This is a genomic window from Klebsiella sp. CN_Kp075 (assembly GCF_040065055.2).
In the GTDB taxonomy this organism is placed as follows: domain Bacteria; phylum Pseudomonadota; class Gammaproteobacteria; order Enterobacterales; family Enterobacteriaceae; genus Klebsiella; species Klebsiella aerogenes.
In genome coordinates this window covers 114,576-345,261 of the sequence record NZ_CM198050.1, presented here as the reverse complement: position 1 = coordinate 345,261, position 230,686 = coordinate 114,576, and the positions used below count along the sequence as shown (strand labels likewise).

Sequence of the window (230,686 nt, the reverse complement as noted above, 5' to 3'; positions counted from 1 at the left end):
CGCTCAGCGTGGGCGGAAAACAGGGTGAAGTTCACCCCTTTGCCGTCATAGCTGGCGCCCAAAGGCGTCGGTTTTCCCGCGGCAAGCGTCGTCATCAGGCCTCCCGTACCAGCCAGATGGTCGCCAGCGGCGGCAGGGTAATCGACAACGAATGCTGACGACCGTGACTGGCGACAGACTCGCTCTCAACCACTCCGCCATTTCCGGCGTTACTACCGTGGTAATGCATCGAGTCGGTATTCAGCTCCTCGCGCCAGCGTCCCGGCTGGTTGATGCCGAAACGGTAGTTGTGCCGCGGCACCGGCGTGAAGTTGCTGGCGACGATGATTTCATTACCGGCTTTATCGCGGCGCACAAAGATAAATACCGAACGCTCATGATCGTCGACCACCAGCCATTCGAAGCCGTAGGGATCGAAATCGAGCTCGTGCAGCGCTTTATGGTGGCGGTAGGTATGGTTCAGGTCGCGCACCAGCCGCTGGACGCCGTGGTGCCAGTTGTCGCCGCCCTCCAGCAGATGCCAGTCGAGACTGGCGTCGTGGTTCCACTCGCGGCCCTGGGCAAACTCGTTGCCCATAAACAGCAGCTTTTTGCCCGGGAAGGCGAACAGCCAGCCGTAATAGGCGCGCAGGTTGGCAAAGCGCTGCCATGCGTCGCCCGGCATGCGGTCGAGAATCGATTTTTTGCCGTGCACCACTTCATCGTGGGAGAGCGGCAGCACGAAGTTCTCGGTGTAGTTGTAGAGCATGCCGAAGGTCATTTTGTCGTGATGGTAGCGACGATGGACTGGATCGAGCTTCATATAGTCCAGCGTGTCGTGCATCCAGCCGAGATTCCATTTGAACCAGAAGCCGAGGCCGCCGTCGGCGGGCGGACGCGTCACGCCGGCAAAATCGGTGGACTCTTCCGCCATCGTTACCGCGCCTGGCGTCTGCTCGCCGAGAATACGGTTGGTGTTACGCAGAAACTCGATCGCTTCGAGATTTTCCCGCCCGCCGTATTCGTTGGGGATCCACTCGCCCGCTTTACGGCTATAGTCGCGGTAGATCATCGACGCCACCGCGTCGACGCGCAGCGCGTCAATGCCGAAGCGCTCGATCCAGTACAGCGCGTTACCTACCAGGTAATTGCTGACTTCGCGGCGGCCGTAGTTATAGATAAGCGTATTCCAGTCCTGGTGGTAACCTTCGCGCGGATCGCTGTGTTCATACAGCGAGGTGCCGTCAAATGAGGCCAGCGCAAAGTCATCCGCCGGGAAATGACCCGGAACCCAATCGAGGATCACGTTAAGGCCCGCGGCGTGGGCGGCATCGATGAAATAGCGGAAATCTTCACGGGTACCGAAGCGGCGTGTCGGCGCATAGAGGCCGGTCGGCTGGTAGCCCCAGCTGCCGTCGAACGGGTGTTCGTTTACCGGGAGCAGTTCAAGATGGGTGAAGCCCATCCATTTTGCGTAAGGCACCAGTTGGTCCGCCAGTTCGCGGTAGCTTAGCCAGAAGTTATTGTCGGTATGGCGGCGCCAGGACCCGAGGTGCACTTCATAGATAGAGATCGGCGCATCAAACTGGTTCGCGGCTTTGCGCGCCGCCGGCTGCTCGACTTTGGGCGGCAAATCGCAGATAAGCGACGCGCTTTCCGGGCGCATCTGCGACTCGAAGGCGTAAGGATCGGCTTTGACCCGTAGATTGCCATGAGCGTCGATCAGCTCGAATTTATACAGCTGGCCATTAAGCGCGCCGGGAATGAAGAGTTCCCAGATACCGGACTCTTTGCGCAGGCGCATCGGATGGCGTCGGCCATCCCAGTAGTTAAATTGCCCCACCACCGAGACCCGGCGGGCGTTTGGCGCCCAGACCGAAAAGCGCGTACCGGTGACGCCATCCATGGTGTCGGCGTGCGCGCCCAGAGTTTCGTAAGGGCGCAGGTGCGTCCCCTCGGACAACAGCCAGGCATCAACATCCTGCAGCAGCGGGCCGAAACGGTAAGGGTCGTCAATCAGGTTTTGCTGTCCGTGCCAGGTGACGGCCAGCTGGTAGCGAAAAGCGTTTTTACGCCGCGGCAGGAGGCCGCTAAAGAATCCGCGCGAGTCGAGGCATTCGAGTTTGCCGACTTTACGCCCGGTTTTCGGTTCAATAACCCACACTTCGGTGGCATCTGGTAATAATGCGCGAACTTCCAGCCCCGCCTCGGTGCGGTGCATGCCAAGCACGGAAAAGGGATCCGCGAAATGACCTGCAATAAGCGCATTAATCACGTCTCTATCGATTCGATTCGACATGCTTTCATCCTGTTGTAAGTGTCGCCCTTTCCTGTACCCGGCGACTTTTTTTGACCTGAACGGCGCAGCACCAACGTGCATCCTCCTGCTCCGTCCCACCTTCAGGTAAGGAACTCCTTACTTAAAGCATAGCCAAGGCTGCGTTACCTCCGTGGGGAAAAATCCAACATCCGCGTTTACTCCTTGTATTACGCAAAAAAAAGGGGTGTATCCACACCCCTTATCGTTTGTCCTGCGTTTACGCCAGCTGTCGTAGCATGCGGCGCAACGGTTCGGCGGCGCCCCACAGCAGCTGGTCGCCGACGGTAAAGGCCGACAGGTACTCAGGACCCATGTTCAGTTTACGCAGGCGCCCTACCGGGGTGGTCAGGGTGCCGGTCACCGCGGCTGGGGTCAGCTCGCGCATGGTGATGTCGCGATCGTTTGGCACCACTTTGGCCCACGGGTTATGCGCGGCCAGCAGTTCCTCAACGGTCGGGATAGAAACATCTTTCTTCAGCTTGATGGTAAACGCCTGGCTGTGGCAGCGCAGCGCGCCGACGCGCACGCACAGACCATCGACCGGGATCGGCGACGCGGTGGCGAGAATTTTGTTTGTCTCCGCCTGGCCTTTCCACTCTTCGCGGCTCTGGCCGTTATCAAGCTGTTTGTCGATCCATGGGATCAGGCTGCCCGCTAGCGGCACGCCAAAGTTATCGACCGGCAGATCGCCGCTGCGGGTCAGCGACGTCACTTTGCGCTCGATATCGAGAATCGCGGACGCCGGGTTCGCCAGCTCGCTCGCCACGTGGCCATGCAGCTGGCCCATCTGGCTCAGCAGTTCGCGCATATGGCGCGCGCCGCCGCCGGAAGCCGCCTGGTAGGTCGCCACGCTGACCCACTCCACCAGGTCATGGGCAAACAGGCCGCCGAGGGACATCAGCATCAGGCTCACCGTACAGTTACCGCCGACGAAGGTTTTAATGCCGTTATTCAGGCCAGCGGTAATCACATCCTGGTTAACCGGGTCGAGAATAATGATCGCATCGTCTTTCATGCGCAGCGAAGACGCCGCGTCAATCCAGTACCCCTGCCAGCCGCTTTCGCGCAGCTTCGGGTAAATCTCGTTGGTGTAATCGCCGCCCTGGCAGGTAACAATAATGTCCAGCGCCTTCAGCGCTTCCAGATCGAATGCATCCTGAAGCGTCCCCCCGGTACTGCCGCCGAATGACGGCGCGGGCTGACCCAGCTGAGATGTGGAGAAGAAAACAGGGCGAATGGCGTCGAAATCACGCTCTTCCACCATGCGTTGCATGAGAACAGAGCCGACCATTCCACGCCAACCGATAAAACCAACATTTTTCATAACGTATTCCTGCGAGGTGTGTGCTGTTAGTGCCAGGCCAGTTTCCAACTGGGATGTCCTTCACATTACAAAATGCAGCTAAAGTCGCAAGTGAAATTAATCAATGATTGCGCGCCAATCAGAAAAGCAACTTATCCCGCACTCCGCCTACCGTCGCTGGTAGTCATAAAAAGCGTAAAGATTATCGGGCAAATAACCCGCGTAATGGAATATTTTCCGTCGCTATTTTATTGATCCTGATTATGGATTCAGCGCGAAAAATATCGCTTTCACGCTTGCGAAAAAAACGGACAAAGCCTTGTGCCGCAAGGCCTGACGAGCAATACCATCATTGTCGTAGAGCTGATATTCACGGCAAAAGGAAGTGGAAAAGAGGGGAAAAAAGCGTGTTACCGAGGAGAATCCAGGGTAAGCGGTATTACCCTGATTTTTCCCCCGGATACCGTGGTGGTGTCCGGGGAAATTATTTTTACTTAGCTCAGCAGCTGGAAAGCAATCATCCCGACAATGGCGCCGGTGGTGCCAAGGATGGTTTCCATCATCGTCCAGGTTTTCAGCGTCTGCGCTTCGCTGGCGCCGGTGAACTTACCGAACAGCCAGAAGCCGGCATCGTTTACGTGACTTACCACAATCGAACCACCCGCGATACAGATGGAGAGAGCCGCCATTTGCGCGCCGCTGTAGTTCAGTTGCTCAATGACCGGCATCACCAGGCCGACCGCCGTCAGGCACGCCACGGTCGCGGATCCCTGAATAATACGCACGGCAGCCGCCAGCACGAAGCAGGTAATCGCAATCGGCAGACCCAGGCCAGTCAGCGCTTCGCCGAGCGCCGGGCCGACGCCGGAGTCCACCAGCACCTGCTTGAAGACGCCGCCTGCGCCAATCACCAGCAGAATAATCCCCGCCGGCTGCAGCGCCGCGCCGCAGATCTCCATCACGCGATCTTTCGCCATCCCCTGACGTACCGCCAGGCCGTAAATCGCTACCAGGCAGGCAACCAGAATCGCGGTGAATGGGTGGCCGATAAACTCGAACCATTCATAGGCGGTGGATCCCACCGGCACAAAGCGCGCGGCGATGGTTTTCAGGCCGACCAGCACCAGCGGCAGCAGGATCAGCGAGAGGCTAAAGCCGAAGGACGGCATTTTACCTTCGCCGAGATGCGGTTCGCTGATATCGTCAGGAATATGCAGCTCAACGTAGCGGCTGATGAAGTTGCCCCATAGCGGACCGGCAATAATCATCCCCGGAATAGCGGCGCAGAGGCCAATCAGAATCATCCAGCCGAAATCGGCGTGCATCTGCGAAGCCAGCAGCATCGGCGCAGGCCCCGGCAGCAGGAATGCCGCGGCGGCGGCTACGCCGGCGAACAGCGGGATCACCAGCTTCACAAGGTTAGTGCCGGTATGGCGCGCCATGGAAAACGCGACGCTAATCAGCAGCACGATCGCCACTTCAAAGAACAACGGCAGCGCGCAGATAAGGCCGGCAAGACCAATCGCATAGTGCGCGCGGTTATGGCCGAAGGACTTCAGCATTTTCACCGCAATCTGGTCGACCGCGCCGGTTTCATGCAAAATTTTACCGAACATCGCGCCCAGCGCGACGACTATCGCCAGGAAGCCCAGCGTGCCGCCCATCCCTTTTTCCATCGTCGCCGCGATTTTATCCAGCGGCATACCGGAAAAGAGACCTGCGCCAATAGAAACCACCATCAAAGCCACGAAGGCGTGCATACGCGCCTTCATGACTAAAAACAGCAGCAGCAATACCGAGCCGACTGCTGTCAAAACAAGCGTTAAAGTACTCACTAGTTACTGCCTTTGTTAATCACCTCAATGGTGCTGGCGACCACGCCTTCCAGTGACTGGTCGATATCGACGATAAGCACATCGCTTTCGTCGGCGCCTGGTTCCTGCAGTGTTTCAAACTGCGTCACCAACATTTGGGTTTTGAAGAAGTGCCCTTTACGCGCCTTCAGACGGCTTTCAATCACGTCGAAGTCGCCTTTCAGGTAGATAAAGGAGAGGTTCGGGTTGCCTTTGCGCAGAATGTCGCGGTAGCTTTTTTTCAGCGCCGAGCAGACGATCAGCGAAACTTTGTTGGTACGCTGCATGGCAAATGCCGCGTCATTCAACGCCTGCAGCCACGGGGTACGGTCATCGTCGTTCAGCGGCTCGCCGGAAGCCATCTTGGTGATGTTGCTGCGCGGATGCAGAAAATCGCCATCGAGAAACGCGGCTTTCAGTTGATGCGCCACTTCGCTGGCGACGGCGGATTTACCACTGCCGGAAACGCCCATCAGGACATAGACGTGGTGATCATGGTTAGTCGTGCTCAAAGCGTCCTCCCACTGGACTGGTACGCCGCGCCGGGGCTGACTGATACAGCGCGAAAGCGGCGTACTGGTTAATGATTACGGGCGAGTGTTACGGGTAACTGTTATCGGTAACATTGTCATGCCGGACCCTGGGAGAAGCAATAACCATTCGTGCCAGATGTGAATATGTGTGATCTACTTCAAACTTGTCGGTTTAAATAGATCCACCCGGTGACAATGTGAAACCTAAATCTAACATCTTAGGGGTAATCGTCTCACCGCGGATGCGCGCCAGCAGACGCTCGGCGCCGATGCGCCCCATGCGCTCACGTGGGGTCAGTACGCTGGCAAGACGCGGCTCCATCACCTGACCGATATCGTGACCGTGGAAACCGGCTATCGCCATGTCGTCCGGAATTTTCAGGCCCAGACGCTGACACTCGAACGCCGCGCCGACCGCGAGGTCATCGTTGGTACAGAAGATGCCGTCGAGCTGCGGATATTCGCGACGCGCCTGACGCATCAGCTCAATCCCCGACGAGTAGGAAGAAGATTGCTCCACCATCACGCTATAGGGCGTCATGCCGGCATCAAGCATCGCCTGCTCGTACCCCTTCTGTTTGATGATAGTACGTTCATCCAGACGCGCGCCGAGATAAGCAACGTGGCGGTGGCCGCGGGCGATAATCGCCGCCGTCATCTGCCGCGCCGCTTCGAAGTTATCGAAACCGACGGCAATGTCGAGGCACGGCGACTGGCTGTCCATCAGTTCAACCACCGGGATCCCGGCCACTTCAATCATTTTCAACGTGCGCGGCGTGTGGGTACGTTCGGTGAGGATCAGGCCGTCAATGTTCCAGGAGAGCATCGATTCGAGACGCTTCTCTTCCATCTCCGGCTTATAGCCGTAGTGCGCCAGCATGGTTTGATAACCGAAGGCGTCGGTGACGCTTTCGATGCCGCGCAGCACTTCCGAGAAGACCTGGTTGGTTAACGAGGGCAGCAGCACGCCGATGGCGCGGCTGGTGGCGTTGGAGAGAATATCAGGAGCGCGATTGGGAATATAACCCAGCTCATCGAGTGCAACGGCAATCTTGCCACGCAGGGCCTCAGAAACCTGTTCCGGGTTACGTAAATAGCGACTGACCGTCATTTTGGTCACGCCGACAAGATCGGCTACATCCTGAAGTACGGGTCTTTTCTTTTTCATCGTCCTGACTGTGATCGGCTGGGAAACATTTTCTCAGTTTATCACGGACAAAGCGCAACCTTCCCGGAGAAAAAAGGGCCAAAAGATTTATTTAGAGTTAATACGCAAAATCATTCAAGTTGCATTAAGGCGGCAACGCACGACAAATTCGCAGTAACGAATTTGAACAGCCAAAGGCTGCCTTCGGTGAGGGACAGGGATGTCCCTCATTTAATCCCCGGAAGCGTACAAAGGGTACGCGACCGGGGTGAGTGAGGAGAGCCAACAAAAATGCGGCTTGAAGGATGACGCGTATCAAACCGGCGGCAGATCGAACAGCAATATTTCGCTATCGCTGTCGGCGTGAACCGAAATCGCCTGCTCGTCCCAAATCGCCAGACCATCGCTGGTGGTGGCTTTGGTGCCGTTAATCGTCACTTCGCCTTTCACTACCTGGATCCACACGCGACGTTCCGCGGCAATCTGGTGAACCGACTGCTCATCTTTCAGCAGCGCCCAGCGATACAGCTCCATATCCTGGTACACTTTCAGCGAACCCTCGCGCGCATCTGGCGACAGCACCAGCTGTTTGCCCTGCGCGGCATCAAAGCGGCGCTGCTCGTAGCGCGGCGTAATGCCGGTTTCTTCTGGAATAATCCAGATCTGATACAAACGCAGGCGGTCGGTGCTGCTCGGGTTGTACTCAGAGTGACGCACGCCGGTACCCGCGCTCATGATCTGGAACTCGCCGGCCGGAACCTGCTCTTTGTTACCCATGCTGTCCTGGTGCTCAACCGCCCCTTCCAGCACATAAGTCAGGATTTCCATGTCTTTGTGCGGGTGGGTGCCAAACCCCTGGCCGGCGTCGATTACGTCATCGTTAATCACGCGCAGCGCGGAGAAACCCATAAAGTTCGGGTCGTAGTAGTTGGCGAAAGAGAAAGTATGCCAGGAATCCAGCCAGCCATGGTTAGCGTGGCCACGTTCGTTAGCTTTGCGTAAGTAGATCATGTTGCACCCCCGTATGTTTTCGATGGAGTAAGTGTGGACCCATTCCGCCGGCGATCATAGAGGGTGAAAATTGACTCCTCTGTTCAAAAAATATGAACAAGCGCCGAGGAGCCAGAGTTTCTTATTTCGCGAGGGTAATGGTGGCCGGAGAAGGCTGTTCAAAGCCGCGCTGCAGAATCTCCATATTGGTGAGAACTTCAGATTCCTTGACGTAATTCGGCTGGCCGTTAACGAGGGTGTCATACAGCGCGTCATACACTCGTCCGTAGTCGCCGGTTTCCAGCGGCACCTCTTCACGTACCGCCACGCCCGCCTCGTTGATGTAGACCAGTTGCCCCACGCTGTCATCGGCGCCGAACCCCGCATCGCCCGGCATAATGTTGGCCTTCAGGCTGGTCTCCTGCTGGTCAATACCGTATTTCACAAACGAGCCTTTATGCCCATGAACGATAAATTTCGGGTAGTCAATCTGCACCAGGTGGCTGGTTTTGACGATCGCTTTCAGGTCGCCATAAAACAGTTGAGCTTCAAACGTGTCATCGGGATTGGCTTTATTACGAAGTGAGCGCAGATCGTAGGCAACATGATCCGGGCGACCAAACAGCGAAATGATCTGATCCATGGTATGTACGCCGAGACCGTAGAAATCGCCGCTTTGCGGTCCCCCCTGGATGGTTTCCGCCACCGGTCGGTAGTTATCAAAATGACTTTCAATTTCCACCAGTTCGCCGAGCTTCCCGCTTTCAATCACCTTTTTGGTGGTCAGGAAACAGGAATCGAAGCGGCGGTTCTGGTAAGGCGTCACCGTCAACCCTTTGCTTTTCGCCAGCGCGAACAGGGTCTTCGCCTCTGCAAGCGTCGGGGTGAAGGGTTTTTCAACCAGTACGTTTTTCCCGGCTTCCAGCGCCCGCTTCGCGTATTCGAAGTGGCTATCAGCATGGGTGCAGACCACTACCAGTTTGACCTGCGGGTCATTCAGCACTTCATCGAGGTCGCTGGTGAAGTGGATATGGGAATACGCCGGCGCCTGTTCTTCCGGCCTGGCGCTGCGGCGATAAATATGCGCGACGTGCCAGCGGTCTTTGCGATGCAGGACGTAAGGAAGATGGTAGCGGGTCGTGCTTTTACCAAAGCCAATAAATGCGCAGTGCAGAATCATAACGCTGTCCTTAGTTGATGTGCTGCCTTTAACCATAGCGCAAGCAGGCGGCTCACTTCATCCTCCTTTTCCTCTGAGCAGGAAAATTCACCGGCAAAATATTTCGGTTATCACTCATACGTAATTTTTAATAAGAGATTGATTAATAAGTCATTAAAACGCTATTTTTCAACAGAAAGTCTTGATTCCAATGACGAAACTGCGGATAAGTGAAGGGCAAAACCAGGACGTTGCTAAAGACTAACGGAGTAGCCAGCCGCTGCTGATGGAAAAAAAGTATCTCGCCATAAACTGCGCCATTTTTTTCTGGCTTCTCGCCCTGATCGCCTGGTTTAGCGATGAGACCGCGCTGGCGCGCCTGGCGGCCGCCTGTACCCTCTTCGCTTTCCTTACTCATACCCAACGGGAAAAAATTAACGCTATGTTTATGAAGAAAAATAAAACCGAAGCGCAGGCTGCTGAAGTCGCTGCGCCAACCGTGGCGGCAGCAGAACCGGAAACGGCAAGCGTCAAAAAACAGGAAACCACCGTGATCGCCAGCGGGGTGCATTTTGTCGGCAATATCGTCGCCTGCGGTCATGTCTATATCCATGGCCAGGTCACCGGCAACATTGAGGCCAAAGAACATCTGATTAAGGTGATGCGCGAGGGTCACGTGGAGGGCAATATCAGCTGCCGGGAGCTGATCGTCGACGGCAAGGTACACGGCCAGTGCCGTGGCGATAGCATCGCTATTGAGGAACATGGCAACCTCGACGGCACCCTTGCCTATCGCACGCTGGCGATTAAAAAGGGAGGCCTGTTTACCGGCAGCGCGGAGGTATTGGCCACCGTGGAGAGCAAAAATAAAAACAATATCGTCGGCCTGATCGCAGAAGAAGCGGTGAAATCCGCCAAATCGCAACACGCCTGAATTGACGCAAAAAAAAAGCCAGCACCCGGCTGGCTAAAGTAATACTGGAAGCAATGTGAGCAATGTCGTGCTTTCAGGCTTTCCGCACGGGTCCCCCTGAATGCAGGACAATAATAATCATTCTCATTCGCACTTGTCTACGTTTTTTTTGCAAATAATGCGTGTTGACTCAAACGCCGTAGTCAGTGATGTTTAATGGGACTTTTCACCTGAATGAGGAACAAGGAATGAGTGACATCGTGATACGCCATGCTGAACCGAAAGATGTTGACGCGATTCGTCAAATTCACGCCCAGCCGGAGGTGTATCACAACACGCTACAGGTTCCTCATCCATCCGAGCATATGTGGCGGGAGCGGCTAACCGATACTCCCGGCGTGAAGCAGCTGGTGGCCTGTATCGATGGGCAAGTCGTCGGCCATTTAAGCATTGCCGTCGTCCAACGCCCCCGCCGTAGCCACGTCGCCGATTTTGGTATCAGCGTAGATTCACGTTGGCATAACCGAGGCGTCGCCAGCGCGCTGATGCGCACCATGATTGATATGTGCGACAACTGGCTGCGGGTCGATCGCATCGAACTCACCGTCTTTGCCGATAACGCCCCGGCGGTCGCTGTGTATAAGAAGTACGGCTTTGAGATCGAAGGCACCGCCAAGGGTTACGCATTGCGCAACGGCGAGTATGTGGATGCGTATTATATGGCGAGAATGAAGTAGCGTGTTGCCGGGTGGCGGCTTCGCCTTACCCGGCCTACGTTCGCACAATTGTAGGCCCGGTAAGCGCAGCGCCACCGGGCAACACCTTAATACCCCGCGGTCAAATCACCGGGCGAACGCGGATCGGAAGCGCCATACAGCGTACCATCCGGCCCCACCATAATGCTCTGGGTACTGCCCATCGCCTCTTTCAGCGCGACTTTCTGCCCTTTCGCTTCCAGCAATTTCACGGTATCCGGGCTAAAACCTTTCTCCACCCGCAGCTCGTCCGGCAGCCACTGGTGGTGGAAGCGCGGCGCGTTGGTGGCTTCCGCGACGTTCATCCCGAAATCAATGGTGTTGACCACCATTTGCAGCACGGTGGTAATAATACGGCTACCGCCCGGGCTACCGGTCACCAGCCAGGTTTTCCCGTCTTTCACCACAATCGTCGGCGACATCGACGACAGAGGGCGCTTTTTCGGCCCTACCGCATTGGCGTCGCCGCCAACTAAACCATAAACGTTAGGCACGCCGGGCTTCGCCGAGAAATCATCCATCTGGTTGTTGAGTATAATTCCGGAGTCGCCGGCCACGATGCCGGTGCCAAAGGTGGTATTCAACGTATAGGTGACCGCCACCGCATTGCCGTCTTTATCGACCACCGAGAAGTGGGTGGTCTGGTTGCTTTCATACGGCGCCAGCTTGCCCGGACGGATCTGGCTGGAAGGCTTTGCCTTGTTCACGTCAATCTCGGCGGCTATCGCTTTGGCGTAAGCCTTGCTGGTCAACGCCTGCCACGGCACTTTGACGAAGTCAGGATCGCCGAGATATTCCGAACGGTCGGCATAGGCGTGTTTCTCCGCTTCCGCCATTACCTGCATGGCGTCGGCGCTGCCAAAGCCATATTTCTGCATATCGAAGTTTTCGAGGATATTGAGGATCTGCACGATGTGGATCCCGCCGGAGGACGGCGGCGGCATGGAGTAGACCTCATAGCCGCGATATTCACCGCTAATCGGCGTACGCTCCACGGCCTTGTAGTTGGCGAGGTCGGCTTTGGTGATAAGCCCGCCGTGTTTTTTCATCTCGCCGGCAATCTGGTCGGCGATAGCCCCTTTATAGAAGGCGTCCGGGCCGTGCTCGGCAATCAGCTCCAGGCTTTTCCCCAGATTCTTTTGCACCAGCCGGTCGCCTTTTTTCAGCGACTCGCCGTTCTTCCAGAAAATCGCTTTGCTGTTTTCATGCTGCGGGATCACTTCGCTACCGTAGGTTTTTAGATCGTCAGCCAGCGCATCATTAACGATAAACCCCTCTTCCGCCAGCTTAATTGCCGGGCGGATCACTTTGTTTAGCGGCATGGTGCCGTATTTTTCCAGCGCGAGGGAGAAGCCCGCGACGCTGCCTGGCGTGCCGGAAGCGAGATGCGAAGTCAGCGATTTTTTACTGTCAGGATTGCCATGTTCATCGAGGAACATATCGCGGGTGGCCTGTTCCGGGGCCATCTCGCGGAAATCGATCGCCGTGGTTTTACCGTCTTTAGTTCGCAGCATCATAAACCCGCCGCCGCCGATATTACCGGCCTGCGGATGCGTCACCGCCAGCGCATAGCCAACGGCAACCGCTGCATCGACGGCGTTGCCGCCCTGACGCAGAATATCTACGCCGACGCGGGTCGCCAGCGCATCCACCGAGGCCACCATCCCCTGCTGGGCGCGCACCGGGTGAAACACATCTTCCTCAACGCCATACGAGACCGGCGGCGGGGGCGGCGGATTGGCGGCGACGGTAAAGCTGCCCCCCGCCAGTAACGCTGCGATGACCACCTGACGCCATATTGTTGTTTTTATCATTGTCTTACTCCTGAAAGGTAGGTTTTATCTCCCGGCTTAAGCCTGGTTGATAACTCCTAAAAAATCATTGTTATGGCGAATTCGAGGTACACTTAAGTGATCCCACGCACGGGAGGAGAAAACAATGAAAGCGATTTTATTCCTGGCGGCGCTGATGCCGCTCGGCGTTTTAGCACAGCCGATCAACATCGATAACAACCCTAACCAGCCGGGTTATGTGGTGCCCAGCCAGCAGCGTATGCAAAATGAGATGAAGGTGCAGCAACAGCAGCAGCAAAGCATGCTGAAGCAGAATCTGAACAACCAGACCCGCACGCAGCAGCAGCATTTGCAAAATCAGCTGCAGACCAATCAGCAGCGCGCGGCGCAGGGCGGCAATCTCAATTCGCAGCCGCAGGTACTGCCGAACAACAACGGCGGAATGCTGCGGCAGACTAACCCGTAAAGATCGTCCGCCGCAAATCAGTCTTAAGGCTGGAAATTCGGCCCGATGACGTCAATAGCATCGGTGCAGATGCAATCTACGCCCCAGCGCAGCAGCTCGGCGGCGCGCTGGGGTTTATTGACCGTATACACCAGAATATGCAGGCCGGCCTGTTTCAGGCTAGCCACCCGCGCCGCATCCAGCAGCTTGTGATTGAGATGAATTGACACGCAGCCCAGCCGGGCGGTCAATTCGCGCCAGTCATCGCGCCACTCATCCAGCAGCAGCCCGCGCGGCAGCTCGGGCGCGGCTTCCTGCGCCGCTTCCAGCGCATCAATTTCAAAGGATGAGAGTAGCGGCGCGGTCATATCGGCCCACAGATCGCGCGCGGCCAGCGCCACCACTTTTCCGGTCTGCGGCCCCTGCCCGGTCGTCGGCTTAATTTCGATATTCGCCATCATGCCGTGACGGCGGCAGCGCTCCGCCACCTGGGAGAGCAGCGGCAGCGGTTCGCCCTTAAACTCGCGGCTGTACCAGCTGCCGGCATCGACCTTCAGCAGATCGTCCCACGCCAGCTCGCCCGCCACGCCCCAGCCATTGCTCGTGCGTTCGAGATTATCGTCATGCAGCAGAAAGATCTGCCCGTCCTTCGACAGCTTGGCGTCAAATTCAATCATCGTGTGCCCGTAGCGGGCGCCGACGTCGATAGCCGCCAGGGTGTTCTCCGGCGCCAGTTTACCGCCGCCGCGATGGGCGACGATGCGGGGATAAGGCCAGTTACTCATGCGCGTTGTCCTGTTTCACCATCAAAGAGGTGCAGATGTTCCAATGGCAGATGCAGCCATAGCGTACTGCCGCCCGCCGGGCGCTGCTGATGCGGCAATCTGACCACCAGCTTCTGCTCGCCCCAGCGCCCGTGGGCGAGGTTATCGGCACCTAAAATTTCCAGCGTATCTATCAGCAGCGGGATGCCGCCTTGCGCCTGCGAGCTTAAAATAAAATGCTCCGGGCGAATACCGAGAGTCATTTTACGCCCGGCGTAGCGCCGATGCTCGTGATTCATCGGCAGCTGTATACCGCCTCCCAGCTCAAAGCGGCCGCCGTCATCGCTCACCCGCCCCTCCAGTAGATTCATGGCCGGGCTGCCGATAAAGCTCGCCACAAAGCGGCTGGCTGGCTTTTCATACACCTCAACCGGCGTGCCAATCTGCTCGGCAATGCCTTTATTCATCACCATCACCCGCTGGGCGAGGGTCATCGCTTCGACCTGATCGTGGGTGACATACAGCGAAGTCGTTTTCAGGCGCCGATGCAGCTGCTGCAGTTCCAGACGCATCTGCACGCGCAGCTTGGCGTCGAGGTTTGACAACGGTTCGTCGAACAGGAATACCGCCGGGTCACGCACGATAGCGCGGCCCATCGCCACGCGCTGGCGCTGACCGCCGGACAGTTCCCGCGGGCGGCGCTTGAGCAGGCCATCCAGCTCAAGAATACGCGCCGCCTCCTGCACGCGCTCGGCGATCAATCCCTTACCCATGCCGCGAATCTTCAGCCCCCACGCCATGTTCTCTTCCACGCTCATATGCGGATAAAGCGCATAGTTCTGGAACACCATCGCGATGCCGCGATCCTTCGGCTCCATCTCGGTCACCCGTTTACGGTCAATCCAGATATCGCCGCTGGTCACCCGTTCAAGTCCGGCGACCATCCGCAGCAGCGTTGATTTCCCGCAGCCTGACGGGCCGACCATGACGATAAATTCTCCGTCCGCCACGTCCAGCGTCAGCGGTTGAATTACCTGGGTTTTGCCATCCCAGCTTTTGCTTACTGCCTGTAGTTTTAAACCAGCCATTTTATTTCTCACTATCGACCAGGCCGCGCACAAACGCGCGCTGCATGGCTAAAACGATGACGACCGGCGGGATCAGGGTCAGCAGCATCGCCGCCATCACCTGATTCCACTGGGTAGTACCTTCGCCGGTGGCGATCATGCCTTTAATACCGGCGACGGCGGTGCCAAGATTCACATCCTGAATAATCAGCAACGGCCACAGATACTGGTTCCAGCCGTAGATAAAGGTGATAACGAACAGCGCGGCGAGGTTGGTTTTCGACAGCGGCAGCACGATGTCGCGGAAGAAGCGCATCGGCGAAGCGCCATCGATACGCGCCGCTTCAATCAGCTCGTCCGGCAGGGTCATAAAGAACTGGCGGAACAAGAAGGTGGCGGTAGCCGAAGCCATTAACGGCAGCGTTAATCCAGCATAGCTGTCGAGCATTTTGAGGTTGGCGATCACTTCCACCGTCGGAAAAATACGCACCTCGACCGGCAGCATCAGGGTGATAAAGATCATCCAGAAGAACAGGTTACGCAGCGGAAAGCGGAACCACACGATGGCGAACGCCGAAAGCATCGACACCACGATTTTGCCGACCGTAATGGCGAACGCCATGATGAAGCTGTTGAGCATCATCAGCCAGAACGGCGCGCTGTTGACGCCGACGCCGTTCACCCAGATGGTCTTCATGTTCTCCAGCAGATGTCCGCCGGGGATCAGCGTCATCGGCGTTTCAAATACCGATTTGTTATCCAGCGTCGCCGCCACGAAGGCGACGTACAGCGGGAATAAAATGACGGCAATGCCCAGAATCAGCATCGTGTGGCTGAAAATCGTCAGCCCGCGACGGTTCTCAATCATTGGTAACGCACCTTACTTTCAACGTAACGGAACTGCACCACCGTCAGGATAATGACGAGGAACATCAGCACCACCGACTGCGCGGCGGAAGCGGAAAGATCGAGCCCGGCGAAACCTTCGCGATAAATTTTGTAGATTAGGGTGGTGGTCGCCTGTACCGGGCCGCCGGCGGTGGCGGCATCGATCACCGGGAAGGTGTCGAAGAAGGCGTAAACCAGGTTGACCACCAGCAGGAAGAAGCTCACCGGCGCAATCAGAGGCAGCGCCAGCTTGAAGAAGCGGCGAATCGGCCCGGCGCCGTCGATGGCGGCGGCCTCAACCAGCGAACGCGGGATCGACTGCAGCGCGGCGAAGAAGAACAGGAAGTTGTAGCTTATCTGCTTCCAGACCGAGGCGAAGACCACCAGGAACATCGCCTGGCCGCTGTTTTGCGCGTGGTTCCAGTCGTAACCCAATTCGCCAAGGAAATGCGTGATCAGCCCGCGTCCGGGATTGAAGAGGAAGATCCACAGCACCGCCGCGACAGCGGGGGCCACGGCATACGGCAGCAGCATCAGCGTTTGATAAAAGCGGCTGCCGCGCACCACATAGTCGACCAGCGCGGCAAAAAACAGCGAAATAAGCAGGCCGCTGACGGTTACCAGGGTGCTGAATTTTATGGTCGTCCAGAACGAGTCCAGATAGTACGGGTCGTGGAACAGCGTGACGAAGTTATCCAGGCCGACAAACTGGCTGGAAAGGCCAAACGGATCGACGCTCTGCAGCGAGTACCACAGCGCTTCGCCCGCGGGCCAGATAAAGAAAATCAGCGTGATAATCAGCTGCGGCGCGACCAGCACATAGGGCAGCCAGCGCGAGCGGAATACCGGACGGGATGATGACATTGAGATTTGGTTCCTGAACAATGCCGGGTGGCGGCTACGCCTTACCCGGCCTACATAGGGCACATCGTAGGCCCGGTAAGCGCAGCGCCACCGGGCAAGTTACAGATTACGATTTGGTGGCTTGCTCGAAACGGCGCAGCAGTTGATTCCCGCGCTGAACGGCGGAGTCCAGCGCCTGTTGCGGGGTTTTCTTGCCGGTCCACACGCTCTCCAGCTCTTCATCGACGATGGTGCGAATTTGCGGCATGTTGCCCAGGCGCAGGCCTTTGGTGAACGGCAACGGCGGCTTATTCAGCATCTGGCGGGTGGCGATATCAGCGCCCGGGTTCTTATCATAGAAGCCCTGCTGGCGCGTCAGATCGTAGGCCGCGGTGATAATCGGCAGATAGCCGGTTTTCTGGTGCCACTCGGCGGCGTTTTCCGGTTTGGTCAGGAAGTCGAGGAACTTCGCCACGCCGGTGTAGGTCTCTTTGTCCTTGCCCTGCATCACCCACAGGCTGGCCCCGCCGATAATGGCGTTCTGCGGCGCGCCTTTCACATCGGCGTCGTAAGGCATCATGCCGACGCCGTAGTTGAATTTCGCGTACTGACGAATATCCGCCAGCGAGCCGGATGACGCGGTAGTGATCGCGCAGTCGCCGTTATAGAACTTCTCGGTGGATTCATCCTTACGCCCGAAATAGCTGAAATCGCCCTTCTTGTTCATCTCTTCGAGCAGGGCGATATGTTTCACCTGCTCCGGCTTGTTGAACTCAAGCACCGCATCGGTGCCGTCAAAACCGTTATTTTTCGTGGCGACCGGCAGGCCGTGCCAGGCGCTGAAGTTTTCAATCTGGATCCAGCCCTGCCAGCCGCTGGCGTAGCCGCACTTCATCCCGGACGCTTTCAGCTTCGCGGTGTAGGCCGCCAGATCCTGCCAGGTTTTCGGCGGCTGCTCAGGGTCTAAGCCCGCTTTCTTGAAGGCGTCTTTGTTGTAGTACAGCACCGGCGTGGAGCTGTTAAACGGCTGGGAGAGCAGATGGCCGGTTTTTGAATCGGTGTAATAACCGGACACCGTCGGCACGAACTGCGATTCATCGAACTTAATACCCGCATCGCTAAAGACCTGGTATACCGGCTTAATGGCTTTTGACGCCATCATGGTGGCGGTACCAACTTCATACACCTGCAGAATCGCCGGCGCGTTGCCGGTACGGAAGGCAGCGATACCGGCGCTCAGGCTCTGTTCGTAGTTGCCTTTGTACACCGGAACAATTTTGTAATCAGGATTGGCCGCGTTGAAACGTTGCGCCAGAGAATCAACTTCTTTACCCAGCTCCCCCTCCATTGAATGCCAGAAAGGGATGGTGGTTACTGCCAGTGCCTGACCAGCAAATGCCAGGCTCAGCGCCAGTCCTAAAGCTGTATGTCGTAACGATATCATCGGTTATCTCTCTTGTTGTTCCGGATGCGCGATTTCACGCGTTTTATGTTCGCGGGGTAACATGACATGTTCGAATTACAGAAAAATAACTTTTTTATTACAAAAAAAAGATAGTAACGGGTCAGAGAGATGACAAGCCGATGAAAGGATGGGGGAAGTAAAGTGGGAGCTGAGACACGGATAATATTCGTGCCATCGGCTCCCGGGGTCGGCGCAAGCGCCTCGCCCGGGCTACAACGGCTTGGGTAGCCCGGCCAAGCGAAGCGCCGCCGGGTTGCAACGAGTTAACCGTCATTCACGCAAGCGCGCGACAATCTGTTCCAGGGTAAGTTGCCCCGCAGTCGCCTCGACGGTCATGCCGACGAAGTCTGGATTCGCCGGCAATATAATTCCATTTCGCTTTAAAAAAAGCAGGGTGATAAACAGTGCCGTACGCTTATTACCATCATTAAATATATGACCGCGAGAAATCGCCAGCAGATGCATCACAGCGAGTCGCCACACTTCTGTCACACCTTCATATTCAATTTTGTTTAGCACCCTATACATTATCGCTTCGGCACGCCCAGGATCGGGCATACCGGCAACGCCAGGCGTGACGCGGAGCAGCCTGTCGTGAAACTGTATTATCTCTTCCGCTGAGATAATCTGCAGCGTCATTTATCCGCAAGCTCCCTGATCTCATCACCATGAACCGCCATGATAGCCGCGAACTCATCATCCATTCTGGCCGCCTGGTAGCGTTCAAACTCTTCTGCACTAATGATGACTGCAGATTTATGCCCACGACGGGTAATGGTCACAGGCACACCTGTCACTGCGCTTTCCAGTACATCGGCCAGATTTTGCCGGGCTTCGCTATAGTTAACCGTTCTCATAAAAACCTCCAAAGCTGTACTCTTTTATTGTACAACATACATGTACAAAAAAAGAGCCAACAGGCTCTTTTAAATGTATTCGTGCGATCGGCTACCGGGGTCGGCGCAAGCGCCTCGCCCGGGCTACAAACCGGCGAAGCGAACAACGCCGGGTTACGATGAACTAACCGCCGAGATAGGCGCTGCGCACCGCCTCGTTGGCTAACAGCGCATCGCCGGTATCCTCAAGCACCACGTGACCGTTTTCCAGTACGTAGCCGCGATCGGCCAGCTTCAGCGCCTGGTTGGCGTTCTGCTCAACCAGGAAGATAGTCATCCCCTGTTCACGCAGCTGCTCGATGGTGTCGAAAATCTGCTGAATGATAATCGGCGCCAGCCCTAATGAAGGCTCATCAAGCAGCAGCAGGCGCGGCTGGCTCATCAGAGCGCGACCGATCGCCAGCATCTGCTGCTCGCCGCCGGACATGGTGCCGGCGCGCTGAATACGGCGTTCATGCAGACGCGGGAACAACTCATACACCCATTTGATGCGGGTATGAAACTGGTCGCGGTCGGCAAAAAAACCGCCCATCGCCAGGTTCTCTTCCACCGTCATGCGCGAAAAGACGCGTCGCCCTTCCGGCACGATCGCCACCGCTTCACGCATGATTTTCGCCGTCTGCCAGTCGGTAATATCCTTACCGTCAAAGACAATGCGCCCGCTGGAGGCCCGAGGATCGCCGCACAGCGTACCGAGCAGGGTAGTTTTCCCCGCGCCGTTAGCGCCGATAAGCGTGACGATCTCACCCTGTTTGATATGCAGGCTGACGTTGTGCAGCGCCTGAATCTTGCCGTAGTGGGCGCTGACATTGTCAAAAGTTAACATCGCTTTTTCCATCTTATGCGTCACCACCATTATGCTTCACCTAAATAGGCGCGGATCACGTCCGGGTTATTACGAATCTCTTCCGGCGTCCCGTTGGCCAGCGGCGTCCCCTGGTTCACGACGTAGATGCGATCGGAAATGCCCATCACCAGCTTCATATCATGTTCGATAAGCAGGATGGTGGTGTTGTGATGGCTACGCAGCTCGGCGATAAGCTCATCCAGCTCTTTGGTCTCTTTCGGGTTAAGCCCCGCCGCCGGTTCATCAAGCATCAGGATCTCCGGCTGCGTCACCATACAGCGGGCGATCTCCAGCCGGCGCTGGTCGCCGTAGGCCAGGTTACTGGCCTGGCGGTTGGCGTGCTCCAGCAGGCCGATACGCTCAAGCCAGGTGGCGGCCCGATCCAGCGCTTCGCTCTGCGCGCGACGGAAGGCCGGCGTTTTCAGCAGGCCGGAGAAGACGCCGGTTTTCAGCTGTTGATGCTGCGCCACCAGTAGGTTTTCAATCACCGTCATTTCGCGGAACAGACGCACGTGCTGGAAGGTTCGCACCACCCCCATTCGCGCAATCTGCTGGCCCGGCAGCCCTTCCAGGTGCTGGTCGCGCAGCATAATGGTGCCGCCGGTAGGTTTATAGAAACCGGTCAGGCAGTTAAAAACGGTGGTCTTACCCGCGCCGTTCGGGCCGATTAAGGAAACGATTTCCTGCGGACGTAGCTCAAGGGAGACGTTATTGACCGCCAGCAGGCCGCCAAAACGCATCATCAGGCCGTTCACGGATAATATTGGCTGACTCATGCCTGCTCTCCTTTCGCCTGACCGTTTTTCAGCTTCAGCTGCGGGCGCGTCATCGGCAGCAGCCCCTGCGGACGCCAGATCATCATCAGCACCATCAACCCACCGAGCATTAACATACTGTATTCGTTGAAATCACGCATCAGCTCGCGCGATACCACCAGCAGAATAGCCGCCAGGATCACCGCAAACTGCGAGCCCATCCCACCCAGCACCACGATCGCCAGCACAAAGGCCGACTCGGCGAAGGTAAAGGACTCCGGGCTCACGAAGCCCTGGCGCGCGGCGAACAGCGTGCCGGCGAAGCCGGCAAACGCGGCGCTGATAGTAAAGGCGGTCAGCTTGATGCGCGTCGGGCTCAGGCCCAGCGAACGGCAGGCGATTTCATCTTCACGCAGCGCTTCCCATGCCCGCCCGAGCGGCATCCGCAGCAGACGGTTAATAACGAACAGGCTGAGCACCACCAGCAGCAACGCTACCAGATAGAGGAAAATCACCCTATCGCTGGGATCGTACTTCAGACCGAAGAAGTTGCTGAAGGTATCCCAGCCGCCTTCACGGGCGGTACGGCTAAATTCAAGACCAAAGAAAGTCGGTTTCGGGATCTGGCTGATACCGTTCGGCCCGCCGGTGATCTCGGTATTGTTGAGCAGCAGAATGCGCACGATCTCGCCGAAGCCTAAGGTCACAATCGCCAGGTAGTCGCCGCGCAGACGCAGCACCGGGAAGCCAAGCAGGAAGCCGGCCGCCGCGGAGACCAGGCCGGCCAGCGGCAGACAGGTCCAGAAACCGAGACCGTAATAGTGGTTAAGCAGCGCAAAGGTATAGGCGCCGATGGCGTAAAACCCGCCGTAGCCCAATACCAGCAGACCGGAAAGCCCAACCACCACGTTCAACCCGAGACCAAGGATGATATAAATCATCGTCAGAGTCGCGATATCCACCGTGCCGCGCGACACCATAAACGGCCAGGCCACGGCAATCACCAGCAGGGCTATCAGGAACAGCTTCTGCTTGACCGTCGACCCGTCAATCGCCGGCATAATAAATTTCGGCCCGGAGACGTTCTTAACCGCTTTCTGGAACAGCGGGCGCAGCAGCTGGAAGAAAAAGACCACCGCGGTGCCGATGAAGATCCACTGCCAACGAATATCGGCGGCGGTGTCGACCACCAGTTTGGTGCCATTCAGCTCCAGCTGCACGCCCATAAAGACGCCAGCCAGAACAAAGAACATCGCGGCGGAAAGCAGCGCCATCGCAATTTGCATCGGTTTCATACTTTTTCTACCTCCGGGCGGCCCAGAATGCCGGTCGGCATCACTAACAGCACCAGAATCAGCAGCGCGAAGGAGACGACGTCCTTATATTCGGTGCTGAGATAGGCAGAAGAGAGCGCCTCGGCGATACCCAGAATCAGGCCGCCGATCATCGCGCCAGGGATACTGCCGATACCGCCGAGCACAGCTGCGGTAAAGGCCTTCATCCCGGCCATAAAGCCGATGTAGGGGTTAATTACGCCGTAGAACTGCCCCAGCAGGACGCCCGCGACCGCCGCCATCGCTGCGCCAATGACGAAGGTCAGCGCAATAACGCGGTCGGTATTGATGCCCAGCAGGCTCGCCATTTTCAGATCTTCCGCACAGGCGCGGCAGGCGCGGCCCATTCGCGAATAGCGAATAAACAGCGTCAGCGCCAGCATGGCGATAAAGGTAACGACCCAGATGACCAGCTGCATGGTAGTGATAGTGGCGGAGAAATTATCGCTGTGGCCGACAATCCACTGGCCGTTAAAGAGACTCGGCAGCGCGACATCGCGCGAGCCTTCGGTCAGGCTGACAAAGTTCTGCAGGAATATCGACATCCCGATGGCGGAAATCAGCGCGATCAGGCGCTTGGAGCTGCGTACCGGACGATAGGCCACGCGTTCGATACTCCAGCCGTAGGCGCTGGCGATAATGATAGCGCCAACAAAGCCTGCGGCGACCAGCAGCCAGCCGGTATCGATCCCCAGCATCATCAGGGCGGCGATAATCATGAACGAGACGTAGCTGCCGATCATGTAGACCTCGCCGTGGGCGAAGTTAATCATGCCGATAATGCCGTACACCATCGTATAGCCGATGGCGATCAGCGCATAGGTACTGCCCAGCGTGACGCCGTTAAACATCTGCTGCAGAAAATAGAGAAACTGCTCGGACATAAGGTAACCTTTTTCATGCCGCCCGCGCGGTGCGGGCGGTGGGATAACGCGTCTTACTTAGCGACGGTGGATGAACCATCCGCGTGCCACTGGAAGACACCAAATTCAAATCCCTTCAGATCGCCTTTTTCATCCCATTTCAGCGGCCCAATCACGGTCTTCGCGCCGTGAGCTTTCAAATCTTTAATTAAATCCAGCGGCTGCTGGCTGCCGGTTCTGTCCATCGCCTGCGCCAGCGACTGAACGGCGGCATAGGTGATCCAGACGTACGGGCCGCTCGGATCTTTTTTATCCGCTTTCAGCGCATCAACAATAGCGCTGTTGGCCGGATCCTGGTCATAGCGTTTTGGCATCGTCACCAGCATACCTTCCGCCGCCGCGCCGGCGATGTTGGACAGCGAGGCGTTACCGACGCCTTCCGGCCCCATAAACTGCGTTTTCAGGCCGACGGAGCGCGCCTGGCGCAGCATCTGCCCCATTTCCGGGTAGTAGCCGCCGTAGTAGACGAAGTCGATGTTCTCTTTCTTCAGGCGCGCCAGCAGCGCGGAGAAGTCTTTCTCACCGGCGGTGATGCCATCAAAGAAGACGATATTGGCGCCGGCTTTCTTCAGGTTGTCCTGCACGGAACGCGCCAGCCCTTCGCCGTACTGCTGCTTGTCATGAATAATCGCAATACGCTGCGGCTTCACGTGTTCGAGGATATATTTCGCGGCGGTCGGCCCCTGGGAAGAGTCAAGCCCGGCGGTACGCATGATGTACTGGTAGCCACGCTGGGTCAGCTCAGGGTTGGTCGCCCCGGGGGAGATCATCAGGATACCTTCGTCTTCATAGATATCCGAAGCCGGCTGGGTAGAAGAGGAACACAGGTGACCAATAACGTACTGAATGCCGTCATTGACGATTTTGTTAGCGACCGCGACCGCCTGTTTCGGGTCGCAGGCGTCGTCATACTCAACGCCAACCAGTTTGTCGCCTTTAATGCCGCCGCTGGCGTTAATGTCTTTAATCGCCTGGCGCGCGCCGTTGAATTCCATATCGCCCCACTGGGCAACCGGGCCAGACATCGCGCCGACGACGGCGACTTTAATATCCTTTGCCATCGCCGCGTGGGAAATCGCTAATGCAACGACTCCCGCGACGATCGTTTTCGCGTTCCTTTTCATGCTTCAGAACCCCGTTCGTGATGTGGTGTAAATGTTTTGTATTTTTATGGTTAAAAAGCATTCTGTGCTTTTATTAAACAACGCCATTTTTACCATGAAGTTTAATGGTTTAGCGCGGTTTTTTACCTGAATTATGATTAAAATCTCTATTTTTCAGGTGATTAAGAAAAGATAATATTCTGGTTTTAGGCGAAGATAAACAAAAAAAAGTCCAGTTTGCAGCATAAAATAACGGCATATAAGGCGGAATAAAACGCTACATATCAGGTTAAAATTCTGCTTATTTTTCGATCCATGATGTATTGCGCTACCCCCGCGCAACCAGGAAAACGAATCCCCTGATGAATGAGTTGAAAACAGCGCCCCGCCGAACGAGAAATTTGAGTACACTGGCGCATCTGTTTTGACTGGAATTGCCGCGTATGAAGCTCACCATTATCCGTTTACAGCACTTCAGCGATCAGGATCGCATTGATTTAGGCAAAATCTGGCCGTCGCAGGACCCTGCGGCGATGACGCTGGATGAAAACCATCGTATTTACGCCGCCCGCTTTAACGAACGCCTGCTCGGCGCCGTACGCGTTACCCTGCGCGGCGTTGAAGGCGAGCTCAGCGATCTGTGCGTGCGTGAAGTCACCCGCCGCCGCGGCGTTGGGCAATATTTAGTGGAAGAGACGTTAAGCGATAACCCGAATATCAATAGCTGGCGCGTTGCCGATAGCGGGGTGGAAGACCGCGGCGTGATGGCGGCATTTATGCAGGCGCTCGGTTTCAGCGCCCAGCAGAATGGTTGGGAAAAGCATTAGGCATTAGGCCGTAGCCCTAATAAACGCAGCGTGACCAAGGAAGAACCCGGCGGCGCTTCGCTTAGCCGGGCTACCTGCAAATTGTAGCCCCGGTAAGCGCAGCGCAACCGGGGTCAGACAACGCATCTGCGGCGTGAAAGGCTCCGCAGACAACGCATCCGCAGCGTGAAAGGCTCCCCCACATTTAACCCAGCATTTCGCGTTGCAGCAAGGCGTCAAGACCCGAAATCCCCGGGAGCTTACATCAGTAAGTGACCGGGGTTGAGGGCCGCAGACAACGCATCTGCGGCGTGAAAGGCGCAGGTTAAATTTATTTGGCGTCGGTCGCTGTACCGTTCGCATGCCAGGTAAACACGCCGAACTCGAACCCTTTCAGGTCGCCTTTCTCATCCCACGACAGCGGCCCCATGACGGTATCCACCTTCGCCCCTTTCAGGTATTTCGCGATTTCCGCCGGATCCTCGGACTGATTTAAACCCGCCTGCAGCGACTGCAGCGCCGCATAGGTGGTCCACACGAAGGCGCCGCTCGGATCCTGTTTCTTCGCTTTGATGGCATCCACAATCGGTTTGTTCGCCGGAACCTGATCGTAGTTCTTCGGTTTGGTGACCAGCAGGCCTTCTGCCGACTCGCCGGCGATGTTAGACAGGGAAACGTTAGCCACGCCTTCCGGACCCATAAACTGGGTTTTCAGGCCGGCAGCCCGCGCCTGGCGCAGGATCTGCCCCATTTCCGGGTGATAACCGCCGTAGTAGACGAAGTCGATATTTTCTTTCTTAAGGCGCGCCACCAGGGTAGAGAAATCTTTCTCACCGGCGGTGATACCGTCAAAGAACACCACGTTGGCGCCGCCTTTCTTCAGGTTTTCCTGAACCGAGCGCGCCAGCCCTTCGCCATATTGCTGTTTGTCATGAACGACGGCAATGCGCTGCGGCTTCACCGTGCCGAGAATATATTTCGCCGCCGTCGGCCCCTGATCGGAGTCGAGACCGGTGGTGCGCAGAATCAGCTTATAGCCGCGCGCCGTCAGTTCCGGCGCGGTTGCCGCCGGGGTAATCATCAGGATGCCTTCATCTTCATAGATGTCAGACGCCGGCTGAGTGGATGAGGAACACAGGTGACCGATAACGTATTTAATGCCGTCATTCACCACTTTGTTCGCAACAGCCACCGCTTGTTTCGGGTCGCAGGCATCGTCATATTTTACGATCTGCAATTTATTGCCTTTGATACCGCCCTTGGCGTTGATATCAGCTACCGCCTGCTCCGCGCCGGTAAATTCCTGGTCGCCATACTGGGCAACCGGGCCGGACATCGCTCCCACGACGGCAATTTTAATGTCTTCCGCCAGCGCGGAACCGCTCATAATTAAAGCAATACATCCTGCCAGTAACGCTTTACCCTTCATATTCATCCTGAGGCTCCCCATTATTATGGTTTTTGCATTTGTTGTGATGTTGTTTGTTAGCGCATTATTCTGATTTTTAGCCCATACCAAGAATAGTATGGCTGTATTTGGGTCTGCCGCCTGCGCTTTTGCAGCACACTATGCCAAAACATACCCCATTTTTCAGAATTTGAAACAACAATTTGCAGGAGATGTAAAAGTTATGTGACTGAAGTAAAACGTCGCGGCAATTCGCGCCGGGAGAGAAAACGGGTATGACGGGGATATAAACAAAAAGCCCCCGCTGAAACAGCAGAGGCTCAATTCACTACGGCGCTGAAAGACGAAGATTAGGCTTCGATAGCGGCGCGCAGTTTTTTCATCGCGTTCTTTTCCAGCTGACGAACACGTTCAGCCGAGACGCCATAACGATCCGCCAGCTCCTGCAGCGTGGACTTGTTGTCCTCGTCCAGCCAGCGTGCGCGGATGATGTCCTGGCTACGCTCGTCCAGGCCCTGCATCGCGTCAGTCAGTTTATTAGCAGCCTGCTCTTCCCAGTTATCGTCTTCGATGCCGTCGGCAAAGTTAGACGTTTTGTCCTGCAGATAGAGCACCGGTGCCATCGGCTGGCTGTCGGATTCGTCATCGGACGACATATCAAAGGTCATGTCCTGCGCTGCCATACGTGATTCCATCTCACGCACGTCTTTGCTCGACACACCCAGCTCGCGGGCAACCATCTCTACTTCGTCCTGGTTAAACCAGCCCAGACGCTGCTTGGTTTTACGCAGGTTGAAGAACAGCTTACGCTGCGCTTTGGTGGTTGCGACTTTAACGATACGCCAGTTACGCAGCACGTATTCGTGGATTTCCGCTTTAATCCAGTGCACGGCGAAGGAAACCAGTCGCACACCCACTTCCGGGTTGAAACGACGTACGGCTTTCATCAAACCGATGTTGCCTTCCTGAATCAGGTCCGCCTGCGGCAGGCCATAGCCCGAGTAGTTACGAGCAATATGAACAACAAAGCGCAGGTGAGACAGAATCAGCTTTTTCGCTGCTTCCAGATCGCCCTGGTAATGCAGCTTTTCAGCAAGCTCCCGCTCTTCATCAGCCGATAACATCGGCCAAGTGTTAGCGGCCCGGATGTACGATTCCAGGTTACCAACGGGGGCTAAAGCTAAAGTTTGCATTTCTTTGGTCATTCAAATCCTCTCAATCGATAGTGTCTGACATGATCTTGTCCCCATCAGGCAACAAACATGCCAGCATTTATGAGCAACGAGAATATCACCCACAGTAGTATCAGACAGTGATTTTATCCACAAGTTCCATGCAACGTTGTGAGTAAATTACGCACAAAATGTGACATGGAGATGAAAGATTAGGGAAGAGGCGAACAGGGACTCTTTCCCTGCAGAGAGATATTCAGTGCAGGGAAAGATTATACCAGAAAATTTTTAGTCGGGGGTAAAGTGACGTAAATGTTGCACCGTCGCCAGCCAGGCTGCGACCCAGCCAATCATCGAGCAGACGATTAGCATCAGCAGACACTCATCGAAGCCTAAACCGCTGAGTTCGAATTTGGTGCCGAACACTTTCGCCACTTCGGTCACCGCCGAGGAGAGGCGCATCACCAGAATCTCCGACAGGATCAGCGACAAAAACGCCCCGGCGAAACCCAGCAGCGCGCCGCCATAAAGGAACGGACGCAGGATGAAACCGTCGGTAGCGCCGATCAGCTTCTGGACGTTAATGGTATCGCGACGGGCGAAGATGCTCAGGCGCACGCTGTTGCCAATCACCAGGAACACCGCGGCAATCATCAGCACGCCGATCATCGCCGACACCCGGCCAACCAGACCGGTCAGCGACGCCAGGCGCGCAAACCAGCTATCGTCCATACGCACTTCGTCGACCCCCTGAATACGGGAGACGCGATCGCGCAGGGTGTTAAGCGAATCGGTATTCTGGAAATCGAGCTTCGGCACCACAATCGCTACCGCCGGCAGCGGGTTCTCTTCCAGCATATCCAGCGCGCCGCCGAACCCGGACCAGTTGCGAAACTCGCCCAGCGCCTCATCGCGCGACAGATAATTTACCTTCTCAACGCCCTGCTCCGCCTGCAGCTGGCCAACCACCCGCGCCGCCGCATCGTCATCCAGCGTTTTTTCCAGGTAGACGGTGATCTGCGGTGACGGATAATACTGCGACGCCGCGCTATTGACGTTTTTGTAGACCATATAGCAGACGCTCGGCAGCGTCAGCGAAATGGCGATTACCATGATGGTGAGGAAGGTCGCCAGCGGCGTGCTTTTTAAATCCTGTAACGCGCCGTGCCAGGCGTAGCGCACCTGCTCGTTAAAGACGTTACTCTTCCGCGATGCCGGGTTCGGCGCCGCTTTTGGCCGTTTTGGCGCATTGCGTCCGCCGTTGCCGCCGCCCGTGGCGTTACGGAGACGATCGAACTTGCTGCCGAACTGGCGAATCTGGTTCACTGCGTCGCGCTTATTCACCCCGATGGCCTCCATGCATATGACCGTCGCTCAGCGTCAGGACGCGGTACGGACGGCTGGAAATAAGCCCCAGGTCGTGCGTCGCCATCAGTACCGTTACACCTACGCGGTTAAACTCTTCAAACAGACGTAAAATCCCTTCCGAGAGCGCCTCATCGAGGTTACCGGTCGGTTCATCCGCCAGCAGCACCGCCGGCTTGTTGACCACCGCGCGGGCAATGCCCACGCGCTGTTGCTCACCGCCGGAGAGTTGGATGGGGAAATTTTTCGCTTTGTCCAGCAGCCCGACTTTATCCAGCGCTGCGGATACGCGACGGCGAATATCATCGCCGCTGGCGCCGGCGATAATCAGCGGGATCGCCACATTATCGAACACGGTGCGATCCATCAGCAGGTGGTGGTCCTGGAAAATCATGCCGATTTGGCGGCGCAGGAACGGCACCTCGCGGCTCTTCAGGCGGCTGATATCATGGCCGCTGAACAGAATTTTCCCGGCGCTCGGCCGTTCGATACCACAGATAAGCTTCAGCAAGGTACTTTTCCCCGCGCCGGAATGGCCGGTCAGGAACGCCATCTCGCCCTGCTGCAGGTGGAACGTCACCCCCTGCAGCGCTTGTCTCCCACCGAGATAGGCTTTGCTGACTTGTTCAAAGCGAATCATTCTTAATCCTCTCGGGCAAAAAGTGCCTCAATAAAGTCGCCCGCATTAAACGGACGCAGATCTTCAATACGTTCGCCGACGCCAATATAGCGAATCGGAATACTGAACTGGTCAGCCACTGAGAAGATAACCCCGCCCTTCGCGGTTCCGTCAAGCTTAGTCAACGTAATGCCGGTCAGCCCCACCGCTTCGTGGAACAGTTTGGCCTGGCTTATCGCGTTCTGCCCGGTGCTGGCGTCGATGGTCAGCATGACTTCATGCGGCGCGTCGACATCCAGTTTCTTCATTACGCGGACAATCTTCTTCAGTTCTTCCATCAGGTGCGATTTATTCTGCAGACGACCCGCGGTATCGGCAATCAGCACATCAATATTGCGCGCTTTCGCCGCCTGAATGGCGTCAAAAATAACCGAGGCTGAATCAGCGCCGGTATGCTGAGCAATCACCGGGATCTCGTTACGCTGGCCCCAGACCTGCAGCTGTTCCACCGCCGCCGCGCGGAAGGTATCCCCCGCCGCCAGCATCACAGATTTACCCTGCAGCTCGAACTGACGCGCCAGCTTACCGATGGTGGTGGTTTTACCCACGCCGTTAACGCCGACCATCAGAATAACAAATGGCGTTTTCCCTTCAACATTCAGCGGTTCCTCAACTTTCGTCAGGATCTCGCTCATCTCTTCTTTCAGCAGGCCGTATAACGCCTCGGCGTCGCGCAGCTGCTTACGGCTGGCCCCCTCGGTAAGATTGGTAATAATCTTACGCGTGGTTTCCACCCCAACGTCGGCAATCAGCAGCTGTTCTTCCAGCTCTTCAAACAGATCGTCGTCGATTTTTTTACCGCGGAACAGGCTGATAAACCCGGAACCCAGATTCTGTTTGGTTTTCACCAGGCTGCGTTTTAAGCGGGCGAAGAAACCTTCTTTAGTCGGTTTTTCCTGCTCCTGCTGCGGCGCTTCCTGAGTTTCCGCGTCTTCTTCCGCCAGCTCTTCCGGCGCCTCTTCGACGTCTTGCGCCGCCAGCGCCTGCGCTTCAAGCTCTTCATCGCTTAATTCGGCTTCAGACTCTTCCGGGAGGACCTCATCTTCGATGACTTCAGGCTCCGCGACGATAACCTCTTCCGGCGTCTGTTCAGCGACCGCTTCGGCGATAACCGGCTCGGCAATCACCTCTTCAACCAGCGGTTCAGCGACTTTTTCTTCTACCGCAGGAACAACCGGCTCTTCTTCAACTGCGGTCTCTGGGACAGAAATTTCTTCCGCCACCGGCGATTCAGCCACGTTTTCTTGCGAAACGGCTTCGGTCGCCACCGGATGCGGCAGTTCGCTCTCAACAACTTGTTCGGTAACTTCTACGACCTCGGCAGCAAAGGCCTCCGGGTCTTCTTTTACCGTTTCCGCCGCGGGTACGGTTTCCGCAGGCGTTTCCGCCGCCGGAGTCTGTTCCTCAACCTCTTGTTGTTCTTCTACTTTTTGTTCTGTTTCGCTTTCCTGAGCCTGTTCTTTTTGCCCAAAGCCCAGCCAGGAAAAGAAGCCACGTTTTTTCTCTTTTGCCATTTGCGACCACACTCCTCGCTGTTTATTCATGGCGCAGCTTCGATACAACCGATTCAGAAGCTGAAAAAATGATGAAATTAGTTGGATAGTCTATCACTTAACTTAACTCGCATCACCGCCCCCGGATTAAGGTTTCGTCAATGGTCTTCGATCGTTAGAATAGCAGGCTGGAAGTTGAGACTTGAGCAAAGAGATGAAGAAACCAAATCACGCAGGCAGCGGCCAGATCCGCATTATCGGCGGACAGTGGCGGGGCCGTAAATTACCGGTGCCGGAGAGCCCGGGTCTGCGCCCGACCACCGACCGGGTTCGGGAAACGCTTTTTAACTGGCTGGCGCCGTCGATGGTCGACGCCCACTGCCTTGACTGCTTCGCCGGCAGCGGCGCGCTGGGGCTGGAAGCGCTATCACGCTATGCCGCCAGCACCACGCTACTGGAAATGGAGCGCGGCGTCGCGCAGCAGCTACAAAAAAATCTCGCGACGCTGAAAGCCAGCAACGGCAAGGTGGTCAACACCAACACGCTGGCGTTTCTCAGCCAGCCGGGCACGCCGCACCACATTGTCTTCGTCGATCCCCCCTTCCGCAAAGGGCTGCTGGAAGAAACGCTCAGCCTGCTGGAAAAAAACCACTGGCTCGCTGATGAAGCGCTGATTTATGTCGAGAGCGAAGTAGAAAACGGACTACCGCCGGTTCCGGCAAACTGGCAGCTGTATCGCGAAAAAGTCGCCGGACAGGTCGCCTACCGCCTGTATCAACGCGAGGCACAAGGAGAAAACCATGCTGATTAATTTAGGCCGCCTGCTGATGCTATGCGTTTGGGCGTTTTTGCTGTTGAACCTGTTTCAACCTTTCCCAAAACCGCTGAATATCTTCGTTAACGTGGCGCTGATTTTTATGATTCTGATGCATGGCCTGCAGCTGACGCTGTTGAAAGCGACGCAAACGAAAGATGCGCCGCCGCTGAGCCGTTTTGAGCAGATTCGTATTTTCATCTTCGGCGTATTTGAACTGGTGGCCTGGCAGAAAAAGCTGAAGGCCACGCTGAAGAAGAAGTAACGGTTAATCGAGGGCTCAGTTATCGGCAACAAAGTCGACGAATTTAGAGCCCTTATAGCTCAGCATTCCCCGGTCGCCAACGCTCAGCGCGTGGTATTGCGGCGCATCAAGGCGGAACACCACTTCCAGTCCGCCATTTTCCGGGCGGAAGCTCGCTTCATAACGCATCTCGCTGCCGGCTGGCGTCACCGTCTGCTGGCGCGAGCGACGATCGTTAATCACCTTTTCCCGCTTATTGCTGACCACCACCCGCTTCTGCAGCAGCGGCGCGGCGTCGTTATCCATTTTCTCCCGGCGCTGCTGCACGTAGCGAAACGAGGCCGCCACCACAATCACCGCGACCATCAGCACAAAAAATAGCGGAACTTTACTCATTTGCGTACCCATAAGAATTATCAGGAATAAGGATAACGCGCATTGAATAACGTTGTCATCTTCTGGCCCAAACCACTACACTGAGATCCGGTACCGTAAGCGTAATCGCTTATTTAATGATAACAGATACAGGGACTTACTATGCTTTGGTCGTTTATTGCTGTCTGTTTCTCCGCATGGCTGTACGTCGATGCGTCCTATCGTGGGCCAGCCTGGCAGCGCTGGGTCTTTAAACCGGTCACCCTGCTTCTGTTGCTGCTGTTAGCCTGGCAGGCGCCGATGTTCAACGCCATTAGCTACCTGGTGCTGGCGGGCCTGTGCGCTTCGCTGCTCGGCGATGCGTTAACCCTGCTGCCGCGCCAGCGGGTGATGTACGCGGTCGGCGCATTCTTCCTCTCTCATCTGCTGTATACGATCTGGTTCGCCAGCCAGATGACGCTATCGTTCTTCTGGCCGCTGCCGCTGGTCTTGTTGGTGCTCGGCGCGCTGCTGCTGGCGATTATCTGGACGCGTCTGGAAGAGATGCGCATGCCGGTATTAACCTTTATCGGTATGACGCTGGTAATGGTGTGGCTGGCGGGCGAACTGTGGTTCGTGCGGCCGACCGATACCGCGCTCTCCGGATTCCTTGGCGCCGCTTCGCTGCTGTTGGGTAACGCCGTCTGGCTGATTAGCCACTATCGCCGTCGCTTCCGCGCCGATAACGCCATTTCCGCGGCCTTCTACTTTGCTGGGCACTTCCTGATCGTTCGCGCGCTATATCTGTAATTTACTGCTTGACTCTGGAGTCGACTCCAGAGTGTATCCTGCGGGTAATGAGAAAATTATCATTACCCGGAGGGTGCCATGTCGACACCAGAATCTCAGGACAAAAAAGTTCCCCAGTTCTCGTCATTCAAATTTACCCCGGCGACAGAGCCCGCTGAAAGCTGCTGTACCGATCGCGCCTGCGCCGGGGAAACCGCCGCCGCTGAACAGCCGCTCAACGGCGCCCGTTATAGCTGGCAGGTAGATGGTATGGACTGCGCGGCCTGCGCCCGCAAGGTGGAAACCGCCGTGCGCCAAATCGACGGCGTCAGCCAGGTGCAGGTGCTGTTCGCCACCGAGAAGCTGCTGGTCAATGCCGAAAGCGATATCCGTTCGCAGGTCGAAAACGCGGTACGCGCCGCGGGTTATACCCTGCGCGATGCTGACGCGCCGCAGGAAGAGAAACCGCAACGTTCATGGCTGCAGGAAAACCTGGCGTTATTGAGTCTGGTAGTGATGATGGCGCTCAGCTGGGGGCTTGAGCAGTTTAACCATCCGTTCGGCAAGCTGGCGTTTGTCACCACTACCCTCGTCGGCCTGTGGCCGGTTGCCCGCCAGGCGCTGCGGTTGATTAAAAGCGGCAGCTGGTTTGCCATTGAAACGCTGATGAGCGTTGCCGCTATCGGCGCGTTGTTTATCGGCGCCACCGCCGAAGCGGCAATGGTTCTGCTGCTGTTTCTGATCGGCGAACGGCTTGAAGGCTGGGCCGCCAGCCGCGCGCGCCAGGGCGTGAGCGCCCTGATGGCGCTCAAACCTGATACCGCCGTTCGCCTGCGCAACGGCGAGCGTGAGACCGTCGCCCAACGTGACCTTCGCCCCGGCGATGTGATTGAGGTCGCCGCCGGCGGGCGTCTGCCGGCCGATGGCGAGCTGCTATCGCCGTTTGCCAGTTTTGACGAAAGCGCGCTGACCGGCGAATCGGTACCGGTGGAGCGTAAAGCCGGCGAGCGCGTAGCCGCCGGCGCCACCAGCGTCGATCGCCTGGTACAGTTGACCGTTATCTCCGAACCGGGCGATAGCGCCATTGACCGGATCCTCAAACTGATTGAAGAAGCCGAGGAGCGCCGGGCGCCGATTGAGCGCTTCATCGATCGCTTCAGCCGGATCTACACCCCGGCCATTATGGTGGTCGCCCTGCTGGTTGCCATCGTACCGCCGCTGTTCTTCGCCAGCGCCTGGCTGCCGTGGATCTATAAAGGCTTAACGCTGCTGTTAATCGGCTGCCCTTGCGCGCTGGTCATCTCTACCCCGGCGGCGATTACCTCCGGTCTGGCGGTCGCCGCGCGGCGCGGGGCGCTGATTAAAGGCGGCGCGGCGCTGGAACAATTGGGCCAGGTGCGCCAGGTGGCGTTCGATAAAACCGGTACTCTGACCATCGGCCAACCGCAGGTCACCCGCGTTATCGCCGCCGCCGACGTTGATGAAAACGGCCTGCTGGCGCTGGCGGCAGCGGTTGAACAAGGCTCCAGCCACCCGCTGGCGCAGGCTATCGCCCGCGAAGCGCAGCAGCGTAAGCTGACTATTCCCGTTGCGCACAACCAGCGGGCGCTGGCCGGTTCCGGGATAGAGGCCGAGGTCAACGGCAGCCGCATCTTAATCTGCGCGGCCAGTAAGGCTGCACCTGCTGAGCATGAGGCGCAGATCCAGCAACTGGAGAGCGCCGGACAGACGGTGGTGCTGGTGATGCGCGATGATACGCTGCTTGGCATTCTGGCGCTGCGCGATACCCTGCGCGACGATGCGCGTCAGGCGGTGGATGAGCTGCATCAATTGGGTGTGCAAGGAGTGATTCTTACCGGGGATAACCCGCGCGCTGCGGCGGCTATCGCCAATGAACTGGGTCTGGAGTTCCGCGCCGGATTGCTGCCGGCAGACAAAGTGCAAGCGGTGATGGCGCTTAACGCCAATGCGCCGCTGGCTATGGTCGGCGACGGTATCAACGATGCCCCGGCGATGAAAGCGGCAACCATCGGTATTGCGATGGGCAGCGGCACCGATGTAGCGCTGGAGACCGCCGACGCGGCGCTAACCCATAACCGCCTCACCGGCCTGGCGCAGATGATTTCGCTGGCGCGCGCCACCCATGCCAATATTCGCCAGAATATCGCCATCGCTTTAGGGTTGAAGGGGATTTTCCTCGTCACGACCCTTCTCGGCCTGACCGGTTTGTGGCTGGCGGTGCTGGCGGATACCGGCGCGACGGTGCTGGTAACGGCTAACGCTCTGCGGTTATTGCGTAAAAAGTAATGTCGAAGCGATATTCCCTGCTCGCGCTGCGCTTAGCAGGGCTACGGTTCCAGACCGTCGAGTAGCCCGGATAAGGCGCAACGCGCCGCCATCCGGGGCTATTCCCTGCTTGCGCTGCGCTTAGCAGGGCTACGGTTCCAGGCCTTTGGGTAGCCAGGATAAGGCGCAACGCGCCGCCATCCGGGGCTATTCCCTGCTCGCGCTGCGCTTAGCAGGGCTACGGTTCCAGGCCTTTGGGTAGCCAGGATAAGGCGCAACGCGCCGCCATCCGGGGCTATTCCCTGCTCGCGCTACACCTGGCAGGGCTACGGTTCCAGACCGTTGGGTAGCCCGGATAAGGCGCAACGCGCCGCTATCCGGGGATATTCCCTGCTCGCGCTGCGCTTGAGAGGGCTACGGTTGCGGACCGTAGGGTAGCCCGGATAAGGCGCAACGCGCCGCCATCCGGGGGGATTCCCTGCTCGCGCTGCGCTTAGCAGGGCTACGATTCCAGACCGTTGGGTAGCCCGGATAAGGCGCAACGCGCCGCTATCCGGGGATATTCCCTACTTGCGCTGCGCCTGGCAGGGCGACGGTTGCGGGCCGTCGGGTAGCCCGGATAAGGCGTAATGCGCCGCCATCCGGGGATATTCCCTGCTCGCGCTGCGCTTAGCAGGGCTACGGTTCCAGACCATTGAGTAGCCCGGATAAGGCGCAACGCGCCGCCATCCGGGGGTATTCCCTGCTCGCGCTGCGCCTGGCAGGCTACGGTTCCAGACCGTTGGGTAGCCCGGATAAGGCGCAACGCGCCGCCATCCGGGATGGGCTCAGTGGCTTTTACGGATCAGATAACGGTACGGCAGGGCTTCGGTTTCCTGCGCCACCAGTTCATGCTCCATAAAGAGGCAAAAACCGGGGATATCGCGGGTGGTGGCCGGGTCATCGGCAATAATCAGCAGGGTCTCGCCCACCGGCATGGTGCGTACGGTTTTACGCACCATCATCACCGGTTCCGGGCAGCGGAGCCCCAGGGCGTCCAGCGTATGGTCAGGACTGGAGAAAAGTTCGCTCATTTTTATCTCACTTCAACAAAACGGCCCTAGTTTACCCCCACTTCGCCAGTACGCAAGCCAGGTTAACGTTTGCGCGAAAAACAACCATTGCATTACGCTCGCAACGCAGTATCATGCAGCCGTTTTTAATTGGGTTCCCTCACCCCAACGTTCCGCTCCCGATTCCTTCATTGATGTGAAGCATGACGGGCATAAAAAGGTCACAATATGAATCCCTTTACTACCGTACAGCGTAAGAAAGCGCTCGTCTGGCTTTCGCTATTTCATCTGCTGGTGATCACCTCCAGCAACTATCTGGTCCAGTTGCCGATCTCCATTTTTGGTTTTCATACCACCTGGGGCGCGTTCAGTTTTCCCTTTATTTTTCTCGCCACCGATCTGACGGTACGCATTTTTGGCGCCCCGCTGGCGCGACGCATCATCTTCGCGGTGATGATCCCGGCGCTGATTATTTCCTATGGCATTTCGGCGCTGTTTTACATGGGCGAGTGGCAGGGCTTTGCCGCGCTGGGCACCTTTAATCTGTTCGTTGCCCGTATCGCCGCCGCCAGCTTTATGGCCTATGCGCTGGGGCAAATTCTCGATGCCCACGTATTCAACCGCCTGCGTCAGAATCGCCGCTGGTGGCTGGCGCCGACCGCGTCGACCCTGTTTGGCAACGTCAGCGATACCCTGGCTTTCTTCTTCATCGCCTTCTGGCGCAGCCCGGATCCGTTTATGGCCGCCCACTGGGGGGAAATCGCCACCGTCGACTACTGCTTTAAAGTGCTCATCAGCATCGTCTTCTTCCTGCCGATGTACGGCGTGCTGTTGAATATGCTGTTGAAAAGACTGGCGGATAAATCTGATTTGTCGGCATTGCAGCCAGGTTAAAGGTACTCGCTAACGGTTGTGATAAGATAACCGGATGAGCCGTTAATGGCCGTTTATCGAAAGGAAGATGTCAATGCGCAATTTGGTTAAATATGTCGGTATTGGCCTGCTGGTTATGGGGCTTGCGGCCTGTGATAACAGCGATTCAAAAGCGCCGACCGTCGGGGCAGCAGCAGAGAGCAACACCAGCGGCCAGGCGATTAGCCTGCTGGATGGTAAACTGAGCTTCACCCTGCCTGCGGGTATGGCAGATCAGAGCGGTAAGCTCGGTACCCAGGCCAACAATATGCACGTCTATTCCGACGCCACCGGCCAGAAAGCGGTGATCGTCATTGTCGGCGACAGCACTAATGAAGATCTGGCGGTGCTGTCCAAACGTCTGGAAGATCAGCAGCGCAGCCGCGACCCGCAGCTGCAGGTTGTGTCTAACAAATCTATTGAGATTAAAGGCCACACCTTACAGCAGCTGGACAGCATCATCTCCGCCAAGGGGCAGACCGCATGGTCTTCCGTGCTGCTCGGTAAGGTCGATGACAAACTGCTGACCCTGCAGGTCACACTGCCAGCGGACAACCAGCAGCAGGCGCAAACCGAAGCGGAAAGCATCGTCAACACGCTGGTCATTAACTAATTTTATTGCCCTGATGCAGCGGCCTCCGGTTCAACCACCGGGGGCCGTTTTTTTAACCGCCAACCCAATAGTAGCGCCGCCATCACCAACCCTGCCGCCGCCAGATAAATCGTCGGGATCCCGGTCCACGCCATCAAAAGCCCGGCCAGCGGCCCGGTTATCCCCAACGACAAATCCATAAAGACGGTATAGGTCGCCAGCGCCGAGCCCTGATTGTGCTGCGGCACGGCTTTAACCGCCACCACACCCAGCGCCGGGAAGACCAGCGAGAACCCCGCGCCGGTGAGGAAAGTCCCGACTTTCGCCATCAGCGGCGTCTGTGCAAAGCCCACCAGCAGCAGGCCAATAACCTCCACGCTAAAACAAAGCATCGCCACGTTCAGGCCGCCTAAGCGGTTAATGCCGTTGGGAAAAAGCAGCCGCGTGCCGACAAACGCGCAGCTGAACAGCGTTAACGCAAAGGCCGCGCCGTCCCAGCCTTTCGCGTCATAAAACAGGGTAATAAAGGTCGCGATAACCCCAAAGCCGGCAGAAGCCAACGCCAGCGCCATGCCGTAAGGCCAAACCCGGCCGAGCACCGCACGAAATGACATCGCTTTCCCTTTCGTTGCCTTCACCGCCGTTCGCGGTAGCGCGCAAATGATAGCCACCAGAGCAACCGCCATAATGACCATCGCCAGGCCGCTGAGGCCAATGTATGAATAGCACAGCACGCCCAGCGGCGCGCCCATCGCCATCGCGCCGTAGGTCACAATGCCGTTCCACGAAATCACCCGCCCGATATGCAGCGAGCCGACAACGCCTACGCCCCATAGCGTCGACCCCGTGCCGGCGAAGCTCTGGCCAATGCCGAGGATCGCTCGTCCCAGACATAACAGCAGCAGACTCAGCAGCGGCCAACCGCTACTCCAGGCTGCCAGCAGGTAGCTCAAGCCGCTCAGAAAACAGCCGCACAGGCCGAAAACGACAATTTTTTTCGGTCCTAGCAGGTCGGCATAGCGCCCGGCGTGCGGTCGGCTCAGTAGCGTAGCGAAATACTGCAGGCTAATCACCAGCCCGGCCCAGAAGGCGCTAAACCCCATCACATCGTGAACGTAGCCCGGCAAAACCGCCAACGGCAGGCCGATAGTGAGATAGCTGGCAAAGTTGAAAATAACGACGGAGACAATCCGCAGATTGAGGCGCAATCCACTGAGCACGGGTTCGGCGACGGGTTCAGGCATCGGGGTCCACCAAATTGATACGACACGCTTCACTATTATCACGGCGTGTACAAAAAAGCAGCCCTTTATCTGCAATATTACCCTGCCAATAATTAAACGGCGATTTGCAATTTAAAAGTCGTAAAATTACGACATAACTTACCGATGATATTCATTGATTAAGCAGAGTTAATTTACTTATACTTCGCCCCGCAGCGTACCTGCGCCGTCGTTTTATCCTAAAATCAGCATTCCTATAACATTAGGATATTTATCTGTCACATTTTTAAAGTAAAGCAAATTTAATAAACAACCTGAATAAAAAACACGACATCACGACGACATTATTATTTTTGCCATTGACCTAAGTATTTTCTCAACCAATATATTAATAGGGAGTATTCATGAAAAAGGTTATTCACTGGATTGTTGCCGCCACGGTTGTCGGCGCGCTGGCGGGTTGCGCGCGCACCGCGCCGATCGAACAGGTCCAAACTACGGTTAGCGCGGGTCATACTGAAGCTCAGGTCAAAAGCGCTATTCTCCAGGCTGGTGTCCAGCGTGAATGGATTATGTCCGATGCAGGCCCTGGCGTTATCAAAGGACATTTACAAAACCGGGCCCACTCCGCGGATATTAAAATTAACTACTCAGCAACAGGTTATTCTATTAATTACGTGAGTAGCCTTAACCTGATGGCTTCCGGCGGAAAGATTCATAGAAACTATAATCGCTGGGTACATAATCTCGATAAAGATATTCAGGTCGCCCTCGCCGCTAATACGGCGTTGCAGAAGTAAACTCCCCAACGGGCCAGTATTGGCCCGTTCCCCTCACATTGATATAAAAGGTTGTGCCGAACGTGTATCAACAGGACTCTCTTAGCGCGCTGGATGCCATCACGGAAGCGCAACGCATCGCTTTCGCCCCCATGCTCTTTCAAACCGCGTTATGTCTGCGTAACTCAGGTATCCTCGGTTATCTCGATCGGCAAGGTAAACGCGGCGCGACCCTTGAAGCAATTAGCGAAAATTGTGAGGGAAATGAATATGCTGTAGGCGTTTTGCTGGATATGGGATTAAGCGGCCGTATTGTTACCTATAAAGAAGAACGCTATTACCTCGCTAAAGTGGGACATTTCTTACTCCATGATACGATGACCCGTGTAAATATGGATTTTACTCAGGACGTTTGTTATCAGGGATTATTCTTTCTGGAAAATGCGTTACAGGAAGGTAAACCATCTGGTTTAAAAGTTTTTGGTGAGTGGCCAACAATTTACCCGGCATTATCGCAACTTCCGCAAGCGGCGCGTAAAAGCTGGTTTGCTTTCGATCATTACTATTCCGACGGTGCGTTCAGCGCCGCGCTGCCACATGTATTCGCCAGTCGCCCCGCAACCCTGTACGATGTCGGCGGAAATACCGGTAAGTGGGCGCTGCGCTGCTGTGAGTATGATGAAAATATCGCGATTACGTTATTAGATTTGCCACAACAAATTGCGCTGGCCCGCGAAAATATAGAAAATGCGGGCCTTACCCATCGCATTGACTGTCATGCTGTGGATATGCTGAGTGATGCCCCCTTACCAGGAGAGGCGGATATCTGGTGGATGAGCCAGTTCCTTGACTGTTTTTCGCCGGAACAAATTATCACCCTACTCAGTAACGTCGCGCAGGTCATGAAACCCGGCGCGCGCCTGTGTATTCTGGAGCTGTTCTGGGATGCGCAGAAGTTTGAAGCAGCATCATTTAGTCTGAATGCGTCTTCGCTCTACTTTACCTGTATGGCCAACGGCAACAGTCGTTTCTACAGCGTAGAGAAGTTTTATCGCTATCTGGAAATGGCGGGTTTCCGGGTAGAACAACGCCACGATAATTTAGGCGTTGGGCATACCTTGTTGATATGTCAGAAGAATAATTGATTTTTCGCGGACGCGTGTAGATGACATTTGCATTTAACATAGTTGATTGGCAGGCCTTCGCGCCTGGAGTCAGTGGCACCGAGCAGTGGCAACGGTGGTCACAGCATTTGCACGCCATCGATCCAACCGCGGCGCCGGCCAAACTTAGCGAATTACCGATGATGACCGCCCGTCGACTCAGTTCAGGCAGCAGGCTGGCCGTGGAGTGCGGGCTGGCGATGCTGCGCCGCCATGAGATCGACGCCGTTCTCTATACCAGCCGTCACGGCGAACTCGAGCGCAACTATCGCATCCTGCACGCCCTGGCGCTGGAGCAGGCGCTCTCGCCTACCGATTTCGCCCTATCGGTACATAACTCCGCCGTCGGCAATCTGACGATTGCAGCGAAAAAACCCATTGCATCGTCATCGCTTTCCGCTGGACGCGATACTTTCCAACAGGGTTTATATGAAGTGATGGCTCTACTACAGGCGGGCTATCAGCGCGTCTTGATGGTTGATTTCGATGGTTTTCTGCCAGAATTTTATCACTCGCAGCTACCACCGGCGATGCCAACCTGGCCCTACGCGGTGGCGTGGGTCATTGAAGCGGGAAGCCAATGGCGCTGCAAAGCGCAACGTCATGACGCAGTCGAAGAGAGCACGCTGCCGCAAAGCCTTTTGTTTTTACAGTATTATTTGCAGAATGCGCGCGCATTCACGCTGCCCGGCGAACGCGTGCAATGGCAGTGGAGCCGTTCATGAACACTCTTCTGTGTCGCCTTAATCGGCTCTGGCGCGCGGCGATGACCGGTTTTTGTTTCGCGCTGTTTGGCCTTGGCGGGCTGCTGCTCTCTGTTGTTTGGTTCAATCTATTGCTGATTCTGGTGCGCGATAAGGCCCGCCGTCGCCGCATCGCACGGCGCAGTATTTCGCTCAGTTTCCGCTGTTTTCTCAGCGTGGTGAAAGGCGTCGGCGTACTCGATTACCAGATTAAAGGGCGCGATATTTTACGTCAGGAGCGCGGTTGCCTGGTGGTCGCCAACCATCCCAGCCTTATCGACTACGTTATGCTGGCCTCGGTGATGCCGGAGACCGACTGCCTGGTGAAAAGCGCGTTGCTGAAAAACCCATTTGTCAGCGGCGTGATCCGCGCGGCGGATTATTTGATTAACGATCGCGCCGATGCCCTGCTCCCGGCCAGCCGGCAGCGCTTACAGCAGGGCGATACCATTTTGATTTTCCCGGAAGGAACCCGAACGGTGCCGGGAGAAAAAATGCAGCTACAGCGCGGCGCGGCCAATATCGCCGTGCGCTGCGGCAGCGACTTGCGCGTCGTCATCATCCGCTGCACCGAGCATATGCTGGGTAAACAGAGCAAATGGTACGACGCGCCGCGAACGAAGCCGTTATTTACCGTCGAAGTCGGAGAACGGCTGCGAATAGACCAGTTTTACGAGGCAAATAAACAAGAACCGGCGCTGGCCGCACGGCAGTTAAACCGGCATATTTTGCTTAAATTAGAATCAGGCACTACACCTGAAACAGGAATTAATGATGCAAGCGCTTTATCTTGAAATTAAGAATCTGATAATCAGTACATTGAACCTGGACGAGTTGTCCGCTGATGATATCGACACCGATGCCGCCCTGTTTGGCGATGGCCTGGGTCTGGACTCCATCGATGCGCTGGAGCTGGGCCTGGCGGTGAAAAATCAGTACGGCGTGGTGCTGTCGGCTGAGAGCGAAGAGATGCGTCAGCACTTCTTCTCCGTCGCCACGCTGGCATCATTTATTCAAGCGCAGCGTGCCTGAGGAGAACCGTCATGACCGAACAACAAGCCATTTACGAAGAAGTCTCCTCGCTGCTGGTGAAGGTATTTGAAATCGATCCGCAGGATATTAAACCTGAGGCCCGCCTGTACGAAGATCTCGAACTGGACAGCATCGACGCCATCGACATGATCGTCCATCTGCAAAAGAAAATCGGCAAGAAAATCAAGCCAGAAGAGTTTAAAACCGTACGTACCGTGCAGGATGTCGTCGATGCGGTAGAACACTTACTGAAAGAAGCGTAATTCACCGTGTCGGGCATACGCTCGCTGCCGGTCGTTCCGTTAATGACAGGGGTATTGCTGCTGGCCTGGCCGTTCTTAGTCTGGTTTGGCCTCGCGCATAACAGTCTGCAATGGCTACTACCGTTAATGGCGCTGCTGCTGTTTTTACGCTTTCGCCAGACCCGGCGACAGGCGGGGCCACTGAGCGTGGTTACTCAGGTCGTAGCGGCAGCCGGCATGATGCTGTGCATTGCCAGCTATCTGCTAAAAACCCATCAGCTGCTGCTGTTTTATCCGGTAGTAGTAAATAGCGTCATGCTGGCAGTGTTTGGCGGTTCGCTGTGGTCAAGCATGCCGATAGTCGAGCGCCTGGCGCGGCTGCGGGAACCGGTTCTTCCCGAGCGCGCCGTGCGTTACACCCGCCGGGTTACCCAAATCTGGTGCGCCTTTTTCATCCTCAACGGCGGCGTTGCGCTGTTTACTGCGCTATACGGCGATATGTCCCTGTGGACGGCGTGGAACGGCATGATTTCCTATCTTCTGATGGGAACTCTGATGGCCGGCGAGTGGCTGACCCGCCAGCAGATGATTAAACGAGATAAACCATGAAGCAGCCCCTTATGCTGGCCCAGTGGCTCAGCACAGCGCGTCCGGCGGACACGCTGATTGCGTGGCAGGAAGAACACCGCTGGACGCTGGCGCATCTGCGCTACGATGTCGCCCAGCTGCTTGCCTGTTTGCAGCAACAGCAAGGCGAACGCTGGGCGCTCTGTTTTGATAACAGCTACCTGTTTCTGGTCGCCCTGCTGGCCACGCTGCATGCGGGAAAAACGCCTGTGCTTCCCGGCCACAGTCGCGCGTCGTTATTAAACGAACAGCGGGCGCTTTTCGACGGCATATTGAGCGATAAGGCGCTGGCGTGGCGCGGGCCGCTACAGGTTGTGCATTCCGCCATGACGACCGCCCCCCACGAATACGCATTCCCGGCAATCGACGATGACGCCGATATTGAGCTTTTTACCTCCGGTTCTACCGGTGAACCGAAGCGAATTAGTAAGCCCGTCAAGAGTCTCGACCGCGAGGCGGCGCTGTTAGCCGCGCACTATGCCGGACGCCTGGCAGACTGCCGGGTAGTGGCATCAGTCGCGCCACAGCATTTATATGGCCTGACGTTCCGCCTGTTCCTGCCCATGGCGCTAGGTTTGCCGCTCCACGCGGCGATGATTGAGTACGCCGAGCAGTTAACGGCATTAAACCCTGACCATCGCTATCTTTTTATCAGCAGTCCGGCTTTCCTCAAACGTCTCGATCGCCAGTTGCCCCCGCCACCGGTCGCGATGATTTTGTCCGCCGGTGGCAAGCTTCTGTGGCAGGATGCGGTGCAAACCGCCGGTTGGTTTGCTGTCTGGCCGGATGAAATTTACGGCAGCACGGAAAGCGGGGTTATCGCCTGCCGCCAGCGCCTGCAGGATAATACGCCGTGGCAGCCGTTCTCCGGCATCCGCCTTCAGCCGCAGGGCAACACAATTCATCTATTTTCGCCGCTTATCGCCGACGATAACGGCTTGGTTATCGATGATATTTTGCATTTCAATGAAAGCGGTCAATTCCAGCTGGCAGGTCGTCGCGACCGGGTGGTGAAAATTGAAGAGAAGCGCATTTCACTAAGCGAAGTGGAACATCGATTACTGGAACTGGATGGCATTCTTGATGCCGCCGCCCTGCCTATTACCCGCGGCAGTCGCCAGAGCGTTGGCGCGTTGTTAGTTCTGCACCCAGACGCCCGTCGCCGCTGGGGAAAAAGTCAGGAATTACAGTGGCGAAAAGCGCTGCGCGCCTTGCTGGAACCTGTGGCCATCCCTCGCTACTGGCGGGTGATTGACGAGATCCCCGTTAACAGCATGAACAAGCGTGTCTACGCGCAATTACAGGAGTTATTTCATGAAGCCCCATGAAATTGAGCGCCGTCAGCCGCAAGCCGATCGGGTTGAAATCGTACTCTCTCTCGACCCGGCTCTATTCTGGTTTCGCGGCCATTTTGCCGTGCAGCCGCTGCTCCCCGGCGTCGCGCAGATGGACTGGGCGATGCATTACGCCACCATGCTGCTGGCCCCCGGCTGGCGTTTTCACAGCGTTCAGAACGTGAAGTTTCAGTCGCCGCTATTGCCGGACACGACCGTTACGCTCGCCCTCAACTGGCAGGAGGCGCGCCAGACTCTGACGTTTAGCTATCTGCGCCACGACGGCGAAGCGCGACACACCGCCAGCAGCGGGAAAATTCGCTTATGCCGCTAGATTTCTCTCCCTGCGTTCTGATCCCCTGCTATAACCACGGCGCAATGATGCCGCGGGTACTGGCGCGCCTGCAGCCCTTTGGCCTGCCGTGCATCGTGGTGGACGACGGCAGCGATACCAGTACGCGGCAGCAGCTGGAGCGGCTGGCGGCGGAAACCGCCAGCCTGACCCTAATCCGCTTACCACAGAACGCGGGCAAAGGCGCAGCGGTGATCCGTGGGCTACAGGCCGCGGCGGAAGCCGGGTTCAGCCATGCGGTGCAGGTCGATGCCGATGGTCAGCACGCCATTGAAGATATTCCGCAACTTCTGGCGCTGGCGCAGACGCATCCTGAAGCGCTGATTTCCGGGCAGCCGATTTACGACGACTCTATCCCGCGTTCGCGCCTGTACGGGCGCTGGATAACCCACGTCTGGGTATGGATTGAAACGCTGTCGCTGCAGTTGAAAGATAGCATGTGCGGCTTTCGCGTCTATCCGATAACGCCAACGCTACGGCTGGCGCAGCGCGTGACCCTCGGCCAGCGTATGGATTTCGATACCGAAGTGATGGTGCGCCTCTACTGGCAGGGGAATACCAGCTACTTTGTTCCGACCCGCGTGACCTATCCACCGGACGGTTTGTCGCATTTTGATGCCTTCAAAGATAACTGCCGCATCTCGCTGATGCACACGCGTCTGTTCCTCGGCATGCTGCCGCGGATGCCGTCGCTGCTGTTTCGCCGCGCCTCGCCGCACTGGGCGCGCCAGCAGGAGGTAAAAGGATTATGGGGAATGCGCCTGATGCTGCTGGTGTGGCGGCTGCTGGGGCGCAAGGCGTTCACGCTGCTGCTTTATCCGGTAGTCGGCGTGTACTGGCTGACGGCCGCGACGGCGCGCCGCGCGTCGCAACAATGGATCACCCGCGCGCGCGAACAGCTCGCCGCGCGCCAGATGCCGATACCGCCAACCCTGACCAGCTACCGGCACTTCCTGCGCTTTGGCGAGGCGATGCTGGATAAAATCGCCAGCTGGCGCGGCGAGCTACAGTTTGGTCGCGACGTGGTCTTTGCCGCAGGCGCCGAGGAGACGCTGAATATCAGCGATCCGCGAGGAAAACTACTGCTGGCCTCGCATCTCGGCGATGTCGAAGCCTGCCGCGCGCTGGCGCAACTGCAGGGCAGCAAAACCATCAACGCCCTGGTATTCAGCGAAAACGCGCAACGTTTTAAACAAATTATGGCGGAGATGGCGCCTCAGGCCGGACTCAACCTGATGCCGGTGACCGATATCGGCCCGGAAACCGCCATGCTGTTGCAAGAAAAGCTGGATCGCGGCGAATGGATCGCTATTGTCGGCGACCGTATTGCGGTTAACCCGCAGCGCGGCGGCGAATGGCGCGTCTGCTGGAGCCGTTTTATGGGACAAGACGCCCCCTTCCCGCAGGGGCCGTTCATTCTCGCGGCTATTTTGCGCTGCCCGGTGAATTTGATTTTCGCTCTCCGCCAGCAGGACAAACTGCGCATTTACTGCGAGCCGTTCGCCGATCCGCTGCTGCTGCCGCGCGCCGATCGCCAACAGGCGCTCCAGCAATGCATCGACCGCTACGCCGAACGGCTGGAACACTACGCGCTGCAGTCGCCGCTCGACTGGTTTAACTTTTTCGATTTCTGGCGTTTGCCGGATCCCAAAGATAAGGAGTAAAGGGTGCTTAACGATCCCCGTTTTACTGCTGAAGTAGAGCTGACTATCCCGTTTCATGACATCGATATGATGGGCGTCGTGTGGCATGGCAACTATTTTCGCTACTTCGAAATTGCCCGTGAGGCGCTGCTTAACCAGTTCAACTACGGCTACCGACAGATGAAAGCCTCGGGTTATTTGTGGCCGGTGGTGGATACCCGCGTGAAATACCGCGACGTCATTACCTTCGAACAGCGTATTCGCGTACGTGCGCGGATAGAAGAGTTTGAGAACCGCTTGCGCATCGGCTACGAAATTTTTGATGCCGTCAGCGGCAAGCGCACCACCACCGGATACACCATCCAGGTCGCGGTAGATGAAAATAGCCGCGAGATGTGTTTCGTCAGCCCGGATATCCTGTTTGAACGCATGGGGGTAACGCCATGAGATTACTGCTGCTGTTAGGGCTGTTTATCAGCCCGCTGGTCAGCGCCCTGACGCTTGATACCCTACAACAACGGTTCACCGAACAGCCGGTGGTACGCGCCCATTTCGATCAAGTTCGCACGATTAAGGATCTACCGCAGCCGCTGCGATCCCAGGGGAAGATGTTGATCGCCCGCGATAAGGGTTTACTGTGGGATCAAACCTCGCCGTTCCCAATGCAGCTGTTGCTGGATGACAAACGGATGGTGCAGGCGATTAACGGCCAGCCGCCGCAGACCATCACCGCCGAAAACAACCCGCAGATGTTCCAGTTCAACCATTTACTGCGCGCGCTGTTCCAGGCGGATCGTAAAGTCCTGGAAGAAAACTTCCGCGTGGAATTTGCCGATAAAGGCAACGGCCAGTGGACGCTGCGCCTGACGCCCATCACTACGCCGCTGGATAAGATTTTTGCCCGCATCGATTTAGCCGGAAAAACCTATCTGGAGCATATTCAGCTCAACGACAAACAGGGCGATCGCACCGATATTACGCTTTCCCAACATCAACTAACGCCAGCGCAACTGACCGATGACGAACGCCAACGCTTTGCCGCCCAATAAACGCCCTGCGCTGTTATGGGCCGTCGTCTGCCTGATCTTCGCGGGCGCGCTGCTGTCGCTGCTGCCGCAGGCCAGGCTTAACAGTAGCGTACTGGCTATGCTGCCGAAACAGACGCTTGGCGCGATCCCGCCCGCCCTGAACGACGGTTTTATGCAGCGGCTGGACCGCCAACTGGTGTGGCTGGTCAGCCCCGGTAAACAGGCCGATCCGCAGGCGGCCCGCGACTGGCTGCAGCGGCTGCAACAATCGCAGGCGTTGGCCGAGGTAAAAGGCCCAATGGATGCCGATAGCCAGCAGGCATGGGGCGCGTTTTTCTGGCAACATCGTAACGGTTTAATTGACCCCGCTACCCGCGCGCGCCTGCAAAACGGCGGCGAAGCGCAGGCGCAATGGATCCTCTCGCAGCTCTATTCGGCATTTTCCGGCGTCAGCGGCAAAGAACTGCAAAACGATCCGCTGATGCTGATGCGCGGTTCGCAGCTGGCGATGGCGAAAGGCGGCCAGCGGATGCAGCTGCAGAACGGCTGGCTGGTGACCAAAGACGCCCAGGGCAACCTCTGGTATCTGTTGCATGGCGAACTGGCGGGATCGTCATTCGATATGCAGCAGACGCACCGGCTGGTCACGACCCTCGGCGAGCTGGAGAAGGAATGGAAAACGCGGTATCCGCAGGCGCAGCTATTGTCACGCGGCACCGTGTTCTATAGCGATTACGCCAGCCAGCAGGCGAAGCACGATATTTCTACGCTCGGCGCGGCGACGCTGTTCGGCGTGATCCTGCTGATCGTCGCGACGTTTCGCTCGCTCCGCCCGCTGTTGCTATGTCTGCTCTCTATCACGATCGGCGCGCTGGCCGGCACCGTCGTCACGCTGCTGCTATTTGGCGAGCTGCATCTGATGACCCTGGTGATGAGCATGAGCATCATCGGCATCTCCGCCGACTACACGCTCTATTATCTGACCGAACGGATGGTGCATGGCGCGGAATTAACCCCGTGGCAGAGTCTCGCCAAAGTGCGTCATGCGCTGCTGCTGGCGCTGCTCACCACCGTCGTGGCGTATCTGATTATGATGCTGGCCCCCTTCCCGGCGGTTCGCCAGATGGCGCTCTTCGCGGCGGTCGGCCTGAGCGCCTCATGCCTGACGGTGATTTTCTGGCATCCATGGCTGTGCCGCGGGCTCCCCGTGCGCCCGGTACCGGCAATGCTGCTACTGTTACGCTGGCTCGCCGCCTGGCGGCGCAATAAAAAGCTGTCCATCGGCCTCCCCGTTGCGCTGGCGCTGTTGTCGCTGGCGGGGCTAGCGACGCTGCGGGTGGATGATGATATTTCGCAGCTCCAGGCGCTGCCGCAGGATATTCTGGCTCAGGAAAAAGCGATTACCGCGCTCACCGGACAAAGCGTCGACCAGAAGTGGTTTGTGGTGTACGGCGAATCCGCCCAGCAAACGCTGGAACGGCTGGAAGCATTTATGCCCGCGCTGGCTAAGGCGCAAACCGACGGTATACTCGGCGGATATCGCGCCATTCCGCTGAATTCGCTCGCCCGACAGCAGCAGGATCTTACCCTGCTGCAACGCGCCGCGCCCGTCGTCGGCCAGGCGCTAAGTCACGCCGGGCTGGCAAAAGTTAATCCCGATCTCAACCCGATGCCGGTAACGGTCGACGACTGGCTTGCCAGCCCTGCCAGCGAAGGCTGGCGGCTGCTATGGCTGACGTTGCAGGATGGCGAAAGCGGCGTACTGGTCCCGGTGAGCGGCGTGAAAGACAGCGCGGCGCTAAAGGCGCTCAGCGCAAAGCAGGCTGGCGTTGCGTGGGTCGATCGTAAAAGCGATTTCGACCAGCTTTTCGCGCTCTACCGCCATATTTTAACCGGACTGTTGTGCGTTGCGCTGGCGGTGATTGCCTGCGGCGCCGTTCTCCGCCTTGGCTGGCGCAAAGGGCTAATAAGCCTGGTGCCATCGGTACTGTCGCTGGGCTGCGGGCTGGCGGCGCTGGCGCTTAGCGGCCACCCGGTTAACCTGTTCTCCTTGCTGGCGCTGGTGCTGGTACTGGGCATCGGCATTAACTACACGCTGTTTTTCAGCAACCCGCGCGGCACGCCGCTGACATCGCTGCTGGCGGTCACGCTGGCGATGATGACCACCTTATTAACGCTTGGCATGCTGGTCTTTAGCGCCACTCAGGCCATTAGCAGTTTTGGCATTGTTCTGGTGAGCGGCATTTTCACCGCTTTCCTGCTTTCGCCGCTGGCGATGCCGACCAAAAAAGAGAAAAAAAGACGATGATAAGACCATCATTCTGGCGCGCCTTCGCGCTACTCGCCGCCTTAGTACTGGCCGGCTGCAGCCATTCGCAGCCGGAGCCGCAAGGCCGCCCGCAGGCATGGCTTGAGCCGGGTACGCGCGTCACGTTACCGCCGCCTGGCATCTCGCCGGCTATCAGCTCGCAACAGTTGCTCACCGGCAGCTTCAACGGCCAAACCCAGTCGCTGCTGGTCATGCTCAATGCCGATGATAAAAAGCTCACGCTGGCGGGCCTGTCGTCCGTCGGTATCCGTCTGTTTCTTGTGACCTACGATGAAAAAGGGCTGCGCGCTGAACAGTCAATCGTGGTTCCGCAACTGCCGCCGGCCAGCCAGGTGCTGGCCGATGTCATGCTCAGCCATTGGCCGGTTAGCACATGGCTGCCGCAGTTGCCGAAAGGCTGGACGCTAACCGACCGCGGCGACAAACGCGAACTGCGTAACGCGCACGGGAAGCTGGTCACGGAAATCACCTATATCAACCGCAAAGGCAAGCGCGTGCCGATAAGCATCGAACAGCACGTCTTTAAATACCACATCACCATTCAATACCTGGGTGACTGAGATGATCTACATTTCTGCCGTCGGCATGATTAACGCGCTGGGTCGCGATAATGATGAAGTCGCCGCCAATCTGACTCGCGGTATCGCGCCCGGCATGCGCCCGCGCGAGGGGTGGCTACAGGGACATCCGCAGGCGGTTTTCGCGGGCGTGGACGGCGAATTACCCGCCATTCCCGATACCTTTAGCGCCCATCGTTCGCGCAATAATCAACTGCTGCTGGCGGCGCTGGCGCAAATTCAGCCGCAGGTGGATGACGCCATCGCCCAATACGGGCGTGAACGCGTTGCCGTAGTGCTTGGCACCAGCACCTCGGGGCTCGACGAAGGTGACGCGCACGTCACGTTGACCCTTAGCGGCGCGGAAAGCGCGGCCTGGCAATATCCGCAGCAGGAGCTGGGAGACCCGTCGCGTTTTCTCAGCCACTGGCTGGCGCTGGATGGCCCGGCATTTACGCTGTCAACCGCCTGCTCATCCAGCGCCAGAGCCATTATCAGCGGACGCCGACTGATTGAAGCCGGGCTGGCGGATGTGGCGATTGTCGGCGGCGCGGATACCCTCAGCCGAATGCCGATCAACGGCTTTCACAGCCTGGAGTCGCTCTCCACGACTCAGTGCCAGCCGTTTGGCCGCGATCGCTGCGGCATCACTATCGGCGAAGGGGCGGCGCTGATGCTGCTGACCCGCGAGCCGCAGCCTATCGCGCTGCTGGGTATCGGCGAGTCCAGCGACGCCTGGCATATTTCCGCCCCGCATCCTGAGGGAGAAGGGGCAATTCGCGCTATCCAGCAGGCGCTGGACGATGCGGGCATCGCCCCTGAACAGGTGGGCTATATCAACCTGCACGGCACCGCCACGCCGCTGAACGATCGGATAGAGTCTCACGTCGTCAACGCGCTATTTGGCGAGCAGGTGCCATGCAGCTCCACCAAACATCTGACCGGGCATACGCTGGGCGCGGCGGGGATCACCGAAGCCGCCATCGGCATGCTGATCCTGCAACGCAATCTGCTGCTGCCGGCGCAGGACTTCAGCCATTCGCCGCGCGACGCGACCCTTCCGCCGTGCGGGATTATCGAACGTCCCCTACCGTTGCCGCGGCCGATTATCCTGTCGAACTCGTTTGCCTTTGGCGGTAATAACGCCAGCATTCTGCTCGGGAGCATTTAATGAGCCACTACTTACCGCCCGGCGCTTATCTACCGCACAAGCCGCCAATGCTGCTGCTGGAAGAGGTCGTCAATGTCACCGACGAAACCGCTACCTGCCGGGTCACGGTCTCGACCCATGGCGTCCTGGCGCCGTTTATTGATGCCGAGGGCAATCTCCCCGGCTGGTTCGCCCTGGAACTCATGGCGCAAACCGTTGGCGTCTGGTCCGGATGGCACCGCCAACAACAGGGGCAAACGTCCATCTCACTAGGCATGGTGCTTGGCGCGCGCGAGTTAGTCTGCGCGGCAGGATACCTGCCGGGCGGCAAGGCGCTGTCCATCACCGTAAAGCTGTTAATGCAGGACGAGCGTTTCGGCAGCTTCGAATGTGCCATTACGGCAGACGATGAAGAACTGGCAAGCGGACGGGTCAATACTTTCCAGCCGACGCCAACAGAACTTAACACCCTATTTCAACAAGGAGCGTCAGAATGAGTCGTTCAGTTTTGGTCACCGGCGCCAGTAAAGGCATCGGTCGCGCTATCGCCCGTCAGCTGGCGGCGGATGGCTTTGTGGTCGGCATCCACTATCATCGCGATGCGTCGGGCGCACAGCAAACGCTGGAGGCGATTACCGCCGCTGGCGGCTCGGGTCGTCTGCTGAGCTTTGATGTCGCCAACCGCGCGCAGTGTCGCGACGTGCTTGAGCAGGATATGGCCGAACACGGCGCATGGTACGGCATTATCAGCAACGCCGGCATCGCCCGCGACGGCGCTTTCCCGGCGCTCGGCGAAGAGGACTGGGACGCGGTGATCCACACCAACCTCGACAGTTTCTATAACGTCATTCATCCCTGCATCATGCCGATGATTAGCGCGCGCCAGGGCGGGCGTATCATCACGCTCTCGTCCGTATCCGGCGTCATGGGCAACCGGGGTCAGGTCAACTATAGCGCCGCTAAGGCGGGGATCATCGGCGCCACCAAAGCGCTGGCCATTGAACTGGCGAAGCGCAAAATCACCGTCAACTGCATCGCCCCGGGGCTCATCGACACCGGGATGATCGAAATGGAAGAGACTGCGCTAAAAGAGGCGATGTCGATGATCCCGATGAAACGCATGGGACAGGCGGACGAGGTGGCAGGGCTTGCGAGTTATTTAATGTCGGATATTGCGGGATATGTCACCCGACAGGTCATTTCAATCAATGGAGGGATGTTATGACACGTCGTGTGGTCATTACCGGGATGGGCGGCGTCACCGCCTTTGGCGACAACTGGCAGGATGTTTCGGCGGGGCTACAGAGATATAAAAACGCCGTGCGCGCCATGCCAGAGTGGCGCATTTACGAGGGCCTGCATACGCTGCTGGGCGCGCCAATCGATGATTTCACCCTACCGGCCCACTATACCCGTAAGCGTATTCGCGCGATGGGCCGCGTGTCGCTACTTTCTACCCGCGCCACTGAACTGGCGCTCGAGCAGGCCGGGCTTATCGATGATGCCGTGCTGAGCAACGGCGAAACCGGCATCGCTTACGGCTCGTCAACCGGCAGTACCGGCCCGGTGAGCGAATTCGCCACTATGTTGACGGAAAAGCACACCAACAATATTACCGGCACCACCTACGTGCAGATGATGCCCCACACTACCGCGGTTAATACCGGGCTGTTTTTCGGCCTGCGCGGCCGTGTTATTCCAACGTCAAGCGCCTGTACCTCCGGTAGCCAGGCGATTGGTTACGCCTGGGAAGCGATTCGTCACGGCTATCAAACGGTGATGGTCGCCGGCGGCGCGGAAGAGCTATGCCCGTCGGAAGCCGCGGTATTCGACACCCTGTTCGCCACCAGCCAGCGTAATGAACAGCCCGACCTCACCCCCGCCCCGTTCGATGAACAGCGCGATGGGCTGGTGATCGGCGAAGGCGCCGGTACTCTCATACTGGAAGAGCTGGAGCACGCCAAAGCGCGCGGCGCGACTATCTACGGTGAAATCATCGGCTTCGCCACCAACTGCGATGCCGCGCATATCACCCAACCGCAGCGTGAAACCATGCAGATCTGCATGGAACAATCGTTAAAAATGGCGGGCTTAAGCGCCCGGGATATTGGCTACATTTCGGCCCACGGCACCGCAACCGATCGCGGCGATGTCGCCGAAAGCCAGGCGACGGCGGCGATTTACGGCGACAGCGTGCCGATCTCCTCGCTGAAAAGCTATTTCGGCCATACCCTTGGCGCCTGCGGGGCGCTGGAGGCGTGGATGAGCCTGCAGATGATGCGCGAGGGCTGGTTCGCGCCTACGCTGAATCTGCATAATCCGGATGCTAACTGCGGCAACCTTGACTACATCATGGGCGAATCGCGCAAGATTGATTGTGAATTCCTGCAGAGCAACAACTTCGCCTTCGGCGGCATTAACACCTCAATCATTATTCAGCGCTGGCCGTGAGATGTATCAGCTTATCCTCGGCCACATCTCAACCCTTAGCGCCCTGCCGCTGCCGCCGGTGCTGATGGCGCAGGCGACGGACGGCCCGCGGCGGGCCAGCTGGCTTGCCGGGCGCGCGCTGCTGGCGCATGCGACTACCCCGCTAATGGATATTCAGTATGGCGAACAGGGTAAACCGGCATTCCCGCCCGGTAGCGGGCGGTGGTTTAACCTTAGCCACAGCGGCGACCATATCGCCCTACTGCTGAGCGATGAAGGCGAGGTTGGCTGCGACATAGAAGTGATTCGCCCGCGCAACGGCTGGCAGCGGCTGGCTAACGCTCTGTTCAGCGAGGGCGAGCACCAGGAACTGGAGCGTGAACCGCCGGAGCGGCGGTTAGTCGCCTTCTGGCGTATCTGGACGCGCAAAGAGGCCCTGGTGAAACAGCGCGGCGGCAGCGCCTGGCAGATGGCCTCTGTTGACAGCGCCTTTCACGGCGCGCTGTCATTGAGCCAGATTCAGTATGAAGGGTTAAGTATTGCGGTCTGTACGCCAACGCCGTTTAAGCTGACGGCGGCGCACATTCAATGTTTTAACGGCGCGGCTTGACCGGCCAGAAGATGGTCAGCACGCCAGCGATAATAATCAGCACGCCCAGCAGCGATTGCCAGTAAAACGGTTCATGCCAGCCGGGCAGCCAGATGGCGGCGGCCCACACCAGAATGTAGCTCAGGCTTAGCAGCGCGTAAGCTTTGGCCAGCGGTAAGCGGTGTAGCGCGAAATACCAGCAGACCATCGACAGCAGATAGCCAACCAGGCCGAAACCCAGGCTGAAGGTACCGGTGCGAAAATGCAGCAGATGATTGAGGAAGGTCAGGATATCGGTCAACGGCGGCAGTTCGACCATCGCGCTGCGCAACAGCAGCTGTGCGCCGCTGACCAGGCCAACGCTCAATAACGCCCAGATTAAGCCCATCAGACGCTACTCCCCAGAACGGCGATACCGACGACGATCAGCCCGACGCCAAGCCAGTGACGGCGCGCCACCGGCTCGCGCCAGATGCCCCATGCCGCCAGCGTCACCCAGACAAAATTGAGGCTCAGCATCGGATAGGCAATACCGACCGGGATTGCCTGCAGTACCCCCAGCCACAGCAGCATACCGCCGCCGAGCGCCAGCAGGGCTAATCCCAACCAGACCAGGATATGCCGCCCGCGCCGTCCGCTACGGGACGGCCGGGTTGCCTGCTTCTGGCACAACTGACCGGCGCAGCTAAGCAGGCTGGCGAGTACCAGACAGAACCAGACACTCATTGCGGCAGATACTGAATAAATACCACGCGCCCCAGCACGTAGGAGTTATCAGGTTTCGGTAACGCCAGTTCGTTCATCGTTTCACCTTTATCCATCAGCAGCACCAGAGAGATGGGTCCCTGCTGGCGGTGCGCTGCCAGCCAATCAGCAAATTCGTGAGTCGCCAGGAATTTGCTCTGCGCATCCGGCCAGCCGAGGCCATATTTTAGCTCCCCCTGCTTGTCATACAGGATGATGTCGTCACGCTTGAGCTCCCACGCCAGCCCCGCGCCGATACCGACGCTGTTGGTCAGTACATAGCGGCTTGGCGCCAACGATTCACTCACGATATCCACCAGGAACTGCGGCTGTTTACTGTCAATAACCCGATCCGGAATAGCGAAGCCCACCAGCAGCGCCAGCCCCAGCGGGCAGATGGCGGCCAGCGTCCAGCGACGACCGTTGTCCTTGATTGCCAACCAGCCCATTAGCGCCCATACGGCAAAGGCGATCGCCGCCAGCAGACATTTATACAGCTCGATCTTCGTCCACACCGGTTTATGCATGACGCCCCACGGTGAGACCACCAGCACCGCGACCAGGCCGAGCAGACCAAAACCGAGGTTGATCATGCCGTTGATGCGCAGCGCTTTCGCCCCCGCCTTCGCGGCATCCAGCGCGTAGCGGGCCATCAAAATCGACAGCGGCATAAAGCACGGCAGAATGTAGGTCGGCAGTTTTCCCTTGGCGATGCTGAAGAACAGGAACGGCATCGCCACCCAGCCTAGCAGATACAGCGCGCCGCGGGCATCATCGCGTTCGCTCCAGCCGCGCTTGAGCGCGCCCGGCAGCAGCGCCAGCCACGGCAGGCTGCCGGCTATCAGGAACGGAATGTAGTACCAGAAGGGCGCTTTATGCTGGGCGTCTTTCTCGGCGAAACGCTGAATATGTTCGACCCAGAAGAAATAGCGCCAGAAATCCGGTTCGCGATTAGCGATAGCCAATCCCCACGGCAGCACCACCAACGTACAGACCACCACCGCCAGCCAACCGTAGGTTAGCACTTCGCTCCAGCGTTTACGCGCAATCACCCACGGCAGCACGCCAACTACCGGTACCGCCAGCGCCAGGAAGCCCTTGGTCATCACCCCCATCCCGCAGGCGAAGCCCAGTACGATATAACCCAACAACTTCCCGCCGCGGCTCTGCGCCTGGGAGGCTCCCCAGAAGCTGCACATCGCCAGCGCCATCCACATGGTGATCATCGGATCCAGCACCGCATAGGTGCCAATCGCGTAGACCAGCATCGCGGTGAGGAAGATAACCGGCGACAGGATCGCCACGCGTTTATCGCGGAAAATACGCCACGCCAGCCACGCCACCAGCAACGCGCTGACGGTAATGGCGAAAACCGCACCGAAACGCACGCCGAAGTTATTATGGCCGAACAGCCACTGGCCAATACTGTTAATCCAGTAACCGGCAATCGGCTTTTCAAAGTAACGCAGGCCCAGCAGATGCGGCACCACCCAGTCGCCGGAGGCCAGCATTTCACGGCTGATCTCGGCATAACGGGTTTCATCAGGCTGCCACAGCAAACGGAAATTTAACGGCAATAAGTAATACAGCGCAAAGAGTACAACCAGAGAGACGCCATAACGAATGCTTTTCATACACCCGAGCCCAGTAATTGTTCACGTCCAAGCCAACCTTCCCGGCCAGCCAGTTCACCACGGACCACTTTGCCTGACGGCAGCTCGCTAAAGTCAGCGGGCAACAGCTGGCTCAGTGGGCAAAATTGTATTTCTTCTTCCTCCGCCATGGCCAGCAGCGCATCGAACTGGTCGGCGTAGGCAATGCCTTCCACTTCCGCGTGGATGGTATAGACCGGCGTTCCCTTGTCGCGATGGATGCAGTCCAGCAGATAGCGGTTAAAACCAGCGCTATCTACGGCGCTACCGACCACTTCATCCCAGGTGGGAAGCGTCACCGGGATTTGTACGGTGCCGGAGGCCCCGCCGCCAAGCTGCGGCAGGAATGGCCGCGTGCCGCGACAATCGCTGTTGTAGAGGAAATCGAAGGATTCTTTCGCTTTTACCACCCGCTGGTCGGCACGCCAGCCGGCGACGGCTGAGCAGGTTACCGGGCGACCGATAATGCGTTCCAGTTCGAGCAGACCGCGTTCCACTTCCAGCGTCAGACGTTCCTGCGGCCACACGCCGCTCCATGCCTGCCAGCTGTAGTGGTCCCAGGCATGCAGACCCACTTCATGGATCTGCGCGGCGGCGCGAATAACCTCTTCGTTACCCGCGCCAATCCTGCGCCCCGGCCACGCGGTACCGGCCAGCAGAATATCCCAGCCGTACAGCGACGCCGCGTTAGAGCGCAGCATTTTCCACAGAAACTTCGGTTTTACCAGGCGCCATAAATGGCGCCCCATATTGTCCGGCCCGACGCTGAAAAAGAAGCTTGCCTGAATTCCATGCTTGCCCAGCAGGGCCAGCAGCCGCGGTACGCCATCACGCGTCCCGCGAAAGGTATCGACATCTATGCGTAAGCCGACTTGTTTCATGAGTTTTTATCGTCCGTGAGCTCAACGGTGCGCAGGAAGAAGTCCAGAGTATGCTCAACGGTCTCTTCCATCTCGACGGTCGGTTCCCAGTTCAGGCAGCGTTTTGCGTTACGAATGCTCGGCTTACGATGCTCAACGTCCTGGTAGCCTTTACCGTAGTAATCGCTGCTTTCCACTTCACGGAAACCGGCGAACGGCGGGAAGCGATCGCGCAGCGGGTGGCGCTCGAAGCAGGCAAGCAGCATTTCCGCCAGCTCTTTGATGCTCGCTTCGTTTTCCGGGTTACCGATGTTGATGATCTGACCATCGCAGCGACCGTCTTTATTCTCAATGATGCGGAACAGCGCTTCGATACCATCGCTGATATCGGTGAAGCAGCGCTTCTGCTTGCCGCCTTCGATAAGCTTAATCGGCGAACCTTCCACCAGATTAAGGATCAGCTGAGTGATGGCGCGGGAGCTGCCGATGCGCGCGGCATTAAGGTTATCCAGACGCGGCCCCATCCAGTTGAACGGACGGAACAGGGTGAACTTGAGGCCGTTCTTATCGCCGTAGGCCCAGATCACGCGGTCCAGCAGCTGCTTAGAAACCGAGTAGATCCAACGCTGTTTGTTGATCGGCCCGACCACCAGATTGGAGGTATCTTCGTCGAAGTTTTTGTCGGTGCACATGCCGTACACTTCCGAGGTCGACGGGAAGATGATGCGCTTATTGTATTTCACGCAGTCGCGGATAATCTTCAGGTTCTCTTCGAAATCCAGCTCGAACACGCGCAGCGGGTTACGGGTGTATTCGATAGGCGTGGCGATCGCGACCAGCGGCAGTACCACGTCGCATTTCTTAATGTGGTATTCGATCCACTCGGAGTGGATACTGATATCGCCTTCCACGAAGTGGAAACGCGGGTTATCGAGGAAACGGCTGATGGCGTCAGAGCCGATATCCAGGCCGTAAATCTCATAGTTGTCGTCCTGCAACAGACGTTCGGTCAGATGGTTACCGATAAAGCCGTTGACGCCGAGAATCAGCACGCGGGTACGGCGCTTAATCGCCACCACCGGTTTGCTGCTCAGCACCGCGCTGGTCACCAGCCCCAGCGCCTGCGCCAGTTGGGTACCCTGCATATAAACGCCGCGTTCGGTCTGGCCGGTGACGATTTCCAGCGCCCCCTGCTGACAGGCAACCACCAGCGGCGCGACAGAGATCACGGTGCCGGGCTTGGCTGCCGGCAGGTCGGCGCGCACGCGGGATTTCCAGACGATAAATTTGTTCGCGCCGGCATAGGCGAAGGCGCCCGGCCACGGATCGGATACCGCGCGCACCAGGTTGTGCAGAGTCTGCGCCGGTTTGTCCCAATCGAGACGCCCGTCTTCCGGGGTACGACGGCCAACGTAGGTCGCCTGGCTGTGGTCCTGCGCCCGCTCCTCAGTCTTACCCTCACGAATAGCCGGCAGCGCCTGGCCCAGCAGATCGGAGGCGGCGGCGCACAGCTTACGGTGCAGCGCCAGCGCCGCGTCATCCGGGCCGATAGCCACAGCTTGTTGAGCGACGATATCGCCCGCGTCGGCGCGGTTAACCATCCGGTGCAGGGTCACGCCGGTTTCGCTTTCGCCGTTGACCAGTACCCAATTCAGCGGCGCGCGACCGCGGTATTTCGGCAGCAGAGAACCATGCAGGTTGAAAGCCCCCTTCGGCGCGATATTCAGGATCTCATCGCACAGCAGGTTGCGGTAGTAGAACGAGAACAGCACATCCGGCTTCATCTCGCGAATACGTTCAATCCACAGCGGATGGTTAACATCTTCCGGCGCCCATACCGGGATACCTTGCTCGGCGGCAATACGGGCAACGGAACCAAAGAAATGGTTTTCGCCAGGGTTATCCGGATGGGTAAAAATAGCGGCGATTTCATAACCGGCATCCAGCAGTGACTGAATACCTGCGCAACCCATATCGTGATAAGCGAAGACTACTGCTTTCATGAACGATCTTCCTCTTGAGACGCCGTTTCCGGCTGACGAACAACACGTTGAATAAAGTAACGGGGACGGGCGCGAACATCGTTATAAATGCGGCCGATATACTCCCCGAGCAGACCCATACCGACAAACTGGGCGCCGATGAACATGAACAGCACGGCGAAGAGCATGAACACCCCTTCCGCCGCCCACTGTGGACCGAAGGCCAGACGCAGCACCACCAGCAGCAGGCCGAAGGCGAAGCCCAACAGGGCTATCACGCTGCCGAAAATGCTCAGTAAACGCAGCGGGGTGGTGGTCAGACAGGTCACCAGGTCATACATCAGGTTAATCAGACGCATGAAGCTGTATTTGGAGTCGCCGAATTCGCGCTCGGCGTGCATCACCGGGATCTCGACCGCCCGGCGGGCGAAAGTATTCGCCAGAATCGGGATAAAGGTGCTGCGCTCATGGCAGTTGAGCATGGCGTCGATGATATGGCGGCGATAGGCGCGCAACATGCAGCCGTAATCGCCCATGGCTTTACCGGTGGTACGCTGGATCAGGCGGTTAATCATCTTCGAGGCAGATTTACGGAAGATGCTGTCCTGACGGTTCTGGCGCACGGTACCGACCACGTCGTAGCCTTCATCGGCTTTTTCCACCAGCCGCGGGATCTCTTCCGGCGGGTTTTGCAGGTCGGCATCAAGGGTGATGATCAGATCGCCGGTGACATGGCTGAAACCGGCCATAATCGCCGAGTGCTGGCCGTAGTTACGGTTCAACAGCACCGCCACCACGTGGCTGCCTTCGGCTTCGGCGGCCTCGGTCAGCATGCGCGCGGAATCGTCGCTGCTGCCGTCGTCGATCAGCAGAATTTCATATTGGCGCCCTAGCGTCGCACAGGCGGCGTCGGTACGACGCAGCAGCTCCGGCAGACTATCCTGTTCGTTATAAACCGGGATAACCACCGAGACTTTTTTTACGGGAGGATAAGTAAGCATATCAACGTCCTGACAACTGATGTAGCGCGGTAATGACGCGGGTGACATCGTCGTCGGTCATATCCGGGAACAGCGGGATGGAACAAATGCGCGCGCTGTTCCATTCGGTATTCGGTAACGAAACTTCAGGAAAACGCTCGCGGTAATACTTTTGCGTATGGGCCGCGCGGAAGTGCAGACCGGTGCCTATGCCCATGGCTTTGAGTTTTTCCATCAGGGCATCGCGGCTGATGCCGCAGGCCGCTTCATCAACGCGGATAATAAACAGGTGCCAGGCGTGCTGGTGATCCCATGCCGGAACGGTCAGCGGCTTAAACGGGGTATCAGCCAGCTCGCGCAGGTAGCGCTGGGCGATTGCAGCGCGACGTTGATTCGCCTGCGCCAGCTTATCCAACTGCACCAGCGCCAGCGCGGCGTTGATATCGGCCAGATTGTATTTGAAGCCGGGGGTAATCACTTCCGCCTGCGGCGCGCGGCCGTGGGTCTGGCGGTCGTAGGCGTCAACGCCCAGGCCGTGGAATTTGAGGCTGCGGATGCGGGAAGCCAGCTCGTCATCATCGGTGACGATAAGCCCCCCTTCGGCGCAGGTCATATTTTTGATCGCGTGGAACGAGAAAATCGCGGTGCCGCGCCAGCCGACGTGGCGGCCCTTATAGTGCGTTCCCGCGGCATGCGCGGCATCTTCGATAACCGGAATACCGTGGCGCTCGCCAACGGCGCGGATCGCATCGATATCCGCAGGCGCGCCCGCGTAGTGGACGGGAATAATCGCTTTCGTCCGCGAGGTGATCGCCGCTTCCACCGCCTCGGGGGTAATCATCAGATTATCGTGATCGACATCGATCATCACCGGCGTAGCGCCCAGCAGACAGATCATATTCAGCGTCGACACCCAGGTTTGCGAAGGGGTGATCACTTCGTCGCCAGGGCCAATACCCATCGCCATTAGCGTGACGTGCATACCGCCGGTAGCGGAGCTGACGGCGATGGCGTGGCGGTTGCCGGTCAGTTGGCAAAATGCCTCTTCCAGCGCCTGGTTTTTAGGACCGGTAGTAATCCATCCTGATTGCAAAACTTCACGCAGCGCAGCCAGCTCTGCGTCGCCCATCGACGGGCGCGAAAACGGCAGAAATTCGCTCATCTTTTTCCTGTTCTATTAATAACCCACTAAAAAAGGGGGCCGGTAGAAAGAAATATCCTGCGCCAGCGGACTTAAACAAAATGAAAATGAAGTCGGTTCACCGCCACATTTCATTCCAGGGTATTTCGACGGTTATAAATCTAGTCGCTGTTGCTTAGGATAATATTAAGAAATTAATATTTTTCGCGAGAATAGTAATATCTCATTGAGAATCAGATAGATAGTATTTTCTTATGACAGGAATCAGCAGCAAAAAGCCCCAGTTTCATAGAGAAAACTGGGGCTTAACGGGTGAAAGTAAACGAATCGTCAACCAGCCCGCAATAAATATTTATTTACGTTTTAATCTAGCGGAAAAATTAGCGTTAGATCACAGAATTATTTCTGCTGTATTACAAATTTGCAGGAAAATCTGCGGGTAATTCATTAGCCGGGCAATTAATTACATCGTTATTATCCGCGCCACAATCGCGAACAAAGGTGATAGTCGCGAATTCATCAATCACTTCGGTCGGGTAGGCCGGGCCGGCGTCACGATAGGCGTTCATTAACGGAATATGATCGTTCTGGAAGCAGACGGTTTTTTCCGGGTTATTCATGATCCAGCGGGGGAAGAATATAGTGCCGTGGAACAGTTTGTCGCCCAGGTTGACGATCAGGCTGACGTCGGTACCGGTTGGTTCGGTCCAGGAAATTTTATAAATGCTTTCGCCTACCCGCACGATGTACGCATGCTGGTCTTTCACCCAACGGTTGGCAACGATGCCGCTGTGAATACGATAGTCCAGGGTAGTGCCATTTTTAACGTAAATTTCGTAGTTCCAGCCGTTGTCGTAGGTATAAACCAGATGTTTACCGATAAAGCCGCTGAGGTCATGTTTGTCGAAAGTGCTCATTATTTATTCTCCTCTGTTTCGTTGAGGTAAGAATACGGCTTTAAAAATTGAATGAATAACGCTATGTTTGGATGAAAACAATCCAATTTTTAGATGAATTATGCACAAGACCACGCTGGAACAATGGGCGCTGCTGGAAAAGGTGATTGAGCTGGGCAGCTTTGCCAAAGCCGCGGAAGAGACCAACCGCAGCCAGTCTTCGGTGAGCTATAACCTGGCGCTGCTGCAGGAACGTTTAGGAGTGGCGCTGCTGGCGCCGTCCGGACGGCGAGCGGTGCTAACGCCCGCTGGCGAACTGCTGCTCAATCAGGTGAAACCGTTACTGAAGGCCTTTTCGTGGGTTGAGACCCACGCCGCGACGCTGCGCAACGGCGCGCGCACCCGTCTGGATCTGGTCGTCGACAGCATTTTTCCCCGCCAGCGGCTGTTCGCCATTCTGCGTCAGTTTCAGCAACGCTACCCGCAAACTCAGGTTCGGCTGACCGAAGTGCTGGAAAACGTCGATGAGGCAAGCGCCGCCCGCAGCGAGGCCGACGTGATGGTCTTAACCCGTCGCCAGGATATTACCGGACGCGGCGAATGGCTGATGAATATCGACTTTATCGCGGTCGCCCATCGCGACCATCCGCTGTCGCAATCGGATGAATTGCTGGACGACAACGCGCTGGCCCCCTGGCCGCTGATCCGCATTGCCGACCGTAGCGGCGACGCCTCATCCACCCGCGATGCCTGGACCTTTTCTACTATTGATGCCGCTATAGATGCGGTGCTGTATCAGGTGGGATTCGGCTGGTTGCCGGAGGAGCGGATACGCGCACACCTGGAACAGGGCGTGCTGAAAGCGCTGCCGCTGAGCCATGGCGCCCGCCGCGCCACGCCGCTGCATTTGATAGTCAAGCGGGACCTGGCGCCGCTCGATGAACAGGTCACCACCCTGCTGGATTTGTTCAGACAATCGTAACCTTACGCTACATATGATTTTGTTATGGTTTTCTCCCAACATATTGATCCAGGTTACTCCTTAAGTATGACAAATTATTAAAATCGTCATACTTTTCGTTCCTTCTGGATGTAAACCTTGTCTATTTTCCGCACCACCTTGCTGGCGCTCTGCGCCTGCATTCCTCTGCTCGCGCCCGCCGCCATGCATGAAATCGCCATCGCCTGGCCGGTTAACGTCGGTCCTCTCAATCCACATCTGTATACGCCGAACCAAATGTTCGCCCAAAGTATGGTGTATGAGCCGCTAGTCAAATATCAGGCTAATGGCCGGGTTACCCCCTGGCTGGCTACCCGCTGGATCCACTCAGCCGATGGTAAAATCTGGCGTTTCACCCTACGTGATGATGTCTACTTCTCCAACGGCGAACCTTTTAACGCCCAGGCCGCGGTGGCCAATTTTCAGGCGGTGCTGGCCAACCGCCAGCGGCACGCCTGGCTGGAGTTGACCAATCAAATAACGGACGTTCAAGCGCTCAGCGATAACGAACTACAAATCACCCTGAAAAGCGCCTACTACCCGTTCCTGCAGGAACTCGCCCTTCCCCGCCCGTTTCGTTTTATCGCCCCCTCGCAGTTTGTTGACGGTAGTACGCAGCGAGGCATCAAAGCGCCCATCGGCACCGGTCCGTGGATGCTGTCCAGTTCGCAGCTTAATCAGCAGGATGTGCTGGTACGCAACCCGCGCTACTGGGGCAAAAAACCGGCGCTTGAGAAAGTCACCGTGAAAGTGATCCCCGACGCCACCAGCCGGGCGGTCGCCTTTGAAACCGGTGAAGTTGATCTGCTGTACGGTGATGAAGGGCTACTACCGCTGGATACGTTCGCCCGTTTTCGCCAGCAGGACGAGTATCGCACGCGTCTTTCCGCCCCGACGCAAACCGTGATGCTGGCGCTCAATACGCTGCAAGCGCCAACGAATGAACTGGCGGTACGCGAGGCGCTTAACTATGGCGTCAATAAACAGTCGCTCATTGACGGCGTGCTGTACGGCACTCAGCAGGTCGCCGATACGCTTTTCGCGCCCTCGGTACCTTACGCGCCGGATAACCTGCTGGCGCGCCGCTTCAATCCGGATAAGGCCCGTACGCTACTGGAAAACGCCGGCTGGACGCTAACGCCCGGCAAGGATATTCGTGAAAAAGACGGGCGCCCGTTGCGACTTGAACTGGCTTTTATCGGCACCGATGCGCTGGCTAAGTCGATGGCGGAAATCATCCAGGCCGACCTGCGCCAGGTAGGTATCGATGTCGGGCTGGTCGGCGAAGAGGAGAGCAGTATCTATGCCCGCCAGCACGATGGCCGCTTCACGATGATCTTCAACCATACCTGGGGAGCGCCGTTCGACCCGCACGCGTTTATGAGTTCGATGCGCGTCCCTTCGCACGCCGACTATCAGGCGCAGCGTGGCCTGCCGGATAAGGCAATGATTGATCAAGAGATAGGAGAGGTCCTGACCACCACCGACGAGAGCCGCCGTCGCGAACTGTATCGCGATATCCTCACCCGTCTGCACAACGAAGCGGTCTATCTGCCGATAAGCTACGTCTCGCTGATGTCCGTCGCCCGCAAAACGCTGGGCGAAGTGCCCTTCGCGCCGGTGACCACCGATCTGCCGTTAGAGCTGATTACGCCGGTGGCGCCATGATGCTGAAATATCTTCTTCGCCGCCTGCTCCCGCTGCCGCTGATGCTGCTTGCCGCCTCGGCGATCATCTTCCTGTTGTTACGTCTTGGCGCCGGCGACCCGGCGCTGGACTATCTGCGTCTCTCCAACGTGCCGCCCACCAGCGAAATGATTGCCGCTACCCGCGAGCAGCTCGGGCTCAATCAGCCGCTGGCGCGGCAGTATCTACACTGGCTGTGGCGCGCGCTACATCTCGATTTCGGCGTCTCCTACGCCAGCCAGCGCCCGGTGCTGGACGACCTGCTGCATTTTCTGCCGGCGACGCTGCAGCTCACCGGCGCGGCGCTGGTGATTATTCTGCTGACCTCGCTGCCGCTGGGGATCTGGGCCGCGCGCCATCGCGACCGCTTACCCGATTTCGCCGTACGATTGATTGCCTTCCTCGGCGTCTCAATGCCCAACTTCTGGCTGGCCTTTTTGCTGGTGATGCTCTTTTCCGTCCATCTGCGCTGGCTACCGGCGATGGGCTACGGCGGCTGGCGACATCTGCTGCTGCCGGCGTTTTCCATCGCCCTGATGTCGCTGGCGATCAATGCCCGTCTGCTGCGCGCCAGCATGCTGGAAGTGTCCAGCCAGCGCCACGTGGTCTGGGCGCGTCTGCGCGGGCTGAGCGAAGGTCAGATTGAGCGGCGACACGTGCTGCGTAACGCGACCTTGCCGGTGGTGACGGCGCTGGGTATGCACATCGGCGAGCTGATTGGCGGCACGATGATCATCGAAAATATCTTCGCCTGGCCCGGCGTCGGTCGCTATGCGGTTTCCGCGATTTTCAATCGCGACTACCCGGTGATCCAATGCTTTACCCTGATGATGGTGGCGGTGTTCGTGCTGGCCAATCTGGCGGTCGACCTGCTTAACGCCGCGCTCGATCCGCGCCTGCGCCGCCATGAGGAGGCCGCCGTATGACGCTGTTCGCAACCTTCCGCTGGCCGGTAAAACTGGCGCTACTCATTATTGCGCTGTTGGCGGCAATCGCCATGAGCAGCGGCTGGTGGCTGCCCTATGACCCGGCGGCCATCGATCTCCATCAACGTCTGCTCTCTCCAGGCGAGGCCCACTGGCTCGGCACCGATCATCTCGGCCGGGATATTTTCTCGCGCCTTCTCGCCGCCACCCGCGTCTCGCTGGGCGCGGTGATGGCCTGCCTGCTGCTGGTGCTGCTGATAGGCCTTACGGTCGGCGGCAGCGCCGGGATGGTGGGCGGCCGCGTCGATCGCGGCCTGATGCGCCTGGCCGAGCTATTTATGACCTTCCCGACATCAATACTTTCGTTCTTTATGGTCGGCGTACTCGGTACCGGTCTTAGCAACGTGATTATCGCCATTGCGCTGTCGCACTGGGCCTGGTACGCAAGGATGGTGCGTAACCTGGTGGTCTCTCTGCGCCAGCGCGAATTTATTCTCGCCGCGCGCCTGAGCGGCGCGGGACATTGGCCCTTGTTCCGTGACCATCTGGCCGGCGCGGTGCTCCCTTCGCTGCTGGTGCTCGCCTCGCTGGATATCGGTCATATGATGCTCCACGTAGCCGGGATGTCGTTCCTCGGCCTCGGCGTCAGCGCGCCAACGGCGGAATGGGGGGTGATGATCAACGACGCCCGCCAGTACATCTGGACGCAGCCGCTGCAAATGGTCTGGCCCGGACTGGCGCTGTTTATCAGCGTGATGGCTTTTAATCTGGTGGGCGACGCGCTGCGCGATCGTCTCGATCCTCAGCTGATCGCGGAGCATAACCACTGATGCCGCAAAAGATCCAACTGGAACAACTTTCGCTCGTCGCCGACCGTCCGCTGGTCAGCGACGTTTCCCTTACCCTGCGCCGCGGTCAGGTGCTGGCGCTGCTCGGCAGTAGCGGCAGCGGTAAATCGCTGACCTGCGCCGCCACGCTCGGTATTTTACCGCCTGGCGTCAGGCAAACCGCGGGCCGGGTGCTGCTCGACGGTATCCCGGTGTACGGCGAACAGCTGCGCGGCGCGACCATCGCCACCATTATGCAAAATCCGCGCAGCGCCTTTAATCCGCTGCACACCATGGCGGCGCATGCGCGGGAAACCTGTCGGGCGACGGGTTACGAAGTCAATAACGCCGCCCTGCTGGCAACGATGGAAGAAGTGGGACTGGAAAATCCTCTCTCGCTACTTAAGCGTTATCCCTTCGAGATGAGCGGCGGCATGCTGCAGCGGATGATGGTGGCCCTGGCCCTGCTCAGCCGCGCGCCGTTTATTATCGCCGATGAACCGACCACCGACCTTGATGCCGTCGCCCAGGCGCGCATTCTCAACCTGCTGGCGGATATCGTCGCCAATCGCGGGCAGGGACTGCTACTGGTGACCCATGATATGGGCGTTGTCGCCCGGCTGGCACATGACGTGGCGGTGATGGAAAACGGTCGTCTTGTTGAACGCTGCGACGTTAACACGCTATTTAGCGCCCCGCAGCACCCGCTCAGCCAGCGCCTGCTGGCCGCCCATCTGGCGCTGTATGGCCTGGAGAAAACACCATGAATTTACTCAGCGTAAACGCAGTGAGCCACGATTACCCCCATCATGGCCCGGTATTGCGCGATATCCAGTTCGACATCGCCTCCGGTGAAACGATGGCGCTGCTCGGGCGCAGCGGCTGCGGTAAAAGTACCCTGGCGCGGATGCTGGTCGGTCTCGAAACGCCGCGGTATGGCGAGGTCGCCTGGCGCGGCGCGTCGCTGACCTCCCTGAAGGGGGAGGCGATCGGCGCCTTTCGCCGCGATATTCAGTTGGTGTTTCAGGATGCCATTAGCGCGGTGAATCCGCGCAAAACGGTGCGCGAGATTATCAACGAGCCGCTGCGGCACCTGTTTAGTTTATCGCGCGATGAGCGTACGCAGCGGGTGGAGGAGATGCTGCTGGCGGTTGACCTCGCCCCGGCGCTGCTCGACAAGCGTCCGGCGCAGCTCAGCGGCGGACAGCTGCAGCGCGTGTGCCTGGCGCGGGCGCTGGTGGTCCGGCCGCAGCTATTAATTCTCGACGAAGCGGTATCGAATCTCGATCTGATGCTTCAGGCGGAAATTATCGCCCTGCTCAAACGCCTGCAGGCGCAGTTCGCCACCGCCTGCCTGTTTATCACCCACGACCTGCGGCTGGTGGAGCGTTTTTGCCAGCGGGTGCTGGTGATGGATAGCGGACGTATCGTCGAAACGGCAACGGTTAGTCTGCCGCTGCGCCTTACATCCGCTGCCGGACAGGCGCTACAGCGCGCGGTGCTCCCGCCCTTTCCCCACACTCTGCTTAACGAGGCCATGCCATGCAGCGCGTAACCCTGACTCTGGATGATGACCTGCTGGCCGCGCTCGACGCGCACAGCGCCCACCGCGGGTACTACAACCGCTCGGAAGCGGTGCGCGATATTCTGCGTGACGCGCTTCACCACAATCCGCTACAGCAGCCGACGCAGCGCGGCTATGCGGTCCTGTCGTACGTGTATGAGCATGAAAAACGCGAACTGGCGAGCCGGCTGGTCGCCTCTTCGCATCAGCATCACGATCTCTCGGTCGCCACGTTACATGTCCACATCAATCATGATGACTGTCTGGAGATCGCGGTGCTAAAAGGCAACATGGACGAAGTACAGCATTTTGCCGACGAGGTGATTGCCCAGCGCGGCGTGCGGCATGGGCATTTGCAGTGTTTAGCGGATGATCAAAACCTTGAAAATGAAGCCGCTCAATCCATAAAAAATTGAGAATGATTTATGTGGTTTATCAACAGTTGATAAACCACATAAACTATACGCTTTGTGAATTATCCCTGTTCGCCAATAATGGCGCCTCATTTAACGATCTCGTTATGGCGAGGCTCCTGCATAAATACAAGTTACCGCCCTGTTGGTATCGAGAGAGACCACTCAGGGAAATACAGGCTTCCATCGAATCAAGGTGTTGCCAAGGTAACTTCTGGCGGTCATAACCGTTCAGATACGTTATGCAGTGCTAAAACCAGGACGTAGGGATCTGCCTGCGCTAACCCTGTCTTGTTCGCCCCTATGAGTGATTTTTTATAGGGATTTTAATCATGTCTTCCATTCAACTCTGCGCCGCGCATCAGGCGACCTCTGGCTTCGACGGCGATGCGATCGCCCAGTACATGCGTACCGATTTTATTACGTTGCAGGAACATTTCAGCGTCCATGAGGCGCGTGAACACTTTATCTCGCAGCTCGCCAGCGACGATATCCCCGGCCAGGTATTTGTCGTCGCCGGTAACAAGCTGCGCGGCAGCTTATCAGTCAAAAAACTATTGCAGGAGGCAGAGGTAGGCCAGTCTATTCGCTACCTGATGGACAGCTGTCTGTTCCGCGTTAAACCCGACGATGAGCGCCCTCAGGTCATTGCCGAACTCACCGAGCGCGGCCTCGATCTGGTGCCGGTTGTCGATAAAGGCGAGCTGGTCGGCTGCCTGATGGAAAAGGAGATAGCCCATCTGCTGGAGGATGACGTCACCGAAGACGCCCAGCTGCAAGGGGCGACGCTACCGCTGGAAAAACCGTATCTGGAAATCAGTCCGTGGACGCTGTGGAAGAAACGCTCGGTCTGGCTGCTACTGTTATTTGTTGCCGAAGCCTACACCAGCAGCGTGCTGCAGCATTTTGAAGAGGCGCTGGAATCTGCCATCGCGCTGGCCTTCTTCATCCCGTTACTGATCGGTACCGGCGGCAACAGCGGAACTCAGATAACCTCAACGCTGGTGCGTTCGATGGCGTTGGGTGAAGTCCGCTTACGTGACATGGGACGGGTTATCCGCAAAGAGGTGTCGACCTCGTTTCTGATTGCCCTGACCCTGGGTCTGGCGGGCTGCCTGCGCGCCTGGATGATGGGGATTGGCATGGAAATCACGCTGATCGTCAGCCTGACGCTGGTCTGCATTACTCTGTGGAGCGCGGTGGTGTCTTCGGTTATTCCGATGTTGCTTAAGCGGATCGGTATCGACCCGGCGGTGGTTTCCGCGCCGTTTATCGCCACGCTGATTGATGGCACCGGGCTGATTATCTATTTCAAAATCGCCCAGTATTTTCTTGGGCTGAACTGATCGAAACAGCCCGGGCGCCAGGGTGCCCGGGCTCTCGGATTAAATTTCCGCCAATGCCTGCGCGCAGGCCCAGGCGCTTGACCACGCCCACTGGAAGTTATAGCCGCCGAGCCAACCGGTGACGTCCATCACTTCACCGATAAAGTAAAGCCCCGGCGCTTTGCGCGCCTCCATGGTGCGTGACGAAAGCTCATTGGTATCCACGCCGCCGAGCGTCACTTCCGCAGTACGATAACCTTCAGTGCCGTTCGGCTGCACGCGCCACGCGGTTAGCGTCTCCACCAGTGCCTGCTGATCGCGAACGTTCAACTGCTTGAGCGTCACGTCCGGAATTTGCCCAAGCTGCTGTAAACATTCGACCAGCCGCTTCGGCAACTGCATCGCGAGGGTATTTTTCAGGCTTTGGTTCGGATGAGCGCCTCGCTGCTCGTTGAGGAACGCCTCAAGATCGCAGTCCGGCAGCAGGTTGACGGTGACAAACTCGCCGGGCTGCCAGTAGCTGGAAATCTGCAGCACCGCCGGGCCGGAAAGGCCGCGATGGGTAAACAGCAAATTTTCGCGGAACAGCGTACCGTTCTCGGCGGTAATGGTAGCAGGAACCGAAACGCCGGAAAGCACCTGCAGCTGTTCAAGCAGCGGTTTATGCAGGGTAAACGGCACCAGCCCGGCGCGGGTCGGCAATACCTTCAGGCCAAACTGCTCGGCTACCTTGTAGCCAAACGGCGACGCGCCGAGCCCCGGCATCGACAGGCCGCCGGAGGCGATTACCAGCTTCTTCGCCGCCAGCGTTTCACCGTTAACCTGTAGCCGGTAGCCTTGTTCATCGCGCTCGACGCTAAGAATTTCGCTGCGCAGACGGATCTGTACGCCGCCCTTTTCACATTCCGACAGCAGCAGATTGACGATTTGCTCCGCTGAATCATCACAAAACAGCTGGCCCAGCGTTTTCTCATGCCAGGCAATGCCATATTTACCGACCAGTTCTATAAAATCCCACTGGGTGTAGCGCGCCAGCGCAGATTTGCAAAAATGCGGGTTTTGGCTGAGATATGCCGCGGGTTCGACATACATGTTGGTAAAGTTGCAGCGGCCGCCGCCGGACATCAGGATTTTGCGCCCCGGCTTTTTGCCATTATCGAGCAGCAGCACCCGGCAGCCTAACTGCCCCGCCTGCGCCGCACAAAACATTCCCGCCGCACCGGCGCCGATTACAATGGCATCAAACCTTTCCACTCAACTTTCCTCATTCCCGAATTGTCGGGAATTGTAAATATTTCACTCTGGTCACACCAGCACGAAAAAAACAACATTCAGTTACGTCTTTGAAAGATATAGGATTAATCCCAACCGGGTAAAACCCAAACAGGAAGAAAATCAAAAAAAGTCTATATTTCACTTTGCCCGCGCCGCTAAAGTCACTGATAATGCGCCGCGTTCATGTCCTCAAAATGGCGTAACGTCCTATGCTACATTTATTTGCCGGTCTGGATTTACATACCGGACTATTATTATTGCTTGCTTTAGCTTTTGTACTGTTTTACGAAGCGATTAACGGTTTTCATGATACCGCAAACGCTGTTGCAACGGTGATCTACACTCGCGCAATGCGGTCGCAGCTTGCTGTTGCGATGGCGGCACTCTTCAACTTTTTCGGCGTTCTGCTGGGCGGTCTCAGCGTAGCCTATGCCATCGTGCATATGCTGCCAACGGACCTGCTGCTTAACATGGGTTCCGCACATGGCCTCGCCATGGTGTTCTCTATGCTGCTGGCGGCCATCATCTGGAACCTCGGAACCTGGTATTTTGGCCTCCCGGCCTCCAGTTCTCACACCCTGATTGGCGCCATCATCGGTATTGGTTTAACCAATGCGCTGATGACCGGTACTTCAGTGGTTGATGCGCTGAATATCCCGAAAGTCATCGGCATTTTTGCCTCGCTTATCGTCTCGCCGATCGTTGGCCTGGTGGTAGCGGGCGGCCTGATTTTCATTCTGCGTCGTTACTGGAGCGGTACCAAAAAACGTGCTCGTATCCACCTGACCCCAGCGGAACGCGAAAAGAAAGACGGTAAGAAAAAACCGCCGTTCTGGACCCGTATCGCGCTGATCCTGTCCGCTATTGGCGTGTCGTTCTCGCACGGCGCCAACGATGGGCAGAAAGGCATTGGTCTGGTCATGCTGGTACTGATTGGCGTCGCGCCGGCGGGCTTCGTGGTCAACATGAACGCGTCAGGTTACGAAATCACTCGTACCCGCGATGCGGTCAACAACGTGGAAACCTTCTTCCAACAGCGTCCTGAGCTGCTGAAGAAAGCCACCGGCGTTGATCAACTGGTTCCGTCGCCGGAGACCAACACCGCGGCCAACGGCGAGTTTCACTGCCATCCGGCGAACACCATCAACGCGCTTGACCGCGTGAAGACAATGCTCACCGGAACGGAAAGCTACGATTCGCTGTCAGTGGATCAGCGCGGCCAGCTGCGTCGTATTATGCTCTGCATCTCCGACACCACCGACAAAGTGGCCAAACTGCCGGATGTGAGCTCTGACGACCAGCGCCTGCTGAAGAAACTGAAAACCGATATGCTGAGCACCATCGAGTACGCGCCAATCTGGATCATTATGGCGGTCGCGCTGGCGCTGGGTATTGGCACCATGATCGGCTGGCGCCGCGTGGCGACCACTATCGGCGAGAAGATTGGTAAGAAGGGTATGACCTACGCGCAAGGTATGTCCGCACAGATGACCGCTGCGGTGTCTATCGGCCTTGCAAGCTACACCGGGATGCCTGTTTCTACCACCCACGTGCTCTCCTCCTCGGTTGCGGGGACGATGCTCGTTGATGGCGGCGGCCTGCAGAAGAAAACCGTCACCAGCATCCTGATGGCATGGGTTCTCACCCTGCCGGCAGCGATTTTGCTGTCAGGCGTGCTGTACTGGCTGGCTCTGAAGCTTATCTAAGCAGTAGTCATGCGAAAAATGGGTCAGGAAACTGGCCCATTTTTTTGCCGTCTATTCAGCGCAGCTCAATGCCAGATAAGCAGCGCAATCATACTCACCAGTACCAGACCACATAGCGCGCTGGTCAGGATGAACTGCCGGCGAACACGCTCACAGCGACGAATAAACTCGTCATCATGATGATCGCGATATCGTTGGGCATAGATATACCAAACCAGCCGCATTTGTTTACTGGGCTGCCCATGCGAGGTGAAAAAACCTCCGCCATCAACATATTGATAGAGCAAGGGATCGCAACCACGTAGCACAACCAATAATGCACGCAACGATGAGAAGTAGCGTGCCATATTCACCACACAAACGATACACAGGGCCCAAAACAGCGCAACAGTGCTGATCATACTTCCTCCCCGGCGACCCATCCACGGAGATCCCTCCGGGACTACCGCTCCCCAATATCATCCAACCCACCGTACAGTAAAAGAGTGCGATACCGGTCACGTTTATTTATCCAACCGGCTCATTAAATAGTGTAGGAGATCAGTTAATTTTTTTACCACAAGGTTAATCGTTATCAATACGTAAGACGGAATAATTTGTTTAACTAACGGTGAACCAGGTGCATTGACGGAGTGCGAGGGGCGCTATATTGTAGAAATTATCTTCTACAATTAAGTCCTTAAAGGCTTAGCCCCCCGCGAATCTAGCTTGCAGGACGCGGGCGAATCGGCAGCACAGGCTGTCTGGTCCAACGGTCATCGACAACTTATGGAAGGAGTAACACTATGGCTTACAAACACATTCTTATTGCAGTAGACCTATCACCGGAAAGCAAAGTGCTGGTAGAGAAAGCGGTTTCTATGGCGCGCCCCTACAATGCGAAAGTTTCCCTGATTCACGTGGATGTGAATTACTCCGACCTCTACACCGGTCTTATCGATGTCAATCTGGGCGACATGCAGAAACGCATCTCTGAAGAGACGCACCACGCGCTGACCGAGCTTTCCACTAACGCCGGCTACCCGATTACCGAAACCCTGAGCGGCAGCGGCGATCTTGGCCAGGTGCTGGTCGACGCGATCAAAAAATACGATATGGACCTGGTGGTCTGCGGTCACCATCAGGACTTCTGGAGCAAGCTGATGTCCTCCGCGCGTCAGCTGATCAACACCGTTCACGTTGATATGCTGATCGTACCGTTGCGCGACGAAGAAGACGAATAATCCGCTTCTCCTCGCCAGCCAACGCCCGCACCTGCGGGCGTTTTTGTTTTTATGCTGTATCCCGCCTGAAGCGCACCGACCACATCAGGATATCAATCCAGATAATTAATATCGGTTAGTGTGATCAACCATTTATCAGAAATAATATCTATATAATAATCTATACATTCAGCCAATGACCGCATCATCATGGGTCATCAGACTTTTTCGGCGCGTTTTGGCAGACGCGTTCATACTTTTTGGGATAGCACTAAAAGGCGAAGGAATATGAAAACAACTGCACCTACGGGCTTGCTGCAGCAACCCCGTCCGTTCTTCATGATCTTTTTTGTAGAGTTATGGGAGCGTTTTGGCTATTACGGCGTCCAGGGCATCCTGGCGGTGTTCTTTGTTAAACAGCTTGGTTTCTCTCAGGAACAGGCATTTATCACCTTTGGCGCCTTCGCGGCGCTGGTCTACGGCCTCATTTCCATTGGCGGCTATGTCGGTGACCATCTGCTGGGAACCAAACGCACGCTGGTGCTCGGCGCCGTCGTGCTGGCTATCGGCTACTTTATGACCGGCCTGTCGCTGCTCAAACCCGATCTTATCTTTATCGCGCTTGGCACGATCGCCGTCGGCAACGGGCTGTTTAAAGCCAATCCCGCGAGCCTACTGTCAAAATGCTATCCGCCTAAAGATGCCCGTCTCGACGGCGCCTTCACCCTGTTTTATATGTCGATTAACATCGGTTCGCTGCTGTCGCTGTCGCTGGCGCCGGTTATTGCCGATAAGTTTGGCTACGCGGTAACCTACAACCTGTGCGGCGCCGGGCTTATCGTCGCGCTACTGGTCTACTTCGCCTGCCGCGGAATGGTGAAAGATATCGGTTCCACCCCGGATCACCAGCCGCTGAGTTTCCGTAATCTGCTGTACGTGCTGGTCGGCACCGTGGTGATGATTTTCCTCTGCGCCTGGCTGATGCATAACGTTAAAATCGCCAACCTGGTGCTGATTGTGCTGTCCATCGTGGTGACGATTTTCTTCTTCCGCGAAGCTTTTCGCCTCGATAAAACCGGCCGCAACAAGATGTTCGTCGCCTTCATCCTGATGCTCGAAGCGGTGGTGTTTTATATCCTGTACGCCCAGATGCCGACCTCGCTCAACTTCTTCGCCATCAATAACGTGCATCACGACATTCTCGGCATGACGATTAACCCGGTGAGTTTCCAGGCGTTGAATCCGTTCTGGGTGGTGGTCGCCAGCCCGGTACTGGCGGCTATCTACACCCGTCTTGGCAACAAAGGCAAAGACCTGACCATGCCGATGAAATTCACTCTCGGCATGTTCCTGTGCGCGCTGGGCTTTCTGACCGCCGCGGCGGCCGGGATGTGGTTTGCCGACCCGCAGGGACTGACCTCGCCGTGGTTTATCGTGCTGGTTTATCTGTTCCAGAGTCTCGGCGAACTGCTGATTAGCGCCCTTGGACTGGCGATGGTCGCCGCGCTGGTGCCGCAGCGGCTGATGGGCTTTATTCTGGGGATGTGGTTCCTGACCCAGGCCGCCGCGTTCCTGATGGGCGGCTATGTCGCGACCTTCACCGCGGTACCGGAAAATATAACCGACCCGCTGCAGACGCTACCGATCTACACCAACGTGTTCAGTAAAATTGGCCTCGTGACCCTGGCGGTGACGGTGGTGATGGCCTTTATGGTGCCGTGGCTGAACCGGATGATAAATACCCCAGCCAGCGCCGAGTAACCCGTTAGCCGCCCCGGCGACAACCGCCGGGGCGAGAATAAAAGGCGGCAACGGCCGCCATTATTTTAATCTAGAGAACAAATGAAAAGCTGGCTTTAATATATATTTATAATATGTCTGTAGTAGAGCAAGCATAATTCTCAGTTTTCTCCCCACCACACTTTTTCCCCGCCTTATTATGCTAGAGTACATTACAGCGCGTCAGGCCTCACCTCATAAAAATGGCAAACTACGTTCATATTTATACGTAATCATGCGGCGAATAATATAAAAGGAATTATTATGAATAATGGGTTTAAAAGGGATAACTTGCTCCAGATACTGAGCGAATTATTGCCAAATGAAACCATTGATGAACGGAAATATGTTCATGGTCTTATTCGTTCGAAGCCAGCGGTGCTGTACTTCGCCGATACACAAATAGTCCAGCTCAATCTTTCATTGTTTTATGATTACAAAGATAATTACCAGCGCATCCCTTATACTGATATACGCGAAATTAAAATGCGCAACGTTCTCTGGCGAAAGTTCGCGCTCATATATACCAATCCGATCGCGCCCATTGAAGTTGAAATGCCCGGCAAATGCCTCGGTTGCCCATGGCAGGCTGAAAACTTAAGCTATCTATTAGAGAATGATTTCTTTCAGAATAGTTGGCCTCATTAGGCCTTATTAAGTAGATACTGTTATCGGTTTGCAACTTTTTAAGGGTTTTTCCCGGACGCGGCGCGTTGCGCCTTCTCCGGGCTACCAAATCGCATCGTGCTGTAGCCCCGGTAAGCGGCAGCGCCACCGGGGGATTTTGAGATCGCCAGCACCAGTAGTGTCAGCCATCATGGTGAGTTAATTAAAGGCAGGCCGCACGGACCGTAGGTCGGGTAAGGCGTTAGCCGCCACCCGACAAAAAACGACACCGCGAGTAGCGAGCCCAGGTAAGGCGTAAGCCGTAGCCCGGATAAGGCGCGTTGCGCCGCTATCCGGGAGATACCATTACGGCGTAATATTACTCCGGCGTACCGGCATAAATATCAAACCGATGCCCTTTGGTGACCACCGCGTTCGGCGTGGCGACATCCGCCAGCGGCGGCGCATAATCCGGACGCTTCACCACCACTCGTTTGGTCGCCAGCTGTCGCGCCGGCGCCAGCAGGCCATCGGCGTCTAAATCGGGCCCCACCAGCGACTGAAATACCCGCATCTCTTTTTTGACCAGCGCGCTTTTCTGCTTATGGGGAAACATTGGATCCAGATACACCACCTGCGGGCGCGGGGTGATATCGGTCAGCGCATTCAGACTGGAAGCATGAATCAGCTGCAGGCGCTCCTGCAGCCAGCCGCCGATCTCCGCATCGGCATAGCCACGTTTCAAACCATCGTCGAGCAGCGCGGCGACCACCGGATTACGCTCCAGCATCCGCACGCGGCAGCCGACCGACGCCAGCACAAAGGCATCACGCCCCAGGCCGGCGGTGGCGTCGACAACATCCGGCAGATAATCGCCTTTAATGCCGACCGCTTTGGCTACCGCTTCGCCGCGGCCGCCGCCAAACTTGCGCCGATGGGCCATCGCCCCGCCGACGAAATCGACAAAGATGCCGCCAAGTTTGGGCTCATCGCGCTTGCGCAGTTCCAGATGCTCGGCCGTCAACACCAGCGCCATCGGATTCTCAGCATCATGCTCCAGCCCCCAACGGGTGGCCAAAACAGATAAGGCGCCGTCACCGGCGCCTGTTTCATCAATTAAGCAGATCTTCACGTAGCAATCAGCCTTTGATCCCGTAATGCTCAAGCATCGCGTCCAGCTGCGGCTCGCGCCCGCGGAAGCGTTTGAACAGCACCATCGGCTCTTCGGAACCGCCGCGGCTCAGGATATTGTCGAGGAATGACTGACCGGTTTCGCGGTTGAAAATCCCCTCTTCTTCGAAGCGCGAGAAGGCATCCGCCGCCAGCACGTCGGCCCACAGGTAGCTGTAGTAGCCCGCCGCGTAGCCGCCCGCAAAGATGTGGCTGAATGCATGCGGGAAGCGGCCCCAGGTTGGGCCAGGCACCACGGCGACCTGCTTTTTAATCTCGGCCAGCGTCTCGAGGATTTTCGCCCCCTGCTCCGGCGAGTATTCCGCGTGTAGACGGAAATCGAACAGACCGAACTCCAGTTGGCGCAGAATAAACATCGCCGCCTGGTAGTTTTTCGCCGCCAGCATTTTCTCCAGCAGCTCCTGCGGCAGCGGTTCACCGGTTTCGTAATGACCGGAGATAAAGGCCAGCGCTTCCGGCTCCCAGCACCAGTTTTCCATAAACTGGCTCGGCAGCTCGACCGCATCCCACGGCACTCCGCTGATGCCGGAAACGCCAGCGGTATCAATGCGGGTCAGCATGTGGTGCAGACCATGGCCGAACTCGTGGAACAGGGTAATCACTTCATCGTGCGTGAACAGCGCCGGTTTGCCATTTACCGGGCGGTTGAAGTTACAGGTCAGATAAGCGACCGGTTTTTGCAAGGAGCCATCCAGTTTACGCATCTGGCCGACGCAGTCGTCCATCCACGCCCCGCCGCGTTTATGTTCGCGAGCATACAGGTCGAGATAGAAGCTGCCGCGCAGCTCGTTATTTTCGTCATACAGCTCGAAGAAACGCACTTCCGGATGCCACACATCGACATCGGTACGCTCTTTGGCGGTGATGCCATAAATGCGCTTAACCACTTCAAACAGGCCGTTAACGGCTTTGTTTTCCGGGAAATACGGGCGCAGCTGCTCATCGCTGATGCTGTAGAGATGCTGTTTCTGTTTTTCGCTGTAGTAAGCGATATCCCACGGTTGCAGTTCATCGACGCCAAACTCGGCTTTGGCGAAAGCACGCAGCTGAGCTAGCTCTTTCTCGCCCTGAGGACGCGCGCGTTTTGCGAGGTCGGTCAGGAAATCGAGCACCTGCTGCGGGTTTTCGGCCATTTTGGTGGCCAGAGATTTAAAGGCGTAGCTGTCAAAGCCCAGCAGTTGCGCCAGTTCGTGACGCAGCGCGAGGATCTCCGCCATCACCGGGCTGTTATCCCATTTACCAGCGCTCGGGCCCTGATCGGAGGCGCGGGTGGAATAGGCGCGATACATCTCTTCGCGCAGCGCCTGATTGTCGCAGTAGGTCATCACCGGCAGATAGCTCGGGATATCCAGCGTCAGCAGATACCCTTCCTGCTCTTTCGCCTGCGCCTGGGCCTGAGCGGCGGCCAGCGCGCTTTCCGGCATGCCAGCGAGATCGGCGACGTCGGTCACCAGCTTGTTCCAGCCCATGGTGGCATCAAGCACGTTGTTGCTGTACAGATTGCCAAGCTCAGAGAGGCGCGCGGCGATTTCGCCGTAGCGTTTCTGCGCTTCTGCCGGCAGGCCAATGCCGGATAGTTCGAAATCGCGCAGCGCGTTATCGACCGCTTTTTTCTGCGCGGTATTCAAGGTGGCGTAGTTATCGCCGTCGCGCAGGTCGCGGTAGGCTTTATACAGGCCTTCGTGCTGGCCGACCCAGGTGCTGTACTCGGAGAGCAGCGGCAGCGTCTGTTCGTAGGCTTCACGCAGCTCCGGGCTGTTTTTTACCGAATTCAAATGGCTGATTGGCGAGAAGATGCGTCCCAGCACATCGTCCACTTCCGCCAGCGGCTGGCAAAGATTTTCCCAGCTATACGGCGCGCCGTGCGCCACCGCGCTTTCCACTGCGGCCCGGCAATCATCCAGCGCTTTGGTGACCGCAGGGACCACGTGCTCTGGTTTAATCGCAGAAAAAGGCGGCAATGAAAAAGGCGTCAGTAATGGATTGGTCATATGCGCTGTCCTGTTGAAGAAGGTGAATGAAGCGCGCGTTCCGGCGCTTTTGCATGAGATCTAGAATGGGGGATAGTTGCGGGAATTTCAATGACAGGCGGTGCGACAGCGGCAATCCTGGGCGAACTGCGGTAAACTGTCGGTTAACTTGTTTACTTCCCGGAATCTCTGCATCCATGCTCAGTTATCGCCACAGCTTTCACGCAGGCAACCACGCCGACGTCCTTAAACACACCGTTCAGAGTTTGATCATTGAATCGCTGAAAGAGAAAGAAAAACCGTTTCTCTACCTGGACACCCACGCCGGCGCGGGCCGCTATCAGCTGAGCGGCGAGCACGCCGAACGTACTGGCGAATACCTTGAAGGCATCGCCCGTATCTGGCAGCAGGACGATCTGCCGACCGAGCTGGAGCCGTATATTTCGGTCGTCGAGCACTTCAACCGCAGCGGCCAGCTGCGTTACTACCCGGGTTCGCCGCTTATCGCGCGCCAGCTGCTGCGCGAGCAGGACAGCCTGCAAATGACCGAATTGCACCCGAGCGACTTCCCGCTGCTGCGCGCCGAGTTCCAGAAAGACAGCCGCGCGCGCGTCGACAAAGCCGATGGCTATCAGCAGCTGAAGGCCAAGCTGCCGCCGGTTTCCCGTCGCGGTCTGATTCTTATCGACCCGCCATACGAAATTAAAACCGATTATCAGGCGGTGGTCACCGGGATTAACGAAGGTTATAAACGCTTCGCCACCGGCACCTACGCGCTGTGGTATCCGGTGGTGCTGCGCGCGCAAATCAAACGCATGATTAAAGATTTAGAAGCCACAGGTATTCGCAAAATTCTGCAAATCGAGCTGGCGGTGCGTCCGGACAGCGACCAGCGCGGCATGACCGCCTCCGGGATGATCGTCATCAACCCGCCGTGGAAGCTGGAACAGCAGATGAATAACGTGCTGCCGTGGCTGCACAGCAAACTGGTTCCAGCCGGTACCGGTCACGCGACCGTAAGTTGGATCGTACCGGAGTAATCGCAACCATCGGTGGAACCTTTTAAGCCTCGCGCTACAATCGCGGCAATTAACGATTAAGGACATATGGGCATGAGCAAACATTATGATTACCTCGCCATCGGCGGCGGCAGCGGCGGTATCGCCTCGATTAACCGTGCGGCGATGTACGGCCAGAAGTGCGCGCTGATTGAAGCCAAAGAGCTGGGCGGCACCTGCGTCAACGTCGGCTGCGTGCCGAAAAAAGTGATGTGGCATGCGGCGCAGATCCGCGAAGCGATTCATCTGTATGGCCCGGATTATGGTTTCGATACCACCATCAATCATTTCGACTGGGATAAGCTGGTCGCCAGCCGCAGCGCCTATATTGACCGTATTCATACCTCTTACGACAACGTACTGGGTAAGAATAACGTTGATGTTATCAAAGGGTTCGCGCGCTTTGTCGATGCCCACACCGTGGAAGTCAACGGCGAGACCATTACCGCCGATCATATCCTGATCGCCACCGGCGGCCGCCCGAGCCACCCGAACATTCCGGGTGTGGAATACGGTATTGATTCCGACGGTTTCTTCGAACTGCCGGCGCTGCCGAAGCGCGTGGCGGTAGTCGGCGCGGGCTATATTGCCGTTGAACTGGCCGGCGTGATTAACGGCCTCGGTGCCGAAACCCACCTGTTCGTGCGTAAACACGCGCCGCTGCGCAGCTTCGATCCGCTGATCGTTGAGACTCTGGTGGAAGTGATGAACGCCGAAGGCCCGCAGCTGCACACCAACGCTATTCCGAAAGCGGTAGTCAAGAATGCCGACGGCAGCCTGACTCTGGAGTTGGAAGATGGCCGCAGCCAGACCGTAGATTGCCTGATTTGGGCGATTGGCCGCGAACCGGCGACCGATAACTTCAACCTGGCGGCAACGGGCGTTAAAACCAACGATAAAGGCTACATCATCGTTGATAAGTTCCAGAACACCAACGTACCGGGCATCTACGCGGTGGGCGATAATACTGGCGCCGTCGAGCTGACGCCGGTCGCCGTGGCCGCAGGCCGTCGTCTGTCCGAACGCCTGTTTAACAACAAGCCGGAAGAGCACCTCGACTACAGCAACATCCCGACCGTAGTCTTCAGCCACCCGCCAATCGGCACCGTCGGCTTAACCGAGCCGCAGGCGCGCGAGCAGTACGGCGATGACGCCGTGAAGGTGTACAAATCGTCCTTCACCGCGATGTATACCGCCGTGACCTCTCACCGCCAGCCGTGCCGTATGAAGCTGGTCTGCGTCGGTCCGGAAGAAAAGATTGTCGGTATTCACGGTATCGGCTTCGGAATGGATGAGATGCTGCAGGGCTTTGCGGTAGCGCTGAAGATGGGCGCCACCAAAAAAGACTTCGACAACACTGTTGCCATTCACCCGACCGCAGCGGAAGAGTTTGTCACCATGCGTTAATCCGCACAGCCCCGTCTCAGGACGGGGCTTCATTATTGCTCCGTCACCAGATTACGCAGGATCTGATGGCCGATGTAGTTACTCCAGTTAAAGCTGTTTTGCAGCACCACCACCGCATTCTGATTCGCTTTATCGAAGCCGATATAGCTCGAATAGCCGCCGATGTAACCCACCTGATAGGTCAATTGCTGCTGACCAAACGTATCGGTCACCCAGGCAATGTTCGCTGCTTCAATTTGCCGCGGATAATAATCGACGCTAACGTCCCTGAATGCCTTATCCAGCGCCGTCTGCCCCGTGGGCGCGAAGTGAGCGCGGGCATAATTAATCAGATCGCCGGCGTCGCTGTACAGACTCGCCGCGCCAACCATGTTATTGGTGAACTGCCAGTCCGGCGTCAGCGCGCCGCGCGGTTTAAATTTCGGCTGATCGCCTGCATGTCCAAGCGCCCGCCACGGGTATTCGCGCAGCGTTTGCGGCTGGAAGCTGGTATTCCCCATCGCCAACGGCCGGAAGATCATCCGTGAAGCCAGCGTCTCAATCGATTCGCCGGTTTGGTATTTGAGGATATATCCCAGTATCGCAAAACCAAGGTTGGAGTAGCCCGGCTCGCGTTCCTGCGGCGCATTGAAGTTGCTCAGATAGCTCAACACGCCATCAGCATCGAGCTCGTGATAGAAGTTTTCACCGTCGTTAAGATAGGCCAATAGATGCTCAAGCGACAGCATATTCATCGGCTGACGCGGCAGCCCGGAGGTATGGGTGACCAGCTGCAGCAAGGTTATCTTACGGGCATCTTCGCTCAGCGCCGTACCCGGCGGCAGCAGAGTTTGTAAGGTGTCGTTCCAGTGCAAACGCCCCTTGTTAACCAGCATCGTCACCACTTCAGCGGTTACGCCTTTACTTAACGAGCCGAGGGCAAAAAGCGTTTGCGGGGTTATCGGGTAGCGCTGCTTATCATCCGTCACGCCGAAGCAGTGAAATTCAGCCGGACCGTTGTGATGAATAACCGCCACCACCACGCCGCTAACCTGCTTTTCACGCATGTAATGGCTGACGAAAGCGTCGATGGAAAGCCGCTGCCCATCATTTCCCACCAGGCTGGTTTCATTGCTGGGCGGACTCATTTGCGACAGCGTACCGGAACAGCCTGAAACCAACAGTAATGCCAATAGCACAAGGCCTAACCGCCTGTTCAAACTTCACCTACCTGCCGCGCATTTTGGGATGAGATAAAAAATAGACGCGGATCGTAGCGGTATTACTCCGCCAGCGCAAAGCGAATACGCTGAAAAATAAATAAGCTCCAGGCTTAGGACGCTACGCCACGCCGTTATTGCCGTGGCGCATAAATGCCGGGCGCTGGTTAAGGGCCATATACCAGCGTTCGACGTTTGCCATCTCCGGGTGGGCGAACGGCGTCATTTTCCAACGGTGCACCGAAAGTCCCAGCACGATATCCGCCAGCGTAAACGTCTCGCCGGTCAGCCACGCGCCGGTGCGCAGCAACTGGTTGTCGACAATCTGTACGCAACGCGTCCACGCGGCGATACTCTCTTTAATCGCCGCCGGGTCCTGGAAACGCGGGTCTTTACGCACCAGTCCCGTGAAAGCGTAGCGCCAGGCGCTATTAAACTCCGTCGCCTGCCAGTCCATCCAGTGTTCTACCTGCGCCGCAGCACGTAACGCCGAGGGTAGCAAATCCTCACGTCCGGCCTTACGCGCCAGATAGCGGCAGATGCTGTTCGACTCCCAAAGGACAAAATCGTCATCCACCAGCACCGGCACTAACGCATTCGGATTGAGCGCCAAAAATTCCGGCGTATCAAGCGGGCTATAGCCGCTACCATAATCTTCCTGCTGATACTCGATCCCCGCCTCTTCGCAGGTCCAGAGGACTTTACGCACGTTAATAGACGAGCGTTTACCCAAGATTCTTATCATCGTCAGCAACCCTTTTTCGTAATATGGCAGACATGAAGCTTGCCGGATAATGTGTATAGTGGATTGCAGAATAATTATCCACTACAGGTACTCTTACACATGGTCACTCCCTTCAACATTTTAACGCCGGGCAATATCCGCTTTGGCCGCGGGCAGGCCCGCAGCGCCGCGCCGTGGCTGGCGCAATATGATGCCCCGGTGCTGCTGGTTCACGGCGCGACCAAAAGCCGCGCCCAGTTTTTATTGAGTGAACTGACCGCATTGCATCTTCAGGTCAGCACGTTTGCTATCGCCAATGAACCCACGCTGGACGATATAGAACGCGGCGTACGGCTGGCGCGCGAGCGCGGCGTCGGTGCGGTGGTCAGCCTCGGCGGCGGCGCGGTCATTGATGCCGGTAAAGCCATTGCCGCGCTGGTCCCGGCAAGCGGGCCTGCCATCGACTATCTGGAAGTCGTCGGAACGGGGAGAATACTGGAAGCCAGCCCGCTACCGTTTGTCGCTATTCCCACAACGTCCGGCACCGGCGCGGAGGTCACTAAAAACGCGGTTATCAACGTCCCGCAGCAGCAGCGCAAAGTCAGCTTGCGTGACGACCGCATGCTGCCGCAGCTGGCGATTGTCGATCCGGCGTTAACGGATAACGCCCCCCGCGCCGTCACCCTCGGCTCCGGCCTTGATGCCTTAACTCAGGTTATCGAACCCTGGCTGTGCACCCGGGCGACGCCCTTCACCGATGCTCTGTGCCGGGAGGCGATCCCCCGCGGCATCGCCGCGTTAAAAACGCTGATGGAAAAAGAGTGTGCCGACAGCCGCGACGAGCAGGCCTGGGTCAGCCTGTGCGGCGGGCTGGCGCTGGCCAACGCCGGGCTGGGCGTGGTTCACGGTCTTGCGGGGCCGCTTGGCGGGCTAAGCGATGCCTCCCACGGCGCGCTCTGCGGCTGCCTGTTGCCCTTTGGGCTGGAACTCAATGAGTCGCAGGTAACCAATCCGGCGCTGCGCCAGCGTTTCCTCGACGTGCGCCAGTGGATCGCCGCCGGGCTTGGCGTCTCGCCGGATGACGCCTGGCAAAGCCTGCGCGAATGGAGCCAGCGCTCGGGGCTCGGCAATTTACGCAACCTCGGCGTGCCGCGCGAAGCGCTGGAACCCGCCGCGCTGGCGGCCAGTAGTTCATCGTCGATGAAAGCCAATCCGGTCACGCTGGATTCAGAGCAACTGCTGGAGATGCTGGAAGCCGCCTGGGAATAAATGAGCCAACCGCCTGCGTTTACCCGGGGCGGTTCAAATTTTGTTGCATAATGAATGCTCCGAATTTCGTTTTCGCGCATTCACGATACCGGTAAATATTCACCCTTTAATTTCAAAGACCTGCTCTACATCCCTGTCGTTTTTATGCACTGAAAAGCGTGACCTGACGCACAGTTTGTCTTCCGCAGACCGAAGCGAGTGTCTACGCTTATTAGAGAGCCCGGGCATGCCCGGCCCCTAAACTCACGCTATCCGGAGGCCTGTATCGCTATGTTCAGCCAGAAACTACGCAACGTTGATGACGACGAGTTGAGGATCGAAAACGATCCGTGCTACGAAGCCGATCCGTATGAGTTAAAACTGGATGAAATGTTCGACGCCGAACCGGAGCCGGAGATCATCGAAGGGCTACCGGCGTCCGACGCGCTGACCCCCGCCGACCGCTATCTCGAGTTGTTTACCAACGTCCAAAAGTCGCGCATTTTTCTTGATAGTAAAACCTTTCCCGACTGCGCGCCGAAACACGATCCGCTGGATATCCTGATGCACTATCGACGGGTTAAGCGTACGCCGGAGTTCGATTTGCGTCAGTTTGTGGAAGACAACTTCTGGCTGCCGGATAACCGCGCCGATGATTACACTTCTGATCCGAAACTGACGCTAAAAGAGCATATCGATAAGCTCTGGCCAGTCCTCACACGTGAACCGCAGGATCATATTCCGTGGTCGTCGCTGCTGGCGCTACCGCAGTCATATATCGTCCCCGGCGGGCGTTTTAGCGAGACCTACTACTGGGATTCCTACTTCACCATGCTGGGGCTGGCGGAAAGCGGCCGTGAAGATTTGCTCAAATGCATGGCCGACAACTTCGCCTGGATGATTGAAACCTACGGCCACATTCCCAACGGCAATCGCACCTACTATCTCAGCCGCTCCCAGCCGCCGGTGTTCGCCCTGATGGTGGAGCTGTTTGAGGAAGATGGCGTTCGCGGCGCGCGCCGCTATCTCGACCATCTCAAATTAGAGCACGCCTTCTGGATGGACGGCGCGGAATCGCTGATCCCTAACCAGGCCTACCGTCACGTGGTACGTATGCCTGACGGTTCGCTGCTTAACCGCTACTGGGACGACCGCGATACGCCGCGCGATGAATCCTGGCGAGAAGATGTAGAAACGGCAAAACATTCCGGCCGCCCGCCGAACGAGGTCTATCGTGACCTGCGCGCCGGCGCGGCTTCCGGCTGGGACTACTCCAGCCGCTGGCTGCGCGATATCACCCGGCTGGCGAGTATCCGCACCACCCAGTTTATTCCCATCGACCTCAACGCTTTTCTGTTTAAGCTGGAAAATACTATCGCCAACCTTTCCGGCCTGAAGGGCGATCGCGAAGCTGAAGCCGAATTTCGCCGTAAAGCTAACGCACGCCGGGAGGCGGTGACCCGCTATCTGTGGGATGAAGAGTGCGGCTGTTTCCGCGATTACGACTGGCGCCGCGAACAGTTGGCCTTGTTCTCCGCCGCCAGTATCGTCACGCTATATGTCGGGATGGCGACTCACGCCCAGGCCGAACGGCTGGCGGATGCCGTACGCGCGCGTCTGCTCACCCCTGGCGGCATCATGGCGACGGAATATGAAAGCGGAGAACAGTGGGATAAACCCAACGGCTGGGCGCCGCTGCAATGGATGGCGGTACAAGGATTCAAAATGTACGGCCACGACCCGCTCGGCGATGAAATCGCCCAGAGCTGGCTGCAGACGGTGAATCAATTTTATCTCAAACACCACAAGCTGATTGAGAAATATCATATCGCCAGCGGCGTCCCACATGAGGGCGGCGGCGGGGAGTATCCGCTGCAGGATGGCTTCGGCTGGACCAACGGCGTGGTACGGCGACTCATCAGCCTGTACGGCGAGCCGAGGTCTTCATGAGGCACTTTCCGTCGGCATGCTGTGCTGCTAAGGTTTTATTTTCCCCTTGCCAGAGCCGACAACATGCCCGAACTGCTTACGCCGCGGCTGCGCTGCTCGCCGCTGCAGCTTGACGACTGGTCTTTTTTTCTCAGCCTGCAACAGGATCCGCAGGTGATGCTCTATGTCGCGGATAACCGGCCCATCGCCGATATCCGCGCCGCGTTTGATACGCGCCTGCCGGCCTGGTCGCCTAAGGCCGCGCACTGGTTATGTCTGGTGGTTCGCGATCGGCAAAGCCATACGCCCCTCGGCCTGACCGGCTATTGCCACCACGATGATGATATTGCCGAAGTGGGCTTTCTCTTCGCCCCACAGGCGCAGGGCCAGGGCTACGGATATGAATCACTGCGGGCGCTATGTGATTACGCGTTTTCTACAGGCGGCATCCGTCGCCTGACCGCCAGCGTCACCGCCGGGAACCAGGCCTCAAAACAACTGCTGCTAAAAACAGGATTTATTCAGGAAGGAGAGCTACGCGAGAGCTACTGGCTACATGGCCGTTGGCACAATGACTGGCTGTTTGGCCTGATGCGCCACGATTACCAATAAGGCCCTGGGCCATCCGGCGAATGGGGGCGACCCCGCTTTTCCTCTACACTGCCGCCAACCACAGAGGAAAAGATCATGACCGTCACCACGTTAAGCCTGCCGGGGCTGCGTTTTATCCAGCAGACGCAAGGGCTGGCGCTACTGCCGTATCAGGACAAATTTGGGCAATGGCGGGTCGGCTACGGCCACGCTATCGGTGAAGATGAGAAAGAGACGCCCATCACCGCCGAACTGGCGATGATGCTATTGACGCTAGACCTGCTGCGTTGCCAACAGATATTACAGCGAAGGTTAGTCGTGGAACTGACTCAGCCGCAGTGCGATGCCCTGCTGGCGCTGGTATTCAGTTTAGATGGCAGCGCCCAACCGGAGTTGGAGGCTATTTTGCGTTCACTTAACAGCCACAACATAACGCAGGCGCTGGCGATATGGCGGAAAATTGACCGCGATAACGCCTTCCGCCTGCAGGAGTGCGAGTGGTTTTCTCAGACCAGTTAATTTTCACCGACGCTATTAAATGCCATCGCCGCCTGGGTCCGATTTTTCACATCCAGCCGCCGATATAACGACTCAAGATGCGCTTTCACGGTCCCGGCGCTGATATTTAACGTACGGCTAATTTCCTTATTAGAGCTGCCTTCCGCCAGCAGTTTTAAAATTTCCTGCTGGCGACGACTTAAATGCACAGCGTGTTTCCCGCGCTCCGCCGAAGTCATTAACCAGGTGCCAGGCAGACACATCATACCCAACATGATGCTATTAATGATCTGGGCAAACATATCGGCGCTATCCTCACGTTGGGCAATGGCGCGCACGTTCCACGCCAGCGCTCGTTGCAGCCAGCTTTTATTATCATCCGAAACCACTAATAATACTTTGGCATGCGGAAAACGCTGCTGCTTCTCCTGGAGCAACCAGCAACAAAATTCACTATTCAGGTCGCCATCAAGGATAAGAAGCGCCTGCGGATGAGCCGTGAGCAGTTGCCACAGCTGTTCTGCCTGACAGGTGCTATGAATATTAATTTCAGGAATACGTTGTTGTAAGCCGACCTTCATTCCATGAATAAATATTGACTGCCTGTCAAACATGATTACTTGCATGGACTGCTCTCCATCGAAAAAATACCCCTTAAAAAGTGGGGGAAGGGTAATATCAGCCGACAAAAATAAGAACTCGCCGTATGACCTAAGCCATTTTACCGATGGAGTAGATGATATAAACATCATGAAGATGAATAGTTACACGCCAGCGCGGAACGATTACCCATTCATAATATTTATTACATTTGATGCAAGGAATTCCTTAATTAAACGGACAGCTAAGCGGAAAATAATATTATTTCCGCCAGTGTAATCCACTCGCGAAAAATCAGCGATATGCATGAGGAAAAAGAGTGTTACGGAATAATAAAACGCACAATATGAAGGCGCCCTACGCTATTATGCGCAGGGCGTTCTCATTACAAAAACATGCCGCCGGAAACCTCAATGCGCTGAGCGTTCATCCAGCCAAGCTCGTCGCTCAGCAACGCGGCGATAGCATCGCCGATATCATCCGGCAGACCGACGCGTCCCAGCGCCGTCTGGGCGGCAATATGCTGGTTAAGCTGGGCATTATCGCGCACCGCGCCGCCGCCAAAGTCGGTTTCAATTGCCCCGGGAGCGATAATATTGACCGATATCCCGCGCGCACCGAGCTCTTTGGCCTGATAACGGGTTAATACCTCCATCGCGCCTTTCATCGCCGCATAAGCGGAATAGCCCGGCAGCGCAAAACGCGCCAGCCCGCTGGAGACGTTCAGAATGCGCCCGCCATCTTTAATCAAAGGCAGCAGCTGCTGGGTAAGGAAGAACGGTCCCTTAAAGTGGATGCTCATCAGCTCGTCAAACTGCGCTTCGCTGGTCTCGCTAAACGGCGCGGTCAACCCGATGCCGGCATTGTTCAATAAATAATCGAAGCTATCGCGCTGCCACTTCTCCTTGAGACATTGCGTCAACTGTTGCGCAAAGCCAGAAAAACTGGCGCTATCGCCGACGTTAAGCGGTAATGCTGCTGCTTTCGCGCCTGTTTGCTCAATTTCGCCCACCACTTCCAGCGCCGCCTGCTGGTTACTGTGGTAGGTCAGAATAATATCGGTTCCCTTGGCCGCCAGCTTCAGCGCCGCGTTTTTTCCCAGGCCGCGGCTGCCGCCGGTCACTAAAGCGATACGTTGTGTCATAAGAAACCTCTTCGTCATTACGTGTGTGTGAATAAAGAGCTTATTAGCAGACGCAGTAACAATAAATGGGCTAAATTACGTTTTACTGTTTCAGTATTAACAACAATAGGCAGTAAGTATGGATAAAATTCACGCAATGCAACTCTTCATCCGCGTCGCGGAGCTGGAGAGCTTCTCTCGCGCCGCCGATACCCTTGGGTTGCCCAAAGGTAGCGTATCGCGACAGATCCAGGCGCTGGAAAGCCATCTCGGCGCCCGCCTGCTCCACCGCACCACCCGCCGGGTGCAGCTGACTCAGGACGGCATGGTCTATTACGAACGCGCCAAAGACCTGTTAAGCAATATCGAAGAGCTGGATGGTATGTTTCAGGGCGATCCGTCGAGCATCAGTGGCCGCCTGCGTGTCGATATGCCGATCAGCGTCGCCAAAAAACTGGTCATCCCGAAACTTCCCGCGTTTTTACAACAGTATCCCGGTATTGAAGTCGAACTGAGCAGTAGTGACCGGCTGGTCGATGTGGTGCGCGAAGGTTTCGACTGCGTGATCCGGGTGGGTACGCTTAAAGACTCGGGACTCATCGCCCGCCCGCTCGGCAAGCTCACGCAAATTAACTGCGCCAGTCCACATTATCTGGCGCGCTTCGGCTACCCGGAAAGTCTCGACGATCTGGCGGATCATGCCCTGATCCACTATGCCAGCAACTTCGGCGCGCGGCAGTCAGGTTTTGAGGTCGTCAGCGACGGCGTCGTGCGCTGGGTCAAAATCGGCGGCGTGTTGACCGTCAATAGCACCGAAACCTACCAGGCCGCCTGTCAGGCCGGGCTCGGCATTATTCAGGTTCCGCGCATTGCGGTACGCGAACCGCTGCGTACCGGCGAGCTGGTTGAGATCCTGCCGCAGTACCGCGCCGAACCGATGCCGGTGTCGATTATCTATCCACATCGGCGCAATCTGTCCCGCCGCGTACATCTCTTTATGGAGTGGCTGGGCGGATTGATGAAAGGTTATGTCGATTAATCGGCGCGGGTCGTCAACCTCCGTCGGGCCGATGGGCGCCTGCAAGATGCGTCGTTTAAGGTATACTTTTGGCTGAATATCGCTGTAAAGAAAGGAAGAAATCACTTATGACGCCGGAAAACGACGATCGCCAGCCGCCACAGGAAACGGACCAGCTGCCGGAGAAAAACAAAAGTACGCTCGCCGCCATCAACGATTCCGCCGTTGGGCAGAAAGCTAACCAGGCGCTGAAAACGGTCACCGGAACAGCGGCGAAAGTCCAACGAAATCCGGTGATAGCCCACCTGCTGCGCGCCGCCGAGCGCTTCAATGACAGGCTTGGCAATCAGTTTGGCGCGGCCATTACCTACTTCTCATTCTTGTCGATGATCCCGATTCTGATGGTCTCGTTCGCCGCCGCCGGTTTCGTGCTGGCCTGGCATCCGACCCTGCTGCAGGACATCTTCGATAAAATTCTGCAGAACGTCAGCGACCCGACGCTGGCGGCAACGCTTAAAAACACCATCAACACCGCCGTGCAGCAGCGTACCGCCGTCGGGCTGGTCGGCCTGTTGGTCGCGCTCTACTCCGGTATTAACTGGATGGGCAACCTGCGTGAAGCGATTCGCGCCCAGTCGCGCGACGTGTGGGAACGTACGCCGCAGGATCAGGAAAAAATCTGGGTAAAATACTTCCGCGACCTGATCTCGCTGATTGGCCTGCTGGTCGCGCTGGTGATCACCCTGTCGATTACCTCCGTTGCCGGATCCGCGCAGCAGATGATCATCTCCGCGCTGTACCTCGATTATATTGAATGGCTGAAACCCGCATGGCGCCTGATTGGCCTGGCGATTTCCATCTTCGCTAACTATCTGCTGTTTTTCTGGATCTTCTGGCGATTGCCGCGCCACCGTCCACGCCGCAAAGCGCTGTTCCGCGGTACGCTAATTGCGGCGATTGGCTTTGAGATTATCAAAATCGTGATGACCTGGACGCTGCCGGCGCTGGTGAAATCCCCATCCGGCGCCGCCTTTGGTTCGGTACTGGGACTGATGGCCTTCTTCTACTTCTTCGCCCGTCTGACCCTCTTCTGCGCCGCGTGGATTGCGACCGCAGAGTATAAAGACGATAAGCGGATGCCGGGGAAAACCCACGATTAAAGTCATTATCGGGCTGAATAAAGACGCAAAATTCAGCCCGACCTATCATTTCAGCAGATAAATCCAGTGCGTAACTTTTATTTAACCTAAAACTGGTTTTATTCTCTAATATTTTAATTATGTGAAGCATTTCATAGAAGATATTTTCTCAGGGCGAAAATTATCCGCTTTTTGCCTGTTTTTTGCGCAATGGCGAGTTTTGTTACAGATTGAAATGTCTCTTTTGCTGTGGCTATATGGCTTTTCGTTCGCTCAAAAATAAGAAAGATCTATGCAAGCCACAGCCACTACTATCGACAACGCGCAAGACGCCACGCCGGTTAACTCGCGTAATAAAGTCGTCGTCGCCTCGCTCATCGGCACCGCCATTGAGTTCTTCGACTTCTATATTTACGCCACCGCCGCGGTTATCGTCTTCCCCCATATCTTTTTCCCACAGGGTGATGCCGCCGCCGCGACGCTCCAGTCGCTGGCGACGTTCGCCATCGCCTTTGTCGCGCGCCCGATTGGCTCAGCGCTATTCGGCCACTTCGGCGACCGTGTAGGCCGTAAGGTCACACTCGTCGCCTCGCTGCTGACCATGGGGATATCCACCGTGGTCATCGGCCTGCTGCCGGGCTATGAAAGCATTGGCATTCTGGCGCCGATGCTGCTGGCGCTGGCGCGCTTTGGTCAGGGTCTCGGCCTGGGCGGCGAATGGGGCGGCGCGGCGCTGCTGGCGACGGAAAACGCTCCGCCGCGCAAACGCGCGCTATATGGCTCCTTCCCGCAACTGGGGGCGCCAATCGGCTTCTTCTTCGCCAACGGCACCTTCCTGCTGCTGTCGTGGCTGTTGAGCGACCAGCAGTTTATGGAATGGGGCTGGCGCGTGCCGTTCATCTTCTCTGCGGTACTGGTCATTATCGGTCTGTATGTTCGCGTGTCGCTGCATGAAACCCCGGTGTTCGCTAAGGTGGCCGCGGCGAAAAAACAGGTCAAAATCCCGCTGGGTACGCTGCTGACTAAGCACGTACGCGTAACCGTGCTCGGCACTTTCATCATGCTGGCGACCTATACCCTGTTCTATATCATGACCGTTTACTCCATGACCTTCAGTACCGCTGCCGCGCCGATTGGTTTAGGTTTGCCGCGTAACGAAGTGCTGTGGATGCTGATGATGGCGGTCATTGGTTTTGGCGTGATGGTGCCGGTGGCGGGCCTGCTGGCGGATGCCTTTGGCCGTCGTAAGAGCATGATTATCATCACCACGATGATTATTATGTTCGCGCTGTTCGCCTTTAAACCGCTGCTCGGTTCCGGCAACCCGCTGCTGGTCTTCGCCTTCCTGCTGCTGGGCCTCAGCCTGATGGGGCTGACCTTCGGCCCGATGGGCGCGCTGCTACCGGAGCTGTTCCCGACGGAAGTACGTTATACCGGCGCCTCTTTCTCCTATAACGTTTCGTCGATCCTTGGCGCGTCGGTCGCACCGTATATTGCCGCCTGGCTGCAGGGCAATTACGGCCTGCCGGCTGTCGGTATCTACCTGGCGGCGATGGCGGCGCTGACGCTTATCGCCCTGCTGTTGACCCACGAAACCCGCCATCAATCGCTGTAAGCTGCAGGCCCTGACGCTGTTGCCGTCAGGGCCATCACTCATCCCATCCTTACTTTTTCATCTGCGACAAAATCGTCCGGCACTGATTCGCCTCGCCTTCCGCCGGCGAGATCAGCGCCAGTAAAGCGGCCGCCGGCGTAACCAACGTCGCCAACGCTGCCGCCACCGCGCCGCGGGCAATCAGCGGCCCGGCTTTCACCCCGGCATCCGGCGATTTAAATGTGCCGCGCACGTACAGCGGCGAGCGCAGAGTAATCACCCGCAGGCCCTTACTTTCCGGGTCAACGGTCAGATCCAGCTGTTCAGAGGCAAAGCTGGCGGTGCCGGTCACGTTAATCAACGCGTTCTCGGTATCGAAGGCGAAAATTTGCGGTCGCGCCACGCCGTTGACCACATCGATATTAGCCGCCGCACAGTTCACCCGAACCTCCTCATCGCCGAAAATCTGCCCGATGATAAAATTACCGACGTTTAAGCCGAGAATTTCCATCAGGTTGCGGCTAATCAGACCATCATTCATCAGCAGCTTAAGGTTGCCGTTGCTGTTGCCAAGCAGCGCCGCCACCGAGTTACCGCTGCCGCGCAGTTGCACATCGCTGCTCATCTCACCGAGCGTTTTCTGCATCATCTCGACGTTCGGCATCAACGCCTTAAGCTTGAGCCGCCGCGCCTGCAGATTGGCCTCGCCCTGTAGCGGTTTTTTATCGCCCTGCAGATGCACGCTGCCGGCAATCGAACCGTTAGCCAGGCCAAAACGCACCGGCTGCAGGCGCAGGTCGCCGCGTTCAAGAATAATATGGGTCGCCAGGTCGCTGATGGGCAGAGTACCGCCGTGTTCGATTCGCCGCCCCTTGAAGCGCACATCGGCGTCCATCACCTGCCATTTATCCGTCTCAAAGCGATCGGCCGGCAGGACTTTCCCCGCCGGCTGTAGGGCATCGCCCGCTTTACGTGATGAGGATTTCTTCGCCCCGCCGCCGGAATCAACGCCAATCAGCGGGCCGAGGTCCGCCAGCCGCAACTGTTTAGACTCCAGATCGCCGGTGAGCTTCGGTCGCGGTTTGCCGGTAGTATAGGTCAACGAACCGTGGATATCGCTGTCGCCAATCCGGCCGTTAAAATCGCGATAGGCAAAACGCATGCCGTTTTTGTGCTTAAAGTCGGCGCGCAGGCGGCCATCGGTGGAAAAGGACGGCGTTTCCGGCAGCAGGACGCCGGTCAGATCGTAGAGGTCGCGCAGCGAGTCGCCGGCGAATTTCAGCCGCAGATCGAGCCCGCCGACGTTAAGCGGATCGCTGACTGTGCCGCTAAACGCAATCCGGGTATTACCAGAGTGAAAATCCCCTTGTAGCGGGAACGGCGTACTATCGCTACGCAGCGCCAGCATGCCGCCAATTTTTCCGCTGCCGCTCAGCGGCTGGCCTTTGTAGCGCCCCTTCACCGACAGGCCAAAGATATAGTCGCCGGCTTTTTTCGCCTGCGCTTTGTTGCCCGCACCGGTAACTTCGCTAAACGGCAGCGCTTTGCCAAGCGGATCGACCACGATCGCGATATCGCTGCGGGTTACCTTATCGTCAATACCGATGTTGCCGCGATCGAAGAGAATATTATCAAGGCGGAAAGACCAGGCCGATGGCGGGTTGGCTTTTTCGGGTGCCGGGTCAGAAGCTAATTTAAAGGTCCAGTTATTGCTGTTTTCCGTCAGCCTTATCAGCCGGACGTCAGGCTGTTCGAGCTTAATCCACGGCAAATAGACCGTTTTGCTCAGCAGCGCCAGCGGGGCCAGCGTCGCTTCCACGCGCGGCAGATGCACCATCGTCACTTGCGGAATGTCGGGTGGGTTACCCAACACGATATCTTCGGCATGCACGTGCGGCCACGGGATCCAGCTGCGCCAGCCGCGCTCCTCGGGCTGTCGCTCCCACACCACGCCCAGGTCGCCGCGAATGGCGAATGGCCGATTGAGTTCGGCGGAGACTTTCTGATTGATCGTCGGCTTGAGCCGGTTCCAGTCAAAGGTCGCCAACACGATGAAAAAAAGAACGATTAACAGCACAATCGTTCCCGAGATAATAGCAATCGTTTTACGGGTTCTGGTCATCCCCTCTCCGCTCCTTTTGCGTCTCGTCACTCCTCACTATAGTTGAAGAGCGGAGATTCATCCGCCAAATGCGCTTTTCGTCACATTTTGCGCGTCAGGTCAAAAAATAATGGAACGATGTTTTAATATGATTGACCATGCCGGGTGCCCAGCGCAAACTACCGCTAATTTCGATTCAATTTCAGGTCAGCACTATGTCTAAGAAAATTGCCGTGATTGGCGAATGCATGATTGAACTGTCAGAGAAAAACGCGGCGGTGAATCGCGGTTTCGGTGGCGACACCTTAAACACATCGGTCTACATCGCGCGCCAGACCAGCGCGGATGCCCTTAGCGTGCACTACGTGACCGCGCTGGGCACCGACACCTTCAGCCAGCAGATGCTGGAATCCTGGCAGGGCGAGCAGGTAAAAACCGATCTGATTCAGCGCATGGCTGACCGCCTGCCTGGCCTCTACTACATTGAAACGGACGAGACCGGCGAGCGCACCTTCTACTACTGGCGCAACGAAGCGGCGGCCAAATTCTGGCTCGAAAGCGAGCGCGCGGACGCCATCTGTGAAGAGCTGGCGACCTTTGATTACCTTTATCTGAGCGGTATCAGCCTCGCCATCCTCAGCCCGTCCAGCCGGGAAAAGCTGCTCACGCTGCTGCGCGAATGCCGCGCTAACGGCGGGAAAGTGATTTTCGATAACAACTACCGTCCGCGCCTGTGGGCCAGCCAGCAAGAGACTCGCCAGGTGTACCAGCAAATGCTGGAATGTACCGATATCGCTTTTCTGACGCTGGATGATGAGGATGCGCTGTGGGGAGCGGTACCGGTTGCCGAGGTTATCGCCCGTACCCACGCCGCTGGCGTCGAAGAGGTGGTGGTGAAGCGCGGCGCCGACTCCTGTCTGGTGGCGATTGCCGGCCTGCCGCTGCTGGAGGTGCCCGCGGTGAAGCTGGCGAAAGAGAAAGTGGTGGATACCACCGCGGCGGGCGATTCGTTCAGCGCCGGCTATCTGGCGGTGCGCCTGACCGGCGGCGACGCGGAATCCGCGGCGAAACGCGGACACCTCACCGCCAGCACGGTTATCCAGTATCGCGGGGCGATTATCCCGCGCGAAGCGATGCCGGACTAAGCTCCGATTCCCCCTGCTTGCGCTGCGCTTAGCAGGGCTACCAAATCGAACAGTGCTGTAGCCCCGGTAAGCGGTAGCGCCACCGGGGATTTTGAGGCCGCACGAACCGTACCACAGGCGGTGGACGCAGAGCAGATTTTGCGCCGGGTGGCGGCTAACGCCTTACCCGGCCTACGGCCATTGCCATTGCCATTGCCATTGCCATTGCAACTGAAGCTTTTAACTCTTCCTTTGTACCCATGACTACTGAAACTGCCGGTGTTGGTGGCCTCAAAATCGCTGAGACGTTCCAGGAAGGCCGGGGCAGCCCGCATGGATGCGGGCTGAGGGCCGTGTTTTGCAAGGACGCGGCCTCGGCCCGACCCGAAGCCTGCAGGGATAAGTCGAAGGTACCACGAAGTGGCGATTTTGGCGGCCAGAGCCCGGGGGTACAGGGGGCGGCTGCGACTGGCCGCCCTCTGTGCGCTCCCTGCGCCATGAGAGGCATAACGCAGAAGAAATATCGGGAGCGCAATGTGCTCGGAATTAACACAAAGCACATATTTTCCCCGACCAAAACCGTTGCAAACTGATAACAGTATCTACTGCGCTGGAGGAATATCCGTCGCCTCATTATGCGCATCAGCCGCATCCGGCGTGGCGCTCACCGCAGCAGCAGGCGCTGGCGCCATCAGTTTTTCCCACGTCGCTTTCAGATCCTTCATGTTGTACTCCGGCTCGCCTTTCGGCTGCTGCAGCACCAGCGCCATATCCTGCGATAACTGCTGGCGCAGATACTGGTTCAACATGTCGACCGTCAGTGAGTTAAGGAACTCCTGGCGCAGCTTTTGATACTGCTCCGGCGCGATATCCACCACCTGATTTTGCAGCGAACGCATGCGTTGGCTAATCAGAATATCGGTATCCGTGCGCGCATAGGTAGCGAACAGCTTTTGCAGTTCGAGGTTTTTCTGCGCAATCAGCGCATCAAACTCTTCCTGCGGCAGGCCGTTGTCGCGCACCTTCGCCAGCTCGCGCGATACCGCGCTCAGGTTGGCGTTCAGGCGTTCGCCCGGCGAGTCGATATTGATTGCGCACTGGGCGCGCTGGTACAGCACGCGGCAATCAAAACCGAGGCCGATATCTTTTACATTGCTTTTGCTCAGGTTCTGCTGCACGTGCCAGAACAGCGCTTCCCGAGCCAGGTCATCGCGCCAGTAGCGCTGCAGCGCGGCGGAATCGCGGATCGGCTGCCATGGGGAATCCCACATGATCGACAGCTTATCCTGACGCACGGCCTCGGTCATGATGCTGACCGGCGTAGCCGGCAGAGGTGAAAGCGTTGGCACCGCCGCCGGCGTCTCGCGTTTACCTTTCAGTTCGCCGAAGATTTTGTTGATTTGCTCCGCGACGCTGCGGCTATCGACGTTGCCGACGACAATCAGCGTCATCGCGTCCGGGGTGTACCATTTCTGATAAAATTCTTTCAGCTGTTTAATATCAACCGGTTGCTTCAGCGGTGCTGCCGGATCGTGACCGAGCATCGTCGAGCCCTTCAGGCGATAGCGCCACCAGCCTTCCTGAGTATCCAGCGGCCAGGTCGCCACCATATCGCTGCCCTGCAGCGCATGATTGACCGCTTGCTGGGTGATGCTCAACTTACCGTTAGCGTCCGCCAGCCAGTTCAACGCCTCTTTAAGCAGGTCGTTGCGGTTGTTCGGCAGGCTCAGATTAAACAAGGTGAAATCGTACGAAACGATCGCCGGCGGCAGAGGACGCTTCGGGTCAATACTCTGCTGCCACAGCGAACGCGCCTGCATTGTCGGGAGGCTGCCGCTTTGGGTCAGCGCCAGGCGCGGAATGAAATGACTGAAGCCGCTCTGCTGAGTGCTTTCGCTCAGCGAGCCAATATTCACAGCCAGGCGGACTTCGACGCGATCGCTAGGACGCTGCGGCGTGGCCAGTACCTGCCACGAAAAACCGTTCGCCAAAGTCCCCTGTTGCCAGGCCGGGTCCGGCTGGAGCGCTTCTGCCTGCACAGAACCGGCCGTCGCTATCATCAGCAAACCACCGGTTAAGAGTCGAATTTTTGTGCCCTGCATGTGAACCCCTGATGAACATTCCTGGTTACATAGGCAACCCATCGTCGGATTGCCGAAAAAGGTGGTGAATCAAATACGTCGGTTAGACCACGCGAAGGCGAAAATGTCGCATGAAGACGTAAAATAATCATGAGGTATCATTCCCCCAGAAGGGGAATGATACCTAATTTTGCGCAGGAGCCCATAGTCCATGGGCATAACATGAGGAATTACGAGGATAATTCTTGTGATTTGTCCGCGGGAACGCGGTTATTCAACACATCATCGAGCTGTTTGGCATCGAGTTCTTTCACCCATTTCGCGACGACCACGGTCGCCACGCCGTTACCCACCAGGTTGGTCAACGCGCGCGCTTCCGACATAAAGCGGTCGATACCGAGAATCAGCGCCAGACCCGCCACCGGCAGATGCCCCACCGCGGAGATGGTTGCCGCCAGTACGATAAATCCGCTACCGGTAACGCCCGCCGCCCCTTTCGAAGAGAGCAGCAGCACCACCAGCAAGGTAATCTGATGGAAGATATCCATATGGCTATTGGTGGCCTGGGCGATGAACACCGCCGCCATCGTCAGGTAGATGGAGGTACCGTCGAGGTTAAAGGAGTAGCCGGTCGGTATTACCAGCCCCACCACCGATTTGCGGCAACCCAACTTCTCCATCTTATCCAGCATTCGCGGCAGCGCGGACTCCGAAGAGGAAGTACCCAGCACAATCAGCAGCTCTTCGCGGATATAGCGAATGAACTTGAAGATGCTAAAGCCGGTGGCCCGCGCGATAGAACCCAGCACCAGCACCACGAACAGAATACAGGTGATGTAGAAGCAGATGATCAGTTGACCCAGCTGTACGAGGGTACCGACGCCGTATTTACCGATAGTGAAGGCCATCGCCCCGAAAGCGCCGATCGGCGCCAGGCGCATAATCATGTTAATGATGCCGAAAATGACCTGCGAGAAGCTTTCAATGACGTTGAAAATCAGCTGGCCTTTGCTACCTAAACGATGCAGCGCAAAGCCAAACAGGACGGCAAACATCAGCACCTGCAAAATATTACCGCTGGCGAAAGCGCCAATTACGCTGCCCGGGATAATATCGAGTAAGAAGGCGACAACACCCTGATCTTTAGCCTGCTCGGCGTAGACCGCCACCGCGTGCGCGTCAAGCGTCGCCGGATCGACGTTCATGCCCGCGCCGGGTTGCACCACGTTGACAATGATAAGACCGATAATCAACGCAATGGTACTCACCACTTCAAAGTAGAGTAACGCCACCGCACCGGTACGACCGACGGCCTTCATGCTTTCCATTCCGGCAATCCCTGTCACAACGGTACAGAAGATAACCGGAGCAATGACCATTTTAATCAGTTTTACGAAGGCGTCGCCGAACGGTTTCATCTGCGCGCCAAGTTCCGGGTAGAAATGGCCCAGCAAAATACCGATGGCTATGGCCGATAAAACCTGGACATAGAGGCTTTTGAAGAGAGAGAGTTTCATAGGGTGTCCTTTGGGAATAACCACAGACAATGAAAGGTTATCTGTGTCTGTGGCTTAAAAATAACACCCTGGAAACATTTCAGAAATAAGTAACCGCTAAGTTGCAACGGAATTGTTAAAATATTTGAGCTGACTCGCACAAACAACTAAAAATGTTACAAACTTGCATCATCCTTTTCAGCGTGCAGGAAGCGCTGCATAAAGCTTTCCAGCGGTAAGGCGCAACCAAACAGGTAACCCTGAGCGATGTCCACCCCCGCCGCTTGCAACCATTTCAGCTGTTCTTCTTTTTCGACGCCCTCAGCGACAATCCGCAGCTTGAGCCCGCGTGCGAGCTGAATTATCGCCGGGACCATGCTGGTATCATCCGGCACCATATCAATAAACGCCTTGTCGATTTTCAGGATATCCACCGGCAGCGATTTCATATGTTGCAGCTGGCGCAACCCGGCATAACCCATGCCGAAATCATCCAGCGCAATGCGCGTACCGGCGTCGCGCAGCGGGCGCAGCAGGGCAATCACCGCCTGCGGATCGTCAAGACGGCGGCTTTCCGTCACCTCCAGCACCAGCGTGCCCGGGGCGATACGGTAGCGTTCAATGAGCGCCAGTAGCTCAACGCCGCGCTCGGGATGCAGCAGTTGCAGGAGAGAGACGTTCACCGACAGCGGCAGCATGATCCCTTGTTGCTGCCAGGCTGCCAGTTGACGGCAGGCTTCTTCCATTACCCAATAACCTACCGGCACCATCAACCCGCAGTTTTCAATACGCTCGATCAGATCGCACGGTAGCGACCAGCTGCCATCGGCCTGTCGCTGACGCAGCAGAACTTCCGCACCGCAAATATCGCCGCTGGCAATATCCACCTGCGGCTGGAACCAGATGGCGAACTGCTGATTATCGAGCGCGGTGAGGATGTCATGCTCTTCCATTAACCGGCGCTGGGCTTTTTCCATCTGCTCAGGGTCAAAGAACTCGATCTGATTTTTACCCTTACGCCGCGCCGTCACCGCGGCGGAAACCGCACGGCGATAGAACTGCTCGGCATTCAGCTCGCTATTAAACATCGCGATGCCAACGCTGGCGCAAGGGCGCAGCTGGACACCGTGCAGCGGCAATCGCTCGCTAATAGAAGTGAGCACTCGCTTACTTAGCGAAACCGCTTCCCAAGGCTCGCTAAGTCCGGGCGCGTAAATGGCGAAATCGTAACCGCTCACCTGCGCCAGTACCATATTGGCCGGGATAACCGCTTTTAGTTTCTCGACCAGCGTTAAGAGCAGCATCTCGCGCTGGCTCTCTTTCAGGACGCCCGCGGCATCTTGCAGGGTTTCACACGCCACCACCAGCAGCGCCGAAGGCTGCGGACGGGTCGCGGTCTGCTCCAGCATCGCCATCAGAAAAGCTTTGTTGGGGAGCTCAGACACCGGAAAACGGGTCGATTGCAGCGATAGCTCATCATGCTGGCGCAACAAGGACTGCTGATTGCGGTTGTAGCAGCGCACCAGCATGCCGATTTCATCGTCCTGGTGCAGTCGCGGTAGGCTCAGTTGATGCCCGAGACGATCCTGAGGCGGAATATCGTTGAGCTCGCGAGCGATGGCGCGCAGCGGCCGAACAATCAGTCGGTTGATGCACCAGGTGAGCGCTACCGTTAAAACCAGCACCAAAAGTAAGTAAGTAGTCACTAACGTAGCAAGCGCGCTCATGACGAATTTGTACATGCGATAGGAATCCGCCTGCAGCACCAGATAAGCCAGCGGCTGCGGGTTAGCCGGGCGTTCCAGCGAGTAGATTGGCAGAGATATCTGCACCGGCAGTTCAAACAGGCGAGTGATCATCACCGGCACCGGGCGTTCGGGAATAAAGCGCATCCGCAGCGCCTGGAATTGATTCGGTAGCACCACATCCGCCCGGCTGACGATGCCAGCAGGCTGAATGCGGCCCAGAATGGCTTCCGCTTCGGGAATGTCGGCTTTCAAAATTGCCGCCGACAGCGGTTCGCGAACGGAACGGGCGATACTTTCTAATTGCGTGGCCGTGGTATAGCGACTCTGTTGCACAAAGTGAAACAGTAAAATGGAACAAAAGACCAGGACAAACGCCATGGACACGCTCGCGACCATCGCCATCTGTTTAATTGTAAGTGAGCGGCTGACGCGCAACTGTGTTCTCCACTGAAACTGAACGACTATCCGGCGAGATCCATCACTACCGGTCGTTTTCAGGCTGATTATATACGCAAATTGTTCGCTCTCGCCCGCAAGACGGGTTCTTCCCGAAAGCGGCGGGCGAGGTACGGCGAGTATACGCGAACAGCGGGGTGGATTGGCGATTAGACGTAGAAATCAGGCTAATCTGCTACCAATCCGCATAAGGTACCAACGGCTGCGGCGGCATATCCATGTCGCCCTGCCAACCGGAAGCGGAATAGCGCACGTACAGCAGCGCGTGGCTCGGCGTGTAATCTTTGGCCTGCTGAATATCCACCGCCGCGCCGACAAACCAGTTGCCGGTAACTCGCCGTTCCACCAGCGCCCGTGCGGTATAACCGAAGCCCTGGCTGCTGCCGCCCTCTTCTTTTAGCTGGCTGGCCTCGTAGCGATACTGCGACGGAATCAAATTCAGCAACGGATAGCGCGCCTGAGTTTGCGTGCGCGAATGGGACCATGACACCGAACCGCCGAGTTCCCATGACCAGTTTTCGGTACGCTGACGCCAGATGACCGGCACCGAGAAAGAGAGATACTCCTGCGGGCTGTAGTAACCGCCCTGACCCAGCGTGTAGCCGCTGAGGTCTTTGTCGTAGTGCCAGATCATATTGGTCAGGCCGACGGTCACCCGGCGATTATTTTCATTGATCGCTTTATAGTAGTAACCGGTCATCCAGCGCACGCGCCAGTTGTCCTCGACGTTTTTGCCGGTGAGTTGGTCCGCACCCAACGATGACCAGATGCCGTTCGCCTCGCCTTTATCGTAGCTCAGGCTGATACCGCCGCCGGCGGCGCGTACCCCGCCCCAGGTGGTACCGGTGTGGCCGTCGTTAGGGTTATCTTTTTGCCCGCCGAAGGAGAGCAGCGAGCTGGAAATGGGCCGCCGGTGGACGTTGACGGTATAGCCGACCGGCCCGGCATCGCCGCTATAACTCAGTCCCCCCACGACATCGACCACGTTAAAGCCCATCGGCGTAGTGCCGATATCGCCGCTCCAGGTGTCGTTCTTCCAGCCGACCGCCACGCTGGCGCCGCCGTCGCTCTGATTTTTGCTGCCGCCATAGCAGCTAATTTCGCCGCAGGTCCCCCAGCTCGGCGAGTAGCCGCCGTCGCTATTGGTGGAAAACGTCCCGGCGTTCATATTCACCACATCGGTACGGAAGAACATCCGTCCGTCATACAGCGGCGCGTCCACCTGCAGCATGGTGGTGTGCGCTTTGAGGTCTGAATAACCGCCGGTGCCGCTCGATCCCCAGTAGTCGTGCTCAAGGGTAACGTTAAGATCCTGCTGGCGATAAAGATCGGCGGCGTCGCTGCGGATCCCGCGCTTCAGCCAGTCATCCTGGCTATCGTTGCGGGTCAGGCGGGTAAAGGTGTCATTATCCTGCGGGCGAACGCGGGTCACGCCAGAGGCTACCATCGCGTCTTTATAGCTTTCCAGGGCCTGCTGTGGTTGATCGCTTTGCGTCTGGAAGCGCGCGGCATCACGCAGCACCAGCGCGCTTTCCATCGACGGCGGCTGGCTTTTCGCCTGCGGCACGATGCGGTCGAATATTTGTTGCGCGCCCGCGGTATCGTCAAATCCGGCGCGGGCCAACGCTACCCGGCGCTGCATGTTGATCGATTCCGTATCCGCATCCTTCAACTGCGCGACCTGCGCGCGGGCGGCATTTTTATCGCCCTCGGCAAGATAGACTTCCGCCAGGCCAAGGCGCGCATCGCCATTATCAGCCTGCTGGCTCAGCACCCGATGGTACTGGGCTATCGCCTCTGCGCTATCGCCGCGCTGCTGCGCCCAATCCGCCAATGCCAGATCGTAGCGTACCGATTCCGGCTGCCGTTTAATCAAGGCAATAGCCTGCGCTTCCTGCCCGCTATCGCGAAGTTGGTTGGCCTCGCGCATCACTTTGTCGCTTTGCAGACGCTCTTCCAGCTCACGGATATTATCGGTCCACTGTCCGCGCGGCAGCGCGTTAATTTGCGCCAGCGCCGCATCATCCTGATTATTACCGGACAGATAGAGCCCGTAGGCGTAAATCCGTTCGGCATCGCCCGGCTTGCGGTTGGCCATGTTACGCATCAGCGCGTCCGCTTCCGGCCGCTGGCCGGCGCTGACCAGATCTTTCGCTAGCCGATAGGTTATCCACACGCTTTCTGGATCCAACGCCAGACGCCGCCGCTGCACCTCCGCGGCCTGCGCCCAGCTGCCCTGGCTTTCCAGCGCTTCAGCCTGTTTTTCCAGCCGATCGTTGGTGAGACTGCGTTCGATATCATCAATACTGCGCCGTTGGCTGGCAGGGAGACTGGCAATATAGGCGCTGGCTTTTTCAGGCGACTCACGGCGATAAACATTCGCCAGACCGCGTACCGCGAGGTTATTGCCGCGATCCATCCGCAGCGCCTGTCGATAGTAGCGCTCGGCAGCGGCGTCATCTTTGCGCGCCGCGGCGACATCGCCTAACCCCAGTACCGCGTAGCTGTCAGTGTTATCCACCCGCTGCGCCTGGGCGTAAGCATTTTGCGCCTGCGCCAGTTGGCCTGCTTTCAGCGCGTTATCACCCTGTTTAATCAACAGCCAATAGCGGTTGGTCTTCAGCAGACTGTCCCACTTATCGCGATTCGGGCTTTTCGGATCCATCGCGATCGCTTTATTGAGCTGCGCCACCGCCCGCACCCGGTCGCCGCGCTGTGAGTAAGCGGCGCCCAGCGCGCCGACGGCATCGCTATCGCGGGCATCGGCGCGTACCGCCTGCTGCAGATCGGCCACCGCCTGCGCCGCATTGCCGGATTTCACCGCCGCCAGTCCTTCGCTTTTAGCGCGGAAGGTCGGATCTTTCAGTTGAGTTTGTTGCTGCGCCAGCAGCAGCCGGGCATTAGCGGCGGCGGATCCGGCGGGGAACAAGAGCAGGAATCGCTGTAATGCCTGAACGCTGCCGCTGCTGACCGGCATAGTTTTAATTTCGCCGAGCCACATATCTGCCGCGATACCGCGACCTGAAGCCGAACGCGCCATCTGTTCCAGATAGGCGAAGCCTTCCTGCTGCTTGTTATCTGAAAACATCTGTTTCGCCAGCGAGGTCAGCAGAGTGACGTTATCCGGGGTACTGGCATTGAGTTTTTTTAGCTGGCTAACGCCTTCACTATGGCGAGCGGGCAATCGCGCCACCAGCGTCCAGTATTCGATAGCCGCTTCGGTATCCGTCGGGACGCCGCCGAAGAGCTTTTCATAGGCGGCGATGGCTTCATCGACCTTTCCGGCCACGCCGAGCAGGCGCGCCTGCTGCAGCTCTTGCTGTCCTTTGCCTCCGCTGAGATCGATCTCGCTGCGCGTCGCTTTCAATGCCGCTGAGTCAGGGGCCAGTTTCGCCAGCAGATCGAGCTGCTTTTGCGCGCCGGCGGTGTCGCCCTGACGCAGGAGGTAGCGAGCCCGCGCGGCGAGATAATCCGGGTTATTCGGGTCGATCAATTCCAGTCGATAAAGCGACTGACGTACCAGGTCTTCACGGCTGCTTGCCTCGCCGAGACGCACTTGTTCCAGCAGATGCTGCTGCGCAGGGGTATTCGCCGCCTGCGCCAGCGGCAGTAGTGCGAGACCGACAGACAGCGTGATGAAGCTTAGTGAGAACTTGCGCATTCCTGGTTCCAGTCAGGTTGTAATTCGCCACCTGCGGCGAAACGAAAACGATGTTGATCCCACCCCTGGCCGAACAGCGTCAGCACCGCGCTATAGTAGGCATCCGCGTCGGGATAATGATCGGCGACCCGTTGGCGCTGTAGCGCGCGGGCGTCCTCATCTTGTAAAAACGGCAACATGGAAGCGGAGAAACCAACCGGACCCTCACCGGTGGTTTTCCCGCTGGCGATATTGGTTTTTTCCGGCGGCAATCCCTGTTTGATCGTCTGAGTCGCCATCGGTTTGAAACGCGCCAACAGCGGCGCTTTTTGTTTATCGGCGTTATTGAGCATCCCGACCCACAGATAGACGCGAATAGCGTCATAGCTACCAATAATCGGCTTATCGGTTTTCAGCTGCCAGCCGCTGCCTTTCTCATAGCGCACCCAGTCCGGCGAGAAGCCTTTCGGCGCCGTTTCCAGCAGCAGCCGCAGATTGCTGTCGCGGATCTTCGGCCACGGCGCGCCAAAGCGGGTAAAGTAGGTGGCGAGCTGCGGCGGCAGATAGCTTGGATTAAAGCGCCAGCCCTTGTCGTCCGCGAAACCGACTTTCCCCGGCAGTACCGACGGCCCCAGTCCCGGAACATCAGCGACTTCTTCATCGGCAATCCGCGCCAGCAGCGCTTTTCCTACCTCAGTATAGTTATCAACCTTCCACAGGCGTCCGGCTTCCAGCAGCGCCCAGGCAATCCACAAATCAGAATCCGATGCCGAATTGGTGTCCAGCACCGTCCATTCATCCTCGCTCTTTTTCCCCCATAGCCATCCCGGCAGATGGGCGCGCAGATCGCCTTGCGCCAGGTTGTTCTGCGTCCACTGAAATAGCTTATCGAAGCCCTGACGATCGTTGGCCGCCAGGGCGAAGAACAACGCGTAGCTTTGCCCTTCGGAGGTAGTGATTTTGCGCGCATCGCTGGGGTCGATGACTCGTCCTTCGGCGCTGACATACGCTTTTTTAAACTGCTCCCAGGCGGGCCACTGGCAGGCGGCGCTCACCTGCCCCGCCGCCAGCATTAAAACCGAGAGAAGTACCCCACGAAATGCGTTCATCAGCAATTACTCATCATCAGGATCAAGACGGCGACGGCTGAGAATACGCAGCATGCGCCACAGCACCCACGCCAGCAGCACAATGCTGACGGCCGCCAGAATAGCCAATAGTATCGGATGGCTGGAGAGCGCAAACCAGATGCGCTCGAACCACGGCAGGTGGCCGACATAATAGATATCGCCAACCCGCAGGCTATTGACGCCGGATTCACGAATCACCGCCACCGAACCGAACATCGCCGCCCGTTTACCGCTGTCATTTAAGGCGTTTGTGAGCAGCTCGTTACCGCGTGGGCTATCGGCCATCAGGGCGATCACGCTGCGCTGATCGTTGTACGGCGACTGGAAGCCAATAATGGCCGCCATCGGCCCGGAAGAGGTGATGTCGGTTCGCGTATGCGGCGTGCGCGCGTCATCATCCGGATAGATGCTTGCCAGGTCATAATGACGCATCGGCGTTTTCACCCAGCTTTTGGTCGCCTCGACCAGTAGATTGATTTTGGTATCGTCTTTCAGCGACGGCGGAATAGCGCCAATCAGCATCAGATCGGCATCTTTGCCCTTAATCTGGTTGCCGTCGTCGGTCATCTGCACGTTGATAGCCGCCAGCCCGGTCTGCGCGCCGATGCCGCCTACCGCCTGCAGCAGCGTCTCAACCTGACCCGCATCAGGCGTTTTCGGCACCACGATTAGCGTCTGAGAAAGATCGGCCATGCGGGTATACGGGAAACCGGCATTAGCGAAGACGCGCAGATCCGGCATCGCCAGGAAGTGGTAATACTTCGAAAAGTCGATGGTGGAGTCATCGCCGATCACCACGTGGTTCTGCACCGGCTGGAAGGTAATACAGTTATCGATGTTGCCGCCGGGCATCGGGTTCATGTACTGAAAATCGAAGCGCAGCTGGTTCATCGCGCCAAGACGCAGCGCGGGTATGGTCACCTGGTTCTGGCCATCCAACAGCCCCTGCAGCACCGGCAGGCGTAAAATTAGCTTATTCACATCCTGCGAGCTATTGAGGCTAAACGACTGCAGGAACTGATCGTTAAGGCTGATATCCATCCGCGAGCTGTCTTTGATAGGCGGCATGGTATAGCGATATTTCAGATCCATATCGATGCCGTTGGCGCGAAGCAGGTATAGATCCGGCGGTAGATTCAGCGCCAGGTTAATCGAATCTGGCACCAGGCCGCTTGATTGCAGCTGCTGCTCATAGGTTTTCAGCTCGCCGAAAGTCACCGGTCTGTCGGTACGGACCCAGTTCGGCGCGTCATACGGCTGGCGCGCCTTCAACTCTTTCACGCCATCCACTACCACGCTATCGCCGCGGAACAGAATATTGCCCTGGGCAATACCCTTCGCCGCCACCAGCAGGTCTTGATCGTTGCGACCGAAGATCACCAGCAGCTTGACGTACGGGTTGCTCGGGTGGTTGACCATTTCGATGGTCGGCGCTTTCACCGGCGGATGGTCGCGCAGGAAGTCCGGACGCTTATCGTTGGTGGCGAAGATGATAGCGTTGCGTTCCGGTATCTCATTGAAGTGGACCGGGAACTGCTGACCGCGCCAGCCGGCCTTGCTGCCAAACCAGGAGGCGACAATCGCCGCCGCCTGCTGCTGTTTGACGTCAGGCGCAGCAGCAAAAACCATCGGCAACGTCAGCGGACGGTTGTCGCGCGAGTCGTAGAACGGTACCGGGAAGTGGGACAGGTCGTTACGTACCTGCAGCGACTGATAGGTTAAATCCAGCGAGCTCTCACGGCCGATATCGAGCCACAGCGTACTGCTGGCCGGGTTTTCGCAAACGTCGCGATAGTGGCCGACAAACTCCAACCGCACGCGGTTAAAATCGGTGATATACAGTGGATCGACGGGGATCTGGGCGCTCACTTTTTTACCCAGTTGCTCTTTGGTGACCGGCAGTACGCCCATCAGCTCGTCGTTGAGATAAACCTTCAGCTGCGACTGCACCGGCAGCAGCGATGGCGACGGCGTGTAGTCAAGATTGAGCAGCGCTTTGGCGACCACTTCATCACTGCGCATGCCGAATTCCACGGCGCCCTCTGGGTGCGAACCGCGTAGCACCATACTCCCCGGCGGCGGCGCGATTTGCGCAAAAGTCAGCTTCACGTCGCGAGAGGGAATGTTGTCCGCCACCACCACCGGCGCGGCAGGATCGATAACCGCCGCCGTCGGCTGGCCATCGATAATCACCGGCGCTGGCTGGGCCGCACCCGTTGTGGCGGGAGCGTCGACCACCGCGGCATTCGGCGTCGCCGCCGGAGCCGAAAATGTTGCGAAGGGGTACCAGCTGCTCATTCCCACCGCCACTGCACAAATCAAGGAAAGTTTTCTTTTCATCGCATTATCATCATTGTTGAGCCATTGCTGGTTCTGCCGAAAGCACCGCCGCGGCGCGTTCGGGACGGCGCGGCAAAAACGATACAATCCAGGCCACCAGCGAGGTGAGCGAGCGGAAAATAACCTTCACCGACGGCGGCGAGAACTCCGCCAGGTGACGATATCCACGGAACCCCAGCTTGAGGATATCCAGCAGGCTTTCCATCGGCTTATCTTCCGGGAAGCTGTCCTGCCAAAGCGCCCACGTATCAGCGCGGGCAAACGTACACTGCACAAAATCAATATGTTGCTGGTTAGTCAGCGGCAGCAATTGCAGGCCGACTTCACCGCCGTTGACCCGCGCGACGCGAACCGGGAAGACGTATTCTTGCTGTCCGCGTTTGAGCAGCAAATTCACATGTTGCCCTTCCAGTACCCGCGCGTCGCCGTGAATTTTTATCCCCAGGCCGCCGTCAGAGTAGTCATGAACGGTACAGGAGAACAGGTGGCCATCCGGGCGGGCAATCGCCGCCGGCATCGACATCTCTACGCGGTGCGAACGCCGCACCTGCTTGCTCTCCACCGACACCGCCACGGCGCCGCCGAGGATGATTAAGTTATAAAACACCCAGATGATGCTGACCCAGACGGTTAAAATTTCGTTCTCGGGTCCGTACATAAAGCGCCAGATGCCGACCGCCACGCCCACCAGATTAAGCAACACCAGATAAATATAGGGGCGTGAGATAACCCAATCGACATACTCATCTTTCACTAGTCCGCCTTTGGCGGTGACGTTGAACTTGCCTTTGTGCGGGTTAATCAGCGCGACGAAGGTCGGCGGCGCGATATACCATGCCAGCACCGTTTCGTAGATTTCACTCCAGAAGGAGTGGCGGTACTTGCCCTGGATCTTCGAGTTCGTCAGACTGGCATGGATCATATGCGGCAGCACGAACAGCGCGATCATAAGCGCTGGCGCATAGATGATATAGGCGTGTAACAGCAGGAATGCCAGCGGCGCGGTGAGGAAGATAAGCCGCGGGATACCGGACAAAAAGTGCAGCATCGCGTTGACGTAGCAGATACGCTGCGCCAGCTTCAAACCTTTACCAAACAGCGGGTTATCAAGACGGAAAATCTGCACCATTCCGCGCGCCCAGCGAATACGCTGGCCGATATGCGCCGACAAGCTTTCCGTCGCCAGCCCCGCCGCCTGCGGGATGCGCATATAGGCGGAGGTATGGCCACGACGATGCAGGCGCAGTGAGGTGTGGGCATCCTCGGTGACCGTCTCGACGGCGATACCGCCGATTTCATCCAGCGGGCCGCGGCGAATGACCGCGCAGGATCCGCAGAAAAAGGTCGCATCCCACATATCGTTGCCGTCCTGCACCAGGCCGTAAAACAGCGTCCCTTCATTTGGCGTTTTACGAAAACGGCCCAGGTTGCGTTCGAACGGATCCGGCGAGAAAAAGTGGTGCGGCGTCTGCATCATCGCCAGCTTTTTATCCTTCAGGAACCAGCCCATGGTCATCTGCAGGAAGGAGCGGGTCGGCACGTGGTCGCAGTCGAAAATAGAGACGAACTCGCCCTTCGCATACTTCAACGCATTGTTGATATTACCGGCCTTGGCATGTTCGTGGCTGGTACGCGCGATGTAATGGACGCCGACATCTTTCGCGAACTGGCGAAACTCTTCGCGCCCGCCGTCATCAAGGATCCAGATATTGAGCTTATCCTTTGGCCAGTCGATACCCTGCGACGCGTAGATAGTATTTTTCACCACGCTAAGATCTTCGTTGTAGGTCGGGACGAAGATATCCACCGTCGGCCATTCGTTCATATCTTCCGGCAGCGGCACCGGCTGGCGATTGAGCGGCCACACCACCTGGAAATAGCCCAACACCAGCACAATCCAGGCGTAGGTTTCGGCAAACAGCAAAATCAACCCGCACACCAGGCTGACCGGATCGTTCCAGTTCAGCGTGGAGGTATAGCGCCACCAGATGTAGCGACAGGAAACGGTCAGCGACAACACGATCAACATCAGGGCGGAGAAACGCCCCGGAATACGCCGCACCAGCAGCGCGACGCCCCACAACAGCAGCAGGAAAATAAATTGCGACAGCGGGTTAAACGGCTGGGTGATACACAACAGCGCCAGAATCAGCGAGAAGAAGGTGATGGTACCCAGCACCAGCCGCCGCAGCTGTGGATGCAGGTGCTCAAGCTCTTTCTGCTTATCGAGATGGCCGGTACGGGTGTTGACCTTTTCCGGTAATTTTTCCATCCACTGCGCGTAGCGCCCGTGAACCCCTTCCAGCGCCGCCAGCGAGCGCCAGTTAATTTTTTTATCCGGTTCCGGCACCCGGGTCGCCAGTAGCCAGAGCGACTGCAGCAAATAGCGTATCGGATCTAACGGGCGTGGGCGATGCGGATTAATATGCGGAAAATAGTCGCCGTGGTGTTCGCGAATAGCTTGCCAGCGCGGCGTCTCAAGCGGCATTAACGCCCACGCCAACGACACCCACAGGCAACCGAGAAAAGCTGAAAGCACCGACGCGCCATGCTGACGATAGTCATCATAACGTGCGCTCAAGCGCTCGCCCACCGGCGGCGCCAGCAGCAACGTACTCAGGCGGATCATGCCGCTCCCTCTCTGGCATAGTGCAGCAGACACCAGTTGGCCAGCGTCAGCACCTCTTCCGCCGCCAGCGAATCCTGGCGATATTCGCCAAGCGGCTGTTTAGCCGCCAGACATTCCGCCATCGCTTCATCGCGGTGAATCGTGACCGGCAGAATACGGCGCTGGCTTTCCAGCCACAGTTGATAGAGATCTTCCTGTAGCTGGCTGCCGACGCGCAGGTCGTTAATCAAAATATCCGCATTAGCAGGCAGCGCCTGCTGATGCAGGCGAATATGGCTGTTGCCGTCGGGATGCACAACCTGTAGAGCGCGATGGCAAACGTTCAGCAATTCGCGGGTAAGCGGAGAGTAGCCTTCGGGTATATCAATCAGCAGCCAGCGGTGGCTCCCCTGCTGGTCGAGCAATTTGATTTGCTCCGCGATAGGTTCCAGCGTCGGACTGAACTTATCAACGTGCTCACGTTCGCCAGGCGTCAGGCGGCCAAACGGCAGAAGATCGATATGCGCGGTGTAGCGCAGCCCGGCGTCGCGCCAGTCACCTCCGTCAATCAACGAGCGCGCCCAGCCGTTGCGATGGTCGAAATCAACGTTGAAGAAAAAGCGCAGCATATTGTCCGGGCTGGCATCGACCACCAGCACGGTTTCACCGAGCAGCTGTAGCGCCCAGGCCAGTGCGGCGGTAATAGATGTGGTGCCTACGCCGCCGCGTATGCCTTGTAATCCCAGAATCGCCATCGACGGCTTCCTTACTTTTTCTCAGCTAATTCGGCCAACAGCGGCCAGCGTTGCAACGCCGCAGCGAGCTGTTCGCGTCGGGAAATGTCGTGGTAATCAATATCCGGCAGGGAAAATGCCCGGCTTAATGCCAGGAAATCATTTTGGAAGGTATATCCCAGCGTTGCATCGCCAGGTACCGTAGGGTCTTTTTCCGGCATTTCTCTGTCCATTCGAAAAACACATTATAAAACCAGGAAGTGGAAACCGCTCATCCCTAAAATTACGTGTACATGCTAAAACTGATGTCCTTTAATTTCAATGTTAGGTTTACTCTCACGCTTTCGCTAGTAAACTAATCATTGTAAATAGGGCACGCGAGGAACATCGTGGATATTGTATATACATTGGGTATTTCATCATTATGGGACGAAGTATGCCATATGCCCGTTGGCGGGGTATGGTGGCTTAATGTCGACCGCTATGCCGACGCCGTCAGCCTGCTGAATCAAACGCTGGAAAGCCAGGCTCCGGAAAGCAAGGTCGCCGCCATAATAATGGGTAAAAAACCTAATGAAGTCATATCATTAAGAAAATATCGCGGTCCTGATAAAATCGCATTATTCACGATGCCAGATCGCCCGGAAGGCCTGCAGGAGTTGCACCGCGACATACTTTGTTCTATGGAACCTGGCAACTATTTATTTATTCTGCTATGTACAGAAAATTCCTGGCAAAATATAAAAACAGAAGAATTACTCCATTGGGTAGAAAAATCTAATCGATGGGCCAAATACCATAACTGCTCTCTTATGGTACTTAATTCGGCTAATGATACCGACAAACAACTTTCTCCGTTATTACGCCAGTACCGCGCCCTTTCCGGGCTGGCGAGCATTCGTTATCAGGGCGATAGCCATCTATTTGATATCGCGTGGTGGGGCAGTGAGAAAGGTATTAGCGCGCAGCAGCAGCTGGTTATTTTACACGATGATGAGGGCTGGCGGCTGGCGCAGAGCGAAGAAGCGGCAGTGCAACCGCGTAGCGACGAAAAAATCGTCCTCAGTAATTTGCGCGTGCTGGAAGGGGCGCCTGCGCTTTCCGAATACTGGACGCTGTTCGAAACCAATGACGCCGTCTTTGAAGCCGGTCGTACCGCGCAGGCGGCCACCTTGCTATTTTCCATTACCCAAAATGAGCAAATAGAGCAGCTCGGACGCTATATCCATACCCTGCGTCGCCAGCGCGGCAGCGCCTTAAAAATCGTGGTACGTGAACAAACGCCGAGCCTGCGCGCCACCGATGAACGCTTGCTGTTAAGCAGCGGCGCCAACATGGTAATCCCCTGCAGCGCCGGGCTTTCTCGATGCCTCACGCTTATTGAAAGCGTGCAAAAGCAGAAATTTACTCGCCACGTTCCGGAAGACTTCAACACGCTGTTGACCTGGAGCCGGCCGCTTAAACTTCGCGGTTATCAAAAGTGGGACGCCTTCTGTGAAGCGGTCAGCAATATCATGGCCAACACGCTGCTGCCGCCGGATAGCAAAGGGGTAATGGTGGCGCTGCGCCCCGCGCCGGGGCTACGTGTCGAACAGGCGTTAACCCTTTGTAAACCCAACCGCATGGGCGATATCGCGACGATCGGTAATAATCGATTAGTGCTGTTTTTATCGTTTTGCCGGGTAAATGACCTGGACACGGCGTTAAACCATATCTTCCCTTTACCGACCGGAGACATTTTCTCTAACCGTATGATTTGGTTCGAAGATAAGCAAATTTCCGCGGAAATCCTGTTGATGCGCGGCATATCTCCTGACAACTGGAACACGCCGCTGCCGATTACGGTGGGCAAAAACGAAGCCCTTAACGTTAAACACGATGGGCGCCAGTGGCGGCGAATCCCTGAACCCTGGCGACTCTCCACCGACGGAGAACCGCGGTCATGATGTCTATCGCCGATATCATTCAGCTGATCGTATTGTGCGCCCTGCTATTTTTCCCGCTGGGATACCTGACGCGTCATTATCAGCGCCGTATTCGCACCACTTTACGTTTGATGTTCTTTAAACCCCGTTTCGTGAAACCGGCCGGCGTACTGCGCCGGGAGAGCGCGACCAGGCAGGGCAAACCGAAAAAATGACCAAAGCAAAAACTACCGCTACGCCGCTTCCGCTATGGCAGTACTGGCGCGGCCTGTCCGGCTGGAACTTCTATTTTCTCGTGAAGTTTGCCCTGCTGTGGGCGGGATACCTGAACTTCCATCCAATGCTCAACCTGGTGTTCCTCGCCTTTTTGCTGGTGCCGATCCCCCGTGAAAAACTGCACCGGATACGCCACTGGATAGCGATTCCGCTCGGCTTTGCCCTGTTCTGGCATGACACCTGGTTACCGGGTCCGGAAAGCATCATGAGCCAGGGCTCGCAAATCGCCGGTTTCAGCGCCGATTACATCTGGGACCTGATCACCCGTTTTATTAACTGGAATATGGTCGGCGCCTTCTTTGTGCTGCTGGTGCTGTGGCTATTCATCAGTCAATGGCTGCGCGTTACCGTCTTCGTTTCGGCGATCATGGTCTGGCTGGTTATCAGCCCGCTGCTGCCCTCCTTTACTTTATGGCCCGCCGGGCAGCCGACCACCGCAGCGGCCACGCCGGCGGCAACGACCGGTGGAACGACAACAGCCGCGGCATCAACCAGCGCCGCCGCCAGCGGCGATATCCCGCCGCAGACCGAACCGCCAACCTCAGCTAACCTTAGCAATTGGCTGAAAACTTTCTATGCTTCTGAACAGAAAAGAAAAACACCGTTCCCGGATCAGCTGCCTGGGGATGCGCAGCCGTTCGATCTGCTGGTTATTAATATCTGTTCCCTGTCATGGTCAGACATTGAGGCTGCCGGGTTGATGGATCATCCGCTGTGGAAACATTTCGATATCCTCTTCAAAAACTTTAACTCCGCCACTTCCTACAGCGGCCCGGCAGCCGTTCGCCTGCTGCGCGCCAGCTGCGGCCAGCTATCGCATAACAACCTGTATCAGCCGTCTGGCAACGAGTGCTACCTGTTCGAAAATCTGGCCAAACTCGGCTTTACCCAACAGCTGATGCTGGGGCATAACGGCGTATTCGGCGACTTCCTCAAAGAGGTTCGCTCGCTCGGCGGCATGCAGAGTCCGCTGATGGATCAGAGCGGTTTGCCGGTAATCCTGCAAGGCTTCGACGGATCGCCGGTTTACGACGACCAGGCGACGCTCGATCGCTGGCTACAGTCTACCGAGAAGCTTAACACGCCCCGTACCGCGACCTTCTACAACACGCTGCCGCTGCACGATGGCAACCATTATCCCGGCCAAAGCAAAACGGCCGACTATAAAGCCCGCGCGCAGAAGTTCTTTGATGAGCTGGACGCCTTCTTCACCGAACTGGAAAAATCGGGGCGTAAAGTGATGGTGGTGGTGGTGCCGGAACACGGCGCCGCGCTGAAGGGGGATAAGATGCAGGTTTCCGGGCTGCGCGATATCCCAAGCCCGTCGATTACCAACGTACCTGCGGCGGTGAAATTCTTCGGCATGAAGGCTCCGCATCAGGGCGCCGCGGTGGAAATCACTCAGCCTTCCAGCTACCTCGCGGTTTCTGAACTGGTGGTGCGCGCCCTGGACGGTAAGATGTTTACCGAAGATAACGTCAACTGGCAGCAATACACCGCAAATCTGCCGCAGACCGCGGCGGTATCAGAAAACTCCAACGCCATTGTCATTCAGTATCAGGGCAAACCCTACGTGCAGCTAAACGGCGGCAGTTGGGTGCCGTATCCGCAGTAAAGACGAAAAAGGCCGCAGGAGAATTCCTGCGGCCTGTTCGGGCGCAAATTGCCAACGCAGCAGACTCACGCCCGCCGGTCCGTCACTTCTGGTTGTGCATCCAGCTGACGATAATGCTGACCACAATGCCAGCAATTATCGGCGCCGCCAGATCGTCCCATAAGATCAGACCTAACTGTGTGAGCGTCATAGAGCCGCCTGTATTGCAATGGCAACCGTTCGCGGCTATCTTTAACTTGTCTGGAGTTAGTGATAGCCCTCGTTCAGTTGCCTGGTTAACACCAGCAACGTGCGAGGGTTTTCTCTTTCCAGCAACTTATCTATGCCGCCGGGGTTCAAGCCCCCGCAACATTGCGCCTCACCGGGCGAACCCGGCTTGGCGTCGATTCTACTGCTCCTTGTCATCGCCTTCACCACGCCCTTTGGCAATCTGCGAGGCGCATTCCAGCCCTCCCCCGCAGAAATCATCACGCGACAACCCGCTTCCCATCACGCCCGCGCTTTCTCGGGATTCTCATCCTGATCAACGGCAAAGCAGGCCACCAGTTGGCCACCGTAATCCTTAAGCTGCGGCTGAAGCTGAGTGCATGGGCCAAAGCGTCGGCGGCAGCGCGCATTGAAGGCGCAGCCCGGCGGCGGATTCAGCGGGCTCGGCAGTTCGCCGGTGAGCTTGATGCGCTCGCGTCGATCGTCCGGATTCAGACGCGGCGTCGCTGACAACAGGGCCTGAGTATACGGATGACACGGGTTATTAAAGATCTGGTCCTTGGTCCCCTTCTCCACGCAGCGGCCAAGATACATCACCATGACTTCATCAGCGATGTGCTCGACGACCGAGAGATCGTGGGAGATAAACACGTAGGACAAACCTAAATCCTGCTGCAGGTCCATCATCAGGTTCAGCACCTGCGCACGTACCGAAACATCCAGCGCGGAAACCGGCTCATCGGCTATCACCACATCCGGATCCAGCATCAGTCCGCGGGCAATAGCGATACGCTGGCGCTGGCCGCCGGAGAACATATGCGGGTAGCGATCGTAATGTTCCGTTTTCAGGCCCACCTTCGCCATCATCGCCAGCGCTTTTTCACGCCGCTGCTCTTTGCTCAGGCTACTGTTGATCAACAGCGGCTCTTCCAGAATCTGCCCCACTTTTTTACGCGGGTTCAGCGAACCATATGGATTCTGAAACACAATCTGGATTTTTTGCCGCCGCAGCTTTTGCGCCTGCGGGTCGTGCTTGAGCAGATCCTGCCCCTGATAATACAGCTCGCCGCCGGTGGGAATTTCAATCATCGTCAGCAAACGACCCAGCGTCGATTTGCCGCATCCCGACTCCCCCACCACCGCCAGCGTTTTACCGCGTTCAAGGGTAAAGGAGACGCCGTCCAGCGCTTTTACCAACCGTTCCGGAGCAAACAACCCTTTCTTCACCGGATAGTGTTTTTTCAGATCTATGGCCTGCAACAGCGGTTGTTGCGTGGCGGCCTTTTGCGTACTCATAATCCAGGCCTCCCGGCATCATCGAGTGGGTAGTGGCATTTTGACTGACGGCCGCCGTCGAGATCCGCGAGCGCGGGCTCTTCGCTCCGGCATTTATCCGTGGCATAGGGGCAGCGCGGGTTCAGCAGGCAGCCATTTGGGCGGTCATATTTCCCCGGAACAACCCCCGGTAGCGATGCGAGACGCGCCTTATCCTGGGCAAACTCTGGCAGCGCGCGCAGCAGCGCCTGGGTGTAAGGATGGCGCGGCGCGCGGAAGATATCTTTCGCATCCCCGGTCTCCACCACCTGACCCGCGTACATGACGATAATTTTATGCGCGGCTTCCGCCACCAGTGCCAGGTCATGGGTAATCAACACCAGCGCCATATTTTCTTGCTGCTGCAACTCCAGCAGCAGTTCGATAATCTGCGCCTGAATGGTCACATCCAGCGCGGTGGTCGGTTCATCGGCAATCAGCAGTTTTGGCCGGCAGGCGATAGCCATCGCGATCATCACGCGCTGGCTCATCCCACCGGAAAGCTGATGCGGGTAAACGTCCAACCGCGACGCCGGGTCAGGAATACCCACCAGGTTCAGCAGGTCGATCGCCCGTTGGCGGCGGGTTTGCTTATTGCCGCCCTGATGGACCTTAATCGCTTCCATTATCTGATAGCCGACGGTAAAGCACGGGTTGAGGCTGGTCATCGGATCCTGGAAGATCATTGCCACTTCCGCCCCCACCAGCTGACGCCGCTCTTTTTCCGAAATTCGCTGCAGATCGCGGCCGTTAAATTCCAGTTTGTCCGCCATCACCCGACCGGGGTAGTCAATCAGGCCCATAATCGCCAGCGAACTCACAGACTTACCGGAACCCGACTCGCCCACGATACCGACTACTTCGCCCTGCTTCACGCTATAGCTGATGCGGTCCACGGCGCGGAACGGCGCATTTTGCTCGCCGAAATGCACCGATAATTTATCTACATTTAATAACGCCATCTCGAACCTCTTACTGCTTCAGTTTGGGATCGAGCGCGTCACGCAGACCGTCACCCATCAGGTTAAATGCCAGCACCGTCAGCAGGATCGCCACGCCCGGGAAGGTCACCACCCACCAGGCGCTTTGCGCGAACTGCAATACGTCGGAAAGCATGGTGCCCCACTCAGGCGTCGGCGGCTGCGCACCCATGCCGAGGAACCCCAGCGCTGCCATGTCGAGAATGGCGTTAGAGAAGCCCAGCGACGCCTGAACGATCAGCGGCGCAAGGCAGTTAGGGAGAATATTAACGAACATCTGGCGCATCGCGCCGGCGCCCGCCACGCGGGAAGCGGTCACGTAATCGCGGTGCACTTCCACCAGCACCGCCGCGCGCGTCAGACGCACATAGTGCGGTAGGGCGACGAAGGTGAGCGCCAGCGAAGCATTGACGATTGATGGTCCGAAGATAGCCACCAGCACCAACGCCAGCAGCAGGCTGGGCAGCGCCAGCATGATATCGACCACACGCATGATGATGGAGTCCACCACCCCGCCGAAATAGCCAGCAACCAGCCCCAGCACTACGCCGAGGATCAGCGACAGCACTACCACCAGACAGCCCACCAGCAGCGACAGGCGCGCGCCGTACATCAGGCGCGAGAGAATATCGCGCCCCACGTCATCGGTGCCAAGCAGGTGCGCCATACTGCCGCCATCCTGCCAGAACGGCGGCGCCAGCAGCGAATCACGGAACTGATCCGCCGGGTTATAAGGGGCGAGAAAGTTGGCGAATACCGCGATGATAATCATCACCGCCACGTATACCAACCCGACGACTGCCCCTTTGTTGCGTTTGAAATAGTGCCAGAACTCCTGCAGCGGGGTCATTGGCACCGGCGCGGCGACAACTTTATTTTCTGTAATTTGTGACATGATGGCCCCTTACTTCTTATGCCGGATACGCGGGTTCACCACGCCGTACAGCAGGTCGACCAGCAGGTTGACGAGAATAATCATCGTCGCCACCAGCAGCACCCCGCCCTGCACAACTGGATAATCGCGGCGCTGTAGCGCATCGATAAGCCAGCGGCCTAAACCTGGCCACGAAAAAATCGTTTCGGTCAGAATGGCGCCCGCCAGCAGCGTGCCCACCTGCAGACCAATCACCGTAACCACCGGCAGCATCGCGTTGCGTAGCGCATGGATGACAATCACCCGCATGCGGGTTAACCCCTTAGCGCGAGCGGTACGGATGTAATCCTCGCCCAGCACTTCCAGCATCGACGATCGGGTCATACGCACGATCACCGCCAGCGGAATCGTACCCAGCACGATGGCGGGTAGGATCATATGCATTAAGGCATCGATAAAGTCGCCCTGTTCACCCCAGATGGCGGTGTCAATCAGCATAAAACCGGTCAGCGGCAGGGTATCGTCAAGGAATACCGTATCGCTGATACGCCCGGATACCGGCGTCAGGTTCAGCTGTACCGAAACCAGCATAATCAGCATCATGCCCCACCAGAAGATAGGCATCGAGTAGCCGGTCAGCGCCAGGCCCACGGCGGTATGGTCAAAGATGGAGCCGCGTTTTACCGCAGCCAGCACGCCCACCGGAATACCGACGGCGACGGCGAAAATCATCGCGCAGACGCCCAGTTCGAGGGTGGCCTTGAAGCGTGGCACAAACTCTTGCCACACGGGAATGCGGCTTTTCAGCGAGATCCCTAAATCACCGTGCAGTACGCCCCAAATATAATGGGCATATTGCTGCCACAGCGGCTTATCGAGGCCCATTTCGGCCAGCAGCTGCGCGTGACGTTCGGGGGAAATACCACGTTCGCCCGCCATAATCATCACCGGATCGCCGGGGATCATATGAACGAAGGCAAAGGTGAGAAGGGTAATACCGATAAATGTCGGGATGACGAGTCCCAAACGTCGGAGAATAAACTGCAACATAACCCGGATTCTCTCTAGTGACGCCAGGCCTGGTGACAAGGCGTCTGTATTGCTCACAAATGTATTCCCCGAATAGCGGGAATACGCCCCCCGCCTCTCCCACGCGGGGAGAGGGGGTCAGGCATCGTGCTTATTATTCGACAGAGACGTTATCGAAGTGGTGTTTGCCAAGCGGATCAACCACATAGCCTTTGACTTCTTTACGCACTGGCTCGTAAACGGTGGAGTGGGCGATGATCAGCGCCGGAGCCTGGTCATGCATCACTACCTGAGCCTGTTTGTACAGTTCAATACGCTTGTTGTGGTCGTCGGTGGCGCGCGCCGGTTGAATGAGGTCTTCAAACGGCTTGTAGCACCAGCGAGAGTAGTTAGAGCCGTCTTTCGCCGCAGCGCAGCTGAACAGGGTTGCGAAGAAGTTATCCGGATCCCCGTTGTCGCCGGTCCAGCCCATCATCACGGTCTGGTGTTCGCCCGCTTTCGCACGTTTCAGGTACTCGCCCCACTCATAGGTGACGATCTTGGCCTGTACGCCGACTTTCGCCCAGTCAGCCTGGATCATTTCAGCCATACGGCGCGCGTTCGGGTTATACGGACGCTGTACCGGCATTGCCCACAGGTCGATGGTGAAGCCTTTTTCCATGCCCGCTTCTTTCAGCAGCTGCTTCGCCTTTTCAGGATCGTAGGTGTAGTCTTTAACGTCATCGTTATAGCCCCACATGGTCGGCGGGATCAGGTTCTTCGCCGACTGGCCGGCGCCCTGATAAACGGCCTTGATGATCGCTTCTTTGTTCACCGCGTAGGTCAGCGCCTGGCGAACTTTGACGTTATCGAGCGGTTTTTTCTCGGTGTTGAAGGAGAGATAACCCACGTTCAGACCCGGCTGTTCCAGCAGGTTGATGTTTTTATCTTCCTTCATGCGCGCGATGTCAGCCGGGTTCGGATAAGGCATCACCTGGCATTCGTTTTTCTGCAGCTTGGCGTAGCGTACGGAAGCGTCCGGAGTGATGGAGAAGACCAGACGATCGATCTGCGGCTTGGTGCCCCAGTAGCCCGGGAAGGCTTTATACAGAATGCGCGAGTCTTTTTGGTACTGCAGCAGTTGGAATGGGCCGGTGCCGATTGGGTTGAGGTCTACTTTTTCCGGCGTGCCGGCTTTCAGCATGTTGTCGGCATATTCTTTCGACAGGATAGAAGCAAAGTCCATCGCCAGGTCAGCGAGGAACGGCGCTTCCGGGCGAGTCAGCACGAACTGGACGGTATTATCGTCCACTTTCTTCACTTCGCTAATCAGGTCCTGCAGGCCCATCCCTTCGAAGTACTCATAGCTGCCGCCAGAGACTTTATGGTACGGATTTTTGTCATTTTTCTGACGGTCGAAGGAGAACACCACATCGTCGGCATTCAGATCGCGCGTCGGTTTAAAATCTTTATTATCCTGCCACTTCACGCCTTTACGCAGGTGGAAAGTATAGGTTTTACCATCCTCGCTGACATCCCACTTCTCAGCCAGGCCAGGAATAACTTCGGTCGTACCGGTTTTGAATTCAACCAGGCGGTTGTAAATAGGTACCGAGCTGGCGTCATAGGTGGTACCAGAGGTGAATAGTTGTGGGTTAAAGCCTTCCGGCGAACCTTCAGAACAATAAACCAGGGTTTTAGCTTGTACGCTTGCGGCGACGGTCATGGCGACCAGGCTCAGACCAAGCTTCAGCATCCCTGACTTTTTCAAGGAAATACTCATTATTCTGCTCCAAAACTGTGATGTTGTTTGCATATAGCCGCCAGACCTTTATTTATTTTTTACCCGGTCTGGTCGGTGGTGCCCGAAGGCGTTGAGAGAGATGGGGATTCCGTTCGCTAAAACGACTGAGTTGCAGTACGGATTCTCCATGAAATGCCCCTCATGCCGTACAATCTGTCAACAGAATGGAGAAACGTCAATACAGCTAACCGGGTTTTGCGTCAGGGGTGAGAATCGGTGGGCAAAGATTAAAAAAACTTGATGACGCTATTTTCAGCAGAGAAATTTATGCTACCGGTAATAAACCAGAATAAAGCCCTTAATAGTTTGCAACATCTGGTGATAAACAATTCTTAAAAATGGTGAAAATTTCTTCCCATGTGGCCATTATGTGAGCGATTAATAGCGCGAACGTTAAAACGCACAGCGGAAAATGCTGTACTTAGTCATAAGCTTCGCGAAAAAAGATCTATTCATCGATAAAAAAAAGCAATGGAAGATGTCACAAAACAGCGAACAGCTGGCGAGATGCGCGGGGAAATGCGATTTTTGTGATTCTGACAAGGTTTTCACCCCGGCTTGCGCTGCGCTTAGCCGGGCTACCGGGCTGGTTATGCGCTGTGCGAATGTAGCCCTGATAAGGCGCTTGCGCCGCGATCAGGGAAGCGCTCGAGTCGAACCTCTGCCCCCGGAGGTTCTCATCCTCTTCGGGCCACAGATGCAAAAAAAGCCTGCTCGTTGAGCAGGCTTTTCGAATTTGGTCGGTGATAGAGGATTCGAACCTCCGACCCCTTCGTCCCGAACGAAGTGCGCTACCAGGCTGCGCCAATCACCGAATGCGGGGCGCATCTTACTGCTGGGATGCACACCCGTCAATGCCTTATTAGCAAAAAATCAATCAAGCGGCGAGAATCTCGCCACTACTGCTATTCCTTCGCCGCTTTCTTCGAAGCAGGTACGCGACACCAATTGTTGTTTTCATTAATCCCGCCGTCCGGCGAGGTATAACCAAGACAACCCATAATGGTGTCATACAGCTCAACGTGACGGTGCGGAGCCTTCGTCGCCGCCTGCTGCTTGAGACGCGCAAAGGAGGCGGCATGGTCCGGGTTCGCCAGATACTTATCCGACATCCAGACCATCATCGGCACGCGGAACTGTTCCGGCGGCGCCATCATGCGCGGCGTACCGTGCAGATGTTCGTGTTCATTAATCGACTCGCCGTGATCGGCGGCGTAGAACACGATAGCCTTTTTATCACGCAGTTGGTCCAGCACGCTGACGATAAAGTGATCCACGTAGGTGACGCTATTATCGTAAGAGTTTATCAACTCGGCCTTCGAACATTTGCTGTCCACGCCGATACACTCCGGTTTCCATTGCGCGAAGCTGCGCGGATACCGCTGGGTGTAGTTAAAATGCGATCCCTTGGTATGCAGGATAATCAAGCGCTTGCCATCAGGATTTTGCTCCATACCGCGCTTCATCTCATCGACCAGCAGCATATCATCCACGTTCTTGCCGCGGTTGCGCGGCTCGGCGCCGATCTGCTCGCGATAGGCGATATTGTTGGCCATCGTATTGCTGTAGAACCACATCTCGCTCTGCATAGCGTACAGGTCGCCGGCAAAACCTAGCTGGTGCAGAACAGCGAACACATTCTGCTCTTTCAACGTCCGCTGCGGATTATCATCCGCCCCGCCCTCGCGCACAAACATACAGCGCAACGACAGCTTGGTGGCGGTATCGCAAGAGGTGCCGCGGAATGCGACAAGATTCTTCTCTTGCGCCAGCTTCGGCGTGGTATTGCGGTTATAGCCGAGTATACCCATATGATCCCAGCGGGTGGTCTCGCCGATGATAAACACCACGTAAGTATCATCAAGATCCTGCGGCGCCACATAGGTGAATTTTTTCGCCGGATTAATCAAAGATTTATTATCAGACGACTCATCCACCTGCGCCCAGGCGTACAGCCCGAGCGCCGACAGCCAGTTTGAAGGCAGATACGAGTTGGCAATGACGCCGCCGTAACTCGGCATATCGACCTCTGAATTGCGCTCAACGTTCTTCTGGCGCACTTCCAGCAGGCGAATCGGCCCCCAGACCATCAGCCCGGCCAGCACGACTATCAGGATATTTTTCACCCGCTGACCCGGCGTTTTGACCTGTTGCAGCAGCGTCTTACGGCAGCGGTTGCTCCAGATAAGAAGGAGCGGCAACACGCTAACCGCGGCCAGCCAGAGGATCAGATGCCAGCCGATAACCTCTTTCGACAGGTCAATATCGGTGGTCATCACCGAAGCGATTATGCCGTAGCCAATGACCACATTGAGGAAAGTCATGTAATAACTCGCCCCAGCGGAAAACAGCACCACCAGCGTGGCTAAGATGCGCCAGACCCGACGGCCAAATAACGAGAGCAGACGCAGCAGGAAGAAGGTGACCAGCACCGTCGCCACCAGTTCCACCACTCCGGACAACCCTTTCCAGACGGTAAACTCTTGAGCGTAACCATCGAAACGACGGAAAAACACCGCGGCGTTCATAAACCAGCCGATGTACAGCGCAAGCCAAAAACTCAGCTTCTGCTGCGACATCGTTTTAATGTATTTCATGCAAGCAAACCTGGGAAACGAAGAGATAAAACCGCCCTGATTAAAACGATATAAACAGGAAGATTAATTAAGTGCGTCTGGGTTGGTTATCGGAAACCTCTACAAAGCGCGCTAAGTAGACCACAGCAAATGGGAAAAGTATCCGCGAGGAATGTGATTCAGCCAGATATTTACAAAATATCTGGCTGGTAAGGCATTATTCGCTTAGGAAGGGCGATGCTATCAGGCGTGCGCCTGGTGGTAAATTTCGCTTTTCGGCTGACGAATGGTAGTGGAAAGCGCCAGCGACAAAATCAGCAGAGCGAAGATGACGCAGAAGGTGACGTAGAAGCCGCCGAACACGGAGGCAATCAGCGAACCGCAAATACTACCGATACCGAAGCCGAGATAAATCACGCCGTAGTTTTTCGCCAGGTTATTGAGGCCAAAGAACTCACTTACCAGCGACGGGAAGACGGTAATGGTGCCGCCGAAGTTAAAGGCCACACAGGCAATCGCCGCAAAGAAGGTCATCGCATTTAGCGGCGCGAACAGCAGGGCCGCCATACCAACCAGGGAGACCACTTGACCAATGGTAATCACGCGGATACGGGAGATTTTGTCGGACAGGATACCCAGCACCAGGCGGCCGCTCAGGTTAGCAATAGAAATCACGGTAACCGCATTCGCCGCCGTCGCCACGTCGAGATGCACCATGCCCTGCGCGATATCTTTTGCTACACCAATCACATACAGACCGCTCATGCAGGCCGTCAGGAACATCACCGCCAGCATCCAGTACTGCGGTTTACGCATGGATTCAGCAAGGGTGAAATCATTTTCGACAACGCCGTTGGCGGTAGTGGTCGCGGGATGATTCGGCGCATCTTTCATCATGGTGGCGCCAAAGACGATCATCACCAGTACGATAGCGCCCCAGATAACAAACGTTTTTTCCAGCCCGACCGTCGCCAGCAGGTGACTATCGATAAATTTAAAACCGAGGCTGCCAAGGCCATAAGCGCCAATTGAGAAGGCGGAAATCAGACCTTTACGCTCGGGGAACCACTTCACGCAGTTCGACAACGTCAGCAGATAGCCCGCGCCGTCCGCCAGACCGACCAGCAGGCCGGCGCTCAACCACAGCATCATCAGGCTGTTGGCATGGGCGGTGAGGAAAAAGCCGACGCCAAGCAGGATGCCGGATGCCATGGTGACGCGTTTCACGCCAAAGCGTTCCTGCAATTTACCGGCAACGGAAGAGGATAGCGCCAGCCCAAGACTTAACAGGCCGAAGGAAAATGCCACCTGGCTTACTGGCTCGTCCAATTTGCTGGCCAGAGAACTATTAAACAAACTCCATGTATAAACCGATCCCAGAGCGAATTGCGTAATGATCGTGCCAATCAGCGTGAGCCAACGGGTATATTGAGTGTTTGCAGCGTTCATAGCAGATGTCCTGAAGGATTAACTGCCGCCACAATAACCAAATCCCCAAATCCGGTGGGGGAAAACGGCATGAACTGCCATCAACGAGGAATGAAATGCATTTATGGCGGAATGAATGACATTGCAAAACATTCATTCCCTAAATTTCACTCAAAAAGTTAGTGTGCGCTACCTCACAGAAACGCGCCGTTACTGAGATTTTACAGTAACGACTGCATTTCAAATGCGTAACAAATTCGGTCAGAAATTGGCGCTGACGCCCATCAGATACAGCGTATTTTCACCCGACGGAACGTTATCTGCCTGTGAAAGTGTGGCCCACGCCGCCAGATGTGAACCCAGCGGCATATCTGCGCCCAGCGTGACGTCGCCCCAGCTACCGTCTTTTCCGCGGCTAATCGACGCATTGTTATCGATAGAGATAGACTGGTTATAGCTCACCTGCGCCCATGGATGCACGCCCCATAGCTGTTGGTAATCCATACGCCAGCCGAGCGTGTTGACGTAAATACTTTCGCCCGCGCGACGCGTCGCGGGCGGCGGGTTGAGATCGCTACGCAAGCTGGCGACCGGCCCGGAGGTCACGCCGCTGGCCAGCGAGTAGTTCCATCCCACGCTCATGCCGTGACTCAAATCCGGCGGCGCCAGCGCCTGATTCAACGCCAGTCCGGCGGGCGCTTCTGACGCCCTCATTCGCTCGGCGAGAATATCTTCATAACGCGGTTGGTGATCGCTATCCCATGTATAGCGTTCCGACGTATTACTTTTTGTATCGTTAGCGATATATTCCTGTTGCCAGGCATTGGCGCCTGAAACACACGACACCCAGATAGTGATGCACGCCGGGGCCAACCCACCCCGGAGGCCATTGCATTTCTTTATTATCATTAATGCGACTCCAAAAGAGCCGAATCGGCAATGTTGCTGTGTTTTTATACTCAAAATAATTCGAGCTGCCGCCCACTTCTACGCAACTTGAAGTATAAGGAGTTGATGGGAAGTGGTTTCCCTGTATTAACTATTATCTTTATCTTTCAGCCGTCAAGGCGGATGAAAAAGTTTTCTGACGAAAGGGAGAGAAACATGCAACGTTGCGGATGGGTAAGCCAGGATCCTCTTTATATCCAGTATCACGATAACGAATGGGGAGTCGCCGAGAGAACGCCGCAAAAGCTGTTTGAAATGATCTGCCTCGAAGGCCAGCAGGCGGGACTCTCGTGGATAACCGTACTGAAAAAACGGGAAAACTATCGTCAGGCCTTTCACCAGTTTGACCCGATTCGCGTAGCGGCCATGGATGAAGCAGACGTCGAGCGCCTGTTACAGGATGCGGGCATCATCCGCCATCGGGGGAAGATCCAGGCCATCATCGGCAATGCGCGGGCGTTTCTCGCCATGGAAGCCAACGGTGAAGCATTCAGCGATTTTGTCTGGTCGTTTGTCGATAATCAGCCGCAAATTACCCATGCCGCGACGCTCGCCGAAATCCCCACCACCACACCAGCCTCCGATGCTCTATCTAAGGCGCTGAAAAAGCGCGGCTTTAAATTCGTCGGCTCCACTATCTGTTATTCATTTATGCAGGCCTGCGGGTTAGTCAACGATCACGTGACCGGTTGCTGTTGCCACCCCGGGAGACCAGCATGATCAAAAAATGGGATGCCGCAGAGACCGTCCCGCTACTCGAGTTGTGGCTGGAAAGCACTATTTACGCGCATCCGTTCATTGCAGAAAGCTACTGGCGGGAGAGTCTGGAAGTCGTGCGCGATGTCTATCTTCCCGCCGCCGCCACCTGGGTGTGGCAGGAGAATGATGCGCTGAAAGGGTTTGTCAGCGTGATGGATTCGCGCTTCGTCGGGGCGCTTTTCGTCGCCCCGCAAGCGATCCGCCACGGTATCGGCCGCGCGCTGCTTGATGAGATCAAGCAGCACTACGACTGGCTAAGTCTGGAGGTTTATCAGAAAAACGTGCGGGCGGTGAATTTCTACCACGCGCAGGGCTTCCGTATAGAAGACTGCGCGTGGCAGGACGACACCCAGCATCCGACCTGGATTATGCATTGGCCGGCGGATCAAATGCGCTGAGCGCCAACGCGGGTCCATCATATTTTTCCAGCCATGCCAGCGCCGTATTCCCGGCGCAACCGTTGCCCAGACGCGAGGTCGGAATATCTTTCGTCAGCACGTTCACCGCGCCGTTTTTGCAAATTCCGACATTGGGGTCGATATCCGGCCACGCGCCTTCATGCAGGCAAATCACCCCCGGACGAATACCTTCCGTGACCACCGCGCCGGCCAGTACCTGACCACGTGAATTCCACACCCGCACCAGATCGCCGTCGGCGATATTGCGCGCCTGCGCGTCCAGCGGATGGATAGTCAGCGGTTCGCGCCCGGCGACGGCGTAGCGTTCTCGCAGCGAAGTCTGGTTCAACTGGCTATGCAGGCGGTGCGCCGGGTGGGCGGAAAGCACCTGTAGCTGACCCGCCTCGGCGTTGCCGTGCCACTCATCAGGTTCGAGCCACATCGGGTGCGGCGGACAATCGGCATAGCCAAACCCGGCAATGGTCGGCGAGTGAATTTCAATTTTCCCGCTCGCGGTTTTTAACGGGTTAGCCTGCGGGTCTGCGCGGAATGCCGCGAAGCGGGAGAATCGGGCATTGTCCGGGTTTTCCGGCATTTCTATTAGCTGATTAGCCTGCCAGAATTCGGCAAACGGCGGCAGCGTCACCTGCTGCTGCGCCCCGCGTTGGGCGGCAATCTGGTAGAAGGTTTCCAGCCATTGCAAATCGTTTTTTCCTTCGGTGAAACGTTCGCGACCGCCCGCCTCCCAGCGTTCGCTCAGATCCGCAAAGACATCAAAATCGTCGCGCGCTTCATCGCGCGGCGCGACCACCCGCTTCATCGGCACCAGATGCTGATTGCTGTAGTCCCCGGTCATGGTCAGATCGTTGCGCTCAAACGAAGTGGTCGCCGGTAAGACGATATCGGCATGGCGCGCGGCGGCGGTCCAGAAGCATTCGGAAATCACAATCAGCTCCGGCTTCTGCCAGGCCTGAATCAGGCGGTTGGTATCCTGATGATGGGTAAAGTTGGCGCCGCCCGCCCACCAGATAAAGCGGATGTCGGGAAAGCGACGCGTCATCCCGTTGTGCTGATAGCTTGCGCCAGGGTTTTCCAGCGCCTCAACGATACGGGCGACCGGGATTTTCTCCACCGCATCGGTTCCTCCCGCCACGCTCCCCTGCATAGAGGCCAGCACCGCGGCGCGGCGCGTCGGGTTGCCGCCGTTGGCAAAGTGGTAAGAAAGACCAAAACCGCCGCCGGGCGTGCCAATCTGCCCCAGCATCGCCGCCAGCGTCACCAGCATCCAGTGTTTTTGCTCGCCAAACTGCTGGCGCTGCATGCCCCAGCCGGACATCAGCATGGTGGTATTTTCATGGAAAAGTTTTGCCAGTTCACGGATTTTATCCGCCGCTACGCCGCAGATCGCCGCCGCCCATTCAGCGGTTTTGGCGACGCCATCGCTTTCACCACTCAAATAGCGGGCGAAAATGTCATATCCGCTGGTACAGCGGGCGAGGAATTCATCGTCCTGCCAGCCATGATCGACCAGGGTATGGGCGATCCCCAGCATCAACGCGACGTCAGTGCCCATATGCGGCGCGATCCACTCCATTGATTCGCCAAAGAAATCAACGCTTTCCGAACGCATGGGATCGATACAGATCAGCCGTTTGCCGCTCTGGCGCAGGCGATCAAACCAGGGGATCCCTTGTTCATCCGAGGCGTTCCAGGCAATTTTCAGCGTATTCAGCGGATTAGCGCTCCACAGCACCACCACCTCGCTGTGCTCCAGAATAAGCGGCCAGCTGGTCTGCTGCTGATAAACTTCATTACCGCCTACCACATAAGGCATGATCGCCTGCGCCGCGCCGGTTGAATAATCGCCGAGGTGGCCGGTATAGCCCCCGGCAAGACTCATATAGCGCTGCAGCAAGGTTGCCGCCTTATGCAACACGCCGTTAGAACGCCAGCCATAGGAACCGGCGAAAATCGACTGCGGGCCGTAGCTTTCACGGATCCGCCGATGCTGAGCATCAATCAGGTCAAGCGCCTGCTCCCAGCTTACCCGCACGAATTCATCCTGACCGCGCACGCCCTGCGGCTGTTGGGGCGAGGCGAGAAAGCCTTTTCGCACCATCGGATAGCGAACGCGAGTTTTGCTGTGCACCTGTTCGCGCACCGCCGTTTGCAGCGAGTTGGCGAAGGGAGTGTCCAGCGCGCCGCGGGACGAAATCACATTTTCACCATCCGTCTCTACCAGCATTGGCCCCCAGTGGGCCGCGGTTAGGATGGTTTTAGTTGCAGATGAGGTTGGCAAAGCAGGCTCCTGGGTCAGCGAATGCAGGTGTTGTGGCGGTTTGTTAGTCAACCGTTCAATGTTACTTACAAAAAGAGATACCCTGCGGGGAATTTTCTCCGTATTCGGACGTCATAATCAACCGTCACGCTTGCGGTGGCAAAGAATAAAAAGGATTAAGGAAATAAGATGAAAAAACGCGTACTGATGATTGCTGCTATCGTTAGCGGCACACTGGCTATTTCTGGTTGTACTACCAACCCTTATACCGGCGAACGCGAAGCAGGAAAATCCGGCATCGGCGCGGGTATCGGCTCCTTAGTGGGCGCAGGCGTCGGCGCGCTCTCCTCTTCCAAACATGACCGCGGCAAAGGCGCGCTGATTGGCGCAGCGGCAGGCGCGGCGCTCGGCGGCGGCATCGGTTACTACATGGACGTGCAGGAAGCGAAACTGCGCGAAAAAATGCAGGGAACCGGCGTCAGCGTGACGCGAAATGGCGACAACATCGTGCTTAACATGCCGAATAACGTCACCTTTGACAGCAGCAGCGCCAACCTGAAACCTGCAGGCGCCAACACCCTGACCGGCGTCGCGATGGTGCTGAAAGAGTACGAGAAAACCGCCGTTAACGTCGTCGGATATACCGATAGCACCGGCAGCAACGATCTGAACATGCGTCTGTCACAACAGCGTGCCGACAGCGTCGCCAGCGCGCTCATCACTCAGGGCGTGGCGGCTAACCGTATTCGCACCACCGGCATGGGCCCGGCGAACCCGATCGCCAGCAACAGCACGGCGGAAGGCAAAGCGCAGAACCGTCGCGTGGAAATTACCCTCAGCCCGCTGCAGTAATCTTCTCGTTTCCGGCCCGGCAGCCTTCCTGCCGGGCAAAATGCTTGATATCGCTATTTTTCGCGCTAAGGTGTTGGCAGATTTTCAGCAAAGGAAGCCATCATGGCGAAAGCGGCGCGAGCAACCATCAGCGACGTGGCGAAAGCCGCGAAGACCGGTAAAACCAGCATTTCACGCTATCTCAACGGCGAAAAGCATCTGCTATCCGACGATCTACTGGCGCGGATTGAAAAAGCGATTGCCGAGCTCAACTACCGTCCCAGCCTGATGGCCCGTGGCCTGAAACATGGCCGTACCCGCCTGATTGGCCTGATCATCGCCGATATCACTAACCCTTACTCCGTGAACGTGTTAAGCGGGATTGAAGCCGCCTGCCGCGAAAAAGGCTTCACCTTGCTGGTATGTAATACCAACAACGAAATCGATCAGGAGCTCCACTATCTCGACCTTTTACGCAGCTATCAGGTTGAAGGGATTGTGGTTAATGCGGTCGGCATGCGCGAAGAAGGCCTCAACCGTCTGCAGCAATCCGCGCTGCCGATGGTGCTTATCGACCGTAAAATCCCCGATTTCGCCTGTGATGTCGTGGGGCTGGATAACACCCAGGCCGCCACCACCGCCACCGAGCATCTGGTAGAAAAGGGTTTTGAAGCGCTGCTGTTTTTAAGCGAGCCGATTGGCTCCGTTAACACCCGCCGCGAGCGCCTGGACGCCTTCCGCGCCACCCTACAGCGCTATACTGGCGTAGTGGCGGAAAATGCTGAAGTACCGCTTAACGATGGCGCCATGATGGATAACGTCCTGCGCCAGTTCCACGCCCGCCACCGCGGAATGCGCAAAGCGGTGATTTCCGCCAACGGCGCCCTGACGTTACAGGTAGCCCGCTCGCTGAAGCGCGTTGACCTCATCTGGGGCAGCGATATCGGCCTGCTGGGCTTCGATGAGCTGGAATGGGCGGAGCTGGCCGGCGTCGGCATCACCACCCTCAAACAACCAACCTGGCAGATTGGCTATGCCGCAGTCGAACAGGTCGTCAGACGTATCGAAGGCGGCAGCGACCCCATCTGCGAGCGGGTGTTCTCCGGCGAGCTCATTGTGCGGGGATCAACTTCTCGTTAACGATTCATCGTGATGACGATCATAAATTAAACATCCTGGCCTTTTCTTTGGAACCGGTACCATCTAGCGTAATAGGGAGTTAAGCCCCACCACGCCAGGAGTTTGTTCAATGGCCAGAAAAATCATTGTCGTCACCGCCGCTTATGGCAACGACCACGTTAAAGCGCTTGGCGGGCAGTCCGCCGTATTACCCTTTATCGCCGGTTCCGGCGCCGATGGCGTGGAAATTCGCCGCGAGCTGTTCAGCGCGGCGGAACTGAAGCAGTTGCCGACGCTGGCGGCCGACATTGAAAAACGGGGCCTGCTGGCCTGCTACTCTGCGCCGCAAGCGCTGTTCGCTGACAATGGCGAGCTCAATCCTAATCTCCCGTCATTACTTGAGGAAGCGCAAACCCTCAACGCCCTGTGGCTGAAGCTCTCCCTCGGTCATTTCATCCATAATCAACAGCTGGAGACGCTGCGCGATATTCTGAGCGACAGCGGCATGGCGCTGGTGGTGGAAAATGACCAGACCGATTGCGGCCAACTGGCGCCGATGCAGCGCTTCAAAGCCGCCTGTCGGGTCCATCAGATGCCGGTGACGCTGACTTTCGACATGGGGAACTGGCTGTGGGTCGGCGATTCGCCGGAAGAAGCCGCACGCCATCTGGCCCCCGCAGTCAGCTATATTCATGTGAAGGCGGCGGAGCCTCATCATGAGAAGTATCGCGCCGTCCCGCCGGACCAGGCGGACGCACGCTGGCTGGCGCTGCTCGATAACCTGCCCGCCGACGCGCCGCGCGGTATTGAATTCCCGCTGGTCGGCGACGACCTGACCGCCGTCACCCGCCATTACGTTGACCTGCTACGCGAGGATTAAGCCATGGAAAACTTAGATGTCATTACCATTGGCGAAGCCATGGCGATGTTTGTCGCCACCGAAACCGGCGAACTGGCGGAAGTTGAACGCTTTATCAAACGCGTGGCCGGCGCTGAACTGAACGTGGCGACCGGACTGGCGCGACTGGGGCTGAAGGTGGGCTGGGTGAGCCGCGTCGGCAACGATAGTTTTGGCCGTTTCGTGCTGAATTCACTGGCCAAAGAAGGTATTGACGCGCGCGGCGTAGCCGTTGACGAGCGCTACGCTACCGGCTTCCAGATGAAATCTAAAGTCGAAAATGGAACCGATCCCATCGTGGAATATTTCCGTAAAGGATCGGCTGCCAGCCATCTGTCGACGGAAGATTTCCGCGCCGATTACTTCACCAGCGCCCGCCATTTGCACTTAAGCGGCGTCGCCGCCGCGCTGTCCGACAGCTCGTATGCATTGCTGGAACATGCGGCCAACGTGATGAAAGCCGAAGGGAAAACCCTCTCTTTTGACCCAAACCTGCGCCCGGTACTGTGGAAAAGCGAAGCCGAGATGGTGGAGAAACTGAACCGCCTCGCCTTCCAGGCTGATTGGGTTTTGCCAGGCTTAAAAGAGGGTGTGATTCTTACCGGCCAGCAGACGCCGGAAGGTATCGCTGATTTCTATCTGTCGCGCGGCGTTAAGGCGGTGGTGATTAAAACCGGCTGCGACGGCGCCTGGTTCAAGACCGCTGACGGCGAACAGGGCGCCATCGCCGCGATTAAAGTCGATAACGTGGTGGACACCGTCGGCGCGGGCGATGGCTTTGCCGTCGGCGTGATCAGCGCGCTGCTGGAAGGCAAAACGCTGACGCAAGCCGTGAACCGCGGTAACAAAATTGGCTCGCTGGCCATTCAGGTCCAGGGCGATAGCGAAGGGCTGCCCACCCGCGAAGCGCTGGGCGAATAATCTTTTCACCTAAAACAGCCGCCCTGTACCCTACATGCAGTGCGGCACAGCAGCGCCCGTCCCGGCGGGCGTATGTCACCTCATTGACAGAGGCAAGCCTATGAACAGTTCAACAAATGCAGCAAAACGTTGGTGGTACATCATGCCTATCGTGTTTATCACGTATAGCCTGGCGTACCTTGACCGCGCCAACTTCAGCTTTGCATCGGCCGCGGGCATTACCGAAGACCTTGGCATCACTAAAGGCATCTCATCGCTGCTGGGCGCCCTTTTCTTCCTTGGATACTTCTTCTTCCAAATCCCCGGAGCGATTTACGCCGAACGCCGCAGCGTGCGTAAACTTATCTTTATCTGCCTGATCCTGTGGGGCGGCTGCGCCTCGCTGACCGGCGTAGTGCATAACATCCCGGCGCTGGCGGCCATCCGCTTTATTCTAGGCGTGGTGGAAGCGGCGGTCATGCCGGCGATGCTGATTTACATCAGTAACTGGTTCACCAAATCAGAGCGTTCGCGCGCCAACACCTTCCTGATCCTCGGCAACCCGGTCACCGTACTGTGGATGTCGGTCGTATCGGGTTATCTGATCCAGGCCTTCGGCTGGCGTGAAATGTTTATCTTTGAAGGGATCCCTGCAGTAATTTGGGCCTTCTGCTGGTGGGTACTGGTGAAAGACAAACCGTCGCAGGTGAACTGGCTGGCGGAAAGTGAAAAAGCGGCGCTGCTGGAACAGCTGGAGCGCGAGCAGCAGGGTATCAAAGCGGTGCGTAACTATGGCGAAGCCTTCCGTTCACGCAACGTGGTGCTGCTGTGTATGCAATATTTCGCCTGGAGCATCGGCGTGTACGGTTTCGTACTGTGGCTGCCGTCAATCATCCGCAGCGGCGGCGAAAACATGGGGATGGTCGAGGTAGGCTGGCTCTCTTCAGTACCCTATCTGGCGGCAACGATTGCGATGATCGCCGTCTCCTGGGCTTCCGATAAGATGCAGAACCGTAAGCTGTTTGTCTGGCCGCTGCTGCTCATTGGCGGGCTGGCGTTCATCGGCTCGTGGGCCGTCGGCGCCAACCATTTCTGGGTCTCTTATACCCTGCTGGTGATCGCCGGCGCGGCCATGTACGCCCCGTACGGCCCGTTCTTTGCGATTATCCCGGAGATGCTGCCGCGCAACGTCGCCGGCGGCGCGATGGCGCTGATCAACAGTATGGGAGCGCTGGGTTCCTTCTTTGGCTCGTGGTTCGTCGGCTATCTCAACGGCGCAACCGGCAGCCCGTCCGCCTCGTACATTTTCATGGGTGTGGCGCTTTTCGCCTCGGTATGGCTTACTTTAATTGTTAAGCCTGCTAAGAATCAAAAACTTCCGCTTGGCGCTCATCACGCCTGAACTACTTACGCTACGGAGATTCGCATGAAGCCGTCTGTCATTCTCTATAAAACGCTTCCCGACGACCTGTTACATCGTCTGGAGGAACATTTTTCCGTCACCCAGGTGAAAAACCTGCGTCCGGAAACCGTTTCACAGCACGCGGAGGCTTTCGCCCAGGCGGAAGGTTTACTGGGTTCGAGTGAAAAGGTTGACGCCGCGTTACTGGAGAAAATGCCGAAGCTGCGTGCGACCTCTACCGTGTCTGTCGGCTACGACAATTTTGATGTCAATGCGTTGAACGCGCGCAAGATTTTGCTGATGCATACGCCGACCGTGCTGACCGAAACCGTCGCCGATACGGTGATGGCGCTGGTGCTGAGCACCGCGCGTCGGGTGGTTGAGGTCGCTGAACGCGTAAAAGCGGGCGAATGGACCAAAAGCATCGGGCCGGACTGGTTCGGCTGCGATGTACACCATAAAACCTTAGGCATCGTCGGCATGGGCCGCATTGGCATGGCGCTGGCACAGCGCGCGCATTTCGGTTTCGGCATGCCGATTCTGTATAACGCGCGCCGTCAGCATCCGCAGGCGGAAGAGCGCTTTAACGCCCGCTACTGCGATCTGGATACCCTGTTACAGGAAGCGGATTTCGTCTGCCTGATCCTGCCGCTGAGCGAAGAGACCCACCACCTGTTCGGCGCAGCGCAGTTTGCCAAAATGAAATCTTCCGCCATCTTCATTAACGCCGGACGCGGTCCGGTGGTTGACGAGCAGGCGCTGATTGCGGCGCTGCAGGCCGGTGAGATCCACGCCGCCGGTCTTGATGTCTTTGAACATGAACCACTGGCAAAAGATTCGCCATTACTGAAACTGCCGAACGTGGTCGCGCTGCCGCACATTGGTTCCGCTACCCACGAGACGCGTTATAACATGGCGGCCTGCGCGGTAGACAATCTGATTGACGCGTTGAACGGCAAGGTAGAGAAGAACTGTGTGAACCCGCAGGTGAAGTAAGCGAGAAAAGCAGAAGCCCGGCCGGCGGCGCTTACGCCGTCAGCCGGGAGAACAGCGATATACCGGTTAACGCGTGGCGTTAACCGCCGCCGTCCAGGCCTGATTAAAGGCCTGATGCTGTGCGGCCAGCGGGGCGATCAGCGCATTGTACTGGCTCGCCTGCTGTGATGTCGGGAACTGAATACCGTTGGCCACGAAGCTCACCTGCGTCCCCTGCTGAGCGACAAAATCACCCACCTGGACCAGCTGCTGAGTAAAGATCTGCGCGGCCGGGATCAGCGGCTGCAGCGCATTCGCCGGCGCCGTCACGACTTTATTAAACACCTGGTCATAAACCGGCTTAAGGTCATCAGCCTGCTTCAGCGCGCCATGCGCGGCATCGGCCTGCATTTTGGCGTTTTCCAGCTGCTGGCTCAGCACGCCCAGCGCGCCGTTAGCCTGACGCAGCGGTTCACGCTGAGTGGTATAATCCTGCGCCACGCGAATGGCGTTAACGCTATCAACCACCGGGCGCAGACCTGCATCCATCGCCTGGCTGACCTGCTGTGAATAAGCGTAAATCACCGCATAATCGGAAACGAAGGGGCCGAACTGTTTTTTCTGATCGGCGGTAAGCGTTGGCAGACGTTCGCCGCTACGCATTGCCGTATTCTGCAGGAAGTCGATGAACGCTTTGCGCTGATCGCCTTCTTTATCAAAACACCCACTCAGGCTAACCACCATTAATATGGCCGCAACGGCCGCAAACCAGCGAGAGCAGGACTTTCCTGTCGCCATTTTTTTACTCCTTCAGCCAAAAAAAGCGCAAACAGGCACACGCGTGCCAGACGCTGACAAGGATAGTCCAGGACGGGCTTGCAGGATACCCTTTCCTGATAATCTTACCGTGGAAAATGTCCTTTTTTGCACCCCGGCGCCAGCCATGTCCGCTGTTAAGTTCATCACATTTAACGCGATAACTTAACCGGCAAAAATAGTAAATATCTTTTTGATTTAATTAAAATTAATAAAATCATCGGTGAATGAATTGGGCAAAGCGGACGATAATCGCACGCTTCCTGACGGCGGCACATTGTCTACAGGCAGGTTCAATGGTTTGATTAATGAGCGATTAACGGCGTTATGTTCGATTATCGCACAACCGACATCAATGATAGCGAGGGAGACTATAACAATACCTCTGTCCCCCGCTCAGCCTGCCAGGAATGCCGTATGAAGAAAACAACCATCGATATTCAGGCTTTTATCAACGAACATCCATTCACTAAGTACCAATGGATGATTCTCGCCTTATGTTTTATTACCGTCGCGATGGACGGATTTGATACCGCGATTATCGGATTTATTGCTTCAGACCTGGTACAGGAATGGGGAGTTGAGAAATCCGCACTGGGCCCGGTAATGAGCGCCGCTCTGGTCGGGCTCGCCGTCGGCGCGCTGACGGCCGGGCCGCTCGCCGACCGTATTGGCCGCAAGAAAGTGCTGATTATGTCGATCCTGGTGTTCGGCGGCTTTAGTTTGTTAACCGCGTTTGCCAGCAGCCTGAACCAACTGACATTATTACGCTTCCTCACCGGTCTGGGCTTAGGCGCGGCAATGCCGAATGCCGCGACGCTAATGAGCGAATATGCTCCGGAACGCCGCCGCGCGCTGATGGTAAACCTGATGTTCGTCGGCTTCCCGATGGGATCGTCGCTCGGGGGCTTCCTGTCAGCCTGGATGATCCCGCACTATGGCTGGCAAAGCGTGTTAGTGCTTGGCGGCGTGATGCCGCTGCTGCTGGCCGTGGCGTTAATGTTCCTGCTGCCGGAATCCGCCCGCTATATGGTCGTGAAACGGCAGCCGGCACAACGCATCGCCACCATCCTGAAGCGTATCGCGCCGCTGCCGGATGCTGTTGAATTTGAGCTACGTGAAGCAGGCCAGGTGAAGGAAAAGTCGGCCATTGGCGTGATTTTCTCCCCGCGCTACGCCGTGGGCACCGTGATGCTGTGCCTGACCTATTTTATGGGATTATTGATTTTCTATCTGCTGACCAGCTGGCTACCGCTGCTGATCCGCGAAACCGGCGCCTCGATGAGCCAGGCTTCTATCATCACCGCGCTGTTCCCGCTCGGCGGCGGGATTGGCGTATTGATCCTCGGCGCGCTAATGGACAAGATCAACCCTAACAAGGTAGTTGCCGTCGGCTGGCTGCTCACCGGCGTCTTTGTTTGCCTGGTCGGTTTCTCAACCAGCAATCTGCTGCTGATGGGAGTGATGGTGTTCATCGCCGGCAGCATTATGAACGGCGCGCAATCATCAATGCCGGCGCTGGCTGCCGGGTTCTATCCAACCCAGGGCCGTGCCACCGGCGTTGCCTGGATGCTCGGTATCGGCCGCTTCGGCGGGATCCTCGGCGCCTTCAGCGGCGCTTTCCTGATGCAGGCGCAATTGTCGTTTGAAACTATCTTCACGATGCTGGCGATCCCGGCGTTTTTATCCGCTATCGCTCTGCTGGTGAAATACAAAATGAGCCAGCGCCAGCCAACCGTCAGCGAAAATGACAGCAAGAATTTACAAAAAGCCTAATCAATCCAGCCAGCGCTCTGCGCTGGCTTTTTCTTGACGCAAACCATCATTTACATAAATTTTCTAAAGCCGCTGTCGATGTTAGGAATCATCACCTTAGCTTTTACGCACGCCGCTTTTCCGGGTGATTAACGAAACCACGCCAACAAATAATCACTGCGGTTATTATTTTCCTTGCTTTTGCGACTATTCTTAAATGGCTCGATGTATTTTCCTCTCCGCAGTGAGACAGAATAGGAGCTCTCAATGGAATATAAAGATCCCGTATTTGATTTGTTGAGTAACCTGGAACAAATTGTTTTTAAAGATCAGCCGCAAACGGCCACGCTTGCCCGTACACCAAGCGTTTTTAATGAATTTGAACTGCTGCGTAAAGGCACAGGGCTTAAGACCGATGATTTCGCCAATGCCATGGGCGTCAGCGTCGCAATGGTCGAAGAGTGGGAGTCGCGACGGGTAAAACCGTCATCCACGGAACTCAAACTGATGCGCCTGATGATGGCCAATCCGCAGCTCTCAAGGCAGCTAATAGATTGAAAAACTGGTTTACTATCTTCTTTTGGTAACGGTCCTGATGCAGGGCCGTTTTATATCCTGATGAAAAAAAGTTTGCTATCCGACTGAGAACATGCGTTAATGCTCGCAGGTTTGATGTACAGACCACAGAGCAGTCGAATAGAGCAGTCCTTCAAAGGTTATCCATTAGATATCCCCGTAGTGAACTTTCCCTTTATCGCTTTAAATCTGTAGTCCAGACCACTACGCCGCAAGGCTCACTAATTTTTTTAAAGGTAATTCACTATGTCCGGTAAAATGACTGGTATCGTAAAATGGTTCAACGCTGACAAAGGCTTCGGCTTCATCACTCCTGACGATGGCTCTAAAGACGTGTTCGTACACTTCTCTGCTATCCAGAACGATGGCTACAAATCTCTGGACGAAGGTCAGAAAGTTTCCTTCACCATCGAAAGCGGCGCTAAAGGCCCGGCAGCTGGCAACGTAACTTCTCTGTAAGTTCAAGCCGCTAAGAATAATAAATCCCTGCCTTATGGCGGGGATTTTTTTTATCTATTCCGGCGCCACAATCTCACTGATAAACAGTCGCAAGGACAATCCAGATCCGGCAGCTTATCCGGCACCAGGTGGGAACAGCACTTACCGTCGCAGCCAGTGACAACATCACAACCATCGCAAGCATCGCGCTTTCTTCCCGGTTTACGTCTTTTTTTACCCGCTGGGTTAGCCGCGAGTTTTTGTTGCTGTAGGGTTTCCGCAGCCACCCGACAGTCGGCGAATCGCTGACGAATTTCTCGCCAACCGTCAACGACGCCTTTGTTATGAATAATGTCTTTTACCGCACCTGAACAACCCTGCGTATGATGTAAAACGCTATAGGCGCAGCGGTAGCCCTTACGGGGAGAGACAATCCGTTGATAGAAAACAATTAATTTTAAAATTAGGTTGTCCATATATACCTAAAATGTACTGGCTATCAGTCATCATATCCCTCCCGATCGACCGACAGGTATAAATGAATTCCTAAAAACGACCACTTTTAACTGACAGTGAAATGCCAGCCCGTATCCCGCCACTCCAGGCAATGGGTCAATTTCAGGCCTTGTAAAAATACCTCGTCATGCGATACCACCAGCATCGCGCCGGGAAACGCCGCCAGCGCGCTTTCAATTGCCTGGGTCGACGCCAGATCGAGGTGATTGGTCGGCTCATCCAGTAGCAGAAGTTGAGTTGAGTCCCGCCGCCAGAGCGCGCAGGCAAGCGCCGCTTTCAGTCGCTCGCCGCCGCTTAACGCCGCCAGCGGAAGGCTGACCTTGTCAGCCCCCAGCTGGAGCTGCGCCAGACGGCTACGCAGCATTCCTTCATCCAGCGGAGTGTTTCCTAAGTTCAGGTGCTCCATTGCCGATAGTGATAAATCCAGCTGCGTCAGATGCTGATCGAGATACGCCGCGCTCACCGACAGCCGAACATCGCCAGAGGTTGCCTGCTCCAGCCCCATCAGAGTTTTCAACAATGTTGTTTTGCCACAGCCGTTTGGCCCCTTTAGCGCGATGCGCATCGGGCCATCCACCCGCCAGTCGAGCGGCGCGGTGGATGAGTGAGCTAACTGCAGTGATTCCAGCACCAGTACCTGCTTGCCGGCGGCCACTTCACTGCCCGGTAGCGTGAACATCACCGGACTATCTTCTTCTACCCGCTCCCACGCCTGCTGCACGGCGGCATTCAGGCTGCTGTTCTGTTCACGATGCTGACGGCGCAGCGTGCCCGGGCGCTCTTTTGCGGCACCCTTGTACTTCACACGTTCGAAAGAGGCGATATTCAGCGAATCGACGGTACGCAGCGTCTGCGCCGATCGCCGCTGGGCCGCATCATGCTCCTTTTGCATCCGCGCCCGGGTGCGCCGCCGTTCGATAGCGGCATGCTCCAGCGCCGCTCGGGCGGCCTGTTGCTCCGCTTCGCGCTGCTGCTGATATGCGGCATAATTACCGCCGTAGCTGCGCAGCGCCGCCGGCGTTAGCTCAATAATCTTCGACATCCGAGCCAGTAATTCACGGTCGTGGCTGGCGATTAATGCCCCGCCCCGCCAGATTTCCAGCTGCTGATACAGCCACTCCCTGCCCTGACGATCGAGATGATTCGTGGGTTCATCCAGCAACAGATAGTCCGCGCCGGAAACAAATGCGCCGCACAGCAGCGCCTTCATCCGTTCGCCGCCGCTGAGCGAAAAAGCGGGACGATCGGCGGAGAATGCCGGGAGATCGGCATCGCGAAAGGCTGAACTCAGGCGATCGGGCAGATCCCAACGACCATCTAACAGTTCGAAGTCATCTGCCAGGCCTTTCCCCTGTTCAAGACGGGACAAAGCGTCAAATAGCGGTGCATAACCCAGTAGCGAGGCAATGGTGGTCCCGGCCGTGAGGGTCGGCTGCTGCGCCACCCAGGCAACCGTAGCCGACCGTTCGATATGCCCGCCGGAAGGGGAATCAAGGCCCGCCAGCAGACGTAACAGGCGTGTCTTGCCAACGCCGTTGCGTCCAACAAGGCCGCAAAGCAACGGTTCCAGCGATAAATTCAGCGGGCCAAAAAGCGTCTGCCCCGTCGCGAACTGACAGGTGACCTGATGTAAAACAAATGAGGGGGTGTGGGCGCAATGAGCCATAAGCACTCCTGAATGAAATCAATACTCCCCTACCCGCAGCGTCTGCAAGGTAAGGCGTGAAATTCATCAGTCGTGTTTGTTCATTTGTCGTGTGCGCTCCAGTGAGACGAGGGATTCGTCGGGACATAGGATAGCCAGGCCTGAACCTGGATTTCAAGATTATTTTTTCACCATCGCGATAAAGCAAAAAAAAGCCTGCCGGATGGCAGGCTTTTGACCTTTCTCGAGATAGTTACTGCAGCAGCGAAATATCCGCAACCTGCAGGAACAGCTCGCGCAGTTTGGACAGCAGCGTCAGACGGTTGATGCGGACATCTTTGTCTTCAGCGTTAACCATCACATTTTCGAAGAACTCATCAACCGGCTCGCGCAGCGCAGCCAGCTCAATCAGCGCATCCTGATAACGGCCTTCGGCGAAGTATGGCTGCAGCTTATCACGCAGCACCACCAGATTACCGGCCAGCTTGATTTCCGCCGCTTCTTTCAGCACCGAGGCATGAACGATATCGTTCAGGGTCTCGTCGGATTTCGCCAGGATGTTGGATACGCGCTTGTTTGCCGCCGCGAGGGCGGAGGACTCTTCCAGCGTACGGAAGTGCGATACGGCCTTCATGCGCGCATCGAAATCCGCCGGGCGAGTCGGACGACGCGCCAGTACCGCCTGAATAGTGTCAACACCGTAGCCTTCGTCCTGATACCAGGCGCGGAAGCGGCCCAGCATGAAGTCGATGACGTCATCAACGACGTTGGCGTTAGTGAGTTTCTCGCCGTACAGACGCACCGCTTCTTCGGTCAGCGTTTGCAAATCGAGATTCAGGTTCTTCTCAACGATGATACGCAGCACGCCCAGCGCGGCACGACGCAGCGCAAACGGGTCTTTATCGCCTTTCGGATGCTGGCCGATACCGAAAATACCCGCCAGGGTGTCCATCTTGTCGGCAATAGCCACCGCGCAGGCAACCGGGTTAGACGGCAGCGCATCGCCGGCAAAACGCGGCTGATACTGCTCGTTCAGCGCCACTGCGACGTCTTCCGCTTCGCCGTCATGACGCGCGTAGTGCATCCCCATCACGCCCTGCGTGTCGGTGAACTCGAAGACCATATTGGTCATCAGGTCACACTTGGACAGCAGGCCCGCGCGGGTCGCATGGTTAACATCAGCGCCGATTTGCTCGGCAATCCAGCCCGCCAGCGCCTGAATGCGATCGGTCTTGTCGCGCAGGGTTCCCAGCTGCTGTTGGAACAGCACGGTTTCCAGACGCGGCAGGTTATCTTCCAGACGTTTTTTACGGTCGGTATTGAAGAAGAACTCGGCATCCGCCAGGCGCGGACGAACGACCTTCTCGTTACCGGAGATGATCTGCTGCGGATCTTTGGACTCGATATTCGCCACGAAGATGAAGTTCGGCAGCAGTTTGCCGTCGTTAGCATAGACCGGGAAGTACTTCTGGTCGCCCTTCATGGTGTAAACCAGCGCTTCGGATGGCACCGCGAGGAATTTCTCTTCAAACTTCGCCGTCAGCACTACCGGCCACTCGACCAGAGAGGTCACTTCTTCCAGCAGGCTTTCGCTCAGGTCAGCGTTACCGCCAATCTTACGCGCCGCCGCTTCAGCGTCCGCTTTGATTTTGGCTTTACGCTCGGCGTAGTCCGCCATCACTTTACCGCGCTCCAGCAGAATCTGCGGATACTGATCGGCATTGTCGATGGTGAATTCCGGCTCGCCCATAAAGCGATGTCCGCGGATGATACGGTCGGAAGCGATGCCCAGAATGGTCGCCGGAATAACCTGATCGCCCAACAGCAGGGTCACGGTGTGTACCGGACGCACGAAGTGAACGTCAGAAGCGCCCCAGCGCATCAGTTTCGGGATCGGCAGCTTCGCCAGCGAGGTTGCAACCATGTTCGGCAGCAGAGTTTGCGCGCTTTCACCTTTAACGTGGGCGCGATACAACAGCCATTCGCCTTTATCGGTGGTCAGACGTTCAGCCTGATCGACGGTGATTCCACAGCCGCGCGCCCAGCCTTCGGCCGCTTTGCTTGGTTTACCTTCCGCGTCAAACGCCTGGGCAATGGCCGGGCCGCGTTTTTCGACTTCGCGATCCGGCTGCGAGGCGGCCAGATTCGCCACTTTCAGTGCCAGGCGGCGCGGCGCGGCAAACCATTCGACGGCGCCGTGCGCAAGGCCAGCGTTGTCCAGTTCCGCAGTAAAGTTGGCAGCGAAGGATTCAGCCAGGCTGCGCAGTGCTTTTGGTGGCAGCTCTTCGGTGCCGATCTCCACCAGGAAAGTTTTCTCAGACATGGCCGCCTCTTATTTGTCTTTGTTGCACATCGGGAAGCCCAGGGCCTCACGGGAAGCATAGTAAGCTTCTGCCACTGCTTTGGTCAGGGTGCGGATGCGCAGAATATAGCGCTGACGCTCGGTGACGGAGATGGCTTTTCGCGCATCCAGCAGGTTAAAGCTATGGGCGGCTTTGAGAATACGTTCGTAGGCAGGAAGCGGCAGCGGGTTTTCCAGCGCCAGCAGTTGCTGCGCTTCTTTCTCGTACTGCTCGAAGCAGGTGAACAGGAAGTCTACGTCCGCATATTCAAAGTTATAGGTGGATTGTTCCACTTCGTTCTGGTGGAACACGTCGCCGTAGGTGGTTTTGCCCAGCGGGCCATCGCTCCAGACCAGATCGTAGACGCTGTCCACGCCCTGGATGTACATCGCCAGACGCTCCAGGCCGTAAGTGATTTCACCGGTAACCGGTTTACATTCCAGGCCGCCAACCTGCTGGAAGTAAGTGAACTGCGTCACTTCCATACCGTTCAGCCACACTTCCCAACCCAGCCCCCAGGCGCCCAGCGTCGGGTTTTCCCAGTTATCTTCAACGAAGCGGATGTCGTGAATGGTCGGATCCATACCCAGCTCTTTCAGAGATCCGAGGTACAATTCCTGAATGTTGTCCGGAGACGGCTTAATCACCACCTGGAACTGGTAATAGTGCTGTAAGCGGTTCGGGTTTTCGCCATAGCGACCATCGGTCGGGCGACGAGAAGGCTGCACGTAGGCGGTCGCCATCGGCTCTGGCCCCAACGCGCGTAAGCAGGTCATCGGGTGGGAGGTGCCGGCGCCAACTTCCATGTCCAGTGGTTGAACAATGGTGCAGCCCTGACGAGCCCAGTAATCCTGTAAGGTCAGGATCAGGCCCTGGAAGGTCCTGGTATCAAACTTTTGCATATTATTTCGTGCTGGATACGTGTGGATTTAAAGGAAGGGATCAGTATACCCGCTGGCTGCGAGATATACAGTATGAAACGCCTTTGTTTAGCGAAATTTGAGCAAAGCGGCGCCATCATGCGGCGTTCAAGCCGCATTTAGCGCATAGAAAGATGCAAAAACTGGCCGTCCGGATCAAAAGAACAGATAAAACGTTCATTCCGCGAAGTCAGGCCGGAAAGCTCATAGCTCGCCTGGAACTGCTCGAAATGATTGACGTCGACGCGACGGGTGTCTGTGCTATAACGTAACGCCGCCTGATCCTTGCATAGTTTTTCCATATTCAGCGTCGTTTGCGGCGTGATACGTGCCTTTTGCGCTTTTTGGACAGGTTGAGCAGGTGTCTGGCTGCAGCCGACCAGCAGCAGCGCCACCAGGACTGATACGAAATATTTCATCACTATTTTTCTCAACCGCCTTGTTAGCCAATTGTTATCGTGCAGACCATGTAAACCCAGACAAACATTTTGCGAATCTCACTGATGCTCTACAAGAGTGTGGCGATAAACTCAGAATATTCCATTGTGATGACGACAAACTACGGGAGTCAGACTCTTTTTACGCAGGAGCCATGAGGTACAGATGCAGGAAAAAATAAGCTGGATTACCAACTTGCGCGGCATAGCATGTCTGATGGTCGTGATGATTCACAGCACCACCTGGTATATTACCCATCCGCATAGCATCAGCCTGTTTGAATGGGATATCGCTAACCTGCTTAACTCGGCATCGCGCGTCAGCGTCCCGCTTTTTTTCATGATTTCAGGTTATCTTTTTTTTGGCGAACGCAGCGCCCAGCCGCGTCATTATCTGCGCATCGTGCTGTGTATCCTGTTCTACAGCGCGCTGGCGCTGCTCTATATCACCCTGTTTACCCATATCAACGTTGGGCTGTCATTAAAAAACTTACTGCAGAAGCCGGTGTTTTATCACCTGTGGTTTTTCTTTGCCATTGTGGTGATTTATCTGCTCTCGCCGCTGATTCAGGTGAAGCAGGTCAGCGGCAAAATGCTGCTGGCGCTGATGCTGGTGATTGGCCTCATCGCCAACCCTAATACGGTAAGTATTAAAGCCGGCGGCATTGAATGGCTACCGATCAATCTTTATATCAACGGCGATACCTTTTACTACGTACTGTACGGGATACTGGGCCGGGCGATCGGCGCCATGAACACCGACAGAAGAGGATTAACCCTGCTGTGCGCGCTGCTGTTTACCGCCGCGGTGTGGGTTATTTCACGCGGCACGCTGCATGAACTGCAATGGCGCGGCGATTTCGGCGATACCTGGTATCTTTATTGCGGACCAGCAGTATTTGTCTGCGCGACCTCGTTGCTGACGCTGGGCAAAAACATCCTCAATAATCGCGAGCTCCCGGGTATTGCGTTAATTTCCAGACATTCGTTAGGCATTTATGGTTTTCACGCGCTGTTTATACACGCGCTGCGCGCAAGTGGTCTTGAGCTTAGCCGCTGGCCATTACTGGATATTGTATGGATTTTCGCCGCTGCGCTCTTGGGTAGCCTGGCGCTGTCTGTACTGGTTCAGCGAATTGACCGCCGCCGGTTAGTGAGCTAAAAAAGCGCCCGCCGTTCAACGCGGGCGCCGTCGGTTACTCTGCGGTCTCTTCGATTACTGCGTTCCCCTCGCTTAACGGCGAGCGATCCCAGGCGTCACGAATATTCTTCTGTACTGCTACCGCGCCGAACAGGCTCAAAAAGAATGCCAGGCCATAGAAGCCTTTCTCGCTTAACATCAGCGTTGCGTTCCACAATCCCACTACCAGCAGGCCTATCGCAATCACGAAGGCGATCAGGCAGGACATGTAATACATAGCGGTGGTTGGAATTTTGTCGTATTTATCACGTACCGTTTTCTGATAAGAAGCGGCGGAAAAAAGACCCAATACCAATACGGCAAAATAGTAGCCCTTTTCATTGAGCTCCATTGGCGCGTTCCACAGGCCAATCAAATACACGAGGATACCGCCCACCAGCGCAATCCATGAGATCAGGTGAAACGCGGGTGAATATGTCGTCGCTTTCATTTCCATTACTGACTACCTCTCTTCGCTGTCGACTGACAGCTTATTCCACTGAGCTATTGCGAGCTTTATCCGCGACTTTGGTGGGATAAGATATCGCTGAAGCGCCATACATACAGACAAACCATGCCATCACGTAAATGCTTTTTTCACGCCACGGCGCGGGGACAAACCAGGCGCCGACCAGCAGCAATCCCACCGATAGCAACAGCACCAGCCGGCACAGAGAGATAAAATCGTCGTCTCGCTGCGCTTCCAGCTCCGTTCGCTGATGCGTGAGCACGGCAAACATCCCCATCACCAGCACACCAAGAAAGTACCCTTTGCCGCTGAATAGCGGACACGTTCGCCAGATGCCGATTAAGTAAACCAGCGAGCCCAGCAGCATGACCAATCTTGCCGTCGTACGTTTTAATTTCATTGCGCCTCCCTGGCCATCGTAACGCTCATTATGACCGGGGAATTGCCAGTTGCGGCGGTTTCAGCGAATTGAAATCCACAATTCGGAATAAATAAATATGTGAATTAAATCAATGCAAAGTGAATCATTCAGAAAGGGAATTCGCCCCAATAAATGGGGCGAGAACATCTTATGACATCAGTGGCTTAAGCTGCTGATAGATCTGGCGGAATGTTTCACGACGCGGCGCATAACGGGCAAACCGTTGAGCATCAGGCAAGTGCGCCTGCTCCAGCGGCAGCTGCGGCAGGAGGTCAGAGAAAGCCGCACCTTGATGAACGCCCAGCTGCGCCAATCTTGCCGCGCCTAACGCCGGGCCGACATCGCCGCCGGTGCGGAAATTCAGCTGCTGCCCGCTAATATCGGCGAGCATTTGCCGCCAGTATGCGCTCCGCGCGCCGCCGCCGATAAGAGTGACGCTTTCCGGTTTCACGCCGCAGGAGTGCACAACATCCATACCGTCGGCCAGCGCGTAACCCACCCCTTCAAGCACCGCCCGCGCCAGTTCGGCGGGACCATGTTGATGGGTAAGGCCGAAGAACACGCCTTTAGCCTGCGGATTGTTGTGCGGGGTACGCTCGCCGGAAAGATAGGGGAGAAACCACACCGGATCGGCATTTTCGGCCGCCGCCTGCGCCGCGGCGAGCAGCGCCGGTACGCTGCCAAGGCCGGTCAACTTCGCCGCCCAATCCAGACAAGACGCGGCGCTGAGCATCACCGACATCAGATGCCAGCGGCCCGGCAGCGCGTGGCAGAAACTATGCACCGCGCTTTCCGGTTTACTCAGAAAACCATCGCTGACGGCGAAATAGACGCCGGAGGTTCCCAGCGATAACATCGCCTGCCCGGCATCGGCCATGCCAACGCCGACAGCGCCTGCGGCGTTATCACCGCCGCCCGCAACCACCAGCGCCCGCGGCATATTCCACGCCTGGGCTACCTCAGCACGCAGTTGGCCGGTCACCTCACAGCCTTCAAATAGCGACGGCATATTGTCGCGGCTGAGCCCGCAGGCGGCGAGCATCTCATCGCTCCAGTCACGACGCGCGACGTTCATCCACATCGTGCCGGCGGCGTCGGACATATCGCTGGCGAATTCACCGCTCATGCGTAGCCGCAGATAATCTTTCGGCAACAGGACCTTATCAACCTGTTTAAAGATATCGGTTTCATGACGCTGCACCCACAGCAGCTTAGGCGCCGTAAAGCCCGGCATCATCAGGTTACCGGTGATTTGCCGCGAAGCGCCGACTTTTTCTTCCAGCAGCATGCACTCTTCGCCGCAGCGGCCATCATTCCACAAAATCGCCGGACGCAGCACCCGTTGCTGTTTATCGAGCAGCGTGGCGCCATGCATTTGTCCGGCGATCCCTAAGGCTTTTACCTCACGCAGAGCGTGTTGCGATCCCAGCGCTTGCATCGCGGTATTCGTCGCCTGCCACCACTGTTCGGGATCTTGTTCGGACCAGAGCGGATGTGGGCGCGAGACGGTCAGTTTTTCGGTATGCGTCGCCAGTACGTCGCCCTGTTCATTGAGCAGAATGGCTTTTACGCCCGAGGTCCCTAAATCAATCCCGATATACATGCAGCGTCTCCTTAACACGAACGCCACGGCAAAGCGTGGCGCAGCAAAAATGGTTACAGCCAGCGCCCGGATTTAGCGGGCGCTTTTGTCGGCATTACTTATCGAACAGGTAATGATTCACCAGGTTTTCCAGCAGTTCCTGATGCCCGCTGTGGTGCTGCGGCGCTAGGTTATGCTGAGTCGCATAGTGCGCGATGTCGGTCAGGGTCATCTGGCCTTTAAGGATCTGCTGGCCCAATTCACCGTTCCAGCCGGCGTAGCGTTTTGCCACGCGTTTATCCAGCTCGCCATCTTCAATCATGCGCGCCGCGACCTTCAGCGACAGCGCCATGGTGTCCATCGCGCCGATATGACCGTAGAACAGGTCGTATTTGTCGGTGCTCTGGCGACGAACTTTAGCATCAAAGTTCAGGCCGCCGGTGGTGAAGCCGCCCGCTTTGAGGATCTCATACATCACCAGGGCGTTCTCTTCCACGCTGTTCGGGAACTGGTCGGTATCCCAGCCAAGCTGCGCATCGCCGCGGTTAGCATCAACCGAACCGAACAGGCCCAGCGCAATAGCCGTCGCGATTTCGTGATGGAAAGAGTGGCCGGCAAGGGTGGCGTGGTTGGCTTCAATGTTCAGTTTAATCTCTTTTTCCAGACCAAACTGTTTCAGGAATCCATAAACCGTGGAGGCATCATAATCATACTGGTGCTTGGTCGGCTCCTGCGGCTTCGGCTCGATCAGCAGGGTGCCCTGGAAACCAATTTTGTGTTTGTGCTCAACCACCAGCTGCATAAAGCGGCCGATCTGCTCGCGTTCCTGACGCAGGTCGGTATTAAGCAGGGTTTCATAGCCTTCGCGACCGCCCCACAGAACATAGTTTTCACCACCCAACTTGTGGGTCGCATTCATTGCGGTGACTACCTGAGTCGCCGCCCAGCTAAAGACTTCCGGATCGGGGTTAGTCGCCGCCCCTGCGCCATAACGCGGGTTGGTAAAGCAGTTTGCCGTCCCCCACAGCAGTTTGACGCCGCTCTGCTGCTGTTTTTCCGCCAGCACGTCCACCATCTGCGCGAAGTTGTTGCTGTACTCTTTCAGCGAAGCGCCTTCCGGAGAAACGTCGACATCATGGAAGCAGTAATACGGCACATTCAACTTATGGAAAAACTCAAATGCCACTTCGGCTTTACGCTTCGCCATTTCCAGCGCTTCGCCCGGCTGCTGCCATGGTCGATCGAAGGACCCCACGCCAAACATATCCGCGCCATTCCAGCAGAAAGTGTGCCAATAGCAGGCGGCGAAACGCAGGTGGTCTTCCATGCGTTTACCCAGTACTAATTCATCCGGATTGTAGTGGCGGAAAGCCAGCGGGTTAGTCGATTTCGGGCCTTCATAACGAACGCGTTCGAGTTGATCGAAATAGGTCTGCATAGAGAACTCCATATTCAGGGGTGCGGCGAGTAACAAGTTATACGCCAATATAGAATTCCACTTTCGCCTTCCTCAATTACGTTATTTCACACCGCCATTGAGAGAATCCACAAACGTGCGCCAGCTCGCAAAAATAATTCCTCTCCGCATCATTTCTGGAATCCTATGATGGAAGAAGAATGAAATAATCTGCATACTCTTGAATAAAATACGATCGCGGTCATAAATTACAAAACAAACTAAATTTCATAATGCGAAAATAAGAACAGGTAATTGCCAGCCCTCGCTTCCCCGTTAAGAATCTGCAACGTATCTGCAACCTGAAGTTTATTCCTGTACGCCTTACCTACCCTTTGAAAAGGTATCGTTATTATGAAGATAAAGAACCTTTGCCTTACGCTCTGCGCCTCATCGCTCCTTCTCGCCAGCATGGCGGGTATGGCTAAAGAAGTTAAGATTGGGATGGCCATCGACGACCTTCGTCTGGAGCGCTGGCAAAAAGATCGCGATATTTTCGTTAATAAAGCAGAATCCTTAGGCGCCAAAGTATTTGTGCAGTCCGCCAATGGCAACGAAGAAACGCAAATGTCGCAAATTGAAAATATGATCAACCGCGGCGTCGATGTTTTAGTGATTATTCCTTACAACGGCCAGGTGCTCAGCAACGTTATTAAGGAAGCAAAACAAGAGGGAATTAAAGTCCTCGCCTACGATCGCATGATTAATAATGCTGACATCGATTTTTATATTTCTTTCGATAATGAAAAAGTCGGTGAAATGCAGGCCCAAAGTCTGGTTGACAAAGTGCCGCAGGGTAATTATTTCCTGATGGGCGGCTCGCCGGTGGATAATAACGCCAAACTGTTCCGCGCCGGCCAGATGAAGGTACTCAAACCTTATGTCGATGAGGGCAAAATTAAGATCGTTGGCGATCAGTGGGTCGACGGCTGGCTGCCGGAAAATGCGTTAAAAATCATGGAAAACGCGCTGACGGCGAATAACAACAAAATTGACGCGGTAGTGGCTTCCAATGACGCGACCGCCGGCGGCGCTATCCAGGCGCTAAGCGCCCAGGGGCTGGCGGGTAAAGTCGCTATCTCCGGGCAAGACGCCGATTTGGCTGGCGTGAAACGTATTATTTCCGGCACCCAGACGATGACCGTTTATAAACCTATCACCACCCTTGCCACCAACGCTGCCGAAATCGCCGTTGAATTAGGCAACGACCAGCAACCCAAGGCCGACGCCACGTTGAATAACGGCTTAAAAGATGTCCCCTCGCGCCTGTTAACGCCAATTGAAGTCAATAAAGAGAATATTGACGCCACGGTAATTAAAGACGGTTTCCACAAAAAGAGTGAACTGTAATGGCTGACGCCCCGATACGGGGCGTCATTTTCGTCCTGCCGGATATCGCTTTTGCGGAGTCTCTATGTCCTGGTTACTCGAAATGAAGAACATCACCAAAGCCTTCGGCGCGGTTAAAGCCGTGGATAACGTCAGCCTGCGGCTGAATGCCGGGGAAGTGGTGTCGTTATGCGGTGAAAATGGTTCGGGGAAATCAACGCTGATGAAAGTGCTGTGCGGGATCTATCCGCACGGTAGCTACGAAGGTGAAATTATTTTCGCCGGCGAGACGCTGCAGGCGAATCATATTCGCGATACCGAGCGTAAAGGTATCGCCATCATTCACCAGGAGCTGGCGTTGGTGAAGCATCTCACGGTGCTGGAAAATATCTTTCTCGGCGCCGAGATCTCACGCCATGGCCTGCTGGATTACGAAACCATGACCCTGCGCTGCCAGAAGCTGTTGGCGCAGGTGAATTTATCGATCTCGCCGGATACCCGCGTCGGTGATTTAGGTCTGGGCCAGCAGCAGTTAGTCGAGATCGCCAAGGCGCTGAATAAACAGGTACGTTTGCTGATCCTCGATGAACCCACGGCATCGTTAACTGAACAAGAAACCGCGACGCTGCTGGCGATTATTCGCGATCTGCAAAACCACGGTATCGCCTGTATTTATATTTCGCACAAGCTCAATGAAGTTAAAGCCATCTCCGACACTATCTGCGTAATACGTGACGGTCAGCATATTGGCACCCGCGACGCCAGCGGAATGAACGAAGATGACATCATCACTATGATGGTCGGGCGCGAGCTCACGGCGCTGTATCCAAACGAACCCCATAGCCATGGCGAAGAAATCTTGCGTGTCGAGCATCTCACCGCATGGCACCCGGTAAACCGCCATATTAAGCGCGTCAACGACGTCTCATTTACCCTCCGCCGCGGCGAAATCCTCGGCATCGCCGGGTTAGTCGGCGCCGGGCGCACCGAAGCCGTACAGTGCCTGTTTGGCGTCTGGCCTGGGCGCTGGCAGGGAAGCATTTTTATCGATGGCCAACCGGTGACAATTAACAATTGCCAACAGGCGATTGCCCATGGCATCGCCATGGTGCCGGAAGATCGCAAAAAAGACGGCATCGTGCCGGTGATGGCAGTCGGCAAGAACATCACTCTCGCGGCGTTAAACCAGTTCACCGGCCCGGTGAGCAGTCTCGACGACGCCGCAGAGCAGCACTGCATCCAGCAGTCGATTCAGCGGCTGAAAATTAAAACGTCATCGCCGGATCTGGCGATTGGCCGCCTGAGCGGCGGCAATCAACAAAAGGCGATTCTGGCCCGCTGCCTGCTGCTCAACCCGCGCATCTTGATCCTCGATGAACCAACCCGCGGCATCGATATCGGCGCGAAATACGAAATCTACAAGCTTATCAATCAACTGGTGCAGCAAGGCATCGCCGTCATCGTCATCTCATCCGAACTGCCTGAAGTGCTCGGGCTGAGCGATAGGGTACTGGTGATGCACGAAGGCAAGCTTAAGGCCGATTTACTTAATCAAGGTCTGACCCAGGAACAGGTGATGGAAGCCGCGCTGAGGAGCGAACGCCATGTCGAAAAACACGTCGTCTGAAATCAAACTCACCCCATCCGCCCCTACCGCTTTTCCGGCGCTGAAAGGGCTCAATCTCCAGGTTTTCGTGATGATCGCCGCGATTATCGCCATTATGCTGTTTTTTACCTGGGTTACCGACGGCGCCTATTTGAGCGCACGTAATATTTCCAACCTCCTGCGGCAAACCGCCATCACCGGCATCCTCGCCGTCGGCATGGTGTTTGTGATCATTTCGGCGGAAATTGACCTCTCCGTCGGCTCGATGATGGGGCTGCTCGGCGGGGCGGCGGCGATTTTCGACGTCTGGCTCGGCTGGCCGCTACCGCTCACCATCCTCGTTACGTTGGTTATGGGGCTACTGCTCGGCGCGTGGAACGGATGGTGGGTCGCCTATCGTAAGGTGCCCTCTTTCATTGTGACCCTTGCCGGCATGCTGGCGTTTCGCGGAATTTTAATCGGCATTACCAACGGTACCACCGTCTCGCCCACCACGCCGGCAATGTCGCAAATCGGCCAAAGTTATTTACCGGACGGCATCGGCTTTGGAATCGGCGTTATTGGCATGGCGGCTTTTATTATCTGGCAATGGCGCGGACGGATGCGCCGACAGGCGTTAGGGCTGGCGACCACCAGTTCTGGCGGCGCCGTTGGTCGTCAGACCATCACCGCGGTTATTGTGCTGGGCGCTATCTGGCTGCTCAATGACTATCGCGGCGTACCGACGCCGGTGCTCATACTCGCCGCTTTGCTGCTGGCGGGCATGTTTATGGCGACCCGCACCGCTTTTGGCCGCCGCATCTATGCCATTGGCGGCAATCTGGAAGCGGCTCGCCTCTCCGGGATTAACGTCGAGCGCACCAAGCTTGCGGTCTTCGCCATTAACGGCCTGATGGTGGCCATCGCCGGGTTGATTCTCAGCTCGCGGCTGGGAGCAGGCTCGCCTTCCGCCGGCAACATCGCCGAACTGGACGCTATCGCCGCCTGCGTGATTGGCGGCACCAGTCTGGCGGGCGGCGTCGGCAGCGTTGCTGGCGCGGTGATGGGGGCGTTTATTATGTCGGCGCTGGATAATGGCATGAGCATGATGGACGTCGCCACCTTCTGGCAATACATCGTCAAAGGCGCCATTTTACTGTTGGCGGTCTGGATGGATTCGGCTACCAAACGGAGAACATAACGGTATCACTATGAAAAATGCCCGAATAACTTGCGCCACCGCCAAACTTCGCAATAAGGCGCTTGAAATAATTCGGGCATTAGCCGGTATTGTATGACCGGGGTAAGAGCAGGAATATCATCTATGTTTGAAAAGCGTCACCGCATTACGCTGTTATTCAACGCCAACAAAGCCTATGACCGTCAGGTGGTTGAAGGCGTTGGCGAATATCTGCAGGCATCACAGCTGGAATGGGATATTTTTATCGAAGAGGATTTTCGCGCGCGTATCGAAAACATCAAAGAGTGGCTGGGTGATGGCGTGATCGCCGATTACGACGACCCGGAGATTGAAAAGCTACTGGCGGATGTCAAAGTGCCGATTATCGGCGTCGGCGGCTCTTACCATAAGCCAGAATGCTATCCGCCTGTTCACTATATCGCCACCGATAATGCCGCGCTGGTCGAAAGCGCATTCCTGCATCTGAAAGAAAAAGGCGTGAACCGCTTCGCCTTTTACGGGCTACCGACCTCCAGCGGCAAGCGCTGGGCGATGGAGCGCGAACACGCCTTCAGCCAGCTAGTCGCCAAAGAAAAATACCGTGGCGTGGTCTATCAGGGGCTGGAGACCGCGCCGGAGAACTGGCAGCATGCGCAAAATCGGCTCGCCGACTGGCTACAAACGCTGCCGCCGCAAACCGGCATTATCGCCGTGACCGATGCCCGGGCACGTCACGTCCTGCAGGCCTGTGAGCTGCTGCATATTCCGGTGCCGGAAAAATTGTGCGTTATCGGTATCGATAACGAAGAATTGACCCGCTATCTCTCCCGCGTCGCGCTCTCTTCCGTGGCGCAAGGTACCCGGCAAATGGGCTACCAGGCGGCGAAACTACTGCACCGTTTAATGGAAAACGAAGCGCTGCCGCTGCAGCGCCTGCTGGTGCCGCCGATGCGCGTCATTGAGCGGCGTTCCACCGATTATCGCTCACTCACCGACCCTGCGGTGATTCAGGCGATGCATTACATCCGCAACCACGCCTGCAAAGGCATTAAGGTTGAGCAGGTGCTCGACGCCGTCGGTATTTCCCGCTCTAATCTGGAGAAACGCTTTAAAGAAGAGGTCGGCGAGACCATCCACACGGTGATCCACAGCGAAAAGCTGGAAAAAGCGCGCAGCCTGCTGGTCTCCACCACGCTATCGATAAACGAAATTTCGCAGATGTGCGGTTATCCGTCGCTGCAGTATTTCTATTCGGTGTTTAAGAAAGAGTACGACGTGACGCCAAAGGAATACCGCGACCAGCACAGTGAAGTAATGATGTAGCGGGAAAGAAAAATGCCCGGGCTTACGCACCGGGCATTGATGATTACATATGAGCGGCAATTAAGCGCTGATTGTCCTGATACATGGCGAAGAGATAGTTGTTGTAGCTCGACCCTTTTGTCGAATATCCCTTCAGCTTGTGGATCATCGCGCTGGCAGTTACTTCCTGATCCGTCTTACGCAGCTGTGCGCGAGACTTACGGAAGGATGAATAAGCCGGGTGCGTATTCAGGTTTTTTACATAAGCCTGAACCGACTGCTCGACAGATTCAAACTGGGAGTAGCCTTTCATTGCACCGCGACAGTTACCGCCGCCACACTTCATACCAAACAGGTTGTTGTTCTCACGCGCCAGCTTCGAGGTGCCCCAACCGCTTTCCGCCGCCGCCATGGTTGCCACCATGCTGTTCGGAATAATGTCGACGCGCTCAAGCAGCGAGTTCCATGGTATATGGCGAGTATTGCCAGACCACTTCACTTTATAACGTGAGGCGATGTCTTTCAGGCGCGCCTGCTCGCTCGGCGACCAACGGCCGTCGTATTGCTTAGAGACAAGCCAGTTACGATCTGCCGTGATCGCTTGATTTTGCTTTGTAATGTAAGGCATAACCGTCCGGAGAAACGCTTTTTTCCTTGGTGTCCCGGAAGGGTATTTTCGCAAATCAGGAAGTGAACTGCTCTTTACACTATTGCGAGAATACTCTTGTTTACTGCTAACCTTGATACTACTGGGCTTCTTTACTTTCTTAACTACTGAGGCTTTATGACTCTTTGTTGCTGTGTGCGTTGTCGCCAACACACTACCTGAAAATATACAGGTAAGTAACATGAGTATCGCAGCCCCATATCGTCGCATGGGAATCGATATCATTAGGTCTCCTGGTCGGATTTACTCATTCCAACACCTTGTTTTTCGCAAAAAATCGATAGTTGAATCGCGAATAGTATCAAAAATACCCAGAGAGAGCATCAAGAGAAATAGGCCAATTCCGAATCGCTGTCATCTGAAATCGGTTTCTGCACCGTCGCGAAGGTGCAGAAATGCTATCTCCATCTCATTTATAGCTCATTTTTTGAACTAAATCACTCACCCCTTTTCATCCTCCCCGCAAATTTAGCGGCAGGATGAGTTCAACCTTATGGCGCGCAGGCACACTGTGATAAAAACCGCTAACAGGACTCCAGCATGAAACTCGCTGCGCTCGCCTCGCTACTGCTGCCCGGGATGGCTTTTGCCGCCTGGACAACCGCTGACTTTCCCGCCTTCACTGAACAGGATGCAGGCCGCTTCACGACGCAAAATGAGGTGACGAAGGGTACCCGCCCTTTGCGGATAAGTTTTGACCAACAGTGCTGGCAGCCTGCGGGGGCGATAAAACTCAATCAGATGCTATCGCTGGAACCTTGTCGGGATACGCCGCCGCAGTGGCGCGTGTTCCGCGACGGGCGCTATACGCTGGAAGTCGATACCCGCTCCGGTACGCCAACGCTGATGCTGTCGCTGGCGGAACAGGAAACAGCCAGCACGCAGCCGCTGGTGCGCCAATGTCCGAAGTGGGATGGTAAACCGTTAACGTTTGATGTCGGCCAGACGTTTGCCGAGGGAAGCCAGGTCCGCGATTTTTACAGCGGTAATCTCGCTACGGTGAAAGCAGGCAAAATCACGCTGCGGCCCGCCGAAGGCAGTAATGGGCTCCTGCTGCTTGAAAAAGCGGATAGCGCCGCCAGCGCGCCGTTTAACTGGCATAACGCCACGATCTATTTTGTCCTGACCGATCGCTTCGTCAACGGTAATCCGACCAATGACAACAGCTACGGGCGCCATAAAGACGGTATGCAGGAGATAGGCACCTTCCACGGCGGCGATTTACAGGGGCTGACCAGCAAGCTGGATTATCTTCAACAGCTTGGCGTCAACGCGCTGTGGATAAGCTCGCCGCTGGAGCAAATTCACGGCTGGGTTGGCGGCGGCGCCAAAGGCGACTTTCCCCACTACGCTTATCACGGTTACTACACCCAGGACTGGACCCGTCTTGACGCCAACATGGGTGACGAAGCCGATCTTCGGCAACTGGTCGATGAGGCCCATCGGCGCGGCATGCGCGTCCTGTTTGATATCGTCATGAATCATACCGGTTACGCCACGCTTGCCGATATGCAGGAATTTCACTTCGGCTCGCTGTACCTGAAAGGCGATGAACTGAAAAAAACGCTTGGCGAGCGCTGGACCGACTGGAAACCGGCGCCGGGGCAAAGTTGGCATAGCTTCAATGATTACATTAACTTCAGCGATAAAGCGGGCTGGGAACAATGGTGGGGGAAAAAATGGATCCGCACCGATATCGGCGACTACGACAATCCAGGTTTCGACGATCTCACCATGTCGCTGGCGTTTCTGCCGGATCTGAAAACCGAATCGACGCTCCCTTCTGGCTTGCCAAATTTCTATCGTCATAAGCCAGATACCGCCGCCAAAGAGATAGCCGGCTACACGCCGCGCGACTATCTGACCCACTGGCTTAGCCAATGGGTACGCGACTACGGGATTGACGGCTTCCGCGTCGATACCGCGAAACACGTCGAACTGGACGCCTGGCAGCAGCTCAAAACCCAGGCCACGGCCGCGCTGGCAGACTGGAAAAAAGCGAATCCGCAGAAAGCGCTGGATGACGCCCCATTCTGGATGACCGGCGAGGCCTGGGGCCACGGCGTGATGCAGAGCGACTACTATCGCCACGGTTTCGACGCGATGATTAATTTCGATTATCAGGATCAAGCGGCGAAAGCAGCAAACTGTCTCGCAAACATGGACGCCACCTGGCAGCAGATGGCGGACAAGCTGCAGGATTTCAACGTGCTGAGCTATCTCTCCTCGCACGATACCCGCCTGTTCCGCGAAGGCGGAAGCCGGGCGGCGGAACTGCTATTACTCGCGCCAGGCGCCGTACAACTCTTCTATGGCGATGAATCTTCACGTCCGTTCGGCCCCACGGGTTCCGACCCGCTGCAGGGTACCCGCTCCGATATGAACTGGCAGGATGTTGTCGGTAGCGCATCCGATAACGTCGCGCACTGGCAAAAAATCGCCCAATTCCGCGCCCGCCATCCGGCCATTGGTATGGGTAAACAACAGACGCTGACGCTAGAGCAGGGCTATGGTTTCGTGCGTGAAAGCAGCGCTGATAAAGTGATGGTTGTCTGGGCCGGACAGCAATAGCAGTCGCTTACTGGGCTCCTTGCCGCTGGCGGGAGCCTTTTCAGCACAAATTACTAATATCTCCCCTATTAGCAGAACAAAAAATAGATCGCTCCCTCCTGTGCCGATTTGCACCGCGTTGACGCTGGCGTTATGGTAATTCCCTTTCCAGAAGACCAACAGAATATCCGCGATGACATTTTCACTTTTCGGCGACAAATTCACCCGTCATTCAGGCATCACCCGCCTGATGGAAGACCTCAATGACGGCCTGCGCACACCGGGCGCGATCATGCTGGGCGGCGGCAACCCCGCGCAAATCCCGGAGATGAATGAATACTTCAATAGCCTGCTGGCCGATATGCTGGATAACGGCAAAGCCCTTGATGCGCTTTGCAATTATGATGGTCCGCAAGGGAAAAGCGAGCTTCTGACCTTGCTTGCGCAAATGCTGCGCGAAGAATTAGGTTGGGAGATCGAACCACAGAATATTGCTCTGACTAATGGCAGCCAGAGCGCATTTTTCTACTTATTTAACCTGTTTGCCGGCCGCCGTGCCGACGGCACCACCCGCAAGGTGCTGTTCCCGCTGACGCCGGAATATATCGGCTACGCCGATTCCGGGCTGGAAGAGGATCTGTTTGTCGCCACCCGCCCCAACATTGAACTGCTGCCGGAAGGCCAGTTCAAATATCACGTGGACTTCGAACACCTGCAGATCACCGAAGAGACGGGAATGATCTGCGTCTCCCGGCCAACCAACCCGACCGGTAACGTCATTACCGATGAAGAGCTCATCAAACTGGATGCTCTCGCTAACCAGCATGGCGTCCCGCTGGTTATTGATAACGCCTATGGCGTACCTTTCCCCGGCATTATCTTTAGCGAAGCGCGCCCGCTGTGGAACCCGAATATTGTGCTGTGCATGAGTTTATCCAAGCTCGGACTGCCGGGCACCCGCTGCGGCATCATCATCGCCAACGAAAAAATCATCACCGCGATCAGTAATATGAACGGCATTATCAGCCTCGCCCCGGGCGGAATTGGGCCGGCGATGATGTGCGAAATGATCAAGCGCAAGGACCTGCTGCGGTTGTCCGAAACGGTAATTAAACCGTTCTATTATCAGCGTGTTCAGGAAACTATTGCTACCATTCGCCGCTATTTGCCGGAAGAACGCTGCCTGATTCATAAACCGGAAGGGGCGATTTTCCTGTGGCTGTGGTTTAAGGATCTGCCGATCTCCACCGAGCTGCTGTATCAGCGCCTGAAGCAACGCGGCGTGCTGATGGTACCGGGCGATTACTTCTTCCCGGGGCTGGACAAGCCGTGGCCGCATACGCATCAGTGCATGCGCATGAACTACGTGCCGGACCCGGAGAAAATCGAGGCGGGGGTTAAAATTCTTGCCGAAGAGATTGAGCGCGCCTGGCAGGAGCAAGACGCCTGATGATGTTCCCGGCCATCGCTGGCCGGGAACATCCAGTTACATTGCCTGCGCCGCCCAACGACGGCGCTCGGCGCTTAATCTTTCCAGCTCGGCGGGCTCAATACAGCGCAGCGCCTGAGTCGGGCAGGCCGCTACGCACGCCGGCCCCGTTTGCCGGTGCGCGCACAGGTCGCACTTCAGCGCCTGCACGCCTTCGTCGGTCAACATCACCGTCATCGCCCCATAAGGGCACGCCACCATACAGCTTTTACAACCAATGCACAGCCGTTGATCGACTCGCCAGACGTCGCCCTCATGGCGTATTGCCCCTTCCGGGCAGACGTTCACGCAAGGAGCATCTTCGCACTGACGACACAGCGTCGCCGTTGATAACTCATCGCTCTTCACTACCCGGATCCGCGGCGCAAAGCGTCTTGCAGAGACGGTAGAACAATCCTGCCCCTGCTGATGCGACACCACGCAGGCCACCTCGCAGGTTCGGCAGCCAATACACTTTTGCGCATCGGCGATAATAAACCGGTTCATCCTCAACTCCCTTCGGGATAAAAACGCAGCGTGCCAGAAAAACCCCGCTGCGCGCTTTGATCCTGAATGGAATCAGCTGCGTTTTAGGCAAATACCCAGCAAGATCTCGCCAGTTGCCTTAGCCTTCGCGAATAACAAACCCCAGCTCGCGGGAAATCGCCTCTGCCGTTTCACGCAATGGTTTGAGCAGATTTTTCTCACCAACCTGTTTCAGGCGCGAAGTCGACAGCGAAATCGAAATGGCGTAAGGCACGCGACCGTGAATATCGAATACCGGTACCGCCAGGCACGAGACGCCGAGTTCGTTCTCTTCGCGGTCCATCGCCATATTACGTTCGCGAATCTGCGCCAGCTCGTCGTTCATCGCCGGCAGGCCGGTAATGGTGTTACGGGTCAACGGCTGAATAATATCCTGATGGCTATCCCAGTAGCTGGCAACGTAGTCAGGATGGCCGAACGCCATGTAGATCTTGCCCATCGCCGAACAGTACAGCGGCATATGCTGGCCAATATAGGCGCGGGTACGCAGCATACCGGTAGTCGGCTCCAGCTTATAAATCAGAATCGCGTGGTCGTCCTCACGGCTGGAGAAGTTCACCGTCTCGCCGGTGGCGATGTTTAAAGCTTCAAGATGCGGCGCAGCGACATGAATAATATTCAGCGACGACAGCGCCTTTTGGCCCACGGCTATAAATTTGGTGGTCAGGCGGTAACTTCCGGCGGCAGGCGCCGGCGTAACGTAGCCGCAGGACTGCAGGCCCTGCAACAACCGATGCACGGTACTTTTGTTCAGGCCCGCCAGTTCAGACAGATGCGCCAACGGACAACCGTTTGGATAGTTACTGAGGATCTCAATCAGCATTAACCCGCGAAATAGACTCTGGCTTCCGGCTGGCCTCTCTTTCTCTTGCGTCATTTCACTCTCTTTTGTGCCCATCGCTTCGGCTTCCTTTTTAATCGCGCTCTGATGGTAGCGCAAAGTGTGGTTCAGTTCACGATCTGAACTGAAAAAACACAACCAACTGATTTTAATGATTTTTAAAAATAGCATCTGCCGTTGATCTGTCAAAAATTGATCGTTATATTTGAAATCAGATTTCGATATATGAAACGTAAAGATAAAAAATCACTCAAACCCTAAGGGGAACACGGGAATGAAAGTAACTTTTGCGCAGCTAAAAGAGGCGTTCAATCGGGTATTACTCTCACGCGGTATTGCGGCGGAAACCGCCGACGCCTGCGCGGAAATGTTCGCCCGCACCACGGAATCCGGCGTCTACTCACACGGAGTGAATCGCTTTCCACGTTTTATTCAGCAACTGGATAACGGCGATATCATTCCGGATGCGAAACCTCAGCGCGTCACCAGCCTTGGCGCTATTGAGCAGTGGGATGCCCGGCGTTGGATTGGCAATCTGACGGCGAAAAAGATGATGGATCGCGCCATTGAATTGGCCTCCGACCACGGCATTGGCCTGGTGGCATTACGCAACGCCAACCACTGGATGCGCGGCGGCAGCTACGGCTGGCAGGCGGCGGAAAAAGGCTATATCGGCATTTGCTGGACCAACTCCATCGCCGTCATGCCGCCGTGGGGCGCGAAAGAGTGCCGCATTGGCACCAATCCGCTGATCGTGGCAATTCCCTCCACTCCCATCACAATGGTCGATATGTCGATGTCGATGTTCTCTTACGGCATGCTGGAGGTTAATCGCCTGGCTGGCCGCACGCTGCCGGTAGATGGCGGGTTTGATGATGACGGTAATTTGACGAAAGAACCCGGCGTGATTGAGAAAAATCGCCGTATCCTGCCGATGGGCTACTGGAAGGGTTCCGGTTTATCAATTGTGCTGGATATGATAGCCACTCTGCTTTCCAACGGTTCCTCCGTTGCTGAAGTCACCCAGGACAATAGCGACGAATATGGCGTATCGCAGATTTTCATCGCCATTGAAGTCGACAAGCTCATTGATGGCAAAACTCGCGATGCCAAACTACAGCGGATCATGGACTTTATCACCACCGCCGAACGCGCCGATGAAAATGTGGCGGTCCGCCTACCGGGCCACGAGTTTACGCGATTGCTGGAAGAAAACCGCCGTAATGGGATCACCGTCGACGACAGCGTATGGGCCAAAATTCAGGCTCTATAGGGGAAACCACTATGATCTTCGGCCATATTTCACAACCGAATCCGTGCCGTCTACCGGCAGCGATTGAAAAGGCGCTCGATTTTCTTCGGACTACCGATTTTCGCCACCAGCCGCCCGGCGTCGTCGAAATTGATGGTAAGAATATTTTTGCGCAGATCATCGATCTGACCACCCGCGCGGCGACAGAAAACCGTCCGGAGGTACATCGGCGTTATTTAGATATTCAGTTTCTCGCTTCCGGTGAAGAAAAAATAGGTATCGCCATCGATAGCGGAAATAACCAGATCAGCGAATCGTTATTAGAACAGCGCGATATTATTTTTTATCACGATAGTCAACACGAATCGTTTATTGAAATGATACCCGGTAGCTATGCCATATTCTTTCCACAAGATGTGCATCGCCCTGGATGCATTAAAATGACTGCCACCCCTATTAGAAAAATAGTCGTCAAGGTAGCTATCGATATTCTGTAAAAGAACTAATTATCTCATTAAATTTACAGGAGCACATAATGAACATTACTACCGGTTATATTATCGGTGCGTATCCCTGTGCCCCCTCATTTCACCAAAAGAGTGAAGAGGAAGAGAAGGAATTCTGGCGACAACTTGCCGATACTCCAGATATTCGTGGCATAGAACAGCCTTGTCTTGAGCATATCCATCCTTTAGGCGATGAGTGGCTGCTGCGCCATACGCCGGATAACTGGCAAATTGTGATTACCGCCATTATGGAAACCATGCGCCGCCGCGGAGAGAACGCGGGTTTCGGTCTGGCCTCCAGCGATGAACAACAGCGTGTAGCCTGCGTTGAATACTACCGCCACCTTCATCGCAAAATTAATAAAATCAACGGTATTCAACCCGGTAAAGTCACCGCGCTTGAGTTACAGGCCGCGCCGCTGGCGGGAGATCAAAACATCGCCCAGGCAACGGACGCCTTTTCCCGCTCGCTCAAAGAAATCGCCAGTTGGGACTGGCGCTGCGACCTGGTGCTGGAACACTGTGACGCGATGAATGGCCCGGCGCCGCGTAAAGGCTTCCTGCCGCTGGATAATGTACTGGAAGTTATTGCCGACTACGAGATAAGCGTGTGCATTAACTGGGCGCGCTCGGCCATTGAAGGCCGCGATACCGCGCTGCCGTTGGCCCATACCCGACAGGTTAAACAGGCCGGGAAACTGGGCGCGCTGATGTTTTCCGGCACCACCCAAACAGGCGAATATGGCGAATGGCAGGATTTACACGCGCCGTTTGCCCCCTTCTGCCCGCAAAGCCTGATGACCGCGCAGCATGCCCGCGATATTTTCGCCTGCGCCGCCGGCGCATCGTTGCAGTTCGCCGGTATTAAATTACTGGAAATAGACGCGAATGCCGATGTTAACCACCGCATAGCCATTTTGCGTGACGGTATCACCCTATTAAAAAACGCATAAGAACAACTACGTTTTCATTGTCATAATATTTACTCTACGAGAATATTAATATGAACATGACCTCTCGCCCTACAGCAAAAGATATTCCACGCCAGCGTTGGCTGAGAATTATCCCACCGATTCTTATTGCCTGTATTATTTCCTATATGGACCGCGTTAATATCGCATTTGCGATGCCGGGCGGTATGGATGCCGAACTGGGTATTTCCGCCACCATGGCGGGGCTCGCTGGCGGTATTTTCTTTATCGGTTATTTATTCTTACAAGTCCCTGGCGGAAAAATTGCCGTACACGGCAGCGGCAAGAAATTTATCGGCTGGTCGCTGGTCGCCTGGGCCATTATTTCCGTACTGACCGGTTTAATCACCAATCAATATCAACTGCTGATCCTGCGCTTCTTATTAGGGGTAGCGGAAGGCGGCATGCTGCCGGTGGTGCTAACGATGATCAGCAACTGGTTCCCGGACGCTGAACGCGGCCGCGCCAACGCCATTGTGATTATGTTTGTGCCGATTGCCGGGATTATTACCGCCCCGCTGTCAGGCTGGATCATCACCGTTCTCGACTGGCGCTGGCTATTTATTATCGAAGGCTTGCTCTCGGTGGTCGTGCTGGCGCTGTGGGCATACACCGTTTATGACCGTCCGCAGGAAGCGCGCTGGATATCCGCAGCGGAAAAAACCTACCTGGTCGAAACGCTGGCGGCGGAACAAAAGGCGATTGCCGGAACTGAAGTCAAAAATGCCTCGCTCGGCGCGGTGCTCTCTGACAAAACCATGTGGCAGCTCATCGCCCTTAACTTCTTCTACCAAACCGGGATTTACGGTTACACCCTGTGGCTGCCGACCATTCTGAAAGAGCTGACCCATAGCAGCATGGGACAAGTCGGCGTGCTCGCCATCCTGCCCTACGTTGGCGCGATTGCCGGTATGTTCCTTTTCTCTTCGCTCTCCGATCGTACCGGCAAACGCAAGCTATTTGTCTGCCTGCCGCTGATCGGCTTCGCACTGTGCATGTTCCTCTCCGTGGCGTTGAAAAATCACATCTGGCTGGCCTATGCCGCGCTGGTTGGCTGCGGATTCTTCCTGCAATCCGCCGCAGGCGTGTTCTGGACCATACCGGCACGCCTGTTCAGCGCCGAAATGGCCGGCGGCGCCCGCGGGGTGATCAACGCTCTCGGTAACCTCGGCGGCTTCTGCGGCCCTTACGCCGTGGGCGTACTGATCACCCTCTACAGCAAAGATGCCGGCGTCTATTGCCTGGCTATCTCACTGGCGCTGGCGGCCCTGATGGCGCTGCTGCTGCCGGCAAAATGCGATGCCGGCGCAGCACCCGCAAAGACGATGACTCCGCGTAACCACGCAGCTTAAAACTGTCCCGGACGGCCAGGCGTCGTCCGGAAAAACTGGAAGACTAAGATGAGTGAAAAAGAGACCTTCTGGCTGGGTATCGATTGTGGCGGTACTTATCTAAAAGCCGGTTTATATAACAGCCAGGGCGTAGAGCGGCGTATCGAGCGCTGCCCTTTACGCACCCTCAGCGCGCAGCCGGGATACGCCGAGCGGGAAATGGATCTGCTCTGGCAACGCTGCCATGAAACCATCGCCAGGCTGCTCAGCGCCGCTAACGTCAATGGTAAGCAAATCAAGGGCATCGCTATCTCCGCGCAGGGCAAAGGGCTATTTCTACTTGATAAACAGGATCGCCCGTTAGGTAACGCGATGCTCTCCTCCGATCGTCGGGCGTTGGAAATCGTTCAACGCTGGCAGCAGGATGGCATCCCTGAGCGACTGTATCCCCTTACCCGCCAGACGCTGTGGACCGGCCATCCCGCTTCATTGCTGCGGTGGCTGAAAGAAAATGAACCGCAGCGCTATGGGCAAATCGGCTGCGTCATGATGGCCCATGATTATCTTCGCTGGCGTTTAACCGGGATGAAGGGCTGCGAAGAGAGCAACATTTCTGAGTCCAATCTCTACAACATGAACAGCGGGCAATACGACCCACGCCTGACCCAGTGGTTAGGCATAAGTGAAATTGACGAGGCGCTACCGCCGATCGTCGGCTCTGCGGAAATATGCGGGGAAATCACCGCTCAGGCGGCCGCCGTTACCGGTCTGGCGGCGGGAACGCCCGTCGTCGGCGGTCTGTTTGATGTGGTTTCTACCGCGCTCTGCGCGGGCCTCAATGATGAATCAGTGCTCAATGCGGTGATGGGGACCTGGGCGGTTACCAGCGGGATCACCCACGGGCTGCGTGAGCATGAAGCTCATCCTTACGTCTATGGCCGTTTCGTCAATGACGGTGAATACATCGTCCACGAAGCGAGCCCCACCTCTTCCGGCAATCTTGAATGGTTTACCGCGCAGTGGGGCGGGCTCTCATTTCCCGAGATTAATGAGGCCGTCGCCAGCCTGCCAACAGCGGGAAGCGAGCTCTTCTTTCTGCCGTTCCTTTACGGTAGTAACGCCGGCCTGGAGATGACCGGCGGTTTTTACGGCATGCAGGCCATGCACACCCGCGCGCATTTACTACAGGCGGTGTATGAAGGGGTGGTCTTCAGCCATATGACGCATCTCAACCGCATGCGCGAGCGCTTTACCCGAGTCCAGGCTCTGCGCGTCACCGGCGGTCCGGCGCATTCCGAGGTATGGATGCAAATGCTGGCGGACGTCAGTGGTCTGCGCATCGAACTGCCGCAGGTTGAAGAGACCGGTTGTTTTGGCGCCGCGCTTGCCGCCCGCGTCGGTACCGGCGTCTATCGCCACTTCCGCGAGGCCCTGAGCAGCCTGCAGCATCCGGTACGAACCCTGCTGCCTGACATGACCGCACACCGTCTTTATCAGCGTAAATACCGCCAATACCAGCAATTGATTAGCGCACTACAGGGCTATCACGCCCGCATTAAGGAGCACACATTATGAGCCGACCATTACTACAACTGGCGCTCGACCATACCAGCCTGGAAGCCGCTCAGCGCGATGTCGCCGTACTGCGCCATCACGTTGATATCGTGGAAGCGGGCACAATTCTGTGTCTGACGGAAGGACTCAACGCGGTAAAAGCCCTGCGCGCCCAGTGTCCGGATAAAATCATCGTCGCCGACTGGAAAGTCGCCGATGCTGGCGAAACGCTGGCCCAACAGGCCTTTGCCGCAGGCGCCAACTGGATGACCATTATCTGCGCCGCGCCGCTGGCGACCGTTGAGAAAGGCCATGCCGTCGCCCAGTCCTGCGGCGGCGATATTCAGATTGAACTCTTCGGTAACTGGACGCTGGATGACGCGCGCGACTGGTACCGCATCGGCGTCCGCCAGGCGATTTATCACCGCGGCCGCGATGCACAGGCCAGCGGCCAGCAGTGGGGCGACGCCGATCTGGCGCGTATGAAAGCGCTGTCGGATATCGGCCTGCAACTGTCTATTACCGGCGGCATCACGCCGGCCGACTTACCCCTGTTTAGCGATATTGACGTCAAAGCGTTTATTGCCGGACGCGCGCTGGCGGGCGCGGCGCAGCCCGCGCAGGTGGCAGGTGATTTCCACGCCCAAATCGACGCCATCTGGGGAGAGCAGCATGCGTAATCATCCCTTAGGCATCTATGAGAAAGCGCTGGCGAAAAACCTTAGCTGGCCGGAACGGCTGGTGCTGGCGAAAAGCTGTGGTTTTGATTTTGTCGAAATGTCGGTCGATGAAACCGACGAACGTCTGGCGCGCCTGGAGTGGAGCGCCACCCAGCGCGCCTCTCTGGTCGCGGCGATGCTGGAGACCGGGGTAGCCATTCCGTCAATGTGCCTGTCTGCCCATCGCCGCTTCCCGTTTGGCAGCCGCGATGAGCCAACCCGCCTGCGGGCGCGCGAGATCATGACCAAAGCCATTCAGCTGGCTCGCGATTTAGGGATCCGCACCATCCAACTGGCAGGCTATGACGTCTACTACGAAGAACACGATGACGGCACGCAGCAACGCTTTGCCGAAGGGCTGGCGTGGGCGGTCGAACAGGCGGCCGCGGCGCAGGTCATGCTGGCGGTCGAAATCATGGACACCGCGTTTATGAACTCCATCAGCAAATGGAAAAAGTGGGACGAGATGCTCGCCTCGCCGTGGTTCAGCGTCTATCCGGACGTCGGCAATCTGAGCGCCTGGGGCAACGACGTCAGCGCCGAGCTTAAACTGGGCATCGACCGCATCGCCGCTATCCATCTTAAAGACACGCTACCCGTAACCGCACAATCGCCGGGGCAGTTTCGCGACGTCCCCTTCGGCGAGGGTTGTGTCGATTTTGTCGGCATCTTCAAAACGCTGCATGAGCTGAACTATCGCGGTTCATTCTTAATTGAGATGTGGACGGAAAAAGCTAAAGAGCCGGTACTGGAAATTATACAGGCGCGCCGCTGGATAGAAGCGCGGATGCAAGAAGGAGGTTTCACATGTTAGAACAATTGAAGTCTGAAGTATTAGCCGCCAACCTGGCGCTACCTGCGCATCAGCTGGTGACGTTCACCTGGGGCAACGTGAGCGCCGTCGATGAAACGGGCAAGCTGATGGTTATCAAGCCATCCGGGGTGGAGTACGACGTCATGCGCGCTGACGACATGGTGGTCGTCGATATCGCCAGCGGCCATGTGGTTGAAGGCGCTAAAAAGCCCTCCTCCGATACGCCAACCCACCTTGCCTTGTACCGCCGCTACCCGCAAATCGGCGGTATCGTTCACACCCACTCGCGCCACGCGACTATCTGGTCGCAGGCAGGGTTGGATTTACCGGCCTGGGGCACCACGCACGCGGATTATTTTTATGGCGCGATCCCCTGTACCCGCCTGATGACTGCCGATGAAATTAATGGTGAATATGAGTATCAGACCGGCGAGGTGATCGTTAAAACCTTTGAAGCGCGCGATCTCGATCCCATGCAGGTCCCGGCAGTGCTAGTGCATTCACACGGTCCGTTTGCGTGGGGTAAAAACGCCGCCGACGCCGTGCATAATGCCGTCGTCCTCGAAGAGTGCGCTTATATGGGGCTTTTTTCCCGTCAGCTCACGCCACAGCTGGCCGATATGCAGCAAGAACTGCTCGACAAACATTATCTGCGTAAGCACGGCGCGAATGCCTATTACGGACAGGACACGCCTTCTATGCCGAATTAATGTGCTCTTTGCAGTAGCGTCGCTTCCAGGCCGCGGGAGTCAGGCTGGTATGTTTGCGAAAGATTTTGCGGAAATAGCCCACATCGTTAAAGCCGCACTGCCGCGCCACCTCGCTAAGCGATAATGAATCGCTGATTAACAGCTTCTCCGCCGCCCTTACCCGTTGGCGGTGTAATGCGTCGGTCAGCGTTAAATGAAACGCATGGCGATAAACCCGCCCGAGATAGTCCGCGTTGCAGTGCAGTTCTTTGGCGAGGGTCGCCGCGGAAAGCGGCAGATGATACTGGGTAAGGATTATCTGCTGTGCTTTCCACGCCAACGCATTACCAGGAGTATCGACCGGCAACTCTTCTGCAGCGGCGGAAAGTTGCTGCAAAATCAGCAGCAATATTAATTCCAGCGCGACGCTGCGATGAATATTTTCCTGCTCACGCAAGAATTGGCGGAATAGCGAAATAATATATTGAGGTTCAGCTACGCGGGTATGCTGCGGCAGCGCAATTTTTGGCTGACATGATGAAACCAACGCCTCCGGGATCATTTCAAAATGGAGCCAGTAGAATTTAAGGTCTGCCGGAAATTGTTCCACACCTACATGTAACCGCTCCGGCCAAAGCAGCAAACTTTCTCCGGCACGAACGCAGAATGTCTCCTCATCTTCGCGAATCGTTAATGTCCCCTTTTCAACAAAAATGATCTCCCAGGACTGTAACTTCCTCGCCGGGTGGCTGCCGACGCCGCGAGAGATAAACAGGCCACCATTTTGGACTTTAATTGGCAGCGGCATGGATAAATTAAGCATATATATTCAATATTCTATTATCACGACAATAATTAAGTGGATTACGCTTTGATTATTCATCATAAAATAGCGCTCTGCCGGATCGAAATCACATTTTCGCGATGAAGTCGGAATCGTCATCTTTTTATACTTTTTCCTTCCCTTGTTGCCGTTAATATTCCGTGCAAAATAATTAACGTACTTTGCTAATGACAAAACCAAAGCCCGCCATACAGCGGAATATTTTCCGAATATCCTTCCCGGGAGTTATTTATGACTTCGGCTCCGATTACCACAAGTGAAATAGCGCAACGCGCGCAGGACGACACGTTATCCCTCCGTGAAAAAATAGGTTACGGCCTGGGAGATGCCGGCGGGACCGTGATTACCTGCCTGATCATGAATTTTCTGACCTTTTTTTATACCGATGTCTTTGGTCTCACCCCAGCGCTGGTCGGCACGATGTTTCTTGCGCTGCGCGTTTTCGATGCCATTTCCGACCCGGTCATGGGCGTGCTGGCCGACCGCACGCAGAGCCGCTGGGGGCGCTTTCGCCCGTGGCAGCTATGGATTGCGGTGCCCATCGGCATTATCGGCGTCCTGACCTTCACGGTGCCGGATGCCGGCATGGGGGTAAAAATCGCCTGGGCGTTTGGCACTTATCTGCTGCTTTCTGTCAGCTACACCGCCATCAACGTTCCCTACTGCGCGTTAATCAACACCATGACCAGCCGCCACAACGAGGTGATCTCCTGCCAGGCGTGGAGATTCGTCCTGTGCGGCGTGGCCGGTTTTCTGGTCTCCGTCGGTCTGCCGTGGCTGGTGAAAGCGCTCGGCCAGGGCAATATCGCACAGGGCTATCAGTACGGCGTCGGCGTACTGTGCGCCATTGCCGTGGTGATGTTCCTGTGCTGCTTTTTCTGGGTGCGCGAGCGCGTGTCGCTGGATGTGATGGGCAAATTTACCCTCCGCGAACATGTTGCCGGGCTGCGTAAAAACGATCAGCTGCTGCTGATGCTGGTGATGTCTTTCCTGCTGATCAACGTGTTTAACATCCGTGGCGGCGGCTACATGTATTTCATCACCTACGTGCTGGGCGGCTCGACCGGCTACACCTCACTCTTTTTCACCATGGTGACTTTCGCTTCGATTTTCGGCTCCGTCATTATTAACCTGCTGTCACGCCGCTTCGATACGGTTAAGCTTTACTATTACACCAACCTGCTGCTTGCCGCGCTGGCGGTAGCGATGTGGTTCCTGCCGACCGGGCCCGCCTGGCAAACCTTGTGGCTGGCGGTCATCCTCGGCAACGGCATTATTCTCGGCTTCACCCTGCCGCTGCATTTCTCGCTGATGGCCTTCTCCGATGACTATGGCGAATGGAAAACCGGCGTGCGCTCCTCGGGGATGAACTTCGCCTTCAACCTGTTCTTTATCAAGCTCGCCTGGGCCTCAAGCGCCGGCATTATCAGCCTGGTCTTTATTTTCGTCGCCTATCAGCCAGGCGCCGATAACCAAACGGCCTCTTCACTGGCCGGGATCGCCGCGATGGAAACCCTACTGCCCGCGCTCTTTCACCTGTTGCTGGCGTTCGCCATCCGCGCCTGCAAGCTCAATAACCCTATGATGTCGCGCATCGCCACCGACCTGCGCGCGCGTCACGTTCAGTCTTAAGGAGTCTCCGTCATGTCCGTAATGGAAGTCGATCTGCACAAGCTTAAAATTAATGATCCGTTCCTCGGTCAGTATCAGCAACTGGTGCGCGATGTCGTGATCCCCTACCAGTGGGACGCGCTCAATGACCGGATCGCCGAGGCCGATCCAAGCCACGCGATAGAAAACTTCCGCATCGCCGCCGGGCTACAGGAAGGGGAATTTTATGGCATGGTTTTTCAGGATAGCGATGTGGCGAAATGGCTGGAGGCCGTCGCCTGGTCGCTATGCCAACAGCCGGATGCCGAGCTGGAAAAAACCGCCGATGAGGTGATCGAACTGGTGGCTGCCGCACAGTGCGCCGATGGCTATCTCAACACCTATTTCACGGTAAAGGAGCCGAACGCCCGCTGGACCAACCTTGCCGAATGCCACGAGCTATACTGCGCCGGGCATATGATTGAAGCGGGCGTCGCTTTCTTTCAGGCCACCGGCAAACGCCGCCTGCTGGAGGTGGTTTGCCGCCTGGCGGACCACATTGATAGCGTCTTCGGCCCCGCCGACCACCAGCTGCACGGCTATCCGGGCCACCCGGAGATTGAACTGGCGCTGATGCGCCTGTATGACGTCACTCAGCAGCCGCGCTATCTGGCGCTGGTCAATTACTTCGTCGAACAGCGTGGAACACAGCCACACTTTTACGATATCGAATACGAGAAACGCGGCAAGACATCCTACTGGAACACCTACGGCCCGGCATGGATGGTAATGGACAAACCCTACAGCCAGGCGCATCTGCCGATTGCCGAACAGCCCACTGCCATTGGTCACGCGGTACGTTTTGTCTACCTGATGACCGGCGTCGCGCATCTGGCGCGGCTGAGCAAGGACGAAGGCAAGCGCCAGGATTGCCTGCGGCTGTGGAACAATATGGTCCAGCGCCAGTTGTATATTACCGGCGGCATCGGCTCACAAAGCAGCGGTGAGGCGTTTAGTAGCGATTACGATCTGCCAAATGATACGGTATACGCGGAAAGCTGCGCCTCTATTGGGCTGATGATGTTTGCCCGCCGGATGCTCGAGCTAGAAGCGGACAGCCAGTATGCCGACGTCATGGAGCGCGCGCTTTACAACACCGTGCTGGGCGGCATGGCGCTCGACGGTAAGCACTTCTTCTACGTCAACCCGCTGGAAGTACAACCAAAAGCGCTGAAATTCAACCATATCTACGACCATGTGAAGCCCGTCCGCCAGCGCTGGTTTGGCTGCGCCTGCTGCCCGCCGAATATCGCCCGCGTGCTGACCTCGCTCGGCCACTATATCTACACGCCGCGCGATGAGGCGCTGTATATCAACTTGTATGTCGGCAATCAGGTAGAAGTTGCGGTCGGCGAGGAGACATTGCGCCTGCGCATCAGCGGCAACTATCCGTGGCAGGAACAGGTCAAAATCGCCATCGATTCGCCTGTCGCGATCGCTCATACTCTGGCGTTACGCCTGCCGGACTGGTGCGACCATCCGCAGGTGACGCTTAACGGCCTTCCGGTCGCCGAGGATATCCGCAAAGGCTACCTGCACATCAATCGCCGCTGGCAGGAAGGCGATACCCTGGTACTGACGCTGCCGATGCCGGTGCGTCGTCTGTATGGCAATCCGCTGGTGCGCCATCAGGCAGGCCAGGTCGCCATGCAGCGCGGCCCGCTGGTCTACTGCCTGGAACAGGCGGATAACGGCGAGGCGCTGCATAATCTGCAGCTGCCACGCGATGCGCAGTTCACCACCTTTGAAGGAAAAGGGATTTTCGCTCATAAAATGCTGATTCAGGCGCCGGGCTACAAGCTGACGGCAGAACAGGCGGAGCAGCAGACGCTCTGGCGATACGACAGCCCCGCCGCTACCCGCGAGGCGCAGACGCTCACGTTCATTCCGTGGTTTAGCTGGGCTAACCGCGGCGAAGGTGAAATGCGGGTGTGGGTACAGGAAAGCGCATAAGCAAAAGGCAAGAAAAACGCCCGGCAGCAAAGGCCGGGCGCTTTTTGTTTTACATCGCGGCGCGGAAAATCGCCATGATTTCTTCGTGGGTCGCCTGAATCGGATTGGTTAAACCGCAGGCATCTTTCAGCGCGTTGCTGGCCAGCAGCGGAATATCCTCTTCTTTAACGTTCAGATCGCGCAGACCGGCCGGAATGCCGACTTTACGCGCCAGCTCGCGGATGGCCGCGATGCAGGCTTCCGCCCCCTGTTTATCGTTTAGCCCAGCAACGTTCACACCCATCGCCTGCGCGCAGTCACGCAGACGCGCGGCGGCGACGCTGCAGTTATACTCCTGCACGAATGGCAGCAGGACGGCGTTGCAGACGCCGTGCGGCAGATCGTAGAAGCCGCCCAGCTGGTGCGCCATCGCGTGGACATAGCCCAGCGACGCGTTGTTGAAGGCCATCCCGGCGAGGAACTGCGCATAGGCCATTGCTTCACGCGCCTGTTCATTACCGCCATCTTCCACTGCGTGAGTTAAATTCTGTGAAATCATGGTCATCGCTTTCAACGCGCAGGCATCGGTGATCGGCGTCGCCGCGATAGAAACATAGGCTTCGATAGCGTGAGTCAGCGCGTCCATACCGGTAGCGGCGGTCAGTGATTTCGGCATCCCCATCATCAGCGAAGAGTCGTTAACCGACAGAACCGGCGTCACGTGCTTATCGACAATCGCCATTTTGATGTGGCGATCGACATCGGTGATGATGCAGAAGCGGGTCATTTCAGAAGCCGTACCGGCGGTGGTATTGATAGCGATCATCGGCAGTTGCGGTTTTGCCGAACGGTCCACCCCTTCATAGTCACGGATGTTGCCGCCGTTTGCCGCGACCAGCGCGATCCCTTTCGCGCAATCGTGCGGCGAACCGCCGCCCAGAGAAATCACGCAGTCGCAGTTATTCTCTTTCAGCAGCGCCAGGCCGTTTTCGACGTTCAGAGTCGTCGGGTTCGGGTGCACGCCGTCATACACCACGCTGAAGATATCCCGTTCCTGCAACGCCTTTTGTACTTCACCCGCCATACCTAATTTATTCAGCATCGCGTCGGTGACGATTAATGCCCGACGATATCCGTATTGCTGGATAGTATTCATCGCTTCAGTAACAGAACCAGCGCCAATAACGTTTACTGGCGGAATATAAAAAGTCGATGCAGCCATGATGATTCCTTCATTTAGGTGAATATCATGGAAGGGTACGAGGATGTCGCAATAAAAAACATGACTTGAACGCCATTTTTGGCAAGAAATTGGATGAAAAACAGTACGTTAATATTTTCATTTTTAACGTACTGTTAAACATTACCGGCTTAATTTTTCATTTGCGTTATTATTCGCCGTTTTTATTTTCAGGGAATAACAGCGCGTCGCGGAGAAGATGATCGTTACCACGACGGCGGGTAAAGCCAATGCGGTCGAAATATTCAAGAATTTGAATCGCCAGTTTACGGCCAATATTTAGCGTATCGCGAAAATCCGCTGCGCAGGTGGAACCGCGCTGCAGATCCAGGCGGCGGATCAACTGCGCAAATTCAACGATGCGATCGTTGCGATAATAACGATCTTTTACGATCGCCGTAATCATCCCCTGCTGCGCCGCCTGCCGCAGCACCGCGCGCATCAACGACTCTTCGACGTTCAGATCGCGCGCCAGGTCGCGTACCCACCATGGCTCATCGGCGAAGAGCGGTTCCACGCGCTGCCAGATGGCCTGCTGCTCATCGGTAAATCCGGCTTTATGCTCCGGCAGGTGCAGCCAGCCGTGATGGCTTTGAATGACGCCGCTGCTGCGCATCTGTTCAATCAACAGCAGCACCAGCGCTTCATCTTCCATCGGCAGCGCAATTCGCCGCAGGCGTTCACGACCGGGTCCCGGCTCATCGCGATGCTGGTCGTGATAACGGGCCAGCGCGTCGAGCAGCTTTTTCTGCCAGCGGGCGGCCAGCGGCGCGCTAAGCAAACTGTTACCGGCCTGCAGATAATCCGGACGGTTAATTAATGCCGTCAGGCCGTCGGCGCTCAGCTGCCGCGCCCAGGCAAACTCGTCAAGACGCACCGCATCACGCTGCAGATGAATATCCAACGCCTGCGCGTCGTCTCGCGCGGCGGCGAGCAAAGAGAGCCACTGCAGATATTCCGGTTTGCGTTTACCGCGGCGCGGCGGATTCAGCGTCACCACCCGCGCGCCAGCCAGCGTCAAACGGGCGGAGATATCGCGCAACACCAGGCGATCGTTATCCGCCAGCCACAGCGGAGTATCCAGCACCAGCTCGGCCAAATTGCCTTCCAGTAGCGAAACGCGGCCGGTGATATGGCTGGCGGCATGGTGGATATGCAGCGACTGCCACTGGCTGAGGGGCGCGTGGCAGGTGAGCTCGACAATCGCCCGCTCGCAAGGTTCTGCAGGTTGCGCCGAGAGCAGCCAGTCGCCGCGGCTGAGATCCTCTTTTTGCGCGTCGCCGACGATGTTCAGCGCGATACGCTGCCCGGCCCGCGCCTGTTCAACCGGCTGATTCTGCGCATGCAGCCCGCGGACGCGCATGGGTTTATTGGCGCCGGTCAGCCAGAGGGTATCGCCGATTTTTACCTCGCCGGATAACGCCGTCCCGGTAACCACCAGCCCCGCGCCCTTGACGGTAAAGGCGCGATCCAGCGCCAGACGAAAACGCTGCTGTCGCGGATGCTCGCGCTCAGCCAGCTGAAGCAAATGGCTGCGCAGTTCGGCAATGCCGAGATTTTCCGTCGCCGCGGTGGCGAAAAAAGCAGCGGCATCGAACCCCAGCTCGCTCAGCGTGGATTCTACCTGCGCCCGAACTTCGGCAACGCGGGCCGCTTCCACGCGGTCCGTTTTGGTCAACGCGACGGTTAACGTCGGTTTTCCCGTTAACTGCAGAATCGCCAGATGCTCGCGGGTTTGCGCCATCACGCCGTCATCACAGGCCACCACCAACAGCGCGTGATCGATCCCGCCCACGCCGGCCAGCATGTTGGACAAAAACTTTTCATGCCCCGGAACATCGATAAAACCCAACACCCGGCCATCGGGCTGCGGCCAATAGGCGTAGCCGAGATCGATAGTCATCCCGCGTGATTTCTCTTCCGGCAGGCGATCGGCGTTGACGCCGGTAATCGCCTGCAGCAGCGTGGTTTTGCCGTGGTCCACATGACCGGCGGTGGCAATAATCATCTCAATAACATCTCCATAAACCGGGGTTCATCTTCAAGACAGCGCAGATCCAGCCACAGACGGCCATCATAGATTCTGCCGATCGTCGGTATCGGTAAGGCGCGCCAGCGGGCGGCCAGCGCTTCCAGCTGGCTGCCGCGACCATCGCGCGGCGTAAAGGTTAACGCGGCGCTGGGCAGTCGATCGACCGGCAACGACCCGCTGCCAATCTGCGACAAACACGCTTCAACGCGCACGTCAAAATCGCTATAGTGCGCCGCTAACGCAGGCTGTATGCGCTCGCCCTGCTGGCGAATATCCTCGGCGCGGCGGGTTAGCAAGCGTAGCGTCGGCAGCTCGTCGGCCAGCGCTTCCGGATGCAAATACAGGCGCAGAGTCGCCTCCAGCGCCGCCAGGGTCATTTTATCCGCCCGCAGCGCGCGCTTAAGCGGATGACTCTGTAACTTCGCGATCAGCGACCTGTCGCCGACGATAATCCCCGCCTGCGGCCCGCCGAGCAACTTATCGCCGGAAAAGCTCACCAGGTTCACGCCCGCGGCAATCAATTCCTGCGGCATTGGTTCTTTCGGTAAACCGTACTGGCTCAAATCCACCAGCGAGCCGCTGCCGAGATCGGCCACCACCGGTACGCCATATTCGCGGCCAATTTCCGCCAGTTCCGCTTCATCAATCGCTTTGGTAAAACCTTCAATGCTGTAGTTGCTGGTATGCACTTTCATCAGCAGGGCGGTCTGCTCATTGATAGCCTGACGATAATCTTTGCCGTGGGTGCGGTTAGTAGTGCCCACTTCATGCAGCAGACAGCCGGCCTGGCGCATGACGTCGGGGATGCGAAATGCGCCGCCGATCTCGACCAGTTCGCCGCGCGAGACCACCACTTCTTTCCCGCTGGCCGTTGCCGCCAGCATCAGCAGCACCGCCGCCGCGTTGTTATTGACGATACAGGCATCTTCCGCGCCGGTAATGCGGCACAGCAGATCGGCCAATGCCCGGTCGCGATGACCGCGTCCGGCATCGTCGAGATCGTATTCCAGCGTGACCGGCGCGCGCATCGCCTGCGCTACCGCCTGTACCGCGGCTTCCGCCTGGATTGCGCGCCCCAGATTGGTGTGCAGCACGGTGCCCGTGAGGTTGAATACCGGACGCAGCGCGCTCTGCTGGTTAAGATTCAGCCGGCTGGCGGTCTCTTGCGGCCAGTCGTCGCACCACTCTGGCAATGCCTGCGCCTGGCGGATATGCTCCCGCGCCTCATCCAACATCTGGCGCAGCAGCGCCACGATTTGCGAATGGCCATGACGATCGAGCAGTAAAGCAAAAGCGGGATCGCGAAGTAAACGATCAATGGCCGGAAGCCGGGTATAAAGCGCGCGAGTATCGGTAGACATGAGTGAACCTGACGATAAGTTATTTTCCCCCCTCCCGACGGGAGAGGGAGTCAACAATGAGTGGCGATTGTAACGCCTGCGCGAGGAAACTGTTACCTGCCTGGGTCAACTCCCTGGCGGTTCGGTACGCGCAAAACTGGCGCGCTGAAATAAGGTCTCGACCAGTTTGACCAGTTTTGGCCGCGTCGCGCACCATCCGGGAGCCACGCGACGGAAATTCAGATAAGCAATGGCGCAGGCGGCAGTAATGGTCGCCAGATTCAGTTCACCATTACGCAAGGTACCGTCGGCGGCATACCCTTCCAACATATCAAGACCGCGGGCGATTTTTTCCCGCTGGCGGAGCAGATCGGTTTCTGACTGCTGGGCCGCCGGACGCGCTTTTTCCCGCACCAGCGCGATCGCCGCCTCCATGATGCCGTCAGATAAGGCTTCCAGCTGGCGTATCTTCAGCGCCGCCAGAGGTTCCGCGGGCAGCATCGCCGGCGCGACGTTAAGCAGTTCCAGATATTGCGCAATAATGGGCGAATCAAACCAGCACGCGCCGTCATCGGTCAGCAGCGCCGGGACTTTACCCAGCGGGTTGTACTGCGCCACGCCGTTGACGTCGTTATAGGGGAGTTCGTTCACAAACTCGAAGGGAATCGCCTTTTCCAGCAAGATGACGGAAATTTTACGTACAAAAGGACTGGTATAGCTGCCGATAAGTTTCATTGCCTGCTCCTTTCGCCAACGAAAAGATCAGTATGGTTCAGGCGCAGGCAAATGGCAGGCGCGACGTTGTCTCAACCTGCCGCCGATCGCATTAATGATCGAGATAGAGGTAGTGCATCCAGCTGGTCATGCGCAGCAGCACTTTTCTCATCACCGACACGTGGGTGAAATGGTCGGAATAGACCGCTACCTGGGCGTAGATGCCGTCGGGCAGCGCATCGACTTGCGCATCGGGATCCAGTTCAATCGTCGCCAGCACGCCATCGGTACCCGGCGTGACGCTCAGCGACTGCAGCGATCCCTGCGCCTGATAAGTCCCCCCCGGCACCACCGGCAATACGTTTACCAGTTTACCGTGGAATACCTGCCCTGGCAGTGCGTTAAACACCGCTTCGGCATCATCGCCGGCTTCCAGCCTGAGCAACGAATTCTGGCGGAACTGGGCGACAATCAGCCGTTTTTGTTGCGGAATAAAGACCATCACCGGGCGCAGCGGCAGCGACGCGGCGTAGGTTCCCGGGCGAATCAGTACCTGGGTAATATAGCCATCGCTCGGCGCCCGGACGGTGGTCTGATCGAGATTATATTTCGCTTCCGCCAACTGCGCGCGCAGGCTCACCACCTGCGACTGTTCGCCATTCAGCGTGCTATCCAGTTGGCTCTGAATCTGCGCCTGCTCGGCGACGGAGGCTTTCACCAATGCATCCTGGGCAAGGTAGTTTTGCCGGGCATTATCGATATCGCTTTCCGAAAACGGGTTGACCCGCGCCTGGCTACCTTTCAAATAGCGCTGATAATCTTTATACAGCCGGTCGCGCTCGGCGGAGACGCGCACGGTGTTCGCCTGCGCTTCCTGCAGTTGGGCTTTCAGGGTATTGATACTATGCAATGCGGTGACCAGATCGGCCTGCAGTCGGTCGACACGCGCCTGGTAGCGCACCGGGTCAATAGTAAATAATACCTCGCCCTTTTTCACCCGCTGGTTGGCTTTATCGGTCACGCTGCTGACAATGCCGGTAACCTGCGGCGTAATAGGAATGGAAATAACCGCTTTCTGCGCCGTAAAAGTATAAGGGTGGTTATAGTTCATCAATAAAATAAGCGCGCTAACAATAAATACGCCGCCCAGGGCCGCGGTCGGGACCGTCCATTTATTTACCGGAATACGGAATATTTTAAATACCGACCACGCAATGGCCACGTACGTCAAAATGATCAACAGGTCCATGATTATTTCTCCGTCGAGGATGGCGGCGCTGTCGGCTGCAGATGCGCGATTTTATGTTCGAGTTCAGCGATACGCTGATTGAGCTGCGCCAGCTCGCTGTCGGCATCATCAGACCCTGCTTCATTCGGCTTATGCTGCATTCCCCAGCCTCGCTCCGGCTGATAGAGGGTGGCCCAGATCCATAAAAATGGCCATATTACGTGCAGCGTAAACAGGCTGACCCACCCCGCGACGTGAATTGCGTCAGAGTGCGGATGATTACGTTTCTTCGCAATCAGGTACGGAATATCGTGCAAAATAATAATCCCGTAAAAAATAACCAGAAAAACGAAGATCAGAACGCCCAGCGCAAAATAATTGAGAAACATAATTTCCTCGATTCACGCTAATAGATTATTGGAATTGTGAGCGACCGCGAAGCGGCGCCTGGCTGACAATTTGAGCATAATTCACCGTATTCATTTCCGCCATCAGCGGCAAAAAATGTTCTTCATGCAGGTGAGTTGCAAAGTTACATCGTTGGCCGCTGGGGAAGACAGAACCTGCCGCAGATCACACATGACGGAATTGAGCGCAAAATATTTTGTGATGTATATCACAAACAAATAACAAAACAGCAAAGTTATAATGTGACAAACATCACATAAATATGCGATTTATGGCCTCCCATTACGTGTTGTTGTTTTTTTACACATCATTTTTGTGATTGCGATCACTACATATAAGTACCAGCCCCCTATATTCATGTGATGTACATCACATAAAAGGTCACTTGCTGGACAGCTTAACGATTCAGTGCCAGATTTCGCACTATCAATCAGGGTCCGGCTACCTCTGCCGCCACATTAACAACAAACCTCGGGCGTTCAGCCTGCGCGATAAGCAAAACAGAAGAAGGGGTGTTTTATGTCATCCGATATCAAGATCAAAGTGCAAAGCTTTGGTCGTTTCCTCAGCAATATGGTGATGCCGAATATCGGCGCGTTTATCGCGTGGGGGATTATCACCGCGTTATTTATTCCAACAGGGTGGTTGCCGAACGAGACGCTGGCGAAGCTGGTCGGCCCGATGATCACCTATCTACTGCCGCTGCTGATCGGTTATACCGGCGGTAAACTGGTGGGCGGCGAACGCGGCGGCGTCGTCGGCGCTATCACCACCATGGGCGTTATCGTCGGCGCGGATATGCCGATGTTCCTCGGTTCGATGATCGCCGGTCCGCTCGGCGGCTACTGCATCAAGAAATTTGACGCCTGGGTAGACGGTAAGATCAAATCCGGTTTCGAAATGCTGGTGAATAACTTCTCCGCCGGTATCATCGGGATGATCCTTGCCATTCTGGCGTTCCTCGGCATTGGCCCGGCGGTTGAAGTGCTGTCAAAACTGCTGGCGGCCGGCGTTAACTTCATGGTGGCGCACGACATGCTGCCGCTGGCGTCTATCTTTGTTGAACCGGCGAAAATCCTGTTCCTCAATAACGCGATTAACCACGGTATCTTCTCGCCGCTGGGTATTCAGCAGTCCCATGAGCTTGGCAAATCCATCTTCTTCCTGATTGAAGCTAACCCGGGTCCGGGGATGGGCGTCCTGCTGGCGTATATGTTCTTTGGCCGCGGCAGCGCGAAGCAGTCTGCGGGCGGTGCGGCAATCATTCACTTCCTGGGCGGTATTCACGAAATTTACTTCCCGTACGTGCTGATGAACCCGCGTCTGATTCTGGCCGTTATCCTCGGCGGTATGACCGGCGTCTTCACCCTGACTATCCTCAACGGCGGCCTGGTTTCTCCGGCTTCCCCAGGTTCCATTCTGGCGGTACTGGCGATGACGCCAAAAGGCGCCTACTTCGCTAACATCGCGGCCATTATTGCGGCGATGGCGGTCTCCTTTATTGTCTCTGCTATCCTGCTGAAAACCAGCAAAGTGAAAGAAGAAGACGATATCGAAGCCGCAACCCGTCGCATGCACGACATGAAAGCCGAGTCCAAAGGCGCGGCGACGCCGCTGGCCGCGGGCGACGTGGCTAACGACCTGAGCCACGTGCGTAAAATCATCGTTGCCTGCGACGCCGGTATGGGTTCCAGCGCCATGGGCGCCGGGGTACTGCGTAAGAAGGTGCAGGATGCCGGACTGAGCAACATTTCGGTCACCAACAGCGCGATTAACAATCTGCCGCCGGATGTCGATCTGGTGATCACCCACCGCGACCTGACCGAGCGCGCCATGCGCCAGGTACCGCAGGCGCAGCATATTTCGCTGACCAACTTCCTCGACAGCGGCCTGTACACCAGCCTGACCGAGCGTCTGGTTGCGGCGCAGCGCCACATCGACAACGAAGTAAAGGTCACCGATAGCCTGAAAGATAGCTTTGATAATGACGACAAAAACCTGTTCCAGCTGGGCGCGGATAACATCTTCCTGGGGCGTAAAGCGGCCACCAAAGAAGAGGCGATTCGCTTCGCCGGTGAACAACTGGTGAAAGGCGGATACGTTGAGCCGGAATACGTGCAGGCGATGCTCGACCGCGAGAAGCTGACCTCGACCTATCTTGGCGAATCCATCGCCGTACCGCACGGTACCATCGAAGCGAAAGACCGGGTGCTGAAAACCGGCGTCGTCTTCTGCCAGTATCCGGAAGGCGTGCGCTTCGGCGAAGAAGAAGATGAAGTCGCGCGTCTGGTCATCGGTATCGCCGCTCGCAACAACGAACACATTCACGTTATCACCAGCCTTACCAACGCGCTGGATGATGAAACCGTGATTGAGCGGCTGGCGAAAACCACCAGCGTCGAAGAAGTCCTGTCGTTGCTGAATAAATAACCACAACGCTCCACACCCTCTCCCTTTGGGAGAGGGCTGGGGTGAGGGAAAAGCCTCACCCCAGCCCTCTCAGGTAAAAACATTAATTGAAGGTTAATACTATGAAAGCATTACATTTTGGCGCAGGTAATATCGGACGTGGCTTCATTGGCAAACTGCTGGCTGACGCCGGTATCACCCTCACGTTCGCCGATGTCAATCAGGTGGTCCTTGACGCCCTGAATGCCCGTCATAGCTATCAGGTTCACGTAGTGGGCGAAAACGAACAGGTTGACACCGTCTCCGGCGTGAATGCCGTCAGCAGCATTGGCGATGAAGTGGTGGATCTGATCGCCGATGTCGACCTGGTGACCACCGCCGTCGGTCCCGTCGTTCTGGAGCGTATCGCTCCGGCCATCGCCAAAGGCCTGTTGAAACGCAAAGCGCAGGGTATTGAACGCCCGCTGAATATCATCGCCTGCGAAAACATGGTACGCGGCACCACCCAGCTGAAAGGCCATGTGTTTAACGCGCTGGCGGAAGAAGATAAATCGTGGGTTGAAACGCATATCGGCTTCGTCGATTCCGCCGTAGACCGTATCGTGCCGCCGTCGGCTTCCGCCACCAACGATCCGCTGGAAGTCACCGTTGAAACCTTCAGCGAATGGATTGTGGATAAAACCCAGTTTAAGGGCGAGTTGCCGAACATCCCAGGAATGGAATTAACCGATAACCTGATGGCATTTGTCGAACGTAAGCTATTCACCTTAAACACCGGGCATGCTATAACCGCCTACCTCGGGAAACTGGCGGGCCATCAAACGATTCGCGACGCGATTCTTGATGAGAACATTCGCGCCGTCGTAAAAGGCGCAATGGAAGAGAGCGGCGCGGTGCTGATCAAACGCTACAGCTTTGATGCGCAGAAACACGCGGCTTATATCCAGAAGATCCTTGGTCGCTTTGAGAACCCGTATCTGAAAGATGATGTGGAGCGCGTCGGCCGCCAGCCGCTGCGTAAACTGAGCGCGGGCGATCGTTTGATCAAGCCGCTGCTTGGCACGCTGGAATACGGACTGCCGCACCGGAACCTGGTAAAAGGGATTGCCGCGGCGATGCATTTCCGCAGCGAAGACGATCCGCAGGCGCAGGAGCTGGCGGCGCTGATTAGCGAAAAAGGCCCACAGGCCGCGCTGGCGCAGATTTCCGGCCTGGATGCGGCAAGCGCGGTAGTGGCGGAAGCCGTTAACGACTACAACGCGGTAAAATGATGTACAACCTGGCGCGGCCGATGCCGCGCCCAATACCACTCCTGTCCGATATGCAGGCAATAATGGAAGAAACACAGGCATTTGAAAACCGCGTACTTGAGCGTTTAAATGCTGGTAAGACCGTAAGAAGTTTCCTGATAGCCGCCGTCGAACTCCTGACGGAGGCGGTCAATATTCTGGTACTTCAGGTATTCCGCAAAGACGATTACGCGGTGAAATACGCAGTGGAGCCATTGCTGGATGGCAGTGGGCCGCTGGGCGACCTTTCCGTACGCCTGAAGCTTATCTACGGCCTTGGGGTGATAAGCCGCGCCGAATACGAAGATGCCGAGCTATTGATGGCGCTGCGTGAAGAGCTCAATCATGACGGTAATGAGTACACTTTCACCGATGATGAAATTCTCGGGCCGTTAGGCGAACTGCACTGCGTCGCCGCGCTTCCGCCGACGCCGCTGTTTGATGAGAGCGATAGGGAACTGCTGGCAATGCAGAAACTGCGCTACCAGCAGATGGTACGTTCAACGATGGTGTTGTCTCTGACTGAGCTGATTTCTCGAATCAGCTTAAAAAAAGCCTTCCAGAAATCAACGCTCTGACTCCGTTTCTTGCTGGTCGCACGTCGGCCGGTACAGCTGCCGGTAATACTCCAGACGACTCAGGAATAGCTCCTTTTTATCCTCAGGAATATCGCGCGGTATCCGCTGTAAACGCGGGCATTTTTTCAGATATTCCATAAACGCCTGGCTCGAGGCCATGAAATCTACCGTTTTATCGATGATACGTGGTACGCCGTCGCCGATTTTCGCCATCACGCTCTCCTCTGTTCAGGGGGATCTTATTAAGGATTGGCGAAAAAAAGGGAGCAAGTTGAGGAAAACGTGCGGAATGGCCGTCAGGCTTCACAAAAATGACAAACAGCTTAATTAAAACGACAATATCATTATTTTTCAAATAATTATAATCTATCTGGTCTCATGCTTATGGCCGTATAGCCGCGAGTATTTCGATAAAAAACTATCAACAAAGGCCCGCCCGGCCCATACTATGTAACGTCGAAGCCCTTTTATTCACAGATAAAATTACCATGAAAGAAGTCGAAAAGAATGAAATCAAGCGTTTGAGCGACCGTCTCGACGCCATCCGCCACCAGCAGGCCGACCTGTCGCTGGTCGAAGCCGCCGATAAATACGCGGAGCTGGAAAAAGAAAAAGCGACCCTGGAAACGGAAATCGAACGTCTGCGTTCCGTCCAGTCGCAGAAGCTGAGCAAAGAAGCGCAGAAGCTGATGAGCATGCCGCACCGTCGCGCTATTACCAAGAAAGAGCAGGCCGATATGGGCAAGCTGAAGAAAAGCGTGCGCGGACTGGTTGTCGTCCACCCGATGACCGCGCTGGGCCGCGAAATGGGCCTCAAAGAGATGACCGGCTTCGCGAAGAGCGAGTTTTAATCTTTTGCCCGCTGTGAGTTCGTCGTCTATTACCCGGTAGCCCTACCGGGCCGTGAACTCACAGCCAATTTCTCCTTCCCCACCAAATTGGCCCAACCAATTATTTCTTAAACCGTCAATCGGTTCACATATCCATCACTTTGCATCACAAACGCGTTGCCATGCCATAACATTTGGTTAACCATCAATTGTCGTTAACCCTACAATCGCAATTTGGCTGGGCCAATTTTACAAACAGTGTGATCGGCAATGGGCGCAGACCCAACCTGACGCACTGGATGTGGCCCGATGGAGACCTGCATGAACCTCTGGCAACAAAATTACGATCCGGCTGGTAATATCTGGCTATCGAGCCTTATCGCCTCACTGCCGATTCTGTTTTTCTTTTTCGCCCTGATTAAGCTCAAGCTTAAAGGCTATATCGCCGCCACCTGGACCGTAGCCATCGCGCTGCTTGTCGCCCTGCTGTTCTACAAAATGCCGGTCGATCGCGCCTTATCGTCGGTGGTATACGGCTTCTTCTACGGCCTGTGGCCTATCGCGTGGATTATTATCGCCGCGGTCTTCGTCTATAAAATCTCGGTGAAGACCGGGCAGTTCGACATTATCCGCTCGTCGATTCTTTCGATTACGCCGGATCAGCGCCTGCAGATGCTGATTGTCGGCTTCTCCTTTGGCGCCTTCCTCGAAGGGGCCGCCGGTTTCGGCGCGCCGGTGGCGATTACCGCCGCGCTGCTGGTCGGGCTCGGCTTCAATCCGCTGTACGCCGCCGGGCTGTGCCTGATTGTTAACACCGCGCCGGTGGCTTTCGGCGCCATGGGGATTCCGATTCTGGTCGCCGGCCAGGTCACCGGCATCGATAGCTTCGCCATTGGCCAGATGGTTGGCCGTCAGCTGCCGTTCCTGACCATTATCGTGCTGTTCTGGATCATGGCGATTATGGACGGCTGGCGCGGGGTGAAAGAGACGTGGCCGGCGGTGATGGTCGCGGGTGGTTCGTTCGCCATCGCGCAGTACCTCAGCTCCAACTTCCTCGGCCCGGAACTGCCGGACATCATCTCTTCGCTGGTGTCGCTGGTATGCCTGACGCTGTTCCTCAAACGCTGGCAGCCGGTACGTATCTTCCGCTTTGGCGATATGGGCGCCGCGCAGGTTGATCAAACCCTGGCGCGCACGCATTACACCGTCGGTCAGGTCATTCGCGCCTGGTCGCCGTTCCTGTTCCTCACCGCTACCGTCACCCTGTGGAGCGTGCCGCCGTTTAAAGCGCTGTTTGCGCCGGGCGGGGCGATGTATGACTTCGTGGTTAATATTTCGGTACCGTTCCTCGACAAAATGGTCGCCCGTATGCCGCCGGTGGTGAGCGCCGCGACGCCATACGCCGCGGTGTATAAATTCGACTGGCTGTCGGCGACCGGCACCGCCATTCTGTTCGCCGCTATACTGTCTATCGTCTGGCTGCGTATGAAGCCGAAGGATGCGCTGACCACCTTCGCCGGGACGCTGAAAGAGCTGGCGCTGCCGATTTACTCCATCGGCATGGTGCTGGCGTTCGCCTTTATCTCGAACTACTCCGGGCTGTCATCGACGCTGGCGTTGGCGCTGGCGCATACCGGCCACGCGTTTACCTTCTTCTCGCCGTTCCTCGGCTGGCTGGGGGTTTTCCTGACCGGTTCGGATACCTCGTCTAACGCGCTATTCGCCGCGCTGCAGGCGACGGCAGCCCAGCAAATCGGCGTCTCCGATATTCTGCTGGTCGCCGCGAATACCACCGGTGGGGTGACGGGCAAGATGATTTCGCCACAGTCGATCGCCATTGCCTGCGCCGCGGTAGGCCTGGTGGGTAAAGAGTCGGACCTGTTCCGCTTTACCGTCAAGCACAGTCTGATATTCACCTGCATGGTGGGCCTGATTACCACGCTACAGGCGTATGTCTTAACCTGGATGATTCCGTGAAAGTGATGCCAAAACGCCTGGCTGACGACGTCGCAAATCGCGTCCGGGCGCTGATAGAAGAACAACAGCTGGAGGCGGGCATGCGTTTGCCCGCCGAGCGCCAGCTTGCCGTCCAGCTCGGTGTTTCACGCAATTCGCTGCGTGAAGCGCTGGCGATGCTGGTCAACGAAGGGGTGCTGCTTAGCCGTCGCGGCGGCGGCACCTTCGTGCGCTGGCAGCATGAGCCCTGGTCGGAGCAAAACATCGTCCAGCCGCTGAAAACGCTGCTCGCCGACGACCCCGACTACAGTTTTGATATTCTCGAAGCCCGCCACGCTATTGAAGCCAGCACCGCCTGGCATGCGGCGATGCGGGCCACCGACGCCGAAAAAGAAAAAATACGCCTCTGTTTTGAAGCCACCCTCAGCGATGACCCGGATCTCGCCTCACAGGCGGATGTTCGCTTCCACCTGGCGATCGCTGAAGCCTCGCATAACGTGGTGCTGCTGCAAACCATGCGCGGTTTCTTCGAGCTTCTGCAATCCTCGGTGAAGCAGAGCCGCCAGCGCATGTATCTGGTGCCGCCGGTGTTCGCGCGTCTGACCGAACAACATCAGGCGGTGATGGAAGCGATCTTCGCCGGCGACGCGGAAGGCGCGCGCCAGGCGATGATGGCCCACCTCGGTTTTGTCCACGCCACCATTAAACGTTTTGATGAAGACCAGGCCCGCCAGGCGCGCATTACCCGCCTGCCCGGTGACCACAATGAAAATTCCAGGGAGAACTCGTGATGATTATTTCCGCCGCCAGCGACTATCGCGCCGCCGCACAGCGTATCCTGCCGCCGTTTCTGTTCCACTATATCGACGGCGGCGCCTACGCCGAACACACCCTGCGCCGTAACGTTGAAGACCTCTCCGACGTGGCGCTCCGCCAGCGCATTCTGCGCAATATGTCGGATTTGAGCCTGGAAACCACGTTATTCAACGAGAAGCTGGCAATGCCGACGGCGCTGGCGCCGGTCGGGCTATGTGGCATGTACGCGCGCCGCGGCGAAGTGCAGGCGGCGGGCGCGGCGGACGACAAAGGTATCCCGTTTACCCTCTCTACCGTTTCCGTTTGCCCGATTGAAGAGGTCGCCCCGACCATCAAACGCCCGATGTGGTTCCAGCTGTACGTCCTGCGCGATCGCGGATTTATGCGCAATGCGCTGGAGCGCGCTAAAGCCGCAGGCTGCTCCACGCTGGTCTTTACCGTGGATATGCCGACTCCCGGCGCGCGCTATCGCGACGCCCATTCTGGCATGAGCGGCCCGAACGCCGCCATGCGCCGCTACTGGCAGGCCGTCACTCATCCACAGTGGGCATGGGACGTCGGCCTCAACGGACGCCCGCACGATCTGGGTAATATCTCCGCCTATCTCGGCAAACCGACCGGTCTTGAGGATTACATCGGCTGGCTGGCGAATAATTTCGATCCGTCAATTTCATGGAAAGACCTGGAGTGGATCCGCGATTTCTGGGACGGCCCGATGGTGATCAAAGGGATCCTCGACCCGGAGGACGCCCGCGATGCGGTGCGCTTCGGCGCTGACGGCATTGTCGTCTCCAACCACGGCGGCCGCCAGCTTGACGGCGTGCTCTCTTCCGCCCGCGCCCTGCCCGCCATTGCCGATGCGGTTAAAGGCGACATCACTATTCTCGCCGACAGCGGCATCCGCAACGGTCTCGACGTGGTGCGGATGATCGCCCTTGGCGCCGACAGCGTACTGCTGGGCCGCGCGTATCTGTACGCGCTGGCGACCCACGGCAAGCAGGGGGTGGCGAATCTGCTCAATCTTATCGAGAAAGAGATGAAAGTGGCGATGACGCTGACCGGGGCGAAATCCATCAGTGAAATCAGCCGCGATTCGCTGGTGCAGAATGCCGAAGCGCTGCAGACCTTTGATGCGCTCAAGCAGGGCAACGCCGCGTAATTCCCTCACTCTCCCCCTCTCCCAAAGGGAGAGTGGATCATCCGGCTGGCATCGGTTTTCTCCCTCTCCCAAAGGGAAAGAGACCGTCCGGCTGGCATCGGTTTTCTCCCTCTCCCAAAGGGAAAGAGACCGTCCGGCTGGCATCGGTTTCTCCCTCTCCCAAAGGGAGAGAGACCATCCGGCTGGCATCGGTTTTCCCCCTCTCCCAAAGGGAGAGAGACCGTCCGGCTGGCATCGGTTTTCCCCTTCTCCCTCTGGGAGAGGGTCGGGGTGAGGGTTCGGCAAATATCTGCTATTCTGCCCCCCGCAATTAAGGGGGCAGTATGCTGAACATCGTGTTATTCGAACCAGAAATCCCGCCGAACACCGGCAATATCATCCGCCTGTGCGCCAACACCGGCTTCAATTTACATATCATTGAGCCAATGGGCTTTACCTGGGACGATAAACGCCTGAGACGCGCCGGGTTGGATTATCACGAGTTCACCGCCGTACAGCGCCACGCGGATTATGCGGCGTTTATCGCCAGCGCGAAGCCGCAGCGCCTGTTCGCCCTCACCACCAAAGGCACGCCCGCCCACAGCGCGGTAAGCTATCAGGATGGTGATTTCTTGATGTTTGGTCCGGAAACGCGCGGCCTGCCGGCCAGCATCCTCGATGCCCTACCGGCGGAGCAAAAGATCCGTATTCCAATGATGCCGGACAGTCGCAGCATGAACCTGTCAAACGCGGTGTCGGTGGTGGTGTATGAAGCCTGGCGCCAGTTGGGATACCCGGGCGCCGTGTTACGCAGCTAACCTGAGCGGTTCCCGGATTGCGGCGCTTTGCGCCTTATCCGGGCTACCTCTCTGAGCTTAACGGCGGCAAATGGCAATAAATCAAATCCCGTCGCCGTACTCGAAGGTATGGTGGATGCCATTAAAATGCTGATCCATATCCATCGCCGGTTTGTCGCTCTCCGGCTTACCGACGATGCGCGCCGGTACGCCTGCGGCGGTGGTATGCGGCGGCACAGGTTGCAGCACCACGGAACCGGCGCCAATCTTCGCCCCGCGCCCGACTTCGATATTGCCGAGGATCTTCGCCCCGGCGCCAATCATCACGCCTTCGCGAATTTTCGGGTGACGGTCGCCGCTGGTTTTGCCGGTACCGCCGAGGGTCACGGACTGCAGAATGGATACGTCGTCTTCAATCACCGCCGTTTCACCGACCACGATACCGGTGGCGTGGTCGAGCATGATCCCACGGCCAATCTTCGCCGCCGGATGGATATCGACCTGGAACGAGACGGAGACCTGGTTCTGCAGGAAAATAGCCAGCGCGCGGCGCCCCTGATTCCACAGCCAGTGGCCGATGCGGTAGGCCTGCAGCGCATGGAAGCCTTTCAGGTACAACAGCGGCGTTGAGTATTTATCGACCGCAGGGTCGCGGGTACGTACAGCCTGGATATCACAGGCGGCGGAAGCGATCATCTCAGGGTCAGCGGCATAAGCCTCTTCCACTACTTCGCGAATGGCGATAGCGGGCATAATCGGCGAGGCCAGCTTATTCGCCAGCATATAGCTCAGGGCGCTGCCCAGATTTTCGTGCTTGAGTAGCGTTGCGTGGTAAAAACTGGCGAGCATCGGCTCACAGTCGGCCAAAGCCCGGGCTTCGGCTTTAATATTGTTCCAGACGATATCCAGTTCTTCACACGGCATTGCATACTCCAGACGGTAAGAATTATGACCGGTCAGTTCTTCGCTGACCGGGTCATACAGGTAACAGACTTTCCCTGCGGCTAGTTGGCGCTGCGTTCGTCCTTGCGTGCGCGACCCAATAAGGTCAATGCTGCCTCGCGCGCAATTTTTCCGCAATACAATACCTGATAAATTTCCTCGGTTATTGGCATTTCGACGCCTAAACGCTGCGCCAGAACGCGAACCTCTTTGGTATTGCGATAGCCTTCAACCACCTGGCCAATCTTGTCCTGCGCGCTTTGCACGTCCATGCCCTGTCCGAGCATCATGCCAAAACGGCGGTTTCGCGATTGGTTATCGGTACAAGTCAGTACCAGGTCGCCCAACCCGGCCATGCCCATGAAGGTTTCCGGATCGGCGCCCAGCGCCGCCCCGAGACGGGACATTTCCACCAGACCACGGGTGATCAACGCCGTACGGGCATTCGCGCCAAAGCCGATACCGTCAGACATCCCGGCGCCGATGGCGATAACGTTTTTCACCGCGCCGCCCAGCTGCACGCCGATAAAGTCCGGGTTGATGTAGACGCGGAAGCTTTTACCGCAGTGCAGCAGGCGCTGAAGGTCTTCCGCAAACTGCGGATCCGTCGCCGCCAGAGAAATCGCCGTCGGCAGGCCGGCGGCCAGCTCTTTGGCGAAAGTCGGACCGGAGATGACCGCTAATGGGATGTCATCGCCCAGCGCTTCACGCGCCACGTCCTGCAGCAGACGGCCGGTTTCGGCCTCCAGGCCTTTCGTCGCCCACACCAGACGCGCATCTGAACGCATCAGCGGTTTAATCTGGCGCAAAACCTGACCGAAGACGTGGCTCGGCACCACCACGAGGATATCGCGGCTGGCGGCCAGCGCCGTCGCTAAATCGCTCTCAAGGCGCAGCGTGTCCGGGAAGGGCACATCGGGAAGGAACGCGGCGTTGCAGCGATCGTGTTGCAGCGTCGCGATATGTTTCGGGTCATGGCCCCAGAGGACAACCTCGTGGCCATTTCTTGCCAGGGTGATGGCAAGAGCGGTGCCGTAAGAGCCGGCACCGATCACAGTCATTGCAGCATTAAGCGCGTTCATCAGGCATCCTGATGTTGTTCAGCACCTTCGCCAGCCTGCTGTTGCAGATAGTTCATAAACAGCGCGTCAAAGTTCACCGGCGCAAGGTTGAGTTGCGGGAAGGTGCCGCGGGAAACCAGGCTGGTAACAGTCTCGCGAGCGTACGGGAACAGAATGTTCGGGCAGTACGCGCCGAGGCAGTGCGCCATCTGGTTGCCATCGATGCCGTCGATGGAGAAGATGCCGCCCTGCTGTACTTCGCACAGGAATGCGGTTTCTTCGCCCAGCGATGCCGTTACGGTGACACGCAGCACCACTTCATAAACGCCTTCAGCCAGCTGGCTGGAAGCGGTATCCAGATCAAGTTTAACTTCCGGCTGCCAATCTTTCTGGAAAACTTGCGGCGCATTTGGCGCTTCGAAGGAAACGTCTTTGGTGTAGATGCGCTGAATCTGGAAAGTCATTTCGGTGCTGTTTTGTTCTGACATAGTAAAACCCTTTCGTGTTGTCCTTAAATACGCGGCCCCTGAATGGGGAAAACGTAAAAATTAGCGCAAGAGGGGATCAAGTCCACCACGTGAATCAAGCGCATACAAGTCGTCACAGCCGCCAATGTGCTGCGCATCAATAAAAATCTGCGGAACCGTCGTCCGGCCGCTGCGCTGGATCATCTCTTCACGCTTTGCGGCATCACCATCGATAGGCAGTTCGTTGAACGTCACGCCCTTGCTGTTCAGCAGCGCTTTGGCGCGGATGCAGAACGGGCAGGTCGCTTTGGTATAGATCTCAATATTGGCCATGACTCACTCCTGTTTTTACCCCGAGGGATTTTACGCCGCAGAGGCTCCCCGCCGCCTGAGAGGTTATCGGGGGAACCGCTGCGCCATAACGACGCGGGGGTAAATTATTTGCCGCGTACCAGCGGAAGGTTCTCGCCGCTCCAGCCTGCGATGCCTTCTTTCAGTACAAAGACTTTTTCGAATCCGGCTTTATTCAGCAGGCTGGCAGGTTCTTGCGCCTGCATGCCGGACCCATCCACAACAATAATGGGTTGTGCTTTGTGTTTTTCCAACTCGCCGACGTTATTTGCTTTGATATCGGCAGGCAGCAGGTTGATAGCGCCGGCGATATGGCCTTTACGGAAGTCGTCACGCTGACGCAGGTCGACAACAACGGCTTCTTCTTTGTTGATAAGACGCGTCGCTTCACCACGGGTGATGACTTTAACTTTCGACATCAAGCCCTTAAAGGTGGTGAACAGTACCGCACCCAGCAGCGCGATCCACGCGATGCTCAGGACCGGGTGACGGCCGATGAATTGCATAATTTCTTGCATGGGGGGTTACAACTCCCGACTAAGTGATAAAAAAACCAGGGAAGGAGTATACCTGTGCATTGCGGCAAATACAGCCAGTGAGCGCGATGTAATGTATTTTCTGCGGCCCGTCACGAAAAAAAAGCCGACTTCGCCATCGGCTCTGGCGTCGTCCCTTCCCTTTCTTTGATCTTTTACGGTGATTTGATCGATTCAGCTGTAGTAAAATTACGCAAATTTTCTGTCTTTGAGCATGAGGTTGTCGCAATGTCGGTTACTAAAAAACCTATGGTACTGGTGATTCTGGATGGCTACGGCTACCGTGAAGACCAGCAGGATAACGCCATTTATAGCGCGAAAACGCCGGTAATGGACGCACTGTGGGCAAAACGTCCGCACACCCTGATTGACGCATCCGGTCTGGAAGTCGGGCTGCCTGACCGCCAGATGGGTAACTCCGAAGTGGGTCACGTAAACCTCGGCGCGGGTCGTATCGTGTATCAGGATCTGACCCGTCTGGACGTTGAAATCAAAGAACGCACCTTCTTCGCCAATCCGGTGCTGACCGGCGCGGTCGACAAAGCCGTCGCCGCAGGTAAAGCGGTACATATCATGGGCCTGATGTCGCCTGGCGGCGTTCACAGCCACGAAGACCATATCATGGCGATGGTAGAACTGGCCGCCGAGCGCGGCGCAGAGAAAATCTATCTGCACGCTTTCCTCGATGGCCGCGACACGCCGCCGCGCAGCGCTGAAGCGACGCTGGCTAAATTCGAAGCTAAATTCACCGCGCTGGGCAAAGGCCGTATCGCCTCTATCATTGGTCGCTACTACGCCATGGACCGCGACAACCGCTGGGATCGCGTTGAACAAGCCTATGACCTGATGACGTTGGCCAAAGGCGAATTCCAGGCCGATACCGCCGTGGCGGGCCTGCAGGCAGCCTATGCCCGTGACGAAAACGACGAGTTCGTCAAAGCGACCGTTATCCGCGCCGCCGGCCAGGCCGATGCCGCGATGGAAGACGGCGACGCGCTGATCTTCATGAACTTCCGCGCTGACCGCGCGCGCGAAATCACCCGCGCCTTCGTTAACGCCGACTTCGACGGCTTCGCGCGTAAGAAAGTCGTTAACCTCGACTTCGTGATGCTGACCGAATACGCCGCCGACATCAAAGTCGCTTGCGCCTATCCACCAGCTTCACTGGTTAACACTTTCGGCGAGTGGATGGCGAAGCACGACAAAACCCAGCTGCGCATCTCCGAAACCGAGAAATATGCGCACGTGACCTTCTTCTTTAACGGCGGCGTAGAAGAGCCGTTCAAAGGCGAAGACCGTATTCTGATTAACTCGCCGAAGGTCGCCACTTACGACCTGCAGCCGGAAATGAGTTCCGCCGAGCTGACCGAGAAACTGGTTGCTGCCATCAAAGGCGGCCAGTATGACACCATTATCTGTAACTACCCGAACGGCGATATGGTTGGCCATACCGGGGTGATGGAAGCGGCGGTGAAAGCGGTTGAAGCGCTGGATCACTGCATCGAACAAGTGGCCGCGGCCGTTGAATCCGTAGGCGGTCAGCTGCTGATCACCGCCGACCACGGCAACGCCGAGCAAATGCGCGATCCAGCGACCGGACAGGCGCACACCGCGCATACTAACCTGCCGGTTCCGCTGATCTACGTTGGCGACAAAACCGTGAAAGTGGCCGAAGGCGGCAAGCTTTCCGACATCGCGCCAACCATGCTGTCGCTGATGGGAATGGAAATCCCGCAAGAGATGACTGGCAAGCCGCTGTTCATCGTGGAATAATCCTTCCCCATGAGGGGAAAGGCGACTTATTCAAATACATGGATCGCAACGGCTGTTCGATCCGTTCTTTACGCCAGCGCGCTTAGCGCTGGCGTATTGCTGTGCGCCGCATCCGCTCACGCCGATGACCGCGACCAGCTGAAATCCATTCAGGCCGATATCGCCGCCAAACAGCGCGCGATTCAGCAACAGCAGCAGCAACGCTCCTCTCTGCTGGCCCAGCTAAAAGCGCAGGAAGAAGCGATCTCCGCCGCCGCGCGTAAGCTGCGTGAAACTCAGGATACCCTCAACCAGCTCAATAAGCAGATCGACGAGATGAACGCGTCTATCGCTAAGCTGGAACGCCAGCGCGCCTCCCAGGAACGTAACCTCGCCGCGCAGCTTGATGCCGCCTTCCGCCAGGGGCCGCATACCGGCATGCAGATGATCCTCAGCGGCGAAGAGGGGCAGCGCAACCAGCGCCTGCAGGCCTATTTTGGTTACTTTAACCAGGCCCGTCAGGAGACTATCGCCCAGCTCAAGCAGACGCGTGAAGAAGTCGCGGTGCAGAAATCGATGCTGGAAGAAAAACAAAGCCAGCAGCAAACGCTGGTTTACGAGCAAAAAGCGCAGCAGGCCAAGCTTGAGCAGGCGCGCAACGAGCGTAAAAAGACGCTCTCAAGCCTCGAATCCTCCATTCAGAAAGGCCAACAGCAGCTCAGCGAACTGCGCGCTAACGAATCGCGCCTGCGCGGTCGCATCGCCCAGGCGGAAGCGGCAGCCAAAGCCCGCGCCGACCGCGAGGCTCGCGATGCCCAGGCGGTACGCGACCGTCAGCAGGAAGCCTCGCGCAAAGGCACCACCTATAAACCAACCGAAAGCGAACGTTCGCTGATGTCGCGAACCGGCGGCCTCGGCGCGCCGCGCGGGCAGGCCTTCTGGCCGGTTCGCGGAACAATTCTTCATCGTTATGGCGAACAGCTGCAAGGTGAACTACGTTGGAAAGGGATGGTTATCGCTGCGTCTGAAGGCACCGAAGTCAAAGCCATTGCCGATGGTCGGGTGATCCTCGCCGACTGGCTACAGGGCTACGGGCTGGTGGTCGTCGTTGAACACGGCAAAGGCGACATGAGTCTTTACGGCTATAACCAAAGCGCGCTGGTCAGCGTCGGTACCCAGGTCCGCGCGGGCCAGGCTATCGCGCTGGTAGGCAGTAGCGGCGGTCAGGGTCGTCCGTCGCTCTATTTCGAAATTCGCCGCCAGGGTCAGGCGGTCAATCCACAGCCGTGGTTGGGAAGATAAGTTTTGCTCCAATTTCGCATGATTGCACTTGCTGTAGCCGGTTCACTGACTATAGCTGCGCCGGTTTTCGCCGGTAAACTCTCTATCGTTATCGATGATTTCGGCTATCGTCCACAGACGGAAAATAAGGTGCTGGCGCTGCCGCCCACCATCTCCGTTGCCGTGCTGCCGAACGCCCCCCACGCCCGGGAAATGGCCACTAAAGCGCATAATCTGGGCCACGAAGTGCTGATCCACCTGCCGATGGCGCCGCTCAGCAAGCAACCGCTGGAAAAAGACACCCTGCGCCCGGATATGAGCAGCGATGAGATCGAACGTATTATTCGTGAGGCTTACGGGAAAGTGCCTTACGCCGTCGGGCTGAACAACCACATGGGTAGCGCCATGACCTCTAACCTGTTCGGCATGCAGAAGGTGATGCAGGCGCTGGAACGCTACAATCTCTATTTTCTCGATAGCGTGACCATCGGCAACACCCAGGCCATGCGCGCCGCCCAGGGGACCGGCGTGAAGGTGATTAAACGCAAAGTGTTTCTCGACGATACCCAGAACGAGGCGGACATCCGCACCCAGTTCAATCGCGCCATCGCGCTGGCGCGGCGTAACGGTTCGGCGATCGCCATTGGTCATCCACACCCTTCAACGGTGCGGGTACTACAGCAAATGGTTTATAACCTGCCGCCGGATATCACGCTGGTGCGCCCGAGCAGCCTGCTGAACGAACCGCAGGTCGACAACTCGACGCCGAACACGCCTGCGCAACCAAACGCGCCGCAACAGCAGAAGCCGCGTAACCCGTTCCACGGAGTGAAATACTGCAAACCGAAGCGTCCGCTGGAGCCGGTGAACGCCAGCCGCTTCTTTAGCATTCTCAGCGAAAGCATCAGCCAGAGCGCGCTGGTCCAGTATTACCAGCTTAAATGGCAGGGCTGGGATAGCCCCACCAACTAATCTTCATCAGGGATCCGTGCGCTTCTCCGTCACGGTTCCCTGCCGCTTCCCGTCGTGAGCATACCAGGCTTTAAAATACTTCATGAAGCTGTACAAGGTGGCATACAGTCCGGTGACAGCCCCCACCTTACCGCTACGCCACGCGCCGCTGAACAGATACCACTTAAAAAACGCGCCGATGGCGCTGATAATCCCGCGACTGAGCGACGGCCTGACCTTTTGCGCCTTCACCAGCCGGGTGGTATAGCTATTGAGCTTGTTAAACACCTCATGCAGTGAATAGAAGGTATCGTGGCGGACAAAGCCCGGCAGCCTTATCGAGGTCAGATGGCCGACCACCTGATCGTCCACCGGCCGCTGGTTAAAGCTGGCACGCTGACGGTTGAACAGGCGTACCGGGTAATCCGGCGATGAGATGGGATAAATGGTCCGCACCTGCTCGCCAAGCACGAACCAGTAGCGCGGCAGACGCCACGCGCAGCTCGGATCCGGTTCCTCTCCCGCCTTAAGCGCCAGAATCGCCGCAACCACTTCTTCATCCAGAATTTCATCGCTATCCATACATAGCACCCAGTCATGGGTCGCCAGCGAGGTCGCATAGTTCATCTGCATGCCATGGGCGGCATAGGGGTGATGGTGAACCGTTATGCCAAACTGCTGACATATCTGCAGCGTTTCATCCGTACTGCCTGAATCCACGACAATAAACTCATCCGCCACCCGCAACAGCGGCGGCAAGACTTCCCGTAATAAGCGGGCCGAATTACAGGTAAGCAAACATACTGAGAGCTTAAACATAGGGTTTATGCGATTAAACGAAGAGTAAACCAACTGTATAAACGAATAGGCAAAAGATCGATGCGGAAATAGTGCGGTAGATGCGTATTATTTTAGAAATGTTATCCAAATCTAAATAAATCTACCATGAGATAAATTTCATCCCCTTGCCCGATACCATCGGGTATCAGTTATCGGGTTTGAGATGCCCTCTCCTTATGTACCCCCGTTTGTCACTCATACGGTCAGCTTTGCTGTCATCGTAAAGAGCGGCATAGATCCAGTATTTGTTAATAGTGCGTATTTTAACCACCACGTCATCAGCCATAACGGAATATGTATTATTCGCATTATCATCTGGCCATTCTTTGAATGAAAGCTGATTCCATTCACGCTGTAAATGATATGTCGTTAACCAGGGATAGCGCCCGTCGCCGCCGCAGGGGACCTGAGCATGCATATCGTCTATCCAGGATGCAGGTTTATTTCGCGCAGGAACAAAAGAAAGCAATACGGCGCTATAATTCTCACTGTTGCATTCGGTATACTGCGCGATATTATTAACCAGCAGACTGCCCTGCTGGTTAACGTACCACTCGCGAAATCTGATAAAATTTTCCGGGATATCACTAAAGTTCTGCCGAATAAACAGCAACTGTTCTTTCAGCGTTCCCTTAACATATATATTGATGACTTTTTTCAATTTCCCCTGGTCATCCAGCCAATAATAGCGAAATCCGAGGGCCGGAATATTAATGGTAGCATTATCGCTCCATTGCGCCTTCCAGTAGGCTTGCAGCACGCCATGTTCAAGCCTTTGCTCAGCCAGAATGCTAAAACTCATTAAAAGCAGCAACGCCGGTAAGATGATATTCTTCAATTGCCAAACACGATTGATGAAAATAGGGTATGCCATATATATCATCCTTGTTATATGAAGATATGGCAGAATATAAATAAAACCGGAGCCTGTTCAATAGCGATCGTAGTAATAACAAAAAATTTATTATTAATATATATGTTGGGAATATGCTGCCCATAAACCATGGGCAGCAAGAATGGTTATTATCGTCATCCTGACGATAATTCGCTTAATCCCAGCTCAGTACCACTTTACCAGACTGACCGGAACGCATCGCGTCAAAGCCTTTCTGGAAGTCATCAATACCGAAACGATGGGTGATAATCGGCGAAAGATCGAGGCCCGACTGGATCAGCGCCGCCATCTTATACCAGGTTTCAAACATTTCGCGGCCGTAAATCCCTTTGATAAACAGCCCCTTGAAGATGACCTTGGTCCAGTCGATAGACATATCCGACGGAGGAATACCCAGCATCGCAATACGTCCGCCGTGGTTCATGGTATCAAGCATGGTGCGGAACGCAGGCGGCGCGCCGGACATCTCCAGGCCCACGTCGAAGCCTTCGGTCATCCCCAGCTCCGCCATCACATCGTTAAGATTCTCTTTCGCCACGTTGACCGCGCGGGTGACGCCCATTTTACGCGCCAGTTCCAGGCGATATTCGTTAACATCGGTAATCACCACGTTACGCGCGCCAACATGTTTCGCCACCGCCGCGGCCATCACGCCAATCGGGCCGGCGCCGGAAACCAGCACGTCTTCACCGACCAGGTCGAAGGAGAGCGCGGTATGCACCGCATTACCGAACGGGTCGAAGATGGATGCCAGGTCGTCAGAGATATTGTCCGGGATTTTGAAAGCGTTGAAGGCCGGGATCACCAGATATTCAGCGAAACAGCCCGGGCGGTTTACCCCCACGCCGATGGTATTGCGGCACAGATGCGTGCGGCCGCCGCGACAGTTACGGCAGTGTCCGCAGGTGATGTGCCCTTCGCCGGAAACGCGATCGCCGAGCTTAAAGCCGCGCACTTCCTGACCGATACCCACGACTTCACCGACATACTCGTGACCCACCACCATCGGTACCGGGATGGTTTTCTGCGACCATTCATCCCAGTTATAGATGTGCACATCGGTACCGCAAATCGCGGTCTTACGGATTTTAATCAGCAGATCGTTATGGCCGACTTCCGGTTCCGGTACGTCGGTCATCCAGATGCCTTCTTCCGCTTTCAGTTTGGATAACGCTTTCATCTCACACCCTTATTAGGCGATGACGCCCAGTTGTTTGCCGATGCGGGTAAAGGCTTCTACCGCACGTTCAATTTGTTCAGGGGTATGCGCCGCCGACATCTGGGTGCGAATACGCGCCTGGCCTTTTGGAACCACCGGATAGAAGAATCCGGTGACGTAAATACCTTCTTTTTGCAATTCGCGCGCGAACTCCTGGGCGATGGTGGCTTCACCGAGCATCACCGGGATAATCGCGTGGTCGGCGCCTGCCAGGGTAAAGCCTGCGGCGGTCATTTTTTCGCGGAACAGGCGCGCGTTAGCCCACAGGCGATCGCGCAGTTCGCTGCCCGCTTCCACCATCTCCAGCACCTTGATGGAGGCGGCGACAATGGCCGGCGCCAGGGAGTTGGAGAACAGATACGGACGAGAACGCTGGCGCAGCCACTCAACGACTTCTTTGCGTGCGGCGGTGTAACCGCCTGACGCGCCGCCCAGCGCTTTACCCAACGTGCCGGTGATGATGTCGACGCGGCCCATCACGTCGCAATATTCATGGGAACCGCGGCCGTTTTCGCCGACAAAGCCCACAGCGTGAGAATCATCGACCATCACCAGCGCATCATATTTATCCGCCAGGTCGCAGACGCCTTTCAGGTTGGCGATCACGCCGTCCATCGAGAAAACGCCATCGGTGGCGATCAGCACGTGGCGAGCGCCGGCTTCGCGCGCTTCTTTCAGACGCGCTTCCAGCTCCTGCATGTCGTTGTTGGCATAGCGGAAACGCTTAGCTTTGCACAGGCGCACGCCGTCGATGATCGACGCGTGATTCAGGGCATCAGAGATAATGGCATCTTCCGGTCCCAGCAGCGTTTCAAACAGGCCGCCGTTGGCATCAAAGCAGGAGGAGTAGAGAATCGCGTCTTCCATACCGAGGAAATCCGCCAGCTTCTTCTCGAGCTGCTTATGCGTGTCCTGGGTACCGCAGATGAAGCGCACCGAGGCCATCCCGAAGCCGTGGCTGTCCATGCCGGATTTCGCCGCGGCAATCAGTTCCGGGTGGTTCGCCAGACCCAGATAGTTATTGGCGCAGAAGTTAATCACGTGGCTGTCGCCGACGGTGATGTCCGCCTGCTGAGCCGAAGTAATGATACGCTCTTCTTTAAACAACCCTTCCGCGCGCGCGGTATCCAGGTCATTGGTTAACTGTTTGTAGAAATCACCACGCATTGCAACTCTCCAGATTCGGCAAAATTTGGCACATATTACCCAAAGCTATACGTTGATACGAGATGATGCATGCCTGAATGAATAATTTGCAGCATAAATCACGCACGGCCAGCACCTTTTCGGCGAATGGCTGAAGCCTTTCGGATGTAGTGATATGATATGAGTATTCATGTCCGGATTGTTTCCGGGCTTTCTACTTCAAAGGTACAGTTATGATCATCGTAACCGGCGGCGCAGGCTTTATCGGCAGCAACATCGTTAAAGCCCTGAATGACAAAGGCATCACCGATATTCTGGTTGTAGACAATCTGAAAGACGGCACCAAATTCGTAAACCTGGTGGATCTGGACATCGCTGACTACATGGATAAAGAAGATTTTCTGATCCAGATTATGGCCGGCGAAGAGTTCGGCGAGATCGAAGCGGTATTCCATGAAGGCGCCTGCTCTTCCACGACCGAGTGGGACGGCAAGTATGTGATGGATAACAACTATCAGTACTCCAAAGAGGTGCTGCACTACTGTCTGGAGCGCGAAATCCCGTTCCTGTACGCCTCTTCTGCCGCCACCTACGGCGGGCGCACCAGCGACTTTATCGAATCACGCGAATTTGAAAAACCGCTGAACGTCTACGGCTACTCTAAATTCCTGTTCGACGAATACGTCCGTCAGATCCTGCCGGAAGCGGATTCGCAGATCGTCGGGTTCCGTTATTTCAACGTCTACGGACCGCGCGAAGGGCACAAAGGCAGCATGGCGAGCGTGGCCTTCCACCTCAATACCCAGCTGAATAATGGCGAAAGTCCGAAACTGTTCGAAGGCAGCGACGGCTTTAAACGCGACTTCGTCTATGTCGGCGATGTCGCCGCGGTAAACCTGTGGTTCTGGGAAAATGGCGTTTCCGGTATCTTCAACCTCGGTACCGGCCGCGCGGAATCCTTCCAGGCCGTCGCCGATGCGACCCTGGCGTACCATAAGAAAGGCAGCATTGAATACATCCCGTTCCCGGACAAACTGAAAGGCCGCTATCAGGCATTCACGCAGGCCGATCTGACTAACCTGCGTAAAGCGGGCTATGACAAACCGTTCAAAACCGTTGCCGAAGGCGTAACGGAATATATGGCCTGGCTAAACCGCGACGCGTAAGAAACAAGCATGAAAATATTGGTGATAGGCCCGTCTTGGGTGGGCGACATGATGATGTCGCAAAGTCTTTATCGTACGCTCAGGGCGCGCTATCCCCAGGCGATTATCGACGTGATGGCGCCGGCATGGTGCCGTCCGTTGTTATCGCGCATGCCGGAAGTCAACGAAGCGATCGCCATGCCGCTCGGCCACGGCGCGCTGGCTATCGGCGAGCGTCGTAAACTCGGCCACAGCCTGCGCGATCGTCGCTACGATCGCGCTTACGTGCTGCCGAACTCGTTTAAATCGGCATTAGTGCCTTTCTTCGCCAACATTCCGCTGCGCACCGGCTGGCGCGGCGAGATGCGCTACGGCCTGCTTAACGACGCCCGCGTGCTGGACAAAGACGCCTGGCCGCTGATGGTGGAGCGCTACGTGGCGCTGGCCTACGATAACGGCGTGATGCGCTGCGCTAAAGACCTTCCACAACCGCTGCTGTGGCCGCAGCTGCAGGTCAACGATGGCGAAAAATCACAGGCCTGCAACGCTTTTAATCTTTCGAACGATCGGCCGATTATCGGCTTCTGCCCCGGCGCGGAATTCGGCCCGGCCAAACGCTGGCCGCATTATCACTATGCCGCGCTGGCGAAAAAGCTCATTGACGATGGTTATCAGATAGCGCTCTTCGGCTCGGCGAAAGATAACGATGCCGGCAAAGAGATCATCGCCGCGCTCAGCAGCGAGCAGCAGGCCTGGTGCCGTAACCTGGCCGGCGAAACCCAGCTGGAACAGGCCGTGATTCTGATTGCCGCCTGTCAGGCTGTGGTCAGCAACGATTCGGGGCTGATGCACGTCGCCGCCGCGCTGGATCGCCCGTTGGTGGCGCTGTACGGCCCGAGCAGCCCGGACTTTACCCCGCCGCTATCGCATAAAGCGCGGGTTATTCGCCTGATTAGCGGCTACCACAAGGTGCGCAAAGGCGATGCCGCTGAGGGCTATCATCAAAGCCTGATCGACATCACTCCAGAACGCGTCCTGCAAGAGCTGAACGAACTGTTAGCGGAAAAAACCGAGCACGAGGAAGCGTAACGGATGCGGGTATTGATCGTAAAAACCTCGTCCATGGGCGACGTGCTACACACGCTGCCCGCGCTAACCGACGCCGCGCAGGCCATCCCCGGTATCCGCTTTGACTGGGTGGTTGAAGAAGGCTTCGCGCAGATCCCTTCATGGCATGCCGCCGTCGAGCGGGTGATTCCGGTGGCGATTCGCCGCTGGCGCAAAGCCTGGTTTTCCGCGCCTATCAAAGCGGAAAGAAAGGCCTTTCGCGATGCCGTAAAGGCCGTCAACTACGATGCCATTATTGATGCGCAGGGGCTGGTGAAAAGCGCCGCGCTGGTAACGCGTCTGGCGCACGGCGTCAAACATGGCATGGACTGGCAGTCCGCCCGCGAGCCGCTGGCAAGCCTGTTTTATAACCGTCGCCACCATATTGCTGTCGAGCAGCACGCAGTAGAGCGCACGCGCGAACTGTTCGCCAAAAGCCTGGGCTATGCCAGGCCGCAAACGCAGGGTGATTACGCCATCGCGCGCCACTTTATTCGCCCTGACGCACCGGCAACAGAGCCGTATCTGGTCTTCCTGCATGCCACCACCCGCGATGATAAACACTGGCCGGAAGCATGCTGGCAAGCGCTTCTCGATCTACTGGCAGGTAGCGGCGTACGTATTAAGCTGCCGTGGGGCGCGCCGCACGAAGAGGCGCGGGCAAAACGGCTGGCGGAAGGACGCGATAACGTCGATGTACTACCGCGCATGAGCCTTGAGCAGGTTGCGCAGATTCTGGCTGGCGCACGCGGCGTAGTTTCCGTCGACACCGGGCTGAGCCATCTGACCGCGGCGCTCGATAAACCCAATTTCACGCTCTACGGCCCAACCGATCCGGGACTGATTGGCGGATATGGCAAAAACCAGCATATCGTCCGCCCGCCGTACGGTAGCAGCACCGGCGATATTACCGCTGAGCATGTTCAGCAACTGTTGCAAGCACAGGGATTGGTTTAATGGGATCGCTATTCAAGCAAATTTATCGCTATACCCGCCCGCGCGCCTACCGCCACAATGAAAACCTGTGGCCGTGGGTAAAGATCCGTCGGGCGGAAAGCGGTGAAATTTGTGCCTTACAATACAAGGGCGAATCGGTACCGCTGTGTAGCCTAAGTGAATTAAAAGACGCTTTCTCCGGGCCAATGCTGCTCACCGCGACCGGTCCATCAATCAACGATGTCGATTTTTCTATTATCCCGTCATCGTTGCCGGTAATGGGCGTCAACGGCGCTTACTTTCTCGAAGGAAAGGTAGGGTTTTCTCTGTATCTGATCGTTGATATGGAGTTTTTTGACCGTAAACCCGAGGTTATCGCCGGTATTGTCAGCAATCCACGGATCCTCTTTTTTACCACTACCCACGGTATTGCCAAAATCATTGAGCGCATCGGGCTCAACAATATTCAGTGTCGACTCGCCCTGATTGAAGATGCCTGTTATAAGATTTACCAGCCAAAGATCCCCGGTAACGATATCGCGACGGTCTTTAGCCGCTCCCCAAGTGCGCTCCTGCACCAAAACTTAAGCCATATTGGTTTCTCAACCGATATTCGCAAAGGGATATTTGACGCGGGAACGGTGGCTTACTGGGCGCTGCAGATTATCGCCTGGCTGGGATTCAACAGAATTATTATTGCCGGTCTGGATATGAATAATTTTGAGCAACCGCGATTTTATGAAAACGGTGAGAATAAGCTTCCCTCATATCTCGCCGATAAAGTAGATGGTATGGTTTTCCCCGCCTTTGAACTCGCCAGCCGTCATTTACAGGCAAAGGGTATTACGGTAATTAATCTTTCCCTTAATAGCGCAATTCCTGAACAGGTATTTCCTAAAATGCCGTTATCTCAAGCGCTACATGAAGTGGCCTGAACGGCCACTTCATCACTCCATCACGATTCTTCCGCAGATTTTTCCGGCGATAACGCCGTGAAAACGGCTAACGCCACAATAAACATAATGATAAATCTGTCGTGGATAAACAGAGTATCGACGCAGCCAAAAAGAATCACCGGCGCGCCAATAAACGCCAATGCACATTTCAGCGTCGCCTTTCTGTAAACATAGAGCAGCATCGCGCCATACAATGCCAGCAGGAAGAGGCCGCCAATAACGCCCTGTAGCGACATGGTTTCGATCAAATCATTATGAAGATGATAAACAATGTTGCGCAACCCCTCTGGATTCCCCTGCTCTTTCTCATACATCAATTGCGAGAGGATCTGGAAACGCTGCTGCGAGCTTACGCCACCGGGATGAGCAATAATTTCATAGATCCCGGTATGCCACATACTGAGCCGGGAACCCATCGAGGTATTGTTATCGCTTTGATAGTCCGAGATCTCAGTGACCGCTTCACTCGCCCGATCTTTCAGCGAGGGAAACGCCAACTCAATCACTGCCAGGCCAGCAACCAACAGCATCAGGCACGCCAGCGCTGATTTTTTCTTCGACATCACGTTACCGGTCAGTAAGGCATAGAGCAGTACCGCCGGATAAATAAGCAGCGCCGAGCGAGTTTCAGTCAGAAAAATAATCCACAGCGAGAAAAATATCACACCGCTGGCAATATAGTTGCGATAGCGGATATTGACGCAAGCTAAAGCATATAGCGTCAATAACGAGTATATCGTATAAAGATAGGCGCTTAAGGTTGCGGAGTTATCGATTCTCAGGCGATCGCCGGAAACAAAAAAATGATAATGTAAAGCGTATAGCGTCAATACTGAAAAGCCCGCGACTAATGCGTAACTCAAGCTTTTGCCATATTGTATTGCTGTTGTCCTTAATACCGCAGGCAAGAGTAACATCATCACAGCGCCGATCATCAAATAAGCGCCTGAGCGAGGATAGCTAACATCAGCCATATAAATTTCAGCCGGATTACCCGGAAAGCGATATGACCAAATAAGCTGTGAGGCTCCTAACATCAATAGCGTCAGAGACAGAAACATCTCCTCTTTTTTAAAGGTAAGACGTTTTCTGTTAATTACCGCATAAATTAAGGTAATAACCGAAGACAGGTAAAAGAGATTTCTACCCATAATTTTCTCCGGCATCACAAAAACACATGACAATATTGCCAGAAGCAATATTGTCACTGGCGACATCACTTTACTCATAAATAATTAAGCTTTCTCAAATGGTGGCACCCAGGCTTCACCGCAGTCCCAAGGGCGTGGTTTTCCATGGAAACAGACAATTCGCGTCCCCGCAGGCACGGTGCCATCACCGGTGGCATGTTCATTCTTCTTCTTATGAATGACATGCTTTTTATAGCTAACGATCTGTCCGGGTAAAATGTCCTGCCAGATAGCGGCGTGTGGATAGATTTTGCTGATAAACTCCTGGTCGCCACCGCTCTGATAGCGCGTCATGAATAGTTCCGGATAGCGCTTAAAAGCTTCCCAGACCTTGTACTTTTCTTCATGCGGAACGCGCATGATAGCGGAGTTTTTGGTTTTCTGCGGAAAGAAAAAATCACTCAGCATGGTCAGCTGTTTATTTGCCAGAATATCACTAATATCACCGACAACGACGACATCTAAATCGAGATAAAAAATATCTTCGGCAACCGAATCCGGATTAAACATCTCGATTTTTGACCACCAGCCAGGCAAATCTTCAGTTAGTTTAATGGTGTTAACGCCAGGAATAGTTAAATCGGTAAAGCACACTTTCTCGATGTCTGCTGGCAATTGTTTGTATAACCACTGCACATGGCTTTGGTTATAATCACCGCCAGAGCGTAGTACGGTTGCTATCTTCATAAAACCTCAGTATATTAATAATTCAGGCGTTAATTATTCATTCGACTGATGATATTACACCAGATTAACGCCGCACCTCTATCAGTAATGATTGTTTTATGTAAGATTTCTCTTGAAATTATAATATTCTGCTAAAGACATTCCGCGGACCTGCGGCGCAAGCCAGCTAAAGAACGCTTCCAGATCGGCATATAAACGTTCAATATCTTGTTCATTCTTAAAGGTCGGGCTACCGCCTGGCATATACTCCGATGAATGCAGCATATACTCAACATAATCATTACCCTGCGCCAGCGTCTGCTGAACTACTTTTTTCATGGTCTCGACGTTACCGCCCATCGGACGCAGCCAGTGTACGGACGGCGAACGGACTTTGCCGCGTAGCCTATCGTAGCCTTGCTTAACGCTATTCATCCATGCTGAGTGTTTGTATTGAATGCTCATAGGCACTTCCAGCAGCGGGGAATGACCTTCGCGACTGATATCATTTTCATCAAGAAAATAAGCATGTTGCGGGAAGCGACGATAATCCGTACCGCCATCGCCCTGCGGCGCGCCTTTAGCGGTTTTCCAGTTCACCCGCGGCGTCACCGAGCAATCCACCTGATAACCGTACTCCACCAGCAGGTGCGCGTAGCGCTCGTCAAACGCCCAGCGTCCGGCGCGATGGCTCACCATTTTGGTGTGGAAGGTATCTTCCAGCAGATGGGTCATATAGTCGACCTTCTCACGCATGGCGGCATCGCTGTACTCGATGAGATAAGGCTTATGACGCCAGTCATCCGCGGTCAGCGGCTCGGTCGGCGGGCTGTTCCAGGCGTGCAGATGCATACCGATTTCCGCCGTGCCGCGCGCGATGACATCTTTAGCAAACTCGATATAAAAAGGGTCGATGGCCATTTCATAATTGGTCAAATAGACCGGTTTGAAGCCATACTTTTCGCAAAGCTGCTGAAAACGCGGAAGATAGCGCGCATTCTCCGTGGTGATGCTGTCATGTTTTTGCCAGAGGTTGTCACCCTCTGTATCAATCGTGATGAGAAATGCGGGATTGTGCACGAAAACGTCCTCAGGCCATACGTATCGGTCCATGGTAGAGCAATACAACGCTTCTCTCAATCTGCACGATCCCCTAGAATCGGAACCCTTATCCTGGATGAAGAACAGAGTATGACGCCTGAAACCCTCTCCCCCGGCCAGCAGAACCCGGCGCGGATCCTGGTCATTAAGCTGCGCCATCATGGCGACATGTTGCTGATCACCCCGCTGATAAACGCGCTCAAACAGCAATATCCCGCCGCTCGCGTCGATGTACTGCTGTATGCTGAAACCCGCGACATGTTGGCGGCGAATCCGGAGATTAACCAGATTTACGCGATCGATCGCAGCTGGAAAAAGCAGGGCAAGCGGCATCAGCTTAAGATGGAATGGCAGCTCATCCGCAATCTGCGCCAGCAGCGCTACGACATGGTGCTCAACCTTGCCGATCAATGGCCCAGCGCGATCATCAGCAAATTAACCGGCGCGCCGACGCGCATCGGTTTCGATTTCCCTAAGCGCCGTCATCCGTTCTGGCGCTACTGCCACACCGCGCTTGCTTCTACCCAGCAGCACAATCAGCTGCATACGGTGCAGCAAAACCTCTCTATTCTGGCGCCGCTGGGGCTTGAGATAAACGATGCGCCGGCGCGAATGGGCTACAGCGAATCTGACTGGACGACCAGCCGTTCGCTGCTGCCGGACGGCTTCCAGGAGAACTACATCGTTATTCAACCGACTTCGCGCTGGTTCTTTAAATGCTGGCGCGAAGAGCGCATGAGCGCGCTGATTAATGCGCTGTCAGCAGAAGGCTACGCGGTGGTGCTTACCTCTGGCCCTGACGCCAAAGAAAAGCAGATGGTAGAGAACATCATCAGCGGCTGCCCGCAGGCGCGACTGCACTCATTAGCCGGTCAGTTGACGCTCCGCCAGCTGGCGGCGGTTATCGATCACGCCCGCCTGTTTATCGGCGTAGATTCGGTGCCGATGCATATGGCGGCAGCGCTGGGTACGCCGCTCGTCGCGCTATTTGGCCCGTCGAAACTGACCTTCTGGCGGCCGTGGCAGGCGAAAGGCGAGGTTATCTGGGCCGGCGAGTTCGGCCCGCTGCCCGACCCCGACGACATCAATACCAACACCGAAGAACGCTATCTTGATTTAATCCCTACCGACGCGGTTATCGCGGCGGCGAAAAAGGTACTGGCATGAGTAAATTCCGGCTGGCTCTGGTACGGCAAAAGTATCGCCCCGACGGCGGCGCGGAGCGCTTTGTCTCCCGCGCGCTGGAAGCCCTCGACAGCAGTAATCTGGAACTGAACGTCATCACCCGCGAGTGGCAAGGGCCTGTCAAACCGGACTGGCATATTCACATCTGCAACCCGCGCAAATGGGGGCGCATCAGCCGGGAACGCGGTTTCGCCAACGCCGCGCGCGCGCTCTGGCAGAGTGAATCATTCGACCTGGTGCAAAGCCATGAGCGTATTCCGGGTTGCGATCTATACCGCGCAGGCGACGGCGTTCATCGCCGCTGGCTGCAACAGCGCTCGCGCATTTTACCGGCCTGGAAAAGCCGCCTGCTGTTCGCCGACCGCTATCACCGTTATGTGATGCAGGCGGAACGCGAGATGTATCAGGACGCGCACCTGCGTGGGGTGATTTGCAACGCGGAGATGATCAAGCAGGAAATTATCGAAGACTTCGGCCTGCCGGCTGACAAAATCCACGTCATCTATAACGCTATTGATAACCAGAGGTTTCTGCCGCCTGGCGAAGAAACCTTTGCCGCATTACGCGCTAAATGGCAGTTGCCGCTACAGGCAAGCTGCCTGATTTATGTTGGTTCAGGCTTTGAACGAAAAGGGCTGGATGCGGCAATCCGCGCCATCGCCCCCACCGACCGTTATCTGTTGGTGGTCGGCAAAGACAAAGAACAGAACCGCTATCAACAGCTGGCAAAATCACTGAACTGCGAAGATCGCGTGCGTTTCTTCGGCATGCAGTCCGAAACGCTGCCGTTCTATCAGATGGCCGACGGACTGCTGCTGCCGACGCTGTATGATCCATTCCCGAATGTAATTCTGGAAGCGATGGCCTGCGGCCTGCCGGTTATCACCACCACCGGCTGCGGCGGCGCGGAGTTCATCGTCGAAGGCAGCAATGGCTACGTCTGCGACGCGCTGGATATCGCCGCGTTACAGCAGGCGGTCATGGCGCTGCCCGCGCGCGCGCTGGGTTCGGCTGAAGGCGCACGCGCCCGCGAACGAATTATGGACTGCAACAGCGAGCGACTGTCGACGCAGCTGCTTTCTCTCTATCAGGATCTGGTGAAATAACGATGCGCATATTGTTTGTTATCGATGGCCTGCCGGGCGGCGGCGCGGAGAAAGTCGTGCTCACGCTGGCGGAACATTTTCTCAGCCAGGGCGAACAGGTATCGCTGTTTTCGCTGCGCGACGTCTGCGATTATCCGCTGCCGGAAGGGCTCGATTATCAGGTGATTGCCGACCGCTGCCGCAAACCGTGGCGCAAGCTAACGGAACTCTCCCGCCGCGCGCGCCAGCTTGATCGCGCGATTGAACAAGCAGAACAGCATGGTCGCTTCGATCTGGTACTGTCGAATCTGCACAAAACCGATCGCATCGTCGCCCGCAGCCGGGCATTGCAGGATCGCAACGTCTGGTTCTGTCTGCACGGCGTTTTCTCTACCTCTTATCTTGGCCATCGCAGCGGTTTTGACCGCTGGATGAAGCAGCAAAAAATCAAGCGCGTATACCAGGGGCGCAACGTGGTGACCGTTTCCGATGCGGTTGGAAAGGATTTGGTCGAGCAGTTCGCACTGCGCCCGGCACAGCTTAAAACCATCTATAACCCGTTCGATATCGCCGCCATTCACGCGGCGGCTGAGGAGCCGGCCGATATTCCTCAAGGGGACTATATTATCCACGTCGGCCGCTTCCATCCCGGTAAGCGCCATGACCGGCTGATTGAAGCCTACGCGCAAAGCGGTATCGAGGCGCCGCTGGTGCTGCTCGGGCAGGGCAAACCGGAGCAGGAACAGCGGCTTCGTCAACTGGCGCAGCAGCTGCAGGTCGGCGATCGGGTGCTGTTTAAAGGCTTTCAGCCCAACCCGCTGCCGTGGATTAAACATGCGCGAATGCTAACGCTCAGCTCCGACAGCGAAGGGTTTGGCAACGTCATTGTTGAAGCGCTACTGCTGAATACGCCGGTTGCCAGCACCCGCTGTCCTGGCGGGGTCAGCGAGATCCTCAGCGGCGAACTGTCCCGCGGTCTGGCCGATCTCAACAGTTCTGCGCTAGCCCAGACGATGCAAAGCATTTACCATAGCCCGCCGGCCATTGATTCCGCCGCGCTGGAAAAATTCAGCGTAGAGTCGATTTGCCAACAGTACCGTCAGCTGCGCAGCGCCTGACGTCGTTTTTTAACCAGGATCGAATGAGTTATGAGTCAAACGCCTTTATTGAGCATCGTGGCCGCCGTGTATAACGGTGAAAAATTCCTTGCGCAATTCTTTGAATGCCTCGAACAACAGCAGTTGGCAAGCTATGAGCTGATCCTGGTGAACGACGGTTCTACCGACGGTAGCCTGGCGGTTATCGACCAATGGAAAGACAGGCTGCAGAACGTCACCGTGCTGGAGCAGGAGAATCAGGGCGTTTCGGTGGCGCGTAATACCGGTATGGCGGCGGCAAGCGGTAAATACCTCGCCTTCCCGGACATTGACGATAAGTTCTATCCCGGCATGTACCGCACGCTGTTGGAAATGGCCGAGAAGGGCAATCTCGATGTCGCGACCTGTAATGGCCGCTATGTGTACGAAAGTCGCGACGATATTCACCCGATTTTCCCGCCGGAGCGCCTGCAGTCTACTGGCGTCCTGCCGGGTTACGTCTGGCTAAAGCAGGCGCTCGACTCGCGTAAGTTTCTGCACGTCACCTGGCTGAACATCTATCGCCGCGATTTTATCAACCAGCACCATTTCCACTTTGAGCCGGGCCTGCGCCATCAGGATATTCCCTGGACGACGGAAGCGTTGCTGGCAGCCGAACGCGTGCAGTACACCAGCGAGCAATTTTACGACTATTACATTCACTCGGAATCGGTGTCACATAAGCCGGACAACGACGATACGCTGATGCGCTCAGCGCGCCATTATATGAAGATCCTCGAGATGCTCAGCGCCATCAACCAGCGCTATCCGGATAAGGTACGGCACATTGCCGCCTGCCGCTGGCAGATAGCCAAAGAAGGACTGGGAATTATTCATACCTTCGACTGCATGAAAGATGAGTCGAAAAAGCATATTATCATCAAAGAATTCTTCGAACGCGGCATCTGGCGCCTGATCTGGAGTAACGCCTGCACGTTCCGTTTACGCTGGCGTCTGGGACGCCGCTATTTGCGCATCAAGCGCTATCTCAACGCCGCATAGGTCGAAATCCCTCGGTTTCCGCCAAAGAGATAGCTTTACGCGGGTTAAATGCTTAGAATTTGCCCGCAAAAAACCTAAAACGGATAAATAGTTTGGAATTGCTTTATACCACCCTACTCTACCTCATTCAGCCGCTGGTGTGGCTGCGACTGCTGCTGCGCAGCCGTAAGGCCCCGGCATACCGTAAACGCTGGGCTGAACGTTATGGCTTCTGTCAAAACAAGGTAGTGCCGGATGGCATTCTGCTGCACTCCGTCTCCGTCGGTGAAACGCTGGCGGCAATCCCGCTGGTGCGCGCGCTACGCCATCGTTATCCGTCACTGCCGATCACCGTCACGACCATGACGCCGACCGGTTCTGAACGCGCCATGTCCGCTTTCGGCAAAGATGTTCACCACGTCTATCTGCCGTATGACCTCCCCTGCGCCATGAACCGTTTCCTCAACAGCGTGCAGCCGAAACTGGTCATCGTGATGGAAACCGAGCTGTGGCCGAACATGGTCGCCGCGCTGCACAAACGTAAAATTCCGCTGGTAATTGCTAACGCACGACTGTCAGAACGTTCCGCGAAAGGCTATGCCAAACTCGGCGGTTTTATGCGCCGCCTGCTCAGCCGTATCACGCTTATCGCCGCGCAAAATGAAGAAGACGGCAACCGCTTCCTCGCGCTCGGTCTCAAACGTAACCAACTGGCGGTCACCGGCAGCCTGAAATTCGATATCTCCGTCACCCCGGAACTGGCGGCGCGCGCCGTTACCCTGCGTCGCCAGTGGGCGCCGCACCGTAAAGTGTGGATAGCCACCAGTACTCACGACGGCGAAGAACAGATCATCCTGCAGGCGCATAAAAAACTGCTGGAAACCTTCCCCGACCTGCTGTTGATCCTCGTACCGCGCCATCCGGAACGCTTCGGCGACGCCCGCGATATGGTGCAAAAAGCCGGGATGAGCTTCACCATGCGCAGCACCGGTGAAATTCCGTCTAACAGCACCCAGGTGGTGATTGGCGATACTATGGGCGAACTGATGCTGCTCTACGGCATTGCCGACCTGGCGTTCGTCGGCGGCAGCCTGGTTGAACGCGGCGGACACAATCCGCTCGAACCCGCCGCCCATGCTATTCCGGTGCTAATGGGTCCGCACACCTTTAATTTTAAAGATATCTGCGCCAAGCTGCAGCAGGACGATGGTCTGATCACCGTCACGGACGCCGACTCGCTGGTCAGAGAAGTTTCTACCCTGCTGACCGACGAAGATTATCGCCTGTGGTACGGCCGCCACGCGGTGGAAGTGCTGCATCAAAACCAGGGCGCGCTGTCGCGTCTGCTACAGTTACTGCAACCCTACCTGCCGCAGCGGAGCCACTAATGTCGACCCGACTCTCCGTCGTGATGATCGCCAAAAACGCCGCCGACCTGCTCGCCGATTGCCTGGCGTCGGTAAGCTGGGCGGATGAAGTGGTGGTGCTGGACTCCGGCAGTACCGACAATACCGTCGAACTGGCCCGTAGCCTGGGCGCCCAGGTCTATAGCAACACCGACTGGCAAGGCTACGGCATTCAGCGCCAGCGCGCGCAAGATTACGCCACTCACGACTGGGTGCTGATGATTGATACCGACGAGCGCGTTACGCCTGAGTTGAAAGAGTCTATCCTCAAGGTACTGGATGCGCCGCAGCGCGGCGTTATCTACAGCATCGCCCGGCGTAACTACTTCCTCGGGCGCTTTATGCGCCACAGCGGCTGGTATCCCGATCGGGTGATGCGCCTGTACGAACGCGCGCGTTACCGCTATAACGATAATCTGGTGCATGAATCTCTGGATAGCCTTGGGGCCGAAGTGGTGCCGCTCAGCGGCGATCTGCTGCACCTGACCTGCCGCGACTTCTCCGGCTTCCAGCAAAAACAGCTGGCGTATGCCGCAGCCTGGGCGCTTGAGCGTCATCAGAAGGGCAAGAAGACCTCGATGGCGGGGATTTTCAGCCATACGCTGGGCGCCTTCGTCAAAACGCTGCTGCTGCGCGGCGGCGTACTGGATGGAAAACAGGGTTGGCTGCTGGCGGTAGTCAATGCGCAATACACGTTTAATAAATACACCGAGCTGTGGGCACTGAGCCGCGGCTACTCGGAGAAAGTGTAATTATGGGCACAAAAGCGATCTATCCGGGCACCTTTGACCCTATCACCAACGGCCATATCGATATCGTCACCCGCGCGGCGGGTATGTTTGATAAGGTTTTGCTGGCCATCGCCGCCAGCCCGAGCAAAAAACCGATGTTCAGCCTCGATGAACGAATTGCGCTGGCGGAGCAGGCAACGGCGCATCTGGTCAACGTTGAGGTGATTGGCTTTAGCGATTTGATGGCCAATTTCGCCCGCGCGCAGCAGGCCAATATTCTCATTCGCGGCCTGCGGGCAGTGGCGGATTTCGAATATGAAATGCAGCTGGCGCACATGAACCGCCATCTGATGCCCACCCTGGAAAGCGTGTTCCTGATGCCGTGCAAAGAGTGGTCGTTTATCTCTTCATCGCTGGTTAAGGAAGTGGCTCGCCACCAGGGCGATGTCTCCCACTTCCTGCCGCCTAACGTGCATCAGGCGTTGTTAAATAAGCTGAAGTAGTATGTCCTTCCCCCGCTCGCTCTACGCTTAGCGGGGCTACCAGCTTACCCGGACTGGCATAATCCCCAACCCTCTCCACTACTTCTGACACTGGCGGCAATAAAAGGTCGCTCGCTGCGCGTGTTTGCTGGCGATAATCGGCGTACCGCAGATCCGGCACGGCTCGCCTTTGCGGCCATAAACCTGCAGCTCCTGGGCGAAATATCCCGGTTTGCCGTCGCTTTGCAGGAAATCCTTCAGCGTCGTTCCACCTTGCTCAATTGAGCGTAGCAGCACCAGCTTAATCATCTTCACTAACCACTCGCATTCTTGATGCGAGAGCGACGAGGCCAGCCGATCGGGATGGATCCCGGCGGAAAACAGCGATTCGCTGGCGTAGATATTCCCCACGCCCACCACCAACTTGTTATCCATCAGCCAGGGTTTGATGGCGGTTTTCTTCTTCGCGCAACGCTGCTGGAGATAGTCGGCGTTGAATTCATCGCTTAGCGGCTCCGGGCCGAGATGCGCCAGCACCGGATGACCATCCAGCTCTTTAGTCCATAACCAGGCGCCGAAGCGGCGAGGATCGGTATAGCGCAGCACTTTACCGTTACTCAGCACCAGGTCGACGTGGTCGTGTTTTTCAGCCGGCTGCTCTTCACTGAGGATACGCAGGCTACCGGACATGCCAAGATGAATAATGATCCAGCCGTGGCGCAGCTCCAGCAGCAGATATTTGGCGCGTCGGCGCACGCTCAGCACCGGTTCATCGCTCAGGCGATAAATCTCTTCGGATACCGGCCAACGCAGGCGCCCGTTGCGTACTACGGCGTGCAGGATGTTAGCGCCTACCAGATGCGGCTCAATGCCGCGACGGCTGGTTTCGACTTCAGGTAATTCAGGCATTTTTTTCCTCTTAACCACACAGTTTCGGGTGACAGGGAGGCAGCGGGAAGAGAGGCCGGAAGGCTTAATAAAGCAAGCGGCCAGGCTGTACGCGTGCAGCCAACGCACCTGTGCTCGAAGGGTGAAGCATAAAACAAAAAACCCCGCCGGAGCGGGGTTTTAGTACAAGGAGACTAAAATTATTTGATTTTAGCTTCTTTGTAGATAACGTGCTGACGTACAACCGGATCGTACTTTTTCAGTTCCATTTTTTCCGGTTTGGTACGCTTGTTCTTCGTGGTGGTATAGAAGTGACCAGTACCAGCGGAAGAAACCAGCTTGATTTTCTCACGAATACCTTTAGCCATGATTTATTTCCTCTAAGTACTTAGTACTTTTCGCCACGGGCACGCAGTTCAGACAGAACTGTATCGATGCCTTTCTTATCGATTACACGCATACCTTTAGCAGATACGCGCAGGGTGACAAAACGCTTCTCGCTCTCAACCCAGAAACGGTGAGAGTGCAGGTTCGGCAGGAAACGGCGTTTAGTCGCGTTCAGTGCGTGGGAACGGTTGTTACCGGTCACCGGACGCTTGCCAGTAACTTGGCAGACTCGGGACATGTCTATTCTCCAAAAATCAAATTAGCTCGAGCTTCGTATGGGGTATTGGCGCCTCGTCAGGCTTTACAGCCCGGTCATCGCATAGTTCTATTGAACTCTCGATTGCCAGGCCCAAATGCCAAACCCGAGATTCTCAAAGGTGGCGTAGTATACGCTGACTCGGCGGTGTGCTCAAGTCCCGAACAGACAAAGATCCCGATAGATCGCATGATCGGGGCTAAATCCAGCCACGTTCGGCAAAAGAGACGTACGCGCCGCGGCCAATAATCAGATGATCAAGCACGCGTATCTCCATGAATCTACAACACTTAACCACCCTGTCGGTCATCAACTTATCCGACTTACTCGGTTCAGGACTACCTGAAGGATGATTATGGGCAAGGATCACCGCGGCGGCGTTCACTTTGATTGCTTCGCGTACAATTTCTCGCGGATGCACCTCTACGTGGCTAAGAGTACCAGAAAAAAGGCGGCTATGTTTCAATACCCGATTCTGATTATCTAAAAAGATCGCCATAAAGATCTCCCGCTCTTCATCGGCGAGCTGGCTTTGTAAAAATTCTCGCGTCATGAGCGGCGTCACCAGCGACGGTTCCTCTCTCATCCGCAAGCTAAAATAGCGCCGCGCCAGTTCGGCAATGCCTTTGAGTTGCGCATATTTCGCAATGCCGATGCCGTCGATATCGGCAAATTGTTCTATCTCAGCCGACAACAGCCCGTACAGCGAACCGAAGCGCTGTAACAAGCTATGTGAAAAAGCCAGCACATCCTGGGTACGCGTACCGGTACGCAAAAACAACGCCAGCAGCTCAACGTCGCTCAATGTTTCAATGCCGTCGCGCAGCATTTTTTCCCGCGGCATCAATGATTCCTGTATATCCATTACCCTGTCTCCTTACCCGTCCATCACCCATCCTGGCATAGCCTCTCCGCGCTGCCGACCGGTGATTTCAAGGTCTGCGTAGACCCTCGCAAAGTGAATACCCGGCATACGCACGATGCCACAGGGATTGTGATAAGATGCGCGGATTCTGGTGTATTTCAACAGGACAAAATCATGATGAGTCTGGCTGGTAAAAAGATCGTTCTTGGCGTGAGCGGCGGTATCGCCGCCTATAAAACGCCAGAACTGGTGCGCCGACTGCGAGAACGCGGCGCCGATGTACGCGTCGCCATGACGGAAGCCGCCAAGGCCTTTATTACCCCGTTGAGCCTGCAGGCGGTTTCCGGTTATCCGGTCTCCGATAGCCTGCTGGATCCGGCTGCCGAAGCGGCAATGGGCCATATTGAACTGGGCAAGTGGGCCGATCTGGTTATCCTTGCCCCGGCAACCGCCGATTTAATCGCCCGCGTCGCCGCCGGTATGGCGAACGATCTGGTCTCCACGATTTGCCTGGCTACGCCCTCGCCGGTGGCCGTCGTCCCGGCGATGAACCAACAGATGTATCGCGCCGCCGCCACCCAGCACAACCTTGCCACTATTGCCTCACGCGGCCTATTGGTATGGGGCCCGGATAGCGGCAGCCAGGCCTGCGGCGACGTTGGCCCGGGCCGCATGCTCGATCCGCTCACTATCGTGGAGATGGCGGCGCAGCATTTCTCGCCTGTCAAAGATTTGCAACATCTCAACATCATGATTACCGCGGGCCCAACCCGCGAGCCGCTGGATCCGGTGCGCTACATCACCAACCATAGCTCCGGCAAAATGGGCTTCGCGATTGCCGCCGCCGCCGCACAACGCGGTGCGAACGTCACGCTGGTTAGCGGCCCGGTGTCGCTGCCGACGCCGCCGTTTGTGCAGCGCATCGATGTTGGCACCGCGCTGGAAATGGAAGCGGCGGTGCAGAATGGCGTGCAACAGCAGCATATTTTCATCGGCTGCGCCGCCGTTGCCGACTACCGCGCAGCGATTGTCGCCGACGAGAAAATCAAAAAACAAGGTGATGAATTAACAATAAAAATGGTCAAAAATCCGGACATCGTCGCCGGGGTGGCCGCACTAAAAAATCACCGCCCGTACGTTGTTGGATTTGCCGCCGAAACAAATAATGTGGAAGAATACGCCCGGCAAAAACGTGCCCGCAAAAATCTCGACCTGATTTGCGCCAATGATGTTTCTCAGCCAAATCAAGGTTTTAATAGCGATAACAACGCATTACACCTTTTCTGGCAGGATGGGGATAAGCGCTTACCACTTGAGCGCAAGGAATTCCTGGGCCAATTATTACTCGACGAGATCGTTACCCGTTATGATGAAAAAAATCGACGTTAAGATTCTGGACCCGCGTGTTGGCAAGCAGTTCCCATTGCCGACTTATGCCACCTCCGGCTCGGCCGGACTTGACCTGCGCGCCTGTCTTGACGACGCCGTAGAGCTGGCGCCGGGCGCAACCACCCTGTTGCCGACTGGCCTTGCGATTCATATCGCCGATCCGTCTCTGGCGGCGGTGATTCTGCCGCGTTCTGGTCTGGGCCATAAACATGGCGTCGTGCTGGGCAACCTGGTTGGCCTTATCGACTCCGACTACCAGGGGCAGCTGATGGTTTCCGTGTGGAACCGCGGCCAGCAGAGCTTTACTATCGAGCCGGGCGAGCGCATCGCGCAGATGGTCTTTGTGCCGGTGGTACAGGCGGAATTTAATCTGGTGGAAGAGTTTGACGCCACCGACCGCGGCGAAGGCGGCTTCGGCCACTCAGGGCGCAAATAAGCCCGGCTATACGGAACCCGCATCCCAAAGCGCATAATGCAATAACATCACCGCAAACTAAGGTTTGCGGTCGCTTTGTGGATGCCTGCCTGACAAGTGCTTATTTTCAGGGGTATTTTAAAACATGGCAGAAAAACAAACTGCGAAAAGGAATCGTCGCGAAGAAATACTTCAATCTCTGGCGCTGATGCTTGAATCCAGCGATGGTAGTCAACGTATTACCACGGCGAAGCTGGCGGCCTCCGTCGGTGTTTCCGAAGCGGCGTTATACCGTCATTTTCCCAGTAAAACCCGCATGTTTGACAGCCTGATCGAGTTCATTGAAGACAGTCTGATTACGCGCATCAATTTGATTTTGAAAGATGAAAAGGACACCACGGCTCGTCTGCGCCTGATTGTTCTGCTGATTCTTGGGTTTGGCGAGCGTAATCCTGGGCTGACGCGTATCCTCACCGGCCACGCCTTAATGTTCGAACAGGACCGTCTGCAGGGTCGTATCAACCAGCTATTTGAACGTATCGAAGTTCAATTGCGTCAGGTGATGCGTGAAAAGAAAATGCGTGAGGGAGAGGGCTACACCCTCGACGAGACGCTACTGGCAAGCCAGCTGCTGGCATTTTGCGAAGGCATGCTGTCGCGTTTTGTGCGTAGCGAGTTCAAGTACCGCCCAACGGATGATTTCGATGCCCGCTGGCCGCTGGTCGCGGCGCAACTGCAGTAAAGCTCTATATGCAGCCGCAAGGCTGCATGGCTCATCATTCACCTTCTCAGCGTGCTCTGGCTATACCGGCAGCCGCTGGCTGCCGGGCTCATCTTCAGACGCCGTAGGCTTCGCGGTAAGCGCGTACCGATGCCAAATGCTCAGCCATCTCAGGCTTTTCTTCCAGATAGGCGATAAGATCTTTCAGGGTGACGATAGAAATCACTTTGCAGCCATAATCACGTTCCACTTCCTGAATCGCGGAGATCTCGCCGCGACCGCGCTCCTGGCGATCAAGCGAGATGAGCACGCCAGCCAGTTCAGCGCCGTTAGCCTGAATAATTTCCATTGATTCACGAATTGCGGTACCGGCGGTAATCACGTCGTCCACCAGCATCACGCGGCCCTGGAGCGGGCTACCGACCAGGTTGCCGCCTTCACCGTGGGTCTTCGCTTCTTTACGGTTGAAGCAGTACGGCAGGTCGCGGTCATGATGCTCAGCCAGCGCGACGGCGGTGGTGGTGGCGATAGGGATACCTTTATAGGCCGGGCCGAACAGCAGGTCGAACTCGATCCCGGAATCCACCAGCGCCTCGGCGTAGAAACGGCCCAGCAGAGCCAGATCGCGCCCGGTATTAAACAGGCCGGCGTTGAAGAAATAGGGGCTTTTACGCCCGGATTTCAGCGTAAATTCGCCAAACTTAAGAACCTGCTTGCTAAGCGCAAACTCAATAAACTGGCGCTGATACGGCTTCATGGATTCGCTCCTTTTAGTACTGTCATCAATGTCGGACTACACGCTTTGTCCTTCGCAGGTGTCATGAAGGATAAAGCGCAAAAAAAAGGCGACTTCTCAGTCGCCTTAATCATTAATTTTCTAACGCCGCTTTCTGCGTCGTAATAATGGATTCGATTCCCCCTCGCGCTAACGCCAGGAGAGTGAGGAGCTCTTCATGGGTGAACGGCTCGCCTTCCGCCGTGCCCTGCACCTCAATAATGCGGCCGTCTTCGGTCATTACCACATTCATATCGGTTTCCGCGGCGGAATCTTCCACGTACTCCAGATCGCAGATGGCTTCACCATTAACGATACCAACGGAAACGGCGGCTACCATCCCCTTCATCGGGTTGGTTTTCAGTTTACCGGCAGCAACCAGCTTGTTCAGCGCATCGGCCAGCGCAACGCAGGCACCGGTAATGGACGCGGTACGGGTACCGCCATCGGCCTGCAGCACGTCGCAATCGAGCGTAATGGTGAACTCGCCCAGCGCTTTCAGATCCACCGCGGCGCGCAGCGCGCGAGCGATCAGACGCTGAATTTCCATAGTGCGGCCGCCCTGCTTGCCTTTTGCGGCTTCGCGAGCGTTACGGGTATGGGTGGAGCGCGGCAGCATGCCATATTCGGCGGTGATCCAGCCCTGGCCCTGACCTTTCAGGAAGCGCGGCACGCCTTCGTCGATGGAGGCAGTGCACAGCACTTTGGTGTCGCCAAATTCGACCAGCACGGAGCCTTCAGCGTGTTTTGTATAGTTACGGGTCAGGGTTACTGGACGCACCTGATTAGCGCTACGGCCTGCTGGACGCATGATTACTCTCCGGCTTGAAACGAATGTGGCTGCGCATTATACACAAATTCGGCCAAGTTGCATCGCGACGACGCGCGCCTGCCAATGTGGATAATGCGCGCTTATTCCTATCCTGAAAGGGCCTCGAAAGCTATAATCCTCCCCACTCTCCTTAAAAAACAGGAACGTCTATGATCCGCAGTATGACCGCCTATGCCCGGCGTGAAATCAAGGGTGACTGGGGTAGCGCCGCGTGGGAACTGCGCTCGGTAAACCAACGCTATCTGGAAACCTACTTCCGCCTGCCGGAACAGTTCCGGAGCCTGGAGCCCGTGGTTCGCGAGCGCATCCGCGCTCGCCTGACTCGCGGCAAAATCGAATGTACCCTGCGTTTTGAGCAGGATCCCAGCGCCCAGGGTGAGCTGATTCTTAACGAAAACCTGGCCAAGCAGCTGGTTAACGCCGCTAACTGGGTAAAAATGCAGAGCGATGAAGGCGAAATCAATCCGGTTGATATCCTGCGCTGGCCTGGCGTTATGGCCGCTCAGGAGCAAGACCTTGATGCCATCGCCGCTGAAATCCTCAACGCCCTGAATGGCGCGCTGGACGATTTTATCGTCGCTCGCGAGACCGAAGGCCAGGCATTGAAAACACTGATCGAACAGCGTCTGGAAGGCGTCAGCGCCGAAGTCAGCAAAGTCCGCGCCCATATGCCGGAAATCCTGCAGTGGCAGCGCGAGCGCCTGGTCGCCAAGCTTGAAGACGCCGAAGTGCAGCTGGAAAACAACCGCCTCGAGCAAGAGCTGGTGTTAATGGCGCAGCGTATCGACGTCGCCGAAGAGCTCGATCGCCTGGAAGCGCACGTTAAAGAGACCTACAACATTCTGAAGAAGAAAGAAGCCGTGGGTCGCCGCCTCGACTTCATGATGCAGGAATTCAACCGCGAGTCGAACACTCTGGCCTCCAAATCCATCAATGCCGAAGTGACCAATTCAGCGATTGAGCTGAAGGTGCTGATCGAGCAGATGCGCGAGCAGATCCAGAATATCGAGTAATCTCTTCCCCGGCTGGCCTGCCCCCGCGGGCCAGCATTACTTTTTCTTATTCATTTTTGAAAAGCAAAAGCCAAATCCCCCACAGTGATTGACCATATCAATCATTCAGCATTAGCTTTTTTCATGAAAATCAGCTCACTTTAGAAAAACTCAATCGTGATCTGTCGCACAAATCGCTACCCTTTGCCCATCATTGTGGGGGATTTATGCTGCTTCATGTTCTTTATCTGATTGGTATTACGGCGGAAGCGATGACCGGCGCCTTAGCGGCCGGGCGTCGCCGGATGGACACTTTTGGGGTGATTATTATCGCTACCGCCACCGCGCTCGGCGGGGGATCCGTGCGTGATATCCTGCTCGGCCATTATCCGCTCGGTTGGGTGAAGCACCCGGAATACGTCATCATTGTGGCGGTTGCCGCCGTTCTCACCACCATCGCCGCGCCGGTAATGCCGCACCTGCGCCGCCTGTTTCTGGTGCTGGATGCCCTGGGCCTGATTGTATTCTCGATTATTGGCGCGCAAATCGCGCTGGATATGGGCGAAGGACCGATAATCGCGTCTATTGCCGCCGTGATCACCGGCGTCTTTGGCGGCGTGCTGCGCGATATGTTCTGTAAACGTATCCCGCTGGTGTTTCAGAAAGAACTGTACGCTGGCATCTCTTTTGCCGCCGCGGTGCTCTATATCGCGTTACAGCACTACGTCAGCAGCCACGACGTCGTGGTCATCGCCACGCTGCTCTTCGGCTTTACCGCGCGTATGCTCGCCCTGCGCTGGAAGCTCGGCCTGCCGGTCTTCTACTACAAACACGACGCACATTGATTCCTCAAAAACCCGGGATATGTTGCCCGTTGAGCCACTGCGCCAGCGCGGCAATATCCGGGTTTTGCAAAAAGGCGACCAGCTGGCGCGCCCTTTCCTGCCCCACCCCCGGTAATTGCCGCCACTGGGACTCATTGCGCTCCTGCAATAGCTGCCAGTTTTCTGACGCAACGCTCGCCTGCGCGGACTGAGGTATCGGTACCCCCAGCGCCAGCACCCAACGAATAAACGGCTGCTCGCGGGTCAAATTGAACTGATGCCACAGCCGCAGGCCACGCTTGCTGGTAATGCCTGGCACGCTCTGTAGTTGTTCAGGCGTCAAAGCCAGCCATGAAAAAAGATGTGCCATGCGGCGATCGTCTATTAGCGTGCGCCATAGCGCCTCTCCTGCTCCCCCCATATCCAGAACTGGCTTAGACGATAGCCAAACAAGCCGGGAGAGAAACTGCCCGGCGCACTCGGACGACGCATAATAACAGGTTAAGGAATGAAAACGGGGCGAAGGCGGTTGTGGCGCATCGCGGTGGCTGGCCCGCCAGACCACGCTATCCAGACGCGGGATCCCCTGTCCAGCCAGGCTTATTAGCACCTGGTCTCCGGCGACGATGTCTAACTGCCGCCAGCGGGCCACCGAGCCAATATTGACCCGACGCACCAGTTTATCGTCCAGTTTTACCGGTTCGAGATGCGCCACAACGGCTATCTTGCCGCTGCGCCCGACAGTGAACTGGATTGTGGTCACTTCCGCCACCTGCGAAAACGGCTGATATTTCCAGGCCGCCACCCAGTGCCCCTGTCCTGGAAGCCAACTGCCCCCGGCTGGTTCTTTTTCCGCACGGATCACAATGCCATCGGTGACAAAGGGCAGCGGCGAGGCGAACCAGCGCTCGCGCCAGACGGCGGTCTCCTGCCAGTCTTTCACCGGATGGGAATAGCGCTGCGCCAGAGGAAACCCGCCGTCGGCAAGCAGCGCCAGGCGGGCGGACATCCGGGCCGGACCGTCGGGCCAGGCCCAGATAAAAACCCCCAGCGTATTCAGCGTTGCCGATGGCGCTTTGCGCATCAGTATCCCGGCGACTTTCGCCCGTGAATTCATACCGCCCGCCTGTTTTTGTATGTGCCCCTCTTGCAGCTGAAAAATCTCGCCCTGTAGCACGCTATTTGCCAGCGCTCCTGCGGTAGTTTGCGGTACGCTGGGGATCCGGCGCACTTTTACCGTCCAGTCTTCCCCCGCCAGACCGTCGCCGCGGCTAATCGCCTGTATTAACCTCCCCGCGCGATAAACCAGCGTCACCGCCACCCCGTCAACTTTCGGCTGTACCCACAGATTGGGTTTCTCGCGCATCCAGCGTCCGACGCTTGCGGCATCAGGCAGTTTACGCACGCCGGTATGCGGGATGGGATGTTTGACTTCGCCGCGCGGCGGCGGCAGCTCGTCTTCAGGCGTCTCCTGACCGAAGCAGCGCCGCCACTGCGCCAACCGGGCAGATAGCATGTCGTAGACCTCGTCGCTGACCTCGCTGCGGCCCTGCTGCCAGTAGGCCGCTTTCCAGTCGGCAATCTGCTGGCTCAGGCGATCTATCTCCTGCCCGGCTTGTTGCAAAGACCACGCCGGGCAGGCCGCCGTTGCCATTGCCGCCGCCATCCATAACGCTGTCGCTATCAGCCATCTGCACATGCCTTTACCTCCTTGTTCTACCTTGCGACATCGTGCGCTAAAGACCGAAGCCACAGCGACAGGCAAATCATTACGCTGCGAGCGGCTTTCCAGGATTTACACCTTGTTGCTGCAACTGCTTAAGAAATCAGGAAAGCGGCAGGCAAAATGAAAGAAACAGCGGCAAAAAGTGTGACAATGACTGCGTCACGCGGCGGCGGCGTGTATAATAGGCTCGTATGTAGGATCTCTTTCGACAATCACATACAAAAGACACTCATGGCTCAAGGCACGCTTTATATTGTTTCCGCCCCTAGCGGCGCGGGTAAATCCAGCCTGATTCAGGCTTTATTGAAAACCCAACCGTTGTACGACTCCCAGGTTTCTGTTTCGCATACCACGCGCAATCCGCGCCCGGGTGAAGTTCACGGTGAACACTATTTCTTTGTCGATCACGATAAATTCAGGTCGATGATTAGCGAAGACGCTTTCCTTGAGCATGCTGAGGTTTTTGGCAATTATTACGGGACCTCTCGTGAAGCTATCGAGCAGGTTCTGGCGACCGGCGTTGATGTTTTTCTTGATATCGACTGGCAGGGCGCCCAGCAAATCCGTAATAAAATGCCCGGCGCGCGCAGTATCTTTATTCTGCCGCCGTCAAAAGACGAGCTTGACCGCCGCCTGCGCGGCCGCGGCCAGGACAGCGAAGAAGTCATCGCAAAACGTATGGCGCAGGCAGTTGCAGAAATGAGCCATTACGCGGAATATGATTACCTTATTGTGAATGATGATTTTGATACCGCTTTAGGCGATCTGAAAAACATTATCCGCGCTGAACGTCTGCGCATGAGCCGCCAAAAGCAGCGACATGGCGCTTTAATCACCAAACTATTGGCAGACTGAACCCACATTCAGTATCATGCCCAGTCATTTCTTCACCTGTGGAGCATTTTAAGTATGGCACGCGTAA

216 protein-coding genes, 1 tRNA gene and 1 riboswitch (2 of these 218 only partly in view) are annotated in these 230,686 nt (G+C 56.5%); of the genes, 111 read left to right on the top strand and 106 right to left on the bottom strand.

Annotation, left to right across the window (positions count from 1 at the left end):
• From glgX to ABLV78_RS01575, 8 genes are all read right to left on the bottom strand, one after another.
• Positions 1-95, bottom strand: the start of a protein-coding gene (gene glgX, locus ABLV78_RS01610) for a glycogen debranching protein GlgX (RefSeq protein ID WP_047047939.1). It extends 1,882 nt beyond the left edge of the window; 95 of the gene's 1,977 nt are visible here — the first part of the coding sequence; its start codon is at positions 93-95; its stop codon lies off the left edge, out of view.
• Positions 95-2,278: a 1,4-alpha-glucan branching enzyme gene (glgB, locus tag ABLV78_RS01605; RefSeq protein WP_032706494.1), complete on the bottom strand. Its 2,184-nt coding sequence runs from the start codon at positions 2,276-2,278 to the stop codon at positions 95-97. Before glgB ends, glgX begins: the two co-directional genes overlap by 1 nt.
• 238 nt (positions 2,279-2,516) lie before the next feature.
• Positions 2,517-3,623, bottom strand: coding sequence for an aspartate-semialdehyde dehydrogenase (gene asd / locus ABLV78_RS01600; protein ID WP_015369342.1), 1,107 nt, complete (start codon positions 3,621-3,623; stop codon positions 2,517-2,519).
• A 473-nt stretch (positions 3,624-4,096) separates the two neighbouring features.
• The gene (gntU, locus tag ABLV78_RS01595; RefSeq protein ID WP_015369340.1) at positions 4,097-5,437 is read right to left on the bottom strand and encodes a gluconate transporter; all 1,341 of its coding nucleotides are present in this window, start codon (positions 5,435-5,437) and stop codon (positions 4,097-4,099) included.
• Complete coding sequence (gene gntK, locus ABLV78_RS01590; protein WP_015369339.1) at positions 5,437-5,967, bottom strand: gluconokinase; 531 nt, start codon at positions 5,965-5,967, stop codon at positions 5,437-5,439. The genes gntU and gntK overlap by 1 nt, the downstream gene beginning before the upstream one ends.
• Positions 5,968-6,160: 193 nt before the next feature.
• Positions 6,161-7,156, bottom strand: a complete 996-nt coding sequence (gene gntR / locus ABLV78_RS01585; protein WP_015369338.1) for a gluconate operon transcriptional repressor GntR — start codon at positions 7,154-7,156, stop codon at positions 6,161-6,163.
• 294 nt (positions 7,157-7,450) lie between these two features.
• Positions 7,451-8,146 carry a pirin family protein gene (locus tag ABLV78_RS01580; protein ID WP_045394827.1) on the bottom strand — a complete coding sequence of 232 codons (696 nt, stop codon included), beginning with the start codon at positions 8,144-8,146 and terminating at the stop codon, positions 7,451-7,453.
• Positions 8,147-8,267: 121 nt separating this feature from the next.
• Positions 8,268-9,305, bottom strand: coding sequence for an oxidoreductase (locus ABLV78_RS01575; protein ID WP_047048059.1), 1,038 nt, complete (start codon positions 9,303-9,305; stop codon positions 8,268-8,270).
• Positions 9,306-9,570: 265 nt separating this feature from the next.
• On the opposite strand from ABLV78_RS01575, the gene ABLV78_RS01570 reads away from it, so the two are divergent.
• Both ABLV78_RS01570 and yhhY read left to right on the top strand, forming a co-directional pair.
• Complete coding sequence (locus tag ABLV78_RS01570; RefSeq protein WP_047047937.1) at positions 9,571-10,218, top strand: bactofilin family protein; 648 nt, start codon at positions 9,571-9,573, stop codon at positions 10,216-10,218.
• A gap of 227 nt (positions 10,219-10,445) precedes the next feature.
• The gene (gene yhhY / locus ABLV78_RS01565; protein WP_045394825.1) at positions 10,446-10,934 is read left to right on the top strand and encodes an N-acetyltransferase; all 489 of its coding nucleotides are present in this window, start codon (positions 10,446-10,448) and stop codon (positions 10,932-10,934) included.
• Between the two features lie 86 nt (positions 10,935-11,020).
• Here yhhY and ggt read toward each other — a convergent pair whose 3' ends face one another.
• Positions 11,021-12,766 carry a gamma-glutamyltransferase gene (gene ggt, locus ABLV78_RS01560; protein ID WP_047047934.1) on the bottom strand — a complete coding sequence of 582 codons (1,746 nt, stop codon included), beginning with the start codon at positions 12,764-12,766 and terminating at the stop codon, positions 11,021-11,023.
• 124 nt (positions 12,767-12,890) lie between these two features.
• On the opposite strand from ggt, the gene ABLV78_RS01555 reads away from it, so the two are divergent.
• Positions 12,891-13,211, top strand: coding sequence for a DUF2756 family protein (locus tag ABLV78_RS01555; RefSeq protein ID WP_045375783.1), 321 nt, complete (start codon positions 12,891-12,893; stop codon positions 13,209-13,211).
• Positions 13,212-13,234: 23 nt separating this feature from the next.
• Here the strand turns inward: ABLV78_RS01555 and ugpQ are convergent, their stop codons facing one another.
• The 12 genes from ugpQ to livK form a co-directional block, all read right to left on the bottom strand.
• A complete protein-coding gene (ugpQ, locus tag ABLV78_RS01550; RefSeq protein ID WP_020077771.1) occupies positions 13,235-13,975 on the bottom strand; it encodes a glycerophosphodiester phosphodiesterase in 741 nt (246 codons plus the stop codon).
• The gene (locus ABLV78_RS01545) at positions 13,972-15,042 is read right to left on the bottom strand and encodes a sn-glycerol-3-phosphate import ATP-binding protein UgpC (protein WP_047047932.1); all 1,071 of its coding nucleotides are present in this window, start codon (positions 15,040-15,042) and stop codon (positions 13,972-13,974) included. Before ABLV78_RS01545 ends, ugpQ begins: the two co-directional genes overlap by 4 nt.
• A gap of 1 nt (position 15,043) precedes the next feature.
• Positions 15,044-15,889: a sn-glycerol-3-phosphate ABC transporter permease UgpE gene (gene ugpE, locus ABLV78_RS01540; RefSeq protein WP_015369329.1), complete on the bottom strand. Its 846-nt coding sequence runs from the start codon at positions 15,887-15,889 to the stop codon at positions 15,044-15,046.
• The gene (gene ugpA, locus ABLV78_RS01535; RefSeq protein WP_015369328.1) at positions 15,886-16,773 is read right to left on the bottom strand and encodes a sn-glycerol-3-phosphate ABC transporter permease UgpA; all 888 of its coding nucleotides are present in this window, start codon (positions 16,771-16,773) and stop codon (positions 15,886-15,888) included. The genes ugpE and ugpA overlap by 4 nt, the downstream gene beginning before the upstream one ends.
• 106 nt (positions 16,774-16,879) lie before the next feature.
• On the bottom strand, positions 16,880-18,196 hold the full coding sequence (ugpB, locus tag ABLV78_RS01530; protein ID WP_047047930.1) for a sn-glycerol-3-phosphate ABC transporter substrate-binding protein UgpB: 1,317 nt from the start codon (positions 18,194-18,196) through the stop codon (positions 16,880-16,882).
• A gap of 291 nt (positions 18,197-18,487) precedes the next feature.
• On the bottom strand, positions 18,488-18,856 hold the full coding sequence (locus ABLV78_RS01525; protein WP_047047927.1) for a type II toxin-antitoxin system death-on-curing family toxin: 369 nt from the start codon (positions 18,854-18,856) through the stop codon (positions 18,488-18,490).
• Complete coding sequence (locus ABLV78_RS01520) at positions 18,853-19,074, bottom strand: type II toxin-antitoxin system Phd/YefM family antitoxin (RefSeq protein WP_004174006.1); 222 nt, start codon at positions 19,072-19,074, stop codon at positions 18,853-18,855. The genes ABLV78_RS01525 and ABLV78_RS01520 overlap by 4 nt, the downstream gene beginning before the upstream one ends.
• A gap of 163 nt (positions 19,075-19,237) precedes the next feature.
• Positions 19,238-19,951, bottom strand: coding sequence for a high-affinity branched-chain amino acid ABC transporter ATP-binding protein LivF (livF, locus tag ABLV78_RS01515; protein ID WP_086538103.1), 714 nt, complete (start codon positions 19,949-19,951; stop codon positions 19,238-19,240).
• Positions 19,952-19,968: 17 nt separating this feature from the next.
• A complete protein-coding gene (gene livG / locus ABLV78_RS01510) occupies positions 19,969-20,736 on the bottom strand; it encodes a high-affinity branched-chain amino acid ABC transporter ATP-binding protein LivG (RefSeq protein WP_015369325.1) in 768 nt (255 codons plus the stop codon).
• On the bottom strand, positions 20,733-22,010 hold the full coding sequence (livM, locus tag ABLV78_RS01505; RefSeq protein WP_015369324.1) for a branched chain amino acid ABC transporter permease LivM: 1,278 nt from the start codon (positions 22,008-22,010) through the stop codon (positions 20,733-20,735). The genes livG and livM overlap by 4 nt, the downstream gene beginning before the upstream one ends.
• On the bottom strand, positions 22,007-22,933 hold the full coding sequence (gene livH / locus ABLV78_RS01500; RefSeq protein ID WP_047047924.1) for a high-affinity branched-chain amino acid ABC transporter permease LivH: 927 nt from the start codon (positions 22,931-22,933) through the stop codon (positions 22,007-22,009). The genes livM and livH overlap by 4 nt, the downstream gene beginning before the upstream one ends.
• A 53-nt stretch (positions 22,934-22,986) precedes the next feature.
• Positions 22,987-24,096, bottom strand: a complete 1,110-nt coding sequence (gene livK / locus ABLV78_RS01495; RefSeq protein WP_045394819.1) for a high-affinity branched-chain amino acid ABC transporter substrate-binding protein LivK — start codon at positions 24,094-24,096, stop codon at positions 22,987-22,989.
• Between the two features lie 422 nt (positions 24,097-24,518).
• Here livK and panM point away from each other — a divergent pair, with 422 nt between their 5' ends.
• Positions 24,519-24,902 carry an aspartate 1-decarboxylase autocleavage activator PanM gene (gene panM, locus ABLV78_RS01490; RefSeq protein ID WP_047047920.1) on the top strand — a complete coding sequence of 128 codons (384 nt, stop codon included), beginning with the start codon at positions 24,519-24,521 and terminating at the stop codon, positions 24,900-24,902.
• A 310-nt stretch (positions 24,903-25,212) separates the two neighbouring features.
• On the opposite strand, the gene livJ is transcribed toward panM, so the two are convergent.
• From livJ to ftsY, 5 genes are all read right to left on the bottom strand, one after another.
• On the bottom strand, positions 25,213-26,316 hold the full coding sequence (livJ, locus tag ABLV78_RS01485) for a branched chain amino acid ABC transporter substrate-binding protein LivJ (RefSeq protein WP_015369319.1): 1,104 nt from the start codon (positions 26,314-26,316) through the stop codon (positions 25,213-25,215).
• 323 nt (positions 26,317-26,639) lie between these two features.
• Positions 26,640-27,494 carry an RNA polymerase sigma factor RpoH gene (gene rpoH, locus ABLV78_RS01480; protein WP_002920815.1) on the bottom strand — a complete coding sequence of 285 codons (855 nt, stop codon included), beginning with the start codon at positions 27,492-27,494 and terminating at the stop codon, positions 26,640-26,642.
• 255 nt (positions 27,495-27,749) lie between these two features.
• Positions 27,750-28,805, bottom strand: a complete 1,056-nt coding sequence (gene ftsX, locus ABLV78_RS01475) for a permease-like cell division protein FtsX (protein WP_015369318.1) — start codon at positions 28,803-28,805, stop codon at positions 27,750-27,752.
• Positions 28,798-29,466, bottom strand: a complete 669-nt coding sequence (ftsE, locus tag ABLV78_RS01470; protein ID WP_015369317.1) for a cell division ATP-binding protein FtsE — start codon at positions 29,464-29,466, stop codon at positions 28,798-28,800. Before ftsE ends, ftsX begins: the two co-directional genes overlap by 8 nt.
• A gap of 2 nt (positions 29,467-29,468) precedes the next feature.
• Positions 29,469-31,019, bottom strand: a complete 1,551-nt coding sequence (gene ftsY, locus ABLV78_RS01465; protein ID WP_047047916.1) for a signal recognition particle-docking protein FtsY — start codon at positions 31,017-31,019, stop codon at positions 29,469-29,471.
• Between the two features lie 193 nt (positions 31,020-31,212).
• Here ftsY and rsmD point away from each other — a divergent pair, with 193 nt between their 5' ends.
• Together rsmD and ABLV78_RS01455 are read left to right on the top strand one after the other, a co-directional pair.
• Positions 31,213-31,809 carry a 16S rRNA (guanine(966)-N(2))-methyltransferase gene (gene rsmD / locus ABLV78_RS01460; protein ID WP_015703709.1) on the top strand — a complete coding sequence of 199 codons (597 nt, stop codon included), beginning with the start codon at positions 31,213-31,215 and terminating at the stop codon, positions 31,807-31,809.
• A complete protein-coding gene (locus tag ABLV78_RS01455; protein ID WP_015369314.1) occupies positions 31,799-32,077 on the top strand; it encodes a DUF1145 family protein in 279 nt (92 codons plus the stop codon). The genes rsmD and ABLV78_RS01455 overlap by 11 nt, the downstream gene beginning before the upstream one ends.
• A gap of 15 nt (positions 32,078-32,092) precedes the next feature.
• Here ABLV78_RS01455 and ABLV78_RS01450 read toward each other — a convergent pair whose 3' ends face one another.
• The gene (locus ABLV78_RS01450; RefSeq protein WP_047047915.1) at positions 32,093-32,452 is read right to left on the bottom strand and encodes a DUF2500 domain-containing protein; all 360 of its coding nucleotides are present in this window, start codon (positions 32,450-32,452) and stop codon (positions 32,093-32,095) included.
• A gap of 141 nt (positions 32,453-32,593) precedes the next feature.
• Between ABLV78_RS01450 and ABLV78_RS01445 the strand changes: the two genes are divergently transcribed.
• Both ABLV78_RS01445 and zntA read left to right on the top strand, forming a co-directional pair.
• The gene (locus tag ABLV78_RS01445) at positions 32,594-33,220 is read left to right on the top strand and encodes a lysoplasmalogenase (RefSeq protein WP_015369312.1); all 627 of its coding nucleotides are present in this window, start codon (positions 32,594-32,596) and stop codon (positions 33,218-33,220) included.
• Positions 33,221-33,298: 78 nt separating this feature from the next.
• Positions 33,299-35,506, top strand: coding sequence for a Zn(II)/Cd(II)/Pb(II) translocating P-type ATPase ZntA (gene zntA, locus ABLV78_RS01440; RefSeq protein WP_047047912.1), 2,208 nt, complete (start codon positions 33,299-33,301; stop codon positions 35,504-35,506).
• Between the two features lie 806 nt (positions 35,507-36,312).
• Here zntA and tusA read toward each other — a convergent pair.
• Positions 36,313-36,558, bottom strand: coding sequence for a sulfurtransferase TusA (gene tusA / locus ABLV78_RS01435; protein ID WP_015703711.1), 246 nt, complete (start codon positions 36,556-36,558; stop codon positions 36,313-36,315).
• A gap of 207 nt (positions 36,559-36,765) precedes the next feature.
• Between tusA and ABLV78_RS01430 the strand changes: the two genes are divergently transcribed.
• Both ABLV78_RS01430 and ABLV78_RS01425 read left to right on the top strand, forming a co-directional pair.
• Positions 36,766-37,431 (top strand): 7-cyano-7-deazaguanine/7-aminomethyl-7-deazaguanine transporter, encoded by a 666-nt coding sequence (locus tag ABLV78_RS01430; protein WP_348865205.1) that lies wholly within the window; start codon positions 36,766-36,768, stop codon positions 37,429-37,431.
• A 73-nt stretch (positions 37,432-37,504) separates the two neighbouring features.
• On the top strand, positions 37,505-38,062 hold the full coding sequence (locus ABLV78_RS01425) for a DcrB family lipoprotein (RefSeq protein ID WP_045397026.1): 558 nt from the start codon (positions 37,505-37,507) through the stop codon (positions 38,060-38,062).
• A gap of 2 nt (positions 38,063-38,064) precedes the next feature.
• Here the strand turns inward: ABLV78_RS01425 and ABLV78_RS01420 are convergent, their stop codons facing one another.
• The gene (locus tag ABLV78_RS01420) at positions 38,065-39,285 is read right to left on the bottom strand and encodes an MFS transporter (protein WP_047047907.1); all 1,221 of its coding nucleotides are present in this window, start codon (positions 39,283-39,285) and stop codon (positions 38,065-38,067) included.
• A gap of 383 nt (positions 39,286-39,668) precedes the next feature.
• Here ABLV78_RS01420 and apeA point away from each other — a divergent pair, with 383 nt between their 5' ends.
• From apeA to acpT, 19 genes are all read left to right on the top strand, one after another.
• Positions 39,669-40,064, top strand: coding sequence for an ApeA family protein (gene apeA, locus ABLV78_RS01415; protein WP_045397034.1), 396 nt, complete (start codon positions 39,669-39,671; stop codon positions 40,062-40,064).
• A 62-nt stretch (positions 40,065-40,126) separates the two neighbouring features.
• The gene (locus tag ABLV78_RS01410) at positions 40,127-41,188 is read left to right on the top strand and encodes a methyltransferase (protein ID WP_045397037.1); all 1,062 of its coding nucleotides are present in this window, start codon (positions 40,127-40,129) and stop codon (positions 41,186-41,188) included.
• 20 nt (positions 41,189-41,208) lie between these two features.
• The gene (locus tag ABLV78_RS01405) at positions 41,209-41,931 is read left to right on the top strand and encodes a beta-ketoacyl synthase chain length factor (protein WP_047065888.1); all 723 of its coding nucleotides are present in this window, start codon (positions 41,209-41,211) and stop codon (positions 41,929-41,931) included.
• Positions 41,928-42,743 carry a lysophospholipid acyltransferase family protein gene (locus tag ABLV78_RS01400; protein WP_047047901.1) on the top strand — a complete coding sequence of 272 codons (816 nt, stop codon included), beginning with the start codon at positions 41,928-41,930 and terminating at the stop codon, positions 42,741-42,743. The genes ABLV78_RS01405 and ABLV78_RS01400 overlap by 4 nt, the downstream gene beginning before the upstream one ends.
• Positions 42,724-42,981 carry an ApeE family acyl carrier protein gene (gene apeE, locus ABLV78_RS01395; protein ID WP_045397051.1) on the top strand — a complete coding sequence of 86 codons (258 nt, stop codon included), beginning with the start codon at positions 42,724-42,726 and terminating at the stop codon, positions 42,979-42,981. The genes ABLV78_RS01400 and apeE overlap by 20 nt, the downstream gene beginning before the upstream one ends.
• A gap of 11 nt (positions 42,982-42,992) precedes the next feature.
• A complete protein-coding gene (locus ABLV78_RS01390; RefSeq protein ID WP_047047899.1) occupies positions 42,993-43,244 on the top strand; it encodes an acyl carrier protein in 252 nt (83 codons plus the stop codon).
• A 6-nt stretch (positions 43,245-43,250) separates the two neighbouring features.
• The gene (locus tag ABLV78_RS01385) at positions 43,251-43,832 is read left to right on the top strand and encodes a COG4648 family protein (protein ID WP_047047896.1); all 582 of its coding nucleotides are present in this window, start codon (positions 43,251-43,253) and stop codon (positions 43,830-43,832) included.
• Entirely contained in the window at positions 43,829-45,178 is a 1,350-nt protein-coding gene (locus ABLV78_RS01380) for a class I adenylate-forming enzyme family protein (protein WP_047047892.1), read from the top strand. Before ABLV78_RS01385 ends, ABLV78_RS01380 begins: the two co-directional genes overlap by 4 nt.
• On the top strand, positions 45,165-45,518 hold the full coding sequence (locus ABLV78_RS01375) for an ApeI family dehydratase (protein WP_045397064.1): 354 nt from the start codon (positions 45,165-45,167) through the stop codon (positions 45,516-45,518). Before ABLV78_RS01380 ends, ABLV78_RS01375 begins: the two co-directional genes overlap by 14 nt.
• The gene (locus tag ABLV78_RS01370; protein ID WP_047047889.1) at positions 45,509-47,200 is read left to right on the top strand and encodes a glycosyltransferase family 2 protein; all 1,692 of its coding nucleotides are present in this window, start codon (positions 45,509-45,511) and stop codon (positions 47,198-47,200) included. The genes ABLV78_RS01375 and ABLV78_RS01370 overlap by 10 nt, the downstream gene beginning before the upstream one ends.
• A 3-nt stretch (positions 47,201-47,203) precedes the next feature.
• Positions 47,204-47,626 (top strand): acyl-CoA thioesterase, encoded by a 423-nt coding sequence (locus ABLV78_RS01365; protein WP_047047887.1) that lies wholly within the window; start codon positions 47,204-47,206, stop codon positions 47,624-47,626.
• On the top strand, positions 47,623-48,228 hold the full coding sequence (gene apeL / locus ABLV78_RS01360) for an ApeL family LolA-like protein (RefSeq protein WP_045397076.1): 606 nt from the start codon (positions 47,623-47,625) through the stop codon (positions 48,226-48,228). The genes ABLV78_RS01365 and apeL overlap by 4 nt, the downstream gene beginning before the upstream one ends.
• The gene (gene apeM, locus ABLV78_RS01355) at positions 48,197-50,515 is read left to right on the top strand and encodes an ApeM family transporter (RefSeq protein WP_047047884.1); all 2,319 of its coding nucleotides are present in this window, start codon (positions 48,197-48,199) and stop codon (positions 50,513-50,515) included. Before apeL ends, apeM begins: the two co-directional genes overlap by 32 nt.
• Positions 50,512-51,096 carry an ApeN family LolB-like membrane protein gene (gene apeN / locus ABLV78_RS01350; protein WP_047047881.1) on the top strand — a complete coding sequence of 195 codons (585 nt, stop codon included), beginning with the start codon at positions 50,512-50,514 and terminating at the stop codon, positions 51,094-51,096. The genes apeM and apeN overlap by 4 nt, the downstream gene beginning before the upstream one ends.
• 1 nt (position 51,097) lies before the next feature.
• Positions 51,098-52,264 carry a beta-ketoacyl-[acyl-carrier-protein] synthase family protein gene (locus ABLV78_RS01345; RefSeq protein WP_047047878.1) on the top strand — a complete coding sequence of 389 codons (1,167 nt, stop codon included), beginning with the start codon at positions 51,098-51,100 and terminating at the stop codon, positions 52,262-52,264.
• The gene (locus ABLV78_RS01340) at positions 52,264-52,740 is read left to right on the top strand and encodes a hotdog family protein (RefSeq protein ID WP_047047875.1); all 477 of its coding nucleotides are present in this window, start codon (positions 52,264-52,266) and stop codon (positions 52,738-52,740) included. The genes ABLV78_RS01345 and ABLV78_RS01340 overlap by 1 nt, the downstream gene beginning before the upstream one ends.
• Positions 52,737-53,468, top strand: a complete 732-nt coding sequence (locus ABLV78_RS01335; protein ID WP_047047872.1) for a 3-ketoacyl-ACP reductase FabG2 — start codon at positions 52,737-52,739, stop codon at positions 53,466-53,468. The genes ABLV78_RS01340 and ABLV78_RS01335 overlap by 4 nt, the downstream gene beginning before the upstream one ends.
• Positions 53,465-54,694 (top strand): beta-ketoacyl-ACP synthase, encoded by a 1,230-nt coding sequence (locus tag ABLV78_RS01330; protein ID WP_047047869.1) that lies wholly within the window; start codon positions 53,465-53,467, stop codon positions 54,692-54,694. The genes ABLV78_RS01335 and ABLV78_RS01330 overlap by 4 nt, the downstream gene beginning before the upstream one ends.
• A gap of 1 nt (position 54,695) precedes the next feature.
• The gene (acpT, locus tag ABLV78_RS01325) at positions 54,696-55,283 is read left to right on the top strand and encodes a 4'-phosphopantetheinyl transferase AcpT (protein WP_047047866.1); all 588 of its coding nucleotides are present in this window, start codon (positions 54,696-54,698) and stop codon (positions 55,281-55,283) included.
• Here acpT and arnF read toward each other — a convergent pair.
• The 8 genes from arnF to ABLV78_RS01285 form a co-directional block, all read right to left on the bottom strand.
• Positions 55,267-55,650: a 4-amino-4-deoxy-L-arabinose-phosphoundecaprenol flippase subunit ArnF gene (gene arnF, locus ABLV78_RS01320; protein ID WP_045397099.1), complete on the bottom strand. Its 384-nt coding sequence runs from the start codon at positions 55,648-55,650 to the stop codon at positions 55,267-55,269. The genes acpT and arnF overlap by 17 nt on opposite strands.
• A complete protein-coding gene (arnE, locus tag ABLV78_RS01315) occupies positions 55,650-55,988 on the bottom strand; it encodes a 4-amino-4-deoxy-L-arabinose-phosphoundecaprenol flippase subunit ArnE (RefSeq protein WP_045397101.1) in 339 nt (112 codons plus the stop codon). Before arnE ends, arnF begins: the two co-directional genes overlap by 1 nt.
• A complete protein-coding gene (gene arnT / locus ABLV78_RS01310; protein WP_047047863.1) occupies positions 55,985-57,640 on the bottom strand; it encodes a lipid IV(A) 4-amino-4-deoxy-L-arabinosyltransferase in 1,656 nt (551 codons plus the stop codon). Before arnT ends, arnE begins: the two co-directional genes overlap by 4 nt.
• Entirely contained in the window at positions 57,637-58,539 is a 903-nt protein-coding gene (gene arnD / locus ABLV78_RS01305) for a 4-deoxy-4-formamido-L-arabinose-phosphoundecaprenol deformylase (protein WP_045397107.1), read from the bottom strand. Before arnD ends, arnT begins: the two co-directional genes overlap by 4 nt.
• On the bottom strand, positions 58,536-60,521 hold the full coding sequence (gene arnA, locus ABLV78_RS01300; protein ID WP_047047860.1) for a bifunctional UDP-4-amino-4-deoxy-L-arabinose formyltransferase/UDP-glucuronic acid oxidase ArnA: 1,986 nt from the start codon (positions 60,519-60,521) through the stop codon (positions 58,536-58,538). Before arnA ends, arnD begins: the two co-directional genes overlap by 4 nt.
• The gene (gene arnC / locus ABLV78_RS01295; protein WP_045397114.1) at positions 60,518-61,501 is read right to left on the bottom strand and encodes an undecaprenyl-phosphate 4-deoxy-4-formamido-L-arabinose transferase; all 984 of its coding nucleotides are present in this window, start codon (positions 61,499-61,501) and stop codon (positions 60,518-60,520) included. The genes arnA and arnC overlap by 4 nt, the downstream gene beginning before the upstream one ends.
• Before the next feature lies 1 nt (position 61,502).
• Positions 61,503-62,642 carry a UDP-4-amino-4-deoxy-L-arabinose aminotransferase gene (gene arnB, locus ABLV78_RS01290; protein WP_045397116.1) on the bottom strand — a complete coding sequence of 380 codons (1,140 nt, stop codon included), beginning with the start codon at positions 62,640-62,642 and terminating at the stop codon, positions 61,503-61,505.
• Between the two features lie 392 nt (positions 62,643-63,034).
• Positions 63,035-63,541, bottom strand: coding sequence for a phenolic acid decarboxylase (locus ABLV78_RS01285; RefSeq protein ID WP_026612202.1), 507 nt, complete (start codon positions 63,539-63,541; stop codon positions 63,035-63,037).
• 97 nt (positions 63,542-63,638) lie between these two features.
• Here ABLV78_RS01285 and ABLV78_RS01280 point away from each other — a divergent pair, with 97 nt between their 5' ends.
• The 8 genes from ABLV78_RS01280 (at position 63,639) to ABLV78_RS01245 (ending at position 71,279) form a co-directional block, all read left to right on the top strand.
• Positions 63,639-64,499 (top strand): LysR family transcriptional regulator, encoded by an 861-nt coding sequence (locus tag ABLV78_RS01280; RefSeq protein ID WP_047047856.1) that lies wholly within the window; start codon positions 63,639-63,641, stop codon positions 64,497-64,499.
• Positions 64,500-64,616: 117 nt separating this feature from the next.
• Positions 64,617-66,185 carry a nickel ABC transporter substrate-binding protein gene (nikA, locus tag ABLV78_RS01275; RefSeq protein ID WP_047047854.1) on the top strand — a complete coding sequence of 523 codons (1,569 nt, stop codon included), beginning with the start codon at positions 64,617-64,619 and terminating at the stop codon, positions 66,183-66,185.
• Entirely contained in the window at positions 66,185-67,129 is a 945-nt protein-coding gene (gene nikB, locus ABLV78_RS01270) for a nickel ABC transporter permease subunit NikB (protein ID WP_047048056.1), read from the top strand. The genes nikA and nikB overlap by 1 nt, the downstream gene beginning before the upstream one ends.
• Positions 67,126-67,959 (top strand): nickel ABC transporter permease subunit NikC, encoded by an 834-nt coding sequence (nikC, locus tag ABLV78_RS01265; protein ID WP_045397126.1) that lies wholly within the window; start codon positions 67,126-67,128, stop codon positions 67,957-67,959. Before nikB ends, nikC begins: the two co-directional genes overlap by 4 nt.
• Positions 67,959-68,723 carry a nickel import ATP-binding protein NikD gene (locus tag ABLV78_RS01260; protein ID WP_047047851.1) on the top strand — a complete coding sequence of 255 codons (765 nt, stop codon included), beginning with the start codon at positions 67,959-67,961 and terminating at the stop codon, positions 68,721-68,723. Before nikC ends, ABLV78_RS01260 begins: the two co-directional genes overlap by 1 nt.
• Positions 68,720-69,511, top strand: coding sequence for a nickel import ATP-binding protein NikE (nikE, locus tag ABLV78_RS01255; protein ID WP_047047848.1), 792 nt, complete (start codon positions 68,720-68,722; stop codon positions 69,509-69,511). Before ABLV78_RS01260 ends, nikE begins: the two co-directional genes overlap by 4 nt.
• A complete protein-coding gene (nikR, locus tag ABLV78_RS01250; protein WP_047047846.1) occupies positions 69,499-69,936 on the top strand; it encodes a nickel-responsive transcriptional regulator NikR in 438 nt (145 codons plus the stop codon). The genes nikE and nikR overlap by 13 nt, the downstream gene beginning before the upstream one ends.
• 91 nt (positions 69,937-70,027) lie before the next feature.
• A riboswitch (M-box (ykoK) riboswitch) is annotated at positions 70,028-70,209 on the top strand.
• 56 nt (positions 70,210-70,265) lie between these two features.
• The gene (locus tag ABLV78_RS01245; protein WP_015369274.1) at positions 70,266-71,279 is read left to right on the top strand and encodes a magnesium transporter; all 1,014 of its coding nucleotides are present in this window, start codon (positions 70,266-70,268) and stop codon (positions 71,277-71,279) included.
• 39 nt (positions 71,280-71,318) lie between these two features.
• Here the strand turns inward: ABLV78_RS01245 and ABLV78_RS01240 are convergent, their stop codons facing one another.
• A complete protein-coding gene (locus ABLV78_RS01240) occupies positions 71,319-72,512 on the bottom strand; it encodes a BaiN/RdsA family NAD(P)/FAD-dependent oxidoreductase (protein ID WP_047047843.1) in 1,194 nt (397 codons plus the stop codon).
• Between the two features lie 230 nt (positions 72,513-72,742).
• Between ABLV78_RS01240 and pitA the strand changes: the two genes are divergently transcribed.
• Positions 72,743-74,239, top strand: coding sequence for an inorganic phosphate transporter PitA (gene pitA / locus ABLV78_RS01235; RefSeq protein WP_045397146.1), 1,497 nt, complete (start codon positions 72,743-72,745; stop codon positions 74,237-74,239).
• Positions 74,240-74,304: 65 nt separating this feature from the next.
• On the opposite strand, the gene uspB is transcribed toward pitA, so the two are convergent.
• Positions 74,305-74,640, bottom strand: a complete 336-nt coding sequence (gene uspB / locus ABLV78_RS01230) for a universal stress protein UspB (RefSeq protein ID WP_015703743.1) — start codon at positions 74,638-74,640, stop codon at positions 74,305-74,307.
• 384 nt (positions 74,641-75,024) lie between these two features.
• Here uspB and uspA point away from each other — a divergent pair, with 384 nt between their 5' ends.
• The 3 genes from uspA to ABLV78_RS01215 all read left to right on the top strand — a co-directional run bounded on the left by uspA (position 75,025) and on the right by ABLV78_RS01215 (position 77,868).
• On the top strand, positions 75,025-75,462 hold the full coding sequence (gene uspA, locus ABLV78_RS01225) for a universal stress protein UspA (RefSeq protein ID WP_004145166.1): 438 nt from the start codon (positions 75,025-75,027) through the stop codon (positions 75,460-75,462).
• A 267-nt stretch (positions 75,463-75,729) separates the two neighbouring features.
• Complete coding sequence (gene dtpB / locus ABLV78_RS01220; protein ID WP_045397149.1) at positions 75,730-77,202, top strand: dipeptide/tripeptide permease DtpB; 1,473 nt, start codon at positions 75,730-75,732, stop codon at positions 77,200-77,202.
• Between the two features lie 282 nt (positions 77,203-77,484).
• Positions 77,485-77,868, top strand: coding sequence for a hypothetical protein (locus ABLV78_RS01215; RefSeq protein WP_045397151.1), 384 nt, complete (start codon positions 77,485-77,487; stop codon positions 77,866-77,868).
• Between the two features lie 337 nt (positions 77,869-78,205).
• Here the strand turns inward: ABLV78_RS01215 and rsmJ are convergent, their stop codons facing one another.
• Complete coding sequence (gene rsmJ, locus ABLV78_RS01210; protein ID WP_047047840.1) at positions 78,206-78,958, bottom strand: 16S rRNA (guanine(1516)-N(2))-methyltransferase RsmJ; 753 nt, start codon at positions 78,956-78,958, stop codon at positions 78,206-78,208.
• Positions 78,959-78,965: 7 nt separating this feature from the next.
• Positions 78,966-81,008, bottom strand: a complete 2,043-nt coding sequence (gene prlC, locus ABLV78_RS01205) for an oligopeptidase A (RefSeq protein WP_348865204.1) — start codon at positions 81,006-81,008, stop codon at positions 78,966-78,968.
• A 176-nt stretch (positions 81,009-81,184) separates the two neighbouring features.
• Between prlC and ABLV78_RS01200 the strand changes: the two genes are divergently transcribed.
• The gene (locus ABLV78_RS01200; protein WP_015703746.1) at positions 81,185-82,027 is read left to right on the top strand and encodes a 23S rRNA (adenine(2030)-N(6))-methyltransferase RlmJ; all 843 of its coding nucleotides are present in this window, start codon (positions 81,185-81,187) and stop codon (positions 82,025-82,027) included.
• Between the two features lie 72 nt (positions 82,028-82,099).
• Positions 82,100-83,452: a glutathione-disulfide reductase gene (gene gorA / locus ABLV78_RS01195; RefSeq protein WP_047040394.1), complete on the top strand. Its 1,353-nt coding sequence runs from the start codon at positions 82,100-82,102 to the stop codon at positions 83,450-83,452.
• Between the two features lie 32 nt (positions 83,453-83,484).
• Here the strand turns inward: gorA and ABLV78_RS01190 are convergent, their stop codons facing one another.
• Together ABLV78_RS01190 and ABLV78_RS01185 are read right to left on the bottom strand one after the other, a co-directional pair.
• Positions 83,485-84,579, bottom strand: a complete 1,095-nt coding sequence (locus tag ABLV78_RS01190; protein WP_047047836.1) for a serine hydrolase domain-containing protein — start codon at positions 84,577-84,579, stop codon at positions 83,485-83,487.
• A gap of 193 nt (positions 84,580-84,772) precedes the next feature.
• The gene (locus tag ABLV78_RS01185; protein WP_047047833.1) at positions 84,773-85,396 is read right to left on the bottom strand and encodes a glutathione S-transferase family protein; all 624 of its coding nucleotides are present in this window, start codon (positions 85,394-85,396) and stop codon (positions 84,773-84,775) included.
• 99 nt (positions 85,397-85,495) lie between these two features.
• Here ABLV78_RS01185 and ABLV78_RS01180 point away from each other — a divergent pair, with 99 nt between their 5' ends.
• The 4 genes from ABLV78_RS01180 (at position 85,496) to ABLV78_RS01165 (ending at position 89,662) form a co-directional block, all read left to right on the top strand.
• Entirely contained in the window at positions 85,496-86,644 is a 1,149-nt protein-coding gene (locus ABLV78_RS01180) for an iron-containing alcohol dehydrogenase (RefSeq protein ID WP_047047831.1), read from the top strand.
• Positions 86,645-86,914: 270 nt separating this feature from the next.
• Positions 86,915-88,573, top strand: coding sequence for an alpha,alpha-trehalase (locus ABLV78_RS01175; protein ID WP_047078846.1), 1,659 nt, complete (start codon positions 86,915-86,917; stop codon positions 88,571-88,573).
• A gap of 63 nt (positions 88,574-88,636) precedes the next feature.
• A complete protein-coding gene (locus ABLV78_RS01170) occupies positions 88,637-89,164 on the top strand; it encodes a GNAT family N-acetyltransferase (RefSeq protein WP_047047824.1) in 528 nt (175 codons plus the stop codon).
• 75 nt (positions 89,165-89,239) lie between these two features.
• The gene (locus ABLV78_RS01165) at positions 89,240-89,662 is read left to right on the top strand and encodes a glycoside hydrolase family protein (RefSeq protein WP_047047822.1); all 423 of its coding nucleotides are present in this window, start codon (positions 89,240-89,242) and stop codon (positions 89,660-89,662) included.
• On the opposite strand, the gene ABLV78_RS01160 is transcribed toward ABLV78_RS01165, so the two are convergent.
• Both ABLV78_RS01160 and ABLV78_RS01155 read right to left on the bottom strand, forming a co-directional pair.
• Positions 89,659-90,267 (bottom strand): helix-turn-helix transcriptional regulator, encoded by a 609-nt coding sequence (locus ABLV78_RS01160; RefSeq protein WP_015703753.1) that lies wholly within the window; start codon positions 90,265-90,267, stop codon positions 89,659-89,661. The two genes, ABLV78_RS01165 and ABLV78_RS01160, sit on opposite strands and share 4 nt — an antisense overlap.
• A 359-nt stretch (positions 90,268-90,626) precedes the next feature.
• The gene (locus tag ABLV78_RS01155) at positions 90,627-91,385 is read right to left on the bottom strand and encodes an SDR family NAD(P)-dependent oxidoreductase (protein WP_047047818.1); all 759 of its coding nucleotides are present in this window, start codon (positions 91,383-91,385) and stop codon (positions 90,627-90,629) included.
• 118 nt (positions 91,386-91,503) lie between these two features.
• Between ABLV78_RS01155 and ABLV78_RS01150 the strand changes: the two genes are divergently transcribed.
• The 3 genes from ABLV78_RS01150 to ABLV78_RS01140 all read left to right on the top strand — a co-directional run bounded on the left by ABLV78_RS01150 (position 91,504) and on the right by ABLV78_RS01140 (position 95,136).
• Entirely contained in the window at positions 91,504-92,403 is a 900-nt protein-coding gene (locus ABLV78_RS01150; RefSeq protein WP_047047817.1) for a LysR family transcriptional regulator, read from the top strand.
• Positions 92,404-92,510: 107 nt separating this feature from the next.
• Positions 92,511-93,542, top strand: a complete 1,032-nt coding sequence (gene yhjD, locus ABLV78_RS01145) for an inner membrane protein YhjD (RefSeq protein WP_045397187.1) — start codon at positions 92,511-92,513, stop codon at positions 93,540-93,542.
• A gap of 271 nt (positions 93,543-93,813) precedes the next feature.
• Positions 93,814-95,136, top strand: coding sequence for an MFS transporter (locus ABLV78_RS01140; protein ID WP_047078843.1), 1,323 nt, complete (start codon positions 93,814-93,816; stop codon positions 95,134-95,136).
• A gap of 49 nt (positions 95,137-95,185) precedes the next feature.
• Here ABLV78_RS01140 and ABLV78_RS01135 read toward each other — a convergent pair whose 3' ends face one another.
• The gene (locus ABLV78_RS01135; RefSeq protein WP_047047813.1) at positions 95,186-97,237 is read right to left on the bottom strand and encodes an AsmA family protein; all 2,052 of its coding nucleotides are present in this window, start codon (positions 97,235-97,237) and stop codon (positions 95,186-95,188) included.
• Positions 97,238-97,431: 194 nt separating this feature from the next.
• Here ABLV78_RS01135 and kdgK point away from each other — a divergent pair, with 194 nt between their 5' ends.
• Positions 97,432-98,361 carry a 2-dehydro-3-deoxygluconokinase gene (gene kdgK, locus ABLV78_RS01130; protein WP_047048053.1) on the top strand — a complete coding sequence of 310 codons (930 nt, stop codon included), beginning with the start codon at positions 97,432-97,434 and terminating at the stop codon, positions 98,359-98,361.
• 581 nt (positions 98,362-98,942) lie between these two features.
• Here kdgK and ABLV78_RS01125 read toward each other — a convergent pair.
• The 9 genes from ABLV78_RS01125 to bcsR all read right to left on the bottom strand — a co-directional run bounded on the left by ABLV78_RS01125 (position 98,943) and on the right by bcsR (position 114,794).
• Entirely contained in the window at positions 98,943-100,442 is a 1,500-nt protein-coding gene (locus tag ABLV78_RS01125) for a M16 family metallopeptidase (protein ID WP_047047807.1), read from the bottom strand.
• Positions 100,443-100,651: 209 nt separating this feature from the next.
• On the bottom strand, positions 100,652-101,938 hold the full coding sequence (locus tag ABLV78_RS01120; protein ID WP_015369244.1) for a dicarboxylate/amino acid:cation symporter: 1,287 nt from the start codon (positions 101,936-101,938) through the stop codon (positions 100,652-100,654).
• A 155-nt stretch (positions 101,939-102,093) separates the two neighbouring features.
• A complete protein-coding gene (hmsP, locus tag ABLV78_RS01115) occupies positions 102,094-104,100 on the bottom strand; it encodes a biofilm formation regulator HmsP (protein ID WP_047047804.1) in 2,007 nt (668 codons plus the stop codon).
• A 196-nt stretch (positions 104,101-104,296) separates the two neighbouring features.
• On the bottom strand, positions 104,297-107,782 hold the full coding sequence (gene bcsC, locus ABLV78_RS01110; RefSeq protein WP_047047801.1) for a cellulose synthase complex outer membrane protein BcsC: 3,486 nt from the start codon (positions 107,780-107,782) through the stop codon (positions 104,297-104,299).
• Positions 107,764-108,870, bottom strand: a complete 1,107-nt coding sequence (gene bcsZ, locus ABLV78_RS01105) for a cellulose synthase complex periplasmic endoglucanase BcsZ (protein WP_045390827.1) — start codon at positions 108,868-108,870, stop codon at positions 107,764-107,766. Before bcsZ ends, bcsC begins: the two co-directional genes overlap by 19 nt.
• A 6-nt stretch (positions 108,871-108,876) precedes the next feature.
• Positions 108,877-111,231 carry a cellulose biosynthesis cyclic di-GMP-binding regulatory protein BcsB gene (gene bcsB / locus ABLV78_RS01100; protein WP_045390806.1) on the bottom strand — a complete coding sequence of 785 codons (2,355 nt, stop codon included), beginning with the start codon at positions 111,229-111,231 and terminating at the stop codon, positions 108,877-108,879.
• Positions 111,232-111,241: 10 nt separating this feature from the next.
• Positions 111,242-113,860, bottom strand: a complete 2,619-nt coding sequence (gene bcsA, locus ABLV78_RS01095) for a UDP-forming cellulose synthase catalytic subunit (protein ID WP_045390803.1) — start codon at positions 113,858-113,860, stop codon at positions 111,242-111,244.
• Entirely contained in the window at positions 113,857-114,594 is a 738-nt protein-coding gene (gene bcsQ, locus ABLV78_RS01090; RefSeq protein WP_047047797.1) for a cellulose biosynthesis protein BcsQ, read from the bottom strand. The genes bcsA and bcsQ overlap by 4 nt, the downstream gene beginning before the upstream one ends.
• Positions 114,595-114,605: 11 nt before the next feature.
• A complete protein-coding gene (gene bcsR, locus ABLV78_RS01085; protein WP_045390797.1) occupies positions 114,606-114,794 on the bottom strand; it encodes a cellulose biosynthesis protein BcsR in 189 nt (62 codons plus the stop codon).
• A 168-nt stretch (positions 114,795-114,962) separates the two neighbouring features.
• Here bcsR and bcsE point away from each other — a divergent pair, with 168 nt between their 5' ends.
• Genes bcsE through bcsG form a run of 3 tightly spaced genes read left to right on the top strand, consistent with a single transcriptional unit; the run spans position 114,963 to position 118,389 of the window.
• Complete coding sequence (gene bcsE, locus ABLV78_RS01080; RefSeq protein ID WP_047047793.1) at positions 114,963-116,519, top strand: cellulose biosynthesis protein BcsE; 1,557 nt, start codon at positions 114,963-114,965, stop codon at positions 116,517-116,519.
• Positions 116,516-116,713: a cellulose biosynthesis protein BcsF gene (bcsF, locus tag ABLV78_RS01075; RefSeq protein ID WP_045390791.1), complete on the top strand. Its 198-nt coding sequence runs from the start codon at positions 116,516-116,518 to the stop codon at positions 116,711-116,713. Before bcsE ends, bcsF begins: the two co-directional genes overlap by 4 nt.
• Positions 116,710-118,389 carry a cellulose biosynthesis protein BcsG gene (gene bcsG / locus ABLV78_RS01070; protein WP_047047789.1) on the top strand — a complete coding sequence of 560 codons (1,680 nt, stop codon included), beginning with the start codon at positions 116,710-116,712 and terminating at the stop codon, positions 118,387-118,389. Before bcsF ends, bcsG begins: the two co-directional genes overlap by 4 nt.
• Before the next feature lie 82 nt (positions 118,390-118,471).
• Here the strand turns inward: bcsG and ABLV78_RS01065 are convergent, their stop codons facing one another.
• From ABLV78_RS01065 to ABLV78_RS01020, 10 genes are all read right to left on the bottom strand, one after another.
• Positions 118,472-118,579, bottom strand: coding sequence for a type I toxin-antitoxin system toxin Ldr family protein (locus tag ABLV78_RS01065; protein WP_015703763.1), 108 nt, complete (start codon positions 118,577-118,579; stop codon positions 118,472-118,474).
• A 299-nt stretch (positions 118,580-118,878) separates the two neighbouring features.
• A complete protein-coding gene (gene dppF / locus ABLV78_RS01060) occupies positions 118,879-119,892 on the bottom strand; it encodes a dipeptide ABC transporter ATP-binding subunit DppF (protein WP_047047786.1) in 1,014 nt (337 codons plus the stop codon).
• The gene (gene dppD / locus ABLV78_RS01055; protein WP_045390786.1) at positions 119,889-120,872 is read right to left on the bottom strand and encodes a dipeptide ABC transporter ATP-binding protein; all 984 of its coding nucleotides are present in this window, start codon (positions 120,870-120,872) and stop codon (positions 119,889-119,891) included. Before dppD ends, dppF begins: the two co-directional genes overlap by 4 nt.
• 10 nt (positions 120,873-120,882) lie before the next feature.
• Positions 120,883-121,785: a dipeptide ABC transporter permease DppC gene (dppC, locus tag ABLV78_RS01050; RefSeq protein WP_045390783.1), complete on the bottom strand. Its 903-nt coding sequence runs from the start codon at positions 121,783-121,785 to the stop codon at positions 120,883-120,885.
• Positions 121,786-121,794: 9 nt separating this feature from the next.
• Positions 121,795-122,814 (bottom strand): dipeptide ABC transporter permease DppB, encoded by a 1,020-nt coding sequence (gene dppB / locus ABLV78_RS01045; protein WP_002921786.1) that lies wholly within the window; start codon positions 122,812-122,814, stop codon positions 121,795-121,797.
• 133 nt (positions 122,815-122,947) lie between these two features.
• Positions 122,948-124,555 (bottom strand): dipeptide ABC transporter periplasmic-binding protein DppA, encoded by a 1,608-nt coding sequence (gene dppA / locus ABLV78_RS01040; RefSeq protein WP_047047780.1) that lies wholly within the window; start codon positions 124,553-124,555, stop codon positions 122,948-122,950.
• A gap of 758 nt (positions 124,556-125,313) precedes the next feature.
• A tRNA-Pro gene (locus ABLV78_RS01035) sits at positions 125,314-125,390 on the bottom strand.
• Positions 125,391-125,481: 91 nt separating this feature from the next.
• Positions 125,482-127,173, bottom strand: coding sequence for a kdo(2)-lipid A phosphoethanolamine 7''-transferase (eptB, locus tag ABLV78_RS01030; protein ID WP_047047778.1), 1,692 nt, complete (start codon positions 127,171-127,173; stop codon positions 125,482-125,484).
• A 222-nt stretch (positions 127,174-127,395) separates the two neighbouring features.
• Positions 127,396-128,601 carry an L-lactate MFS transporter gene (locus ABLV78_RS01025; protein WP_045390772.1) on the bottom strand — a complete coding sequence of 402 codons (1,206 nt, stop codon included), beginning with the start codon at positions 128,599-128,601 and terminating at the stop codon, positions 127,396-127,398.
• Between the two features lie 240 nt (positions 128,602-128,841).
• Positions 128,842-129,426 (bottom strand): autotransporter outer membrane beta-barrel domain-containing protein, encoded by a 585-nt coding sequence (locus ABLV78_RS01020; protein WP_161801957.1) that lies wholly within the window; start codon positions 129,424-129,426, stop codon positions 128,842-128,844.
• A gap of 258 nt (positions 129,427-129,684) precedes the next feature.
• Here ABLV78_RS01020 and tag point away from each other — a divergent pair, with 258 nt between their 5' ends.
• Together tag and ABLV78_RS01010 are read left to right on the top strand one after the other, a co-directional pair.
• Complete coding sequence (tag, locus tag ABLV78_RS01015; protein ID WP_047047771.1) at positions 129,685-130,248, top strand: DNA-3-methyladenine glycosylase I; 564 nt, start codon at positions 129,685-129,687, stop codon at positions 130,246-130,248.
• Complete coding sequence (locus ABLV78_RS01010; RefSeq protein ID WP_047047768.1) at positions 130,245-130,685, top strand: N-acetyltransferase; 441 nt, start codon at positions 130,245-130,247, stop codon at positions 130,683-130,685. Before tag ends, ABLV78_RS01010 begins: the two co-directional genes overlap by 4 nt.
• On the opposite strand, the gene ABLV78_RS01005 is transcribed toward ABLV78_RS01010, so the two are convergent.
• Entirely contained in the window at positions 130,654-132,984 is a 2,331-nt protein-coding gene (locus tag ABLV78_RS01005) for a molybdopterin guanine dinucleotide-containing S/N-oxide reductase (protein ID WP_047047766.1), read from the bottom strand. The two genes, ABLV78_RS01010 and ABLV78_RS01005, sit on opposite strands and share 32 nt — an antisense overlap.
• 168 nt (positions 132,985-133,152) lie before the next feature.
• On the opposite strand from ABLV78_RS01005, the gene ABLV78_RS01000 reads away from it, so the two are divergent.
• The 6 genes from ABLV78_RS01000 (at position 133,153) to ghrB (ending at position 139,109) form a co-directional block, all read left to right on the top strand.
• Positions 133,153-133,815: an OmpA family lipoprotein gene (locus ABLV78_RS01000; RefSeq protein WP_015369222.1), complete on the top strand. Its 663-nt coding sequence runs from the start codon at positions 133,153-133,155 to the stop codon at positions 133,813-133,815.
• Between the two features lie 102 nt (positions 133,816-133,917).
• Entirely contained in the window at positions 133,918-134,934 is a 1,017-nt protein-coding gene (locus ABLV78_RS00995) for a LacI family DNA-binding transcriptional regulator (protein WP_045390758.1), read from the top strand.
• A 109-nt stretch (positions 134,935-135,043) separates the two neighbouring features.
• Positions 135,044-135,793 carry a sugar phosphate isomerase/epimerase family protein gene (locus tag ABLV78_RS00990; RefSeq protein WP_045390756.1) on the top strand — a complete coding sequence of 250 codons (750 nt, stop codon included), beginning with the start codon at positions 135,044-135,046 and terminating at the stop codon, positions 135,791-135,793.
• Positions 135,794-135,796: 3 nt separating this feature from the next.
• A complete protein-coding gene (locus ABLV78_RS00985; RefSeq protein WP_047047762.1) occupies positions 135,797-136,732 on the top strand; it encodes a sugar kinase in 936 nt (311 codons plus the stop codon).
• Between the two features lie 100 nt (positions 136,733-136,832).
• On the top strand, positions 136,833-138,113 hold the full coding sequence (locus tag ABLV78_RS00980) for an MFS transporter (RefSeq protein WP_047047759.1): 1,281 nt from the start codon (positions 136,833-136,835) through the stop codon (positions 138,111-138,113).
• A gap of 24 nt (positions 138,114-138,137) precedes the next feature.
• Positions 138,138-139,109: a glyoxylate/hydroxypyruvate reductase GhrB gene (gene ghrB, locus ABLV78_RS00975; RefSeq protein ID WP_047047757.1), complete on the top strand. Its 972-nt coding sequence runs from the start codon at positions 138,138-138,140 to the stop codon at positions 139,107-139,109.
• 66 nt (positions 139,110-139,175) lie between these two features.
• On the opposite strand, the gene ABLV78_RS00970 is transcribed toward ghrB, so the two are convergent.
• Entirely contained in the window at positions 139,176-139,886 is a 711-nt protein-coding gene (locus ABLV78_RS00970; RefSeq protein WP_045390744.1) for a DUF3053 domain-containing protein, read from the bottom strand.
• 435 nt (positions 139,887-140,321) lie between these two features.
• Between ABLV78_RS00970 and ABLV78_RS00965 the strand changes: the two genes are divergently transcribed.
• The 3 genes from ABLV78_RS00965 to cspE all read left to right on the top strand — a co-directional run bounded on the left by ABLV78_RS00965 (position 140,322) and on the right by cspE (position 142,694).
• On the top strand, positions 140,322-141,680 hold the full coding sequence (locus ABLV78_RS00965; protein ID WP_047047754.1) for an MFS transporter: 1,359 nt from the start codon (positions 140,322-140,324) through the stop codon (positions 141,678-141,680).
• A gap of 246 nt (positions 141,681-141,926) precedes the next feature.
• Positions 141,927-142,217 (top strand): HTH-type transcriptional regulator, encoded by a 291-nt coding sequence (locus ABLV78_RS00960; protein WP_047047749.1) that lies wholly within the window; start codon positions 141,927-141,929, stop codon positions 142,215-142,217.
• A 264-nt stretch (positions 142,218-142,481) separates the two neighbouring features.
• Complete coding sequence (gene cspE / locus ABLV78_RS00955) at positions 142,482-142,694, top strand: transcription antiterminator/RNA stability regulator CspE (RefSeq protein ID WP_000014594.1); 213 nt, start codon at positions 142,482-142,484, stop codon at positions 142,692-142,694.
• A 50-nt stretch (positions 142,695-142,744) separates the two neighbouring features.
• Here cspE and yidD read toward each other — a convergent pair whose 3' ends face one another.
• The 5 genes from yidD to ABLV78_RS00930 all read right to left on the bottom strand — a co-directional run bounded on the left by yidD (position 142,745) and on the right by ABLV78_RS00930 (position 148,515).
• Complete coding sequence (gene yidD / locus ABLV78_RS00950; protein WP_072058237.1) at positions 142,745-143,149, bottom strand: membrane protein insertion efficiency factor YidD; 405 nt, start codon at positions 143,147-143,149, stop codon at positions 142,745-142,747.
• 86 nt (positions 143,150-143,235) lie between these two features.
• Complete coding sequence (locus ABLV78_RS00945; RefSeq protein WP_047047746.1) at positions 143,236-144,855, bottom strand: ABC-F family ATP-binding cassette domain-containing protein; 1,620 nt, start codon at positions 144,853-144,855, stop codon at positions 143,236-143,238.
• A 232-nt stretch (positions 144,856-145,087) separates the two neighbouring features.
• Complete coding sequence (gene glyS, locus ABLV78_RS00940) at positions 145,088-147,157, bottom strand: glycine--tRNA ligase subunit beta (RefSeq protein ID WP_020077709.1); 2,070 nt, start codon at positions 147,155-147,157, stop codon at positions 145,088-145,090.
• Positions 147,158-147,166: 9 nt separating this feature from the next.
• Positions 147,167-148,078, bottom strand: coding sequence for a glycine--tRNA ligase subunit alpha (glyQ, locus tag ABLV78_RS00935; RefSeq protein ID WP_001168551.1), 912 nt, complete (start codon positions 148,076-148,078; stop codon positions 147,167-147,169).
• Between the two features lie 137 nt (positions 148,079-148,215).
• Entirely contained in the window at positions 148,216-148,515 is a 300-nt protein-coding gene (locus ABLV78_RS00930; protein ID WP_045390734.1) for a YsaB family lipoprotein, read from the bottom strand.
• A gap of 184 nt (positions 148,516-148,699) precedes the next feature.
• On the opposite strand from ABLV78_RS00930, the gene ABLV78_RS00925 reads away from it, so the two are divergent.
• A complete protein-coding gene (locus tag ABLV78_RS00925; RefSeq protein WP_047047740.1) occupies positions 148,700-149,695 on the top strand; it encodes an acyltransferase in 996 nt (331 codons plus the stop codon).
• A 34-nt stretch (positions 149,696-149,729) separates the two neighbouring features.
• Here the strand turns inward: ABLV78_RS00925 and yiaA are convergent, their stop codons facing one another.
• From yiaA to xylA, 4 genes are all read right to left on the bottom strand, one after another.
• Complete coding sequence (yiaA, locus tag ABLV78_RS00920) at positions 149,730-150,170, bottom strand: inner membrane protein YiaA (protein ID WP_045390728.1); 441 nt, start codon at positions 150,168-150,170, stop codon at positions 149,730-149,732.
• A 34-nt stretch (positions 150,171-150,204) separates the two neighbouring features.
• Positions 150,205-150,582 (bottom strand): inner membrane protein YiaB, encoded by a 378-nt coding sequence (gene yiaB, locus ABLV78_RS00915; protein WP_047047737.1) that lies wholly within the window; start codon positions 150,580-150,582, stop codon positions 150,205-150,207.
• Between the two features lie 169 nt (positions 150,583-150,751).
• Complete coding sequence (gene xylB, locus ABLV78_RS00910) at positions 150,752-152,206, bottom strand: xylulokinase (RefSeq protein WP_047047735.1); 1,455 nt, start codon at positions 152,204-152,206, stop codon at positions 150,752-150,754.
• 94 nt (positions 152,207-152,300) lie between these two features.
• Positions 152,301-153,623, bottom strand: a complete 1,323-nt coding sequence (gene xylA, locus ABLV78_RS00905) for a xylose isomerase (protein WP_047047733.1) — start codon at positions 153,621-153,623, stop codon at positions 152,301-152,303.
• 372 nt (positions 153,624-153,995) lie between these two features.
• Between xylA and xylF the strand changes: the two genes are divergently transcribed.
• The 4 genes from xylF (at position 153,996) to xylR (ending at position 159,058) form a co-directional block, all read left to right on the top strand.
• The gene (gene xylF / locus ABLV78_RS00900; protein ID WP_045390717.1) at positions 153,996-154,991 is read left to right on the top strand and encodes a D-xylose ABC transporter substrate-binding protein; all 996 of its coding nucleotides are present in this window, start codon (positions 153,996-153,998) and stop codon (positions 154,989-154,991) included.
• Positions 154,992-155,055: 64 nt separating this feature from the next.
• Complete coding sequence (locus tag ABLV78_RS00895) at positions 155,056-156,597, top strand: xylose ABC transporter ATP-binding protein (protein WP_045390714.1); 1,542 nt, start codon at positions 155,056-155,058, stop codon at positions 156,595-156,597.
• A complete protein-coding gene (gene xylH / locus ABLV78_RS00890; RefSeq protein WP_047047728.1) occupies positions 156,575-157,756 on the top strand; it encodes a xylose ABC transporter permease XylH in 1,182 nt (393 codons plus the stop codon). The genes ABLV78_RS00895 and xylH overlap by 23 nt, the downstream gene beginning before the upstream one ends.
• Positions 157,757-157,879: 123 nt before the next feature.
• Positions 157,880-159,058, top strand: a complete 1,179-nt coding sequence (gene xylR / locus ABLV78_RS00885; RefSeq protein ID WP_045390709.1) for a D-xylose utilization transcriptional activator XylR — start codon at positions 157,880-157,882, stop codon at positions 159,056-159,058.
• Between the two features lie 43 nt (positions 159,059-159,101).
• On the opposite strand, the gene ABLV78_RS00880 is transcribed toward xylR, so the two are convergent.
• Positions 159,102-159,929 (bottom strand): protein bax, encoded by an 828-nt coding sequence (locus ABLV78_RS00880; protein ID WP_063447255.1) that lies wholly within the window; start codon positions 159,927-159,929, stop codon positions 159,102-159,104.
• A gap of 315 nt (positions 159,930-160,244) precedes the next feature.
• Here ABLV78_RS00880 and ABLV78_RS00875 point away from each other — a divergent pair, with 315 nt between their 5' ends.
• Together ABLV78_RS00875 and avtA are read left to right on the top strand one after the other, a co-directional pair.
• A complete protein-coding gene (locus ABLV78_RS00875; RefSeq protein ID WP_047047725.1) occupies positions 160,245-162,275 on the top strand; it encodes an alpha-amylase in 2,031 nt (676 codons plus the stop codon).
• Positions 162,276-162,447: 172 nt separating this feature from the next.
• Positions 162,448-163,704 (top strand): valine--pyruvate transaminase, encoded by a 1,257-nt coding sequence (gene avtA / locus ABLV78_RS00870; RefSeq protein ID WP_015369199.1) that lies wholly within the window; start codon positions 162,448-162,450, stop codon positions 163,702-163,704.
• 36 nt (positions 163,705-163,740) lie between these two features.
• Here the strand turns inward: avtA and ABLV78_RS00865 are convergent, their stop codons facing one another.
• Entirely contained in the window at positions 163,741-164,229 is a 489-nt protein-coding gene (locus ABLV78_RS00865) for a 4Fe-4S binding protein (RefSeq protein WP_047047721.1), read from the bottom strand.
• A gap of 118 nt (positions 164,230-164,347) precedes the next feature.
• Complete coding sequence (gene yiaJ / locus ABLV78_RS00860) at positions 164,348-165,166, bottom strand: IclR family transcriptional regulator YiaJ (protein ID WP_045390824.1); 819 nt, start codon at positions 165,164-165,166, stop codon at positions 164,348-164,350.
• 217 nt (positions 165,167-165,383) lie between these two features.
• Here yiaJ and yiaK point away from each other — a divergent pair, with 217 nt between their 5' ends.
• From yiaK to araD, 8 genes are read left to right on the top strand one after another with little or no spacing between them, the layout of a single operon-like run.
• Positions 165,384-166,382 (top strand): 3-dehydro-L-gulonate 2-dehydrogenase, encoded by a 999-nt coding sequence (gene yiaK / locus ABLV78_RS00855; protein WP_047047718.1) that lies wholly within the window; start codon positions 165,384-165,386, stop codon positions 166,380-166,382.
• Positions 166,383-166,393: 11 nt separating this feature from the next.
• Entirely contained in the window at positions 166,394-166,858 is a 465-nt protein-coding gene (locus ABLV78_RS00850; RefSeq protein ID WP_047047716.1) for a YhcH/YjgK/YiaL family protein, read from the top strand.
• Between the two features lie 38 nt (positions 166,859-166,896).
• Positions 166,897-167,820, top strand: a complete 924-nt coding sequence (locus ABLV78_RS00845) for a DUF4862 family protein (protein ID WP_047047713.1) — start codon at positions 166,897-166,899, stop codon at positions 167,818-167,820.
• Between the two features lie 50 nt (positions 167,821-167,870).
• Positions 167,871-169,190 carry an MFS transporter gene (locus ABLV78_RS00840; RefSeq protein WP_047047711.1) on the top strand — a complete coding sequence of 440 codons (1,320 nt, stop codon included), beginning with the start codon at positions 167,871-167,873 and terminating at the stop codon, positions 169,188-169,190.
• 48 nt (positions 169,191-169,238) lie between these two features.
• Positions 169,239-170,744 carry an FGGY-family carbohydrate kinase gene (locus ABLV78_RS00835; RefSeq protein WP_047047708.1) on the top strand — a complete coding sequence of 502 codons (1,506 nt, stop codon included), beginning with the start codon at positions 169,239-169,241 and terminating at the stop codon, positions 170,742-170,744.
• Positions 170,741-171,403: a 3-keto-L-gulonate-6-phosphate decarboxylase UlaD gene (ulaD, locus tag ABLV78_RS00830; RefSeq protein ID WP_047047705.1), complete on the top strand. Its 663-nt coding sequence runs from the start codon at positions 170,741-170,743 to the stop codon at positions 171,401-171,403. The genes ABLV78_RS00835 and ulaD overlap by 4 nt, the downstream gene beginning before the upstream one ends.
• A complete protein-coding gene (locus ABLV78_RS00825; RefSeq protein WP_045390681.1) occupies positions 171,396-172,256 on the top strand; it encodes an L-ribulose-5-phosphate 3-epimerase in 861 nt (286 codons plus the stop codon). Before ulaD ends, ABLV78_RS00825 begins: the two co-directional genes overlap by 8 nt.
• A complete protein-coding gene (araD, locus tag ABLV78_RS00820) occupies positions 172,250-172,966 on the top strand; it encodes an L-ribulose-5-phosphate 4-epimerase (protein WP_047047702.1) in 717 nt (238 codons plus the stop codon). Before ABLV78_RS00825 ends, araD begins: the two co-directional genes overlap by 7 nt.
• Here the strand turns inward: araD and ABLV78_RS00815 are convergent.
• Complete coding sequence (locus tag ABLV78_RS00815) at positions 172,953-173,768, bottom strand: AraC family transcriptional regulator (RefSeq protein ID WP_047047699.1); 816 nt, start codon at positions 173,766-173,768, stop codon at positions 172,953-172,955. The genes araD and ABLV78_RS00815 overlap by 14 nt on opposite strands.
• 252 nt (positions 173,769-174,020) lie before the next feature.
• Between ABLV78_RS00815 and ABLV78_RS00810 the strand changes: the two genes are divergently transcribed.
• Together ABLV78_RS00810 and ABLV78_RS00805 are read left to right on the top strand one after the other, a co-directional pair.
• Positions 174,021-175,421 carry an MFS transporter gene (locus ABLV78_RS00810; RefSeq protein ID WP_047047697.1) on the top strand — a complete coding sequence of 467 codons (1,401 nt, stop codon included), beginning with the start codon at positions 174,021-174,023 and terminating at the stop codon, positions 175,419-175,421.
• 12 nt (positions 175,422-175,433) lie between these two features.
• Complete coding sequence (locus ABLV78_RS00805; protein ID WP_047047694.1) at positions 175,434-177,392, top strand: glycoside hydrolase family 127 protein; 1,959 nt, start codon at positions 175,434-175,436, stop codon at positions 177,390-177,392.
• 49 nt (positions 177,393-177,441) lie between these two features.
• Here ABLV78_RS00805 and yiaY read toward each other — a convergent pair whose 3' ends face one another.
• The 6 genes from yiaY to ABLV78_RS00775 all read right to left on the bottom strand — a co-directional run bounded on the left by yiaY (position 177,442) and on the right by ABLV78_RS00775 (position 184,314).
• A complete protein-coding gene (yiaY, locus tag ABLV78_RS00800; RefSeq protein ID WP_045359266.1) occupies positions 177,442-178,593 on the bottom strand; it encodes an L-threonine dehydrogenase in 1,152 nt (383 codons plus the stop codon).
• Between the two features lie 169 nt (positions 178,594-178,762).
• Positions 178,763-180,619: a selenocysteine-specific translation elongation factor gene (gene selB / locus ABLV78_RS00795; RefSeq protein ID WP_045390675.1), complete on the bottom strand. Its 1,857-nt coding sequence runs from the start codon at positions 180,617-180,619 to the stop codon at positions 178,763-178,765.
• A complete protein-coding gene (gene selA / locus ABLV78_RS00790) occupies positions 180,616-182,004 on the bottom strand; it encodes an L-seryl-tRNA(Sec) selenium transferase (protein WP_047047691.1) in 1,389 nt (462 codons plus the stop codon). The genes selB and selA overlap by 4 nt, the downstream gene beginning before the upstream one ends.
• Positions 182,005-182,109: 105 nt before the next feature.
• Positions 182,110-182,718 (bottom strand): glutathione S-transferase, encoded by a 609-nt coding sequence (locus ABLV78_RS00785; protein WP_047047688.1) that lies wholly within the window; start codon positions 182,716-182,718, stop codon positions 182,110-182,112.
• A 91-nt stretch (positions 182,719-182,809) separates the two neighbouring features.
• Positions 182,810-183,946: an HlyD family secretion protein gene (locus tag ABLV78_RS00780; RefSeq protein WP_047047684.1), complete on the bottom strand. Its 1,137-nt coding sequence runs from the start codon at positions 183,944-183,946 to the stop codon at positions 182,810-182,812.
• 2 nt (positions 183,947-183,948) lie between these two features.
• Positions 183,949-184,314, bottom strand: a complete 366-nt coding sequence (locus tag ABLV78_RS00775; RefSeq protein ID WP_045390667.1) for a DUF3302 domain-containing protein — start codon at positions 184,312-184,314, stop codon at positions 183,949-183,951.
• 538 nt (positions 184,315-184,852) lie between these two features.
• Between ABLV78_RS00775 and mtlA the strand changes: the two genes are divergently transcribed.
• From mtlA to mtlR, 3 genes are all read left to right on the top strand, one after another.
• Complete coding sequence (mtlA, locus tag ABLV78_RS00770) at positions 184,853-186,763, top strand: PTS mannitol transporter subunit IICBA (protein ID WP_047047680.1); 1,911 nt, start codon at positions 184,853-184,855, stop codon at positions 186,761-186,763.
• A gap of 101 nt (positions 186,764-186,864) precedes the next feature.
• Positions 186,865-188,013 (top strand): mannitol-1-phosphate 5-dehydrogenase, encoded by a 1,149-nt coding sequence (gene mtlD / locus ABLV78_RS00765; protein WP_047047677.1) that lies wholly within the window; start codon positions 186,865-186,867, stop codon positions 188,011-188,013.
• Positions 188,013-188,609, top strand: a complete 597-nt coding sequence (mtlR, locus tag ABLV78_RS00760) for a mannitol operon repressor MtlR (RefSeq protein ID WP_045390658.1) — start codon at positions 188,013-188,015, stop codon at positions 188,607-188,609. The genes mtlD and mtlR overlap by 1 nt, the downstream gene beginning before the upstream one ends.
• Here the strand turns inward: mtlR and ABLV78_RS00755 are convergent.
• Entirely contained in the window at positions 188,598-188,822 is a 225-nt protein-coding gene (locus tag ABLV78_RS00755; RefSeq protein ID WP_045390655.1) for a hypothetical protein, read from the bottom strand. The two genes, mtlR and ABLV78_RS00755, sit on opposite strands and share 12 nt — an antisense overlap.
• A gap of 275 nt (positions 188,823-189,097) precedes the next feature.
• On the opposite strand from ABLV78_RS00755, the gene ABLV78_RS00750 reads away from it, so the two are divergent.
• From ABLV78_RS00750 to trmL, 5 genes are all read left to right on the top strand, one after another.
• A complete protein-coding gene (locus tag ABLV78_RS00750) occupies positions 189,098-189,460 on the top strand; it encodes a YibL family ribosome-associated protein (RefSeq protein ID WP_015369186.1) in 363 nt (120 codons plus the stop codon).
• A gap of 300 nt (positions 189,461-189,760) precedes the next feature.
• Positions 189,761-191,416: an L-lactate permease gene (gene lldP, locus ABLV78_RS00745; protein WP_047047673.1), complete on the top strand. Its 1,656-nt coding sequence runs from the start codon at positions 189,761-189,763 to the stop codon at positions 191,414-191,416.
• Complete coding sequence (lldR, locus tag ABLV78_RS00740) at positions 191,413-192,186, top strand: transcriptional regulator LldR (protein WP_015369184.1); 774 nt, start codon at positions 191,413-191,415, stop codon at positions 192,184-192,186. The genes lldP and lldR overlap by 4 nt, the downstream gene beginning before the upstream one ends.
• Complete coding sequence (gene lldD / locus ABLV78_RS00735; RefSeq protein WP_015369183.1) at positions 192,186-193,370, top strand: FMN-dependent L-lactate dehydrogenase LldD; 1,185 nt, start codon at positions 192,186-192,188, stop codon at positions 193,368-193,370. Before lldR ends, lldD begins: the two co-directional genes overlap by 1 nt.
• 323 nt (positions 193,371-193,693) lie before the next feature.
• Positions 193,694-194,167 carry a tRNA (uridine(34)/cytosine(34)/5-carboxymethylaminomethyluridine(34)-2'-O)-methyltransferase TrmL gene (trmL, locus tag ABLV78_RS00730; RefSeq protein ID WP_045359275.1) on the top strand — a complete coding sequence of 158 codons (474 nt, stop codon included), beginning with the start codon at positions 193,694-193,696 and terminating at the stop codon, positions 194,165-194,167.
• 81 nt (positions 194,168-194,248) lie between these two features.
• On the opposite strand, the gene cysE is transcribed toward trmL, so the two are convergent.
• The 5 genes from cysE to ABLV78_RS00705 form a co-directional block, all read right to left on the bottom strand.
• Complete coding sequence (cysE, locus tag ABLV78_RS00725; protein ID WP_004106845.1) at positions 194,249-195,070, bottom strand: serine O-acetyltransferase; 822 nt, start codon at positions 195,068-195,070, stop codon at positions 194,249-194,251.
• Between the two features lie 80 nt (positions 195,071-195,150).
• Positions 195,151-196,170, bottom strand: coding sequence for an NAD(P)H-dependent glycerol-3-phosphate dehydrogenase (gpsA, locus tag ABLV78_RS00720; RefSeq protein ID WP_015369181.1), 1,020 nt, complete (start codon positions 196,168-196,170; stop codon positions 195,151-195,153).
• Positions 196,170-196,637 carry a protein-export chaperone SecB gene (gene secB / locus ABLV78_RS00715; RefSeq protein WP_015369180.1) on the bottom strand — a complete coding sequence of 156 codons (468 nt, stop codon included), beginning with the start codon at positions 196,635-196,637 and terminating at the stop codon, positions 196,170-196,172. Before secB ends, gpsA begins: the two co-directional genes overlap by 1 nt.
• A 60-nt stretch (positions 196,638-196,697) precedes the next feature.
• Positions 196,698-196,949 carry a glutaredoxin 3 gene (gene grxC, locus ABLV78_RS00710; protein WP_015369179.1) on the bottom strand — a complete coding sequence of 84 codons (252 nt, stop codon included), beginning with the start codon at positions 196,947-196,949 and terminating at the stop codon, positions 196,698-196,700.
• Between the two features lie 104 nt (positions 196,950-197,053).
• Positions 197,054-197,485, bottom strand: coding sequence for a rhodanese-like domain-containing protein (locus tag ABLV78_RS00705; protein WP_015369178.1), 432 nt, complete (start codon positions 197,483-197,485; stop codon positions 197,054-197,056).
• Positions 197,486-197,731: 246 nt separating this feature from the next.
• Here ABLV78_RS00705 and gpmM point away from each other — a divergent pair, with 246 nt between their 5' ends.
• From gpmM to ABLV78_RS00690, 3 genes are read left to right on the top strand one after another with little or no spacing between them, the layout of a single operon-like run.
• Positions 197,732-199,276 carry a 2,3-bisphosphoglycerate-independent phosphoglycerate mutase gene (gpmM, locus tag ABLV78_RS00700; RefSeq protein WP_045390640.1) on the top strand — a complete coding sequence of 515 codons (1,545 nt, stop codon included), beginning with the start codon at positions 197,732-197,734 and terminating at the stop codon, positions 199,274-199,276.
• 9 nt (positions 199,277-199,285) lie between these two features.
• Positions 199,286-200,557, top strand: a complete 1,272-nt coding sequence (gene envC, locus ABLV78_RS00695; protein WP_045390637.1) for a murein hydrolase activator EnvC — start codon at positions 199,286-199,288, stop codon at positions 200,555-200,557.
• 3 nt (positions 200,558-200,560) lie between these two features.
• The gene (locus ABLV78_RS00690; protein ID WP_047047671.1) at positions 200,561-201,508 is read left to right on the top strand and encodes a divergent polysaccharide deacetylase family protein; all 948 of its coding nucleotides are present in this window, start codon (positions 200,561-200,563) and stop codon (positions 201,506-201,508) included.
• Between the two features lie 6 nt (positions 201,509-201,514).
• Here ABLV78_RS00690 and ABLV78_RS00685 read toward each other — a convergent pair whose 3' ends face one another.
• The 4 genes from ABLV78_RS00685 to kbl all read right to left on the bottom strand — a co-directional run bounded on the left by ABLV78_RS00685 (position 201,515) and on the right by kbl (position 205,608).
• Positions 201,515-202,306: a glycosyltransferase family 2 protein gene (locus ABLV78_RS00685; protein ID WP_045390630.1), complete on the bottom strand. Its 792-nt coding sequence runs from the start codon at positions 202,304-202,306 to the stop codon at positions 201,515-201,517.
• A gap of 166 nt (positions 202,307-202,472) precedes the next feature.
• The gene (locus tag ABLV78_RS00680; protein ID WP_047047669.1) at positions 202,473-203,201 is read right to left on the bottom strand and encodes a hypothetical protein; all 729 of its coding nucleotides are present in this window, start codon (positions 203,199-203,201) and stop codon (positions 202,473-202,475) included.
• A gap of 175 nt (positions 203,202-203,376) precedes the next feature.
• On the bottom strand, positions 203,377-204,402 hold the full coding sequence (tdh, locus tag ABLV78_RS00675; RefSeq protein ID WP_015369171.1) for an L-threonine 3-dehydrogenase: 1,026 nt from the start codon (positions 204,400-204,402) through the stop codon (positions 203,377-203,379).
• A gap of 12 nt (positions 204,403-204,414) precedes the next feature.
• On the bottom strand, positions 204,415-205,608 hold the full coding sequence (gene kbl, locus ABLV78_RS00670) for a glycine C-acetyltransferase (protein WP_015703795.1): 1,194 nt from the start codon (positions 205,606-205,608) through the stop codon (positions 204,415-204,417).
• 212 nt (positions 205,609-205,820) lie between these two features.
• Here kbl and rfaD point away from each other — a divergent pair, with 212 nt between their 5' ends.
• From rfaD to ABLV78_RS00650, 4 genes are read left to right on the top strand one after another with little or no spacing between them, the layout of a single operon-like run.
• The gene (gene rfaD / locus ABLV78_RS00665) at positions 205,821-206,753 is read left to right on the top strand and encodes an ADP-glyceromanno-heptose 6-epimerase (protein ID WP_045390625.1); all 933 of its coding nucleotides are present in this window, start codon (positions 205,821-205,823) and stop codon (positions 206,751-206,753) included.
• 9 nt (positions 206,754-206,762) lie between these two features.
• Positions 206,763-207,821, top strand: a complete 1,059-nt coding sequence (gene rfaF, locus ABLV78_RS00660; protein WP_015703797.1) for an ADP-heptose--LPS heptosyltransferase RfaF — start codon at positions 206,763-206,765, stop codon at positions 207,819-207,821.
• 3 nt (positions 207,822-207,824) lie between these two features.
• The gene (gene rfaC / locus ABLV78_RS00655) at positions 207,825-208,796 is read left to right on the top strand and encodes a lipopolysaccharide heptosyltransferase RfaC (RefSeq protein ID WP_047047667.1); all 972 of its coding nucleotides are present in this window, start codon (positions 207,825-207,827) and stop codon (positions 208,794-208,796) included.
• Positions 208,796-209,710 (top strand): WaaZ-like lipopolysaccharide core biosynthesis protein, encoded by a 915-nt coding sequence (locus tag ABLV78_RS00650; RefSeq protein WP_047047664.1) that lies wholly within the window; start codon positions 208,796-208,798, stop codon positions 209,708-209,710. Before rfaC ends, ABLV78_RS00650 begins: the two co-directional genes overlap by 1 nt.
• A 20-nt stretch (positions 209,711-209,730) precedes the next feature.
• Here ABLV78_RS00650 and ABLV78_RS00645 read toward each other — a convergent pair whose 3' ends face one another.
• From ABLV78_RS00645 to ABLV78_RS00635, 3 genes are all read right to left on the bottom strand, one after another.
• Positions 209,731-210,960: an O-antigen ligase family protein gene (locus ABLV78_RS00645; RefSeq protein WP_080961799.1), complete on the bottom strand. Its 1,230-nt coding sequence runs from the start codon at positions 210,958-210,960 to the stop codon at positions 209,731-209,733.
• A gap of 6 nt (positions 210,961-210,966) precedes the next feature.
• Positions 210,967-211,608, bottom strand: coding sequence for a glycosyltransferase family protein (locus ABLV78_RS00640; protein WP_045386549.1), 642 nt, complete (start codon positions 211,606-211,608; stop codon positions 210,967-210,969).
• A gap of 96 nt (positions 211,609-211,704) precedes the next feature.
• Positions 211,705-212,667 carry a polysaccharide deacetylase family protein gene (locus ABLV78_RS00635; protein ID WP_047047657.1) on the bottom strand — a complete coding sequence of 321 codons (963 nt, stop codon included), beginning with the start codon at positions 212,665-212,667 and terminating at the stop codon, positions 211,705-211,707.
• 111 nt (positions 212,668-212,778) lie between these two features.
• Between ABLV78_RS00635 and rfaQ the strand changes: the two genes are divergently transcribed.
• From rfaQ to coaD, 7 genes are all read left to right on the top strand, one after another.
• Positions 212,779-213,855 (top strand): putative lipopolysaccharide heptosyltransferase III, encoded by a 1,077-nt coding sequence (gene rfaQ / locus ABLV78_RS00630; protein ID WP_047047655.1) that lies wholly within the window; start codon positions 212,779-212,781, stop codon positions 213,853-213,855.
• Positions 213,852-214,979 (top strand): glycosyltransferase family 4 protein, encoded by a 1,128-nt coding sequence (locus tag ABLV78_RS00625; RefSeq protein WP_045390608.1) that lies wholly within the window; start codon positions 213,852-213,854, stop codon positions 214,977-214,979. The genes rfaQ and ABLV78_RS00625 overlap by 4 nt, the downstream gene beginning before the upstream one ends.
• Before the next feature lie 2 nt (positions 214,980-214,981).
• Positions 214,982-216,076: a glycosyltransferase gene (locus ABLV78_RS00620; protein ID WP_047047653.1), complete on the top strand. Its 1,095-nt coding sequence runs from the start codon at positions 214,982-214,984 to the stop codon at positions 216,074-216,076.
• Positions 216,077-216,106: 30 nt separating this feature from the next.
• Positions 216,107-217,096: a glycosyltransferase gene (locus ABLV78_RS00615; protein ID WP_047047651.1), complete on the top strand. Its 990-nt coding sequence runs from the start codon at positions 216,107-216,109 to the stop codon at positions 217,094-217,096.
• Between the two features lie 92 nt (positions 217,097-217,188).
• On the top strand, positions 217,189-218,463 hold the full coding sequence (waaA, locus tag ABLV78_RS00610; RefSeq protein ID WP_015369159.1) for a lipid IV(A) 3-deoxy-D-manno-octulosonic acid transferase: 1,275 nt from the start codon (positions 217,189-217,191) through the stop codon (positions 218,461-218,463).
• Positions 218,463-219,233 (top strand): glycosyltransferase family 2 protein, encoded by a 771-nt coding sequence (locus ABLV78_RS00605; protein WP_032713074.1) that lies wholly within the window; start codon positions 218,463-218,465, stop codon positions 219,231-219,233. Before waaA ends, ABLV78_RS00605 begins: the two co-directional genes overlap by 1 nt.
• Before the next feature lie 2 nt (positions 219,234-219,235).
• Complete coding sequence (coaD, locus tag ABLV78_RS00600) at positions 219,236-219,715, top strand: pantetheine-phosphate adenylyltransferase (RefSeq protein WP_015703808.1); 480 nt, start codon at positions 219,236-219,238, stop codon at positions 219,713-219,715.
• Positions 219,716-219,793: 78 nt separating this feature from the next.
• Here the strand turns inward: coaD and mutM are convergent, their stop codons facing one another.
• From mutM to radC, 4 genes are all read right to left on the bottom strand, one after another.
• The gene (mutM, locus tag ABLV78_RS00595; RefSeq protein WP_015369156.1) at positions 219,794-220,603 is read right to left on the bottom strand and encodes a bifunctional DNA-formamidopyrimidine glycosylase/DNA-(apurinic or apyrimidinic site) lyase; all 810 of its coding nucleotides are present in this window, start codon (positions 220,601-220,603) and stop codon (positions 219,794-219,796) included.
• Between the two features lie 179 nt (positions 220,604-220,782).
• Complete coding sequence (gene rpmG / locus ABLV78_RS00590) at positions 220,783-220,950, bottom strand: 50S ribosomal protein L33 (RefSeq protein ID WP_002922510.1); 168 nt, start codon at positions 220,948-220,950, stop codon at positions 220,783-220,785.
• Between the two features lie 20 nt (positions 220,951-220,970).
• On the bottom strand, positions 220,971-221,207 hold the full coding sequence (gene rpmB, locus ABLV78_RS00585; RefSeq protein WP_002436699.1) for a 50S ribosomal protein L28: 237 nt from the start codon (positions 221,205-221,207) through the stop codon (positions 220,971-220,973).
• A 217-nt stretch (positions 221,208-221,424) separates the two neighbouring features.
• Positions 221,425-222,090 carry a RadC family protein gene (radC, locus tag ABLV78_RS00580; RefSeq protein WP_045390599.1) on the bottom strand — a complete coding sequence of 222 codons (666 nt, stop codon included), beginning with the start codon at positions 222,088-222,090 and terminating at the stop codon, positions 221,425-221,427.
• Between the two features lie 177 nt (positions 222,091-222,267).
• Between radC and coaBC the strand changes: the two genes are divergently transcribed.
• The 3 genes from coaBC to slmA all read left to right on the top strand — a co-directional run bounded on the left by coaBC (position 222,268) and on the right by slmA (position 224,636).
• Positions 222,268-223,479 (top strand): bifunctional phosphopantothenoylcysteine decarboxylase/phosphopantothenate--cysteine ligase CoaBC, encoded by a 1,212-nt coding sequence (gene coaBC / locus ABLV78_RS00575; protein ID WP_047048048.1) that lies wholly within the window; start codon positions 222,268-222,270, stop codon positions 223,477-223,479.
• Positions 223,457-223,915 carry a dUTP diphosphatase gene (dut, locus tag ABLV78_RS00570; protein WP_020077682.1) on the top strand — a complete coding sequence of 153 codons (459 nt, stop codon included), beginning with the start codon at positions 223,457-223,459 and terminating at the stop codon, positions 223,913-223,915. Before coaBC ends, dut begins: the two co-directional genes overlap by 23 nt.
• Before the next feature lie 124 nt (positions 223,916-224,039).
• Positions 224,040-224,636, top strand: coding sequence for a nucleoid occlusion factor SlmA (slmA, locus tag ABLV78_RS00565; RefSeq protein ID WP_015369151.1), 597 nt, complete (start codon positions 224,040-224,042; stop codon positions 224,634-224,636).
• A 94-nt stretch (positions 224,637-224,730) separates the two neighbouring features.
• Here the strand turns inward: slmA and pyrE are convergent, their stop codons facing one another.
• Together pyrE and rph are read right to left on the bottom strand one after the other, a co-directional pair.
• Positions 224,731-225,372: an orotate phosphoribosyltransferase gene (gene pyrE, locus ABLV78_RS00560; RefSeq protein WP_015703811.1), complete on the bottom strand. Its 642-nt coding sequence runs from the start codon at positions 225,370-225,372 to the stop codon at positions 224,731-224,733.
• 112 nt (positions 225,373-225,484) lie between these two features.
• Complete coding sequence (gene rph, locus ABLV78_RS00555) at positions 225,485-226,201, bottom strand: ribonuclease PH (RefSeq protein WP_045390593.1); 717 nt, start codon at positions 226,199-226,201, stop codon at positions 225,485-225,487.
• A gap of 170 nt (positions 226,202-226,371) precedes the next feature.
• On the opposite strand from rph, the gene ABLV78_RS00550 reads away from it, so the two are divergent.
• Together ABLV78_RS00550 and ABLV78_RS00545 are read left to right on the top strand one after the other, a co-directional pair.
• Complete coding sequence (locus ABLV78_RS00550; RefSeq protein WP_047047649.1) at positions 226,372-227,235, top strand: YicC/YloC family endoribonuclease; 864 nt, start codon at positions 226,372-226,374, stop codon at positions 227,233-227,235.
• Positions 227,236-227,441: 206 nt separating this feature from the next.
• Complete coding sequence (locus ABLV78_RS00545; protein ID WP_015703812.1) at positions 227,442-228,059, top strand: trimeric intracellular cation channel family protein; 618 nt, start codon at positions 227,442-227,444, stop codon at positions 228,057-228,059.
• A gap of 4 nt (positions 228,060-228,063) precedes the next feature.
• On the opposite strand, the gene ligB is transcribed toward ABLV78_RS00545, so the two are convergent.
• Positions 228,064-229,737 (bottom strand): NAD-dependent DNA ligase LigB, encoded by a 1,674-nt coding sequence (gene ligB / locus ABLV78_RS00540; protein ID WP_047047647.1) that lies wholly within the window; start codon positions 229,735-229,737, stop codon positions 228,064-228,066.
• A 258-nt stretch (positions 229,738-229,995) separates the two neighbouring features.
• Between ligB and gmk the strand changes: the two genes are divergently transcribed.
• Positions 229,996-230,619, top strand: coding sequence for a guanylate kinase (gene gmk / locus ABLV78_RS00535; protein WP_015369144.1), 624 nt, complete (start codon positions 229,996-229,998; stop codon positions 230,617-230,619).
• Between the two features lie 54 nt (positions 230,620-230,673).
• Positions 230,674-230,686 carry the 5' portion of a DNA-directed RNA polymerase subunit omega gene (gene rpoZ / locus ABLV78_RS00530; protein WP_000135058.1) on the top strand. The gene runs 263 nt beyond the window's last position, so the window shows 13 of its 276 coding nt (coding positions 1-13); the start codon lies at positions 230,674-230,676; the stop codon falls past the right edge of the window.

Coding starts and splice junctions, on each gene's coding strand:
- ugpA (WP_015369328.1), bottom strand. CDS start 16,773: ATGTCATCATCCCGTCCGGTATTCCGCTCGCGCTGGCTGCCCTATGTG.
- ABLV78_RS00810 (WP_047047697.1), top strand. CDS start 174,021: ATGACTTCGGCTCCGATTACCACAAGTGAAATAGCGCAACGCGCGCAG.
- ABLV78_RS00640 (WP_045386549.1), bottom strand. CDS start 211,608: ATGAAGATAGCAACCGTACTACGCTCTGGCGGTGATTATAACCAAAGC.
- bcsG (WP_047047789.1), top strand. CDS start 116,710: ATGACCAAAGCAAAAACTACCGCTACGCCGCTTCCGCTATGGCAGTAC.
- livJ (WP_015369319.1), bottom strand. CDS start 26,316: ATGAATATGAAGGGTAAAGCGTTACTGGCAGGATGTATTGCTTTAATT.
- dppD (WP_045390786.1), bottom strand. CDS start 120,872: ATGGCGTTATTAAATGTAGATAAATTATCGGTGCATTTCGGCGAGCAA.
- ugpE (WP_015369329.1), bottom strand. CDS start 15,889: ATGATTGAGAACCGTCGCGGGCTGACGATTTTCAGCCACACGATGCTG.
- ABLV78_RS01160 (WP_015703753.1), bottom strand. CDS start 90,267: ATGCAAGTAATCATGTTTGACAGGCAGTCAATATTTATTCATGGAATG.
- ABLV78_RS01155 (WP_047047818.1), bottom strand. CDS start 91,385: ATGACACAACGTATCGCTTTAGTGACCGGCGGCAGCCGCGGCCTGGGA.
- ABLV78_RS01430 (WP_348865205.1), top strand. CDS start 36,766: ATGAATCCCTTTACTACCGTACAGCGTAAGAAAGCGCTCGTCTGGCTT.
- gpsA (WP_015369181.1), bottom strand. CDS start 196,170: ATGAACGCGCTTAATGCTGCAATGACTGTGATCGGTGCCGGCTCTTAC.
- yidD (WP_072058237.1), bottom strand. CDS start 143,149: ATGGACAACCTAATTTTAAAATTAATTGTTTTCTATCAACGGATTGTC.
- ABLV78_RS00705 (WP_015369178.1), bottom strand. CDS start 197,485: ATGCAAGAAATTATGCAATTCATCGGCCGTCACCCGGTCCTGAGCATC.
- asd (WP_015369342.1), bottom strand. CDS start 3,623: ATGAAAAATGTTGGTTTTATCGGTTGGCGTGGAATGGTCGGCTCTGTT.
- ABLV78_RS01345 (WP_047047878.1), top strand. CDS start 51,098: ATGATCTACATTTCTGCCGTCGGCATGATTAACGCGCTGGGTCGCGAT.
- ABLV78_RS01370 (WP_047047889.1), top strand. CDS start 45,509: ATGCCGCTAGATTTCTCTCCCTGCGTTCTGATCCCCTGCTATAACCAC.
- coaBC (WP_047048048.1), top strand. CDS start 222,268: ATGAGTCTGGCTGGTAAAAAGATCGTTCTTGGCGTGAGCGGCGGTATC.
- ABLV78_RS01025 (WP_045390772.1), bottom strand. CDS start 128,601: ATGAACGCTGCAAACACTCAATATACCCGTTGGCTCACGCTGATTGGC.
- gpmM (WP_045390640.1), top strand. CDS start 197,732: ATGTCGGTTACTAAAAAACCTATGGTACTGGTGATTCTGGATGGCTAC.
- radC (WP_045390599.1), bottom strand. CDS start 222,090: ATGGATATACAGGAATCATTGATGCCGCGGGAAAAAATGCTGCGCGAC.
- arnC (WP_045397114.1), bottom strand. CDS start 61,501: ATGCTTACTTATCCTCCCGTAAAAAAAGTCTCGGTGGTTATCCCGGTT.
- gmk (WP_015369144.1), top strand. CDS start 229,996: ATGGCTCAAGGCACGCTTTATATTGTTTCCGCCCCTAGCGGCGCGGGT.
- glyQ (WP_001168551.1), bottom strand. CDS start 148,078: ATGCAAAAGTTTGATACCAGGACCTTCCAGGGCCTGATCCTGACCTTA.
- dppB (WP_002921786.1), bottom strand. CDS start 122,814: ATGTTGCAGTTTATTCTCCGACGTTTGGGACTCGTCATCCCGACATTT.
- mutM (WP_015369156.1), bottom strand. CDS start 220,603: ATGCCTGAATTACCTGAAGTCGAAACCAGCCGTCGCGGCATTGAGCCG.
- ABLV78_RS01120 (WP_015369244.1), bottom strand. CDS start 101,938: ATGAAACTCTCTCTCTTCAAAAGCCTCTATGTCCAGGTTTTATCGGCC.
- ABLV78_RS00825 (WP_045390681.1), top strand. CDS start 171,396: ATGCGTAATCATCCCTTAGGCATCTATGAGAAAGCGCTGGCGAAAAAC.
- arnB (WP_045397116.1), bottom strand. CDS start 62,642: ATGAGCGAATTTCTGCCGTTTTCGCGCCCGTCGATGGGCGACGCAGAG.
- mtlA (WP_047047680.1), top strand. CDS start 184,853: ATGTCATCCGATATCAAGATCAAAGTGCAAAGCTTTGGTCGTTTCCTC.
- panM (WP_047047920.1), top strand. CDS start 24,519: ATGAAGCTCACCATTATCCGTTTACAGCACTTCAGCGATCAGGATCGC.
- ABLV78_RS00605 (WP_032713074.1), top strand. CDS start 218,463: ATGTCGACCCGACTCTCCGTCGTGATGATCGCCAAAAACGCCGCCGAC.
- ABLV78_RS01570 (WP_047047937.1), top strand. CDS start 9,571: ATGGAAAAAAAGTATCTCGCCATAAACTGCGCCATTTTTTTCTGGCTT.
- ABLV78_RS00620 (WP_047047653.1), top strand. CDS start 214,982: ATGCGCATATTGTTTGTTATCGATGGCCTGCCGGGCGGCGGCGCGGAG.
- bcsC (WP_047047801.1), bottom strand. CDS start 107,782: ATGCGCAAGTTCTCACTAAGCTTCATCACGCTGTCTGTCGGTCTCGCA.
- ABLV78_RS01330 (WP_047047869.1), top strand. CDS start 53,465: ATGACACGTCGTGTGGTCATTACCGGGATGGGCGGCGTCACCGCCTTT.
- bcsQ (WP_047047797.1), bottom strand. CDS start 114,594: ATGGCGATTCTGGGATTACAAGGCATACGCGGCGGCGTAGGCACCACA.
- prlC (WP_348865204.1), bottom strand. CDS start 81,008: ATGACCAATCCATTACTGACGCCTTTTTCATTGCCGCCTTTTTCTGCG.
- ABLV78_RS00980 (WP_047047759.1), top strand. CDS start 136,833: ATGAACAGTTCAACAAATGCAGCAAAACGTTGGTGGTACATCATGCCT.
- kdgK (WP_047048053.1), top strand. CDS start 97,432: ATGTCTAAGAAAATTGCCGTGATTGGCGAATGCATGATTGAACTGTCA.
- selA (WP_047047691.1), bottom strand. CDS start 182,004: ATGTCTACCGATACTCGCGCGCTTTATACCCGGCTTCCGGCCATTGAT.
- gorA (WP_047040394.1), top strand. CDS start 82,100: ATGAGCAAACATTATGATTACCTCGCCATCGGCGGCGGCAGCGGCGGT.
- xylB (WP_047047735.1), bottom strand. CDS start 152,206: ATGTATATCGGGATTGATTTAGGGACCTCGGGCGTAAAAGCCATTCTG.
- bcsF (WP_045390791.1), top strand. CDS start 116,516: ATGATGTCTATCGCCGATATCATTCAGCTGATCGTATTGTGCGCCCTG.
- ABLV78_RS01335 (WP_047047872.1), top strand. CDS start 52,737: ATGAGTCGTTCAGTTTTGGTCACCGGCGCCAGTAAAGGCATCGGTCGC.
- tag (WP_047047771.1), top strand. CDS start 129,685: ATGCAACGTTGCGGATGGGTAAGCCAGGATCCTCTTTATATCCAGTAT.
- ABLV78_RS00895 (WP_045390714.1), top strand. CDS start 155,056: ATGTCCTGGTTACTCGAAATGAAGAACATCACCAAAGCCTTCGGCGCG.
- cspE (WP_000014594.1), top strand. CDS start 142,482: ATGTCCGGTAAAATGACTGGTATCGTAAAATGGTTCAACGCTGACAAA.
- ABLV78_RS00850 (WP_047047716.1), top strand. CDS start 166,394: ATGATCTTCGGCCATATTTCACAACCGAATCCGTGCCGTCTACCGGCA.
- ABLV78_RS01390 (WP_047047899.1), top strand. CDS start 42,993: ATGACCGAACAACAAGCCATTTACGAAGAAGTCTCCTCGCTGCTGGTG.
- apeM (WP_047047884.1), top strand. CDS start 48,197: ATGACGAACGCCAACGCTTTGCCGCCCAATAAACGCCCTGCGCTGTTA.
- ABLV78_RS01150 (WP_047047817.1), top strand. CDS start 91,504: ATGGATAAAATTCACGCAATGCAACTCTTCATCCGCGTCGCGGAGCTG.
- ulaD (WP_047047705.1), top strand. CDS start 170,741: ATGAGCCGACCATTACTACAACTGGCGCTCGACCATACCAGCCTGGAA.
- trmL (WP_045359275.1), top strand. CDS start 193,694: ATGCTGAACATCGTGTTATTCGAACCAGAAATCCCGCCGAACACCGGC.
- ABLV78_RS01260 (WP_047047851.1), top strand. CDS start 67,959: ATGCCGCAAAAGATCCAACTGGAACAACTTTCGCTCGTCGCCGACCGT.
- ABLV78_RS01170 (WP_047047824.1), top strand. CDS start 88,637: ATGCCCGAACTGCTTACGCCGCGGCTGCGCTGCTCGCCGCTGCAGCTT.
- nikB (WP_047048056.1), top strand. CDS start 66,185: ATGCTGAAATATCTTCTTCGCCGCCTGCTCCCGCTGCCGCTGATGCTG.
- uspB (WP_015703743.1), bottom strand. CDS start 74,640: ATGATCAGCACTGTTGCGCTGTTTTGGGCCCTGTGTATCGTTTGTGTG.
- lldP (WP_047047673.1), top strand. CDS start 189,761: ATGAACCTCTGGCAACAAAATTACGATCCGGCTGGTAATATCTGGCTA.
- zntA (WP_047047912.1), top strand. CDS start 33,299: ATGTCGACACCAGAATCTCAGGACAAAAAAGTTCCCCAGTTCTCGTCA.
- ABLV78_RS01555 (WP_045375783.1), top strand. CDS start 12,891: ATGAAAGCGATTTTATTCCTGGCGGCGCTGATGCCGCTCGGCGTTTTA.
- ftsE (WP_015369317.1), bottom strand. CDS start 29,466: ATGATTCGCTTTGAACAAGTCAGCAAAGCCTATCTCGGTGGGAGACAA.
- livF (WP_086538103.1), bottom strand. CDS start 19,951: ATGGAAAAAGCGATGTTAACTTTTGACAATGTCAGCGCCCACTACGGC.
- ABLV78_RS01455 (WP_015369314.1), top strand. CDS start 31,799: ATGCTGATTAATTTAGGCCGCCTGCTGATGCTATGCGTTTGGGCGTTT.
- envC (WP_045390637.1), top strand. CDS start 199,286: ATGAGGGGAAAGGCGACTTATTCAAATACATGGATCGCAACGGCTGTT.
- ABLV78_RS00680 (WP_047047669.1), bottom strand. CDS start 203,201: ATGGCATACCCTATTTTCATCAATCGTGTTTGGCAATTGAAGAATATC.
- ABLV78_RS00970 (WP_045390744.1), bottom strand. CDS start 139,886: ATGGCGACAGGAAAGTCCTGCTCTCGCTGGTTTGCGGCCGTTGCGGCC.
- ABLV78_RS00755 (WP_045390655.1), bottom strand. CDS start 188,822: ATGGCGAAAATCGGCGACGGCGTACCACGTATCATCGATAAAACGGTA.
- ABLV78_RS01400 (WP_047047901.1), top strand. CDS start 41,928: ATGAACACTCTTCTGTGTCGCCTTAATCGGCTCTGGCGCGCGGCGATG.
- ABLV78_RS01445 (WP_015369312.1), top strand. CDS start 32,594: ATGCTTTGGTCGTTTATTGCTGTCTGTTTCTCCGCATGGCTGTACGTC.
- rsmD (WP_015703709.1), top strand. CDS start 31,213: ATGAAGAAACCAAATCACGCAGGCAGCGGCCAGATCCGCATTATCGGC.
- ABLV78_RS00880 (WP_063447255.1), bottom strand. CDS start 159,929: ATGATATCGATTCCCATGCGACGATATGGGGCTGCGATACTCATGTTA.
- ABLV78_RS01125 (WP_047047807.1), bottom strand. CDS start 100,442: ATGCAGGGCACAAAAATTCGACTCTTAACCGGTGGTTTGCTGATGATA.
- ABLV78_RS00685 (WP_045390630.1), bottom strand. CDS start 202,306: ATGTTTAAGCTCTCAGTATGTTTGCTTACCTGTAATTCGGCCCGCTTA.
- dppF (WP_047047786.1), bottom strand. CDS start 119,892: ATGAGTACGCAAAAGGCCGCCACGCAACAACCGCTGTTGCAGGCCATA.
- ABLV78_RS00785 (WP_047047688.1), bottom strand. CDS start 182,718: ATGAAACTTATCGGCAGCTATACCAGTCCTTTTGTACGTAAAATTTCC.
- ftsY (WP_047047916.1), bottom strand. CDS start 31,019: ATGGCAAAAGAGAAAAAACGTGGCTTCTTTTCCTGGCTGGGCTTTGGG.
- selB (WP_045390675.1), bottom strand. CDS start 180,619: ATGATTATTGCCACCGCCGGTCATGTGGACCACGGCAAAACCACGCTG.
- ABLV78_RS01140 (WP_047078843.1), top strand. CDS start 93,814: ATGCAAGCCACAGCCACTACTATCGACAACGCGCAAGACGCCACGCCG.
- eptB (WP_047047778.1), bottom strand. CDS start 127,173: ATGAAATACATTAAAACGATGTCGCAGCAGAAGCTGAGTTTTTGGCTT.
- ABLV78_RS00840 (WP_047047711.1), top strand. CDS start 167,871: ATGAACATGACCTCTCGCCCTACAGCAAAAGATATTCCACGCCAGCGT.
- ABLV78_RS01190 (WP_047047836.1), bottom strand. CDS start 84,579: ATGAGTCCGCCCAGCAATGAAACCAGCCTGGTGGGAAATGATGGGCAG.
- dtpB (WP_045397149.1), top strand. CDS start 75,730: ATGAAAACAACTGCACCTACGGGCTTGCTGCAGCAACCCCGTCCGTTC.
- rpoH (WP_002920815.1), bottom strand. CDS start 27,494: ATGACCAAAGAAATGCAAACTTTAGCTTTAGCCCCCGTTGGTAACCTG.
- rfaF (WP_015703797.1), top strand. CDS start 206,763: ATGAAAATATTGGTGATAGGCCCGTCTTGGGTGGGCGACATGATGATG.
- tdh (WP_015369171.1), bottom strand. CDS start 204,402: ATGAAAGCGTTATCCAAACTGAAAGCGGAAGAAGGCATCTGGATGACC.
- ABLV78_RS00780 (WP_047047684.1), bottom strand. CDS start 183,946: ATGGACCTGTTGATCATTTTGACGTACGTGGCCATTGCGTGGTCGGTA.
- ABLV78_RS00650 (WP_047047664.1), top strand. CDS start 208,796: ATGGGATCGCTATTCAAGCAAATTTATCGCTATACCCGCCCGCGCGCC.
- ABLV78_RS01575 (WP_047048059.1), bottom strand. CDS start 9,305: ATGATTCTGCACTGCGCATTTATTGGCTTTGGTAAAAGCACGACCCGC.
- ABLV78_RS00615 (WP_047047651.1), top strand. CDS start 216,107: ATGAGTCAAACGCCTTTATTGAGCATCGTGGCCGCCGTGTATAACGGT.
- ABLV78_RS00965 (WP_047047754.1), top strand. CDS start 140,322: ATGAAGAAAACAACCATCGATATTCAGGCTTTTATCAACGAACATCCA.
- bcsZ (WP_045390827.1), bottom strand. CDS start 108,870: ATGAACGCATTTCGTGGGGTACTTCTCTCGGTTTTAATGCTGGCGGCG.
- ABLV78_RS01215 (WP_045397151.1), top strand. CDS start 77,485: ATGAATAATGGGTTTAAAAGGGATAACTTGCTCCAGATACTGAGCGAA.
- ABLV78_RS01000 (WP_015369222.1), top strand. CDS start 133,153: ATGAAAAAACGCGTACTGATGATTGCTGCTATCGTTAGCGGCACACTG.
- livM (WP_015369324.1), bottom strand. CDS start 22,010: ATGAAACCGATGCAAATTGCGATGGCGCTGCTTTCCGCCGCGATGTTC.
- pitA (WP_045397146.1), top strand. CDS start 72,743: ATGCTACATTTATTTGCCGGTCTGGATTTACATACCGGACTATTATTA.
- ABLV78_RS01450 (WP_047047915.1), bottom strand. CDS start 32,452: ATGAGTAAAGTTCCGCTATTTTTTGTGCTGATGGTCGCGGTGATTGTG.
- ABLV78_RS01420 (WP_047047907.1), bottom strand. CDS start 39,285: ATGCCTGAACCCGTCGCCGAACCCGTGCTCAGTGGATTGCGCCTCAAT.
- ABLV78_RS01200 (WP_015703746.1), top strand. CDS start 81,185: ATGCTCAGTTATCGCCACAGCTTTCACGCAGGCAACCACGCCGACGTC.
- livK (WP_045394819.1), bottom strand. CDS start 24,096: ATGAAAAGGAACGCGAAAACGATCGTCGCGGGAGTCGTTGCATTAGCG.
- ABLV78_RS01380 (WP_047047892.1), top strand. CDS start 43,829: ATGAAGCAGCCCCTTATGCTGGCCCAGTGGCTCAGCACAGCGCGTCCG.
- araD (WP_047047702.1), top strand. CDS start 172,250: ATGTTAGAACAATTGAAGTCTGAAGTATTAGCCGCCAACCTGGCGCTA.
- ABLV78_RS00930 (WP_045390734.1), bottom strand. CDS start 148,515: ATGAAATATTTCGTATCAGTCCTGGTGGCGCTGCTGCTGGTCGGCTGC.
- ABLV78_RS01340 (WP_047047875.1), top strand. CDS start 52,264: ATGAGCCACTACTTACCGCCCGGCGCTTATCTACCGCACAAGCCGCCA.
- bcsB (WP_045390806.1), bottom strand. CDS start 111,231: ATGAAAAGAAAACTTTCCTTGATTTGTGCAGTGGCGGTGGGAATGAGC.
- bcsA (WP_045390803.1), bottom strand. CDS start 113,860: ATGATCCGCCTGAGTACGTTGCTGCTGGCGCCGCCGGTGGGCGAGCGC.
- yiaY (WP_045359266.1), bottom strand. CDS start 178,593: ATGGCTGCATCGACTTTTTATATTCCGCCAGTAAACGTTATTGGCGCT.
- cysE (WP_004106845.1), bottom strand. CDS start 195,070: ATGCCGTGTGAAGAACTGGATATCGTCTGGAACAATATTAAAGCCGAA.
- nikR (WP_047047846.1), top strand. CDS start 69,499: ATGCAGCGCGTAACCCTGACTCTGGATGATGACCTGCTGGCCGCGCTC.
- ABLV78_RS01245 (WP_015369274.1), top strand. CDS start 70,266: ATGTCTTCCATTCAACTCTGCGCCGCGCATCAGGCGACCTCTGGCTTC.
- kbl (WP_015703795.1), bottom strand. CDS start 205,608: ATGCGTGGTGATTTCTACAAACAGTTAACCAATGACCTGGATACCGCG.
- apeA (WP_045397034.1), top strand. CDS start 39,669: ATGAAAAAGGTTATTCACTGGATTGTTGCCGCCACGGTTGTCGGCGCG.
- ABLV78_RS00815 (WP_047047699.1), bottom strand. CDS start 173,768: ATGCTTAATTTATCCATGCCGCTGCCAATTAAAGTCCAAAATGGTGGC.
- ABLV78_RS01425 (WP_045397026.1), top strand. CDS start 37,505: ATGCGCAATTTGGTTAAATATGTCGGTATTGGCCTGCTGGTTATGGGG.
- glgB (WP_032706494.1), bottom strand. CDS start 2,278: ATGTCGAATCGAATCGATAGAGACGTGATTAATGCGCTTATTGCAGGT.
- rfaD (WP_045390625.1), top strand. CDS start 205,821: ATGATCATCGTAACCGGCGGCGCAGGCTTTATCGGCAGCAACATCGTT.
- xylA (WP_047047733.1), bottom strand. CDS start 153,623: ATGCAGACCTATTTCGATCAACTCGAACGCGTTCGTTATGAAGGCCCG.
- yhjD (WP_045397187.1), top strand. CDS start 92,511: ATGACGCCGGAAAACGACGATCGCCAGCCGCCACAGGAAACGGACCAG.
- ABLV78_RS01405 (WP_047065888.1), top strand. CDS start 41,209: ATGACATTTGCATTTAACATAGTTGATTGGCAGGCCTTCGCGCCTGGA.
- ABLV78_RS00835 (WP_047047708.1), top strand. CDS start 169,239: ATGAGTGAAAAAGAGACCTTCTGGCTGGGTATCGATTGTGGCGGTACT.
- ABLV78_RS00845 (WP_047047713.1), top strand. CDS start 166,897: ATGAACATTACTACCGGTTATATTATCGGTGCGTATCCCTGTGCCCCC.
- ABLV78_RS01165 (WP_047047822.1), top strand. CDS start 89,240: ATGACCGTCACCACGTTAAGCCTGCCGGGGCTGCGTTTTATCCAGCAG.
- dppA (WP_047047780.1), bottom strand. CDS start 124,555: ATGAGTATTTCCTTGAAAAAGTCAGGGATGCTGAAGCTTGGTCTGAGC.
- arnA (WP_047047860.1), bottom strand. CDS start 60,521: ATGAAAGCAGTAGTCTTCGCTTATCACGATATGGGTTGCGCAGGTATT.
- acpT (WP_047047866.1), top strand. CDS start 54,696: ATGTATCAGCTTATCCTCGGCCACATCTCAACCCTTAGCGCCCTGCCG.
- ABLV78_RS01545 (WP_047047932.1), bottom strand. CDS start 15,042: ATGGCTGGTTTAAAACTACAGGCAGTAAGCAAAAGCTGGGATGGCAAA.
- ugpQ (WP_020077771.1), bottom strand. CDS start 13,975: ATGAGTAACTGGCCTTATCCCCGCATCGTCGCCCATCGCGGCGGCGGT.
- dppC (WP_045390783.1), bottom strand. CDS start 121,785: ATGTCACAAATTACAGAAAATAAAGTTGTCGCCGCGCCGGTGCCAATG.
- slmA (WP_015369151.1), top strand. CDS start 224,040: ATGGCAGAAAAACAAACTGCGAAAAGGAATCGTCGCGAAGAAATACTT.
- mtlR (WP_045390658.1), top strand. CDS start 188,013: ATGTACAACCTGGCGCGGCCGATGCCGCGCCCAATACCACTCCTGTCC.
- ABLV78_RS00985 (WP_047047762.1), top strand. CDS start 135,797: ATGGAAAACTTAGATGTCATTACCATTGGCGAAGCCATGGCGATGTTT.
- xylH (WP_047047728.1), top strand. CDS start 156,575: ATGTCGAAAAACACGTCGTCTGAAATCAAACTCACCCCATCCGCCCCT.
- ABLV78_RS00925 (WP_047047740.1), top strand. CDS start 148,700: ATGCAGGAAAAAATAAGCTGGATTACCAACTTGCGCGGCATAGCATGT.
- rpmG (WP_002922510.1), bottom strand. CDS start 220,950: ATGGCTAAAGGTATTCGTGAGAAAATCAAGCTGGTTTCTTCCGCTGGT.
- xylR (WP_045390709.1), top strand. CDS start 157,880: ATGTTTGAAAAGCGTCACCGCATTACGCTGTTATTCAACGCCAACAAA.
- yiaK (WP_047047718.1), top strand. CDS start 165,384: ATGAAAGTAACTTTTGCGCAGCTAAAAGAGGCGTTCAATCGGGTATTA.
- ABLV78_RS01175 (WP_047078846.1), top strand. CDS start 86,915: ATGTTCAGCCAGAAACTACGCAACGTTGATGACGACGAGTTGAGGATC.
- yiaJ (WP_045390824.1), bottom strand. CDS start 165,166: ATGGGCACAAAAGAGAGTGAAATGACGCAAGAGAAAGAGAGGCCAGCC.
- ABLV78_RS01520 (WP_004174006.1), bottom strand. CDS start 19,074: ATGAGAACGGTTAACTATAGCGAAGCCCGGCAAAATCTGGCCGATGTA.
- ABLV78_RS00550 (WP_047047649.1), top strand. CDS start 226,372: ATGATCCGCAGTATGACCGCCTATGCCCGGCGTGAAATCAAGGGTGAC.
- ABLV78_RS01580 (WP_045394827.1), bottom strand. CDS start 8,146: ATGATCTACTTACGCAAAGCTAACGAACGTGGCCACGCTAACCATGGC.
- rpmB (WP_002436699.1), bottom strand. CDS start 221,207: ATGTCCCGAGTCTGCCAAGTTACTGGCAAGCGTCCGGTGACCGGTAAC.
- pyrE (WP_015703811.1), bottom strand. CDS start 225,372: ATGAAGCCGTATCAGCGCCAGTTTATTGAGTTTGCGCTTAGCAAGCAG.
- ABLV78_RS01525 (WP_047047927.1), bottom strand. CDS start 18,856: ATGACGCTGCAGATTATCTCAGCGGAAGAGATAATACAGTTTCACGAC.
- ligB (WP_047047647.1), bottom strand. CDS start 229,737: ATGTGCAGATGGCTGATAGCGACAGCGTTATGGATGGCGGCGGCAATG.
- nikC (WP_045397126.1), top strand. CDS start 67,126: ATGACGCTGTTCGCAACCTTCCGCTGGCCGGTAAAACTGGCGCTACTC.
- arnD (WP_045397107.1), bottom strand. CDS start 58,539: ATGAAACAAGTCGGCTTACGCATAGATGTCGATACCTTTCGCGGGACG.
- secB (WP_015369180.1), bottom strand. CDS start 196,637: ATGTCAGAACAAAACAGCACCGAAATGACTTTCCAGATTCAGCGCATC.
- dut (WP_020077682.1), top strand. CDS start 223,457: ATGATGAAAAAAATCGACGTTAAGATTCTGGACCCGCGTGTTGGCAAG.
- rfaQ (WP_047047655.1), top strand. CDS start 212,779: ATGACGCCTGAAACCCTCTCCCCCGGCCAGCAGAACCCGGCGCGGATC.
- arnE (WP_045397101.1), bottom strand. CDS start 55,988: ATGAGTGTCTGGTTCTGTCTGGTACTCGCCAGCCTGCTTAGCTGCGCC.
- apeL (WP_045397076.1), top strand. CDS start 47,623: ATGAGATTACTGCTGCTGTTAGGGCTGTTTATCAGCCCGCTGGTCAGC.
- ABLV78_RS01180 (WP_047047831.1), top strand. CDS start 85,496: ATGGTCACTCCCTTCAACATTTTAACGCCGGGCAATATCCGCTTTGGC.
- apeN (WP_047047881.1), top strand. CDS start 50,512: ATGATAAGACCATCATTCTGGCGCGCCTTCGCGCTACTCGCCGCCTTA.
- ABLV78_RS00945 (WP_047047746.1), bottom strand. CDS start 144,855: ATGGCTCATTGCGCCCACACCCCCTCATTTGTTTTACATCAGGTCACC.
- xylF (WP_045390717.1), top strand. CDS start 153,996: ATGAAGATAAAGAACCTTTGCCTTACGCTCTGCGCCTCATCGCTCCTT.
- glyS (WP_020077709.1), bottom strand. CDS start 147,157: ATGTCTGAGAAAACTTTCCTGGTGGAGATCGGCACCGAAGAGCTGCCA.
- ABLV78_RS01375 (WP_045397064.1), top strand. CDS start 45,165: ATGAAGCCCCATGAAATTGAGCGCCGTCAGCCGCAAGCCGATCGGGTT.
- mtlD (WP_047047677.1), top strand. CDS start 186,865: ATGAAAGCATTACATTTTGGCGCAGGTAATATCGGACGTGGCTTCATT.
- ugpB (WP_047047930.1), bottom strand. CDS start 18,196: ATGATATCGTTACGACATACAGCTTTAGGACTGGCGCTGAGCCTGGCA.
- arnF (WP_045397099.1), bottom strand. CDS start 55,650: ATGGGCTTAATCTGGGCGTTATTGAGCGTTGGCCTGGTCAGCGGCGCA.
- avtA (WP_015369199.1), top strand. CDS start 162,448: ATGACATTTTCACTTTTCGGCGACAAATTCACCCGTCATTCAGGCATC.
- ABLV78_RS00875 (WP_047047725.1), top strand. CDS start 160,245: ATGAAACTCGCTGCGCTCGCCTCGCTACTGCTGCCCGGGATGGCTTTT.
- rfaC (WP_047047667.1), top strand. CDS start 207,825: ATGCGGGTATTGATCGTAAAAACCTCGTCCATGGGCGACGTGCTACAC.
- ABLV78_RS01135 (WP_047047813.1), bottom strand. CDS start 97,237: ATGACCAGAACCCGTAAAACGATTGCTATTATCTCGGGAACGATTGTG.
- ABLV78_RS00645 (WP_080961799.1), bottom strand. CDS start 210,960: ATGAGTAAAGTGATGTCGCCAGTGACAATATTGCTTCTGGCAATATTG.
- bcsR (WP_045390797.1), bottom strand. CDS start 114,794: ATGCCGGAAAAAGACCCTACGGTACCTGGCGATGCAACGCTGGGATAT.
- grxC (WP_015369179.1), bottom strand. CDS start 196,949: ATGGCCAATATTGAGATCTATACCAAAGCGACCTGCCCGTTCTGCATC.
- yiaB (WP_047047737.1), bottom strand. CDS start 150,582: ATGAAATTAAAACGTACGACGGCAAGATTGGTCATGCTGCTGGGCTCG.
- ABLV78_RS00960 (WP_047047749.1), top strand. CDS start 141,927: ATGGAATATAAAGATCCCGTATTTGATTTGTTGAGTAACCTGGAACAA.
- ABLV78_RS00545 (WP_015703812.1), top strand. CDS start 227,442: ATGCTGCTTCATGTTCTTTATCTGATTGGTATTACGGCGGAAGCGATG.
- ABLV78_RS00625 (WP_045390608.1), top strand. CDS start 213,852: ATGAGTAAATTCCGGCTGGCTCTGGTACGGCAAAAGTATCGCCCCGAC.
- uspA (WP_004145166.1), top strand. CDS start 75,025: ATGGCTTACAAACACATTCTTATTGCAGTAGACCTATCACCGGAAAGC.
- lldD (WP_015369183.1), top strand. CDS start 192,186: ATGATTATTTCCGCCGCCAGCGACTATCGCGCCGCCGCACAGCGTATC.
- livH (WP_047047924.1), bottom strand. CDS start 22,933: ATGTCCGAGCAGTTTCTCTATTTTCTGCAGCAGATGTTTAACGGCGTC.
- nikE (WP_047047848.1), top strand. CDS start 68,720: ATGAATTTACTCAGCGTAAACGCAGTGAGCCACGATTACCCCCATCAT.
- ABLV78_RS01280 (WP_047047856.1), top strand. CDS start 63,639: ATGCACAAGACCACGCTGGAACAATGGGCGCTGCTGGAAAAGGTGATT.
- yhhY (WP_045394825.1), top strand. CDS start 10,446: ATGAGTGACATCGTGATACGCCATGCTGAACCGAAAGATGTTGACGCG.
- ABLV78_RS00995 (WP_045390758.1), top strand. CDS start 133,918: ATGGCGAAAGCGGCGCGAGCAACCATCAGCGACGTGGCGAAAGCCGCG.
- ABLV78_RS00775 (WP_045390667.1), bottom strand. CDS start 184,314: ATGTTTCTCAATTATTTTGCGCTGGGCGTTCTGATCTTCGTTTTTCTG.
- rph (WP_045390593.1), bottom strand. CDS start 226,201: ATGCGTCCAGCAGGCCGTAGCGCTAATCAGGTGCGTCCAGTAACCCTG.
- ABLV78_RS01065 (WP_015703763.1), bottom strand. CDS start 118,579: ATGACGCTCACACAGTTAGGTCTGATCTTATGGGACGATCTGGCGGCG.
- ABLV78_RS01185 (WP_047047833.1), bottom strand. CDS start 85,396: ATGATAAGAATCTTGGGTAAACGCTCGTCTATTAACGTGCGTAAAGTC.
- yiaA (WP_045390728.1), bottom strand. CDS start 150,170: ATGGAAATGAAAGCGACGACATATTCACCCGCGTTTCACCTGATCTCA.
- arnT (WP_047047863.1), bottom strand. CDS start 57,640: ATGAAAAGCATTCGTTATGGCGTCTCTCTGGTTGTACTCTTTGCGCTG.
- ABLV78_RS01010 (WP_047047768.1), top strand. CDS start 130,245: ATGATCAAAAAATGGGATGCCGCAGAGACCGTCCCGCTACTCGAGTTG.
- ghrB (WP_047047757.1), top strand. CDS start 138,138: ATGAAGCCGTCTGTCATTCTCTATAAAACGCTTCCCGACGACCTGTTA.
- livG (WP_015369325.1), bottom strand. CDS start 20,736: ATGAGTCAGCCAATATTATCCGTGAACGGCCTGATGATGCGTTTTGGC.
- ABLV78_RS00865 (WP_047047721.1), bottom strand. CDS start 164,229: ATGAACCGGTTTATTATCGCCGATGCGCAAAAGTGTATTGGCTGCCGA.
- ABLV78_RS00750 (WP_015369186.1), top strand. CDS start 189,098: ATGAAAGAAGTCGAAAAGAATGAAATCAAGCGTTTGAGCGACCGTCTC.
- ABLV78_RS00805 (WP_047047694.1), top strand. CDS start 175,434: ATGTCCGTAATGGAAGTCGATCTGCACAAGCTTAAAATTAATGATCCG.
- coaD (WP_015703808.1), top strand. CDS start 219,236: ATGGGCACAAAAGCGATCTATCCGGGCACCTTTGACCCTATCACCAAC.
- gntR (WP_015369338.1), bottom strand. CDS start 7,156: ATGAAAAAGAAAAGACCCGTACTTCAGGATGTAGCCGATCTTGTCGGC.
- ggt (WP_047047934.1), bottom strand. CDS start 12,766: ATGATAAAAACAACAATATGGCGTCAGGTGGTCATCGCAGCGTTACTG.
- apeE (WP_045397051.1), top strand. CDS start 42,724: ATGCAAGCGCTTTATCTTGAAATTAAGAATCTGATAATCAGTACATTG.
- ABLV78_RS00990 (WP_045390756.1), top strand. CDS start 135,044: ATGGCCAGAAAAATCATTGTCGTCACCGCCGCTTATGGCAACGACCAC.
- tusA (WP_015703711.1), bottom strand. CDS start 36,558: ATGAGCGAACTTTTCTCCAGTCCTGACCATACGCTGGACGCCCTGGGG.